160 protein-coding genes and 1 pseudogene are annotated in these 185425 nt (G+C 62.0%); 74 read left to right on the top strand and 87 right to left on the bottom strand.

Annotated elements, in window-relative coordinates:
- The coding region (locus CKO35_RS01315) for a methyl-accepting chemotaxis protein (RefSeq protein WP_200171750.1) at positions 1–1365 on the top strand (1365 nt) is incomplete at its 5' end.
- Positions 1366–1511: 146 nt separating this feature from the next.
- Positions 1512–3404: an SLC13 family permease gene (locus tag CKO35_RS01310; protein WP_200171748.1), complete on the top strand. Its 1893-nt coding sequence runs from the start codon at positions 1512–1514 to the stop codon at positions 3402–3404.
- Positions 3405–3413: 9 nt separating this feature from the next.
- On the opposite strand, the gene CKO35_RS01305 is transcribed toward CKO35_RS01310, so the two are convergent.
- Entirely contained in the window at positions 3414–4127 is a 714-nt protein-coding gene (locus CKO35_RS01305) for a hypothetical protein (protein ID WP_200171746.1), read from the bottom strand.
- Positions 4128–4154: 27 nt separating this feature from the next.
- Positions 4155–4511 carry a thiol-disulfide oxidoreductase DCC family protein gene (locus CKO35_RS01300; RefSeq protein ID WP_338031736.1) on the bottom strand — a complete coding sequence of 119 codons (357 nt, stop codon included), beginning with the start codon at positions 4509–4511 and terminating at the stop codon, positions 4155–4157.
- Positions 4512–4722: 211 nt separating this feature from the next.
- On the opposite strand from CKO35_RS01300, the gene CKO35_RS01295 reads away from it, so the two are divergent.
- The 5 genes from CKO35_RS01295 (at position 4723) to CKO35_RS01275 (ending at position 9927) form a co-directional block, all read left to right on the top strand.
- On the top strand, positions 4723–6147 hold the full coding sequence (locus CKO35_RS01295) for a carotenoid oxygenase family protein (RefSeq protein ID WP_207143373.1): 1425 nt from the start codon (positions 4723–4725) through the stop codon (positions 6145–6147).
- A 195-nt stretch (positions 6148–6342) separates the two neighbouring features.
- The gene (locus tag CKO35_RS01290; RefSeq protein WP_200171741.1) at positions 6343–8484 is read left to right on the top strand and encodes a TonB-dependent receptor plug domain-containing protein; all 2142 of its coding nucleotides are present in this window, start codon (positions 6343–6345) and stop codon (positions 8482–8484) included.
- Positions 8485–8497: 13 nt separating this feature from the next.
- Positions 8498–9013 carry a hypothetical protein gene (locus CKO35_RS01285; RefSeq protein ID WP_200171739.1) on the top strand — a complete coding sequence of 172 codons (516 nt, stop codon included), beginning with the start codon at positions 8498–8500 and terminating at the stop codon, positions 9011–9013.
- A gap of 303 nt (positions 9014–9316) precedes the next feature.
- Complete coding sequence (locus tag CKO35_RS01280) at positions 9317–9598, top strand: type II toxin-antitoxin system RelE/ParE family toxin (RefSeq protein WP_200171737.1); 282 nt, start codon at positions 9317–9319, stop codon at positions 9596–9598.
- 14 nt (positions 9599–9612) lie between these two features.
- The gene (locus CKO35_RS01275; protein WP_200171735.1) at positions 9613–9927 is read left to right on the top strand and encodes a HigA family addiction module antitoxin; all 315 of its coding nucleotides are present in this window, start codon (positions 9613–9615) and stop codon (positions 9925–9927) included.
- Between the two features lie 65 nt (positions 9928–9992).
- Here the strand turns inward: CKO35_RS01275 and glmS are convergent, their stop codons facing one another.
- From glmS to CKO35_RS01165, 22 genes are all read right to left on the bottom strand, one after another.
- Positions 9993–11825: a glutamine--fructose-6-phosphate transaminase (isomerizing) gene (glmS, locus tag CKO35_RS01270; RefSeq protein WP_200171733.1), complete on the bottom strand. Its 1833-nt coding sequence runs from the start codon at positions 11823–11825 to the stop codon at positions 9993–9995.
- A gap of 135 nt (positions 11826–11960) precedes the next feature.
- The gene (gene glmU, locus CKO35_RS01265) at positions 11961–13325 is read right to left on the bottom strand and encodes a bifunctional UDP-N-acetylglucosamine diphosphorylase/glucosamine-1-phosphate N-acetyltransferase GlmU (protein ID WP_200171731.1); all 1365 of its coding nucleotides are present in this window, start codon (positions 13323–13325) and stop codon (positions 11961–11963) included.
- A gap of 84 nt (positions 13326–13409) precedes the next feature.
- Positions 13410–13838: a F0F1 ATP synthase subunit epsilon gene (locus tag CKO35_RS01260; protein ID WP_200171729.1), complete on the bottom strand. Its 429-nt coding sequence runs from the start codon at positions 13836–13838 to the stop codon at positions 13410–13412.
- A 12-nt stretch (positions 13839–13850) separates the two neighbouring features.
- A complete protein-coding gene (gene atpD, locus CKO35_RS01255) occupies positions 13851–15233 on the bottom strand; it encodes a F0F1 ATP synthase subunit beta (RefSeq protein ID WP_200171727.1) in 1383 nt (460 codons plus the stop codon).
- Positions 15234–15277: 44 nt separating this feature from the next.
- On the bottom strand, positions 15278–16138 hold the full coding sequence (atpG, locus tag CKO35_RS01250; protein ID WP_200171725.1) for a F0F1 ATP synthase subunit gamma: 861 nt from the start codon (positions 16136–16138) through the stop codon (positions 15278–15280).
- A 14-nt stretch (positions 16139–16152) separates the two neighbouring features.
- Entirely contained in the window at positions 16153–17694 is a 1542-nt protein-coding gene (atpA, locus tag CKO35_RS01245; RefSeq protein WP_008932347.1) for a F0F1 ATP synthase subunit alpha, read from the bottom strand.
- Positions 17695–17707: 13 nt separating this feature from the next.
- Positions 17708–18244, bottom strand: coding sequence for a F0F1 ATP synthase subunit delta (locus tag CKO35_RS01240; protein ID WP_200171723.1), 537 nt, complete (start codon positions 18242–18244; stop codon positions 17708–17710).
- Between the two features lie 10 nt (positions 18245–18254).
- Entirely contained in the window at positions 18255–18725 is a 471-nt protein-coding gene (locus CKO35_RS01235) for a F0F1 ATP synthase subunit B (protein WP_200171721.1), read from the bottom strand.
- A gap of 58 nt (positions 18726–18783) precedes the next feature.
- Positions 18784–19059 carry a F0F1 ATP synthase subunit C gene (gene atpE / locus CKO35_RS01230; RefSeq protein ID WP_008932344.1) on the bottom strand — a complete coding sequence of 92 codons (276 nt, stop codon included), beginning with the start codon at positions 19057–19059 and terminating at the stop codon, positions 18784–18786.
- Between the two features lie 96 nt (positions 19060–19155).
- Positions 19156–19929 (bottom strand): F0F1 ATP synthase subunit A, encoded by a 774-nt coding sequence (gene atpB / locus CKO35_RS01225; RefSeq protein WP_200171719.1) that lies wholly within the window; start codon positions 19927–19929, stop codon positions 19156–19158.
- Between the two features lie 15 nt (positions 19930–19944).
- Positions 19945–20277, bottom strand: coding sequence for an ATP synthase subunit I (locus CKO35_RS01220; protein ID WP_200171717.1), 333 nt, complete (start codon positions 20275–20277; stop codon positions 19945–19947).
- 210 nt (positions 20278–20487) lie between these two features.
- Entirely contained in the window at positions 20488–21360 is an 873-nt protein-coding gene (locus CKO35_RS01215) for a ParB/RepB/Spo0J family partition protein (protein ID WP_200171715.1), read from the bottom strand.
- 3 nt (positions 21361–21363) lie between these two features.
- Entirely contained in the window at positions 21364–22182 is an 819-nt protein-coding gene (locus tag CKO35_RS01210) for a ParA family protein (RefSeq protein ID WP_200171713.1), read from the bottom strand.
- 5 nt (positions 22183–22187) lie between these two features.
- Entirely contained in the window at positions 22188–22823 is a 636-nt protein-coding gene (gene rsmG / locus CKO35_RS01205) for a 16S rRNA (guanine(527)-N(7))-methyltransferase RsmG (RefSeq protein WP_200171712.1), read from the bottom strand.
- Positions 22824–22842: 19 nt separating this feature from the next.
- Positions 22843–24735 (bottom strand): tRNA uridine-5-carboxymethylaminomethyl(34) synthesis enzyme MnmG, encoded by a 1893-nt coding sequence (gene mnmG, locus CKO35_RS01200; protein WP_200171710.1) that lies wholly within the window; start codon positions 24733–24735, stop codon positions 22843–22845.
- 149 nt (positions 24736–24884) lie between these two features.
- Positions 24885–25778 (bottom strand): PfkB family carbohydrate kinase, encoded by an 894-nt coding sequence (locus CKO35_RS01195; protein WP_200171708.1) that lies wholly within the window; start codon positions 25776–25778, stop codon positions 24885–24887.
- Positions 25779–25916: 138 nt separating this feature from the next.
- Positions 25917–26915 (bottom strand): porin, encoded by a 999-nt coding sequence (locus tag CKO35_RS01190; protein WP_200171705.1) that lies wholly within the window; start codon positions 26913–26915, stop codon positions 25917–25919.
- 84 nt (positions 26916–26999) lie between these two features.
- Positions 27000–27854: a glycine betaine ABC transporter substrate-binding protein gene (locus CKO35_RS01185; RefSeq protein WP_207143396.1), complete on the bottom strand. Its 855-nt coding sequence runs from the start codon at positions 27852–27854 to the stop codon at positions 27000–27002.
- 168 nt (positions 27855–28022) lie between these two features.
- Positions 28023–28871 carry an ABC transporter permease gene (locus tag CKO35_RS01180; protein ID WP_200171704.1) on the bottom strand — a complete coding sequence of 283 codons (849 nt, stop codon included), beginning with the start codon at positions 28869–28871 and terminating at the stop codon, positions 28023–28025.
- Positions 28868–30046 carry a quaternary amine ABC transporter ATP-binding protein gene (locus CKO35_RS01175; RefSeq protein ID WP_200171783.1) on the bottom strand — a complete coding sequence of 393 codons (1179 nt, stop codon included), beginning with the start codon at positions 30044–30046 and terminating at the stop codon, positions 28868–28870. Before CKO35_RS01175 ends, CKO35_RS01180 begins: the two co-directional genes overlap by 4 nt.
- 192 nt (positions 30047–30238) lie before the next feature.
- Entirely contained in the window at positions 30239–32227 is a 1989-nt protein-coding gene (locus CKO35_RS01170) for a BCCT family transporter (protein WP_200171702.1), read from the bottom strand.
- 189 nt (positions 32228–32416) lie between these two features.
- Complete coding sequence (locus tag CKO35_RS01165; RefSeq protein ID WP_200171700.1) at positions 32417–33193, bottom strand: exodeoxyribonuclease III; 777 nt, start codon at positions 33191–33193, stop codon at positions 32417–32419.
- A 131-nt stretch (positions 33194–33324) separates the two neighbouring features.
- On the opposite strand from CKO35_RS01165, the gene pyrE reads away from it, so the two are divergent.
- Positions 33325–33966 carry an orotate phosphoribosyltransferase gene (gene pyrE, locus CKO35_RS01160; protein ID WP_200171698.1) on the top strand — a complete coding sequence of 214 codons (642 nt, stop codon included), beginning with the start codon at positions 33325–33327 and terminating at the stop codon, positions 33964–33966.
- Positions 33967–34019: 53 nt separating this feature from the next.
- The gene (locus tag CKO35_RS01155) at positions 34020–34679 is read left to right on the top strand and encodes a DUF4124 domain-containing protein (RefSeq protein ID WP_200171696.1); all 660 of its coding nucleotides are present in this window, start codon (positions 34020–34022) and stop codon (positions 34677–34679) included.
- A 7-nt stretch (positions 34680–34686) separates the two neighbouring features.
- On the opposite strand, the gene argB is transcribed toward CKO35_RS01155, so the two are convergent.
- The 4 genes from argB to coaBC all read right to left on the bottom strand — a co-directional run bounded on the left by argB (position 34687) and on the right by coaBC (position 39090).
- Positions 34687–35592 carry an acetylglutamate kinase gene (gene argB / locus CKO35_RS01150; RefSeq protein WP_200171694.1) on the bottom strand — a complete coding sequence of 302 codons (906 nt, stop codon included), beginning with the start codon at positions 35590–35592 and terminating at the stop codon, positions 34687–34689.
- 268 nt (positions 35593–35860) lie between these two features.
- Positions 35861–37246, bottom strand: coding sequence for a phosphomannomutase/phosphoglucomutase (locus CKO35_RS01145; RefSeq protein WP_200171692.1), 1386 nt, complete (start codon positions 37244–37246; stop codon positions 35861–35863).
- Positions 37247–37297: 51 nt separating this feature from the next.
- Complete coding sequence (gene dut / locus CKO35_RS01140) at positions 37298–37753, bottom strand: dUTP diphosphatase (protein WP_207143371.1); 456 nt, start codon at positions 37751–37753, stop codon at positions 37298–37300.
- 143 nt (positions 37754–37896) lie between these two features.
- The gene (gene coaBC / locus CKO35_RS01135; protein WP_200171690.1) at positions 37897–39090 is read right to left on the bottom strand and encodes a bifunctional phosphopantothenoylcysteine decarboxylase/phosphopantothenate--cysteine ligase CoaBC; all 1194 of its coding nucleotides are present in this window, start codon (positions 39088–39090) and stop codon (positions 37897–37899) included.
- A 315-nt stretch (positions 39091–39405) separates the two neighbouring features.
- On the opposite strand from coaBC, the gene CKO35_RS01130 reads away from it, so the two are divergent.
- The 3 genes from CKO35_RS01130 (at position 39406) to CKO35_RS01120 (ending at position 41093) form a co-directional block, all read left to right on the top strand.
- The gene (locus tag CKO35_RS01130) at positions 39406–39660 is read left to right on the top strand and encodes a type II toxin-antitoxin system HicA family toxin (RefSeq protein WP_200171688.1); all 255 of its coding nucleotides are present in this window, start codon (positions 39406–39408) and stop codon (positions 39658–39660) included.
- Positions 39657–39992, top strand: coding sequence for a toxin-antitoxin system HicB family antitoxin (locus tag CKO35_RS01125; protein ID WP_200171686.1), 336 nt, complete (start codon positions 39657–39659; stop codon positions 39990–39992). Before CKO35_RS01130 ends, CKO35_RS01125 begins: the two co-directional genes overlap by 4 nt.
- Before the next feature lie 453 nt (positions 39993–40445).
- Positions 40446–41093, top strand: coding sequence for a DUF938 domain-containing protein (locus tag CKO35_RS01120; RefSeq protein WP_200171684.1), 648 nt, complete (start codon positions 40446–40448; stop codon positions 41091–41093).
- A gap of 434 nt (positions 41094–41527) precedes the next feature.
- Here the strand turns inward: CKO35_RS01120 and CKO35_RS01115 are convergent, their stop codons facing one another.
- On the bottom strand, positions 41528–42472 hold the full coding sequence (locus CKO35_RS01115; protein WP_200171682.1) for a LysR family transcriptional regulator: 945 nt from the start codon (positions 42470–42472) through the stop codon (positions 41528–41530).
- Positions 42473–42721: 249 nt separating this feature from the next.
- Between CKO35_RS01115 and CKO35_RS01110 the strand changes: the two genes are divergently transcribed.
- The 12 genes from CKO35_RS01110 (at position 42722) to CKO35_RS01055 (ending at position 53067) form a co-directional block, all read left to right on the top strand.
- Positions 42722–43750, top strand: coding sequence for an ABC transporter substrate-binding protein (locus tag CKO35_RS01110; RefSeq protein ID WP_200171681.1), 1029 nt, complete (start codon positions 42722–42724; stop codon positions 43748–43750).
- Between the two features lie 140 nt (positions 43751–43890).
- On the top strand, positions 43891–44919 hold the full coding sequence (locus CKO35_RS01105; protein WP_200171679.1) for an ABC transporter substrate-binding protein: 1029 nt from the start codon (positions 43891–43893) through the stop codon (positions 44917–44919).
- A gap of 6 nt (positions 44920–44925) precedes the next feature.
- On the top strand, positions 44926–45960 hold the full coding sequence (locus CKO35_RS01100; RefSeq protein WP_200171677.1) for a FecCD family ABC transporter permease: 1035 nt from the start codon (positions 44926–44928) through the stop codon (positions 45958–45960).
- A complete protein-coding gene (locus CKO35_RS01095) occupies positions 45957–46709 on the top strand; it encodes an ABC transporter ATP-binding protein (protein WP_200171675.1) in 753 nt (250 codons plus the stop codon). Before CKO35_RS01100 ends, CKO35_RS01095 begins: the two co-directional genes overlap by 4 nt.
- Positions 46710–46726: 17 nt before the next feature.
- Positions 46727–47164, top strand: coding sequence for a pseudoazurin (locus CKO35_RS01090; protein ID WP_200171673.1), 438 nt, complete (start codon positions 46727–46729; stop codon positions 47162–47164).
- A gap of 10 nt (positions 47165–47174) precedes the next feature.
- Positions 47175–48044, top strand: a complete 870-nt coding sequence (locus CKO35_RS01085) for a DMT family transporter (RefSeq protein WP_200171671.1) — start codon at positions 47175–47177, stop codon at positions 48042–48044.
- A gap of 46 nt (positions 48045–48090) precedes the next feature.
- Entirely contained in the window at positions 48091–49239 is a 1149-nt protein-coding gene (locus CKO35_RS01080) for a porin (RefSeq protein WP_200171669.1), read from the top strand.
- 267 nt (positions 49240–49506) lie between these two features.
- Positions 49507–49662, top strand: a complete 156-nt coding sequence (locus CKO35_RS18405) for a DUF938 domain-containing protein (RefSeq protein WP_200171779.1) — start codon at positions 49507–49509, stop codon at positions 49660–49662.
- A 49-nt stretch (positions 49663–49711) separates the two neighbouring features.
- Complete coding sequence (locus tag CKO35_RS01070) at positions 49712–49894, top strand: DUF938 domain-containing protein (RefSeq protein WP_200171667.1); 183 nt, start codon at positions 49712–49714, stop codon at positions 49892–49894.
- A gap of 26 nt (positions 49895–49920) precedes the next feature.
- Positions 49921–51237: an MFS transporter gene (locus tag CKO35_RS01065; RefSeq protein WP_200171665.1), complete on the top strand. Its 1317-nt coding sequence runs from the start codon at positions 49921–49923 to the stop codon at positions 51235–51237.
- 151 nt (positions 51238–51388) lie between these two features.
- Entirely contained in the window at positions 51389–51928 is a 540-nt protein-coding gene (locus tag CKO35_RS01060; RefSeq protein ID WP_200171663.1) for a hypothetical protein, read from the top strand.
- Between the two features lie 338 nt (positions 51929–52266).
- Entirely contained in the window at positions 52267–53067 is an 801-nt protein-coding gene (locus tag CKO35_RS01055; RefSeq protein WP_200171660.1) for an OmpA family protein, read from the top strand.
- Between the two features lie 120 nt (positions 53068–53187).
- On the opposite strand, the gene CKO35_RS01050 is transcribed toward CKO35_RS01055, so the two are convergent.
- The 3 genes from CKO35_RS01050 to CKO35_RS01040 form a co-directional block, all read right to left on the bottom strand.
- Positions 53188–57519, bottom strand: a complete 4332-nt coding sequence (locus CKO35_RS01050; RefSeq protein WP_200171659.1) for a hypothetical protein — start codon at positions 57517–57519, stop codon at positions 53188–53190.
- A gap of 71 nt (positions 57520–57590) precedes the next feature.
- Positions 57591–58901: a hypothetical protein gene (locus tag CKO35_RS18155; RefSeq protein ID WP_200171657.1), complete on the bottom strand. Its 1311-nt coding sequence runs from the start codon at positions 58899–58901 to the stop codon at positions 57591–57593.
- Between the two features lie 14 nt (positions 58902–58915).
- Positions 58916–60730 carry a ligand-binding sensor domain-containing protein gene (locus tag CKO35_RS01040; RefSeq protein ID WP_200171655.1) on the bottom strand — a complete coding sequence of 605 codons (1815 nt, stop codon included), beginning with the start codon at positions 60728–60730 and terminating at the stop codon, positions 58916–58918.
- Between the two features lie 205 nt (positions 60731–60935).
- On the opposite strand from CKO35_RS01040, the gene CKO35_RS01035 reads away from it, so the two are divergent.
- Together CKO35_RS01035 and CKO35_RS01030 are read left to right on the top strand one after the other, a co-directional pair.
- Entirely contained in the window at positions 60936–61688 is a 753-nt protein-coding gene (locus CKO35_RS01035) for an MBL fold metallo-hydrolase (protein ID WP_200171653.1), read from the top strand.
- 93 nt (positions 61689–61781) lie between these two features.
- A complete protein-coding gene (locus tag CKO35_RS01030; protein WP_200171652.1) occupies positions 61782–62084 on the top strand; it encodes a hypothetical protein in 303 nt (100 codons plus the stop codon).
- 18 nt (positions 62085–62102) lie between these two features.
- Here the strand turns inward: CKO35_RS01030 and CKO35_RS01025 are convergent, their stop codons facing one another.
- The gene (locus CKO35_RS01025) at positions 62103–63689 is read right to left on the bottom strand and encodes an ATP-binding protein (RefSeq protein WP_200171650.1); all 1587 of its coding nucleotides are present in this window, start codon (positions 63687–63689) and stop codon (positions 62103–62105) included.
- A 355-nt stretch (positions 63690–64044) separates the two neighbouring features.
- Between CKO35_RS01025 and CKO35_RS01020 the strand changes: the two genes are divergently transcribed.
- Together CKO35_RS01020 and CKO35_RS01015 are read left to right on the top strand one after the other, a co-directional pair.
- Positions 64045–64467, top strand: a complete 423-nt coding sequence (locus CKO35_RS01020; RefSeq protein ID WP_200171648.1) for a guanyl-specific ribonuclease — start codon at positions 64045–64047, stop codon at positions 64465–64467.
- Complete coding sequence (locus tag CKO35_RS01015; RefSeq protein WP_008932956.1) at positions 64467–64868, top strand: barstar family protein; 402 nt, start codon at positions 64467–64469, stop codon at positions 64866–64868. The genes CKO35_RS01020 and CKO35_RS01015 overlap by 1 nt, the downstream gene beginning before the upstream one ends.
- Positions 64869–64877: 9 nt before the next feature.
- Here the strand turns inward: CKO35_RS01015 and CKO35_RS01010 are convergent, their stop codons facing one another.
- Positions 64878–67262 carry a sucrose synthase gene (locus CKO35_RS01010; protein ID WP_200171646.1) on the bottom strand — a complete coding sequence of 795 codons (2385 nt, stop codon included), beginning with the start codon at positions 67260–67262 and terminating at the stop codon, positions 64878–64880.
- 76 nt (positions 67263–67338) lie between these two features.
- On the opposite strand from CKO35_RS01010, the gene CKO35_RS01005 reads away from it, so the two are divergent.
- From CKO35_RS01005 to CKO35_RS18400, 6 genes are all read left to right on the top strand, one after another.
- Positions 67339–67851, top strand: a complete 513-nt coding sequence (locus CKO35_RS01005; RefSeq protein ID WP_420870728.1) for a MarR family winged helix-turn-helix transcriptional regulator — start codon at positions 67339–67341, stop codon at positions 67849–67851.
- 28 nt (positions 67852–67879) lie between these two features.
- A complete protein-coding gene (locus CKO35_RS01000) occupies positions 67880–69136 on the top strand; it encodes a Zn-dependent hydrolase (protein ID WP_200171644.1) in 1257 nt (418 codons plus the stop codon).
- Positions 69133–69873, top strand: a complete 741-nt coding sequence (locus CKO35_RS00995; protein ID WP_200171642.1) for a cysteine hydrolase family protein — start codon at positions 69133–69135, stop codon at positions 69871–69873. The genes CKO35_RS01000 and CKO35_RS00995 overlap by 4 nt, the downstream gene beginning before the upstream one ends.
- A 70-nt stretch (positions 69874–69943) precedes the next feature.
- The gene (locus tag CKO35_RS00990) at positions 69944–71011 is read left to right on the top strand and encodes an aspartate/ornithine carbamoyltransferase family protein (protein WP_200171640.1); all 1068 of its coding nucleotides are present in this window, start codon (positions 69944–69946) and stop codon (positions 71009–71011) included.
- A 106-nt stretch (positions 71012–71117) separates the two neighbouring features.
- On the top strand, positions 71118–73130 hold the full coding sequence (gene asnB / locus CKO35_RS00985) for an asparagine synthase (glutamine-hydrolyzing) (RefSeq protein ID WP_200171638.1): 2013 nt from the start codon (positions 71118–71120) through the stop codon (positions 73128–73130).
- A gap of 129 nt (positions 73131–73259) precedes the next feature.
- On the top strand, positions 73260–73427 hold the full coding sequence (locus CKO35_RS18400) for a hypothetical protein (RefSeq protein ID WP_420870727.1): 168 nt from the start codon (positions 73260–73262) through the stop codon (positions 73425–73427).
- On the opposite strand, the gene CKO35_RS00975 is transcribed toward CKO35_RS18400, so the two are convergent.
- Positions 73400–74302 carry a LysR family transcriptional regulator gene (locus CKO35_RS00975; RefSeq protein WP_200171637.1) on the bottom strand — a complete coding sequence of 301 codons (903 nt, stop codon included), beginning with the start codon at positions 74300–74302 and terminating at the stop codon, positions 73400–73402. The genes CKO35_RS18400 and CKO35_RS00975 overlap by 28 nt on opposite strands.
- On the opposite strand from CKO35_RS00975, the gene CKO35_RS00970 reads away from it, so the two are divergent.
- Genes CKO35_RS00970 through CKO35_RS00960 form a run of 3 tightly spaced genes read left to right on the top strand, consistent with a single transcriptional unit; the run spans position 74266 to position 78795 of the window.
- Positions 74266–76410: a TonB-dependent receptor domain-containing protein gene (locus CKO35_RS00970; RefSeq protein WP_200171635.1), complete on the top strand. Its 2145-nt coding sequence runs from the start codon at positions 74266–74268 to the stop codon at positions 76408–76410. The two genes, CKO35_RS00975 and CKO35_RS00970, sit on opposite strands and share 37 nt — an antisense overlap.
- 55 nt (positions 76411–76465) lie before the next feature.
- The gene (locus CKO35_RS00965) at positions 76466–77401 is read left to right on the top strand and encodes an SAM-dependent methyltransferase (RefSeq protein WP_338031735.1); all 936 of its coding nucleotides are present in this window, start codon (positions 76466–76468) and stop codon (positions 77399–77401) included.
- Positions 77401–78795: an APC family permease gene (locus tag CKO35_RS00960; RefSeq protein ID WP_200171631.1), complete on the top strand. Its 1395-nt coding sequence runs from the start codon at positions 77401–77403 to the stop codon at positions 78793–78795. The genes CKO35_RS00965 and CKO35_RS00960 overlap by 1 nt, the downstream gene beginning before the upstream one ends.
- Here the strand turns inward: CKO35_RS00960 and CKO35_RS00955 are convergent.
- The 5 genes from CKO35_RS00955 to CKO35_RS00935 all read right to left on the bottom strand — a co-directional run bounded on the left by CKO35_RS00955 (position 78790) and on the right by CKO35_RS00935 (position 84940).
- Positions 78790–79695, bottom strand: coding sequence for a carbohydrate kinase family protein (locus CKO35_RS00955; RefSeq protein WP_338031734.1), 906 nt, complete (start codon positions 79693–79695; stop codon positions 78790–78792). The two genes, CKO35_RS00960 and CKO35_RS00955, sit on opposite strands and share 6 nt — an antisense overlap.
- Positions 79696–79841: 146 nt before the next feature.
- Positions 79842–80711 carry an endonuclease/exonuclease/phosphatase family protein gene (locus CKO35_RS00950; RefSeq protein WP_200171629.1) on the bottom strand — a complete coding sequence of 290 codons (870 nt, stop codon included), beginning with the start codon at positions 80709–80711 and terminating at the stop codon, positions 79842–79844.
- Positions 80712–80721: 10 nt separating this feature from the next.
- Entirely contained in the window at positions 80722–82062 is a 1341-nt protein-coding gene (ccsB, locus tag CKO35_RS00945) for a c-type cytochrome biogenesis protein CcsB (protein ID WP_200171627.1), read from the bottom strand.
- Between the two features lie 27 nt (positions 82063–82089).
- Positions 82090–84123, bottom strand: a complete 2034-nt coding sequence (locus tag CKO35_RS00940; protein WP_200171625.1) for a cytochrome c biogenesis protein ResB — start codon at positions 84121–84123, stop codon at positions 82090–82092.
- Between the two features lie 193 nt (positions 84124–84316).
- Complete coding sequence (locus tag CKO35_RS00935; RefSeq protein ID WP_200171623.1) at positions 84317–84940, bottom strand: c-type cytochrome; 624 nt, start codon at positions 84938–84940, stop codon at positions 84317–84319.
- A gap of 170 nt (positions 84941–85110) precedes the next feature.
- Here CKO35_RS00935 and yihA point away from each other — a divergent pair, with 170 nt between their 5' ends.
- Positions 85111–85740: a ribosome biogenesis GTP-binding protein YihA/YsxC gene (gene yihA / locus CKO35_RS00930; RefSeq protein WP_200171621.1), complete on the top strand. Its 630-nt coding sequence runs from the start codon at positions 85111–85113 to the stop codon at positions 85738–85740.
- A gap of 606 nt (positions 85741–86346) precedes the next feature.
- Here the strand turns inward: yihA and polA are convergent.
- Complete coding sequence (gene polA, locus CKO35_RS00925) at positions 86347–89049, bottom strand: DNA polymerase I (protein ID WP_200171619.1); 2703 nt, start codon at positions 89047–89049, stop codon at positions 86347–86349.
- Between the two features lie 134 nt (positions 89050–89183).
- Here polA and CKO35_RS00920 point away from each other — a divergent pair, with 134 nt between their 5' ends.
- On the top strand, positions 89184–89909 hold the full coding sequence (locus tag CKO35_RS00920) for an LOG family protein (protein WP_200171617.1): 726 nt from the start codon (positions 89184–89186) through the stop codon (positions 89907–89909).
- Positions 89906–90256: a DUF2782 domain-containing protein gene (locus CKO35_RS00915; RefSeq protein WP_200171615.1), complete on the top strand. Its 351-nt coding sequence runs from the start codon at positions 89906–89908 to the stop codon at positions 90254–90256. Before CKO35_RS00920 ends, CKO35_RS00915 begins: the two co-directional genes overlap by 4 nt.
- Positions 90257–90406: 150 nt before the next feature.
- Here CKO35_RS00915 and CKO35_RS00910 read toward each other — a convergent pair whose 3' ends face one another.
- The 3 genes from CKO35_RS00910 to CKO35_RS00900 are packed head-to-tail and all read right to left on the bottom strand — an operon-like array spanning position 90407 to position 94788.
- Positions 90407–91678 carry an ATP-binding protein gene (locus CKO35_RS00910; protein ID WP_200171613.1) on the bottom strand — a complete coding sequence of 424 codons (1272 nt, stop codon included), beginning with the start codon at positions 91676–91678 and terminating at the stop codon, positions 90407–90409.
- Position 91679: 1 nt separating this feature from the next.
- Positions 91680–94526: a TrlF family AAA-like ATPase gene (locus CKO35_RS00905; RefSeq protein WP_200171611.1), complete on the bottom strand. Its 2847-nt coding sequence runs from the start codon at positions 94524–94526 to the stop codon at positions 91680–91682.
- A 22-nt stretch (positions 94527–94548) separates the two neighbouring features.
- Positions 94549–94788 (bottom strand): hypothetical protein, encoded by a 240-nt coding sequence (locus tag CKO35_RS00900; protein ID WP_200171609.1) that lies wholly within the window; start codon positions 94786–94788, stop codon positions 94549–94551.
- Positions 94789–95136: 348 nt separating this feature from the next.
- On the opposite strand from CKO35_RS00900, the gene CKO35_RS00895 reads away from it, so the two are divergent.
- Positions 95137–96318 (top strand): tetratricopeptide repeat protein, encoded by a 1182-nt coding sequence (locus tag CKO35_RS00895; protein WP_242466939.1) that lies wholly within the window; start codon positions 95137–95139, stop codon positions 96316–96318.
- An 18-nt stretch (positions 96319–96336) separates the two neighbouring features.
- Positions 96337–97257 (top strand): hypothetical protein, encoded by a 921-nt coding sequence (locus CKO35_RS00890; RefSeq protein ID WP_200171605.1) that lies wholly within the window; start codon positions 96337–96339, stop codon positions 97255–97257.
- A gap of 74 nt (positions 97258–97331) precedes the next feature.
- Here CKO35_RS00890 and CKO35_RS00885 read toward each other — a convergent pair whose 3' ends face one another.
- The 4 genes from CKO35_RS00885 to uvrD all read right to left on the bottom strand — a co-directional run bounded on the left by CKO35_RS00885 (position 97332) and on the right by uvrD (position 104341).
- Positions 97332–98738, bottom strand: a complete 1407-nt coding sequence (locus CKO35_RS00885) for a DNA-processing protein DprA (RefSeq protein WP_200171604.1) — start codon at positions 98736–98738, stop codon at positions 97332–97334.
- Positions 98735–100813, bottom strand: coding sequence for a RecQ family ATP-dependent DNA helicase (locus CKO35_RS00880; protein WP_338031733.1), 2079 nt, complete (start codon positions 100811–100813; stop codon positions 98735–98737). The genes CKO35_RS00885 and CKO35_RS00880 overlap by 4 nt, the downstream gene beginning before the upstream one ends.
- A 228-nt stretch (positions 100814–101041) precedes the next feature.
- Positions 101042–102124 (bottom strand): TRAP transporter substrate-binding protein, encoded by a 1083-nt coding sequence (locus CKO35_RS00875; protein WP_200171600.1) that lies wholly within the window; start codon positions 102122–102124, stop codon positions 101042–101044.
- Positions 102125–102154: 30 nt separating this feature from the next.
- Entirely contained in the window at positions 102155–104341 is a 2187-nt protein-coding gene (gene uvrD, locus CKO35_RS00870; protein ID WP_200171598.1) for a DNA helicase II, read from the bottom strand.
- Positions 104342–104478: 137 nt separating this feature from the next.
- On the opposite strand from uvrD, the gene CKO35_RS00865 reads away from it, so the two are divergent.
- From CKO35_RS00865 to CKO35_RS00850, 4 genes and pseudogenes are all read left to right on the top strand, one after another.
- Entirely contained in the window at positions 104479–107310 is a 2832-nt protein-coding gene (locus CKO35_RS00865) for a 2-oxoglutarate dehydrogenase E1 component (protein ID WP_200171597.1), read from the top strand.
- A 94-nt stretch (positions 107311–107404) separates the two neighbouring features.
- Positions 107405–108654 (top strand): annotated as a pseudogene (gene odhB, locus CKO35_RS00860) (2-oxoglutarate dehydrogenase complex dihydrolipoyllysine-residue succinyltransferase).
- Positions 108655–108747: 93 nt separating this feature from the next.
- The gene (lpdA, locus tag CKO35_RS00855; protein ID WP_200171595.1) at positions 108748–110193 is read left to right on the top strand and encodes a dihydrolipoyl dehydrogenase; all 1446 of its coding nucleotides are present in this window, start codon (positions 108748–108750) and stop codon (positions 110191–110193) included.
- A gap of 64 nt (positions 110194–110257) precedes the next feature.
- A complete protein-coding gene (locus CKO35_RS00850; protein WP_200171593.1) occupies positions 110258–111184 on the top strand; it encodes an AEC family transporter in 927 nt (308 codons plus the stop codon).
- Between the two features lie 151 nt (positions 111185–111335).
- On the opposite strand, the gene CKO35_RS00845 is transcribed toward CKO35_RS00850, so the two are convergent.
- Positions 111336–113681, bottom strand: a complete 2346-nt coding sequence (locus CKO35_RS00845; protein WP_200171591.1) for a LemA family protein — start codon at positions 113679–113681, stop codon at positions 111336–111338.
- A gap of 181 nt (positions 113682–113862) precedes the next feature.
- Positions 113863–114327, bottom strand: a complete 465-nt coding sequence (locus CKO35_RS00840) for a YbjN domain-containing protein (protein WP_200171589.1) — start codon at positions 114325–114327, stop codon at positions 113863–113865.
- Positions 114328–114562: 235 nt separating this feature from the next.
- Here CKO35_RS00840 and CKO35_RS00835 point away from each other — a divergent pair, with 235 nt between their 5' ends.
- Positions 114563–115081: a hypothetical protein gene (locus tag CKO35_RS00835; protein ID WP_200171587.1), complete on the top strand. Its 519-nt coding sequence runs from the start codon at positions 114563–114565 to the stop codon at positions 115079–115081.
- 12 nt (positions 115082–115093) lie between these two features.
- On the opposite strand, the gene CKO35_RS00830 is transcribed toward CKO35_RS00835, so the two are convergent.
- Positions 115094–115984, bottom strand: a complete 891-nt coding sequence (locus CKO35_RS00830) for a LysR family transcriptional regulator (protein ID WP_200171585.1) — start codon at positions 115982–115984, stop codon at positions 115094–115096.
- A gap of 120 nt (positions 115985–116104) precedes the next feature.
- Between CKO35_RS00830 and CKO35_RS00825 the strand changes: the two genes are divergently transcribed.
- Both CKO35_RS00825 and CKO35_RS00820 read left to right on the top strand, forming a co-directional pair.
- Positions 116105–116446, top strand: coding sequence for an SMR family transporter (locus CKO35_RS00825; protein WP_040405425.1), 342 nt, complete (start codon positions 116105–116107; stop codon positions 116444–116446).
- Positions 116447–116493: 47 nt separating this feature from the next.
- A complete protein-coding gene (locus tag CKO35_RS00820) occupies positions 116494–116823 on the top strand; it encodes an SMR family transporter (protein WP_200171583.1) in 330 nt (109 codons plus the stop codon).
- Positions 116824–116934: 111 nt separating this feature from the next.
- Here CKO35_RS00820 and sugE read toward each other — a convergent pair whose 3' ends face one another.
- Positions 116935–117255, bottom strand: coding sequence for a quaternary ammonium compound efflux SMR transporter SugE (sugE, locus tag CKO35_RS00815; RefSeq protein WP_200171581.1), 321 nt, complete (start codon positions 117253–117255; stop codon positions 116935–116937).
- A gap of 355 nt (positions 117256–117610) precedes the next feature.
- Between sugE and CKO35_RS00810 the strand changes: the two genes are divergently transcribed.
- On the top strand, positions 117611–117916 hold the full coding sequence (locus CKO35_RS00810; RefSeq protein WP_200171579.1) for a hypothetical protein: 306 nt from the start codon (positions 117611–117613) through the stop codon (positions 117914–117916).
- A gap of 147 nt (positions 117917–118063) precedes the next feature.
- Positions 118064–119005 (top strand): sodium-dependent bicarbonate transport family permease, encoded by a 942-nt coding sequence (locus CKO35_RS00805; RefSeq protein WP_200171577.1) that lies wholly within the window; start codon positions 118064–118066, stop codon positions 119003–119005.
- Between the two features lie 30 nt (positions 119006–119035).
- Here CKO35_RS00805 and CKO35_RS00800 read toward each other — a convergent pair whose 3' ends face one another.
- From CKO35_RS00800 to gorA, 7 genes are all read right to left on the bottom strand, one after another.
- Complete coding sequence (locus CKO35_RS00800; protein WP_200171576.1) at positions 119036–119512, bottom strand: NfeD family protein; 477 nt, start codon at positions 119510–119512, stop codon at positions 119036–119038.
- A gap of 14 nt (positions 119513–119526) precedes the next feature.
- Complete coding sequence (locus tag CKO35_RS00795) at positions 119527–120474, bottom strand: SPFH domain-containing protein (protein ID WP_200171573.1); 948 nt, start codon at positions 120472–120474, stop codon at positions 119527–119529.
- Between the two features lie 71 nt (positions 120475–120545).
- Entirely contained in the window at positions 120546–121838 is a 1293-nt protein-coding gene (locus tag CKO35_RS00790) for an META domain-containing protein (protein ID WP_200171571.1), read from the bottom strand.
- Positions 121839–122075: 237 nt separating this feature from the next.
- On the bottom strand, positions 122076–123188 hold the full coding sequence (locus CKO35_RS00785) for a DUF2726 domain-containing protein (RefSeq protein WP_200171569.1): 1113 nt from the start codon (positions 123186–123188) through the stop codon (positions 122076–122078).
- Positions 123189–123460: 272 nt separating this feature from the next.
- The gene (locus tag CKO35_RS00780) at positions 123461–124528 is read right to left on the bottom strand and encodes an alkene reductase (RefSeq protein WP_200171568.1); all 1068 of its coding nucleotides are present in this window, start codon (positions 124526–124528) and stop codon (positions 123461–123463) included.
- 88 nt (positions 124529–124616) lie between these two features.
- Positions 124617–125789 carry an 8-amino-7-oxononanoate synthase gene (bioF, locus tag CKO35_RS00775; protein ID WP_200171566.1) on the bottom strand — a complete coding sequence of 391 codons (1173 nt, stop codon included), beginning with the start codon at positions 125787–125789 and terminating at the stop codon, positions 124617–124619.
- A 14-nt stretch (positions 125790–125803) separates the two neighbouring features.
- Positions 125804–127150 carry a glutathione-disulfide reductase gene (gene gorA, locus CKO35_RS00770; RefSeq protein WP_200171564.1) on the bottom strand — a complete coding sequence of 449 codons (1347 nt, stop codon included), beginning with the start codon at positions 127148–127150 and terminating at the stop codon, positions 125804–125806.
- A 98-nt stretch (positions 127151–127248) separates the two neighbouring features.
- On the opposite strand from gorA, the gene ubiA reads away from it, so the two are divergent.
- A complete protein-coding gene (gene ubiA, locus CKO35_RS00765) occupies positions 127249–128121 on the top strand; it encodes a 4-hydroxybenzoate octaprenyltransferase (RefSeq protein WP_200171773.1) in 873 nt (290 codons plus the stop codon).
- Here ubiA and CKO35_RS00760 read toward each other — a convergent pair whose 3' ends face one another.
- The gene (locus CKO35_RS00760; RefSeq protein ID WP_200171771.1) at positions 128122–128829 is read right to left on the bottom strand and encodes a ComF family protein; all 708 of its coding nucleotides are present in this window, start codon (positions 128827–128829) and stop codon (positions 128122–128124) included.
- Between the two features lie 123 nt (positions 128830–128952).
- Between CKO35_RS00760 and CKO35_RS00755 the strand changes: the two genes are divergently transcribed.
- From CKO35_RS00755 to CKO35_RS00745, 3 genes are read left to right on the top strand one after another with little or no spacing between them, the layout of a single operon-like run.
- Positions 128953–129411, top strand: a complete 459-nt coding sequence (locus CKO35_RS00755) for a hypothetical protein (protein WP_200171562.1) — start codon at positions 128953–128955, stop codon at positions 129409–129411.
- Positions 129404–130390 (top strand): biotin synthase BioB, encoded by a 987-nt coding sequence (gene bioB, locus CKO35_RS00750; protein ID WP_200171560.1) that lies wholly within the window; start codon positions 129404–129406, stop codon positions 130388–130390. The genes CKO35_RS00755 and bioB overlap by 8 nt, the downstream gene beginning before the upstream one ends.
- A 5-nt stretch (positions 130391–130395) precedes the next feature.
- Entirely contained in the window at positions 130396–130926 is a 531-nt protein-coding gene (locus CKO35_RS00745; RefSeq protein WP_200171558.1) for a gamma carbonic anhydrase family protein, read from the top strand.
- 101 nt (positions 130927–131027) lie between these two features.
- Here the strand turns inward: CKO35_RS00745 and CKO35_RS00740 are convergent, their stop codons facing one another.
- The 3 genes from CKO35_RS00740 to hemB form a co-directional block, all read right to left on the bottom strand.
- Positions 131028–131687: a YiaD family glycine zipper/OmpA-like lipoprotein gene (locus CKO35_RS00740; protein ID WP_200171556.1), complete on the bottom strand. Its 660-nt coding sequence runs from the start codon at positions 131685–131687 to the stop codon at positions 131028–131030.
- A 157-nt stretch (positions 131688–131844) separates the two neighbouring features.
- A complete protein-coding gene (gene aroE, locus CKO35_RS00735) occupies positions 131845–132660 on the bottom strand; it encodes a shikimate dehydrogenase (RefSeq protein WP_200171554.1) in 816 nt (271 codons plus the stop codon).
- Positions 132661–132680: 20 nt separating this feature from the next.
- The gene (gene hemB, locus CKO35_RS00730) at positions 132681–133682 is read right to left on the bottom strand and encodes a porphobilinogen synthase (protein ID WP_200171552.1); all 1002 of its coding nucleotides are present in this window, start codon (positions 133680–133682) and stop codon (positions 132681–132683) included.
- A 139-nt stretch (positions 133683–133821) separates the two neighbouring features.
- Here hemB and CKO35_RS00725 point away from each other — a divergent pair, with 139 nt between their 5' ends.
- Entirely contained in the window at positions 133822–134484 is a 663-nt protein-coding gene (locus CKO35_RS00725) for an alpha/beta hydrolase (protein WP_242466938.1), read from the top strand.
- A gap of 5 nt (positions 134485–134489) precedes the next feature.
- Here the strand turns inward: CKO35_RS00725 and CKO35_RS00720 are convergent, their stop codons facing one another.
- From CKO35_RS00720 to argH, 5 genes are all read right to left on the bottom strand, one after another.
- Positions 134490–137090 (bottom strand): ATP-binding protein, encoded by a 2601-nt coding sequence (locus CKO35_RS00720; protein ID WP_242466937.1) that lies wholly within the window; start codon positions 137088–137090, stop codon positions 134490–134492.
- A 148-nt stretch (positions 137091–137238) separates the two neighbouring features.
- Positions 137239–137535, bottom strand: a complete 297-nt coding sequence (locus CKO35_RS00715; RefSeq protein WP_200171548.1) for a hypothetical protein — start codon at positions 137533–137535, stop codon at positions 137239–137241.
- Positions 137536–137539: 4 nt separating this feature from the next.
- Positions 137540–139681 carry an exonuclease domain-containing protein gene (locus tag CKO35_RS00710; protein WP_200171546.1) on the bottom strand — a complete coding sequence of 714 codons (2142 nt, stop codon included), beginning with the start codon at positions 139679–139681 and terminating at the stop codon, positions 137540–137542.
- An 11-nt stretch (positions 139682–139692) separates the two neighbouring features.
- Positions 139693–140073 (bottom strand): response regulator transcription factor, encoded by a 381-nt coding sequence (locus CKO35_RS00705; RefSeq protein ID WP_200171545.1) that lies wholly within the window; start codon positions 140071–140073, stop codon positions 139693–139695.
- Between the two features lie 178 nt (positions 140074–140251).
- Positions 140252–141649, bottom strand: a complete 1398-nt coding sequence (gene argH / locus CKO35_RS00700) for an argininosuccinate lyase (RefSeq protein ID WP_200171543.1) — start codon at positions 141647–141649, stop codon at positions 140252–140254.
- A 249-nt stretch (positions 141650–141898) separates the two neighbouring features.
- Between argH and CKO35_RS00695 the strand changes: the two genes are divergently transcribed.
- From CKO35_RS00695 to CKO35_RS00655, 9 genes are all read left to right on the top strand, one after another.
- Entirely contained in the window at positions 141899–142870 is a 972-nt protein-coding gene (locus CKO35_RS00695; protein WP_242466936.1) for a sensor histidine kinase, read from the top strand.
- Complete coding sequence (locus CKO35_RS00690) at positions 142867–143604, top strand: LytR/AlgR family response regulator transcription factor (protein WP_200171539.1); 738 nt, start codon at positions 142867–142869, stop codon at positions 143602–143604. The genes CKO35_RS00695 and CKO35_RS00690 overlap by 4 nt, the downstream gene beginning before the upstream one ends.
- 186 nt (positions 143605–143790) lie before the next feature.
- The gene (gene hemC / locus CKO35_RS00685; RefSeq protein ID WP_200171537.1) at positions 143791–144759 is read left to right on the top strand and encodes a hydroxymethylbilane synthase; all 969 of its coding nucleotides are present in this window, start codon (positions 143791–143793) and stop codon (positions 144757–144759) included.
- A complete protein-coding gene (locus CKO35_RS00680) occupies positions 144756–145586 on the top strand; it encodes a uroporphyrinogen-III synthase (protein WP_242466935.1) in 831 nt (276 codons plus the stop codon). Before hemC ends, CKO35_RS00680 begins: the two co-directional genes overlap by 4 nt.
- 382 nt (positions 145587–145968) lie before the next feature.
- Positions 145969–147210: a uroporphyrinogen-III C-methyltransferase gene (locus CKO35_RS17845; protein WP_200171535.1), complete on the top strand. Its 1242-nt coding sequence runs from the start codon at positions 145969–145971 to the stop codon at positions 147208–147210.
- 3 nt (positions 147211–147213) lie between these two features.
- Entirely contained in the window at positions 147214–148506 is a 1293-nt protein-coding gene (locus tag CKO35_RS00670) for a heme biosynthesis HemY N-terminal domain-containing protein (protein WP_200171533.1), read from the top strand.
- A 198-nt stretch (positions 148507–148704) separates the two neighbouring features.
- Positions 148705–149643, top strand: coding sequence for an SDR family oxidoreductase (locus CKO35_RS00665; protein WP_200171531.1), 939 nt, complete (start codon positions 148705–148707; stop codon positions 149641–149643).
- Between the two features lie 89 nt (positions 149644–149732).
- On the top strand, positions 149733–150293 hold the full coding sequence (locus tag CKO35_RS00660; RefSeq protein WP_200171529.1) for an LbetaH domain-containing protein: 561 nt from the start codon (positions 149733–149735) through the stop codon (positions 150291–150293).
- Between the two features lie 8 nt (positions 150294–150301).
- Positions 150302–151078 (top strand): sirohydrochlorin cobaltochelatase, encoded by a 777-nt coding sequence (locus tag CKO35_RS00655; RefSeq protein ID WP_200171527.1) that lies wholly within the window; start codon positions 150302–150304, stop codon positions 151076–151078.
- 4 nt (positions 151079–151082) lie between these two features.
- Here CKO35_RS00655 and CKO35_RS00650 read toward each other — a convergent pair whose 3' ends face one another.
- Positions 151083–152198 carry a cobalamin B12-binding domain-containing protein gene (locus tag CKO35_RS00650; RefSeq protein WP_200171525.1) on the bottom strand — a complete coding sequence of 372 codons (1116 nt, stop codon included), beginning with the start codon at positions 152196–152198 and terminating at the stop codon, positions 151083–151085.
- Positions 152199–152364: 166 nt separating this feature from the next.
- Between CKO35_RS00650 and CKO35_RS00645 the strand changes: the two genes are divergently transcribed.
- Positions 152365–154518: a GGDEF domain-containing phosphodiesterase gene (locus CKO35_RS00645; protein WP_200171523.1), complete on the top strand. Its 2154-nt coding sequence runs from the start codon at positions 152365–152367 to the stop codon at positions 154516–154518.
- Between the two features lie 81 nt (positions 154519–154599).
- Here CKO35_RS00645 and CKO35_RS00640 read toward each other — a convergent pair whose 3' ends face one another.
- The 14 genes from CKO35_RS00640 to dnaA all read right to left on the bottom strand — a co-directional run bounded on the left by CKO35_RS00640 (position 154600) and on the right by dnaA (position 173639).
- Entirely contained in the window at positions 154600–155004 is a 405-nt protein-coding gene (locus CKO35_RS00640; RefSeq protein ID WP_200171521.1) for a DUF4168 domain-containing protein, read from the bottom strand.
- Positions 155005–155432: 428 nt separating this feature from the next.
- A complete protein-coding gene (locus tag CKO35_RS00635) occupies positions 155433–156854 on the bottom strand; it encodes a sigma-54-dependent transcriptional regulator (RefSeq protein WP_200171519.1) in 1422 nt (473 codons plus the stop codon).
- Positions 156847–158310, bottom strand: coding sequence for a sensor histidine kinase (locus CKO35_RS00630; protein ID WP_200171517.1), 1464 nt, complete (start codon positions 158308–158310; stop codon positions 156847–156849). Before CKO35_RS00630 ends, CKO35_RS00635 begins: the two co-directional genes overlap by 8 nt.
- 110 nt (positions 158311–158420) lie before the next feature.
- A complete protein-coding gene (locus CKO35_RS00625) occupies positions 158421–160058 on the bottom strand; it encodes a methyl-accepting chemotaxis protein (protein ID WP_200171515.1) in 1638 nt (545 codons plus the stop codon).
- A gap of 320 nt (positions 160059–160378) precedes the next feature.
- On the bottom strand, positions 160379–161851 hold the full coding sequence (gene ubiD, locus CKO35_RS00620) for a 4-hydroxy-3-polyprenylbenzoate decarboxylase (protein ID WP_200171513.1): 1473 nt from the start codon (positions 161849–161851) through the stop codon (positions 160379–160381).
- Positions 161852–161907: 56 nt separating this feature from the next.
- A complete protein-coding gene (gene xth / locus CKO35_RS00615) occupies positions 161908–162675 on the bottom strand; it encodes an exodeoxyribonuclease III (RefSeq protein WP_200171511.1) in 768 nt (255 codons plus the stop codon).
- Entirely contained in the window at positions 162672–164720 is a 2049-nt protein-coding gene (gene prlC, locus CKO35_RS00610; RefSeq protein ID WP_200171509.1) for an oligopeptidase A, read from the bottom strand. Before prlC ends, xth begins: the two co-directional genes overlap by 4 nt.
- 169 nt (positions 164721–164889) lie before the next feature.
- Positions 164890–165603 (bottom strand): GIDE domain-containing protein, encoded by a 714-nt coding sequence (locus CKO35_RS00605; protein WP_242466944.1) that lies wholly within the window; start codon positions 165601–165603, stop codon positions 164890–164892.
- Positions 165604–165828: 225 nt separating this feature from the next.
- Complete coding sequence (locus CKO35_RS00600) at positions 165829–166401, bottom strand: LemA family protein (RefSeq protein WP_200171505.1); 573 nt, start codon at positions 166399–166401, stop codon at positions 165829–165831.
- A 142-nt stretch (positions 166402–166543) separates the two neighbouring features.
- Positions 166544–168967, bottom strand: coding sequence for a DNA topoisomerase (ATP-hydrolyzing) subunit B (gene gyrB, locus CKO35_RS00595; RefSeq protein WP_200171503.1), 2424 nt, complete (start codon positions 168965–168967; stop codon positions 166544–166546).
- A 404-nt stretch (positions 168968–169371) separates the two neighbouring features.
- Positions 169372–170448 (bottom strand): DNA replication/repair protein RecF, encoded by a 1077-nt coding sequence (gene recF, locus CKO35_RS00590; RefSeq protein WP_200171501.1) that lies wholly within the window; start codon positions 170446–170448, stop codon positions 169372–169374.
- A gap of 77 nt (positions 170449–170525) precedes the next feature.
- A complete protein-coding gene (gene dnaN, locus CKO35_RS00585) occupies positions 170526–171626 on the bottom strand; it encodes a DNA polymerase III subunit beta (protein ID WP_200171499.1) in 1101 nt (366 codons plus the stop codon).
- Positions 171627–171689: 63 nt separating this feature from the next.
- Positions 171690–171890: an RRXRR domain-containing protein gene (locus CKO35_RS00580; protein WP_200171498.1), complete on the bottom strand. Its 201-nt coding sequence runs from the start codon at positions 171888–171890 to the stop codon at positions 171690–171692.
- A 351-nt stretch (positions 171891–172241) separates the two neighbouring features.
- Positions 172242–173639 (bottom strand): chromosomal replication initiator protein DnaA, encoded by a 1398-nt coding sequence (gene dnaA / locus CKO35_RS00575; protein WP_200171496.1) that lies wholly within the window; start codon positions 173637–173639, stop codon positions 172242–172244.
- 203 nt (positions 173640–173842) lie between these two features.
- Here dnaA and rpmH point away from each other — a divergent pair, with 203 nt between their 5' ends.
- The 6 genes from rpmH (at position 173843) to CKO35_RS00540 (ending at position 179510) form a co-directional block, all read left to right on the top strand.
- Positions 173843–173977, top strand: coding sequence for a 50S ribosomal protein L34 (rpmH, locus tag CKO35_RS00570; RefSeq protein ID WP_083838800.1), 135 nt, complete (start codon positions 173843–173845; stop codon positions 173975–173977).
- Entirely contained in the window at positions 173919–174359 is a 441-nt protein-coding gene (gene rnpA / locus CKO35_RS00565) for a ribonuclease P protein component (protein WP_338031732.1), read from the top strand. Before rpmH ends, rnpA begins: the two co-directional genes overlap by 59 nt.
- Entirely contained in the window at positions 174335–174586 is a 252-nt protein-coding gene (gene yidD, locus CKO35_RS00560) for a membrane protein insertion efficiency factor YidD (protein WP_008932108.1), read from the top strand. Before rnpA ends, yidD begins: the two co-directional genes overlap by 25 nt.
- Entirely contained in the window at positions 174579–176261 is a 1683-nt protein-coding gene (yidC, locus tag CKO35_RS00555; RefSeq protein WP_200171492.1) for a membrane protein insertase YidC, read from the top strand. Before yidD ends, yidC begins: the two co-directional genes overlap by 8 nt.
- A 138-nt stretch (positions 176262–176399) precedes the next feature.
- Positions 176400–177740 (top strand): tRNA uridine-5-carboxymethylaminomethyl(34) synthesis GTPase MnmE, encoded by a 1341-nt coding sequence (gene mnmE / locus CKO35_RS00550; protein WP_200171490.1) that lies wholly within the window; start codon positions 176400–176402, stop codon positions 177738–177740.
- Between the two features lie 519 nt (positions 177741–178259).
- Positions 178260–179510: a GGDEF domain-containing protein gene (locus CKO35_RS00540; protein ID WP_200171486.1), complete on the top strand. Its 1251-nt coding sequence runs from the start codon at positions 178260–178262 to the stop codon at positions 179508–179510.
- Positions 179511–179513: 3 nt separating this feature from the next.
- On the opposite strand, the gene CKO35_RS00535 is transcribed toward CKO35_RS00540, so the two are convergent.
- On the bottom strand, positions 179514–180173 hold the full coding sequence (locus CKO35_RS00535; RefSeq protein ID WP_200171484.1) for a class I SAM-dependent methyltransferase: 660 nt from the start codon (positions 180171–180173) through the stop codon (positions 179514–179516).
- 137 nt (positions 180174–180310) lie between these two features.
- Between CKO35_RS00535 and CKO35_RS00530 the strand changes: the two genes are divergently transcribed.
- Together CKO35_RS00530 and phaP are read left to right on the top strand one after the other, a co-directional pair.
- Positions 180311–180805, top strand: a complete 495-nt coding sequence (locus CKO35_RS00530; protein WP_200171483.1) for an acyl-CoA thioesterase — start codon at positions 180311–180313, stop codon at positions 180803–180805.
- A 757-nt stretch (positions 180806–181562) separates the two neighbouring features.
- On the top strand, positions 181563–182039 hold the full coding sequence (phaP, locus tag CKO35_RS00525) for a TIGR01841 family phasin (protein ID WP_200171481.1): 477 nt from the start codon (positions 181563–181565) through the stop codon (positions 182037–182039).
- Positions 182040–182097: 58 nt separating this feature from the next.
- Here phaP and CKO35_RS00520 read toward each other — a convergent pair whose 3' ends face one another.
- From CKO35_RS00520 to CKO35_RS00510, 3 genes are read right to left on the bottom strand one after another with little or no spacing between them, the layout of a single operon-like run.
- On the bottom strand, positions 182098–182856 hold the full coding sequence (locus CKO35_RS00520; protein ID WP_200171479.1) for a sulfite exporter TauE/SafE family protein: 759 nt from the start codon (positions 182854–182856) through the stop codon (positions 182098–182100).
- Between the two features lie 59 nt (positions 182857–182915).
- Positions 182916–183860 carry a DUF1028 domain-containing protein gene (locus tag CKO35_RS00515; RefSeq protein ID WP_200171477.1) on the bottom strand — a complete coding sequence of 315 codons (945 nt, stop codon included), beginning with the start codon at positions 183858–183860 and terminating at the stop codon, positions 182916–182918.
- 16 nt (positions 183861–183876) lie between these two features.
- Complete coding sequence (locus CKO35_RS00510; protein ID WP_200171475.1) at positions 183877–185319, bottom strand: DUF294 nucleotidyltransferase-like domain-containing protein; 1443 nt, start codon at positions 185317–185319, stop codon at positions 183877–183879.
- Positions 185320–185425: the final 106 nt, after the last annotated feature.

Raw genomic sequence — 185425 nt, 5'->3', positions numbered from 1 at the left:
AGCTTCTTGAGCACTGCTTCCCGGCGTTCTTCGGAGTACTTCATCGGAACCCTCTCGTCGCCCCCTTCAGGGTTTAAGATTCTAACAGCAGGTCAGGTTCCAACTACTTTGCCAGCGGGGGAGGCGTATCGCCAGGGCAATGAGCGTTTCCTGGCCGCGGGCGCGAATCCCGCCGTCGGCGATGCCGCCGTGCAGGGCATTGACCGGGCAGCTTCCGAGCAGATGACCGCGCTGGTGGAGACCCTGCATCGGCGGGCCGCCCAGGAGTCCGGGAGGATCAGCGATGCCGCCAGCCGGACCCTGACGCTGGGCTGGATCATTCTGATCGCGGCCATTGCCGGGGTGGGCGCTTTCAGCCTGTGGATGGTGAACCGGGCCATCGTCCTGCCCATCAATCGCCTCGTCGATCATATCGCCGAACTCAGTCAGGGGCGGGTGGCCCGACAGGTGGAGATCAGACGCAAGGACGAACTCGGGCGTCTGGCCAAGGCCGCCAATCTGCTGCGGGATTTTCTGGCCGAGACCTTTCAGAGCCTCAAAGAAAGCACCAGTGCCCTGGACAGCGCCAGCTCCGAACTCAATACCATTGCCGGCCGCATGGCCCAGGGCACCCGGGATCAGTTTGATCGTACCGACCAGGTGGCCACTGCCATGCACGAAATGTCCGCCACCGCCCAGGAGGTGGCCCGCCATGCGGCCGAGGCCGCGGAGGCCGCTGATGAGGCCGACCGGGCCGCCGGCGAGGGGCGCCGGGTGATGCAGACCACCATTGAACGAATCACCACCATGAGCGGGGAGATCGGCAACACCGCCGAGGTGATCTGCCGCCTGCAGGAGGACAGCGCCCGTATCAGCAAGGTGCTGGAAGTGATCAGGGGTATCGCCGAACAGACCAACCTGCTGGCGCTCAATGCCGCCATCGAGGCGGCCCGGGCCGGTGAACAGGGCCGGGGTTTTGCGGTGGTGGCCGACGAGGTCCGCACTCTGGCCCGGCGTACGGCGGACTCCACCGCCGAGATCCATCAGATCATCAATACGGTGCAGAACGGTGCCCTGGATGCCGTGAGTGCCATTGATACCGGTCAGCGCAGCAGTGCCGCGGGCCTGGAGCAGGTGCATGCGGCGGGGGCGATGCTGGAGCGGATCACCACCGCCGTGGAAGCCATCCGGGACATGAATCGGCAGATCGCCACGGCGGCCGAGGAACAGACTTCTGTGGCGGAGGATATCTCCCGCAACCTGGTGGAGATCACCGACATCGCCACCACCAACCAGGACAGCGTGCAGCGTACCGCGCAGGCCAGCCAGCATCTGCATACCCTCTCCGGGCGTCTTGGACAGGTGTCGTCAAAACTGTCGGCCTGAGGCGCCTTGCCGAAGCGGGTATTTCAGGAGGGCGCCACCCTGGTCATGCGGGGGCGGGCGGGGGGCATACCCCCCAACACACATTTGCCCTCCGCCCGCGGCAATGCCGAGTTGATTCATCCCGGACACCAGGGACCTGACGCGCGATGACACAGGATCAATGGCTCATTCTGACCATCCTGACCGCAACGGTTGCCATGTTCCTGTGGGGACGCTGGCGCCACGACATGGTGGCGGCCGGTGCCCTGCTGGCCTGCGTGGTGGTGGGCCTGGTGCCCGCCCGCGAGGCTTTCGCCGGGTTCGGCCACCCGGCGGTGGTCACGGTTGCCTGCGTGCTGGTGCTCAGTCGCGGCCTGCAGACTTCGGGGGCCGTGGACGTGCTGGCGCGCACCGTGTTGCCGGCCCAGTCCGGACGCATGCTCAGCCTCATGGCGCTGATGGGCCTGGGGGCCTTCCTGTCGGGGTTCATGAATAATGTGGGGGCCATGGCCTTGCTCATGCCGGTGGCGATCCATCTGTCCCAGCGGCTCGAACTCACCCCCGGTCAGGTACTCATGCCGTTGGCCTTCGGCACCATTCTCGGCGGCATGACCACGCTGATCGGCACCCCGCCCAATCTCATCGTCTCCGGTTTTCGCGCCGAAACCGGGCTGGGCAGTTTTGCCATGTTCGACTTCACTCCGATCGGTCTGGCCGTCGCGCTGGCGGGTGTGCTGTTCGTCGCCCTGATCGGCTGGCGACTGGTGCCGGCACGCAAGCAGTCGGGCATCGAGGGCTTCGAATCCGGCGCCTATATCACCGAGGTGCGCATCATGGAAGACAGCAAGGCCGCGGGCATGCGGCTGCGGGAGATCGAGGATGCGCTCGCCGATGTCGATGCCCAGATCATCGGTCTGGTGCAGAGGGAGGTACGCATCATCGCCGCCAATTCGTGGCGCAAGGTGCATGCCGGCGACATCCTGATGATCGAGGCCGAGGCCGACGCGCTGACCGATGTGCTGTCCATCCTCGGCCTGAAGCTGGAAGAGGAGGTCAAGCCCGAGAAGGACGAGATCCCTGAAGCGGATGCAAAGGCCGATGCCGCCGCGGCCAAGGACAAAAAAGGCAAGGATGCGGACACGCCCCGGAAACAGAACGACGGCAATACCGATGGCAAGGACGCCGAGACCCCGGCGAGGTCCGACGATATCGTGCTGATGGAGCTGGCGGTACTGCCCAACTCGCCCCTGTCCGGACGCTCGGCCAGCGATATCCTCCTGCGCACGCGCTACGGAGTGAACCTGCTGGCCTTGTCCCGGGAGGGCAAGCGTTCGATGAAGCGGCTGCGTTCAATGGCGATCCAGTCGGGCGACCTGCTGCTGATGCAGGGTCCGCCCGAGTCCATCTCGGAGTTTGCCTCCGACAATGCCTGTGTGCCCCTGGCCCAGCGGGAGCTGCGCATCCCCAACAAGCGCAAGATCTGGGAGGCCAGCCTGATCATGCTGTTCGCGGTCGGCGGTGCCGCCTTCGGGCTGCTGCCGGCGGCAGTGTCCTTTGCCATCGGGGTGCTGGCTTCCATGGCCCTGCGCACCGTACCGCCGCGAGCGGTGTACGATGCCATCGACTGGCCGGTGATCGTGTTGCTGGGTGCCCTGATCCCGGTGGCGGGGGCGATGGAGGCCACCGGCACGGCGGACCTGATTGCCCGCCTTCTGATCGAGAACGTGGCGCAGGGTCATGCCGTTGTCGGGCTGGCGCTGATCCTGGTGGTCACCATGTTCCTGTCCGACCTGATGAACAATGCCGCCACCGCCGCCGTGATGTGTCCCATTGCCATCGGCACCGCCGCCGCGCTGGGCGTGAGCCCCGACGCCTTCCTGATGGCGGTGGCCATCGGTGCCTCCTGCGCCTTCCTCACCCCGATCGGCCATCAGAACAACACTCTGATCCTCGGTCCGGGCGGTTTTCGCTTCAGCGACTACTGGAAGCTGGGCCTGCCCCTGGAGATCATCGTGGTGGCGGTCTCGATACCCCTGCTGCTGGTGGTGTGGCCGCTGTGAGGGATCGCCCTACACCAGCCGCATAGCCTGGCGGAACAGTCCCTTCAACGGGGGTTCCAGAAAGGATCTGGCCTCGCCGGGCGCAATCTTCCTGTCGCGGCAGAAACAGGCCAGGGCATAGGCGATCTCCGGGCGCCCCAGCGAGGCGGACCGGTCGATGGCCGGGCCGGCGCATTTGCCACAGCCACCCACCCGGCTGATGAAGGCGGTGTTGGCCAGGAAGATCCCGAATCCCATCCAGACCGCGACCAGCTCTGCCACGTGGGCCTCGTTGCCCTCCTGGGCCGGTGCCGGTCGGGAGCGCGTGTACATCCACCATCCGGCCAGATCCCGGGCCAACTGGGCCACCAGGGCCTGACGGTTCGTCCACAGCAACGGGTCGTACTCAAGCACCAGCGGCTCCGCCTCGCTGGGTATCGCCGGAAACCGTGTACCGTCACCGGCCGGCACCAGCCGCATCGGCACCGCTTCAAGCCCGGCATGGCGGCGAATGGCGGCAAAGGTGGCCACGGCGGCCTCGTGGGGTGACTGTACCTGGGCCGGGAAATGTTCGCGGATGGGCATGACCAGGTGGGCCTGGTCCAGGGGACGCAGGTCATCCTGCTGCGCCATGGCCCACGCGTGAACGTCCCGGATCCAGGCACGGGTGGTGTCGTCGACGACGGGGGCGCGGCGAAACAGGTTCAGCCAGGCGGGAACGGCGGGATTCAGGATTGAACTCATGGGAGGAACCGGGTGCGGGCATGATCTTCAGATCGTACACTGACTGCTGTGTCTGCGGCGCCATTTGGCCCACTGGTTGTAGGCAAAGTCACCGCAATGGAAAAGCCCCGGCAGACTCAACAGGGCGGCGGTCCTGCCCATGCCCGCCGCGCGCCAGTAACCCAGGGTGGCGGCAAAGCCCACCCGCATCCGTTCACCGTCGAAATAATGGATGCGGGTCAGCAGGGCTTCCAGTGAATAGCCCTCGGGCGGCCGGAAATCGGCGGCACTGATGTCGATCAGCCGGACCCGTGGCTCCAGACGGGGACGCAGTTTGTTGATTTCCTTCCGGCACAACCCGCAGGAGGCGTCATAGTAAAGGCAAGGTTGCGATTCGGTCGACACGGTCACCTCCGGGATTCATTCATTTGCGGAAATCGTGTAGAACCATTCTAACCCTCATGCATCCTGATGGCGATGTACCCTTAATATGAAGAAGACAACAGGGCCGCACCAAACCCCTCGGGAAAGAGGCGCGTATCTGCGATGAAATCCGGGTTCTTTCGCGTTGACTCTCATGCATCTTGATGGTTGACGGAACGGGAGCTTGATTATGATGGCAGCAAGGGTTGGCTATCACCTGGGCGTCACGTCCCAGGGCCGGGAGGTGGACCAGGACGCCCTGCCCCTGCGCGGGCACCTGCCCGACTGGCTGGAGGGGGTGCTGCTGCGCAACGGTCCAGGCCTGTTCGAGACCGGCGACTACCACTGCCGTCACTGGTTCGACGGGCTGGCCATGCTGCAGTCCTTCACCCTGCGAGGCGGGCGCGTGGGGTTCCGCAACCGGCATCTGGTCACTCGCACCCTGGAACAGGCCCGGCACAACGGACGTATCCAGGGTTCAGGATTCGCCACCGACACCCATCGTTCCCTGCTCAAACGCCTGCGAGGGCTGGCGCATCCCGTCCTCACGGACAATACCAATGTGAACATTGCCCTCATGGCCGGTCAGGCCGTATGCCTGACCGAAACCCCCGTCCCGACGGCCTTCGATCCGGACACTCTGGAGACACGGGGCCCCCTGCCCTTTACCGACACCACCGAGCTGCACCTGAGCACGGCCCACCCCATGGCAGACAGCCACAGCGGGGATCTCTACGGCTTCGGGATACGGTTCGCCCTCAACAGCGAATACCTGCTGTTCCGTATCCCCGCCGGCACGCGTCGGCGCCGGATCATCGCCCGGTTACCGGTGAAGACCCCCGCCTACATGCACAGCTTCGCCCTCACCCGTCACCATCTGGTCTTGAGCGAATTTCCGCTGGTGGTCACGCCCCTGGACATGCTGGTCACGGGCCGGCCGTTCATCGAAAACTTCCGCTGGCTACCGGAGCTTGGCACCCGCTTCCAGGTCTTCGACCGGCAGCGCGGCACCCACCTGGCCACCTGCGTGGGTGAGCCCTGCTTTGCCTTTCATCACATCAACGCCTTCGAGGACCAGGCCGGTCGGCTGCAGGTGGATCTGGCCGCCTATCCGGATGCCGACGTCATCCGCCGCCTGTACCTGGAACCCCTGCGCCGGGGCTGGACGGAGCCGGCCTGCGGCGAGGCCTGGCGCTTCACGCTGGATGTCCGCCGGGGCACCGCGACCCGCACCGTGCTCGGTGAACGCGGCCTGGAGTTACCCCGCATCCATGCCACCCGATGCAGTGGACGGGACTATCGTTACGTCTACGGAACCGGCAACCATGTCCCCGGGGCGCTGATGGATGAACTGGTGAAGCTGGATGTCGGATGCGGCACGCACCTGACCTGGAGCGAGGCCGACTGCTACCCCGGCGAACCGGTGTTCGTGCCCAGGCCCGGCGCCACCGAGGAGGACGATGGCGTGCTGCTGAGCGTGATCCTGGACGCCGCCGCCGGCACCAGTCACCTGCTGATCCTGGATGCCCGCACCCTGGAGGAACGGGCGCGGGCCACCCTGCCCATCCCCCTGCCCTTCGGCTTTCACGGAGAGTTCCTGCCCGATCACGCCGGGTAGGTGGCTGGTTTTGCAAACCATCAATGACAACGCCGTCAAATCGGGTAGAATCAGCGCGAACGGGAACGCTTATCAATTGCCACCCGGATGGCGCCGACACAATCCGCCAAGCCAGCCATCCGCCTCCTTTGGCAAAGCCAGCCAGGCCATCCACTACCCGAACCCGACCCCGGTTCCAGGCCTGGAGAATCCTGCATGCAAGACAGCACGCCCCGCCACGGCAAGCGTACCGCCGACACCCAGGCGGATCACTTCCGTCAAGCCTCCCGTCGGCTGCCCCTGATCGGTGCCTCTGTCACCCTCTCACTGCTGGCTGGCGGCGGGGCGCAGGCCCAGGATACCGGCGAGATCGTGACCCTGGAGACCGTCACGGTCACCGCCGGCACCCGCACCGAACGCAGCCTGGAACGGAGTCCCGGCACCGTGGAGGTGATCACCCGGGAAGACATCCAGCGCAGCGGTTCGGTCCTGCTGGCCGACATCCTGCGCAGCCATTCCGCCCTGTTCGTCAGTGCCGACGGCCTGGAGGTATCCATTCGAGGTTCCACCCGGGAGGACACGGTGTTCCTGATCAACGGCCGCCGCGTGCTGGGGGAACCCAGCCGCCGCTATGAACTCAACCGCCTCACCGCCGGCCAGATCGACCGCATCGAGATCGTCAAGGGGCCGGGCAGCGTGTTGTACGGTTCCGATGCCATGGGGGGCGTGATCAACATCATCACCCATCAGCCGGGCGAGGGCTTCGGCGGCAGCGTGGACGTGCAAGCGGGTGTCCGGGACGGAGGCGGCGCGGAACGCTACACCGCCGCCGCGAATCTGTACGGGGGCGATGAGTTGACCCAATTCAGCCTTTTTGCCAACGCCACGACCCGCAACGCCTACGAGGTGGGAACCACCGCCGATGTACGGGTCACCGGCAACCGGGTGCCCCCCTCCACCCACGGCAATGCCAATTCCCCGCTGCGCAATATCCAGGACCAGTACCGGTTCGACGAACAGCGTCTGGACGAGGCGGACGTCTACAACCTGGGCGTCATCCTCAACCGCCGCCTGACGGACACCCTGGAGGCGGAACTGGAACTGGGCAGGATGGAGGAAAACCGTACCCGGGACTACGTGAACACGGGGCGAACCAATACCAACTACACCAACAACGCCAACGGTCAGATCTTCCCCGCCTTCAACGTACCCACCCGCTGGACCGACGACAACCAGCGCACCGATCTGGCCGCCGCCCTGAACTGGCAGCCGGACGGGCATTTCAACGTCAATTACCGGATTCACCACAGTCGCTACGAAAAATCCCGCTCGGTGACCGCCCTGCCCTGGGAAGACCTGGGGTTTGCGGCCCGGGGGGACTCCAATACGGCAGAACGCAATACCACCACCAAGGTCCTGACCAACGAACTGCTGGGGACCTGGCGCCCGGACGACCGGCACACCCTGCTGGCCGGCGCCGAATATCGGGACCTGGATGGACGCTGGGACGGCGGCCTGTTCGCCCAGCACGAATGGCAGGCCACCGAACGCCTGGATCTGGTCTATGGCCTTCGCTACGACGAGGCCTCCGTGGGCGAGGACAACACCTCCGCCAAGGTGGGCGGCGTACTGGCCCTGACCGGTGATACCCGGCTGCGCTTCAACTATGCCCAGGGCTTCAAGGTGGCCGAATCCCGCAGTTATGACGTCATACAGGTCAACCCCAACGGCACCCTGATGCTGGGCGCCCATGTGGAGGACGCGGACGTGGGCAAGACCCGCCACGACCTGAAACCCGAACGCAGCGAAACCTTCGAGATCGGCCTGCTGGGTCGCCTGGGTCCGGGGCGTTATACCCTCACGGCGTTCCACACCGATTTCCGGGACCGGGTGGAGCGTGTGACGGAACAGCCCGCCGATGTGCAATACATCACCTTCCGCAACGTGGGCGAGGCGCGGATCAAGGGTATTGAAGCCAGCCTGAGCATGCCCCTGGGCCAGCAGCTGGATCTGGCCCTGTCGGCCACCTGGCTGGATGCGGAAAACCGGGATACGGGCCTGACCCTGAGCGGCACCCCGGAAAACGTGGCCGTCGCCGGACTGAACTGGACCCCGAACAATGCCCAGATGTGGCAACTGCGGGTACGCCACGTGGGTGAACGCTATCTGGATGCCGCCAACACCGACAAGGACGAGGCCTACACCGTGGCCGACCTGAACGCCAGCTTCCATCCCGCCAGCTGGCGCAAGCTGGAGCTTTACGGCGGTATCGACAACCTGTTTGACCGACGCAACGACACCAGCCTGTTCTCCGATCCGGGCCGCTATTACCGGATCGGCCTGCGGTATTTCCTCTGAGGACACACACAACATGCCGGATACACGCCATCCCCGCATCCCGCGCCCTCGCCTGAAGGGCGCGACGGCCACCGTCTTCCTGGCGCTGCTGCTCCAGACCGGGACGGCCTGGTCGGACACCCGCCAGGAAATCATCCTGCCGCCGGCGGATCGGGATCATCTGCTGGAACACATGCGGGAGTTTCTGCAGGCCTCCAACGGCGTGCTGCGGGGCGTGCTGGACGAGGACATGGACAAGGTGGTGGAGATGGCTCGCCTGACCCTGCCCATGAGGATAAGGGACCCAGAGGCCCACGATGTGGAACTCACCCGGGACCATACGGGCCGAACCCGGCCCGAGAGGATGCAGGCGGTGATGCCGCCCCACTGGGGGAGCATGATGCGCCAGATGCGCCAGGAGTTCATGCAGATCGCGGAGGATGCCCGTCAGGGCGCGGACGGCACCCGCATCCTGCAGCGCCTGCACGGCGCCCAGGAAGTCTGTATCGCCTGCCACGAAGCCTTCCGGCTGACACCGTCGGAAGGCTGAACAGGCCTGGCAGCGGCTGTGCCAGGTCTCGGGCAAGTTCGCAGCGGTTCCACAAAGCAGCGGTTTATCCCGTGCACTTGGGAAGGCCCAGCAGGCGGTCTGGCTTTAGGCCGTAGCCGACCTCACCATCAGCGGTGTCTTCTCCCTCCAAACTACCGACAGCGCCCTGCAAAGCCTGGCCGCCAGCCTGCCGGTGACGCTCAACTACCGCCCCGATTACTGGGTGAAGGTAGTAGCGACCCGCTGAATTCCTATGACAAAAGAGCGTTTGACACGTGTCACGTGACGAATTACTGTTTCCCCATGATCAAATCCTTCGCTGATAGACAAACTCAAGAGCTTTACTCCAAAGGTAAGTCAAAGAAGTTCCCTGCGGATGTTGCACCGAGAGCCGCCAGAAAACTTGAATACGTGAATCTGGCCATCCAGCTTGAGGATTTGAAAGTGCCGCCTGGCAATCGCCTTCACCCGCTGTCGGGAAACAGGCAGGGGCAGCACGCAATTTCAATAAATGATCAGTGGCGTATCTGTTTTCGTTTTGAAGATGGCGATGCGTACGAAGTTGAAGTATGTGACTACCACTGACTGAGGTGAAGACTATGGCGATTCTCAATACTGCCGGCATGCAGCGCAAACCGACACATCCTGGCGAAATGCTGAGGGAGGATTTTCTTCCAGACTATGGTTTGACCGTTTCCGGGCTGGCTGAATCTCTGGGTGTCTCTCGCCAGTCAGTTAATGAATTACTGCGCGAGCGGCGTGCTGTCAGCCCTGAAATGGCGCTCCGGCTTGCCCGTTTGTTCGGCAACTCTCCGGAATTCTGGCTGAACGCGCAGCGATCCGTTGATCTTTGGGCGGCAGCTCAGTCGATCAAGGAAGAAATCAATCAGATCAAGCCGTTACATGCTGCATAACCAAGCAATGCAACCGATGCCAGCTGCAGGCGTCCGGTAGGGACCGAAGATGCCGGCCCCGCCCCCTACTCCACTGTGACTGACTTGGCCAGGTTACGGGGCTGGTCCACGTCGGTGCCCTTGAGCACGGCGGTGTGATAGGCCAGCAGTTGCAGGGGTATGGTGTGGATGATGGGGGAAAGCCAGTCGTCCACCGGCGGCACCGCCAGGCTCTGGATGGCGCCGTCGTGGCCCAGGGCTTCCACGTCGTCGGTGAAGACCAGCAGATGCCCACCCCTGGCCCGGACTTCTTCCAGGTTGGACTTGAGCTTTTCCAGCAGGGGGTTGTTGGGGGCGACCACCACCACGGGCATGTCCGCGTCCACCAGGGCCAGGGGGCCATGCTTGAGTTCGCCGGCGGGATAGGCCTCGGCGTGGATGTAGGAGATTTCCTTGAGCTTGAGGGCCCCTTCCAGGGCAATGGGGTAATGGCAACCCCGCCCCAGGAACAGGGCGTGCTGCTTTTCCACCAGACTCATGGCCAGGCGTTCGATGGGCGCGTCCAGATGAAGCACCTTTTCCATCACCGCCGGCAGGGCGCGGAGCTGTTCCACGAAATGCCGGATGCGGGCGGCATCCAGGCCATGATGACGGCCCAGGGCCAGGGTCAGCAGGAACAGGGCCACCAGCTGGGTGGTGAAGGCCTTGGTGGAGGCCACGCCGATCTCCGGCCCGGCATGGGTCATGAGGACCATGTCGGACTCTCGCACCAGGGAGCTTTCCGGCACGTTGCAGATGGCCAGGGAGCCCAGGTAGTCATCTTCCCGTGCCTGCCGCAGGGCGGCCAGGGAGTCGGCGGTCTCGCCGGACTGGGAGATGGTCAGCAACAGGCAGTCGGGCAGTACGGCATGGCGGCGATAGCGGAATTCGCTGGCCACTTCCACCCGGCAGGGCAGACCCAGCAGACCCTCGATCCAGTAGCCGGCCACCATGCCCGCATGGTAGCTGGTGCCGCAGGCCAGGATCTGGACCGACTTCACCCGCTTGAGCAGGGCCTCGGAGTCAGGGCCCAGGATGCCTTCCAGCACCCCGTCACCGGACAGGCGGCCCTCCAGGGTTTCGGCCACGGCCCGGGGCTGTTCGTGGATCTCCTTGAGCATGAAGTGCCGATAGCGGCCCCGGTCGGCGGCCCCGGCGGTGAGGCTGCTTTCGGTGAGCGGTCGCTCCACCGGCTGCAGTTCAGCGTTGAAAAGTCGCACCTGATCCCGGCGCAGTTCCGCCAGATCACCGTTTTCCAGATAGATGAAGCGCTGGGTCACCGGCAGCATGGCCTGGATGTCGGAGGCGATGAAGTGCTCGCCGATGCCCACGCCGATGATGAGCGGGCTGCCCTGGCGCACGGCGATGAGGCGGTCAGGCTGGTCGCGGGCGATCACGCCCAGGGCGTAGGCGCCGGTGAAGTGGGTCACCGCCCGTTGCACTGATTCCAGCAGGTCCATCCCCTGGCGGCAGTAATCCATGATCTGGTGGGCGATCACTTCGGTGTCGGTGTCCGAGGTGAAGTCATAGCCCTTGGCCTTGAGTTCGCCGCGGATCTCGGCGTAGTTCTCGATGATGCCGTTGTGGACCACGGCAATGTAGTCACGGCTCATGTGAGGGTGGGCGTTGTATTCGGTGGGGCTGCCGTGGGTGGCCCAGCGGGTGTGGGCGATGCCCAGGGTGCCGCGCAGGCCGTCACCGGCCAGGCGCTGGGCGAGGGCTTCCACCTTGCCCACGGCCCGTTCCCGCTGCAGGCCGGCATCCGGGTTCAGGACCACCAGGCCGGCGGAGTCGTAGCCGCGGTATTCCAGGCGGCGCAGGCCTTCGATCAGGATGGGTTCTACGTCACGCTGGGCGATGGCGCCGATGATTCCGCACATGGTGGGTCTATCCCTCTGCTGGTCTTCGGGTCCCTCTCCGAGCCGGAGGGGTCGGAGCGAGGGGGTGGGTTTGACGGGGTGGCCGATTTTTTGTGTACGGCTACCGTCCACTCGGGAAAAAGGGCGTTTTCTGTCTCAGCGCTTCTTCACCGGCCGCTGCCAATCCGGGCGGGTTTCCTGGGGGGCGCGGGTCAGGGTGAGCTGGCCCGGCGGGGCCGGCTGGTTGATGGTGGAGCCGGCGCCGATGGTGGCACCCTCACCGATGGTGACCGGAGCCACCAAGGCGGTGTTGGAGCCTATGAAGGCGTGGTCGCCGATCACCGTCTGGTGCTTGTTCACCCCGTCGTAGTTGCAGGTGATGGTGCCGGCACCGATGTTGACCTGGCGGCCTACCCGGGTGTCGCCCACGTAGCTCAAGTGGTTGATCTTGCTGCCCTGCCCCACCCGGCTCTTCTTGATCTCGACAAAATTGCCCACATGCACCCCGTCGTCCAGTTCGGTGCCGGGCCGCAGACGGGCGAAGGGACCGATGGTGCAACCGGGGCCGATGCGGGCGTCCTCGATCACGCTGTGGGCGCGGATCACCGCGCCGGGACCCACGTGGGCATGGGTCAGCACGCAGTGAGGACCGATATGCGCCCCCTCGCCCAGCACCACATGGCCTTCCAGAATCACGTTGACGTCCAGGGTGACATCCCGGGCGGCGGTGACGGTACCGCGAATGTCCAGCCGGGCGGGGTCCATGACGGTGACGCCGGCGCGCATCAGGGCCTCGGCCTGACGCCGCTGATACAGGCGCTCCATGGCCGCCAGTTGCACCCGATCGTTGATGCCCATGAACTCATCGGCATCCGTGGCCGGTATCACGGTCACCGGGGCGCCTTCGGCCACCGCCAGACCGATGCAGTCGGTGAGATACAGCTCGCCCTGGGCATTGTCCGGCGAGAGCTGATCCAGCCAGCCCGTCAGGGCGGCGCGACGGGCCGCCATGAAACCGGTGTTGACCTCGTTCACGGCCTGCTCGCCGGCATCGGCATCCTTCTGTTCGACGATGCGCAGGGGTCTACCCCGGTCATCGCGGATGATGCGACCATAGCCGGTGGGATCCGGCAGGATCATGGACTGCACCGCCAGGGCGTGGTCGTCCAGGCCGTCCAGCAAGGCCTGAAGACTGGCGGCACCCACCAGGGGGACATCGCCGTAGAGGATCAGCACCCGGTCATCGGGACCGGCCACCGGCAGGGCCTGGGCCACGGCGTGGCCGGTGCCTCGCTGTTCCCGCTGTTCCACCCAGGTGACGGGGACATCGGCCAGCCGCTCACGGACCTGATCGCCGCCATGGCCATAGACCACCGCAAGCCGCTCGGGCCTGAGTGAGAGCGCGGTTTCGATGACATGGGAAAGGAGTGGGCGTCCGCCCAGAGGATGCAGCACCTTGGGCAGTGCCGATCGCATGCGTGTGCCTTGCCCTGCGGCAAGGATGATGATGGTGGTTTCCATAGTCACCCGTGGATCCTGCCCTGGGTCATGCGTGGAAACGGAAACCCGGCCATGGGAACCATGACCGGGTCTTCCTGGTACTGCTTACTGGTTGGTGCTCTTGCGCAGCTTCTGGATCATGCGCAGGCGCGCCGCGGCCTCGATCAGCTCCGACTGTGCCTTGGCATAGTCGAAGTCGGCCCTGCGGTTGACCAGGGCATCTTCCGCCCGCTGCTTGGCCTCCAGGGCCTCGGCCTCGTCCAGGTCCTTGGCACGGATGGCCGTGTCCGCCAGCACAGTCACCACATGGGGCTGCACTTCCAGCAGACCGCCGGAGATGAAGATGTGATGCTCTTCTCCGGACTCGGACACCTTCACCCGGATCTCGCCGGGCTTGAGCAATGCCACGAACTGGGAGTGACGAGGCAGGATACCCACCTCGCCCTGTTCTGCCGGCGCCACCAGCATGTGAGCCGTACCGGAGTAGATGGACTCCTCCGCGCTCACAATGTCGACGTGAAACGTCATAGCCATGGGTGCCCCCGATTACTTGTTGAGCTTCTCCGCCTTCTCGACGGCCTCTTCGATGCTGCCCACCATGTAGAAGGCCTGCTCGGGGAGATGATCGTACTCACCGTTGACGATGGCCTGGAAGCCGTGAATGGTGTCCTTGAGGGACACGTACTTGCCCGGTGCGCCGGTGAACACTTCCGCGACGAAGAAGGGCTGGGACAGGAAGCGCTGAATCTTGCGAGCGCGAGCCACCACCAGCTTGTCTTCTTCGGACAGTTCGTCCATGCCCAGGATGGCGATGATGTCCTTGAGCTCCTTGTAGCGCTGCAGGGTGTTCTGCACGGCACGGGCGGTGTCGTAATGCTCCTGGCCGATGACCAGCGGGTCCAGCTGACGGCTGGTGGAGTCCAGCGGATCCACGGCCGGGTAGATGCCCAGCTCGGCGATCTGACGGGACAGCACCACGGTGGCGTCCAGGTGAGCAAAGGTGGTGGCCGGAGAGGGGTCGGTCAGGTCGTCCGCAGGCACGTACACGGCCTGGATGGAGGTGATGGAACCCTTCTTGGTGGAGGTGATGCGCTCCTGCAGCACACCCATTTCCTCGGCCAGCGTCGGCTGGTAACCCACCGCGGAAGGCATGCGGCCCAGCAGTGCGGACACCTCGGTACCGGCCAGGGTGTAACGGTAGATGTTGTCGATGAACATCAGCACGTCACGGCCTTCGTCACGGAAGAATTCGGCCATGGTCAGACCGGTCAGGGCCACGCGCAGACGGTTGCCCGGCGGCTCGTTCATCTGGCCGTACACCAGGGCCACCTTGTCGAGCACGTTGGAGTCTTTCATTTCGTGGTAGAAGTCGTTCCCTTCACGGGTACGCTCACCCACGCCGGCGAACACGGAGTAGCCGGAGTGCTCGATGGCGATGTTGCGGATCAGCTCCATCATGTTCACGGTCTTGCCCACGCCGGCGCCGCCGAACAGGCCCACCTTGCCGCCCTTGGCGAAGGGGCACAGCAGATCGATCACCTTGATGCCGGTTTCCAGCAGCTCGGTGGAGCCTGCCTGCTCTTCGTAGCTGGGGGCTGCACGGTGGATGGACCAGTGCTCATCGGCCTTGACGTCACCGGCGTTGTCCACCGGCTGGCCCAGCACGTCCATGATGCGGCCCAGGGTGGCCTTGCCCACGGGCACGGAGATGGGCTTGCCGCTGTTGGTCACCTTGATGCCGCGGCGCAGGCCGTCGGAAGAACCCATGGCGATGGTACGCACGATACCGTCACCCAGCTGCTGCTGCACTTCCAGGGTCAGGCCGACCTCCTCCACCATGAGGGCATCGTAGACCTTGGGCACGGCGTCACGGGGGAACTCAACGTCCACCACCGCGCCGATAATTTCAACGATGTTTCCAGCACTCATGTTGATAATCCTCTAGTCTCTCAAATCTTGAACCGGGGTCGGCCTCAGACCGCTGCGGCGCCGCCGACGATCTCGGAGATCTCTTGGGTGATGGCTGCCTGGCGGGCCTTGTTATAGACCAGCTGCAGCTCATGGATGAGATCACCTGCGTTGTCGGTGGCGGACTTCATGGCCACCATGCGGGCAGCCATCTCACAGGCAACGTTCTCGACCACCGCCTGGTAGATCACCGACTCGATGTACCGGGTCAGCAGCGTATCCAGCACCGGCACGGTGTCCGGTTCGTAGATGTAATCCCAGTGATGCTTTAGCTCCTGCTCGCCGGTCGGCACGATGGGCAGCAGGGTGGTGGCCTTGGGCTGCTGGCTCATGGTGTTGACGAACTCGTTTTCCATCAGGATCAGCCGGTCGATACGACCTTCGTCGTAGTGATTCAGCATGACCTTGACGCTGCCGATGAGGTCATTCAACCGGGGCCGGTCGCCCAGGTTGCCCACATTGGCCACGACTTCGCCGCCAAGGCGCCGGAAGAATCCGAGCGCCTTGTTGCCGATCAGGCACAACTCGATCTCCGCGCCCTTGTTGCGCCATTCGGTCATGGTCTGCACGGTCTTCTTGAACAGGTTGATGTTCAAGCCGCCGCACAGGCCGCGATCGGTGGAGACGACGATGATACCCACCCGCTTGACCTCGCGTTCCTCCAGGTAGGGGTGCCGGTATTCGGCATGGGCCATCGCCACGTGCCCCATCACCTGACGGATCTTGTCGGCATAGGGGCGGGTCGCCAGCATGCGGTCCTGCGCCTTGCGCATCTTGCTGGCGGCCACCATCTCCATGGCCTTGGTGATCTTCTGAGTATTCTTGATACTCTTGATCTGGCCGCGGATCTCTTTTGCGCCTGCCATAAGTCAGCTCCCGGTTACCAGCTGTGGTTTGCCTTGAAGTCTTCCAGGGCAGCCTTCATGCCGGCCTGGATCTCATCGCTGTAGTCGCCCTTCTCATTGATCTTGGCGAGCAGTTCCGCCTGGCTGGAGCGCAGGTAGTCGTGCAGGGCGTGTTCGAAGTCCACGACCTTCTTCACTTCCACATCGTCCAGGTAGCCTTGTTCAGCGGCATACAGGGAGAAGCCCATCTCGGCAATGGAGAGCGGGGCGTACTGCTTCTGCTTCATGAGTTCCATGACGCGCTGGCCACGCTCCAGCTGTCTGCGGGTGGCCTCGTCCAGGTCGGAGGCGAACTGCGAGAACGCAGCCAGCTCGCGATACTGGGCCAGGGCCAGACGCACACCACCACCCAGCTTCTTGATGATCTTGGTCTGGGCCGCGCCACCCACACGGGACACGGACAGACCGGCGTTGATGGCCGGACGGATACCCGAGTTGAAGAGGTCGGTTTCCAGGAAGATCTGGCCGTCGGTGATGGAGATCACGTTGGTGGGCACGAAGGCCGACACGTCACCCGCCTGGGTCTCGATGATGGGCAGGGCGGTCAGGGAGCCGGTCTTGCCTTTCACTTCGCCATTGGTGAAGGCTTCCACGTACTCGGCGTTGACGCGGGAGGCACGCTCCAGCAGACGGGAGTGCAGGTAGAAGACGTCACCCGGATAGGCTTCACGGCCCGGCGGACGGCGCAGCAGCAGGGAGACCTGACGGTAGGCCCAGGCCTGCTTGGTGAGGTCGTCATAAATGATCAGGGCATCTTCACCGCGGTCACGGAAGTACTCGCCCATGGCGCAACCGGCGTAGGGGGCGATGTACTGCATGGCGGCGGAGTCGGAGGCGGTGGCGGCGACGATGATGGTGTGATCCATCGCGCCATGCTCTTCCAGCTTGCGCACCACGTTGGCAATGGAGGAGGCCTTCTGGCCCACTGCCACGTAGATACACTTGATGCCGGTACCCTTCTGGTTGATGATCGCGTCGACGGCCACGGCGGTCTTGCCGGTCTGGCGGTCGCCGATGATCAGCTCACGCTGACCGCGGCCGATCGGCACCATGGCGTCAATGGCCTTCAGACCGGTCTGCACCGGCTGGTCCACGGACTTGCGGTCGATCACGCCCGGGGCGATCTTTTCGATGGGGGAGCTGTGCTTGGTCTCGATGGCGCCCTTGCCGTCGATGGCCAGACCCAGGGAGTTCACCACGCGGCCCAGCAGGGCCTCGCCCACCGGGACTTCCAGGATGCGGCCGGTGCAGCGGGCGGTGTCGCCTTCCTTGATGTGCTTGTAGTCACCCAGCACCACGGCGCCCACGGAGTCGCGCTCCAGGTTCAGGGCCATGCCGAAGGTGTTGCCGGGGAACTCGATCATTTCGCCCTGCATGACATCGGCCAGACCGTGCAGGCGGACGATACCATCGGACAGGCTGACCACGGTGCCCTCGGTGCGTGCTTCCGCCGCGGACTCGTAGCTCTTGATGCGCTGGCTGATCAGTTCACTGATTTCAGACGGGTTGAGTTGCATATTTCGAATCCTCTTAGCGGCTCAGATTGGTGGCCAGGCGCGCCAGGCGCCCACGGACTGAGCCATCGATGACCAGATCTCCCGCGCGGATGATGGCGCCGCCGATGAGGCTGTCGTCCACTTCGCAGACCAGCTCCACTTCCCTGCCGAGCCGCTTTTTCAGGGCTGCGGCGATGGACTTCTGCTGTTCCGCATCCACCGCCTGGGCGGAGATCACGGTGGCTTCCACCTTGTTCTCGGCGTCGGCACGCATCACCTCGAACAGGGCGGTGATCTCCGGCAGCAGCGCAAGCCGGCCATTCTCCGCCAGCAGACGAATGAAGTTGCGTCCGGCGTCATCCACCTTGCCCTCACACACTTCGATGAAGGCCTTGGCGATCGTCTCGCGGGTGAGTTTGGGGCTGTCGAGTAAGGCACGCATGTTCGGATCGTGCGCAACTGCCGACATGAAGGCCAGCTGGTCAGACCAGCCGGCCAGATTGCTGGCATCACGAGCGACTTCGAACACCGCCTTGGCATAAGGCCTTGCGGCCGTCGTGTTTTCAGACATGGCGGCTCACCTAGATCTGGCTCACCAGGTCTTTGATCACCTGATTGTGGGCCTTGGCGTCGATTTCCTTCTTCAGGATGCGTTCAGCACCGGAGATGGCCAGGGTACCCACCTGCTTGCGCAGTTCTTCGCGCGCACGGATGACTTCCTGCTCGATCTCGGACTGGGCCGCCGCCTTGATGCGGTCGCCTTCCTGACACGCGGTGTCCTTGGAGGACTCCACGATCTCGTTGGCCCGCTTCTGGGCCATGGCGACGATATCCGCGGCCTGCTGCTTGGCCTCCTGAAGAACCTTTTTGGCTCTTTCCTCGGCAAGCTGCTGCTCATGCTTGCCACGCTCGGCAGCGGCGAGGCCATCGGCAATCTGCTTCTGACGCTCCTGCATCGCCTTGATGATGGGGGGCCACACATATTTCATGGTGACCCACACCAGCAGGGCGAAGGTGATCATCTGGCCGAGCAGCGTGAGATTGATATTCACGTTGCTACCTCCCCTTGAGACGGTTTAACGGATGGCATGTGCGGGAAAGATCCGCGCCTTAACCGGTCACCGCGCCCAGGAAGGGGTTCGCAAAGGTGAAGAACAGGGCCAGACCCACACCGATCATGGTCACGGCGTCGAGCAGACCGGCAACGATGAACATCTTGACCTGCAGCATCGGCACCATTTCCGGCTGACGGGCTGCGCCTTCCAGGAAACGACCACCCAGCAGACCGAAGCCGATGGCGGTACCCAGAGCACCCATACCCAGGATCAGGCCAACAGCGATGGCGGTCATACCCTGAACGTTAGCGACAGCAAGTGCGAGTTCCATAACTTCCTCCAAATGTGAAAGGTCAAAACAATGCAAGAACAACTTGGTTTGAATGAACCCCGGCCGGTGCATCACCGGCCGGGAAGACATCATTCATCAGTGGTCTTCGTGGGCCATGCTCAGATAGACGATGGTCAGCACCATGAAGATGAAGGCCTGCAGGGTGATGATCAGCAGCTTGAACAGGGACCAGGACAGCCCCAGGGTCCACTGGATGTACCAGGGCAACAGGGCGATCAGGGTGAAGATCAGGCCGCCGGCGTACATGTTCCCGAACAGTCGCAGGGACAGGGAGACGGGCTTGGCAATCTCTTCGACCACCTTGAGGACCAGGTTGAAGGGCAACAGCCACTTGCCGAAGGGATGGAACATCATCTCCTTGGCGAAGCCGACACCGCCCTTGATCTTGATGCTGTAGAAAATGATCAGGAAGAACACCGCGATGGACATGCCGAAGGTGGCGTTGATGTCCGACGTGGGGTTGATGCGCAGGTATTCGATGCCGATGGCATGCGCAATGTAGGGAAGCAGGTCGTAGGGCAGCAGCTTGAGCGAGTTCATGAGGAATATCCACACGAACAGGGTCAGCGCCAGCGGGGCGATCAGGTCGGAACGGCCGTGGAAGGTGTCCTTCACCTGCTGGTCCACGAAGCCGACAATGATTTCAACGAAGTTCTGCAGGCCGCCGGGGACGCCGGTGGTGACGCTCTTGGCCACCTGCATGAAGATGTAGAGGAACACCCCGCCTGCAAGCAGGGAGAAAAGCATGGTATCCACGTGGATCGACCAGAACGACTCGGGATTACCCAGCGTCAGGTGCCCCAGATGGTGCTTGATGTAATCCCCAGCAGATTCGTATTCCATTGACATGGTGTTCGCTCGCTTTTACTCGTTTGCACCGGACAGCATCGGCAGCAGCGCCAGCCAGAAAGCCATGAAACCGGCCATGTAGGTCAGGAACATGGGCAGGAAGTCCACTTTCAGCCACACGATTGCAACCACAAACAGGATGACGGTCAGGAGGATCTTCTGCGCCTCCCCGACATAAAAACTTCTCACGATGACCTTGGCCGGCTTCCCTCTCCGACCGGAAAAGACGCGCAGGGCAAAATAGGCCGTCGAGATGAAACTGATCATGCCCCCCGTCAATGCAGACCAGGCGGCCTGTGGTCCGGCCAGCCCGAAGGCGATCAGCCATCCGGCAATCGCCACGCCCATCTGCAGCCCAAGGACCCATCCAGCAGTCCGATTAATCATGACCGCCCCGGGCGAACTGGTTGTCTGACTCGTTGTTGACGATGAGGTTCACCCATTCTTCCCGGCGCCAGAATGACGCCCACGGTCGACGGCAGCCGCGGATTATAAGAGTCCATGGACGGGGGGTCAATGTATCAGTGACTGTTAATGCTCCCATGGGAAGGCACGGAGTCAGCGGATATGCCCCAGAATCCCGTCCAGTTCGTCCAGACTGTTGTACTGAATCACCAGCCGCCCCTTGCCTCTGGTGTTGTACTGGATGTTCACTTTCGCCCCCAGCCGGTCGGAAAGCTCGCTCTCCAGCCGCGTCACGTCGGGATTGCGCGGCGGCGGAGGGGCTGCCTCCTGTCCAGCGTTCTTCAGCAGCGACTGCACCAGGCGCTCCGTCTCCCGGACCGACAGCTGCTTTTCCGCCACCTGGCGGGCCGCCGCCACCTGCTCTCCCTCGACCAGGGCCAGTAACGCCCTGGCGTGCCCCATTTCCAGACGCCCCTCGTCCAGCAACACCTTTACCGGCCCTTCAAGGTCCAGCAGGCGCAGCAGGTTGGTGACCCCGGCACGGGAACGCCCCACCGCCTCGGCGGCCTGCTGGTGGGTCATGCCGAATTCGTGAATCAGCCGCTGCAGGGCATTGGCCTCTTCCAGGGGATTAAGGTCCTCCCGCTGGATGTTCTCGATCAGTGCCATGGCCGCCGCGGCCTGATCCGGCACTTCCCGCACCACCGCCGGGATCTCCCGCAACCCGGCCATCTGGGCCGCCCGCCAGCGGCGCTCACCGGCCACCAGTTCGTAGCCGCCGGACACCGAGCGCACCACCACCGGCTGTACCACGCCCTGGGCGCGGATGGAATCGGCCAGCGCTTCCAGGGCCTCGGGACGCATGTTCACCCGGGGCTGATAGCGTCCACGACTGATCTGTTCCACCGGGATATGACGCAGGCCGGCGCCATCCGCACCGCCCGCCTCCGGCTCGGGCCGGCCGCTGGCGGCCCCGGACAGCAGGGCATCCAGACCACGTCCCAGTCCCGTCTTTCGTTTTGTCATGACTTACTGCTCTCCAGAAACGGATTCTGCCTCAACCGCGCCATCCGGTGCGGCCTCGCGGCCTTCGCGGCGCAGGATCTCTCCCGCCAGCGCCAGATAGGCCAGGGCACCGCGGGAGGACTTGTCATACAGGATCACCGGCAGGCCGTGACTGGGGGCCTCGGCCAGGCGGATGTTCCGGGGAATGACGGTGCGATAGACCTTGTCACCAAAATGACGGGCAAGCTGCTCGGATACCTCGTTGGCGAGGTTGTTGCGCGGATCGTACATGGTGCGCAACAGGCCGTGGATGTGCAGGTCGGCATTCACCGACTCGCGGATGCTGTCGATGGTCTGCACCAGGGAAGACAGCCCCTCCAGGGCGTAGTACTCGCACTGCATCGGGATGATCACCCCGTGGGCGGCCACCAGGGCATTCACCGTGAGCATGTTCAGGGAGGGGGGGCAGTCGATGATGATGAAGTCGTACCGATCCTGGATCGGCGCCAGCGCCTCCTGCAACCGGTATTCGCGCCGCAGAGCGGTCATCAGGCTCACCTCGGCCACCGTCAGATCCCCGTTGGCGGGCATCAGGCTGTAGCCCACCGGGTCCAGACGCATGATGGCCTGCTCGGCGCTGACGCGCTTCATGAGCACCTCACAGGCGCTGTGGGTGAGATCGTACTTGTCGGCACCGCTGCCCATGGTGGCGTTTCCCTGGGGATCCAGGTCGATCAGCAGGATGCGGCGCCGGGTGGCGGCCAGGGAAGCGGCCAGATTGATGCTGGTGGTGGTCTTGCCCACCCCGCCCTTCTGGTTGGCCACGGCGATGATTCTGACCATGTGTGCTAGTCCTTGGTGATCTCGACGAGATGCCGCACGGCCTCAAGGCCCGGCACCCGGAGCGAATGGGTGGCCACCACGCGCCAGCCGACGGGCAGCGCCTCGGGATCATCATCCGCATCCCGGCCCTTCATGGCCAGCAGCCGTCCCTCGGGAGCGCACAGATGTCCGGCCAGACGGGTGAAGGTGGTGGTGGCGGCGAAGGCACGGCTGATGACTGTATCAAAGCCCTTGTCGGGACGATAGTTTTCCACCCGGTCCTGCACCACGGCGACATTGGCAATCCCCAGTTCCATCACTGCCTGGCGCAGAAAGCGGGCCTTCTTGCCGCCGGAGTCCAGCAACACCAGCTGCCAGTCGGGACGGGCCAGGGCCAGGGGAACCCCCGGCAGACCGGGGCCGGTGCCGATATCGGCGATGCGCGGCCCCCGCACCCAGGGCAGGACCGCCAGACTGTCCAGCAGATGCAGCCGGACCATGTCCTCGAAATCCCGTACCGCGGTGAGATTGTAGGCCCGGTTCCAGCGCTCCATCAGGCGCAGATAGCACGCCAGGGGGTCGGCCAGGGCCGGTGACAGGGAGAGCTCGCTCAGGCCGCGACGAAGCAGCTCGTCCGCGGCGGGCGTCAGGGCATGGGACATGGCGTCGGACATCCGGGAATCAGGCACTGCGCTTCAGGCCCTGGGCCTGCTTCTTCAGGTGCACCAGCAGCAGGGAGACGGCGGCGGGGGTCACGCCGGGAATGCGCGAGGCCTGACCCACGGTATGGGGGCGATGATCCGCCAGTTTCTGACGCACTTCGTGGGACAGGCCGCTGACGGCGCCGTAGTCCAGGTCATCGGGCAGGGCCGTGTCTTCCAGGCGCCGGGTCCGGTCCACCTCGTCCTTCTGGCGCTGGATATAGCCGGCGTACTTGGCCTGAATTTCCACCTGCTCCGCCACCCGGGCATCCGTCACGGCCGGCCCCGCGCCGGGCAGGGACATCAGGTCCTCATAGGCCACCCCGGGGCGCCGCAGCAGGTCCATCAGGGAATATTCCCGACTCAGGGGGCCGCCGAACAGGCGCTCGCCGTCCTCCGGCAACAGATCCCCCGGGCGCATCACCGCGACCTCCAGCCGCCGGGACTCCTGTTCGATGGCCTCCCGCTTGCGCTCGAAGACCGCCCAGCGTGCATCATCCACCACGCCCAGTTCGCGGCCCACGGGGGTGAGGCGCAGGTCGGCATTGTCTTCCCGCAGGGTGAGGCGGTACTCGGCCCGGCTGGTGAACATGCGGTAAGGCTCTCCGGTGCCCCGGGTGATGAGATCATCGATCATCACGCCCATGTAGGAGGTTTCCCGGCGCGGGTGCCAGGGCTCCCGCTCCCGCACCCGCAGGGCGGCATTGATGCCTGCCACCAGACCCTGGGCCGCGGCCTCCTCATAGCCGGTGGTACCGTTGATCTGACCGGCGAAGAACAAGCCCTGCAACGGGCGGGTCTCCAGGCTGGGGCGCAGGTCCCGGGGGTCGAAGAAGTCGTATTCGATGGCGTAGCCGGGACGGGTGATGTGGGCCTGCCCGAAGCCCTCGATGGAACGCACCACTTCCACCTGCACGTCGAAGGGCAGACTGGTGGAGATGCCGTTGGGGTACACCTCATGGGTGCTGAGTCCCTCCGGCTCGATGAAGATCTGGTGGCGTTCCTTGTCGGCAAAGCGCACCACCTTGTCCTCGATGGAGGGGCAGTAGCGCGGCCCCACCCCTTCGATCACGCCGCTGTACATGGGAGAGCGGTGCAGGTTGGCGCGGATCACCTCCAGGGTGCGGGGGGTGGTCCAGGTGATGTGACAGCTCACCTGGGGCGGGTGATCGGAAGGCTGTCCCAGGAAGGAGAACACCGGCACGGGGGTATCCCCGGGCTGCTCGGTCAGGCGGGAATAATCAATGCTGCGGGCATCGATGCGGGGCGGCGTGCCGGTCTTCAGACGCCCTACCCGCAAGGGCAGCTCCCGCAACCGCTGGGCCAAGCGGATGGCCGGCGGATCACCGGCACGGCCACCGGCGTAGTTGGCCTCGCCCACATGGATGAGACCACCCAGGAAGGTGCCCACGGTCAGCACCACGCAGGGGGCATCAAAGCGCAGACCGGCCTGGGTGATAACCCCGGTGACCCGATCCCCCGCCACGATCAGATCGTCCACCGCCTGCTGGAACAGCGCAAGGCCCGGCTGGTTTTCCACCGCCCGGCGCACGGCAGCCTTGTAGAGGGCACGATCCGCCTGGGCGCGGGTGGCGCGCACGGCAGGCCCCTTGCGGCTGTTGAGGGTGCGGAACTGGATGCCACCCAGATCGGCGGCACGGGCCATGAGGCCGCCCAGGGCGTCGATCTCCTTGACCAGATGCCCCTTGCCGATGCCGCCGATGGCGGGATTGCAGCTCATCTGGCCGATGGTGTCGATGTTATGGGTCAGGAGCAGGGTCCTGCAGCCCATGCGGGCCGCCGCCAGGGCGGCCTCGGTGCCGGCGTGGCCGCCGCCCACGACGATGACGTCGTATTGTGCCTGGTATTGCATAGTCAAGAGCCGGGCCGGAAGTGGGGAAAATCGCGATAGTTTAGCGCGTCCGGGCGACGGATACATGCCCATCTCCGCTCGCCCCTCATCCCGGCCCTTCTCCCCATCAGGGCAAGGGGCTCGCCGAAAGCAGACCTTCGGGGCGCGGATCAGTCCTCGTCCGGCACCACCAGTGCGGCGTCCAGCCCGTCCAAGCCCTGCCGCCCCACCTTGTAACCCGCCAGGCGGGTGGCCGTGGCCAGGGCCTCGGGCACGGGACTGCCCGTGGCCAGGGCATGGATCAGACCGGCGTTGAACACGTCCCCTGCCCCCAGGGTGTCCACCACCCGGGGCGGGCGCCAGGCCGGCGCATGGAACAGGCCGTCGCGACTGGCCCAGGCCCAGGAGCCCTCGTCGCCCCAGGTGCAGATCAGTACGGCGCCGGGCACGCGCTTGTGCACGCTGCGCAGAAACGGCTCCGGCTCCTCGAAGCCCCGACCCAGCACGAAGGGACGGGAAAAGATGATCACATCCGGCTGTCCGAACAGCATGTCCACCCCGTCCCGGTCCTTCTCCACTTCCAGGGAGATGGGCTGGTGGGATTTCTGCTGGCTGCGCAACGCCTGGAGCATACGGCTGGTGGTGTGGGTATCCCGGGCCTGCACATGCACCCATTGGTACTTGTCCAGGTTCAGCTTGGCCACATGGGGGGCATCCAGTTCCGGCAGGTTGCGGAAGTGGACGATGGTGCGGGAACCGTTGGCGGCATTGAGGGTGATGTAGGAACAGGGGGTGCGCCCGGTGCGGCGGCGACAGGTTTCCACGTTGATCCCCCGTTCGGCCAGCAGGGACAGGAGGTGTTCACCGTCCGGGTCATCGGCCACCACGGCGGCCAGATCGCATTGATGACCCAGTTGCTGCAGCACATACAGGCTGTTGGCGGTATTGCCGCCGGGACAGGCACGCTGTTCCCGGGCGCGGATCTCCTCGTCTTCCACCGGATAGTGGTCAACGATGTTGATGATGTCCAGGGTGGCGACGCCGATGCCGAGAATATGGGCCATGGTGGATGATGCCCCGAGGGCCTGTGAGGGTGTTGCACACAGGATAGTGAAAGGGGGGCTGCGGGGTAAAGATATTGCGGCGCGAAAGAGTGACCGGCCGGCCTCCCCATGACGGGGGAAGCCGGCCGGTAAAACCCGTCAGAAATTGAAACGCATGCCGGCGGCGAAAACCTGGCCACCCTCCGCGGCCCAGGCAGTCTCTTCAAGTCCGCCCCGTTTCTCCGTGATCGCCGCGGTTTCCTGCTCATAGTAATACTCGGCAAACAGCGTCAGGCTGGTGTTGAACTGATGGTCCACCCCCACGTGAACGACGGTCTCACCATAGTTCTCCACCTCGGCCAGCATCAGCTTGAAGGTGTTCTTGCCCAGCGTATAACCGGCATAGAGGTTCATGGCCATGTCGCCATCGTTGCCGTAAACATCACTGTCATTGATATCGCTGTAGAAACGCTCCAGTTTGGCGCCCAGATAGAGATTGCCCATGGAATGGGCGGCGGAGATACCCACGATACGCAGGTTGTTCTCTCCATTGAGATCATCCATGCCGATGGACAGGGTGGTATCGCCGAAGCTGTAGCTGCCGGTCAGCTGAACGCGGTTATCCCCATCCTCGCCGTTGTCCTCGCTCCAGGCAAAGGCAAAGGACAGGCCGTTCATGTCCGGGCTGTAGTAGCTGATGGTGTCGCCGCGACGAAAGGCCGTGTAGGTGGCAAACCCGCTGTAGTAGGTGCTGAACATATCCACCGGTGCGGCGATGGCATTGTAGTAGGGCAGCCACATCTGGCCATAGAGCAGGGTACCCATCTCGCCCTGGAGACCGATCTGGGCCACGCGCACATCCTGCTCCTGGTCCCACGGATCCTGAACGGCCTTGTTGGCGATATCCAGCGGCAGTTCCAGCTGACCGATCAGGGTCAGGCCTTCCATCAGGGGATAATCCGCGTTGAAGCCGATGTTGGAATAGGCATCCCGCACGCCGGTATATGAGTCCAGCTGGTCGCGGTTATCGGGACGCACGGATTCCACCTGCACCCGGGCGGAACCATAGAAATCAAAGTTAAGCTCGCTCGCGTGCACGGCGGCCGGCACGGCCAGGGCCGCGGCGACGGATGAGGCGATCAGGGTCTTTCTGTTCATTGGTCAGTTTCCAGTCAAGTACATCTTTAGGGGTAAGCAGATGGCGGGGGCCGGAAAACGACGACCACCCGCCAAAAAGAACGATCAGGGCAACCAGGTATCCACCAGATCCCGGTTTTGTTGCACCCAGCGTCGGGCGTTTTCGTAAGGATCACCCCCTTCCTCGTTCATCATCATCAACTCGGCCATTTGTGCGGGCGTCCAGTTGAAGTTGTCGAGGATGGCGTAGGCCTCGGGCATGTCGTCCTTCAGGCCGGCACGCACGATGGTGTGAATGGCTTCCTCACCGCCATAGATACCCTTGGGGTCATCCAGATATTTCAGCTCCCAGCGGCTTTCCTTCCAGTGGGGGGTCCAGCCGGTGATCACCACCCAGTCATCGTTGCGGACGGCGTTGGCCAGCACGCCGGTCATGGTGGCGTCGGACCCTTCAATCAGGCGCAGTCTCAAGCCGTATTCTTCAATCACCCGTTCGGTGCTGCTCATCAAGCCCGCACCGGGGTCGATGCCGATGATGCGACGGTCAAAACGACGGGCATGATCATTCAAATCCTCGATGGAATCGATCTCCACATAGGTCGGGACCATCAGGCCAATGCGGGTGCCCACCAGGTTGGGACCCAGGTCTTCCACCCGGTCACTGACCCGCTCCAGATAATGTTCATGGGTGGTGGGCAACCAGGCGGCCACGAAGGCATCCTGGTCGCCGGTGCCGACGGACTGCCACATGGCGGCGGCGCTGACGGATGTCAGCCGCACATCGTAACCGGCCTCTTCCAGCACCACCCGGATCACGTTGGTACTGGCCACTTCACTGGCCCACTCCACATAGGGGATGTTGATCCGTCCCTTGTCGCCGGCCAGGGCCGACAGAGGGGCAAATACCAGGGTTGCCGCCAGGATCAGACTGGCGATCACCGGGATTCCCGGCCTTGTCATTGAAGTCATCATCTTCCTCCAGAAAATTGCATGGATACTACGAAAGTCCTGAAAAGCCTCCTGCCGTCACTCCCAACCACCCCCAGGCCGTCACTCCCGATACCCTGGGTGGTCACTCCCGATACTCTCAGGCCGTCATTCCCGCGAAAGCGGGAATGACGTGGCCGGCTACGATCCACGTTGCTGACCGATGCGCTGGGTCACCCGGTCCAGGATCATCGCCAGGATGACGATGGCGATGCCGGCCTCAAAGCCATTGCCCGGCTGCAGGCGCTGGATCGCACGCCATACCTCGCCCCCCAGGCCTCCGGCGCCGATCATGGCGGCAATCACCACCATGGACAGGGCCAGCATGATGGTCTGGTTGATGCCCGCCATGATGGTGGGCACCGCCAACGGCAGCTGGACCTTGAACAGTTTCTGCCGCCGGCTGGCGCCAAAGGCATCCGCGGCCTCCACCAGTTCCCGGGGCACCTGACGGATACCCAGGATGGTGAGACGGATGGCCGGCGGCATGGAAAAGATCACCGTGGCGAACATGGCCGACACCTGCCCCAGACCGAAAAAGGGAATCGCCGGGATCAGATAGACGAAGGCTGGCATGGTCTGCATGAAGTCCAGTACCGGCATGGTGGCCCGGTGGAAGCGCTCCGACAGCCCGCCCAGGATGCCGATGGGCAATGCGATGGCCACCGCCACCGCCGTGGCGAACAGGACCAGGGTGAGGGTCTCGATGGTGGCCTGCCAAAGCTGCAGGTTCCACAAAAACAGCAGGCCCGCCACGGTACCGATGGCCACCCGGCGCCCCGCCGCCAGCCAGGCAATGCCTGCAAATATCAGGATCACCACCCAGGGCGGTGGAAAGCTCAGCAGCATCACCACGCCGTCCACACCGTCACCCAGCACGTTGCTGATGGCCCGGGTCAGTCCGGAGAAGGTGTCGGTCAGCCAGTCCAGGCCGTCGTCGATGTAGTCCGACAGGGGAAACTTGCCGAAGAAAGGGAAATCATGATTCATGAGAGTGCTTCACTGGTTCTGTCCGCGGCGGTTTCCGCCGTCGTCGCTGCCTGATCCTGATCCGGCTGACCGGCCGCCAGGGCCGCCAGCACGTTGCTCTTGACGATGGTGCCCAGCAGACGCCCGGCCTCATCCACCACCGCCACCGGAATGCGGCTGTCCGCCAGCATGCCGATCAAGGTACTGACCGGCTCATCCGGCGCCACCGTCTGATGATCCCGCTGGAGATGGGACGCAATCTGCCTGTCCCCCTGCTCGATGGCCCTGCCCATGTCATCCGCCCACACGTAACCCTCCAGCGTGCCGTCCCGCTGCACCACGAACAGACTGTAGAAACTTTCCTTCTCCATCTTGTGCAGGGCGGTGCGGGGGCCATCCGACAGAAGGGCCAGCACCCGCGCATCTCGCATGATCCCGCCGGCGGTGAGGATCTGGGTCTTGTCCACATCCTCGACAAAGCGCTCCACATAGCGACTGGCGGGCGAACTCAGAATCTCTTCCGGAGTGCCGATCTGGACCACCCGTCCATCCTTCATCAGGACAATGCGATCACCGAGCCTGAGGGCCTCGTCCAGGTCATGGGTGATGAACACGATGGTCTTCTTCACCCGTGCCTGCAGGTTGATCAGTTCCTGCTGCATGTCCCGCCGTATCAACGGGTCCAGCGCGCTGAAGGCCTCGTCCATGAGCAGGATGTCCGGATCCACGGCCAGCGCCCGGGCCAGGCCCACCCGCTGCTGCATGCCCCCGGAGAGCTGGGACGGAAAAGCCTGCTCCCAACCGTCCAGACCCACCAGTTGCAGGGCCTGGGCCGCCCGCTGCTCCCGCTCTTCCTGGTCCATGCCGCAGATCTCCAGCCCGAAGGCCACGTTCTGCAGGATGGTGCGGTGGGGGAACAGGGCAAAATTCTGGAACACCATGCCGAACTTGCGGCGCCGCAGTGCGAGCAGGTCCTTGTTGCCCAAGGTGGTAATGTCTTCCCCATCGATCAGCACCTGCCCCGCCGTCGGCTCGATCAGCCGGTTGAGGCAGCGGATCAGGGTGGATTTGCCACATCCGCTCAGACCCATGACCACCAGGATCTCCCCTTGCGCCACATCGAAACTGACGTCGGCAATGCCCAGGGTGAGTCCGGTACGCTGCTGGATCTCCTTGCGGTCGTGTCCTTCATCCATGAGTTTCAAGGCCGGGGCCGGCGGGTCGCCGAAGACCTTGGTAAGGTTTTTGATTGTGATTTTGGGTTGCTGCAAGGCTACTGTCCTGTCTTCACCCCATAGGGGGCTGGTCGGTGTCAGTGTCTGACGACGGGGAAAAAGAAGGGCCGGGGATCAGACCGATCCACGGCCCTCTACAATCCATTCCAGGGATCAGCGCACGGCACTCAGGAAGTGCATGTGACGCTCATAGTGTTCCAGTACATCATTGATGATGGCGTCCCGACTCCAGCCCATGACGTCATAGTCCTGACCGCCCTCGCTCAGATGCACTTCCGCGTGGAAATACTTGAGCGCCTCGGCACGCTGGCTGCGGGTATCGCGCATCACGAAGGTAGGGGGTTCATAGGCACGGGGCCGCACGGAATAAAAGAAGTCGATCTCCTCGCCATGGCGGACCTCCACCCAGCAGCGGCCATCCTCGCCCACCCCGGTCTGGGCATCCAGGCTCTGCTTACGCAGTTCCTCGGCCACCGCCTCCAGGGCCGGCCTGACCGTTTCCCGGATATAGCGCAGCACCTCGTTGCGCTTGGGCTGATGCACAATGGTCCGCAGACGATGCTGCCAGCTCACCGGGGCATGGGGACCGATGGGGGCCACCCGTGCCTCGCGCAGGCTGATCCGCTTCATGGTGTCGATGCGCAGGGCCCTGAGCAGCCCCCAGCACATGAAGCACATGATGATGGCGAACGGCAGGGCACTGGCGATGGTGGCGGTCTGCAGGGCCGCCAGACCACCGGCAATGAGCAGGGCTGCCGCCACGATGCCCTCGATCACGGCCCAGAAGATGCGTTGCCAGGTGGGGGATTCCTCCTTGCCGCCGGAGGTGAGGATGTCCACCACCAGGGAGCCGGAGTCCGAGGAAGTGACGAAGAAGGTCACCACCAGCAGGGTCGCCACCAGGGCCATGATGGAGGACAGGGGCAGATGTTCGAAGAACTGGAACAGGGCCACCGAGGTATCCGCCGCCACCGCGTCCGACAGCTCGGTGATGCCCTGTACCATGATCATGTGCAGGGCGGTATTGCCGAAGAAGGTCATCCACATGATGGTGAAGCCCACCGGCACCAGCAGCACGCCGAAGGTGAATTCACGGATGGTGCGCCCCCGGGAGACCCGGGCAATGAACATGCCCACGAAGGGCGCCCAGGCGATCCACCAGCCCCAGTAGAACAGGGTCCAGCCGCCGATCCACGAGGTGGGCTCGTAGGCGTACAGATTGAAGGTCATGGAGAACAGGTTGGAGACATAGTTCCCCGTGTTCTGCACCAGGGTCTGCAGCAAGAAGACGGTGGGGCCGGCCACCAGCACGAAGGCCAGCAGGCCCGCGGCCAGGATCATGTTCAGCACCGAGATCCGGCGGATGCCGCCATCCAGACCCAGGCCCACGGACAGGGTGGCGATAGCGGTGATGACCACGATCAGGATGACCTGCACCGAGAGAGTATTGGGAACATCGAACAGGTAATTCAGGCCCGAGTTGATCTGCATGACGCCGAACCCCAGGGAGGTGGCGACGCCGAAGATGGTGCCCAACACGGCAAAGGTATCCACCGTGTGGCCGATGCCTCCGTGGATGCGGTCACCGATCAACGGATACAGGGAAGAGCGGATGGTCAGCGGCAGATCATGCCGGAAGGCGAAGTAGGCCAGGGACAGTGCCACCACGGCATAGATGGCCCAGGCATGAACCCCCCAGTGGAAGAAGGTGATGCGCATGGACTGGCGGGCGGCCTCGACGGTTTCCGGATCGCCCACCGGCGGGGTGACATAGTGCATGACCGGTTCGGCCACGCCGAAAAACATGAGGCCGATACCCATGCCGGCGGAGAACAGCATGGCGAACCAGGAGGTATAGCTGTAATCGGGCTGACTATGGTCCGGGCCCAGCTTGATATTGCCGTAGCTGGACACCGCCACCCCGACCATGAAGACCACGAATCCGGCCACCGCCAGCACATAGAACCAGCCGGCGGACTCGGAGATCCAGCCCTGCACGGCGCTGAAGACGGTGCCGGCCGTCTCGGTGAAGATGGCGGCGAACAGCACGAAGACCAGGGTAAGTACCGCGGAGGTGATGAACACTGGCGGGTTCATCAGGATGCGTGGAGCACGGGCTGGAGACGCACTCTGTTCGGTCATGTAACCTCCCTTCGTGGGCTGGATCGCCGGAATTCAGCGGAAAGCAGACCTTCCGCAGCCTTTTTTTACGCTAACATGAACCTTTGACATAATGCGAACTGGTTAAAAAACAGCCAGCACGACCGGCCCTTTCCTGGATTTCCGCCTGCGCGGGAATGACGGGGCAGAAATGGTCTGCCAGGGATATCCCTATGGGAACGACCAGTCGTAGTCGGTGATGACCGGGGCATGATCCGAGAACCGTTCATCCTTGTAGATGCTCACCCCACGAGCCGTCGCCGCCACGCCCGGCGTGGCAATCTGGTAGTCCAGACGCCACCCCACGTTCTTCGCCCAGGCCTGCCCCCGGTTGGCCCACCAGGTGTACTGCTCAGGGGCCTGATTCAGACGCCGGAAGGTGTCCACCCAACCCACTTCATTAAATAGCACATCCAGCCAGACCCGTTCCTCGGGTAAAAAACCGGAATTCTTCTGGTTGCTGCGCCAGTTGCGCAGGTCAATGGGCTTGTGGGCGATGTTCCAGTCCCCGCACAGAACGTATTCGCGATCATCGGCCTGCTTCCGTCGCAATTGCTCCATGAACGTGTCCATGAAGCGGTACTTGGCCGCCTGGCGCAACTCGCCGGAAGATCCGGAGGGCACATAGACGGACGCAACGCATAAATTACCGAAACGCGCCTCGATATAGCGGCCTTCAGGATCGAACTCCTCGGAATCCATCCCCATGACAACGTCATCGGGTTTGCGCCTGGCATACAGGGCCACCCCGCTGTAACCCTTTTTCCGGGCGTCCAGATAGCAGGTAAAATAGCCGGCGGGATGAAAGGCCTCATCGGTGAGCTGGTGGATCTGCGCCTTGGTCTCCTGGATGCAGACCACATCCGCATCCTGGGCCTTGAGCCATTCATAAAACCCCTTGCGGGCGGCGGCGCGAATGCCGTTGGCATTGAGCGTGATGATTCGCATCAGATATCGAGAGCAGTGATCACGGGTTGTCGGTAAAATCCGTATTACAGCTAAAACCTAACACAATCGTCCGACAGACGGTCTACACACATGCTTGTACCCTCCCAACAGAACTTGTAATTTCTCAATCTATGAACAGCTATCGCACCCAATTCCTGAAATTCTGTATGGAACGAGGCATCCTGCGCTTCGGATCCTTCAAGCTGAAATCCGGTCGTACCAGCCCATATTTTTTCAATGCCGGTCTGTTCAATACCGGTCGCGACCTGGCAAGGCTGGGCGGCTTTTACGCCCGCACCCTGGTGGAATCGGATTCCCGGGTGGACATGCTGTTTGGCCCCGCCTACAAGGGCATTCCCCTGGTGGCGGCCACCGCGGTGGCCCTGGCCCAGGAGCACGACCGTGACTACCCTTACTGTTTCAACCGCAAGGAAGCCAAGGATCATGGCGAGGGCGGCATCCTGGTAGGGGCTCCGCTGTCGGGCCGCGTCATGATCGTGGATGACGTCATCACTGCCGGCACGGCCATCCGTGAATCCGTGGAGATCATCAAGGCCGCCGGCGCTGAACCGGCAGGCGTGCTGATAGCCCTGGATCGCCAGGAGCGAGGACGTGGCGAGCTGTCCGCCATTCAGGAAGTGGAACGGGATTACGGTCTGACCGTTCATGCCATCGCATCCCTGTCCGACCTGATCGCTTATCTGGAAGACCAGCCGGACATGGCTGAGCACCGAGTTGCAATGGAAAACTATCGCCGGGAATTCGGCATCTGATAACGTGAGGCGGCTCACGTGCGACGGCACCTCACCGCCAACGGGAGCCAAGCATGCCCAGATCACCATCAATCGCAATCACTGGCCTGGCGCTGGGGTGGTTCACGATCGCAGCATTGGATGGCACTGCTTCCGGACAGGTGTATCGCTGGGTGGATGAGTCAGGCCAGACACACATGAGTGACTCCCCGCCCCCGAACACCACCCGCTATGACCGGGAAGTCCTGGATCACAGAGGCTTGGTCATCCGACGCCTGGAGCGTGCCCGGACGCCGGAGGAGCTGGCCGCCGAACAGGCGGAAAGGGAACGGCTGGAGGCGCTGGAGCAGGAACGGGCGGCCCAGGAGCGAACCGACCGCATACTGCTGCAATCCTTCGGCTCCGAACGGGAATTGCTGCACGCGCGTGATGACAGGCTTGCCCTCATTGATGCCAACATGAACATCACCCGGGACAAGCTCGCCAGTCTGCGGGCCCAACTGGAGCAGATCCGGCGACGGATCGCCGATCTGGAGGCATCCGACCGCCCGGTACAGGATGGACTCAGGGAGCAGGCGAAATCACTCAAGCGTCAGATCCTGGCCCAGGAGGCCTATCTGGAAGATCGGGAGCAGGAGCGGGACGCGGTGCTTGGGCAATTTACCCAGTATCTGGAGCGGTTCCGGGAGCTGCGTCGACAGCAACTGGAGCAGAGGCAGTCCCTGCGCCAGTAACGCTCGTTCAGCCCCGGATCAGGGTGCCGACCCCCTTGTCCGTGAGCAATTCCAGCATCACCGCGTGGGGCACGCGCCCATCAATGATATGGGCGGTCTTGACGCCGGATTTCACCGCGTCCAGGGCACACTGGATCTTGGGGATCATGCCGCCGTGGATCACCCCGGTGGCAATCAGGTCATCCACCTGACGGGCCGTCAGGCCGGTGAGCAGGTTGCCCTCCCCATCCAGGACGCCGGTGGTGTTGGTGAGCAGGATCAGCTTCTCCGCCCCCAGCACCGTGGCCATCTTGCCGGCCACCAGGTCGGCATTGATGTTGTAGGCCGCGCCGTCCTCGCCCACGCCCACGGGCGCGATCACCGGGATGAAGGCCCCCGAGTCCAGCATGTGCACCACGGCGGGATCAATGGAAGCCACCTCGCCCACGTGGCCCAGGTCGATGATCTCGGAGGCTTCCGGGTCGTCGCCGACCCGGCGATGGCTCAGGCGCCGGGCCCGGATCAGACCACCGTCCTTGCCCGTCAGCCCCACCGCGCGACCGCCGAACTGGTTGATGAGATTGACGATCTCCTTGTTGACCAGACCGCCCAGCACCATCTGCACCACGTCCATGGTTTCCCGGTCCGTCACCCGCAGACCGTCCACGAATCGGGATTCCTTGCCCAGCTGACTGAGCATTCTGCCGATCTGGGGGCCACCGCCGTGGACCACCACGGGATTCAGGCCCACCTGCTTGAGCAGAACGATGTCCCGGGCAAAGCCGCGCTTGAGCTCTTCGTCCACCATGGCGTTGCCGCCGTATTTGATGACCAGTGTCTTGCCGGAAAAGCGCTGGATATAGGGCAGCGCCTCGGTCAGGACCCGGGCGATGGTCTGGGGACTGGTGTGGTCCATGGCGGTGTGTTCGGACATTCGGGGAGTCTCCGGTTTCAGACCGGGCTGGTGTTGAAGAAATTCTGAAATGATCCCTTGCCGTCATTCCCGCGCAGGCGGGAGTTCAGGGTTTTCAATATGCTACTGGATTCCCGCCTGCGCGGGAATGACGGCCATGAGATCACCCGGGTGGTACCGGCCTTATGGATCCCCCGCCTGCGCGGGCATGACCTGTTCAGAGGGCTCGTCGTGCAGGCAAGGCACTCTTGCGGGCTTAAAGCACACCCTTGGCAGAGCGGCAAGGGGATCAGAAAGGCAGTTCCAGTTCCGGGTCCACCGCCAGCAGACGCTCACGGAACAGGGCCTGGATCCGTGCCAAGGCCTCGGGGCTGCTCCCCTCGAAGCGCAGCGTCAGGCAGGGGGTGGTGTTGGAAGCCCTTACCAGGCCCCAGCCATCATCAAAATCCGCCCGCAGACCATCGATGCGATTCACCCTGGCACCTTCGGGATCCGGCTCGGACAGGAAACGTGCCATGAAGGCGCCGTGCCCTTCTTCCCCACCCGGCGCCACCAGCAATTCCGGCGTGCAGCAAGCCCGGGGCAAGTCGTCGAATACCCTGGCCGGCGACCGGGGATCCCGGGCCAGGGACTCCAGCAACCTCGCCCCGGCGTAGATCGCGTCATCCACCCCAAGCCAGCGATCCCGAAAAAAGACATGGCCGCTCATCTCGCCCGCCAGCAGGGCACCGGTCTCTTCCATGCGCGCCTTGAGCAGGGAGTGGCCGGTACGCCACATGTCGGGCACACCACCCAATTCCCGCACCCGCTCGGCCAGGTGGTGAGAACATTTCACATCGAACACCACCGTGCTGCCGGGGTGATGGGCCAGCACGTCGGCGGCAAAGCACATCATCAGGCGGTCCGGCCACTGGATGCGCCCCCGGCCGTCGACGACACCCAGCCGATCCCCGTCACCGTCGAAGGCCAGCCCCAGATCCAGCCCACCGGACTCCACGGCCCGCCGCAGGTCTTCCAGGTTCTCAGGACGTGATGGATCGGGATGATGATGGGGAAAATGTCCATCCACCTCGCAGTAAAGCGGCACCACCTCGCAGCCCAGACGCCGAAACACCTCCGGCGCCACCACGGCGGCAGCCCCGTTGCCGCAATCCACCGCCACCCGCAGGGGGCGATCCAGGCGAATGTCGGCACAGAGTTCGTCCAGGTAACGACCGCAGACCTCCGCAGTCTCCAGGGTACCCCCGGGGGCGCCGGGGAGGCGTCCCTCGTCAATGCGGCGACGCAGACGCTGCACCGTTTCCTGGTGCAGGGTGCGCCCCGCCAGCATGAGCTTGAAGCCGTTATAGGACGGGGGATTGTGACTGCCGGTGACCATGATGCCGTTGCCGCCAGCCTCCCTGAGCGCGGCGTAATAGGTCACCGGCGTGGGCAGGCAGCCCAGCCGGATCACCCGCAGCCCCGCTGCCAGCAGCCCTTCGATCAGGGCGGATTCCAGTTCGGGGCTCGACAACCGGCCGTCACGGCCGACCGCTACCCGGGCCACCTCCAGCTCGCGGGCCTCGGCACCGTAGGCACGGCCAATGGCCCGGGCGGTATCCGGATTGAGGCGTTCACCTACCACGCCGCGGATGTCATAGGCCCGGAAGATGGCCGGGTCAACCTGCACGCTCATGTTCCTCGACCTCCACCGGTGCCATCACTCGTTGATCCTGCCCTTGTCCCGCTAACCCCTGCCCGAAGACCCGAACCCGCCGGTGCCCCGGTGAGTCGCCTCGAAATCATCAACCACCTGGAAACGGGCCTGCACCACCGGCACCACCACCAACTGGGCAATACGCTCGCCGGGCTGAACGACGAACGGCTCCGCCCCACGGTTCCAGCAGGAGACCATGAGCGGCCCCTGATAGTCGGAGTCGATGAGGCCGACGAGATTCCCCAGAACGATGCCGTGTTTATGGCCCAGCCCGGACCGGGGCAGGATCATGGCCGCCAGACCAGGGTCCGCCAGGTGCATGGCGATGCCGGTGGGAATGAGATGGGTCTCCCCGGGCTGCAGGGTCAGGGGCGCGTCCAGGCAGGCCCTCAGGTCCATGCCGGCGGAACCCGGCGTGGCCGGTTCCGGCGGGGGGAAATCCGTGCCGACACGGGGGTCAAGAATCTTGATCTGGATGGCATGCATGATGTTGATGATCGATTGTCGGATGGAAACAGGAATTGGAAGGGAGACAGCACGCACGGGCGGCTCGCGACCGCGGCAGCCGACCTGCCGACGAACCGCGGCGCCGGGCAACACTTCGCGGCCAGGGGCCGCTCCCACACGGGTCAGCCGTCCCCATGATGTCGGGCAATCAGCGCCACCAGCTCACGAGCCAGTTGCGACTTGGACTGCTGCGGCAGGGACAGGGAGCCGTCCCGCCAGAACACCGTCAGGGCATTGTCCGCCACATCAAACCCGCGCCCACCGGAAACATCATTGGCGGCGATCATGTCCAGCCCCTTGGCTTCGAGCTTGCCCCGGGCATAGGTTTCCAGATCATCGGTTTCCGCCGCGAATCCCACCGTGAACGGACCGTCCGGCAAGGCCGCTACCGCCGCCAGGATATCCGGGTTCTTCACCAGGGTCAGATGCAGTTCATCTGCCTGCTTCTTGATCTTGCGCTCCGCCGGCTGGGCCATGCGGTAATCCGCCACCGCTGCCGTGGCAATGAACAGATCCGTCCCGGCGGCCCTGGCCATGACGGCCTCGTACATCTGCAGGGCCGTTTCCACATCCACACGGGTCACACCGCGAGGGGTATCCAGGTGTACCGGGCCACTCACCAGACAAACCTGCGCCCCGGCCTCGGCCGCCGCCGCCGCCACCGCAAACCCCATGCGCCCGGAGCTTCGGTTAGTGAGATAACGCACCGGGTCCAGAGGCTCCCGGGTGGGACCGGCGGTGACCATCACCCGTACCCCTGCCAGCGCACCGCTGGCAAACAGGCCTTCCACCGCCGTGACGATCTGCCCCGGGTCCAGCATGCGCCCCTCCCCCACCTCGCCGCAGGCCTGATAACCGGCACCGGGGCCGAACAGACGGACACCCCGCTCCAGCAGGGTGCGCACGTTGGCCTGAGTCGCGGCGTTGGCCCACATGACCCGGTTCATGGCCGGGGCCAGGCAGACGGGGGCCTCGGCGGCCAGACAGAGGGTGGTCAACAGGTCATCGGCCATGCCCTGGGCCAGTCGGGCCATGACATTGGCGGTGGCCGGGGCAATGAGCACGGCATCGGCCCAGCGGGCCAGGCTGATGTGATCCATGCCCGCCTCGGCCTCGGCGTCGAACAGGACCGTGCGCACGGGATGGCCGGAAAGGGCCTGGAAGGTGAGCGGGGCCACGAACTCGGTGGCGTGGGGGGTCATCACCACCCGGACCTCGGCACCGGCATCCATCAGCCGCCGGGTGAGCTCGCAGGCCTTGTAAGCGGCAATGCCGCCGGAAACGCCCAGAAGGATATGTTTGCCTGTCAGTGACATGGGAAGAGTCTACGGAAAAACCGGAGAATCCAGAAGCATTTTGCCGTGCTCTGGTGGCATGGCTTTGCATCCCAGCGTGGGTTGCCCTGCACTGTGCCAGCGTTGCTGGTGTTTGTTTCCAAGAGATCGCGCGACAATACGGGTACCGGGCGAAACATCTCCCAGTCCACCACCCGATTCAGCTTCGGCAGCGTCACGGCGGAGGCCTGCCTGTCTCATGACCGGGTAGAGCGTATTTTTCGAGCCCCCTTCAGAGGGTGTTTACAAAAAATCAATGCTCTGGTTCGCGGTACTAATATTCAGTACCATTAGAGCATGAAGCGAAAGCATGCCAAGACGCTGGCCGCCATCTTCAGTCGACCCACGCCTGGATCGCTCCCTTGGAGCGACATTGAATCGCTGTTCAGGGCGCTGGGTGCTGACATCCAGGAACGGGAGGGCTCGCGTATCGCCGTCGTGCTGTTTGGCGAGGTGCGAGTGTTCCATCGCCCCCATCCCTCACCGGATACCGACAAGGGTGCGGTGGCCAGCATCCGCAAGTGGTTGGAAGAAAACGGAGAGACCCCGTGAACAACATCATGATCATCGACGGCTATCGTGCCGTCATCCAGTACGACCCGGATATCGAGATGTTCCGCGGCGAGTTCACCGGCCTGAACGGCGGCGCAGACTTCTACGCCGACAGCGTGGCCAAGCTGCGCGAGGAAGGCCTGGTGTCGCTGCGGGTCTTTCTCGAGGAGTGCCGGGAGCGAGGCATCAAGCCGACCAAGTCCTATTCCGGCAAGTTCCAGGTGCGCCTGCCTGAGGAACTGCACAAAAAAGCCGTCAACGCCGCCATGGCCAAGGGGCAGAGCCTCAACCAGTTCGTGGCCACGGCTATTGAGCACGAGCTGTCGGCATAACGCTCCCTCGGACTGCCACGCATCAGAGGCTTGGGTCTGGCTGACACAAGCACGCATGCTGTTGCGGCGCCTCACACATTAGATTTTTTGTAAACACCCTCTCAATCAGGGTTGATGAGAAAATGACCCGGCTGCGAATGTTTCCACCGATGGATAGCATTAGCTTCTGACGAACGAATAGCCGGCGGCACGGATCATCCCCCCGCCATGCCCTTTCGGCTGGACGAGTCGTAAACCAGCGGGCCCGAATTGGCACTCCTGTATCCGGTGGGGGGCGGATGCTGCAAAACCATCATCGTTTCGTTCAGGCCCAGATCATCGTCCAAGCGTTACTGGCCAGGACTCATACCGAGTCAAGTTGACAGACACATGGCAAACGTCGGCCAGGATTTTGCCTCCTGCCCCGATTGATGCCTACAGTAGGGCACCCCCCTTGCCACGGAGCGCGACCTGATGCCCCCCGACACCCGCCTGGATTCTGCCTCCTACCACGAAAACATCACGCCCATTCTGACGGTACTGCGGGAGGCCTTCCGGGACCTGGAAGGTCGCGCCCTGGAAGTGGGTAGCGGGACCGGTCAGCATGTGGTTGACTTTGCCCGTGAATTCCCCGGGATCACTTGGTGGCCCACCGATGTTGACCCGCATCACCTGAAGAGCATCGAGGCCTGGCGGCAGTATGTCTCCCTGCCCAACCTGAATGCACCGGTGCGGCTGGATGCGAGTCAGACTGACTGGGAGCTGGGACAATCCGATCGGCCACCCAGCGATGGCTTTACAGCCATGGTTTGCATCAACGTGGCGCACATCTCCCCATGGGCCACCACGGCGGGCCTGCTCAAGAATGCCGGCAAATATTTGATGCCGGGTGGCCTGCTCTACCTCTACGGCCCCTACTCCCGCGATGGGAGACATACCGCGCCCAGCAACCAGCGGTTTGACCAGTATCTCCGGGCCCAGAACCCGGCCTGGGGGGTGCGGGACATCGCCAGCATCGAAACTGCGGGGCGGGAACATGGGCTTTCCCTGCAATCCGTGATCGACATGCCGGTGAACAATTTCTCCATCATCCTGGAACGGGTGTCTGACGGAGGACCGTAAAATCCATCTTTCGGCTTTATCGCAAGAGCCGGGATCAGGGCGCGCAGTTCTGCTACCAGAGCCACACCCTGATGGAGAACTGCAACGGCCTGATCATGGATCACGAACTGCCCCCAGTCAGCGGCGTGAGAAGACGCACGGCTGCGGTGGACATGGTCACAACGTAGCGTGGCCAAAATCGATCATCTGTGGCTGCTTACCTGCGCAGCCTACAACCTGGCCCGAAAACAACCTCCAAGCGACCCATTTCGCACCCCGATCAAGCGAAATGACGCCGGGCCGCTGATCCTTTCACCTGCATGAAACGACCCGTTGTCATGAGAATTTCAACGGCCTGTTAGGTGGCCGCCCCCACTTGATCATGGTTCTGGTTCCTGCACCGTGATCAATACTCCAAATGATAATTCATTTTTTAAATACTCTCTTGATGGCATTTACATCTCCACTCGCGGAAAAACCTGATAGTAAACTTCGTTCATGCATTCTAAATAGGATCTAATAAGATATGAATTATGCAAGCCCTGGTCATGACAAAAACAATAGGAAACGGGAGTTTGTGGAAAAAAGGGCTTGATGCAGAGAGATGTTTTACGCCAGTAGGCTGATGCCGGATGAACCATCCCCACACCAAAGCCAGATTCGACCAGATTGATGACCAGAGAAGCTGTTGTGGCATCTATGGTCAGCTTTGGGTTGCAACCAAATTGATCAAATAGCTTGCTTTGTACTGCACTACTCAGGTCATTCGGATTGTAGTCTATAAATTCTATCTGATGCAGATCCTGCGCATGAATCATCTCTCTGTCCGCCAGCTGGTGGTCTTGAGGAAGAATACACACCAATGATGACTTCAGCACCGGCTCTGAAACAAAGTCAGGATGATTGATCGGTGTTGAAACAATACCGACATCCAGCTTTCTACTGATCAAAAGATCTTTGATCATGGCGCTATTACCAACAATTAGTGAAAGATGGATGTTTGGATGTTTTTCACGAAAAACCTTGCACACTTCAGCTGAGTACTGGCTTGCCAGAGCCGGCAGAAGCCCTATGGAAAAAATCCTTGGGCAATCGTCTTTTAATAATTTTATTTCTCGGCCCAACTGGGAAAGCTCGGTAAAAATACGATCACTGTGCTCGTAGAGCTTCAACGCGGCTGAAGTCGGCTGCAGACGACCTGAACGCCGTTCAAACAAGGCTAAGCCTGTGTCCTCCTCCAGGGCTGATATCAGCTTGCTGACAGCTGACTGGGTTACAAACAGATAGTTGGCAGCCCTGCTGACCGAACCATGTTTGATGACCGCCCGGAAGGCTTCTATCTGACGGATATTAAATATATCGCACATCTTTTCTCTGCTGACCTTGGTCGGTTTGTTCATTACTGCCTGACTACATTCCATAAAGGAATACTTATTTGATAAAAAATTTATTGATAATCATTATCACAAAGAGCGATGCTATTGTATTTGTTGGATTTTTAGCGTATCCGACACCTCTTTCCGGTAAAAAGCATTCCCTAAAGGAATACTGACCTGATGATAAATCAATTGATAATCATTAGCAAGTAAGAGAATAATGCTGCCTCGCTGGAGCTTTATACGAATACATATCCATTCATGGAGGTATACATGGCCGTTATTTTTTCTCAGCCACTTTCACGATTTTTTCTGATTGCGGGCATCCTGACAGGAGTTCCCAGCCTGGTAATGGGGCAGTCTCTGCCAGAGGCGCTGGATAATTGCGGACATCAACTCAAGTTATCTTCACCTCCTGAGCGTGTGATCACTGTGGGACAGGCAACCACGGAAATGCTCTACAGCCTGGGTTTACATGATCGTGTTGTGGGTACTTCCAACTGGTTTACGGATGTTGCGGAAGAGTTTCGTCAGGTCAATGCCGGTATCGAACGTATAGCTGATAACTTCCCCAGCTTTGAAAGTCTGGTATCCAGAAGACCGGACCTGGTCACAACCGACTTTCTTTTCAGTATTGGTCCGCAGGGAGTGGTAGGCACACGTGAACAGTTTCACTCGCTGGGAATAAACACCTATGTGCTAGCGTCCCAGTGCCTGAATCAGGATTCCAGCCGAGGTGTGGACGGTGTGCGCACAACAATGTTCACGCTGGACAATCTCTACCAGAGCATCAGGGATCTATCGACTCTGTTTGATGTGAAACCAAAGGGAGAAGAGTTGATCAACCAGATCCGCGAGCGTGAGGCTGCTGCCATAGCCAAAGTCGAAAAACTGAATGTGGATGGCTTATCAGCGGTGTTCTGGTATTCAAGTGCAACACTGGAAATGGACCCATGGGTAGCTGGCGGTCTGGCCGTGCCCGGCTGGATGATGTCAACCCTGGGCATACGCAATATTGTCGAATCCAATGAGGTCTGGCCCTACGTTAGCTGGGAATCCATTGCCCGAGCCAACCCCGACATCATTGTTATTGCCGAGATGAGTCGTCGTCGTTTTGAGGCTGATGATTATGAGAAAAAAATCGAATTCCTGCGTACAGACCCCGTCACACGCCACATGGATGCCGTTATTAATGATCGTATTGTGGTCATGGATGCCCATGCGATGGAAGTGACATTGCGCTCAATAGAAGGGCTGGAAAAGCTGGGTGATGCCATCACAATGTTCAGCAAGGCCAGATAACCGAAATATTAACCCGGCAATCATTTATATCTGTATCACATGCTGTAAGTTGATGATTTTTTAAAGATTAAAAACGAAGTAAAGTAATTTTTTTGATTGCCGGGTTAATAGCACTTTGTACTGCGTTAAAGAGGTTTGGTATGTCTGGTTTAATTAAACCTGTTTCCAGCTTCATGTTGCTGGCCTGGGTTCTGGCAGGTGGCGCAACAACGGCCTTTAGTCACCAGCAAAATTTTCCACTAACGGTAGAAAACTGCGGCCAGAATATCAGGGTGAATCTTCCACCTCAGCGTGTTGTGACCATTGGTCAGGCATCCACTGAACTGCTTTATCACCTCGGTTTGCATGATCGTGTTGTGGGTACTTCCAACTGGTTCACTGATGTTAGTGAAGAGTTTGACCAAGTGAATTCAAGGATTGAGCGTCTGGCAGATAATTTTCCAAGCTTTGAGCGTGTTGTCAGCAAAAGACCAGACCTGGTGACAGCAGACTTTATGTTCGCTGTGGGTCCGCAAGGAGTTGTTGGCAAGCGAGAGCAGTTTCACTCTCTTGGTGTAAATACTTACGTGATGGACTCCGAGTGTCCGGAACTGAGGACTGATGGGGCTTCGTCTGGCCCTGTTGTTTTCAGCCTGGACAAGCTATTTCAGAGTATTCGCAATCTTTCCAGGATTTTTGATGTTCAGCACAGAGGTGAAGCGCTGATCAGCGAGATAAAGAATCGTGAATCGGCGGTAATCCTGCAATCAAGCCAGCAGGGTTATGAAAAACTGTCGGCAGTGTTCTGGTTTTCCAGCGCCGATATTCAAATGGACCCCTGGGTTGCAGGCAGCACCGGGGTTCCGGCCTGGATGCTTGCAAGCCTTGGCATCCGAAATGTCATTGACGCAAAGGAAGAATGGCCTTCCGTTGGCTGGGAAAGCATTGCCAGAGCCAACCCGGATATCCTTGTCATTGCTGAAATGACGCGTCGCCGCTTTGATGGTGATGATTATCGAAAAAAACTGGAATTCCTGCGCACAGATTCAGTGACTCGCCATATGGATGCGGTACTGAATGATCGAATTGTGATCATGGATGCCCAAGCGATGCGCGCCACTCTACGTTCAATAGATGGACTGGAAAAGCTCAGTGCGGCTTTAAAAGATATGGACTTTGCAAGGGAATAGCCGCAGATGACTACACTTATTCTTAATAAATCGACAAGCTTATTTATCCGGTCGATAAAAGGCTTTTTGGTTTCTGCCAGTATCTTGCTGCCAACAATCATCCTTGCTGTCATGATTGGTGAAAGCGCAATCAGCCTGGAAACAGTCTACAAAACCTTCTCCAACAAGCTGCTCGGCACAACCTACCTTGTAGATCTGATTGATGCCGGCATTCTCTGGGAATACCGATTGAGCCGCGCAGTGATTGCCTGTTGTTGTGGTGCTGCTTTGGCTGTCAGCGGTGTCATTCTGCAATCCCTACTGAGAAATGTGCTGGTTGATCCGTATATCCTAGGCATTTCTGCCGGTGCTTCTGCTGGTGCGGTTGCTGTTGCGATTGTTGGCATTGGCGCAGGAATCCTGTCCATGTCTGCCGGGGCTTTTCTGGGCGCACTTTTGTCTTTTGGTCTGGTGCTGGCGCTCTCTCGTGTTACCGGGCAAATCATTCTCGCCGGGATTGCCGGTGCACAGTTATTTCATGCCTTGTCAGCCCTGATGATCACCAAATCTGCAAATGCTGAAGCAGCACGAGGCATCATGTTCTGGCTGCTGGGAAATCTCAGTGGAGTGCGCTGGGATGATGCCTGGCTTGCGATACCTGTTGCAGTCATTGGTATGACGGTTGCCTTGTACTATGCAAGGGCTCTGGATGCCTTCACTTTTGGTGCCGAGTCTGCGGCCTCCTTAGGTATTCCTGTGGCGCGGGTTCGCTTGATCCTGATCCTTGTGACGGCGTCAATGACTGCCGTAATGGTATCAATGGTTGGCTCCATTGGCTTTGTGGGGTTGGTGATACCTCATGCTGCCCGCTTTCTTGTGGGTGTGCGTCACTCGATTTTACTTCCTGTCTCGGCCCTGATGGGAGCCGTTTTTCTGGTGATGTCCGATATCCTGTCGCGCATTGTGGTATCGGGACAGGTCTTGCCCATTGGTGTTGTCACTGCGTTGATTGGTGCTCCAGCCTTTGCCCTGATTCTTATTCGGGGAGCCAGAAACAGATGATTTCTGTACAAAATGTCAGTTATCGGCTACGTGGCAAGACTCTGGTCAACCCTCTGTCTTTTGAGGTGAAGAAAGGAGAAATGCTGGGGTTGATTGGCCCCAATGGTTCCGGCAAATCATCACTGCTGCGATTGCTGGCAGGCATTACCCGGCCAAGCACCGGGCAGGTATTGCTGAAAGGACAGGCGATGACTGACCTGCCCCGCGAAAGTATTGCTCGCCAATTAGCATTTGTCACTCAGCAAGCAGAAACTCACGAGCGCATTAGGGTAAGGGATGCCGTTGAACTGGGTCGCACCCCCTGGCTTTCGCTGCTTAATCCCTGGTCGGATCAGGATCAGCACGTTGTTGATCTGGTCATGCATCAGCTCAGTATTCAGCATCTGGGTGATCGTATCTGGCAGACCCTTTCAGGGGGAGAGCAACAACGCGTACATCTAGCTCGTGCGTTGGCGCAGCAACCTGAAATCCTGCTGCTTGATGAGCCGACCAATCACCTCGACATTCAAAATCAGTTGGCTATTTTGCAGTTGGTGGAAGCGCTGAACACCACAATTGTGGTTGCACTTCATGACCTGAATCAGGCCGCTCGTTGTGATCGACTAGCCATCATGAAATCCAGCCATTTGATTGCCATAGGTAAGCCGGATGAAGTCCTGACCCCCGATATCATTTGGCAGGTATTTGGCGTCAAAACCAAGATGATCCACGACACAGAATTACAACGCCCCTTGCTTCACTTTTTCTGACCCTGAGAATCTTCACCATGAAAGTCTTGCTGTTGCTTGCTGGTTTTATCTTTGCACCGCTATTGGCTGCTGAGACACTGCATGAGGTCAAGATGCTCAATACAAATGCAACTGGCCCCATGCCATTTGAACCTGATTATCTAGCCATCAATCCAGGTGACAGCATCCGCTTTATTCCCGTTCACCGAGGACATAATGTCGCCACAATCAGAGGTTTCATGCCAGAGGGCGCTGATTCATTTATCAGCAAGATAGACGAGGATTTCACAATCCGCCTCACTGTTGAAGGCTGGTATGGCCTTCGGTGCCTACCCCACTACACCATGGGAATGGTCATGTTGGTTAAAGTGGGAAACCCACCAGAAGATCAATTGCTACTTCCTGAAGGCATACCTGCACAGGCACTCGATCGCTTTAATCAGATCATTAAACGTAATGTCTATAACACCAAGTGAACCTGTCAAAATGGATACCTCAAAGGGGATCTGGTTAAGACTAATAGCAACTGGTTTATTTGCGTGCATGGCGCTTTGTGTAAAAAAAGCCTCAACCGATGCCCCTGTTGGACAAATCGTATTTTGGCGCAGCAGTATTGCACTGCTCCCAATCATTTTGTATCTGATGTGGCTCAAAGCCTTTCCTATCGCCCTGAAAACAAAAAACTGGAAGGGGCATTTGGAACGTAGTCTTTATGGCTGTATGGCCATGTTTCTGTCTTTCATTTCTTTAGCTTATTTACCCCTTTCTCTAGCTGCCGCACTGGGCTTTCTTGCACCTTTAATGGCAATTCCCATGGCGGCCATTATTCTGGGAGAGAGACCTTCCCGCTATCTAGTCAGCATGGTTTTTTTCGGATTTTTTGGTGTGCTGGTGATTTTATATCCATCGTTTGAATCTCCAGAATTAACCAAAGCTACGCTACTCGGCTGCCTTGCTGGTTTGGCAATGGCTCTAACCAACGCTTTTACCAAAGTGAAAATTAAACAGCTCACTCAGACTGAACATGCCGGAAGTATTGCTTTTTATTTTGCTCTTACATGCAGCCTGCTGGGATTAATGACCAGCGGTTTTGGCTGGGCACCACTAAACACGGAGATGTTCATCTGGTTAATAGGCGCCGGTCTTTTTGGTGGCACCGCACACGTTGTGATGACAGAAGCCATTGCCAGAGCTCCGGTTTCAACTTTAGCCGTCTTTGAATACACCGCCGTTCTTTGGGCGCTGGGTCTGGATTATAGCTTTTTTGGCGGCCTTCCCGACCCCATTGCAATGATTGGCGTGATTATCATCATCTTTTCTGGATTCAGGGTTCTTAAAACAAAATCAGAAAGATGAAAAAAACCCGCCAGCCAGTCAAAAAACAAAAACCCACAGGTAAAAAATGAAAAAAAACCCATCAATAAAGCTATCTGCACTGGTTATTATTGGTTGCCTTCTATCAGTCGATACCAACGCCGCCACAGTATATAAAGATGAAGCCACACGCATTGATTTATGGGGGAGAATCTGGTACGGATTACGTTCCGGCGGCCAGGATAATTATAACTTTGATTTTTCATCGGGAGAGATTAATTATGAAAAAACAAGCAAAACAACAGGCTCCGAGTTTGTTGATCTTGGTTCACGCCTTGGCCTTCGTGTTGATCATAGCCTGAACGAAAACCTCAATGCGTTTCTGCGTCTTGAGTTGCGCGGCCGGACCGATGCACGTCATAGCGACGGATTCAATCAAGTACGCAACACCTATATTGGTTTAAAACACTCAGAGCTGGGCAGCATCCAGATCGGAAATTTTAATAGTGTACTTTATGAACTAGTCAGCTCAGTTTTCGAATTATCACAAGACTGGGTGGCACACACAGCATTGGATACAGGAGTTATTGCATCCAATGGCGACTCTCTGCAATATACATCGCCTAACCTTCATGGTTTAAAGCTTTATGGCGCTGTAAAGCATTTAAGTGGCAATGGCTCCATTGATGCTGAGCATACAGATTACTCTTCAGGCCTATCTTGGCATGCAGGCGCATCTTATACTTCAGGTTCTTTATATCTGGCAGCAGCCTGGAACCAATCACGCCATGCAGATAAGCATCAAAGCATGAGCCACGATGGCCGAGGAGCCTATCCTGGAGGAAAGAATCTTTACGGGCTAGCCGTGAAGTATGATTTTACACCAAGCATCAGTGGAAGAATGACCTATCAAAAACTGGGTGATCCTTTACCATCAGAACTTTTCGTCACAAATTTTTCCACAATAGAAGAGCTGTGGGGCTTAGGAGCAACCTGGAGTTATGGTTCAGGAGAAGTTTTTGCGAATATCTTCCGCGCAGGAATGCTCAACCACGCACTTGAAGATCAAAATCACTATGTGCTCGGCGCAACCTACCGGGTTGCTCAGTGGCCTTTATTTACCTTTGCCGAAGTCTACTTTAAAGATACCGCTTCCAGTAACGATGCACGCTACGCTGCTCTAAATGACCTGAGCTTTGACCCCGTTTATACAATAGGGGCGCGCTATAACTTCTAGGTGATAATTTTAACCCGGCAATCAAATAGCACTACACACCGCGCACTTTGATTGCCGGGCTACTCCATCATCATAAGAACAGAAAGCCCGACAAGCTGACGGGCATAAGCTTTGGCAAGCTGATTGCTGTTCCGGACAAGTTGAAGAAAGGTAACGGAGCCCCACTTTTTAAGCGTTGGCGTGCCAGGCGGCACAAATCCGCCATATGGTGCTTTAAACGATAAGGACTGGGTACAAAACTGCTGATAACTATTCCCCGACACCCGCCTGGTTTCTACCTCCTACCACGAAAACATCACGCCCATTCTAGCGGTACTGCGGGACGCCTTCCGGGACCTGGAAGGTCACGTCCTGGAAGTCGGTAGCGGGACCGGTCAGCATGTAAGTGGCCTTGCCCGCGAATTCTCCGGGATCACTTGGTAGCCCACTGATGTTGAACCGCATCTCCTGAAAAGCATCGAGGCCAGATGGCTTGCTCTACCTCTACGGCCTCTACTCCCGAGAAGGGGGACATACCGCGCCCAGCAACCAGCGGTTTGACCAGTATCTCCCGGCCCAGAACCCGGCCTGGGGGGGGCGGGACATCGCCATCATCGAAACTGCGGGGAGGGAACCGGCGTGGTTGAACATCCGGTGGCAATCGTGCATACCTTAATGCCCAAGTCTACAGGAAGCGCCAGCATGCCCCCCCATTACGATCCGGCCCGTTTCGAACGGATCCGCTGGACCATCTACAGCGTCCTCATCGCCGCTTACATGCTGGTGTTCTTCCACCGCTTTGCGCCGGCGATGGTCTCCGGCGAGCTGAGTGCCGCGTTCGGTGTGACGGCGGCGGCCCTGGGCTCGCTGTCGGCCATGTATTTCTACATCTATACCGCCATGCAGATCCCCGCCGGGGTGCTGGCAGACACCCTGGGATCCCGCTATGCCGTCACCCTGGGCAATCTGGTGGCAGGCAGCGGTTCCATCGTCTTCGGGCTGGCGGATACCCTGGCCACCGCCAGCGTGGGCCGTTTCCTGGTGGGCCTGGGGGTCTCGGTGGTCTTCGTCGGTCTCATGAAGAGCAACACCGTCTGGTTCAGCGAGCGCAAGTACGGCAGCATCAGCGGCCTCACCCTGCTGCTGGGCAATCTGGGCGCCATTGCCGCCACCGGCCCCCTGGCCCTGATGCTGCTCTACGTGGAATGGCGCAGCCTGTTCGTGGCTCTGGGGATCGTCGCCATTGTCCTCGCCCTGCTCTCCTGGTGGCTGGTCAGGGATCGTCCCGAACAGCTGGGCTTTCCCTCGGTGCGGGAGATGGAAGGCTTGCCGCCCCATGCCCCCAGAAAACAGCACTGGATCAAGGACCTGCGGGCCGTGCTGGCCAACCGCCGGCTGTGGCCGGGGTTTGTCTATGACTTCGGCATCACCGGCAGCCTGTTCGGCATGCTGGGACTCTGGGCCATCCCCCTGTTGCGGGACGTGCACGGGCTGAGCCGGGGAGATGCCTCGGTCTACACCACCGTGGCCACGGTGGCCTTTGCCGTTGGCTGCCTGCTGGCGGGCAGCTTTTCCGACCGTCTGGGGCGGCGCCGTCCCGTGCTGCAGGCCGGCGCCCTGGTCTACCTGAGCGTCTGCCTGGGGCTGCTGTTCCTGCCCTGGGGTCCGGGAGCCTCCGGACTGACCCTGTTCACCCTCATGGGTCTGAGTGCCGGCTGTTTCGTGGTGGCCTACGCCCATGCCAAGGAAGTGGTGGCCCCTGCCCTCTCGGGCATGGCCATCGCCCTGGTCAATACCGGCCTGTTCCTGGGGGCCGCCCTGTTCCAGCCCCTGTTCGGCTGGGCCATGGACCTGGGCTGGGAAGGCCTCATGAGCGGCGGCGTACCCGTGTACACGGCCGTCGATTACCAGCGCGGGCTGTGGCTGCTGACCGGCTTTGCCGCCCTGGCCGTCATCGCTTCCTGGCGGCTGGTGGAAACCGGTTGCCGGAACATGACCGTGGCCGCGCCACGTGCCTGATCCGGAGGTCGACATTACCAGTGCCCATGGAAATACTGAACGGGTTACCCTCCGTGACTGATTTCCCGCTTGCGCGGGAATAACGTGATAAAACATCTGGAAAAGCTATTTTCGGCAATACACCACCACACCCCAACCAAAGGAAATCAGCATGCTCAAGCGGATTGCAGTCATTGTCAGTGTATTGTTCCTTCTTGCTGGCCAGGCCCTGGCGATGAACATCACATCATCGGACATGGAGCGCTTCATCAATACCTTCGAACAGCTTAAACCCCACGTCGAAGATCATGAATTTGATGACGACGATGACGACGATGACGATCTGAATTTCCTGGAGATCGACACCTTGAAAGACCAGTTCATGGAAGCCCTCGCCGACAACCGGGAGGCAGAGCGCATCATCCGCGACAACGGCTATGGCTCGGTGGCGGCATTTGCGGAAAAATCGGCCTACATCCTGCGGGCCTACATCGCCCATACGGGCATGACCGGTCTTGACGAGTTCCAGACAGCCCTGCAGGACATGCCCGCGGAAGAACGCGAGATGCTCATGGCCATGCCCTTCTTCCAGACCATCCAGGACACCCGGGCACGCTTTGCCGCAGTGCCCGCCGCCCAGGTCCGCGCCATCCTGCCCTACATGGATCAGCTCAACGCGCTGTTTGACATGGAAGAGGACGATATGGACTGAGTTCTGACTTGGCCCCGGACATCAGTCTGCCCACGGAGAATCAGACGTCGACCCAGGAGAGGGTTCTGCCTTTGATGACCCCCACCAATACAAGCCTGGTCCGCGCCCTACCGGGATGTAGTCCGGAACGGCCCATGAGTCTGCATAATCCGCGCACTGAACATAAGGCCGTTTCACCCTGATGAGAGTGGGTGCTAAGCTAACCACTGCAGACCTGTCGATGCTTCGCGCAACGTGGGTAATCTGTGGCGACGTGGAAAACCACTGACACCCTGCCGTGGAAGCCGGGAACCGAACACTGACCGTCAATGACGCATAAAGCTCCGAGAAACCATTCCATGCAAGCTCAACACCACATCCGCAAAACCGGTCTGGCCATAATGGGCCTGGCCATCCTGACCACGCTGACAGGCTGCACCACTCTGCCGCCGCCCAACCAGGCCGAGAACAGATCCCAGCAGGGGCTCGGCATGACAGCCCGCGATGACCGCAACAGCCTGGAAGAATTGAGGGATGCGGAACTTGCCCGGGAGCACGCCGAAGCCCGCGCACGAGAGGCCGAGATAGCCATGGCACGGGCCAGGGCCATGGCGGGCATGGCAAGGGAGCATGCCGAGGCCCGCAGCCGCGAAGCCGAAACTGCCCTCGCCCGAGCCAGGGAACTGGAATCAAGACTTGTAGCGACGAACGAAACGACAGGCAGACAGCAGATCACCCGGAGCCAGCCGGCGGACCGGACACCGCCGGCAGAGATGCAACAGACTGCACGGGGCATGGTCCTCACCCTGGGTGATGTGCTGTTCGACTCAGGCAAGGCTGAACTCAAGCCCGGTGCCGCGCGCACGCTCACCCGAGTGTCCGAATTCCTGGCGGCCCACCCCGGCCATACTGCCCTCATCGAGGGGCATACGGACAATACGGGCGATACGGCCTTCAATCGGCGTCTTTCCCTGCAGCGAGCCGAATCGGTCAGGGATGCGCTGGTACTCAGGGGCGTTGCCGCTCAGCGCATTAACGTCAGGGGACTTGGCTACGATTATCCCATTGCCAGTAATACAACATCCTTGGGACGCCAGAAGAACCGCCGGGTGGAAATCATCATCTCCGACCAATCGGGACGCGTGCCGGAGCCATTCTGACTTGCACAAAATGGTGAGCTGATGAACTCAGGCACGAAAAGGATTTAAGCGGCGCCTGAACAGCAGCTGGACATCCGCTGACGCGGGCCGGATCACCTGACCGACCCGCGTCAGCGCCGCTTAGAAGGAACGCCCCTGCCCCAGGGCCTGTATGGCCCCACCCACCAGTTCCACCGCGCCCAGGGTATCCATGCCGGTCATCTGTCGTACCTCCTTGTCGGCGGCGATGGGATCCATCACCGCCCGGTTCATCGCCCGAGACAAACCCCGGTAAAAATCCAGCGACTCCTGGGCGGCCCGCCGTTGCCCCGCATCGGGCGCTTGCCTCGCCCGTGACTGCAGCAACGGGATCACCTTGGAATCGATATCCTTGGCGGTGCCGCGGTAGATCTCGAAGTTCTGGTTGTCCGTCCCCATGCCGGTGAAACGGCGCATCTCGTGTGCCTTGTGCACGGTCACGCCGCCTGCCTGGGCCGCATGCCGTGGGTTGATGACCGAGTTCGGGTCCACCCCGGAACGCACGATGTCACGCACATGCAGCCATGCCGTGTCCTGGTAGGCCTCGGCATGGGCACTGCTGGTGACCATCTGCCAGGACCCCTGCGCGGTTCGGCCCCCGGCATTGCGGGCGTAGACCCGATTGAAACGGCCCTGCACGAAGGCGTTGGCCTCGGCCAGGCTCAGTTGCCGCGCCTGCCCGGTGGCGGGATCGACCCGCCGCAGATGGCTGGCATCGCCCGTGAAACGCATCGCCAGGTCCAGGTCCATGCCCGGCGAGTGGTTGCCCGCGTTGCGGATGGGACGAAACTGCAGGGCATCGGGGGCAATCCCCTGGGCCTGCAGATCGGTACGCAGATCCCTGACCACCTGGCGGGTGTGCAACCGGTCGGTGAAGTTGTAGTCCCTTTGGGCCAGCGGATCGGCGCCCCGCTTCATCCAGAACTTGGCATGGGGGGAGTGCTTGATGGCGGCGGTGGTGTCCATCAGCGCCCGGTTGGCGTCGGTCCAGGTGCGGGTCCTCCACATCAGGTCACTGCCGTAGCGCACGCCATCCACTTCGATATAGCCCTGCTGCCGCATGCTCCGTTCAAGGCGACGGACTTGCGCGAACTGGGCCTGGTGCTGCTCCGCCAGGGCGCGGCCCGCGGCCCGCTCCTCGCGGAAATTCACCTTGCGCTGGGCCTCGCGCCAGGCCTCCCGGCGGGCCTGCCGATGGGAAGCCTGGATCTGCCCCTGTACGTTCAGGGCGGCCTGGGTGGCGGTCTGGACCACCTTGCGTTGCACATAGGTAGAAGCCACGCGCCGGGCGGCGCCCTCGACGCCACCGGCCTGGTAGCCTTCATAGGCGGTCAGGGCATAGTCCGCCTTGGGCGACCAGTAACGCAGGGAGGTGAGCGCCGCGCCCCGGATGGCGCCGTGAACATCACCCCGTTCCGCATAACCGGCGATGCCGCCGCTGGTGATGCCGTAGGCCACCGACAGCACGCCGCCACCGCTGACGAAGGGGGTGGCATACATGGCGTAGGTGGCCGCCTGCTGATAGTTCTCCAGAATGTCCACCGCCAGTTGAGCCCAGGCCTCATCCTCCTGGGCGGCGGCACGCTGCTGTTCAGCCCGCGCCTGCAGGTTCCTGGCCACCACATGTCCCACCTGCACCTGCCGTTCCAGATCCATCCCGGCGTCCCGCAACTGGCGATCCACCCAGTCCCTCAGGTCGCGGCGTTCTTCCGGCGGCAGGGTATCCACCATGTGCTCGATGCGGTCCAGATTGCGCCGCGACCGCTCCACCCGGGCCGCCATCTCCCGGCCCTGTGCCAGCATCTGCTCCTTGACCAGCTGATCCCAGGCGGTGGGGGTGCGGACGAAATTGCCCGTCTGCACGGTGGTGATGGCATCCCGCTCTCCCTGCAGATCGGCCCGCTTGATGGTGAGTTGGTGGGCCAGAAACCGGCGTTCATCCTCGTTGCCGCTGCCGCGCATGGCCTGTTCCAGGCGCTGGATGTCGCCTTGCAGCCAGCCGATGTTGTTCTCGTGGAAGCGCACCCGGGCCTGCAGCGGATCCTCCTCCGCCGGGGCCGATGATCCCTCCGGCGCCACCGGAATGTCGATGCGCGCCACATCCAGATCACCCACGCCGAAGAGATTGCCCACCGGCAGGCCGTGATCCGTTGGCAACAGGCGCAGACGGCCCGCCGCCACCAGTTCACGCACCGTGAGATATTCGTTCTCGTTGTTCAGGGGAAACCCCGGTATCACTTCCGGCATGAGCACGCGGCAGTCGACACAGGGTGCCAATTCCCCCACTTCCTCAATGGGCTGGGGCAGCAGATCCAGAGGCGCGCCGGGCTCCAGCACGACCCTTGCCGTGGGCAGCCAGGATGCCGGGGCCTGCTCCAGACGGGCATCTCGCAGAGCATATTCACCGTGACTGCCGTAGCCATGCCCGGCCCAGCTCTCGTACAGAGGAGCGGGCGTCCAGCGATATCGCCCGTCCCGCAGGATCTCCATCAGGTCTTGCAACTCGTGCAAGAGGCTCTGCGTGATTCGCCTCGCATCATGGCCGCGCGCGCCTTCTACCAGTCCTCGCTGCGCCTCCACCCGCTCCGCGAGCCATTCCAGGGTCTGCCGCCGATATTCAGTATATTCCAAAGCGATATCCGGAAAGCCCGGCTCGGTGTCCTCCCGGTCCCCGGCGGGACCCAGGCGCAGATGCCCCACCATCGCCTCCAGTTCAAACCCCTGATGGCGCTGGATATGATCCCGCAATCCCCCCGCATTGCCGATCACCGCCCAGTTCGGCACCTGAATCACGAGGATGCGCGGGTCTTCATCCCCCCCCGGCTGGATCAGATAGTTCACCAGCTCGATGCCGTACAACCACGGGTAGGGCCAGCGCAGGGCGGGACGGCCATCCACCGTAGTCTGCGTCAGCCCGGTCATGGCATCGTCATACCTTCCCTGCATCCGGTTGGTCCGGACCCAGTCACCGGCGTCCGGACTCATGAAATGGGGAATCATCCATTCATCGATCCACTGCCATCCGGCCCAGCGTCCCTGCACAATGGCCTCCGCCGGCACGGGATCGTGGATCACGAAGGCCAGCATCAGCGGAGCGGTGATCTGGTCCCGGGAAATGGAACCATCCCAGCGCAAAAGGCGATATTCGAAGGCGTAGTGGAACACCTTGCTCAATTCACCGAAATCCTCGTGACGGGGGCAGCCGCCGGCAAACTCACAGGCCGTCTCCGCCGACCAGCCGGGACGGGGGACGTGATGGATCTCGGCGGGCGGGGCCAGTGATTTCACCAGCTCGACGGCCTGGCGGGTTCTGGCCCGGGCGCGCGCCTGTTCCAGGCGCACGTCGGGTGGATCGCCCAGGGCATCAATGGCCGCCACCAGCTGTTCCATGTGCCGCTTCACGTCACCGATACGGGCATTGAGCAGTCCCACCCGATTCATGGCTGTGGCGATGTCTTCGTCCTCGCCGTAGGCCATGGCCAGTTCCACGGCGAAATCCGCCTCGTCCAGCACCTCCAGCAAGGCGGCCATTTCCTGCTGGGCGGCCAGAAACTCCATCAGCAAGGGGTTGAGGGCCTGCAGCCAGGCCAGCACGGCCTCACTGGGATGCTCGAACAAGGGCGCCCAGAGACGGCTGAAGGCCGCCTCGTCGGCTTCCGACAGGACGCCGTAAAGCATGCGCATGCCCTGCATGGCAAAGATCACCTGCCCTGCCCAGTAGGTATCCCCCAGGGTATTGACACCCTGGGCCAGGTCGGCGCGGATCAACCCCGCGGGCAGGGCTGGCGGGGTGGGAGGCGGGGGCGGCGCGGCAGCGACATCCGGGATGTCCTTCTCCGGTGGGAACAGCAACTCACGGGTGGCCCGGGCATCCAGACGCAGCGGAGGATCAAAACCCTCCGGACGTTCCAGACGAGCCATCATTGCCGCCTCCATGGGGTCCTGGGCGAACAGAACGGCGCCGAACGCCCCGCCTGGCATCAAGGCCGGGGCCTTTTCGAGAGATTCCCAGTCCTCCAGGGTCCAGGTCTGCTCGATATCCAGCGCACCGGCCAGCGCGGAATCGGCGCCGGATGCCTCCATGCTCAGGGTCGTGATGCGACCCATCAGGGCCTGCAGGTCCCTGAGATGGCCCAGTTGATCCGCCGACAAGGACAGGCGCCCACTATCGGCATCCTCAACCCAGCGATCAACCTGCGCCTGATCCGCCGCCAGCAGGTCCAGCGAACGGCCATGCAGCGCCATCACCAAACCCTGATGGGCGTCCGGTAGCAGCCCCCAGGCGCGCAGGGCTCGCACGGTCAGCTTGCCCTGGGCCGCCAGTGCCTGCAGCTCCGGGTCCAGTGATGGAGTGTCCGCCCTTGCGGGCTTGCCGCAGAAAAGGATCAGGGACAAGGCACAAGTGCCGATCAGGCCGGCAATGAGCCATGACATGCCGGGACACATGGGTAACAGCGAGTGTCTGCTACGGGCGCCAGGCCGTGACAGTGCGGTCATATCCATCCTCAACCCCCCTTGCCGACTCGCAACACGGCGATGACCCTTTCCGCCTCTACCTCCTTGTCGGGTGGGACCGGAACCACCACATTCTGCTGGTCACGGTAAAAATACACACCTCGACCACTGCTCACCCCTCGCAAACCGGAGTAGGTCAGCTCGATCCGGGCAGGCCGGCCCTGCTTGCCCCTCTGCAATCGGGCCGACTCAAGCCGTGATCCCAGCCCCGACCAGTGATGGGCCTGATGACCGATACAGACACCTTCCGGCCCCAGCCAGACCTGCGGTAACGCCCGTAACAGGCGTCGACGGGTCCACAGGGGCATGAGCAACACGATCAGTGCAAGCAGCATCACCATGCCCGTCAGCACCCCCGCCACCACCAGACCCGCTCCCCGGTCCGGCGCAAACAGCACAAATCCCAGGCCCACCACCACGGCCATCACCGCCACCATCACCAGCCTGGCCAGCTTCTCCCCCCGGCTGCGCCGCATGTCCCGCTGCACGAAATCCCGCCACTGCTCGGGTGCCAGTTGCCAATGGGCCAGCAAACCCTCACCGGCCATGAGTCGCCTGAGCCAGGCATACTGCCGACCGAAGATCAGGGCCGTGACAAGACCGGTCAATGCCAGCATGCCCCCTATCACGATCAGGGCGTAAACCGCATCCGGCGCCGAACGCTGCGACAGCCACAGGCTTGCCAGGGTCAGCGGCAGGAAAAAACCCAGCAGGACCAATCCAATCCGCATGCCCCGGGCCAGATTGCTGGCCTGGGCCGGCGATTCACAAACAGGCAGCGCGAGCATGACCAGCAGGGTGACGCCCAGGCCGACCCAGAGCAACGAAACACCCCGGAAAGGATGGGCCAGCGCCGGAGGTATGTCACCCAGACGCTGCAACGGGTCCAGCCATTGCAGGCGGTAGAAATCCAGCGCTTCCCCATCCCGCAGGGCCAGGTTCAGCCAGCCGCGCGGGGGATCGGTGACGGGCACCCGGTCCGGTGCCAGCCAGGCACGACCACCTTCAGGACCCGGCAGGTCCCGACTCCAGTCACCGGCCTCGATCTCCAGCATCGCCCCACCGACCTGCCCATGGATGAACTCCGCCATCGGCACGAAGGGACGCGATTGCCGGGACTGCTCGATCACGGAGGAAGACAGAAACGGTGACGACCGATGCTGAGGGTCATATTGCTGCTCGTGCCATTGTCCCCAGGCGACCGGCTCCACCATCACCAGAGTGGCAGCGGGATACCACCAGAGCGTAGCGCCCAGGGCCAGAAGCACGGCAACGATCAGACTGCGAAACACAAGCAACATGTCGACGGCCGGCCTCAGTGTGTGGGGGTGATATCCCGCCAGGTGCCATGCACCCGGTCCAGTTCATGAAGACCGTCAAGGGTACCCAGGTAGACACGGTCTCCCGCGGCGGCCAGTGTGTAGGGCGGAGGCCCCGGCGGCACGTGGGCATCAAGTTCCGCCCAGGTTCCATCCTCCCGACGCAGCAGGCGCACCAGGCGGTTGTCCCCGGTCAACGCCACCTCCGTGCCGTCCGCCAGGGCCACGGCTTCCACATACAGGGGGTGACGGATCGTGTTGTCGCTCCAGCGGTTCTCACCGGGTGCCAGCGAAAACACCGTAACCTGGCGACGAGTCCACAACACCCTGTCGGCATCCAGTCCGGGCGCCCCGCGTTCAAGCTGGGCAAACCAGTTGTGCTGCCATGGCTCGCCGGGACGTTGCCACATCAGGATATTGGGACCCCAGGCCACCCCATGCTCTCCCGGCAGCCGCCGCAGATCCCATACCTGATGTCGCAGACGCGCCTCCCCGACCTCAATCAGCGTCCAGTGATCCCGCTCCGGTTCCAGACGATAGAGCTGACCGGTATCGGCATGTATCCCATACACGACGCCCTCCGGCCCCCGGCGCAGGACGCGGAAACTCCCCGGCTCCGGCAGGCCGGACACCGACACCGGCCACTGTCCACTCTGAATATCCAGGCGCCGGGTCGGATGCCGAGGGCTACCCAGGTAAAGGCGGCCCGCGCCATCCATCGCAAGGGAGATCCACCCATCGGCCAGGGGAAATGGCGTCTCGATCCGCTGCCAGTCCGCCCCAGGGTATGGGCGCCGGTACAATCGCTCTCCGATGAGCGCGAACAACCCGCCACGACCATCCGCCGTCACTTGATGAACGCTCAGATCATCGCCGAACCTGACCCGCATCCACGCCTCACCCTGTCGACGGTACAGTTGCCCCTCCCGTGTCCCGGCCCAGGCCCGGCCCACCTCGTCGAAGGCCAGGCTGAGTACAGGGATGCCCGCCAATTCAGGCACCTCCCGCCAGCTGTCGCCGCCATCCCGCGATTCCCGGACCCCGTCGCCGACACCAGCCAACAGCCAGCTACCATCGGCGGACACCGCCAGGGCCGTCACCCGGGTTGCCTGCAAACCCGACAGACGCTGCCAGCGGTCCTCACCGGGGCGCAGACAGTAAAGGCCGCCTCCATAGGTTCCGACATGGAGGGTGCCGTCATTCGCCAGCGCCAGGGCCAGCACGTTGCCGTTGCCCAGACCGGAGCCGACGGGTTGCCAGGCATCGTCGCCGGGCCTGAGCTGCAGGACACCCGCGCCCATGCCGGCGCCATACAGGACACCCTCTCCGGCAATGACGAACTGTTGCAGGGGCTGATCCGGAAGGCCCCGGACCCGCAGCGGGGAGAGCCGGCCATCCGATAACCGATGCGGCCCCTGGCCGAAGGGCCGGACCACGCAACGGGCGCCGTGACAGGCCAGCGCGCCGGTGGGCTGATCACTGAGCCGTTGCCACCCGGCCTGGTCGGATGAGCGCTGATAAAGGCCGGTGCGTGTGCCGAGGATCAGCGAACGGTTGCTCTCGGTCAGGGCCACCGGCAGTGCTTCGGGCACACCGGCAATGCGCCGGAACCGCCAGTCCGGTCCGCAGGCCCGATACAAACCACCGGCCTGACTGGTCAGCACCGACACGCAGCCGGTGGATTCCGGCAGGATGCTCAGTATCGGCTGTGCCTGAGCGGCACCGGTAAAGAGCAGAAGCATGGACAACACCGCCAGGCGCAGGACGGTGACCAGATACCGGAAGGGCACCGAGGCGGTTGGAAAGACCATGTGCAAACGGGAACTCCCAGGGTCGGAAAATCGTCATGAAAAGTTCGAGGCCATACTGCCCCGCACGGGCAACGTGCGAAAGTCGACTATCTGTCGTCTTTTGGTCCGCGTGGAATGACGTCCCCCTTATCCCGCCAAGGTAGAGCACCTGAGCGACTATACTGGGACCGACGCAACGGGCTCACGACTGGAAGAGGGAAACCCAATGCATTTTCGGCAACTGTTCGAACCGGATTCTTCCACTTTCACCTACCTGCTGGCCTGTCCCGACACCGGTGTCACGGCCCTCATCGACCCGGTGCTGGAAACGGTGGACAGGGACCTGGAGGTCCTGCAGTCCATGGGGCTGACCCTGGATTACGCGGTGGAAACCCACATCCACGCCGATCACATCACCGGGGCGCGGCGACTCAAGCAACTCACCGGCTGCCGGATCGCGGGCCCGGCCCTGGACGCGCTGCCCTGCCGGGATCTGGGACTGCGGGAAGGGGAACCCTTCCAGGTGGGTGGCATCACCCTCAACCCCCTGTTCACCCCCGGACATACCGACACCCATCACGCCTATCTGCTGGATCATCACGGCCTCAAGCTCCTGTTCTCGGGAGATGCCCTGCTGATCGAGAGTTGCGGACGCACCGATTTCCAGTCCGGTGATGCTCATGTGCTGTATCGCAGCATCCACGACAAGTTCTTCAGCCTGCCCGACGAGACCCTGGTCTATCCCGCCCACGACTACGAAGACCGGCGCATCACCACCATCGCCCAGGAAAGGCTGCGCAACCCCCGGCTGGGCAAGGGCCGCACGGAGGCGGAGTTCGTGAAGATCATGCACGAGATGGACCTGCCCTACCCCCGCAAGATCGATTTCGCGCTGCCCGGCAACGAACAGTGCGGCGCCTGCCCGGACAATGTGCCGGAACAGATGCGCGCCCTGTGCGAGGCAAGCCGGCAGGGTTAGAACAAAACCGGCGCCAATCGCGCGGGATGTGAGAATGCGGCAAAACCGCTGCTATCATGTCGGCAGAGTCCTTCCGGCAAGGCCTGCGCGCACATGATCAAACACTGGACATGGTTTCTCCCCCTGCTGCTGCTCCTGGCAGCCGCCACATCCCAGGCCTCCAGCCTGCGTTTCGACGGCGTGCTCATCCGCGAGGGCAGCCCCGCCTGGCTGCTGCTGGAGCACATGGGTGAGCCCCGCTACCGCAGTAGCCAGGAAATCTGCGCGCGACGGGATCGGCGCGGCTGCCTGGAATGGCGGGTCTCGGAGACCTGGTTCTATCGCCACAATGACCTCAACTACACCATCACCGTCAGCGGCGGGCAGATCCTCAAGATCGAGTGGAGCCGGTTCTGACCCGGAGTGAAAGCCGGGCTATGGGAACCCGGCCGATGAACAATGCCCCGTCCGTGGCGCGACCGTTTCCACCTCGAAGCGCACCACGCTGCGGCTTTCCCGGCTGAACTCCACACCGATCAGGTGAATCGGACAACCACGGACCCGGTATTTGTCGGCATAACCCTTGTCCTTGATCTGGGCCAGCGCTGTACCCTCCGGCTCCAGTTCCACCACCTTGAATTCAAACAGGTACACCTGGCGGTTGAACCTGACAGCCATGTCCAGGCGTCCCCCTGCGCTGCTCTCCTCCGGCACGATGTCCAGACCCAGGGCCGCGAAGCAGGCATAGAACACACTGGCGTAATAGCCTTCGTATCGAGCGATGGGATTTCGGCGAAGCCAGTCGGCGGGGATACCGGCAAAAAAACTGGTGAACAGAGCCTCAAGACCGGTAAAGTCATTGGCCATCAGCAGGTCATGCAATTGCGTGATCTGTCCGGCATATTCCGCCGGGTTCGGACGCAGGCGCTGCAGCAGGGCGCCGTTCAGGCTTGACCGCACTTCCAGATTGGGGTAACGCAGGCGGTACTGGGCAAAGCCCCCGATGCGGCGGACCGACTCAATCGTGAGGTAACCGGTCTGGAACATGAGGGCTTCGATGGAAATATCGCCGATCTCGAAGACGGACAGCAGGGACTCAGGCGCACTCAGGCGCTCCAGGGAAGGCGACAGGACATGTCGCTCCATCAGCAGATCCACCAGGAAAGTCGGTGTGCCCGTCTCAAACCAGTAGGGACGCATCTCCCGGTTGCGAAACAACAACAGGGCATCAAAGGGGTTGTAGACAGCGTCACCGGTCCAGTTGTAGCCGTTGTACCACTGCCTGACCTGTTCCCGGTCCAGGCCTTCAAGCTCGGGGGCGAATACCGTATCCAGATCGGACTCGGTGTAGCCGCAGATGGCGGAGTAGCGGGCGTTGACCGTGATGTCTTCCAGGTTGTTCAGACCTGAAAACAGGCTCACCTTGCTGAACCTGGAAACCCCGGTAAGCATGGTGAAGCGGATGTGGGCATCGGAGTCCTTGATCATGGAGTAGAGATTGCGCAGGCCGTCACGGATTTCCATCGCCACTGCCGGGCGGGACAGGTTGTCCAGAATTGGCTTGTCATATTCATCCACCAATACCACAACCCGCCTGCCCGTGGCGGCGTGGGCGTGACGGATCAGTTCGGCAAGACAGCCCGCGGGGTCGGAGGGTGAACTACAGGTCAGGCCCAGTCGCTCCTGGTTGGCAACCAGGATATTGATCATGTTGCGCTCCAGCTCGATACGATCTCGCACCACGCCGCCGCCGAAGCTGAGGCGAATGACCGGGTGACGAACCTGCCAGTCCCAATGATCGTGGACATGCAAGCCGCGGAACAGGGGCTCGTTGGACTCGAACAGTTCGGCCAACGTGTCGATGAAGAGGCTTTTGCCGAAACGGCGGGGGCGGGAAAGGAAGTAGTACTTGCCCTGTTCGATCAGTTGTCGTGCATAAGTGGTCTTGTCGACATAATAGAAGTCCTCTTCGCGGATCTCGCGAAAAGTCTGGATGCCGATGGGCAACTTCTTCCGGGACATGACTTTTCCTCTCCTCCCGCCGCGGGATCGACCACCTCATGACCTGATCCGGAATCCATGGCGTCCCCACGGGGATTCGAACCCCGATAGCGCGGACTCGACCACTGCATGACCTGACTCGGAATCTACCACACCGGGGACCCGCCGACGGAAGGGCATGGCAGAACCTTTGCGCGCCGGCATGGCCCGAACCAAGCTGTATCATGGTGGACACACCGGACTCCCGCCCCCCGCCGTCACTCCCGCGAAGGCGGGAGTCCGGGATGTCCAGGCTGTGAATGGATTCCCGCTGGCGCGGGAATGACGTGTTCAGGGCGTCCGAAACCGATCCATTGAAACCAAGGTACCGCACAAAATGATGAAACGATCACTGACACTCCTTTTCACCCTGCTCATCGTCCTGATGACGGGACTCACCGGATGCTTCTCGGCGTCGGACTCCGACCCGGGCAGCCGGGCCGGGGCGGACACTTCCCTGATCGTGAAGGATGTCCGGGTCCATGACATGGATGGCCGCCTGGCGTTTCAGGGGGATGTGGATCTGGCGCCGGAGCTGGCCCGCATCGAGCGCGGCGAGCGCGACCCCCATCGCAATGACGGCAGTGTGTTCCAGAACCGGGAAGGCAGGCTGCCGGCCAGGGAAAGGGGCTATTACCGGGAATATGTGGTGAGAACCCCAGGTATCCGGCATGCGGGACCCCAGCGCCTGGTGATCGGCCAGGAAGGGGAGGTCTACTATACGGCGGACCATTACCGGACGTTTACAAGGATACGCTGATGCTGCCCGAAGCCATCGTGGAAGCCGTCCTGCACGGCACAAAACCCATCATCGAAGCCCCCCTGGAGGGAGAGCTGGAGGCCTTGATGGAGACCCTTCAGGCCCGCGGCCTCCGGGTGGTGCGGGTGGACCGGGCGCCGGTATTCGACAAGGACACCCTGCTGCACGCCCTCTATCAGAGCTGCGGCCTGCCCGCCTGGTTCGGTTTCAACTGGGATGCCCTGGCCGATACCCTCGGCGATGACGAGATCCATGAGGCAAAGTCGGTGGTCCTGGTGTTCGGGCACTTCTCCCTCCTGCGGCAGAGAAGCCCCGACACCTGCGACACCTTCCTGGACATTCTGGCAGACGCCACCGACCTGCCCCACGGCTGGGTCAGGCAGGCATTGCTGCTGAACTGACCGGCATGCTCACCCCTCCAGCCGGGCTGCCAGGGGCCGGTACTGGAGGGCGTAGAACATCTCCAGGTAGCGCCGGGTCTCCGCCCGCTCCAGGTTGGTGACGTACTTCCAGAAGCCGTAGATCCGCGACAGGGTCATCATGCGCTCGGCATAGCGTTGCCAGGTATAGCGGGCCTCCACCCGGCGCATGCCGGCCTCGGAAATCCGCGCCCAGTGGTTGGGGTCTTCGGCGCAGCGCTGGAAGAACGCCATCAGGGTCCGGGCCGCCTCGTCGCCGTGGTTGGGATCGATGTGGTAGCCGGAACGGCCGTGCTCGATGATCTCCAGGGGACCCCCGTAGAGGGTGGCGAAGGTGGGCAAACCGGACACCATGGCCTCGATCACCGTCAGGCCGAAGGCCTCGAACAGGGCCGGTTGCACGAACACCCCCTTTCGGTCGGCGATGAAGCGGTACAGCTCGCCGGACAGCACCTTGTCCAGACGCACCCCCAGCCAGCGCACCTGCCCATCCAGGCCGTATTCGTCGAACAGATGATGCATGTGGCCGATCTGTTCCTGCTCTTCCCGGTCCGATGAGCGGGAGCCGTCCACATAACCGGCGATCACCACCAGGTTGGCCTGCTCCCGCAACTCGGGGCTGTTGGCATACCAGGACACCAGCCCGGTGATGTTCTTGATGCGATCCAGTCGTGCCATGGTGAAGATCACCGGCTTGTCCGGGTCCGCCAACACCCCTCGCCCTTCCGGATGAGGACCGCCGAAGAGCATCTCCTCCAGTTCCTCATGCAGACCCCGGATGCGTCGATCAGTCTCATGATGGGAGAAATAGACCTCCGAGTCCGCCCCCGGCGAGACGATGTTGAATCGAGGGTCGAAGACATCCACGCCCTTCACCACCCGATACAGGTCTGGCAGGGTGAAGGCGTCATAGCTCTCGTACTGGCCGATGGCGTGGTCGGTACCGGCGATCTCCTGATAGGTGCTGGTGATGATGAAGTCCGCCGCGTTCATGGCGATCAGGTCGGCGGTGAACTGGCAGGAGAAGTGATACTGGTCCTCGTTGTCCTTCCAGTACAGGTCCGAGTAGAGGTACTTGGTCTTTTCCAGGGCGTGGGCGATGTTGCACTGGGTGACCTGCATGCGCGCGGACAGCAGGGTGGCCACCAGGTTGCCGTCGGAGTAGTTGCCCACGATCAGGTCGGGGCGCCCCCCCAGTTCCGCCTTGACCCGGGTCTCCACGTCATCGGCATAGCGCTCCAGATAGGGCCAAATCTCGAAGCGGGAGATCCACTGGGACACCACCTCGCCATCCCGGTTGCGAAAGGGCACCCGCAGGATTTTGGCATTCTGGGTGCCGGAGATGGCCTCCTCCGGCTGGTCGCAGGTGGTGCCCCGGGCCTCCGGAATCAGCCGGGTCATCACCAGGATGCGGGGCTGGATGTCCAGCCCCTGTTCCTCCAGACGGCGGTGCATCTCCCGCTCCAGGGCGCGCACCTGGTCGAGGATGTAGACCACCTGTCCCCCGGTGTCCGGCAGTCCCAGCACGTTGGCCTGGCCGAAAAAGCCATGGGGCGACAGGATCAACATGCTGAAGATCATGGGGATGCGGGCCAGGAACCGCTCCAGGGTCTCCGGTGAAGGCGCTTCCAGCAGGTCCGACAGTAGCCGCAGGCTCTCCAGCACCCGCCCCACGTCCTTGCCCCAACCGGGTTCCAGACCCAGGTCCTGAAGGGCGTGGGCCACATCCGCCCAGGGGGTGTCGTGGCTGTGGGTCCGCAGCCGTTTTTCGGCGGCGCGGATGGTGGAGCGCAGGGCGTCCACGTCCCTCAGACGGTCGTTGATCATCAGTTGCCGGCCGTTGCTGCGGTGCTCGCGCAGGAACAGGAACAGCTTGTGCAGCCCCACCCCATCCCGGTCGAAAAGCTGGCTGGAGAGCTTGCGATTGAGGAATTCCAGACCGCGGCCGATGGAGCGGGATTCGCGCATGCTGGGGAAGTTGCGCTGGAAGGCGCCGATATCGAACTCCAGGGGCTTGTCATGGAGCCGACGGGGACTGACCAGATGCTCCTTGAAGGCGAGGAACTCGCCCACGGTCAGCGGCTCCACGGCCAGTTCGTCGGCATGGATGCGCAGGTACCACCAGCGACCCACCCGCGGGCGCACGGACAGACACACCCAGGGCGAGGCGATGACGGCCTCCTGGACATCCTCCACCAGTTGCACCAGTGGACTGTGTTCCGGCGGCGGCTCGGGGTGCTCCGCGGCCAGTGCCCGGTATTCATCCTGCAGGTCGGAACGCAGGACGAAGGCCCGTCCCATGCCCTGAAACCGCCGCAGCAGCAGGTAGGAAAATTCCCGATGGGTGGTGATGTCGTTGCACAGGGATTCCAGCATGTGTGCCCCCTTTGATTTGTGTCATTCACCGGACTGATGTTATTGTACAAAAACACTTTGTGCAAAAAGATCGCCCATGTCCATGGTGCAAACCGACGCCCCCGCCCCCATTTCCCCGGCCGGCAACGATGACCGGGTGCAGCTGGTGATCCAGCATCTGCGAGTGCTGTTTCGTTCCCTGCAGGCCCATTCCCGGCGCATCAGCACCGACTGCGGCGTGAGTGCCGCCCAGCTCTGGGCCCTGTGGGAAATGCACCTGGAACCGGGCCTGAACGTGAGTGACCTGTCCCAGCGCCTGTCCATCCATGCCTCCACTGCGTCCAATATGCTGGACAAGCTGGAATCCAGGGGACTGATGGAGCGGCGCCGGGCAGACAAGGATCAGCGGGTGGTCAGCCTCTATCTGACCGCCGCCGGACAGGCGTTGCTGGACAATGCCCCGGCCCCGGCCCAGGGCGCCCTGAACCGGGCGCTGCGCGCCATGCCGACGGCGGAACTGGCCCGGCTGGAAGCCGGACTGGGCCTGCTGCTGGACACCATGGAGGCCCGCGACGAGCAGGCCGCCCTGCGCCCCATCGCCGACGACTGATCCCCCGACCCCCTTTCCGGGAGCGCCCATGACCCACGCCCGCATTGATTTCCAGCGTCTGCAACAGGATATCCAGGATCTCTCCGCCATCGGCCGGGATGCCGACCGGGGCATCCATCGCATGGCCTTCAGCGAGGGGGATCTGGCCGGACGACGCTGGTTCAAGGAACGTATCCTGGCCGCCGACCTGGATTTTTATGAGGACGGCGCCGCCAATCTGCACGGTCGCCTGGACTGGGACGGCAGCCGCCCCAGCGTGATGATGGGCTCCCATCTGGACACGGTGCCCGGGGGCGGCCCCCTGGACGGCGCCCTCGGGGTGCTGGTGGGGCTGGAGGTGTTGCGCACGGTCAAGGAATCCGGCATCACCCTGCGTCACCCCCTGGAAGTGGTGAACTTCACCGACGAGGAGGGGCGATTCGGCGGTCTGTTCGGCTCCCAGGCCATGGCGGGGCAGCTCAGTCCGGCCCAGGTCCACAACGCCCGGGATCTGGACGGCATCAGCCTCACCGAGGCCATGGCGGCCTGGGGCCTGGATGCCAATGCCGCCCTGTTCGCCCGCCGTTCCAAGGAATCCATTCACGCCTATCTGGAAATGCACATCGAGCAGGGACCGGTGCTGGATCGGGGCGATATCAGCGTCGGCGTGGTGGAGGCCATCACCGGCCTGTTCAAGTGGGAGGTCCAGCTCAAGGGCCAGACCAACCACGCGGGCACCACCCCCATGGACATGCGCAATGACACCTTCCAGGGCCTGGCCGAGTTTGCCGGCGAGATCGGCCGCATCCTGGAGGAACACGGCAGCCCCCACAGCCGGGCCACCATCGGCCGGGTGGAATTGCGTCCCGGCGCCGCCAACACGGTACCCGGCCATACCACCTTTTCCCTGGATGTGCGGGACACGGACCCGGACACCCTCAAGGGGCTGTCCGATGCCTTCCGCCGCACCCTGTCCACCATGGCCCGTCGCCGGGGGCTGATGTTCGAATTCGAGGTGCTCTCGGAGCTGCCGCCCCAGCGCTGCGATCCGGGCCTGGTGCAATTGCTGTCGGACAAGGCGGACGCCCTCGGCTTCGCCCATCTGCGCATGCCCAGCGGCGCCGCTCACGATGCCCAGATCATGTCCTGCATCGCCCGCACCGGCATGGTGTTCGTCCCCAGCCTGGAAGGACGCAGCCATTCCCCCGCCGAGTGGACCAACTGGGAAGACATCGAACGGGGCGCCAACCTCATGCTGCAGGCGGTGCTGTCGCTGGCGGCCCGTGACACGGAGACACTGCGATGAACGACAAGACCTCCGGCCGTGATCCGGCCTACGACAACATCGACCCGCTGCGGGAGCAGTACCGGGAAACCCTGATTACCAACCGGGCCCTGAACCGGGCCCTGGTCTCCCATCACGCGGCCCTGCTGTGCGTCGACCTGCAGTACCTGGACGCGGCCCGGGGCTGGGGGGTGTTTGCCGATGCCGAGCGCTCCGGCCTGCCGCCGGAAGCCCAGGATTACTACTTCGACCGCCTGGACCGGCTGGTACTGCCCAACGTGCGCCGGCTGCAGGACGGTTTCCGGTCCCTGGGCCTGGAGGTGATCCATACCCGCATCCAGTCCCTGACCCGGGACGGTCGTGACCGCGGGCCGGGACACAAGCGTCTGGGTCTGCATGCGGCGCCCGGCTCCAAGGAGGCGGAGTTCCTGGAGAAGGTGGCGCCCCAGGGGGACGAGATCATCATCAACAAGACCGCCAGCGGTGTGTTCACCTCCACCAACCTGGAGTACGTGCTGCGCAATCTGGAGATCACCGCCCTGTTCGTTGTCGGGGTGTACAGCAACGAGTGCGTTTCAACCGCCATCCGCGATGCCTGCGACCTGGGTTTCTACGTCACCCTCATCGAGGATGCCGTGGCCACCGTGACCCCGGAACTGGAGCGGGCCACGATCCTCACCATGAAGGACCGCTATGCACGGGTGATGAGCACGGAACAGGCACTGGCGGAGATTTCCAAGGTGGAAGGAGCCGCTTGAAACGGATACTTCCTCTCCCCCCTCATCCAGCGGTGAGGGGCTTTCAAGACGCATCAGGAGACACGCAACGATGGTAGTCGACGCCCAGCTGCAAAAGCCGCTCAGGCCCAAGGACGGCACCGCCGGCATCGAGCGCCCCAAGGCGCTCATGGAAAGCATCGCCGAAGACCCCCGCCACCTGGTGGCCCTGTCCAGCCGCCACGTGGTGTCGTCGCGCCAGTTCGACCGGGACACACTCACCCAGCTGTTCCGTCTGGCGGCCCAGTACGAGAGCACCCCGGCGCTGATGCACCTGCCCCTGCAGGGCAAGATCCTCATCAGCGCCTTCTATGAGCCCAGCACCCGTACCCGCCTCTCCTTCGAGAGCGCCTGGCACCGGCTGGGCGGCGACATCATGTCCATCACCGACCCCAAGAGCACGGGCATGGCCAAGGGAGAATCCCTGGCGGACATCGCCGAGATGTTCAACAACTATGGTGACGTGATCGTCCTGCGCAGCAATCAGGACCGGGCAATCTACGAGATGCTCGACACCCTGCGCATCCCCATCGTCAATGCCGGCAACGGCATTGACGAGCATCCCACCCAGGCCATGGCGGACCTGTACACCATCTTCAAGTGGCGGCCGGAACTGCTGGAACCGGACCTGCCGGCGAACCGGCGGGTCCGGGTGGGCATCATCGGCGTCCCCAACCGCATGCGGACCGTGCGCAGCCTGCTGCTGCTCCTGGCCCGTTTCTCCGGTGCCTTCAGCGAAGTGGTGATCGTCACCGACGAAACCCAGCCCTTCGATCCGGGTCAGCAGGAAGAACTGGCCGAACTGGGCCTGTCGGTGCGTGTGGCCCAGGATCTGAACGCCGAGCTGCCCGGCCTGGATGTGGTGTACATCAATGCCATTGCCTGGGTGGGCGACAGCTATGAGGCCATGGGCGCCGACCTCAAGCTTTCCACCACCTCGCCCCTCAAACAGGGGGCCATCATCCTGCATCCCCTGGCGCGGGGGGAGGAGCTGTCCACGGATCTGGACGGCACCCCCCACAACTGGTACTTCGCCCAGGCCCGGGGCGCGGTCTTCATCCGCATGGCCCTGCTCACCTGCATCGTCCGTCGCATCAGCGAAGTGATGGACACCCCCTGATCCCCCGCCTCGCGGGAGCCGGCCTTGCCGGCGAACTGCCGTGCCCATTGGATCCACGGGCAGGCTCCCGCGCAGATGTCGAATTCACAGCCTCAAGGAGTGCCCTATGTGTGGTATCGCCGGCGTCATTCATGCCGACCCGCAAAAACCCGTTGATCCCATAAACCTGGTGGCCATGGCCGCCATCCAGCACCATCGCGGCCCCGACGGTTTCGGTTACAAGGTACAGGACGACCGCGGGGTGGGCTTTTCCCATGCCCGCCTGACCATCATCGACCTGGACGAGAACCGGGGCCGCCAGCCCTTCCTGTCCGAGGACGGCAACCTGATGCTGGCGGTCAACGGCGAACTCTACGACTACAAGCGCATCCGCACCGACCTCACCTCCCGAGGGGCAAGATTCCGCACCAAAAGCGATTCCGAGATGGTGCTGCACCTGTATCGGGGCCAGGGTCTGGAAGACATGCTGCCCCAACTGCGGGGTGAGTTCGCCATCGCCCTCTATGATCGCCAGCGGGATCGCCTGATGCTGATCCGCGACCGGTTCGGCGTCAAACCCCTGTACTGGACCGAGGTCAACGGCAGCGTGGTGTTCGGTTCCGAACTGAAGGTGCTGTTCGCCCATCCGGACGTGCCGCGCCGGTTCGAGTCCCGGGGCCTGTATCACCAGCTGATGCAGACCATGGTCCCCGGCAGCACCGCCTTCGAGGGCATCCATCAGGTCAAGCCCGGACACGTGGTCACCATCGAGCGTCGTCACGGCAAGTTCCAGATCCGCGACGACCGCTACTGGGACATGGACTTTCCCCTGCTGTCGGAACGGGGCGAGGAAAAGGACGAGGCGTTCTACATCGAGGGCATCCGGGAAAAGCTCATGGAGGCGGTGCAGTTGCGCCTGGAGGCGGACGTGCCGGTGGCCTGCTATCTCTCCGGCGGCATCGACTCCTGCATCACCCTGGGCCTGTCGGCAGCCCACCAGCAGTCGGCGGTCAAAGCCTTCACCATCGGCTTCGACAACGCCGACTACGACGAGACCGCCATTGCCCAGGAGATGGCCCGCAGCGTGGGGGCGGACCAGGACATCATGCGCCTGGATGCCGGCCACCTCTACGACAACCTGGTGGAAACCCTCTGGCACGCGGAACGCACCATCTACAACACCCTGGGAGTGGCCAAGCTCCTGATGAGCCGCCACGTGAACCGGGCCGGCTACCGGGTGGTGGTCACCGGAGAGGGTTCCGACGAGCTGTTTGCCGGCTACCCCTCCTTCCGTCGGGACATGTTCCTGCATGGCCTGGACACCCTGTCTCCGGCGGAGCGGGCCAGCTGGGAACAGCTGCTGGCGGAGAGCAACCAGCTCTTCAAGGGAGCCATGCTGGCGGAAAACGAACTGCATGACCCGGCCCTGGATGCCCTGGTGGGCTTCACCCCTTCCTGCCTGCAGCCCTGGCTGGCCAGCGCCGCCCATGCCCCGGGCCTGATGGCCGTCCATCACCGGGATGCGGTCCGGGGCTACGAGCCGGGCCGCGCCATTGCCGAAGCCCTGGACGGCGACATGATCGAAGGCCGCCATCCCCTGGACAAGGCCCAGTACGTCTGGATCAAGACCATGCTGGAAGGTCAGATCCTCACCTGGGGCGGTGACCGGGTAGACATGGCCAATTCCATGGAAGCCAGACCGCCGTTCCTGGACCACCATCTGGCGGATCTGGCGGTACACCTGCCGCCGTCCATGCGCATCAAGGGCCGGACCGAGAAGTACGTGCTGCGGGAGGCCATGAAGGGACTGCTGCCCAAGGTGCTGTATGAGCGCGAAAAGTTCGCCTTCATGGCCCCGCCGGCCCACACGGACCCGAAGAAGTGGGCGGCGATGAAGGCCCTGGCGGACCAGTACCTGTCGGATCAGGCCATCCAGGATGCGGGCCTGCTGGACCCGGCTGGAGTGAAGGCCCTGTTCGCACTGCATGAGTCGCCGGAGACCTCCGCCTCCACCCAGGTGCAGCTGGATGCGGTGATCAACCACATGATCGGGGTGCAGGTACTGCACAGCCACTTCGTGGCCCAGGACATCCCTGCCCTGGCCCGACGCCGGGCCGAGGCGCTGGGCTGGAGGGTCTGATCAGGGCATCTCCCCCGGGAGAAGGACCGGGGATGAGGCCCCACTGCCGTCACTCCCGCGAAAGCGGGAGTCCGGAACTTCCGGGCCGGGCTGGGACGCATCAAGACCCTGCCCATCAAGCAGTGGGAGGTGGGACGGGAGTTCCTGCGACGGGTGAAACGGGTGAAGCAGACCTTCGATGCCGAGGGGGTGGAGATCCCCTTCCCCCATCGAACCCTGTACTTCGGTGCCGCCAGCCCGCCGGAGCTGGCACAGATGCTCAATGAAGATCACAGCCGCCAGCGCACAGGCAGTTGAGATTTCATGTGCGCCGTCAGGCATTCCACTGACTTGGACCTTAAGCCGGATCGGACCAGCATGAACAGATCCGTGGGCATGATTTCCCAGTCCGCCAGTATCCGGGCCAGTCTGCCGCGCATGATCCCGTGCCTGGGACATTCAGCAACCCAGGCCGGCAACATCCCGACGCCATATCCCCGTGCAATGCCATCGGCCAGGGTCTGCAGGGAATTAACCCGCAGCCGGGCATGGGGATTGATGTGCCGGGAATGGCCGGAATCCCTGTGGCGCAGATGGATGGCATCCGATTCACCGGTCAGCTCTATCCAGGAGCAACGCTCTATCTGATCCGGATCCTCAAGGTGACAGCAGCATGCATCCGGGTCGCTGGCGGCGTAGAGACGACGCTGCCAGCGACCCAGAGGCTGACAGGCCAACCCATGGGCCTGAACCTGGCCGCAGGCCAGCCAGACATCCACCTCGTCAAGCGGCGGTTGAGCGCCCGGTAGCAGCACCCTGGCTTCCAGGGAATATTCCGGATAACGGGCCAGGAAATCGTTCATCACCCAGATCGCCCATCCCCAGGCCATTTCATGGCTGATCCAGACACACAGATTGCGGCGCCTGTCACTGGACAGGGATTGCGCCGCCTCGCGGGCCTCCTCGGACAGCGAAAGAATTCTTTCCCCATAGTCCGCATAGCACTGACCCACCTCGGAAAGGCTCAGCCGGCCCCCTGACTGGCGGGTGAGCCGCAACCCCAGATCCTGTTCCAGCAACGCCAGACGTCGACTCAAGGTGGATTTGGGACGGCCCAAAAACCGTGCGGCCGCGGTGAGATTGCCATGATCCCGCAGTGCAATCAGGGCCTTCAACGCCTCAAAGTCACTCATCTGGTCACACGTTCCATTTTCGGGACAAGTCGTTCACAAAGCCTATCTTCTTTCCACATGGGCCAGGAGATAGCATTCTCCATCAAATGATAAACATACTCATTAACGCCTTCCATGAAAAAACGCCCATGACTCTCAAGTTACCTGCCGCTGTCAGTACTTTACTGTGCATGACGGCCTCCCTGGCCGCCCAAGCCGAAGGCAATGTGACCCAGGTCGACATGCAGCCCATCAGCATCGAGGGCTCACACATTGACAATACGCAAATCATCCCCACGGAACAGATGACACGGAATCTTGCCGCCTCGGTGGCGGATGTCTTCCGGGATCAGAGCGCCATCACCATCGGGGGTGGATCACACAATGCTCAACGCCTCTATCTGAGGGGGATTGATGCCTCCAATCTGAACATCACCATTGACGGCGCCATACAGGGACGCAGCCTGTTCCAGCATCATGGTGGTATCGGCTCACTGGATCCCTACCTGCTGAAACGGGTGGAAGTGCTGGCCGGCCCGGGGGCTGACCGGGGGGCCGGAGCGCTGGGAGGGGCAATACGATTCGAGACCGTCGACGCGCAGGATCTGCTGTCCCCTGATCAGCAGTCAGGTGCAACGATAAGGGCAGGCTATTACACCGCTGACCGCTCCGATCACGGTGCCGCAACCGCGTATACCCGGCTGGGCAGTCACAGTGGATTGATGGCCCATATCAAGGGCGTCAATCGCGAAGACTATGAAACCGGCGGAGGCGACAGGGTACACGGCTCCGCGGGGCGGGATCGCCATTACTTTATCAAGTTCAGCCTTCTGGAAAACGAAGGTCATTCACTCCGGCTGAGTGCTGAAAGAAGCCGAAACAGTGGGCTCTATCGCTGGGCGGCCGGTGATGGTGCATACGACCCGGATGCCCCGCTTGAATATCAGATCAATGACAGGGACACCTACATCGTCAACTACCGCTATCATGCACTACATACCCCCCTGGTCAATCTCTCACTGAACCTGTTCAATAATGAAAACACCTTGAACAATCAGACCAGAAACAATGAAACCACCAGTACCGGAAAAGGTTTTGAACTGAGAAACAATGCCGTTATCGACTGGATTTCAAGCACACACAATCTGGTAACAGGCATCGACTATTACACGGAAGATGGAGAGATCTACAACAATGGCGAACGCCAGGGACACAGAAACAACCTGAACAACCTGGGCTTGTTCATTCAGGACCATGTCTATATCGGCAGACTGACACTCTCCGGCGGAGCAAGGTTTGACCGTTATGAAACCGACTACGGCCGCATCGCAATCAGTGGCAACGAAATCTCCCCCAATGCAGGTATCGAAGTCAACATTGGCAAGGGCTGGAGTACGTTTGCCAACTACGGAGAAGCGGTGCGCAGTACCGGCGTCATACCCATCGGCTGGCTGGCATCAGCCGTGGACACACCCACATTCAATGCACAAACCGGCAAACGCAGTTTCGGTCGAAGTTTCAGACCGGAAAGCTCACAGCAGAAGGAAGCCGGCTTTCGCTATCAGGCACGGGGCCTATTTCACGATGCCGATCGTTTCGATGCCTCCCTGACCTATTTTCATAATGACATTGACAATCTGATCGTTCAGATAGGTGGTAGCCGCGGCCAGCCAGTCACGGGTTTTTATAACGATGACCGGGTCACCAGCAAGGGGTGGGAAGCCAGGACCTCCTGGCAGAGTGGTCGTTATCAGACAACCCTTTCATACCTGCATGCCAAAACGGTGGATCAGAACGGTGACCGGATCACAACCATTCGGCGCGTGGGTAGCAATACCGGCGATCGACTGGTCTGGGATCATGTCTGGCGAATCGAAAAAAATATGACCATGGGGTACACCCTCGTCGCCCAGGCAGGACTGGAAGACGGTGAGATTGACCGTTCCGGCCATACCCTCCATCACGTACAGGCCCAATGGCAACCTGCACGCATACCTGCATTATCACTGTCGCTGGCAGTGAGAAACCTGTTTGATCGCCGCTATAGCGAACAGACCACCATCGGGGATGACGGCGCCACGCTGGAACCGGGGCGAGACATCAGAATGATGGCCCGTTATCAGTTCTGACATTCAGTCCTTCAGGGATGTACTGAATCCTTAATTCCTGCTCAGCAGGATTCCAATGATCAGCCACAAGTCCGTGCCTCCCGCTTTCAAGGGGGGCACGGCCGGGGCTTGCCCCGTAGTTTCCATTCTTTGGTGTTTTCTTATCAATCACGCTCACAACAGGTGGGATTCATCCATGCGTATTTTCAACCGCCCATGCAGAAACCGGCTTTTTGGTGCATCCATCTTCCTGATGATGCTTTGTTCACCCCTGTCTCTCCAGGCACAGACACAGGAAACCGGTGGCGGACTCTTTCTGGTCAGCACAGGTACCGGAGATATCGGGCACATGACACAACGGGCCATGGAAATCATCCAGGGCGCAGATGTCATCTTCACCATGCGGCAATCACGGGAAAAATTTGAACATCTGCTCGATGGCAAGGAGATTCACGACGCCGGACACGGCCTGTTCCAGAGTCTGGCCCGGAGAGATCTGAGTGACGCGGATGTGGATGTCATGGAAAACACCGTTCGGGCCATCATTCGTGACGCCATCGCGCAAGGCAAACGTGTCGTGATTCTGGATAACGGCGATCCCACCCTCTATGGCCCCCATATGGGATACGTTAAGGAATTTCATGACCTGTCGCCGGTCATCATTCCGGGCATGTCCAGCTTCAATGCCGCCAACGCCGCCATGGGACGGAGCGTCATCGGATCCGGGCGGCACGCTTCCATCACCATCACCAGCGCGCGGACTGAAGTGGAAAACCTGCGCAAACTGGCCGATGCCGGGTCAACCCTGGTGATCTTCATGAATCGGAATCTGGACGAATTCACGGACAGGCTCAAGCCCCATTTTGCCCCGGATACCGCCATCTCCATCGTGACTCACGCAGGCGATTCCGGACGTGAACAGGTGACCCACGGCACTTTGAGCAACATCGTCGAGAAGGCGGCAGACCGGATCCAGGGCCCACACATCATCTACATCTGGAGCAGCCTCTGATGTCGGATGGCCACGGCTCCAGGGATGGTCTCGGGCGTGAGATCGGACTCACCACCGCAACTGTCATTGTCATCGCCAACATGATAGGCAGCGGCATTTTCACCACGTCCGGCTTCATGATGGGAGAACTGGGTCATCCCGGCATCGTCATGGCATGCTGGGTCCTCGGCGGGCTGTTTGCCCTGACCGGGGCGCTTTGCTACGGAGAACTGGGGGCCATGATCCCCCGGGCCGGGGGGGAGTACGCCTATTTGCGGGAAGCCTTCGGGCCATTACCTGCATTCCTGTCAGGCTGGATATCCCTGATCGTGGGGTTCTCCGCCCCCATTGCGGCCGCGGCCATCGCCTTCTCCGTCTATTTTCTGGGAGGGGAGGCCATGAAACCCTGGCTGACCCTGGACATCGGGCATCATGCCCTGGTGACCTTCTCCACCGCTTCAGTCGTGGCGTGCAGCGTCATCCTGGTGCTGTCCATGATCCACCTGCATAGCCTGAAGCTGGGAGCCGGCACCCAGAACCTGCTCACCGCCCTGAAAATTCTGTTTGTGGCCACTTTCATCGTTGGAGGACTGGCCTTCGGTGCGGGCAATACAGACCATTTTTCGCAAACGATCGCGGATTTCCAGTTGACCGGAGAAGGTCTGGCCGTCTCTCTGGTATTCGTCCTGTTCGCGTACAGTGGCTGGAATGCTGCCGCCTACCTGGGCGGCGAGATCAGGAATCCGGGGCGTAACCTGCCCCTGTCCCTGGCAATCGGTACCCTGCTGGTCAGTGGTCTGTATCTGCTGATCAATATCGTCTATATCTACGCGCTGCCACCGGAGCACATGAGCGGAGTGCTGGATATCGGGAATGCCGCGGCTACCGCGCTCTTTGGCGATGAAATCGGCACACTGTTCAGCCTGGGCATCGCACTGGGACTGCTGTCCGTCATCAGCGCCATGATCATGGCAGGTCCCAGGGTCTATTTCGCCATGGCGCGAGATGGTGTCTTTTTCAGGCAATGCGGCGAGGTCCACCGAACACACCGCACTCCCGCATGGGCCATTGCCTTTCAGGGCATCCTGGCCACCATCATCATCTTGACGACCAGTTACGATGCCCTGCTCATTTACATCGGCTTTACCCTGTCCATCTCATCCAGCGGGGCGGTACTCGGCCTGATGTATCTTCGGCACAAGCAGCCACAACGCCAGCGGGCCTACAGAACCCTGGCCTACCCTTGGACACCGCTGATCTTCATCGCCGGTAACGGCTGGATCATCGGATACGTTCTCTACAGCAGGCCAAGCGTGGCCCTGTACGGGCTGCTCACCATCATGGCCGGTATCCTGCTGTACTACCTGTTTGCCGGCCGCACCGTGAAATCGGACATGGATACGGAAACCTCATGAGGCCTTCCACGGATTGACGCTTCCCTGATAAAACTCCCGATCCTCCGTGGTGGCCCCGTGCAGGGTACAGACCTTGGCGGCAAAATCCGCCGCGCGGGTCAGGATGGTTTCCCAGTCCCAGCCCTGCAGGATGCCGGTCAGGGTGACGGCACTGAAGGCGTCCCCAGCCCCCACGGTATCCACCAATCCCGCCACCGGCGGCGCCGACCGCTGGTGAAGCTCACCCTCGCGGGTGAGCACCATCGCACCCTCCGACGCCCGGGTGACGATCACCGCCGACAACCCGTACCGTTCCAGGGTAAGACGGGCCTGAGCCACTAGATCCGGCTCATCGGGCGCCGGAGACAGCGCCACCAGTTCATCCTGGTTGAGCTTGACCCAGTGGGCATGGGCCATCCAGCCCTGCACGGTGTCACGATCCCACCATGGGGCGCGCAGGTTCACGTCCATGAACACCGGGGCCGACAGGCGCTCGCGCAGTGCTTCCAGGGCCCGCCGGGACACAGGATCGCGCAGGGCCAGACTGCCGTGGTAGAGCACCCCGGCCCGGGCGGGAGCTGCCGCCAGGGCCAAAGCGGTGTCGATGTGGTCGTAGGCCTGGTCGGGGAGGATGTCATAGCGAGGCTCGCCGCCCTTGAGGGTCACCCTGACCTGACCCGTGGGATGGCCGGGGTCCGTTTGCAATCCCTCCGGACGCATGTCCCAGTGACTCAGGGCCTGCATGACACGACGGCCCAGTTCATCATCCCCCACGGCGCCGACAAAGAGCGGATCCGCCCCCAGTCCCTTGAGATTCCAGGCGACATTGAAGGGCGCGCCGCCCAGGATGGAACGATCATCGAAGCAGTCGAACAGGACTTCGCCGAAGATCACGGGCTGGTTCTGAGGTGTCCGGGTCACAGGAGGCCTCCCGCCGTCGGTGAGTGGCCTTTCAGCTTAGGCAGGGGGATGGCCGTGTGCAACCCGATGCAGGTTTTGGGCGGGAAATATACCGAGGGGCTACGCTGTTCGCGGCCAGGGCCGCTCCCACAGCGGCCCTGGAGGCATTACTGGCAGAACTGTTCGATGCGGGTATGGGCCATCCGCACGGTTTCGGGAATCACCAGCTCCACGCCCACCGGCAGGTGATCGGAGTAGTTCAGGTTGTAGACATGGACCTGCTCCAGCCCCAGCCCGGGGGTCACCAGGATGTGGTCGAAGGCATGCATGGGCCGCCAGCTGGGATAGGTCTTGGCGCTGGCCAGGGGCTCCTGCAGCCGGGTATGACTGACCAGACGCTGCACCTCCTGGGAATGGGCCGGGGTGTTCATGTCTCCCATCACCACCACGTGCTCATGGTCGCGCAGTACCTCGGCGATGTACTGCATCTGCAGCATGCGGGCCTTGCGACCCAGGGACAGGTGCACCAGCATGATGACCAGGGAATCCTCCCCATGGTGGGCGCCGAAATGGGCCTCCAGGGCGCCCCGTCCGGGGATGCGCCCGGGCAGGCGATGCTCCACCACCGAGTGGGGCCGGAAGCGGGACAGCAATCCCAGGCTGTGCTTGGCCAGCTTGCCCAGGTTGCGGTTGGTCTGGCTGTACCAGTAGGGGAAGTCCCCCCGGTGGGCCAGGTATTCGGCCAGGTTGATGAAGTTGCTGCGCAGACTGCCGGCGTCCAGTTCCTGCAACCCCACCAGATCGAACCCGGAAATGAAGCGGGCGATGCTGTTCAGGTTGCCCATGCGCCCCTCGTAGGGCAGCACATGCTTCCAGCTGTTGGTCAGGTAATGGTGGAAGCGCCCCGAGGCAATGCCCACCTGGACGTTGTAGCTGAGAATCCGCAGCCGCTGCCCCCCCGCCACCGGCGGGGTGCTGGGTCCGATGGACAGAGTGTCGGCCAGGGCGGCATGATCATATCCGTTGTTGCCTTGCATGTATCCGGACTCAGAGACTTCCATAGGAATGCAGCCCGCCCAGGAACATGTTCACCCCGACAAAGGCAAACGTGGTGATGAGAAGGCCCAGGATGGCCCACCAGGCCATGGGAACGCCGCGCCATCCCTTGGTGAAGCGCAGGTGCAGCCAGGCGGCATAGTTGAGCCACACGATCAGGGCCCAGGTTTCCTTCGGATCCCATGACCAGTAGGCCCCCCAGGCCTCCGCCGCCCACATGGCGCCCAGCACCGTGGCGATGGTGAAGAAGGCAAAGCCGATGGCGATGGACTTGTACATCACATCGTCCAGCACCTCGCGGCTGGGCAGCCGCCGGGCCAGCAGGCCGTCAGGCCGGCGCCGCTCGCCCCGGGCCCGCATCAGGTAGGCCACCCCCAGCATGGCGGCGATGGCAAAGCCGCCGTAGCCCACGAAGTTGGTGGGGACATGCACCTTCATCCACCAGCTCTGCAGGGCCGGCACCAGCGGCTGTACCACGTGGGCCTCCCGGTCCAGGGTGTACCAGAGCAGGAAGGCCACGGCGGCGCTGACCACCATCATGACAAACCCGCCCATGCCCAGATTGCGGGTACGGCCCTGGTAGTAGAGGTACATCAGCACCGTGATGACACAGAAAAGGACGAAGACCTCCCACAGGTTGCTCACCGGGATGTAACCCCAGGTGGGGTCGTGCAGGTAGGTTTCACGCCAGCGCACCAGCAATCCGGCCAGGCCGAAGGCGGCGGCGCACCAGGCCAGGACACTGCCCACCCGGGCGGCGAAATCGGTGCTGGCAATGGGGCCCAGCAGGGCACCCACCGCCACCAGCAGGACCAGGGGACTGGCCCATTCCAGTCCCGGGACCAGACCACTGCGCCCCATCCACAGCCCCAGCATGCCCACGGCACCGGTCACCGCGGCGGTAACCAGGGCCGGCATCACGCCACGGCCGGCCTCGCGCCGGAACAGCGACGCCAGATAGGCGGTGGTGGACATATACAGCAGCGCGCACATCCACATCACCGCGGCCTCGCCCGAGACCAGGTACTTGAGGAAGAAATTGGTCTGGGCGCTGGCGAGGGTGTCACCATAGCTGAACACCCCCACCAGACTCATGCCGGTCACCGCCAGGGCGTAGCCCTTGAACGATTTCCAGTACCAGCCCAGCCACAGACCGGAAGCGGCGGTAACCACCAGGGTTCCAGACTGGTAGATGTTCATCCGGCTACCGTAGACGGCCAGGACGAAGATCGTGGCCACCACCACGCCGGCGGCCCAAAGCCAGTCCGCCGGGGACAGGCGACGGAAGTAACCGGGATATTCTGCGCTTACGGTGTCTTGGGCGACGGACATGTGCTTACCTCGCAATCAGAATCATGGTCAGGCGCGGGCATCCTGATCCGCGGGCGCGGGCCGTGACTCACCCAGAACGGCCCGGGATATTTCATCGAATTCCCTGTTGAAATCCATCGTGTTGCGGTTACTGGTGCCCGCCAGTACCAGGCCGGCGCCCTCGGGACGGGGTTGCACCCAGAGCCAGCAACGGCGATGGCTCACATACAGGAGCAGGAAGATGCCCAGGATCAGCATCACGCTGCCGGCATAGACCACCGCCTGCCCGGGGGCCCGGGTGATCATCAGGCCGGAGGCCTGGATATGTTCAAAGTCATTCAGGCGCAGGAAGAACGGCGAGCCGTAGAACGGCAGGGCATTAATGGCCCGCAGGGCATCCTCCAGAAACCGTTCATCCTCCTCGCTGACCACCTCGATCCCCTCTTCCGCCAGCACCCGCAGATAGATGGCATCCAGTCCGGAATTGAGGATCCGCAGAAAGATGTCCGCCATCCGGTCCCATTGTCCCTCGGGCGCCTGTTCCTGTACCTGGGCGATCACCTCTTCATAGCCGCCGGCGGCGAATGTTTCCAGCAGACCGCGCATGGTCTCGGCCACCTGGGCTCGGAGCCCTTCATCCACGCCCTCGAACTGGCCGGCGGCGGTTCGGGTGGCCTCGTCCACCACCTCGGCCACCACGGCGGGATCGGTCAATTTGGCCAGAAAGCGCATGAAACGGTCCACGCCATCTCCCTGGGGATCCAGGGGAATGTAGAGGAAACTGAAGGGCTCTGCCGGATTCTGCCGCACACCACTAAGAAGATACCGGCGGCCGTCCCGTTCAATGGGCTGCTGGAAGTTGCGATGAAACCAGCCTGCACCACTGCTGTCCCGGACCACGAACTCGAAGCTCGGCCCCATGTCCATGCGCTCGCGCACGCCGTCTTCCTCGATCAGGGTCGGGTTGGTGTCGCTGAAATCGGTGAATTCCACCCGCAGACGGCTTCCGTCCTCCCCGGTCTGGGAGTAGGTGCCAAAAACACGGGCATCGAATGGCATGGGGCGGTCGGCGCCTCGACCCAGGGGGAACATGTCCAGACTCAGGCGTGAGCCACCATCCCGGAAGCTGGCCTGGTAGATGGTATAGCCCCGATGCACCAGCGGATGGTTCACGCTGATGGTATGCGCCAGGGGTTCATCCAGCAGCGCGTCATGGATGACCAGGTCGGTCTCAAAAGCACGTTCCTGGCCGGTGGCATGACGTTCCACCCGGAACGCCTTCACCTCGATGTGAAACGGCAACTCCTGCACCACGTAACCGTCCCGCATGGTCACGAAGGCCACGTCCACCCGCTGCCCTTCCGGAATCTCCACCGAGCCACGGAATGAGGGATTGGAGATGGAGACACGGCTCTGCTCGGGGATCTCCGAGACGGGGACCTGGCGGGTTTCGATCTCCAGCCGGCCCGTGAACTCCGCCAGCATCAGAGGCAGACGACCGTCCACCAGGCCACCGATGCAGATGACCACGATGGCCACATGGGTGAAGAAATACCCCAGACGGCCCGCACTGCCGCGCATGGCAGACAATACCCGGTGATCGCCATGATCCGCCTGCCGCACCCGGTAGCCGCGGGCCCGGAACACGGCCTCGGCCCGGGACATGAGCGCCGCCGGTGCCTCGGGATGGGCGTCCCGTTGCACATTGTGCTGGAAACTGCGCAGGGACTTGTCCTTCACCCCGAGCCGGAACGCGCGCATGTCGCGGATCATGGCCGGCGTACTGCGATAGACACAGACACTGGTGGAGATCACCAGAAAGACAAGGATGAGCAGATACCATCCGGCGGAGTAGACATGATAAATGCCCAGGGTACGGAACAATTCATGCCAGAAGGGGCCATAGTCCAGCAGATAGGCCTCGTAGGACTGGTTCTGCTGCAGGACGGTACCCACCACCGAGGCCACCGCCAGGGCAACCAGCAGGGTGATGGCCAGGCCCATGGACCCGAGAAAAGCCATCAGGATGGCAAAGGTGGATCGCCGGCCTGGCGGCGTCGGGTCGGTGGACGTGCTGCTCATGTCTCTCGGGTCGGAAAGTGGTTGCCTGTTTGACCCTCAAAGGCAGACTAGTTCTGCCGCGGGGCGCAAACACCACGTGATCAGCAGGTCTTGTTGTCCTGGATCAAATACCTTCGGGACTCAAGACATGCCGGAAGGAATCAAAAAAGGGTGGCCGCGGGGCCACCCTTTCAGAGGTCTTGCCGATCCGGTGTTACTTGGCCGGCAAAGTGGCGATGTACTCCGCCACGGCAGACATTTCCTCGTCGGTCATGCGACCGGCCACATTGCGCATCATGCGGCCGGGGTCATTGGCGCGCAGGCCGCCACGGAATTGCTTGAGCTGATCAAGGGTATACACGCCATGCTGGGCGGACACACTGGGGAACACGGCGGCGGGGTTGCCCTTGCCGTTGGGGCCGTGGCAGGCCACACAGGCGGCCACGCCAGTGGCATTATTACCACCGAAGTAGATCTGCTTGCCCAGGGCCAGCTTTTCCGCACTGGCGGCGGAGCGGCCGGGGGCGGGGGTCTGACTGGCGAAATAGGCGGCCAGATGGGGCAGATCTTCCTCATCCAGCACGGCAACCTGGGGGTTCATCAGGGCGTGGCTGCGACGACCGGCCTTGTAATCCTGCAACTGCTTGAGCAGATAGGCTTCGTCCTTGCCGGCGATCTTCGGCCAGGCAGGGACCACACTGTTGCCGTCGGCCTGGTGGCAGGCCACGCAGGGACTGGAGAGTTCCTTGCCGCGCACCGGATCACCGGGCTCGGCCAACAGCGACGCCGACATGCTCATACCCAGTGTGGCGACGGCGATAAGGACAAGTTTTTTCATCTTGGGTTGACTCCTGAACCTGAAACAATAAGCGCTTCGTTGGTAACCTGACACTGATTCGCGCGCCGGGCGCAGCCTCAAAATAGCCGCAATGTATAGCATACTAACTCCACCGTCGCAAAAGTCGACGACGGTCAACCAGTCATACAACACAGCGAGTCAGATCATCCATGAACCCGGCTTACCACCAGGCGGAATTCCTCACCAGCGCCGCCAGCCTCGGGGGGCTGCCACCGGAACAGGGCCTTGAAGTGGCCTTTGCCGGCCGGTCCAACTCAGGCAAGTCCAGTGCCATCAACACATTGTGCCAGCAACGGGCACTGGCGCGCACCAGCAAGACCCCGGGAAGAACCCAGTTGATCAATTTTTTTGCCCTGGACGGGGAGCACCGGCTGGTGGACCTGCCGGGCTACGGCTATGCCAAGGTACCGGAAGCGATGCGGCGTCGCTGGGGGAAGCTGATGGAAGACTACCTGACCCGGCGCGCCTGCCTGCGAGGACTGGTGCTGGTCATGGACATCCGTCACCCCCTGACGGACCATGACTGGCAGATGATCGGCTGGGCCCATGCCCGGCACCTGCCCCTGCATGTGCTGCTGACCAAGTCAGACAAGCTCAAGCGCGGACCGGTACTGGACACGGTGAGACAGGTGGCGCGGGCACTGGGCAATGAAGGCATCGAGGCAACGGTACAGCCGTTCTCTTCACTGAAGAAACAGGGGGTGGATGACGCCCATTCCGTGCTGGATGGGTGGCTGTTCAGCGAGGAAAAGCCCGCCAGCTCCGGGGAGCAGGCATAAAAAAGCCCCGGTTGCCATTGGGGGTTGGCGTGGACCGGGGCAGGGTCCGGCTCGACTTGGGGGAGTTCGAGCCATCCCGCTCAGGGAGGTAAGCGGGAAGCGCCGGGCTGCAGCGCTTGTGTGATAAGACCCCCCGTTTCACACATGGTTCACCAAATAAGTCGGGTAAAGAAGAAATTTTTCCGCAGGGCGAAAAAAACCCCGGAGCACTTGCGTGGTCCGGGGTCAGGTTGGGCTCGACTTGGGGGAGTCAGAGCTACCCGCCTAGGGGGTTAAGCGGGGAGCACCCATGGAAGCGGTGCTCACTGAGTAAAGACTATCTGCCCGGCAGTTAGTTCTCGATACCGGCGGGACTTTTCCGATCTGTGAAAGATGTCTCAAAAAAGGGGCCTATCAGGGCGGTTTCAGCGCCGTTTTCAGCGAAATCCGGCAGGAACATCAGGACCGGGACAGGCACCTCCGCCCGCCATCGCCGGCCCCTTCATCAGGGGCGGGGGCCACCCTGAATGCGTCATTCCCGCGAAAGCAGGAATCCAGCGACGGCATGCCGGAAGCGATGACCGAGGGATCGTTCGGGTGCCTGTAGCCGACTTGTGTTCTTTCAAGTTATGCATGAGCGGCGTCCCAGTTGTCCCCCACCCCCACTTCCACCAGCAGCGGGACATCCAGCTCGGCGGCACCGCACATCAGCGCGGTGATCCGCTCCCGGGCCGACGCCACCTCGGCCGCGTCCACCTCGAACACCAGCTCGTCATGCACCTGCATGATCATGGTGACACCGGGGGATTCCGCCTGAATCCATCCGTCCACCGCCAGCATCGCCCGCTTGATGATGTCCGCGGCGGTGCCCTGCATGGGCGCATTGATGGCCACCCGCTCCGCCTGGGCGCGCACCTGGGCATTGCGGGCACGGATATCCGGCAGATGGAGACGACGCCCGAACAGGGTTTCCACGTACCCCTGCTCCCGGGCCTGCTCACGGGTGCCGTCCATGTAGGCCTTCACCCCCGGATAGCGGGCAAAATAACGGTCCACATAGTCCTGGGCCGAACCCCGGTCGATCCCCAGCTGCCGGGCCAGCCCGAAGGCGGACATGCCGTAGATCAGACCGAAATTGATGGCCTTGGCCGCCCGCCGCTGCTCCGTGGTCACGGCCTCCACCCCCACGCCGAAGACCTCGCCGGCGGTGGCCCGGTGGATATCCTGCCCGTCGGCAAAGGCCTGCAACAGCCCCCGGTCACCGGACAGATGGGCCATGATGCGCAGTTCGATCTGGGAATAGTCCGCCGCCAGGATCCGGCGCCCCTCGGGCGCAACGAAGGCCTGCCGGATGCGGCGGCCCTCCGGGGTGCGGATGGGAATGTTCTGCAGATTGGGCTCCGAGGAAGACAGGCGCCCGGTGGAGGCCACCGCCTGATGATAGGAGGTGTGGACCCGCCCCGTATCCCGGTCAATGCGCTCCGGCAGCCTGTCGGTGTAGGTGGACTTGAGCTTGGACAGCCCACGATGCTCCAGAATCAGGCGCGGCAGAGGGTAGTCCAGGGCCAGCTGTTCCAGGACATCCTCGGCGGTGGAGGGCTGGCCCTTGGGGGTCTTGCGGATCACGGGCAACTGCTGGCGCTCGAACAGGATCTCCTGAATCTGCTTGGGTGAGCTCAGGTTGAAGGCGGTGCCGGCCAGATCGTAGGCCTCCCGCTCGATCTGGCCCATGCGGTCGGCCAGCTCATGACTCTGGGTGAACAGCAGTTCCGGATCCACCAGCACCCCGGTTCGCTCCATCCGGGAGAGTACCGGGACCAGGGGGATTTCGAGGGTTTCGTAGATCCGTCGCTGCCCCTCCAGATCCTTGAGCCGGGGCCAGAAATGCCGGTGCAGCTGCAAGGTGATGTCCGCATCCTCGGCCGCATAGGGGGCGGCCTCGTCCAGCCGCACCTGAGAGAACGGGATCTGCTTCGCCCCCTTGCCGGCCACGTCTTCGTAGTGGATGGTCTTCAGCCCCAGGCAGCGCTGGGCCAGGCTGTCCATGTCGTGGCGCCCGGCGGTACTGTTGAGCACGTAGGAGGCCAGCATGGTGTCATGGGTGATGCCCCGCAGCTCGATGCCGTGGTTGAGCAGGACATTGCGATCATATTTCAGATGATGCCCCAGCTTGGGTCGATCCGGATCTTCCAGCAGGGGGCGCAGCTTCTCCAGGGTCTCGTCCAGGGGCAGCTGGTCCGGGACATCCCCATAGTCGTGGGCCAGGGGCAGATAGGCCGCCTCGTGGGGGGTCACGCTGAAGGACAGTCCCACCACCCGGGCCTGCATGTAGTCCAGGCTGGTGGTTTCGGTGTCGAAGGCGAACAGCGGCGCTTCTGCCAATCGCGTCATCCAGCGCTCCAGCTGTTCCGCTGCCAGGATGGTTTCGTAACGGACCTCGGGTGCCGCTGCATTGCCGGGCTCCGGGACCGGTTCGCCCCCTTCCAGCTCGGCCTGCCATTGGCGGAACTCCAGATGGGCCAACAACTCACGCAATTGCGACGTGTCGGCCCCCTGCAACTGAAGGTCCCGGGGCTCCCGGTCCAGTGCCACGTCACAGCGCACCGTCACCAACTCCCGGGACAGGGGCAACCACGCCAGGGCGGTGCGCAGGTTTTCCCCCACCTTGCCCTTGATCTCGTCGGCCCGGGCCATGATCTCATCCAGGCTGCCATGGTCCTTGAGCCATTTCACCGCCGTCTTCGGACCCACCTTGTCCACACCGGGGACATTGTCCACGGCATCTCCCACCAGGGTCAGGTAATCCACGATGCGCGCCGGAGGGACACCGAACTTCGCCTCCACCCCGGCTTCGTCCATCACAGTGCCGTTCATGGTGTTGACCAGGGTCACCCCCGGCTCCACCAACTGGGCCAGGTCCTTGTCGCCGGTGGAAATGATCACCTCCATGCCCGCCCGACAGGCCTGCCGGGTCAGGGTGCCGATGACGTCGTCGGCCTCCACCCCGGCCACCACCAGCATGGGAATGCCCATGGCCTGTACCAGCGCGTGCAGGGGCGCCACCTGGGCCGACAGCTCATCCGGCATGGGTGGGCGATGGGCCTTGTATTCGGCATAGAGGTCATCGCGGAAGGTCCGGCCCTTGGCATCAAAGACCACAGCCATATGGCTGGGCTGATACTCCCCGATCAGCTTGCGCAACATGCCGGCCACGCCATAGACCGCCCCGGTGGGCTCGCCGCGGGAATTGGTCAGGGGAGGCAGGGCATGGAAGGCGCGGTAGAGGTAGGAAGATCCGTCCACCAGGATCAGGGGAGATGAAGTGTTCACCAGGCGGGTTCTCAGCAGTGTTCAAGGACCAGGACCACAGGGTACCCGGGTGCGCGGGATCAGGCCAGCCACTAGCCACTGGCCGCCCGGAGGGCTAACCTTGCCGGAGCACACAACAATGAAAAGGGGCCGACATGAAGAGCCACGAACGCGCCAGCCATCCGGGACTGCAACCCATGGACGACACCATGCTCACCCGCGAGAGCTGGAAGATATTCCAGATCATGGGGGAGTTCGTGGAAGGGTTCGAGCGCCTGGCCCGCATCAAGCCGTCGGTGAGCATCTTCGGCTCTGCCCGCATTCCTCCCGGAAACCCCACCTATGCACTGGCGGAGGACATCGCCCGTCAGCTCTCCGACGCGGGTTTTGCCGTGGTCAGCGGTGGCGGTCCCGGCATCATGGAGGCGGCCAACAAGGGCGCCTTTGCCGGCAAGTCCCCCAGCATCGGCCTGAACATCCAGCTTCCCCACGAGCAGACGGCCAATCCCTATCAGGATGTCTCGCTGGATTTCCGGCATTTCTTCTCCCGCAAGGTGATGTTCGTGAAATATGCCTCCGCCTACGTGGTGCTGCCCGGAGGCTTTGGCACCCTGGACGAACTGGCGGAGATCCTCACCCTGGTGCAGACCAACAAGACCCGGCGCATCCCCATCATCCTGGTGGGCAGCAGCTTCTGGCGGGGACTGCTGGAATGGTTTGAAACCACCCTGGTGACGGAAGGCACCATCAGCGAGGAAGACCTGGACCTCTATACTCTCGTGGATGACGCCAAGTCCGTGGTGGACGCGATCTTCAATTTCTACGAATTCGGCGGCCTGGAACCGACCTCCGAAGAGAGAGAGAGGCTGATGGACCTGTGAACAGCTACCGTACCCTGCCCATTGTTCTTGCCGCCCTCCTGTTCTGGCCGGCCGCCCTCCCCCTTTCGGCCCAGGAGCAGGCGGCACCGCCCCCACCGCCGCTACTGGACGACAGCGACATTGCCACCCGGGAACTGATGGAGCCCGCGGTGACCATCATCGAGCGGGAGGGGGAACGGATCGAGGAATACCGGCTCCATGGGGAGCTTTACATGATCCGGGTCACACCGGCCAACGCGCCCCCTTATTACTTGGTGGACACGGACGGAGACGGCCAGCTGGAGACCCGCATGACGGAGCTGGATGCCAAGATCCTGGTGCCGGCCTGGGTGATCTTCCGGTTTTAGTCGGTATGTCTCGCAGGTGGGGAAAGCATGGCTTGACCTGAATGCTGAAGGTCGCGATCCGACTGCCCTCCCGGTGCGCTTCCCCGCGCGATGGGACGGCGGCGACCTCGCACCGACACGGGCTCGCCGCGTTCGATCATCCCGTTCATCTTATTCATCCGCTTCGGGCGGTACGGCTGCCGGGATGACCAGCAACAGCTCGGAATCATCAATCAACCGGTACACCGGGCGCCTGCCGGACAATCGTTCGCTCTGATCCAGGATGATCTGAACACCCTCGCCACGCTTATCCATCATGGCGCCGCGACCTGTTATGGCTTTGTCAGCCGCGGGCACTTGGCACTTGGCCAGCAGGCTGGTGATGGCTTCGTTGCGGGCGGCCTGACGGTAGGGAAGGCTGTCCACCGTCATGGTGTTGGGGATGGCGCCGGGAGAATACAGCTCAAGCCGATCCGCAAACATCCGCAGACGGATTTTGGCGCCGTGGATGGAGTAATCCCGGTGGGCAACGGCATTGACCAACGCCTCGAAGACGGCCGTCATGTCGTATTGCGGCAAATCACGCCGGCCCTCATCCTTAATGGCGTAGACCTGCATGTTCTTGCGGACGAAGTGACAGGCCGCCAGCACCTGGACGTTGAGCGGCCCTGTGATGTCCTGGGCATCGAGCTGATAGGCCGTGTCACCCTGCGGCAGCACCTCGGTGCCACGATACGCCACGGCCTGAATGAAGGCATTCGGCAACCAGCGGCGGGGGTCTGTACTCGCCATCAACACGCCGGTAATCGTAGGGCGAAGTGCTCCGTCGGCATCGGAACGCGCCATGGCGAGCTTGTCCAGCAGCACCTCGCGCGAGTCCTGCACGCGGGGGCTGGCAAAACGCTGCCACAGGTCGTCGGCAAGATCGTCGAGCGTGGCGCCGGGCACCGGCTGCTCGTCGAAGCGGATAATGCGGACTTGGCTGCGTTGCTGGAACAATCGTGCCAGATAATCCGGTGCCATCTCGCGCTTGGCGCTGCCAACGCGGTGCAAATAACCACCAGGGCTTTTATGCACGAACAGGCTGCCCGTGACATCGACTTTCAAAACCGGCAGTTGTTCGCCAGAGGTACTGGGCAGGGTCAGGCGCTCGATCACTGGCGTCAGCGGTGGGGTGATGCTGTCCAGGCAAATTTGCCGGACGAAATCCTCCACCAAGTCCAGACGCTCAAGGGGAATGCCAAGCACCTCCCGGGTATTATTATCAATGCCCAGCACGCATACACCGCCACGGCTGTTGGCAAAGGCCGCTAGTTCATCGGCCAGGGAATCTTTATGGGGTGCCGATACCTTTGGACCGGTAAAGCGCACTTCCTTCAGTTCCAGATAGGAGTCCTCCCCCAGGCGAATCTTGTCAATCAAGTCGGCAATGTTGTCGAACACGTCAAACCTCCCTTCCCAGGCGCTGATAACGCCGTTCAAACGCCTCTTCGCCACCCTCCATCACTTGGCAGACTTCCCGGCGCATGGCCTTGTCCTGCAAGGAGCCGGTTTGCTTCACATGGCACTGGTGGTTGAAGTCCAGCACATGAATCAGCTCCGCGTCACCATTGACAACGATGTTGGGGTTGTGGGTCACGATGATGAGCTGACGGCGCAGTTTGTTGCTGCGAATTTGCTGGACCACCAGGCCGTAGATCAGGTGATTGTCGAGATCATCCTCGGGCTGGTCGAGTACCAGCGGCTCGTCGCCGTGCGCCAGCAGGAAGGCCAGCATGGCGGCTGCGCGCTGTCCGGCGGAAGCTTGGCCGATGGATTGAAAGTCCCGACCATCGCCTTTGCGGCTGTACTCTACTTGCAAACCGTCTTCGGGGAACCAGCAGAGAATGTGATCGACGAACTCAGGGCGCTTGTCGGCCTCAGCTTTCAGGAATCTATTGAACCACCCGCCAAACTCCGCACTACCACCGCATGCCTGCAACAGGCGCTTCTTTTGCGCCAGCAACGCCTGCTCAAAGGCCGCTGTGTCCCATGCTTCCGGCTGTCCGATAAGATCAACCGTGCCCAGTAGGTCTGCCACAAGCCCCTTGGGGGACTCACCATCTTGCGCCTGATACAGGTCGTCCACGTATTTGCCGTCAGCAGCGCCGAGCACCTCCCGCAATGAGTGCTCGATGCCTTGCGCATCCCGGCTGTAAGGGATCAGCTCAATCCGCACAAAGGGATTGCCGTGCAGCGTTGTCTGTAGAAACGCGCTGCGCTGCGCGCTGATGGCGCGGCGGGCGGACTGCACCTGCTCCAGTAACACTTTGGCTTTTTCGCGCAGATTCACGTGCTGCTTCTGCAAGGCCTCCAGCCGCCTCAAATCAGCGTCCAGCCGCTGCTTTTCCTGCACCAGACGGCCGTACTCGCTGGGGTCGCTGACCCCCTGTTGCTGCAATTCAGCCTTGAGCTGATCATAAGCCGCCTTGGCCACACCGATCCGCGCAAACCAGGGCGATGCATCCAGTTCTCCGCGCAGGACTTGCCCGCGCTCCCGCAGCGCGACAGCCGCGCTTTCGACCTCCTGCCTCGCTTTGTCGATGGCCGCGTGCAGCGCCTGGACGAGACTCAGTGCTGGACCGTCTTCGGCGGCATCGAACAACCTCTCCGGCAAGTCTTCCGCCAGCAAGTCTGCAGCAACGTCCTTCAAGCGGGCAGCCAGTTCGGCGGAAGCTTCAAACTGACGTTCCAGCTCGCGGCTTTGTCGGCTGGTGCGCTGGTAGTTCTTCAATACCGCCGCATGGTCAGCACCCTCGAAGCGGGCAAGCTTGCACTGAATGTCTTGCAGGGAAAGCGTCAACGACTCGCGCCCTTGCAGCTTGCCTTCCAGCTCGCGCATCTGTGCCCGAGCGGCCAGGAAAGCACGCTTGGCCTCTTCGAAGGCAGCCTGCTGCGACTGCGTGCCAGCCGCATCGTCGATCACCTTCAGCAATGCCTGCTGGCTGTCGCCGGCCAAGGCCGCAATCTGCCCCTGACTGAACAAGCGCAGCGGGAAGCGTTGTTCGGTGATGGTTTGGCTGACCGAGGGTTTGAAACCAGCTGTGGCGACGTCCCATTCTTCCACCGCATGCCCGTGGCCATCCTGCCGCCAGATCAGGCGATAGGACGTGCCATCACGATGCACTTGCACGTGAATGGCGGTTTCCGCGCGCAAACCGCCTTCGTCGTTGCGGGTCTTTGCGATTTTGTTGAAGCGGTTGAAGGTCTGCCCCGCTTCCGAGGCGGGTGACAGCTCCCGCTCCCGCCGATAGGCCAAACGCAGGGCATGCACAATGGTCGATTTGCCAGTACCGCGTCCGCCGATCAGGGCATTGAAGTAGGGGTTGAGGGGCAAGCTGGCGGGCAAGCTGCCCCGCCCCATATAGCGCGCCTCGCGGATTTCAATCGACTCGATGAAATGCTCGGGCGTGTTGAACGGCGTAAAACCGCTGCTTTCATCACTGCGCCGAACGGAGATCTCTTGCCCATCCAGCAGCGCAAGGCGCAAGCCTTCCAGGCTGGGCTTGGCCATCTTGATCCAGGTGTAGCGCGACCCTGGAACAGCCGCACCCTGGAAGCTGTGGCAATCGCTACCGACCACGCTGGCAAAGCGCAGCTTCAGTTCGTCCAGCACCATCGGCGTAGGACTGGAAGATGCTGCCCACTCCAGGGCCAGGATGCCGGGTTCCTGCAAAACCTGCTTGACCGTGATGGTATCCAGCAGGCATTTGCGCGTGCCGGGCTCGACCTGCAGCAGTCCCTTGTCACCCTCTACATGTGCCGGAATGGCAAGACCGCCCTCTGCCAGAATACGCTCCACCACCTGGGCGGCACCGATTCGAGTGACGCCATCGCTGTCGCCGCGCGTGCCTTGGTAGTCCACCCTCGCCAGCAGGTCGCTGACGGTCTGGCTGGTAGCCGACGGGTCGAAGATCGCCAATATATGAAAGCCGCCCTGCACCGAGATTTCCACGCCAGGGAACAGGTGCAATTCACGGAAACCGACAGGCGGAGTTCCAGCGTCGGCCTGGCGCTTCATGTCTGCATAATCAGTCTTGAGCTTGTCGATCCACTCACCCGTGTTATGGTCGGTGACCGCCACGCAGTCAATCTCGGCGGCCATGTACTTGAGCAGCCAGGTTTGCGGCGTCAGTTCATCGGACGTGCCGATGGCGGCTTGCCAGGCATTCGTATCTTTGGAAGCCGGGGTGTGAGCATGGAAATCGAACTTCCACCAGCGTGCGCCGGGATAGGACCAGGGTTGGCTCATGCTCTTCTCCTGATTGCGGCCATCATTCCTCCGCCTTGGTTCTCGGCACCGGCATGAACGCCTGCACCTCATCCCTGAACGGGCTGTCGTCGAACTCGTCCAGATCGCAGGTGAGACACGCCTCAATGTCCTTGCACGACAAACGGTGCTTATGCAGCGGGATGCCAAGATCCTGGTGCTGTCCTGGATGATCTTTCGGTGCTAGCCAGCATTTCTCACACGCAAGGAACGCATAGCTGACACCAGTGCCGAACCGTTCCACGCAGATTCTGGCTGCAGGCCGAGAGTTTTCCAGATTACGCCCTTGGGTGGAAGGTTCCTGGAAGGTGAACGGATACGGGAAGCCGAGGGCGCGAGCCTGGGGTGACACGTATCGGGGAACGATGTTCTGGTCAAATGCCGGTGGGCAGGATAGAGTCGGGCACAGAGGGCAGGGCTCGTTTTCGGGGCTCTCATAGTTATCCTCCTCGCCTGTGAAACAACCTTTCAAACTCATTATCTGAGCGCATCGAAGGCCACTTTGCCGACCCCGTGGCCACATCATGCAACGACAGCGAGCAACCAGAAAATGGCCACCCGAAGACAGCCTTCTTTGGATCCGGAAACCCTGTTGGAAGAGCTGCTCATCGATGCGTATGGCGACGATGAGCAGCTCTGGGCGCTGCATGCAGGGATCGAGGATAGCCTTGATCTGCCGATGGATGTGCACGTCATCGGTGAGCCGCTCACGCTCATCGCCATCGACTACGATGGCAACGCAAGGAGGGGACTGGTGGCCTCGTGCCGTGGCGCAGACGGGACCGAGCACCGAGTCGCCTTCGCCGATATCCAGCTTGCCCCCGACGCCGCTGGCTATCCGTATCTGGTGGCCTACTGCCGTTGGCTCGGTGTGCAACCTGCCAGCCCCCGACCACGGCGCGACTCAGGGAGGGAAGCGCGTGACCTCACTGCGGGCGAAGAAGATATCGATCCGGCGAAGCCCATGGATCTCATCGTCGTTGCGGTGAAACAACGGGCTGCGCGCTGTCGATTCATCGGGAGCGAACGGGTGATCACCCTGCGCGCGGCATCCCTGGACGGGATGGTGCCCGGCCAGGTGGTCACGGTGCAGGCAAACAAGCATTGGCGCTTCAACGGACACCCCTACCTGTCCGGGAAGATCACCTCCAACCGCATCGATGCGCCCGCGCTAGGGCTTACCCCGCTTGCCTTGAACGAGTTTGGAGCCTGGGACCCAGCTGATGCCTATGGGGGCGAGGCTGATGAGTCTATCGAGCATTGGGCCAGGCCGATGATTGCGCGTGGACCCCGGCCGGTGTTCGAGATGGCGCAGGTGCTGCCGGGCCACAATCCGGACGACTTCGACTCGGACCCAATCCTTGAAGCGAACGATCTCAATGGTGCTGGCGACACGGAGGCGGCGCAGGACATCCTCACCCAGCTGCTGGAGTCTGATCTACGCTGCCTCGACGCCCATGCGCATCTGGGTAACCTGTTATTCCAGACCAGCCCTGAATGGGCGATCAACCACTACGAGGTCGGCGTTCGCATCGGTGAGTTGTCGCTGGGCCCAGATTTTGACGGTGTGCTTGCCTGGAGCCTCATCGACAACCGGCCCTTCCTGCGCTGCATGCAGGGCTATGGGCTGTGCCTCTGGCGGTTGCAGCGCTGGGAGGAGGCAGAGCACGTGTTTGAGCGCATCCTGCTGATGAACCCGCTGGACAACCAGGGGATCCGTTTCCTCCTGCCGGCCGTCCGGGGGCACGAGGCATGGGTAGATGATGAAGACTGAGAACCGACTGAGCGGCCCGTGACCAGGAAGAAAAGCACCCCGACCTCCATCAAGGTCTCCGCCCGCCGGCCCATAGCCGACAAACTCATCAAGAAGATGCGCAGTCATGTTGGCGCCAAGGTCGTCGACCTCAGTGCTGTCATGGAAGGCAAAAAGAACGCCCAGGCCCTGCAGAAAACCGTCGCGAGTGCTGAGTATCTGACTGACCTCCATCCTGCTCACGCGATCTACATGTACGCGCAAAACCAGGCCTCGGTGATGGCCGAACAGCTCACCATGCTGAATGAGATGGGCCGCTTGACCCGGCTCATCGACAAGGCCGAGGACGAGTACATGCCAAGCGGCCCACCAATGAGTCCGCTCACCCCTTCATTCTTCACGTGCTGGGCGTTCTTCGATGCCTGCGTCGGTCTGGGTCGGGAGACCCTTGGCACGACAGTCATGGCGGTCGGGAAGACGTTCGGCATGCACGAGGAACTGGTGCGCGTGATCGGTCTGATGCAGGACTCCCGGATGGCGGTGTACGCCCACGAGGGTTTCAGCGACGGCGCAATCGTCCTGTGCGAACTGGTGACCAACCGGATCTGCAAGGCCATCTGCCCATCGGGCTATGACGGGCGGGCAGGGGAACTCTGGTACGCCCGAGTGCTCCTGCCCCCGCATGACGGCATGGATGTACACGTGGTTTTCACCACGCCCTACGTCCTGATCGACCCGGCCGAAAGCGAATGGTTGGCCTACTTTGAGCGGACACTGCCGCTGGAAACGCCCGAGAAGCGTATTGCCGCCTACGAACGGCATATGAAGTGGGAACCCGCGCGAAATTACTGGGCTGAGTTCGTATTCGAGGCATACGTCAACCACCGCCACGATATGATCTTCCTCACGGGCTTGCCGGATGTGCCCGAGGGTCGACCGCATTCCCAGGTAAACAGTTGACGCGCAGGTGATCTACGGCTGAGTGGTCCTACCCGATGGACCTGGCTATGACAGGGGCGTAACCGTTTTATCGATTACTCGAATAGCCGCTTTTGCTTGACGATGTAACCCGCAGGCCTCTTCTGCTTTTCCAGTACGCCTTCGTCGACCAGGCGCTGCAGCCACGCCTTGGCCTGAGTTTTTGACACGTCCAGCGCTGCAGCCACTTCTGCGTCTTTCATCGGCGTACTCAATAGCTGCTCAATTGCTTCACGAACGGCAGCGAAGAGCATTTCTGCTGGGGTAGATTCCGGCTGCCGAGGTTTCTCGGGACCGTCTAGTAGCGCTACTGCCTCTGGCGTGGCCGACGGCGCTTTTTCCAATGGTGGAGCGGGCGGCTGCGTATCGGAAACGTCGACCATCGCAAATGGCTTACTCTCGTTCTGGGGCACCGGAGCGGCATTGCGTGGCGCTGGAGCCGTTGGCTTGGTGTCAGCCAACGATGACTCTTCGTTCGAGAACAGCGCAAAACCAACCTGTGGGGATGCCGGCGGCGTTGGCATCTCCACGTTGAAAACATCCTCGAACGAATCCACGTCTTGCGGGTTCGGCCAAGGAAGAGCGCCCTTCTTTCGCAAACCATTCAATCCGGCGGAAGACTCGCCCGTTGATCGAATGAAGACCGGGATGAACTTGAGTTTGTCGAGCTGCTCGACAGCACCCGACCAAGTGCCACCTTTGTTGAGATCGGAACTGACCACCAGTGAGGTGTCTGCCAATGCATAAATCAGCTTGTTCCGCTGCATGGCGTTGCCGATGTTGAACCCGGCACTCGGGTCGTAGGGCGAAATCAGCACCAGCTCCCCATTGAGCAGCAGGTTACGGTGCTCGCGGTTCATGGTGGTTTTTTCCAGACTGTTCGCCAGCACACCACAAACTTTCCCTCCCCCCTCGAGCGCACCACACATGGCGGCCTGGTCGATGCCCTTGGCGCCACCGGAGACAAGTGTTCTGCCTGCTCGAGCAGCGAGCCGGCCAACTGCCATGGTGTAATTGATGAGGGCGTCGTCCACATGGCGCGATCCCACAACGGCAAGCCCACCGGTTTCGAGCAAAGCCATGTCGCCACAGCCGTAGAGCACTGCCGGGGCGTCTTCGCGCAGGCGGGCCTTCAGGCGGCGGGGGTACTCTGCATCGGCGCGACTGACCACCCAGATGGCGCGTGCTTGCCAGCGCTCAATCACTTGGCTCAGAAGGAATCCGCGTCCCAGCAATTTCTGCAGGCGGTTCTCGTCAATCACCGATTGACACGCACGCAGGATCTCAGCCGCGTCCGTCGAGAGGAGATCCGCAGGCTGACGCTGGATCTCGCGCAAATGACGTGCGAGACGTTTGTATTCACCAGGTGTGAGCAAATCCGATGACACAGCGCCTCGTCCGGCAATGAGTGGCGCAGTCAGCAGCAGGATCGCCTGGGTATTGGGTGAAAGGACTGGCGTCATTCGTCGTGCCCCGTCTGAGCAAGGACCATAGGCCAAACGGCGCCACTACCGCCTTTGCGCAGCAGCCATGCAGACACCGTCAGCGTCCAGCGCGAGTCGACCATGTCATTCACCAGGAGGACCGGGCCGGGAGTAATGGGCTGGCCATTGAGTGCGAGTGAACCGTCAATGTTGCGCGCCTGTTGTGTACTGTTTGCCATCGTTTTCTGTTCGGGCCTTGCGTCTGTTTTCGCGATGACCATACGAAACGGCAGACACAGCGCAGCAGCCAAGCGTTGCGCAAAATTCGGTACCAATTCGGGATGCCGAAGTGAAGGAACACATGTCACCCAAGTCGGGCTCGGCTGCGGATTCCACTCATGGATCATCTTCACGCACGCAGCAACGAGGTCATCAGAAAAGTGGCCATCGTGGTATTTGCCCTGTCGAACCAAACCACCCCAGCCGGCATCGCCCCAGACGCAGAGGGCCTTGCCGGACTCAGCCTGATGGGCAGGAGCGATGAATCCCTTGACGCCGTACTGGGGCATTCCACCATCAGGCCATTTTTTGCGCGGATCGATGGGCAAGCTGGTTCGACGGAGAAATTCGACGGCAGCTTTGACCAGCTCGGTATCCACGGTTGTAGACAATGGCGGTAAGGCAGGTTCTGTGACAACGCTTGGATCGCCGTCGAGCGCGCCAATCAAGAAGCCCATGTGCTCACCAAACGGCAGGCTGACGTAGTCCTGCATCTGCTGGTGCTCGTCTCGCCGTAGCGCAGTGAGGCGTTCCGCTCGCTCCCAGAACACTTCACTTAGCCTTGCCGCCGTGAGCTGCCACTTGCTGCCTTGCTTGGCGATGGGTGCCGGCGCTTCGAGGGATAGAAGTGCAATCGTCTTGTCGATACGTCCTTTGCTCAGATTGACTCGGCTCAGCAGTTCGGGGACTGATAACCCGTTGGGCTCGTCTTCAAGCGCCCCCAGGACATCGGCAACTTCCTGTCGGGTCGGGAAGGCAGTCCGGATAAACCAGTCAGTGATGTCAGACTCTTCCTGACCGCTGAGGAGTACTCCATAGGCGGAGTCCAGTGCGCGTCCCGCGCGACCAACCTGCTGGTAGTAGGCGACGACCGATCCCGGCATTTGGTAGTGGATGACAAATGCCAGATCCGGCTTGTCGTAACCCATGCCAAGTGCCGTTGTGGCAACCAGCGCTTTGACTTGGTTGTTGAGCAGCGCCTGCTCAAGCTGTTCTCGGCGATTTCCAATCTCACCAGTGTAGGCTTCCACATTGAAGCCTTGGGTCTTCAACCATTGCGCCACTTGATTGGCATCACGAACCGTCAGCGTGTATATGATGCCGTGGCCCTGCAGCGTGGTCAGTTGCTCTGCCAGCCAGGCAAGGCGCTCAGCCTGACTAGGTAAGCGGATCGTTTGCAGGGAAAGCGAGGTCCGGTTCAAGTCGCCACGTGAGACGTCCAGCTTCGGGCCAAGCACGGCTGTAAGGTCGTCCATCACGCGGTTATTCGCTGTTGCCGTGGTGGCAAGCAGTCGCAGGTTTGGCGGTAGTATCTTGACGATCCTCTCCAACAGGCGATAGTGAGGTCGGAAGTCGTGCCCCCAGTCGGAAATGCAATGGGCCTCGTCGATGACCAGCAACGAAATCTGTTCAGCGATGCTGGCCAGAACCTGCGTCCGAAAGCGCTCGTTCGCTAGGCGCTCCGGCGAGATCAGGAGAATGTCGATCTCCCCCTTGACCAGCTTGCCCTCGACTCCCGTCCAGTCGTCCATGTTGTTGGAGTTGATGGTGGCGGCGCGAACCCCCATCCGCTCTGCGGCAGCAATCTGATTTCGCATCAGCGCCAGTAGCGGCGAGATCAATAACGCAGGACCAGCCCCAGCTTCCCGCAGCAACTTGGTCGCTATGAAGTAGACAAAGCTCTTACCCCATCCGGTCTTCTGCACGACCAGCAAGCGGCCTTTGCCTTCGACGATGTGACGAATAGCGTCCTCTTGGCCTTCGCGGAAAGTGGCATCGGCGTGTCGGGAGCCGATCCGTAGCAGTTCCATCGCGCGTCTTGGATCGTAGATCACGTTATTGCTCTCCATTGTTTTGGTCGGGCGAGCGGTAACCCGGTGCCAACACAGCCTTCTTGACGCCATAAAGCGCCAGGTGATCTTTCAGCCAGAGCATGAATTCATAAGCGCGCCGGTTGCGGTGTCGGGTTTTGGGAATCAGATGATGCCGGGTGAGCACTTCGGCCCGACCGCAGAGCTGGCAACGGTCGGATGAATCTCCCAGTGTGGAAGGGGCCCGCACGGTCAAATCGAGTGAATTTCCTTCCAGCGGACCATCTCCGACTCGAACCCCATGTAGGAGGCATGAACCCGGCGGATGAAGGGGTCGTCCGTCGTCATCTCCAGCAGCATGTCCCGGCTCAGCCGGCGCAGATCATCCAGCACGGCATCCGGGAAACGCCCGAGCTGAACCCCGTGTTCACTCACCAGCCGATCAAGAGTCTGCTGATTGCGGACCAGGAATTCATGAAGCATCTGATCACCGACCAGACGGCAGGCCTGGGCCACGGCAATCTGAAGATGCTGGGGCAGGGCCTCGTAGGCATCCCGGTTGATCAGGGCTTCCACCTGGGAACTGGGGGCCTGCCAGCCCGGGTGGTAGTAATAGGGCGCCTGGCGATGCAGACCCAGCGCCATGTCCTCGTAAGGTCCCACCCACTCAGCCGCCTCCAGCAGCCCCGATTCCATGGCCTCCGGCAGATCATCACCGGGCAGCCGGATCACCTCGGCACCGGCGCGCCGCAGGACTTCCGCCCCCAGCCCCACGGCACGGATGCGCAGCCCCCGGAAGTCCTCAATGGTCCGGATCTTGTGCCGGAACCAGCCCCCCATCTGGGCACCGGTATTACCGCAGGGGAAGGGAATCACGTCAAAGGGACGGTACAGATCCCGCCAGAGTTCCAGACCGCCACCCGCATGCAGCCAGGCCTGGGTCTCCAGCGCGCCCATGCCGAACGGCACCGCGGTGAAGAACTGCGCGGCGCCGCTCAGGCCCTGCCAGTAATGGGCGGCACCATGACCGATCTCTGCAGCGCCGCGGGAGACCGCCCCGAAGATCTCGAAAGGTGACACCAGGTCATCCGCCGCGAAGATCCGGACCTGAATGCGTCCTTCAGACAATTCATGAATGGTCCTCGCCAGCAACTGCGCACCGCCCCCCAGGCCGGGAGACTCATGGGGCCAGGCCGTGATCATGCGCCAGTGGAAGCGTCGCCCGGTATCCGGTGCCGAAGTTTCACTCCCCTGGGGGATGCCGCAACCGGTCAGGGCGCCGCCGGTCGCCAGGGCGGTGAGGGCGGCCTTGCCCAGGAAATCCCGTCGATGCATGGATGACCTCGGTTCTGTATGCTCAAAGTGTCAGATGGGCTCAAGCTTGGCAAAGCCCACCACCAGCCACTTGCTGCCCTGGCCGGCAAATCTTACCTGGACCCGGGCCGACTTGCCCTGCCCTTCCAGGTCGGTGATCACACCCTCCCCGAACTTGGGATGCCGCACCCGGGCGCCCATGGCCAGCCCATCCTCCTGCGCCGGTGCCCGGAACGGGGATGGTCGCGCCGGGGGCCGGGCCGGACTCTCGGGCATCGGACGCCGGATCATGGCCCGGGGCCGGACATCCTCCAGCAGTTCGGCCGGCAGTTCCCCGACAAAACGGGAGGGGGCGTTATAGGTCTCGCGACCGTGCAGCCGACGGGTCTCCGCATAGCTCATCACCAACCGGCGACAGGCGCGGGTGATGCCCACATAGGCCAGTCGCCGCTCCTCTTCCAGGCGCCCGGGTTCGTCCAGGGACATGCGGTGGGGAAACAGCCCCTCCTCCATGCCCACCAGGAACACCAGCGGAAACTCCAGCCCCTTGGCGGAATGCAGGGTCATGAGCTGGATGCAGTCCTCCCATGGGTCCGCCTCCCCTTCCCCCGCCTCCAGGGCGGCATGGGAGAGAAAGGCGGTCAGGGGCGACATGTCCCCCTGGGCCTCGCCATCGGGCACGAAGCCCCTGGCGGCACTGACCAGTTCATCCAGGTTGTCCAGCCGGGTCTGGGCCTTTTCGCCCTTCTCCTGGGCATAGTGCTCCCTCAGACCGGAGTGGGCCACCACATGTTCCACCTGCTCGTGGAGTTCTATGCCCTGACAGGCCTGATGCATGGCATCGATCAGCTGCATGAAGCCGCGCAGGGCATTGCCGGCGCGGGCGGTCAGAGTCCCCTGCAACAACAGATGTTCAGCGGCTGCCCACAGGCTGCTGCCCTGCTCCCGGGCCTGCTCCCGGATCAGGGCCAGGGTCCGCTCCCCCAGCCCCCGGGTCGGCTGGTTGATGATCCGCTCCAGGGCGGTGTCATCCGCCCGGTTTTCCACCAGGCGCAGATACCCCAGGGCGTCCTTGATTTCCGCCCGTTCGAAAAAGCGCAGTCCGCCATAGACGCGGTAGGGCACGGCGGCCTGGATCAGCACCTCCTCGAACACCCGGGACTGGGCATTGGACCGGTAGAGGATGGCCACGTCCCGGCAGGCGCCGCCCGCCGCCCGCCAGGCACGGATCTGCTCCAGCACAAAGCGGGCCTCGTCATGCTCGTTGTAGGCCGCATAGAGGGTGACCGGGGCGCCGGTGGCGTCTTCGGTCCACAGTTCCTTGCCCAGACGCTCACCGTTGTTGCGGATCAGGGCGTTGGCGGCCTTTAGGATGGTCGCGGTGGAGCGGTAATTCTGCTCCAGGCGCACGGTGCGGGCACCCGGAAAGTCACGGCAGAACTTTTGGATATGCTCGATGCGGGCACCGCGCCAGCCGTAGATGGACTGATCGTCGTCGCCGACGGCAAATACCGGCGTGCGCTCGCCCGCCAGCAGTCTCAGCCAGGCATACTGGATCGCATTGGTATCCTGGAACTCATCCACCAGAATATGGCGGAAGCGATGGCGATAGTGTTCCAGCAGGTCGGGGTTGTCCCGCAGCAGCTCCAGGCTGCGCAGCAGCAATTCGGCGAAATCCACCACCCCGGCGCGACGGCAGGCGGCCTCGTAGGCGCTGTATATACGGATCATCTGCCGGTTCACCGGATCGCCGGTGTCCTGCATGTGTTCGGACCGAACCCCTTCATCCTTGCGGCTGTTGATATACCACTGCATCTGCCGGGGCACCCAGCGGGCCTCGTCCAGTTCCAGGGATTTGAGCACCCGCTTCACCAGGCGGAACTGATCCTCCGAATCCAGGATCTGAAAGGTCTCGGGCAGACCGGCCTCGCGCCAGTGGGTACGCAGCAGGCGATGGGCCAGACCGTGGAAGGTCCCCACCCACAGCCCCCGGGGCGGGATGCCCAGCAGGCTCTCCAGACGCCCGCGCATCTCGCCGGCGGCCTTGTTGGTGAAGGTCACGGCGAGGATACTGTGGGGCGAGAGTCCCTCCACCTGGATCAGCCAGGCCACCCGATGGACCAGGACGCGGGTTTTGCCGCTGCCGGCCCCGGCCAACACCAGCAGGGGACCGCAGGGACTGCCCACCGCTTCGCGCTGGGCATCGTTCAGTGATTCAAGCAGGGGAGCAGCATCCATCCGGGGGAGTCTATCAAAACCCGTGGCAGGGTGAATCCGGCCAAGCCCCTTGGATAGAGCGCCGGAAAGGTCTACATATATACAGGGACCCCCGAAACCATAAACTCACGTTATTCACGCCACCAACAGATGCGCCGATGACCAAAGCGACCCAAGCCCGCGACATGCAGGCCCAATGGAACACCTCCCATCTGGATGCCGGGAATGCCGCCTACCTGGACCAGCTCTACGAAACCTATCTGGAAGATCCGCAACAGGTATCGGAGGCCTGGCGAACGTACTTCGAAGACATGGCGAGGGCCGGGCGGGAACCCCAGGTCATCCACAGCCGGATCCGCGATGAATTCCGCCAGATGGCCGAGGCCGGCACCCAGCGCGGCCTGCCCATGGGCAGCCTGGAACATGAACGCAAGCAGGTCCGGGTACTTCAGTACATCAATGCCCATCGCTTTCTGGGTCACCTGCAGGCGGACCTGGATCCACTGGGCCTGTATGAAGCCGCCAGCACCCTGCCGGAACTGACCCTGGAACACCACGAGCTCTCGGAAAGCGACCTGGACACCGTCTTCAACACCGGCTCCCTGTTCGGTCCGAAAGAGGCCTCATTGCGGGAAATCACCCGCATCCTCAAGGGCACCTATTGCAAGACCCTGGGCGCCGAATACATGCACATCACCGAGACCACCGAAAAGCGCTGGCTGCAGGAGCGCCTGGAACCGGTACGTGGTGAACCCGGTTTCACCGCCGATCGCAAGCGTTACATCCTTGATCGCCTCACCGCCGCCGAAGGCCTGGAGCGCTATCTCCACAACCGCTATGTGGGCCAGAAACGCTTCTCCCTGGAAGGGGGCGAGAGCCTGATTCCCATGCTGGACGAGCTGGTCCGGCGCGGTGGTGAGCAGGGCGTTCGGGAGATGGTCATGGGCATGGCCCACCGGGGCCGCCTGAACGTGCTGGTGAACATCCTGGGCAAATCCCCGGCGGAACTGTTCCAGGAATTCGAGGGCACGGGCCGCCGACACCCCGGCACCGGCGACGTGAAATACCACATGGGTTTTTCCTCCGACATCGAGACCCCCGGCGGTCCCATGCATCTGGCCCTGGCCTTCAACCCCTCCCACCTGGAGATCGTGGGACCGGTGGTGGAGGGCTCGGTGCGCGCCCGGCAGAATCGCCGCGACGACCGGGACGGGGACGAGGTCCTGCCGGTGGTGATCCATGGTGACGCCGCCTTTGCCGGCCAGGGCGTGGTGATGGAGACCCTGAACATGTCCCAGACCCGGGGCTTCTCCACCAAGGGCACGGTTCACATCGTCATCAACAACCAGATCGGCTTCACCACCAGCACCCTCAAGGATGCCCGCTCCACCCCCTACTGCACCGACGTGGCCAAGATGGTGAACGCCCCCATCCTGCACGTGAACGGCGACGACCCGGAGATGGTGCTGTTCGCCACCCGGATCGCCCTGGACTACCGCATGACCTTCAAGAAGGACGTGGTCATCGACCTGGTCTGCTACCGGCGGCATGGTCACAACGAGGCCGATGAGCCGTCCGCCACCCAGCCCGTCATGTACCAGCGCATCAAGTCCATGCCCACCACCCGCGCCCGCTACGCGGAGCGGCTGGAACAGCAGGGCATCCTCGACGGGGAAGAAGCCCGGGCCATGGAGGCCTCCTGTCGCGCCCGCCTGGATGCCGGCACCAGCCTGATGCCCTTCGTCATTGAGAAGTCCGAGTCCTCCTACGACAAGGCGGTGGACTGGAAACCCTTCATCGACCGGGACTGGCGCGAGCCCGCCGAAACCCGGGTCAGCATGGATACCCTGCGGAGCCTGTGGCGCCGCATGGTGGACCTGCCCGAAGGCTTTGAAGTGCAACCCCGGGTGGCCAAGATCATGGACGACCGGCGCAAGATGGCCGCCGGCTCACTGCCCCTGGACTGGGGCTTTGCCGAAGTCTCCGCCTACGCCAGCCTGGTCACCGAAGGGTATCCGGTGCGACTGACGGGACAGGATAGCGGCCGGGGTACCTTCTTCCATCGCCACGCCGTGCTGTTCAATCAGCGCGACGGCAACCGCTGGATTCCGCTGCGCAACCTGGCCGAGAACCAGGAGGAATTCCTGGTCATCGACTCCCTGCTGTCGGAAGAGGCCGTACTGGCCTTCGAGTTCGGCTATGCCACCGCGGCCCCCAACACCCTGACCCTGTGGGAGGCCCAGTTCGGCGACTTCGCCAACGGTGCCCAGGTGGTGATCGACCAGTTCATCAGTTCCGGCGAGCAGAAGTGGGCGCGCCTGTGCGGCCTGGTGATGCTGCTGCCCCACGGCTATGAAGGCCAGGGTCCGGAACACTCCTCCGCCCGTCTGGAACGCTATCTGCAGCTGTGCGCCCAGCACAACATGCAGGTCTGCGTCCCCTCCACCCCGGCGCAGATCTTCCACCTGCTGCGGCGCCAGATGATCCGACCCTACCGCAAGCCGCTGATCGTGATGACGCCCAAGAGCCTGCTGCGCCACAAACTGGCGGTAAGCACCCTGGAATCCCTCACCGAAGGACGCTTCGAGAACGTCATCGACGAGATCGACGAACTGGATCCCCAGGGCGTCACCCGGATCGTGCTCTGCGCCGGCAAGGTCTACTACGACCTGCTGGAGCGGCGCCGCGCCGAGGAGAAACACGGCATCGCCATCCTGCGCCTGGAACAGCTCTATCCCTTCCCGGAAGAGGAGCTGAGCCGGATCCTGGCACAATACCCCAATGCCACCGAGTTCTACTGGGTCCAGGAAGAGCCCCTCAACCAGGGCGCCTGGTATTCCAGCCAGCACCACATCCGCGCCCTGCTGGGCGAAGATCGCTACCTGCAGCATGTCACCCGGCCTGCCTCCGCCTCACCGGCAGTGGGCCACCTGGACGTTCACGTGAAGCAACAGGAAGCCCTGATCGAACGGGCCCTGCGCCAGAACTGACCTGGCCACCACCAGGGCAAGAGACACACAGGGGGCCAACGGGTGCGGACCGCGCCCATGCCCCAAGGCCGGAACCAATAAGGACACACACGCCATGAGTACTGAGGTCAAGATCCCGCAACTCCCCGAGTCCGTCTCGGATGCCACCATCGTCAGCTGGCACAAGCAACCCGGAGACGAGGTCAAGCGGGACGAGATACTGGTCGACATCGAAACCGACAAGGTGGTGCTGGAAGTCCCCGCCCCCGAGGACGGGGTGATGGGGGAGATCATTGAGCAGGAAGGCGCCATCGTCACCGCCGGACAGGTGATCGCCCACCTGGAAAAGGCCGGCAAGGGCGGCAAGGGTGGCGGCAAGAAAAAGGCCGCCAAGGATAATGGCGGCAAGGACACCGCCAGGGCCGCGAAGCAGCCGGACACCGCCGGCGCGGGACGGGACGCAACCGATGCGGGTGATGATGACCCGGCCCTGAGCCCGGCGGTACGCCGCTTGGTCAACGAACACGGCCTGGACCCGGCCGAGATCGAAGGCACCGGCAAGGGCGGACGCCTGCTCAAGGAAGACGTGCTCAAGTACCTGGAGACCCTGGAGGCCGAAGCCGCCCAGGCACCCGCGCCGGCGGCTCCGGCCCCCACAACCAAGGCCGCCCCGAAAAACGCGTCCCCATGACCCGTCTGCGGGCGCGCATTGCGGAACGCCTGGTGGAAGCCCAGCAGAACGCCGCCATGCTCACCACCTTCAACGAGGTGAACATGAAGCCGGTGATGGACCTGCGGGCCCAGTACAAGGACCGCTTCGAGAAACGCCACGGCGTGCGCCTGGGCTTCATGTCCTTCTTCGTCAAGGCCGCCACCGAGGCCCTCAAGCGCTTCCCCGAAGTGAACGCCTCCATCGACGGCAAGGACATCGTCTACCACGGGTATTTCGACATCGGCATCGCCGTCTCCGCCCCCCGGGGCCTGGTGGTCCCCATCCTGCGGGATACGGACACCCTCACCATGTCGGATGTTGAACGCACCATCAACGACTTCGGCAAGAAGGCCGAAGCGGGTAGCCTGGGCATGGAGGACCTCACCGGCGGCACCTTCACCATCTCCAACGGCGGCGTCTTCGGCTCGCTGTTGTCCACCCCCATCATCAACCCGCCCCAGAGCGCCATCCTGGGCATGCACCGCATCCAGGAGCGGCCCATGGCCGAGAACGGCCAGGTGGTGATCCGGCCCATGATGTACCTGGCCCTGTCCTACGACCACCGCATCGTCGACGGCCGCGAGGCCGTGCAGTTCCTGGTGACCATCAAGGACATGCTGGAAGACCCGGCCCGCCTGCTGCTGGAAGTGTAGGGACCACCGGACCTGAACCATGCCCGTGTCCGCCTGCCCTGTGCGCGGGCACTGACCACATGAACACAAGACAAGAAGATCGGGAGCCAGACCATGGCACAGCAGGACTATGACGTAGTAGTAATCGGCGCCGGCCCGGCGGGCTATGTGGCCGCCATCCGTTGCGCCCAGCTAGGGCTAAAAACTGCCTGCATCGACCGCTGGCGGGATGACGCGGGCAAGGAGCGCCTGGGGGGCACCTGCCTGAACGTGGGCTGCATCCCCTCCAAGGCCTTGCTGGAATCCTCGGAACTGTACGAACACACCCGCAAGCACCTGAATACCCATGGCGTGCATGTGGGCGACGTGGAACTGGATCTGGCCGGCATGATGTCCCGCAAGGACCGCCTCATCGGCAACCTCACCCAGGGCATCCAGGGCCTGTTCAAGGCCAACAAGGTCACCTGGCTCAAGGGCCAGGGCCAGCTTCAGGGAGAGCGCAAGGTCTGCTTCACTTCCCACGACGGCAAGGAAGAGATCCTGGAACCGGAACATATCATCCTGGCGCCGGGCTCCCACTCGGTGGAACTCAAATGCGCCCCCTATGACGGCAAGTACATCGTCGATTCCACCGGCGCCCTCGCCTTCGACGAGGTACCCAAGCGCCTGGGCGTGATCGGCGGCGGCGTCATCGGCCTGGAGCTGGGCAGCGTCTGGCGCCGCCTGGGGTCCGAAGTGGTGGTGCTGGAGGCCCAGGACCGCTTCCTCTCCTTCTGCGACGACCAGGTCTCCCAGGAGGCCCTGAAGATCTTCGGCAAGCAGGGACTGGACATCCGACTCTCGGCCCGCGTCACCGACACCCAGGTGGACGAGGACAAGGGCACCGTCACCGTCATGTACGAGGACGAACAGGGCCGTCACGAGGAGCGCTTCGACCGCCTGGTGGTCTGCGTCGGTCGCCGCCCCTCCACCGACGGCCTGGTAAGCGGCCCGGTGGAACTGCTCATCGACGAACGGGGGGCCATCCATGTGGACGACCACTGCAAGACCACCCTGCCCAACGTCTATGCGGTGGGCGACGCGGTGCGCGGCCCCATGCTGGCCCACAAGGGTTCCGAGGAAGGGGTCATGGTGGCCGAGCGCATCGCCGGCATGGGCACCGCCCTCAACTACGAAACCATCCCCAGCGTGATCTACACCCTCCCGGAGATCGCCTGGGTGGGCAAGACCGAGCAGGAACTCAAGAACAAGGGCATCCCCTACTCCGTGGGCGTGTTCCCGTTTGCCGCCTCCGGCCGGGCCCGGGCCATGGAAGACACCACCGGCTTCGTCAAACTGCTGGCCCACGCCGACACCGACCGTCTGCTGGGCGCCCATGTGATCAGCTCCCGCGCCTCCGAGCTGATCGCCGAGTGTGTCATCGCCCTGGAATTCGGGGCCTCCAGCGAGGATCTGGGCCGCACCGTCTTTGCCCACCCCACCCTCTCCGAAGCCGTGCATGAAGCCGCCCTGGCCACCCTGGGCCATCCGCTGCACATCCCGCCCGGCAAGAAGGGCTAACACCCATACCTTCCTTCCCGACGGTCCCGCTCCCTCCCAGGGGGCGGGGCCTTATCCTGCCTGCATGACCGCCACCTTCTCCCTGCTCACCCAGCTGCTGCCCCTGTACATCACCATCGTGCTGGGCTGGCTGGCCGGGCGCTATCTCAACGCCAGCGGCGGCCATATCGCCGGGATCATGCTCTACATCATCACCCCATCGGTGATCTTTGCCGGGGTGATGCACGCCCCCCTGAGCCCCAGCGTCCTGTTGCTGCCGGTGATGGTCTTCGCCTTCTGCACCCTCATCGCCCTGAGCCACCTGTACCTGGCCCGGCGCTGGCTGGGGGACAACACCGCCGCCCTCATTCCCCTGTCGGTGGGCACCGGCAACAGCGGCTACTTCGGCATTCCCGTGGCCCTCCTGCTGTTCGGCGCGGAAGGCGTGAGCCTGTACATCCTGTGCATGCTGGGGACCACCCTGTTTGAGCATTCCGTGGGCTTCTACCTGGCGGCACGGGGGCGCTTCAGCGTCCGCGACTGCCTGGTCAAGGTCTCCCGCCTGCCCTCCCTTTACGCCTTCCTGCTGGGCGCGGCCCTGAACCTGAGCGGCGTCGGTATCGCGGACGTGCTGCAACCCCTGTTCGACAACCTCCGCGGGGCCTACAGCATCCTGGGCATGATGATCATCGGCATGAGCATCCTCAGCTTCCGGGGCCTGGCGGGCAATCCCCGCTTTACCCTCCTGGCCTTTGCCGGTAAATTCATCAGCTGGCCCCTGCTGGCCCTGGCCTTTGCCTGGGTGGACACCCACTGGCTGGGCATCCATGACCTGGCCGTTCATCAGGCCATCTTCCTGCTCTCCATCACCCCCATCGCCGCCAACACCGTGGTCATCGCCACCCTTCTGGACATCCACCCCCGGCAGGCCGCCGGCACCACCCTGCTCAGCACGATCTTTGCGCTGGGATTCATCCCGGTGATGGTGACGTGGCTGATGCCGATGGGGTAGCCGGGGCAGGCTGATTGCCGAAGCCGCGAAATACACCGTTTGACGGAGCGGCTTCGACGGTATTGAAGATACCCGGCGAGGGGTATTCTGAACGCGTCATTCCCGCGCAAGCGGGAATCCAGTCGTGCAGAAAAACCTTGCCCCCGGACCATCATTTTGAGGATGGGACAAGACTACTCAGATCAGGAGCCACCACCTCGACCTCGGTGCGGAAAAATTGCGCGGGACGAAACCCGAACACCTTGGCCAGGATGATTTCCGGAACATGTGCGGCACGCGTGTTGTAACGCTCCACCGCATGATTGAACCCGTCGCGCATCAAGGCCACTTCGTTTTCCAGCCTGACCAGGGTGTCATGGAACTGTGCCAGGTCGCCGGACGTATCCAGATCCGGATAGGATTCCTGCAGCAGGCGCAGTTGTGCCAGCAATCGCTGCTCGACCCGCAACAACCCTTCGGCCTGGAGGACATCGTAATCCGCACCCACGCCCACCCGGGTGCGCAGTTCCGTGAGCCGTTCCAGAAGCTCACGCTCATGGGCCATGGAGGCCTTCACGGTGGCTTCCATGGCGGGGATCAGATCGGCCCGCTTTTGCAGCGAAACGCCGATGTTCGACCAGGTGGTGTTCACCCGGTTGCGCAGAAAAACCAGGTCGTTGTACATGAGGACAATGACGGCAATGATCATGTAAAAGGGTGCCGTCATGGCTGCGATGAGCAGGGCAAGCCCGCTGAAGGCCCCCATCAGGCCGATGACGGCCAGCAGTGTCCCGAGTGCCGCGATGAAACCCGCCGTGATCGACATGAAACCCGCGTTGGCCTTGCGCAGCATGACCTGGTGCTCGGTGAGATTACTCAGGATGAAGGGCTGCTCACCCTCGGCAAGATAGAGTGAACGCTGGGTTTCCGGGTCGATCCGGGCCCGGCCCAGGGCATACAGGGTGTCGCCTTCATCCAGACGATGCTCGGTATGCCGATAGGGCCCCTTGCCGGCGGATGACTCGCCGGGGTCGCGGCTTCTCTGCAGCCGCTGGAAAGTGGTCTGGGTGATCACTTCGGCACCCTGCGGATCAATGGGAAAATCCCCTTCCCGGTCCCGGCACAGAAAACGCCGACCTATCCGTTCCTCCTTGATCGTGACCCATTTTTCGTTCTTGGTACCCACACTCCGCTTTTCTTCCAGGGTGTAGTGGTAATAGACACATGGCTTGCCCTGGATGGGTGAAGTCAGGGGAAACTCCCCCGGCATCGATACGATCTCTCCCTTGAGCTCCGTCAAGCCGTATGTGACACCGGCACTGGGGCTGGTGGGGATGTTCTCGATGGTCCGCTTGAGTTGCACCAGGGATAATCCGAACGGCAGCAGGAACAGGGTTCCGGCAACCCCCGGCAGGATGACCAACCACGGTGAAGCACCCTGCAGGCGGGAAGGCTCAAACCCGGATTCCGCAAACTCCATGCTCCGGCGGGCATCCTGGCTCAGCGGGATGGATTCCGGGGCATGAAGGTCAAGCCACGCCGCCACGGGGGCCTCGGGCCAGCGCTCCCAGGTCGCCCGGATGCGCTCCGTGGCACGCACGACATTGATGTGAAGCCGCAGCAGGTGATCGGCTTCATCGCGGGGCAGGCCGCCATGGCCGGTGATCATCTCCTCCAGGGTGGCCCATCGCCCGTTCCAGACCAGACCATGGGATGCCAGGCGTGCCTGAATGACCTGGGCCGTCGCCTCGGATGCGGACTGGTGCTGTTCCAGGGCAACCTGAAGATCGATCTTTGCCGCGGCAATGCTCCAGCCCAGAAGGGACAACAGGGTGGTGCCGGTGAGCAGGGACAGGAAGACCACAACCTTGTGGATCCGGAACATCCGGCACACCGTCACGATGATTACGGCAACGGCGGCAAGGAAAAGCCAGATGTGGATCAGTGTGCTCCGTGCCAGGGATGCACGCTCGTGAGCGTCGCCAAACGCGGACACCCGGGCGGCATGATTTCCCGGTAGCCGGGACAGCACCAGGACCGTGATATCTCCCCGGGAAACCACCCTCCCCAGCACCGTCACCGTATCACCCGGGTCGATTCGATACTCGGTGTAACGACGGTCTCCCCGGGTCTGGCTGAACTTGCGCGGTGCGCTGTATCTGGCGGCGCTGGTGAACATGACGCCGATCAGGCCGGTATCGTCCTCCAGGTCAAAATCCATTCCCTGCCGGGTATCACTGACGGTTTCCCAACGGGTATTGCCTTCGTGGTCCCGGACCCGGCGCTCCTCGACGTGTCGATAGTACAGCGCCGGCAGGCCAGAGCTTGGCGCGGTGAGCGTACCGTGACTCACCAGCGCGCGCCCTTGCAGCTTCACCGTCCCGCCGGTCACCTCCGCCACCTGGATCTGCGGCACCCGCTCCATGGCCCGCATCTCACCCAGTCTTTCAAGGCCCTGCACACCGGTATAGGCTGCGACCAGGGACAGGATGACCACCAGGAGTAAGCGCAATATCACGATTTTCGTTCTTCCGGACAGAGATGAGGTATCACTCAAGAATCCGGCAAGACCCGACGCCCGACAAGTCGTCCAGGCGTCGTCCACGGCGCAACCCGATACACCATTGAGCGGGCGAGACAGGCACCACACCCACCATCCCCCCTCTCCTGTCAGAGTGGAAGGACCATGGGTGGAATGCTTATTTCGTCAGCACCTCGTTGCGGAACTTGGTCAACGCCACACGCCACCAGTCCAGGGTGTCATCCATATTGCGCTCGGTCACGCCAAAATCCAGGTTGACGTTCATCTCCAGCACGGGATCTCCTTCATCGTCCAGGTAGGCCTTGCCGAAACGGGCGAGCCTGTTCCATTGATTCATCTCTTCCAGCGTATATTGACCCTCGGTCTGCCAGGCACTGGTGAACTGGATGTTCTTGCAATTGAGGTTCTGGGAACATCCGTAGAACATGATGCTGTAACCCGTACCGTCAATGCGCCCACGGATCATGGGGTCACCCACGCTGTCGGTTGTCAGGGTCGCCGAACCATATCCCTGGGCAAGCTGCCGGATCTTTTCCGGATCCTTCGCGTCCACGATATCGGCCGCCGACAGGGTACCGGTCACGGCCAGCAAAACGGCACTCATCAACACTGGTTTGAGCATGGTGAATTTCCTTCAAAGGACTATCAGGGACTTACCGGGAGTGGCGTCCCACGGACAAAATGGTTCAGTCAGATGATATACACTCCCCTGTCAGAATCATTCAACCACTCACCGGCTTATCCATCCCAGTCATCACCCGGGGCCCCGGGTTTGGGAACCCGAACCGAACCAACCCAAACAACCCAAACAACCACTCCAACGCCACGCCTGATCAACGCTGTACGGGGGATGCGTCATGTCCGCTCCAATTTGTAACGCACTTGTGGCATTAACGCTCGTCCTGGCCTTTTCCGTCGACATCAGACCGGTAGCGGCACAATCCGAACCACCATTGGACGCTGAGCATTCGGACCCGGTAAGGCTGGGGTGGATGACGGGTTTTCCACCGCCCCCTGAAAAACTGATCACACACCCCGAGTCCGATTACTTCAGTTTTCCCAAGCTGCGCTGGACGGTATGCCACATACGCGAGCTGCTGCCGACCAGGCAGGTCAGCCGCGGCATCGGTGCGCCGGTGCCACTGAAGTTCGCCCTTGATGACGGCATTGATGCCGTGCGTTTCACGCCACTGGATGGCGCTGAACCAATGACATGGGAAGCGTCGCTCTCGGCCAATTACACCGATGGCATACTCATCATTCACAAGGACCGGGTGGTTTATGAACGGTACTTTGGCTGTCTCGACAAAATGAGCCAGCACGCGGCGATGTCCATGACAAAGTCTCTGCCTATCAGGCCGTGGCCGAGTATCTGATGAAACAGTGATTCATCCGCCGAGCTCCCATCGACGCAGATACTCTCTCACCTGCCCCAGCAGCCAGTCGGTGACCTGGCCTTCCCGGTAATGCCGGGATTTGAGGGCCACATATTCATCCATCCGGACGGCGGCGACGTGTCTCAGGATCACCAACCGCCCCGTTTCCAGGTAGTCGGCGGCCAAAGGCCGGGGCAACCAGGTCCAGCCGATACCCTCCGCCGCCATGTCGCGCATAAGCTCGAAGTGGCTCACACCCACCTGCCTGGCGGACGCCGCCTCCGTTACCCGAAGCCCCTGGGGCGTGAAATGCGCCTGGCCGATGCATGGATAGTCCCTGAGATCCTGTTCCGAAACCTGCTGCAGCAGGGACAACGGATGTCCGGCAGCAACCACCATCATCACCTGCACCGGGCTGAGCACCACGCTCTCCGATGCTGACGGTCTGGAGGATGCCCGCTGCAGGCCGATTCCCAGGTCCACCTCGCCGCTGGCGATCATGGCATCCAGCTCCGCCATGGTGGACAACCCGAAACACAGATCCAGGTTGGGGAAACGCCTCGACAGACGGATGACGATCTCCCGCCAGAAGGCCTCGGGCAGTGCATCATCCCGGGCGATACGCAGCATCCGCTCCTCCCCCTGAAGATGACGCATGCAGCGCTGCTCCAGGGACTGGGCCAGGGAAACGATGCGCTGACAGTCGTCCAGCAGGTCTGCACCGATGGGAGTCGGCTTCACCTGATTGCCGCTGCGCTCGAACAGCGTCACCCCCAGGTGGTCTTCCAGTGCCGAAATCCCCATGCTCACCGCGCCCCGGCTCTTGCCCAGGGCACGGGCTGCGGCGGCAATGGAGCCGTGACGGCATACGAGAACGAATTCCTGGATCTGGGCAAGGGTCATGGACGGTCTGCCGACAAGGTGATGGGCACTTACAAGTCAGATTTTCTGACGCTCAGCGATTATGGCCGATCCTCCCGTCCGGATAGCATCTCCGGTCAGAAAAACCTTGGGAGATCGACCATGAGATTGGCATGGATGTTCCTGATGCTGGCCATCGTGACCGAGGTGTCCGGTGTCAGCACCATGAACTTTCTGAGTTCGGGAGTCGGCATCACCGGCTACCTGATCATGTATGTATGTATCATTTTTTCCTACATTTTCCTGGGCTTTGCAGTGAAAAAGATCCCTGTGGGAGTGGCCTTCGCGATGTGGGAGGGGCTGGGCATCACCCTCATCACGGCCCTGTCCCTGCTGGTGTTCGGCAGTACCCTGTCCACCCAGGAGCTGATCGGACTGGGCCTGGCCGTAGTGGGGATCATCATGATCAATGCCGGTGAAAAGCATCCTGAAGCGTCAGCCTGACTGACCAAAAACCCGACTGACCAAAACCAAGAGAGAGGCATCCTTCCATGTCGGCCACACACCTGCTGCCCTTCACCCTTGTGGCCCTCGCCGCGGCCCTGGATGTGGCGGCCAATCTGCTGCTGACCCTGTCCAACGGCTTTCGCAAAAAACTCTGGGGCGTACTGGCCATCCTGCTGGTGCTGGGGGCGTTCACGCTTCTGGCCCAGGCAATCCGTTACATGGACCTGGCCATCGCCTATGCCACCTGGGGAGCCCTGGGCATCCTGGGCACCGCCCTGGGAGGACTCTGGTGCTTCGGCCAGCGGCTCAATGCCGTCGGCTGGGCGGGCATCCTGCTGGTGGTGGTGGCCATCGTGGTCATCAAGACCGGCTGATTGCACGCCCTGGAAAGCATCATGGGCCCGGGGCCCCGGCCGTTATCAGAAACCCCGGGCACTGCCCGGGATCCGCCGGCCATACCGGCGTTTTCAGGGGATCAACCAGGATCATCCGGCCAGCTTGAGCCCCACCAGCCCGATAATGATCAGCAACATGCTCACCACCCTGGCCAGTGAAAGAGCCTCGGCATAAAGCAGTATCCCGGCGATAAATGTGCCAACCACACCGATGCCGACCCAAATGGCATACGCCGTGCCCACGGGAATGCTCCGCATGGCCTGAGCCAGCAGCCAGAAGCTGCCTGACATGGCAAGCAGTGTGAACACACTGGGCCAAAGCCGTGTGAATCCATCGCTGGCCTTGAGCCCGACGGCCCAGACCACTTCCAGAAGCCCCGCGATGACGAGGGCAAACCACGCCGTGTTCATGCTGTATCTCCACGAATAGGCGGGGCCGTCCCCAGACTGGAAAATCCGCACAGGTCGTCCTGCGCGGAGAATCAAATGCATGTTCGTTCCCTGAGTTGATGAAATCAAAAAAGAGAAACGAATCAAGCCGATGCATACCACGGACATGATTCACGCAAATTGAGGGCTGTCTGTCAATCGATTCACCACACGGGGCGAAACGGACCGGCAAATCCAGAGCCCGCCCCAGCCAGGAAGGATCCAGAGCACGCCCCATCCGATCAGGGCCTGCTTGCGACCCTTGCCACCGGTGTTTCGCAGACGTCGCCATTTTATGATCATGGATGGCACACGCAGCCCCCCTTCAGGTGACATCATGACGATCATGGACCCAGACGTGCGCAAGCTCCTGAAGACCCGACCCTGGGAAGGCATCTTATTGACTGCCGGGATCGGAGTACTGCTGCTGCACAGCCTGCTGAACCAGAGCATCCGTTTTGGAAACAGTCGCTACCGGCAACCGGTCACCATGTACTGGAGCGAGCAACCGCTGGATTTTGCGATCGTCATGGCCGTGCTTTTGGTGATCTTCATGGCATCGCTGATCTACACCATCGCCAGATTCCGCATGCGCGGCCGCTTGATGCGGGAAGACCAGGCTCACGATCAGCCCCCCAAATAGCCGAACCCTTTCAACGGAAGCATCGGTCGATGGGATGAGGCCCGAACAAACGGCTGATGGGTGCGCGGAATGTCCCTGCACACTGGCATCCCGAGGGCAATGGCTGCAGAATCCGCATCACTTCCAACAACTCCCGCCCTTGAACCCATGCCTGATATCGTTGTGATGTTTTTCCTGCTCGGACTGGTGGCCGGGCTGGTGAAATCAGACCTGACCATTCCCAAGGCTGCCTATGACACCCTCAGCCTGCTGCTGATGCTCACCATCGGCCTGAAGGGGGGTATGGCACTCCATGGCAATGTCAGTGTGTCGGTGATTCAGGATCTGCTGGCGGTGGCGGTGCTGGGGGCGTTGATTCCACTGATACTCATGCCGCTGCTGATGCGGGTGATCCGGCTGTCGGTGGCCGACAGTGCCAGCATGGCCGCCCATTACGGCTCGGTGAGCGCGGGAACCTTTGCGGTGGCCCTGGCCTTCGCGGAAGGCTTGCAACTGACCATCAGTCCCGAAGTAACCCTGTATCTGGTGATGATGGAGCTGCCGGCCATCGTGGTGGCCATCATCCTCTATCGCCGCTACTGTGGTGCCCAGGCGGCCGCCAGCATGCGGGGGCTATGGCATGAGACCCTGACCAACCGCGGGGTGATCCTGCTGGTGGGCGGGGTGATCATCGGGCTGCTCTACGGCCCCCAGGAAGGCGCTGCGGTGACGGATCTGCTCACCAATGCCTTCAAGGTCGTGCTGGCCCTGTTCCTGCTGGAGATGGGGCTGACGGCCGCCGAAACCCTGCGCCCCATCCCCTGGCAACACTGGCGTCTGCTGTGCTTTGCCGTGATCGCCCCGTTCCTGCTGGGCGCCATCGGACTGGCCACGGGCCTGCTGCTGGACCTGCCCGCCGGCTCCGTGTTGATACTCACCGCGCTGTCCGCCAGTGCCTCCTACATCGCCGCGCCGGCGGCCATTCGTGCGGCCATTCCCGATGCCAACATCGGCCTGGCCATGCTCGCCGCCCTGGGCCTCACCTTCCCGGTAAACGTGATCGTGGGGATTCCCCTGTACCACCGGGTCCTGCAGTGGCTGGGGGTGTGACGCGCCCCCGGAAGGGGCGTGTCAAGGCCTTCAGCCGGTCGTGACACCACCGTCGGAGTGCAGCGGCCTGACCCGGAGCTGGATCCCATCGCGGGCAAAGGCCATCACCCGGTCCCCGGCCTTCACGTCATCAGGCCCCTGGGCGGCATAGGTGGTATCCCCCACCCTCACCCGGCCCCGACCCGCCACGAAGTCCGTGGCGGCGATGTATTCCCGGTTGAGCAGGGCATCCATTTCCCGGTTCATCACCGGGGCATCACCCTGGGCCGCCCTGCCCCGCCGCTGCAACCAGAACCCCAGGCTGCAGGCACCGAGCATGGTCACGGAAAAACCCATGAGATGCCAGGCAAAGGCCAGATCCGGCAACAGGGCCACGAACACGGCGGAGATCAGGGCGCCCAGCCCGATCCAGAGCAGGAATACCCCGGGGATCAGGATCTCCAACCCCATCAGGATCATGCCCGCGATCAGCCAGAACCAGGGATTGGTCAGCAGCGTCTGCAACATCGCTCGCCCTGCCCCTATCTGCCGGATGAGCTGGAGGTCAGGGCCTTGTTGTCCGCCCCCATCTGCTGCACCAGCTCGGTGACGCCGGCCACGGCACCGGTGATCCCCGAGGCCTCCAGGGGCATCAGGACCAGCTTGGAATTATCGGCCTTGCCGATCTGCTGCAAAGCCTCCACATACTTGATGCCCAGGAAGTACTGCACCGCCTGGATGTTCCCGGAGGCGATGGCCTCGGACACCACGCGGGTCGCCTCGGCTTCGGCCTTGGCCTCGCGCTCGCGGGCCTCGGCCTCCAGGAAGGCCGCCTGCCGTTCCCCTTCGGCGCGCAGGATGGCGGCCTGCTTTTCCCCTTCCGCCTGCAGGATCTCCGCCTCCCGCTTGCCGGTGGCCTCCAGGACCTGGGCCCGGCGCTTGCGCTCGGCGGTCATCTGCATGTTCATCGCCTTCTGCAGTTCAGGCTCCATTTTCAGGTCGCGGATCTCGATGCGGACGATCTTGACGCCCCAGGGATTGGTGGCATCGTCGACGATGCCCATGAGGACATCGTTGATCTTGCTGCGATTGGACAGGGTGTCGTCCAGATCCATGGAACCGATCACGGAACGCAGGTTGGTGGTGGTGAGATTGACGATGGCCTCCTCCAGGTTGCGCACCTGGTAGGCGGCGGAGGCGGCATCATCGATGCGGAAGAAGACCACACCGTCGGCCACAACGGCGGCGTTGTCCTTGGTGATCACGGTCTGCGCCGGCACGTCCAGCACCTGTTCCATCACCGTCAGCTTGCGACCGATGCTGTCGATGAACGGCACGATGATGTTGAGGCCCGATTCCAGGGTGCGGGTGTAGCGCCCGAAGCGCTCCACGGTCCATTTTTCACCCTGCGGCACCGCCTTAACCGCCTTGGCAATGAAGATGATGGTGACCACCACGATGGTGGTGGCAAAGATTCCAAAGGCTTCCATGGTCGTCCCCCAGGTTATATGTGCCGGATAAGGATCAGTATCGCGGATCGACGATCAAAACACACCCATGCTCACTGAGAGGCCATCGGCTCGGCATGACCCTTCATCGTCCCCTCCGGCCCGGACAGGACCAGGGCACCGGTGTCGTCGATATCAAACCCGGTGACCGCGACCAGGATGCGGAAGAAGGCCTGCTCCTGATGCATCAGCGCCTCGGGGCAGGCCATCAGGGTGGAGGCGGGGTGCTGGAAGGTCAGATTCTCGCCGGTGAGCGTGAAGCCTCCGTGGTAACGGTTGCAGGAGGCAGTGCCGGCCACCCGGCCATCCTGCGCAAAGAACTGCAGGGTGATGCGGGATTGATCCACGATCCCCTGACCGTCCAGGTCCTCAATGACCCACTCCCGGTCCGTGAGCAGGGACAACGGCTCTCCTCCGCAGCCATTCAGGGCCTCATCGTTCCGTTGCAGGATCACGGTGTAGGGGTGGGGCATGCCGCTCATGCTGTCACGGCAGATATCGGGGATGACCGTGACCACCAGACGATGCCCGGCATCGGCGGCCCGGAAGCGGGTCCGGGGCCCGTCCTGTCCCGTGTGCAGCAGAGGCAGGGTCAGGGTCTGCGCACCGTAGCCGGTGACCAGGGTGATCTGATCTTCCTCGATATCCACGTGCCAGCCCGGCTCCTGACCATAAGCGCGGAAGGGCAGGGAAGGGGGCTGGATGATCCGGCAGGGCGGCAGCTCCCGCCCCGCCACACTGATCAGGGCCTCGCCACCCTTTTCATGAATCCAGGTGTCGGGGTCCTCCACGCCTTCAAGGCGAACCCCGGATGCCGCGGGCACCGGCACCAGATCGTGGGCGGTGCCCGACACGATGAGGCGTGGCGATGCGTCCAGCACGACCCGTTCGGGACCGCAGGTGAAATGGGTACCAAAGCGCTCCGCGGTGAACGGAATCAGACGCAGCGGCCCGGTATCCAGCGTATTCCCGGTCAGGGACAGCATCAGCGGCTCCGTCACTCGCAACCACTGCCCCTCCAGCTCCACGGCGCCCCGCAGTTCGTGGATGGCCGTCCCGCCCAGGGCGGCGGAAGGCAGCTCAAGACGGAAGGGAATGGGGACCTGTCGGCCCTCCAGGTCAAGGCGCTGTTCGATCAGGATCTGCTCGCCGGTTGCGTCAAAGGCACGCACCTCGATGACAGCCACGGCCTGGGGCGGCAGGGCAATGCGCTCCGGATAGGTCAGTTCACCTTGAATGGTAACGGCGCCGTTACCATCCGGGGCGACCGTCCGGGCATCACGACAGCCGGGCAGGCTCACGAGCACGGCCAGCAGCAAGATCACCAGGGACACGGGAAGACGCATGGCATGGACTCCTGAGCAGGTGCGATTGGCCCAGCGTAACCGTTACCCACCCAGGAGTACACAGCCTGAAAGCCATCAACCGGGCCTTGCCTGGCCGGCAGGTCAGGGGGATGTCCTGGACGCGGCATTCCCGCACGCTTTATATCGTCATTCCCGCGTGCGCGGGAGTGACGGCCGGGAGTCCGGAGTAGAGTGACAGGAAGATGCTTGCTCAGTACCTTCCTGCCCCTTCTTCACTCAGTCCTTCTTCGTTACGGGCCCTCGCCGGGTGGCGCCACGGCCCCTTGCCGCGGCGGATTTGGCCGCAGTGGTGCGCTTGACCTTGGCAGCGGCCACACCCACACCGGGCTTGGCGGCAGTCGCACGGGGCTTGCGGGGCGAGGCCACCTTTGCGGGGGCACTCACCACACCGACCGTCGCACCACTGGTGCTGCGTGAAGCCGATGCGCTGGGAGGCGTCTCATCCTTGCCCTTTGTTTCCGCCTTGGCCGGTTGTTGGGTCGAAGGGGCCTGCGTCGCTTCCGGGGCCTGGCTCTTGGGCGTGGATTTCACTTCAGGCATGGGCTCGGACTTGGCGGCCGGTTCAGGCTTGGCGGCCGGCTCGGGCTTGGGTGCGGGAGCGGGCTTGGCCTCGGGTTTGGCGGCAGAGGGAGCGGGGCTGGCCGGGACGGGTTCAGGCGTGGACGGCTTGGGCTTCTGTGCCGCCGCCCTCTGCGCTGCCCTGGCCTCGGCTTCCGCCTTCGCCCTGGCTTGCGCCTTGGCCCTGGCCTCCAACTTGGCCTTGGCTTCGGCTTCCGCCCTGGCCTTGGCTTCCGCCTTGGCCTTGGCCTTGGCTTTGACCTGGGCCTTGGTGGCGGCTATGGCCTCGTCGACCTGTGCCTTGACACGGTCGGCCTGGTACCCGGTCTCGGTGGGGATCACCGCATAAGGCAACTCCACGTGGCGGCAGACCGAGCCCAGAAACACATTGGAATCATGCAGCGCCGTCAGTCCCTTGCCGGCGGCTTCCATGCGCAGGGCGCAGGTCACGGCCTGATCGGACTTTCTGCACACCACGAAATCGAAGTATTCGTTGGCAATACGCTGGCGGGAGGCCTGCTTCAGGGGCTGGTCAGGATTCGGCTTCAGCTCCAGTACATTGGCGGCCATGACCTTGGGGAAGACGTAGTGATCGGCACCCAGGCCTTCTTCCAGGGCCTTGAACAGGGCCTTTTCTTCAGGCTTGAGCACGGACTCGGATTTGCCGTAGCAGTCCGGCCGTGGTGCGGGCAGGGAAACACGCGCGTTGTACTGCTGATAGAACAGCAACGCAGCAATCAGAAACAAGACAATCAGGGAAAACTCCACCATCGCTGATACCCCTCCATCAGATTGGACGACCTGTTCCGGGATGCGGACGGCGACGACTCAATGGTGCTGGTGATACCGCCTTCCCGTTACAACTGTTCGGCTGGCTGTCAATGCCTGATGGCCTGATTGTGGAGCGGTGTGCCGTCCTATTACAAGGGTATAAGTGGGGTTTTAGGTCATGAAAGCTTCAACATTTTCCCTGTTTTAGCACCACATGGCCCGACCCGGCAGGAAGACGGGCCGGATCGGGCCTGTATTCGGGTTACGGCGCCTCAGAGCGTGGGGTAGTCGATGTAGCCTTCGGGGCCGGGGGTGTAGAAGGTGTCCCGGTTCGCCTCGGCCAGGGGTGCGTTGCGGCGGAAACGCTCCACCAGATCCGGGTTGGCGATGAAGGGAGTGCCGTAAACCGCAGCATCCGCCTTGCCCGACCGGACCAGCGCCTCGCCCGCCTCCCGGGTCAGGCCGCCGCCGGCCAGGTAGGCATCACCCTTGAACCTGGGCCGCAACAGGCCGTGGTAGTCCACTTCGGTGCCGAACAGGGCCACGTGCAGATAGGCCAGGCGGTAGTAGCCCAGCTGTTCCACCAGGTAGCCGTAGGTTTCCTGGGGATTGTCGTCGCGGATGTCGTTGAAACCCATCTCCGGCGCCAGCTTGATGCCGATGTAATCACCGCTGCGCACGGAGGTCATGGCCTCCAGGATCTCCAGAATGAAGCGGGCACGGTTTTCCACGCTGCCTCCGTACTGGTCGGTACGCTGATTGGTGCCGGAGCAGAGGAACTGCTCGGGCAGGTAGCCGGAGGCGGCGTGCAGTTCGACACCATCGAAGCCGGCCTCGAAGGCCAGGGAGGTGGCAACGCGGAAGTCCTCGATGACATCCTGGATCTCGCTGACTTCCAGGGCGCGGGGGGTGACGTGGGGCTTCATGCCGTCCTGGGTGAAGGACTGACCCTCCGGGCGCACCGCAGAAGCGGACACGGGGGTGGCGCCACCGGGCAGGAAAGAAGGATCGGAGATGCGCCCCGCGTGCATGACCTGCAGCACCATGCTGCCGCCGGCGGCATGGACCGCGTCCGTCACCCGCGCCCAGGCATCCACGTGTTCTTCGGTGAACATGCCGGGGGTGCGCAGATAGCCCTTGCCCATGGGGCAGGGGTAGGCGCCCTCGCTGATGATCATGCCGGCGGAGGCCCGCTGGGCGTAGTAGGTCGCCGTCTGCTCGCCGGGTACCCCCTGATCGTCTGCCCGGGACCGGGTCATGGGCGCCATGACGATGCGGTTCTTCAGGTGCAGGGCACCGGCATAGAGGGTGGATAACAGGTCGATCTCTTTGTTGGGCATGGGACGTCTTCTCTCCTGGGTTCTGGATGCAATGACGGACTGTTTTGATGGGGTGGAGTGTACCAAGGGCGCGGGGAGAAGGGAGCGATCACCCCATCCCTGACTCCGGCGATAGGCAAAGCGCCCGCAGGCCTTCCAGCAACCGGTCCACATGGGCCGGGGTATGGGCCGCGCTCAGGGTCACCCGCAGACGGGCCGTGCCCGCCGGCACCGTGGGTGGGCGGATGGCGGGCACCAGCAGGCCCCGGGCCAGCAGGTCCTCGCTAAGGGCCATGGCGGCGGCCGCATCACCCACCTGCAGGGGCTGGATGGGGGTGTCGCTGTCCATCAGCGTCAACCCCAGCTCCTCCGCGCCGGCCCGGAATTGCCGCACCAGCATCCGCAGATGCTCGCGGCGCTCCGGCTCCGTGCGCACCACCTGCAGGGCAACCAACGTGGCCGCCGCCACGGCGGCAGGCATGGCGGTGGTGTAGATGTAGGTCCGGGCCGCCTGGATCAGGGTCTCGATCAGCTCTTCGCTACCGGCCACGAAGGCCCCGGCGGTGCCCAGGCCCTTGCCCAGGGTGCCCATGAGGATGGGAACCCTGGCCTGATCCAGGCCCTGCTGTTCCAGCGTGCCGGCCCCGGTGGCACCCAGCACGCCCAGGCCGTGGGCATCATCCACCATGAACCAGGCCCCGGCCCGGGTGCACAGATCGGCCAGGGCGGGCAGGGGGGCGACATCACCGTCCATGGAAAACACCCCGTCGGTGCTCACCAGGGTTTCCCGCTCCGGGTCCCGGTCCAGCAGACGGGCCAGATCATCCGGGTCGGCATGGCGATAGCGTTGCAACCGGGCCTCGCTGATGCGGGCGGCATCAAGGAGGGAGGCGTGGTTGAGACGGTCCTGCAACACCCGGTCGCCCCGACTGAGCAGGGCCTGGGCCACCCCCAGATTGGCCATGTAGCCGGTGGAGAAGAGCAGGGCACGATCACGGCCGGTGAAGGTGGCCAGCGCCTCCTCCAGCTGGTGATGGGCACGGGTATGACCATTGACCAGATGGGCGGACCCGGCTCCCACGCCGTACCGGTCGACACCGGCCTTGAAGGCGGCGATCACCGCCGGGTGGCTGGCCAGTCCCAGGTAGTCGTTGCTGCAGAAGGCCAGTACCGGCCGACCGTCGATGATCTGTTCCGGCTGCTGGGGGCCGTCCAGTAGCCGCCGTTGCCGGTAACGGTGTTCGATTCGACGCTGATGAAGCAGGGGAGCAAGGTCTTTCATCCGGATACTCCAGGTCACCGCAGGGTGACCAGCTCCTCCGCGCTGGTGGGATGCAGGGCCACGGTATCATCCAGGTCCTGCTTGGTGGCGCCCATGCGCACCGCCACCGCAAATCCCTGCAGCATCTCGTCGGCTCCCGGCCCGATGATGTGCACGCCCACCACCTTCTCTTGCGCCCCCACCGTCACCAGCTTCATGGCCGTGGGCACCTTGTGATCGGTCATGGCGTGATACATGGAGGTAAAGCGGGTAGCATACACCTTCACCGCACTGCCGTGGGTGGCGCGGGCCTCGTCCTCCGTCAGGCCCACGGTACCAATGGGAGGATGGCTGAACACCACAGAGGGGATGTTCTCATAGGACAGATGCCGATCCGGCAGGCCGCCGAACAGACGGTCCGCCAGACGCCGGCCGGCCGCGATGGCCACCGGTGTCAGGGCGGCACGACCGGTGACGTCGCCGATGGCATAAACCCCCACCACGTTGGTGTTCTGAAAGGCATCGGTGGGAATGAAGCCCTGTTCATCCTGACTCACCCCGGCCGCCGCCAGGTCCAGCCCGGCGGTGGCCGGGGTCCGGCCGATGGCCCAGATCACCTGATCGAACACCCCCCGGCATTCCCCCTGGTCACAGCGCAGCTCCACGCTGTCCGGGTGGGCGATGAGCCGGGATACCCGGGTGCGGGGGAACAGGTTCACGCCCGCCGCCAGCATCTGCTCCATCAGCGTATCCCGCAGCATGGCATCGAAGGTACGCAACAGGGTCTCGCCGCGCAGGTACATGGAGACTTCCGAACCCAGGGCCTGCAGCATCCCCGCCAGCTCGACGGCGATATAGCCGGCGCCCACCACGGCGACCCGCCGGGGCTGGGCCTGGAGGGCAAAGAAGCCGTCCGAGGTGATGCCCAGCTCCGCCCCGGGCAGATCCGGCACCGTGGGCCGCCCCCCCACCGCGATCACCACGTGATCCGCCGTCACCCGCCGCCCGTCCACTTCCAGGGTACGCTCGGCCACGAACCGGGCGGCGCCCTGGATCAGATCGACACCGGAATCCTCCAGATAGGTCCGATACCAGGTGTTGATATCGGCGATGCAGGCATCCCTTTTGGCCACCAGCCCGGTCCAGTCAAACCCCTCCCGGACCAGCCTGAAGCCGTAACCGGGGGCATCCTCCAGCCGATGGGCAGTCTCGGCGGCATACCACATCACCTTCTTCGGCACGCAACCCACGTTGACACAGGTGCCCCCCAGGGGCCCTTTCTCCACCACGGCACAGCGGGCACCGTGACGGGCCGCCCGCTCCACCACGGACAGGCCGCCACTGCCGGCACCGATGGCGATGAGGTCGTAATGATCTTGCATGCGTGCTCTCCTGCTCCGTTCTGCTTTGCTACACTTTAGCCCCTGGCAGATACCGGACCAAGCCCGCTTTGAAACCCGTGACCCCAGACACCGCCCCGCTGAATCTGCGTGACAGGCTCGTCCAGTACGTCCTGCTGACCCGGCTGCACCGCCCCATCGGCATCCTCCTGCTCCTCTGGCCGACCCTATGGGCGCTGTGGATCGCGGCCGAGGGCATGCCCGACCCGCTGGTCCTGTTCGTGTTCGTGGCCGGCGTGGCCCTGATGCGGTCCGCCGGCTGCGCCATCAATGACTTTGCCGACCGGGACATCGATGGTCATGTCACCCGGACCCGGGACCGGCCCCTGGCCAACCGGCGCATCAGTGCCCGGGAGGCGGTGGGCGTGACCGTGGCCCTCTCCCTGACGGCCTTCGCCCTGGTGCTGCTGATGAACCCCCTGACCATCGCCCTGTCGGTGGTAGCCCTGGTACTGGCGGTCAGCTATCCCTTCATGAAGCGATTCCACCACCTGCCCCAGGTCCATCTGGGCGCCGCCTTCGGCTGGGCCGTGCCCATGGCCTTCGCCGCCCAGACCGGGGCGTTTCCCCCACCGCTGGCCTGGCTTTTGTTCCTGGCCACCATCCTCTGGACCACGGCCTACGACACCATGTATGCCATGGTGGACCGACCGGATGACCTGAAGATCGGGGTCAAGTCCAGCGCCATCCTGTTCGGTGAGGCCGACCGTCTGATCATCGGCATCCTGCAGGGCCTGACCCTGGTGGCCCTGGCCCTGGTGGGCATGCAGGCCGGCCTGGGCGGGTTCTTCTACCTGGGACTCGGGATCGCGGCCCTGCTGGCCCTCTATCAGCAGTACCTGATCCATGACCGGAACCCCAAGGGCTGCTTCCAGGCCTTCTTGAACAACAACTGGTTCGGCCTGGCCGTCTTTGCGGGGATCATCGCCTCCTACCTCTTCAACGCCGGCTGATCAGGCCGCCCGCGCCAGCACCCACACATCCACCCGGCCAACGCCGTGGGCCTTGAGGGCAGAGGCGATCTCCCGCAGGGTGGAACCGGTGGTCATCACATCGTCCACCAGGGCCACGTGCCCGGCCTCGAAACCCGGCGCCACCCGGAAGGCACCCCGCAGATTGCCATGCCGCGCGGTGGCCGCCAGGCTCTGCTGGGGCGGCGTGGCCCGTATCCGCGCCACCGCCCCATGGGTGATGGGACACGCCAGGGTCCGTGCCAGGGGCCGGACCAGCTCCAGGGCCTGATTGAAACCCCGCTCCCGCAACCGGCGGGGGTGCAGGGGGACCGGGATCACGCAGTCGGGCGGATGCACCCGGGATGCCAGGGCATCGGCCATCAACCGCGCCAACAGACGCCCCTGGGGCAGGCGGGCGCGAAACTTGAAATCAGCGATCAGGTCGTCCACTGGCGGGGCATAGAGCAGGGCGGACCAGGCGGCATCAAAGGGGGGAGGCCGGCGCAGACAGTGCCCGCAGAAGGGAGCGGGATACTCCAGGGGAAGCCCGCAGCGGGTGCAGGCGTGATCGAACACCGGCAATTCCGCCCGACAGGCGGCACACAGGTCCAGCCCGGCATGGCCCGGGGCCGCGCACAGCAGGCAGGTGGACGGGTAGGCGGTTTCCAGCAGGGCGCCGCGCAGCCCCCCGAGCCAGGATGCAATCATGGTCACGATCCCTGTCACCTTGCGGATTGATACGGTATATTGACCGGACATCCTACCAGATCAGGGTATTCACGATACCCGCTGGATACAGCGCAAGAGCCCCTTCAGGCACGGACCCTTCCCATGCCCCACACCGCCGCCCCCCGCCTCGTCTCAGCCCGCGCCTGCGCCGGGTCGGCCAAGCTGTTCAACTACGGCAACATCATTGCCGTGACCGTTGCCGGGGTGCCCCTGTTTCTGGTTACCGGCGACGTGGGCATGGCCACCATCATCGCCGCCATCATGGGCATCGTCCCACTGGTACTGTGGTTCGGCGGCTCCATGCTGGTCTACGCCCTCAACCGTCATCATCCGGAACCCCGGGTGGGACACTACACCCAGCAGGCGGCCTATCGCTATTACGCCCTGATGGGCTCACTCATCGTCATCGGCACCTTCTTCCCGCCGGAGATACTCTATTACCGGCTCTACTGGCTGGTGGCCGCCGCGATACTCATCCCCTGGTCGATCCGGGACATCATCCGGATCAACCGCGAACAATGGCACGACGTTGCAATCCCCGAGGAACCTGACCATGGCTGATACACGCCACGACTGGGAGGTGGACGAGATCCTCGCCCTCCTGGAACGCCCTTTCAATGACCTCCTGTTCGAGGCCCACACCGTTCATCGTGCCCGCTTCAATCCCAACCAGATCCAGGTGAGCCGCCTGCTGTCCATCAAGACCGGCTCCTGTTCCGAGAACTGCGGCTACTGCTCCCAGAGCGCCCATCACGACACCGCGGTGGAAAAGGAGCAGCTGATGCCCGTGGCCGAGGTGCTGGCCGAGGCGCGCAAGGCCAGGGATGAAGGCGCCACGCGGTTCTGCATGGGCGCCGCCTGGCGCAATCTCAACGACCGCAACCTGGAACAGATCATCGAGATGGTCAAGGGCGTGCGGGCGCTGGAGCTGGAAACCTGCATGACCCTGGGCATGCTCACCGAGATGCAGGCCCGGCGCCTGAAGGAATCGGGCCTGGACTACTACAATCACAATCTGGACACCTCCCCGGAGTACTACGGCGAGGTGATCACCACCCGGACCTATCAGGACCGCCTGGACACCCTGGCCCATGTGCGCGAGGCCGGCATCAACGTCTGCTCCGGTGGCATCCTGGGCATGGGCGAATCCCGCCGCGACCGGGCCAGCCTGCTGCAGCAACTGGCCAACCTGCCCCGGCATCCGGAGTCGGTGCCCATCAACAACCTGGTGCAGGTGGAAGGCACGCCGCTGCATGGCGTGGAACCCCTCGACCCCTTCGAGTTCGTGCGTACCGTGGCCGTGGCCCGGATCATCATGCCCCATTCCCATGTGCGCCTGTCCGCGGGCCGCAGCGAGATGAGTGACGAGATGCAGGCCCTGTGCTTCTTTGCCGGCGCCAACTCCATCTTCCACGGCGACAAGCTGCTCACCACCCCCAATGCCTCTGAAAGCCACGACGAGGCCCTGTTCCGGCGCCTGGGGCTGACCTCTCGGGTGGTGGAGGAAAAGCACGCCCACAGCAGTGTCCACGCGGCCTGACGACCATGATCCGGGCCTTTGAAAATCATCGGCCCCGGATCGCCGCCGGTGCCTGGGTGGATGAGACGGCGGTGGTGATCGGGGACGTGACCCTGGGCGAGGACAGCTCCGTCTGGCCCCTGTGCGTGCTGCGGGGGGATGTGAACCGCATCCGCATCGGGGCCTGCACCAACATCCAGGACGGCAGCGTGCTGCATGTGACCCATGACGGTCCCTATACCCCCGGCGGCCGGGATCTGACGGTGGGTGAGGCGGTGACGGTGGGACACAAGGTGATCCTGCACGCCTGTACCATCCATGACCGGGTCATGGTGGGCATGGGGAGCATCGTCATGGACGGTGCGATAATCGAGTCGGACGTGCTGCTGGCGGCCGGCAGCGTGGTGCCCCCGGGAAAACTGCTGGAAAGCGGTCATCTGTGGCGGGGCAGCCCGGCCCGGCGGGTGCGACCGCTCACGGAGGAGGAAAAGGCCCACCTGCGCTATTCGGCGGAACATTACGTGCGGGTGAAGAACCGGCACGCCGGGGGCGGGTAGCCTCAGCGGCGCCTCTCATCCCCGGCCCTTCTCCCCCAGGGGAGAGAAGGGAGGGACGCGCTCGATGCAACCTCCCGGAAAGATCCGGAAGGCAAGCGCGGTTACATGGTCAGGGGGATCAGGGTCAGTTCCACGCGACGGTTCAGGGAACGCCCATGGGTGGTGCTGTTGTCCGCCACCGGGCGATGGGGACCGAAACCGATGGTATCCAGACGGACGCGGGAAATCCCCTGGCCTTCCAGGTAACGGGACACACTGTCGGCCCGACGCTGGGACAGATCCATGTTGTACTGCACGCTGCCGGTGCTGTCCGTGTGGCCAGCCACCTCGATGGCGGTCTGGTCATACTTTTTGGCCACCAGGGCCACGGAATTGAGCACTTCGTAGAAGTCCGGCTTCACTTCCGCGCGATTGACGTCGAAGGTGATGTTACCCGGCATGTTGAGGACCAGGTTGTCCCCCACCCGGGTGACGCTCACACCGCTGCCTTCCAGACGCTGACGCAGCTCCATTTCCTGGCGATCCATATAGTTGCCCACGGCAGCCCCGGCCAGGGCACCGATCCCCGCGCCGATCATGGCGCGCTTGGTCCGGTCGCGGCGGGTGGTGACGTTGCCGATGATCGCGCCCGCGGCGGCGCCGATCGCGGCTCCCTTGGTCGCGGAACTGACCTTCTGTTCCCCCGTGTAAGGGTCAAGGGTGGTACAGCCCGCCAGCACGAAAGCGGCCACCAAAGGCAGGGTCAGTAGGGTCTTGCGCATGTTGGACCTCATTGAATTTTCTTTTCCACAGGTGATGTTGAGTGAATATGTCTATCAGGCCTGAAAGGACCCGCTGATCAGTGGTCGGGCGCAACCAGGAAACCACCGTGCGGCCGGAACGATTGTCCGGGATTGAAGCATCCCGGACATGAACCACTCATGAACCGGGTCTCATGACCTCCATGACGGGATTCGTGTCGGGACGGCAACCACGCCACAGGGCAAAGGCCTCCGCCGCCTGCTCCACCAGCATCCCCAGACCGTCCCGGGTCCAGCCGGCTCCGCACGCCTGACCCCAGCGCACGAAGGCGGTGGGATGATCACCATACATCATGTCGTAGCACCCCCCCCCAGGAACCAGCAGGTCGTCGGGCAAATCGGGCACCTGATCGTTCAGACCCGCCGCCGTGCCGTTGATCACCAGATCGAAGTGACGTCCCGCCAGGCCATCCAGACCGCCGCCGGAGACCGGACCCAGGTCGGCAAAATCCCGCGCCAGGACCGCCGCCTTTTCCGCGGTGCGGTTGGCGATGTGCAGGCTCTCCGGGTGTTCCGCCAGCAGCGGGGCCAGCACGCCGCGAACGGCGCCACCGGCCCCCAGCAACAGGATACGGGTACCGGCCAGGGTCGCGCCGGGGACGGCCTTCAGGGCATTCACCAGGCCCACGCCGTCGGTGTTGTCGCCGAACAGCCCATCCGGCTCCACCTTCAGCGTGTTGACGGCCCCGGCCCGGCGGGCCCGCTCGCTGAGCCGGTCCGCCAGATCGAAGGCCTCGTGCTTGAACGGCACGGTGATGCTGAAGCCACGGTAGCCCTGGGCCACCAGACGACGCAGGGTGCCGGCAAAATCATCCGGCGGCGCCAGGATGGCCTCGTAGGCAAGATCCTGGCCCGTCTGCCGGGCGAACAGGCTGTGGATCCGGGGCGACTTGCTATGCCCGATGGGGTTGCCGATGACGGCGTAACGGTCCATGCCGACGCTCCCTGGGATGATCAGTCCATCCACTCCACTGCCTGACGGGCATAGTAGGTGAGAATGCCGTCGGCACCGGCCCGCTTCATGCAGATCAGGGCCTCCAGCACGCAGGCCTTCTCGTTGATCCAGCCGTTCTGTCCCGCTGCCTTGAGCATGGCGTACTCGCCGCTCACGTGATAGGCAAAGGTGGGCACACCGAAGGTTTCCTTCACCCGGCGCACGATGTCCAGATAGGGCATGCCGGGCTTGATCATCACCATGTCGGCCCCTTCTTCCAGGTCCATGGCCACTTCATGCAGGGCCTCGTCGGAGTTGTGGGGGTCCATCTGGTAGGTGTACTTGTTGCCGGCACCCAGGTTGGTGGCGGAGCCCACGGCGTCGCGGAAGGGACCGTAGAAGCTGGAGGCGTACTTGGCGGAATAGGCCAGGATGCGGGTATGAATGTGACCGCCTTCCTCCAGCACTTCGCGGATGGCACCGATGCGGCCGTCCATCATGTCGGAAGGGGCCACCACGTCGGCGCCGGCCTCGGCATGGGACAGGGCCTGCTGGGTCAGCACGTCCACGGTTTCGTCATTGAGCACGTAACCGGTCTCATCGATGAGTCCGTCCTGGCCGTGGGTGGTGAAGGGGTCCAGGGCCACGTCGGTGATCACACCCATTTCCGGCACGGCGTCCTTGATGGCGCGCACGGCATTCTGGGCCAGACCATTGGGATTGTAGGCCTCGGCGGCGTCCTCGCTCTTCTTCTCCATGGGGACCACGGGGAACAGGGCCATGGCGGGAATGCCCATGCGGGCACAGACACGGGCCTCCTCCACCAGCAGGTCGATGGACAGGCGCTCCACCCCAGGCATGGAGGGTACTGCCTCCCGCTCGCCCTTGCCTTCGAGCACGAAGACCGGATAGATGAAGTCATCCGGGGTCAGCTGGTTCTCGCGCATGAGGCGGCGGGAGAACTCGTCGCGCCGCATGCGACGGGGACGAACCAGGGGATAGTAACCTTTGAACTGGGACATTGAGATCGCTCCACGCTGTGATCGGAGGCTGGATGAATTAACCGCACACAGGATAGCGGATTCATCCCCGCCGGGCACGGCCCGCGGGCACCGGCCGGGCCCGTAGTGCGGGCAAGACAAAGTGGCTATGCTATGGGTCATGAAAAACACATCTCTTGATACCGTCGTCATCGATACCGGCGCCTCGCCCCGGTCCTGCGTCATCTGGTTGCATGGCCTGGGGGCCGACGGCCATGACTTCGAGCCCATCGTGCCGGAACTGGCCCTGCCGCCAGATACGCCGGTGCGCTTCCTGTTCCCCCATGCCCCGGTGCGGCGGGTGACCATCAACAATCACATGCCCATGCGGGCCTGGTATGACTTTCTCAGCCTGGATCCGGGCCGGGGCGAGGATCATGCCCAGGTGGCCGAGGCGGTCTCCCTGATCCAGGCCATGGTGGAGTCGGCCCGCAAGGACCACGACCGGGTGCTGCTGGGTGGCTTTTCCCAGGGCGGCGCCGTGGCCCTGCTGGCGGGACTGTCGGAAGGCCCGGCGGTGGACGGCATCTTTGCCCTGTCCACCTACATGCCCGATGCGGATCAGGCCGGGGTGGGTCTGTCCCGGCGCGCCCGGGGGATGCCCGTGTTCATGGGCCATGGCAGCCTTGACCCGGTGATCCCGGTGGATTTCGGTCGCCATACCTCCAAACTGCTCGGCAGCCTCGGAGCCGTGGTGCAATGGCATGAATACCCCATGCCCCACAGTGTCTGCGCCGACGAGATCCGGGATCTGAGCGGCTGGTTCGGTACACTGCTGGCATAGCAGCGTCACTCGCCGGCCGCCTCGGGGAACCGGGGTACCGGCAGAGTGAAGATGAAGCGACTGCCCTGGTCGGGCTCGGTCTCCACCCAGATCCGCCCCCCCAGTCGTTGCACGATGTTCTTGCAGATGGCCAGTCCCAGGCCGGTACCCTCCGGCTTGTCGGTGAGGGCATCGCCCACCTGACGGAACTTCTCGAACAGGGTGGGCAGCGCCTCCGCCGGGATTCCCGGGCCGTTGTCCTCCACCTCCACCCGCACACCTCCGTCCCGGGCCGGGCGCAGGCGCAGCACCACCCGTCCGGTTTGCGACGGCGTGAATTTCACCGCATTGGAGAGCAGGTTGATGACCACCTGCATCAGCCGGTCCCGATCCGTGGGTATCCATACAGGCTGTTCCGGCAGCTCCAGTGCCAGGTCCACGCCCTTGTCCCGGAACAGCTGGCCCGTGGTGGTGGCGGCTTCGGTCAGGATCTCCACCAGATCCAGCCGGCGGATGTACCAGCGCATGGCCCCGGACTCCAGCTTGGCCAGATCCAGCACCTGATTGATCAGCCGGGTCAGGCGCTCGCTTTCACTGATGATGATGCCCAGGAACTCCTGGCGCTTTGCCGTCTCCAGATCCGGATGGTCATGCAGGATCTCGGTGAAGGAGCGGATGGAGGTCAGGGGAGTGCGCAGCTCGTGGGTGACGGTGGAGATGAAGTCATCCTTCATGCGATCCAGCTGCTGCAACTGGGCATTGGCGGCCCGCAGCTCGGCGGTGGCCGCCTCCAGCTCCCGGGACTTGGCCTCCAGTTGCTGGCTGTAGGTAATCACCTGGCTGGCCTCGTCGAGGATTTCCATCACCTCTTCCAGACTGACCACATCCCCCTTGGCCACGTTGGAAACCATCACCCGGGCCGAGGCGGTACCGATGGAACCGGCCAGCATGCGTTCACACATGAGGATCAGCTCACCGTCCGCCTCGCGCATGCGGCGAAAGTCCAGTCCACGGGCACGGGCATACTGATGAAAGGCCCGTACCGCCCGCTCCTCGCCCACGAACCGCTTGAGCAGGTCCAGCAGATCCCGCACGGTGGCGGTACCGCGCCAGAAACGGGAGCTGCCGTAGCGATCGGCGGAGAGACGAAACACATCCACGAACAGGTTGGCCTGGATGCGTTCCATGGTGCTCTGGCGGGTAAGCAGGGAGACGGTCACGTAGGCCCCCACGTTCACCAGCATGGACCAGATCAGGGAATGGGTAATCGGGTCCAGCCCCTCCAGTCCGAACAGGGCATAGGGCTTGAGCAGGGCGATCCCCATCAGCCCCTGCTCAACGAACCCCATGGACAGCCAGCCGGACTGGGCAAAGGCCGGCAGCAGCAGGGTATAGAGCCAGACGGCAAATCCCGCCGCCAGGCCTGCCAGCGCCCCCTTCTGGGTGGCACCCTTCCAGAAGATGCCGCCGATGAGGGCCGGGGCGAACTGGGCCACGGCGCAGAAGGACACCAGCCCCATCCCCACCAGGGCCACCATGTCGCCGGTGATCCTGACATAGCCGTAGCCCAGCAGGATGCCCACCAGGATACCCCAGCGCCGCAGATGCAGCAGCAGGCGGGTGAGATCCTTGCGTTGCTGCAGCCGCAGCCAGCGGATGCGCAGCAACACCGGCATCACCAGATCGTTGCAGAGCATGGTGGCCAGGGCCACGGTCTCGACGATGATCATGGCCGTGGCGGCGGACAGCCCGCCCAGAAAGACCATGAGCGCCAGCCACTGCAGGTCCTGGGACAGGGGCAGGGCCAGGACGAAGCTGTCCGGGTGGATCTCCCCATGGCCGAACATCAGCACCCCGGCAAAGGCGATGGGCAGCACGAACAGGTTGATCAGGAACAGATACAGAGGGAACAGCCAGGCGGCCTTGCTCACGTGGCGCTCGTCCACGTTCTCCACCACCGCCACCTGGAACTGCCGCGGCAGGACCAGGATCACCACCATGGACAGCAGGATCAGGGCCACCCAGTTGCCGTAGTCCGCCAGTTCCCCGACCCGGAACAACTCGGCCAGATCCGGGTGCCGGGCCGCCTGGCCGAACAGATCCGCCGGCCCTCCGAAGATCACGAAGGTGATCATGAGGCCGGCGGCCAGGAAGGCCACCAGCTTGACGATGGACTCGAACGCGATGGCCGCCACCATGCCCTGATGATGTTCGGCGGTATCGATGTGCCGGGTACCGAACAGGATGGCGAACAGGGCCAGGATCAGCGCCACGTAGAAGGCGGTGTCCATGTAGAACGGCACACTGTGCATCAGGTCCTGGGCCGTCACCTCCGGATACATGACCATCACCGTAAAGGTGTCGGAAACGGCCTTGAGCTGCAGGGCGATGTAGGGGATCAGCCCCACCAGGGCGATGATGGTGACCAGCCCCCCCAGCAGGGGGCTCTTGCCGTAACGGGAGGCCACGAAGTCCGCGATCGAGGTGATGCGATTGACCTTGGAGATGCGCACCATCTTGCGCAGCACGATCCACCAGACCGCCGCCATGAGGGTAGGACCCAGGTAGATGGGCAGATAGTGGATACCCCCTGGGCCGCCAGGCCCACGCTGCCGTAGAAGGTCCATGAGGTGCAGTACACCGCGATGGACAGGGCGTAGACATAGGGGTTGTTGATAACGCTGCGGCCCTGGTCAGCCCGGCGATCCCCCCAGTAGGCAATGCCGAACAGGATCAGCAGATAGCCCAGGGAAACACCGATGACCAGACTGATGTTCACCGACCGGCCTCATCCTGCTCCGCTGAAGGTTCATCCGTGCCATCCTCGCGGGTCCGGACCACGATCAGCACCACCACCAGGATCACGGTCAACCAGGCCAGATACAGATACAGGAAAAGGACCGGGATGCCCAGCAGGGTACCGGGCACGTCGAAGACAGCCAGCAAAGGCGGAAAGAACAGGGCCAGTCCCAGCATGAAGGCCGCCACATACCGCTCACGGGCACCGCTGGGCGGGGTCATCCGCAGGCCCCGATCACCCTGGGCATCCTCCGGCGACAGCGGCGGCTTCATGGCCTCACACCCCCACGGCCGACCCGTTGCCGTTCTGGTGGCTCAGAGTATGTTCCCGCTGACGCAACTGGGCCGCCATGTTGGAAGAACGCATGACTTCACCAAAGGTATTGAAACCCTGGGACTGCAGGCGCTCGATCAGACGCACCAGCAATTCGGCGGTGGCGACGGCATCCCCCAGGGCGGTATGACGCCCCGAGATGCGGATGCCGTAGCGCTCCAGCAGGGCATCCAGGGAATGGTCTTCCTCTTCATCCTCCACCATCACCGACAGCAGGAGGGTATCCAGTACCGGGTTGTTGAAACTCACCCCGCACTGGGTTTCCTTCATGCTGATGAACTTCATGTCGAAGGCGGCATTGTGGGCCACCATCACCGCATCGCCCACGAAGGCCTTGAACAGGGGTAGCACCTCGGTGACAGGCGGCTTGTCCTGCACCTGGTCATCGGTGATACCGTGGAAACGGATGGACGCGGCCGGGATGGAAAAACCCGGATTGATCAGACGTTCGAAGGTCTCGCCGGTGAGCACCCTGCCCTTGACCACGCGCACGCCGGCAATGGAAATGATCTCGTCCCCCCCCACCGGGTCCAGACCGGTCATCTCGCAGTCGAAGACCACGAAGGTGAGATCCGCAAGCAGGACATCGGCCAGCTCCGGGGTGCCTTCGTGCTCGCGCATGATGCCGAAGTCGTAGAATTCGGGACGCGGCGGCAGGCGCTCGCCCTCGGGCAGGAACTGGGGCCGCTTGGGCACGATCAGGGGCAGACGCAGCAGTGCCTCGCCGGGCAGCCCCGCCTGCTGGCTCCACAATTCGATACCGTGACGGTCCAGGACGTCGCGCACGGTACGGTGGCCCAGCTCCTCGCCGCAGGAGATGTCCAGCCACTGATCCAGCTGCTTGGCCGGCACCACGGGCCCCTTCCAGGAAAGATCCAGATAGATGCGTCGATCCCCGAGCAGGGTTTCCACATGGAAGGTGTCGGCACCGGAAAAGACGTGCAACTCCCTCAGCAGGCATTCCAGCACCCGCACCAGGGACAGACTGTCACCCTGCACCCACAGGGGCTGGCCCACGGGCACCAGGCGCAGGTTCGGCAAATCCTCCAGGCGCCGGGCCACGCAACTGATCAGGTCGGAACTGAAGATGTCGGACATGGGCCAGCGGCCCAGGGCATGGCCCCGGAAGATGGCGGCCAGTTCTTCCAGGCGCCGGCTGAGCTGCTCGCTTTCGGCGCGCATCACATGCTCGAACCGGCGCCGGACCTCGGTGGCCATCTCCGGATGGGCATCCACGGTCTCGGCGGCGGCCCGCAGGTTGCCCACGGCTCCGCGCAGTTCCATGGTCAGGGCGCGACGGATGGCATCCACGTGGGTCAGGGTCTCCACGTCGGCGGAGATGTCCACCAGGGTGATCAGATAGGCACTGGTCTCGCCCCGCGGGTCCAGCATCAGGGCCATGCGCCCCTGCAGGATACGGGTCGCCTCCGCATTGGTACAGACGAAGGATTCGGACAGATCGGCCTGGGACTCCCCCCGGGTGCAACGGCGCCATTCCAGGCGATCCAGGGTATGCATGACCGGCGCCTTCGAGACGACATCGAACAGAGGCCGTCCCAGGCCGACCCGCTCGGGTTCATTCAAAATGGTGACGGCGGACTGGTTGTAGAGCAGCATCTGGTGATTGCGATTGCACACCAGCACACCCTCCGTAAGTCCCTGGAGAATCACCTCCAGCCAGGTCTTCTGCTCATTGATCTGTGCCGTGGCGGACGCCATGGCGCTGCGAATCTCCCGCCGGGAAGCGCGCAGGGCCACCGCCAGGGCGCCGACGCTGTCCGGCAGGCTGCCCATGGCATGCCGGGCGGGCAGGGTGATCTCGGCATCGGCGGAACGGGATTCCAGCAGGGCGCGGACATCCCGGCTCAGCATCCGAGCCGGCCGGAACACCAATCGCCTGAGGAAAAACCAGGTTACGGAAACGGGCACGGCGAACGCCAGTGCCACCAGCAAGGGCGCGCCGAAAAACCGGGTCGGCATCGCCCCCTGCATCAAGGCATCAAAATTTGCCACCACCACCATACCCAGATAGGCAAAGAGAATCTGGGACCACAGAAGTAATGCGACAAGGGTGCGCTTGTCCACGGAGCCGCGCCCTAGGTTTCTGAACCCGGCATATAGGTTCGAACCCGCTCCACCACCTCGCGGGTGGAAAACGGTTTCGTGATGTAGTCATCCGCCCCCATGGCAAGTCCTTTCTCCTTCTCGATCTGCCGTCCCTTGGCGGTGAGCATCAGGATGCGTATGTCCTTCCATTCCGGATTGGCGCGAATGGTCTGACAGACATCGTAACCATCCCGCTTGGGCAACATGACATCCAGCAGGATCACATGGGGGGGATTCTGACGCACGGCTTCCAGCGCGCTTTCACCATCCCGGGCAACGCGCACTTCAAAACCGGCCTCCTTCATCAGAAATTCCAATGAGAGGACGATATTGGGTTCATCGTCCACCACCAGTACGGATTGGGGCGCCATCTCATCCTCCTTATTCTCCTTTTTGAAACCGGGATCATCGCCGGCTTCAATACCTTATTAACCTATGGCTATAAGCTCAAAATAGCACAGGCGGTTGATAGCGTCATGACGCAAGCGCGTGATGCCCCTTCCATGAAGGGGCATCACGGGATCAATCCATGGAAATCACCAGCGGTGATCAGGCTTGTTCAAGGCGCTCCCGGGCCGCGGCGATACGCAGCCTGACCTGACGGGGCGCGGTACCACCATGCAGATCGCGAGCCGCCAGGGAACCCTCCAGGGTCAGTACATCATGCACGTCGGCCTCGATGATGCCGGAAAAACCCCTGAGTTCATCCAGGGACATGTCGGCCAGATCCCTGCCGGTTTCCACGCCCAGACGCACCGCACGACCCACCACCTCATGGGCATCCCGGAAGGGCATGCCCTTGCGCACCAGGTAATCCGCCAGATCAGTGGCGGTGGCAAAGCCGCGGCGGGTGGCGGCACGCATGGCATCGGCACGGACCTGCACATGGGGCATCATGTCGGCAAAGGCCCGCAGGCTGCCGGCCAGGGTGTCCACGGTATCGAACAGGGGCTCCTTGTCTTCCTGGTTGTCCTTGTTATAGGCCAGCGGCTGGGCCTTCATCAGGGTCAGCAGGGCAATGAGATTGCCGTTGACCCGGCCGCTCTTGCCCCGCACCAGTTCGGGTACGTCGGGATTCTTTTTCTGCGGCATGATGGAAGAACCGGTGCAGAACCGGTCCGGCAGATCCACGAAGCCGAACTGGGCGCTGGCCCAGAGGATCAACTCCTCGGAGAAGCGGGACAGGTGGGTCATGATCAGGGCGCCGGCGGCGCAGAACTCAATGGCAAAATCCCGATCGCTCACCGCATCCAGGGAGTTGTCCGTCACCCGGTCGAAACCCAGCAGCTCGGCGGTGTAATGACGGTCCAGAGGGTAGGGGGTGCCGGCCAGGGCGGCAGACCCCAGGGGCAGGACATTGACCCGGCGGCGACAATCCACCATACGGGCGTGGTCCCGCTCCAGCATCTCGAACCAGGCCATCATGTGATGACCGAAGGTCACCGGCTGGGCGGTCTGCAGATGGGTGAAACCGGGCATCACCGTCTCGGCTTCCCGCTCCGCAAGATCCAGCAGACCCCGCTGCAGACGACGGATCTCCGCCAGCAGATGATCGATGGCCTCGCGCAGGTAAAGACGGATGTCCGTGGCCACCTGATCATTGCGCGAGCGCCCCGTGTGCAGCTTCTTGCCCACGTCGCCGATACGCTCGATGAGCCTGGCCTCCACGTTCATGTGAACATCTTCCAGGCTGACCGACCACTCGAATTCTCCCCGCTCCGCCTGGGCCAGGATTTCTTCCAGTCCAGCGACGATACGGCTACATTCTTCCTCCGTCAGCACCCCGACTCTGGCCAGCATGCGGGCATGGGCACAGGACCCCTGGATGTCATGCCGGTAAAGCCTGCGATCAAACTCCACCGAAGCGGTGAAGGCCTCCACGAAGCTGTCGGTTGGCTCCGAAAAGCGGCCGCCCCAGAGTTTGTCTTGCGATGACTTGTCGTTCATAAATAAGGTGCGTATCTCCGGATAACTGGCAAGGAGTATACCATTGAGATACTGTAAGGGAGGAAATCGCCCTCACCACCAGGATCCGAGGGCAGGAGAATCCTTTCTGCTCACTCCACGCAAGGCTGCACAACACAAATTTCCATGAGGCCAAGGCATCCATTACCCCCTGCCGGGGATGAGTCGGGGACGGCGTCCGGTTTCCTCCCCAATTTTTGCGAGAGCAAAACCGTATTCCTGGTCGTGCTCATGGGGCAGCTTCTCGCCTTTGTCCTGACACTGTCCACCGGCGGCGGTCAGCATGGCTTCTGGGTGAATCTGGCGCTTATTTCGCTTTTCGTCCAATGGGTTGCCCTGGGAACCGTACTGGCGCTATGCGCCACGCGCCCCCTGCTGACCCCACTCAGCGCTTTTCAGGCAGCCACCGCTGCCTGGCTGATCACACTGGGCATTACCCTTGCCCTGTCACTTGCATCCCTTGCGATTGGTCGCCAGATCGACTGGGACCATATGAGCACAGGCATCCCGGTCGCCGATTTCCTGACCCGCACGCTCGCCATCAGCGCCATTGTCAGTGCCGTGGCCCTGAGATACCTCTACGTCCAGAGCCAGTGGAAGAATAACCTGGAATCCGAGACGCGCTCCCGGATTCAGGCGCTCCAGGCCCGGATTCGCCCCCACTTTCTGTTCAACAGCATGAACACCATTGCCAGCCTGACCCGGACGCGTCCGGAAGTTGCGGAATCCACCGTGATGGACCTGGCCGATCTTTTCAGGGCAACCCTGTCCAGCAAGGACACGGTCAGTTTTCAGGAAGAGGTCAAACTGACCCAGAATTATCTGCGCATCGAGTCCCTGCGCCTGGGGGACCGCCTCCAGGTGGACTGGCGCATGGAACCATCCGTGGCCCAGGATTTCCCGGTACCCAGCCTCACCCTCCAGCCCCTGCTGGAAAATGCCATCTATCACGGCATCGAGCCCCTGACCGAAGGTGGCTGCGTGCGAGTGGATATCCGGCAACAGGGAGAACGGCTGGACATCACCATCGAAAATCCCATGCCCCCGGAACAGGAACGACGCCGGCGGCCAGGCAACCAGTTTGCCCAGGAAAGCGTCCGCCAGCGTCTGGCCCTGGCCTATCAGGGGAGGGCTCGCATGAATACACTTCAATCCCTGAGCCATTACCGGGTGGACATCTCTTTGCCAAGGAGAATGCCATGAAGGTCATGATCGTGGATGACGAACTGCCGGCCCGGGAGCGCCTCAGTTCCCTGCTGGAAGAGATGGCCGGGTATCAGGTGGTTGCCGTCGCATCCAACGGGGTGCAGGCCGTCCGGCTTGCACAGGAGGTGGAGCCGGACATCATCCTCATGGACATCCGGATGCCCGGCATGGATGGACTGGAGGCCGCAGGGCATATCTCGGGCATGGAGACACCGCCAGCCGTCATCTTCGTCACGGCCTATGAAGAGCATGCTTTTGAGGCGTTCGAAACCCATGCCGTGGGATATCTGCTCAAGCCGGTCAGACGGGAACGCCTGCAGGAGGCCCTGGAACAGGCATGCCGGCCCAACCGCGCCCAACTGGGCAATCTCCATGATCCCTCTGGCCAGCACAGCAATGCCCGCAGCCACATCTGTGCCCGCGTGCGGGGGAATCTGGAGCTGATTCCTGTGAGTTCAGTGCATTTTTTCCAGGCGGATCAGAAATATGTCACTGTTCGCCACGATGGGGGCGAGGTATTGATCGAAGAGCCTCTCAAGGCGCTGGAAGAGGAATTCGCCGACAGCTTTCTGCGCGTGCATCGTAATGCCCTGGTATCAAAAGCCCGCTTTTGCGGTATGGAAAAGAACAGTCAGGGGAGTTTTGAGGTGGTTCTCAAGAACTCCAGGGAGCGACTTGAAGTCAGTCGGCGGCATGTGGCGGAAGTTCGCCGTTTCCTGAAATCCCTGTAGCGGCAAAGGCCCCCGCAAGGCCTGCTCAAGTTGAGGGTGACAGCAAAGAATAGCGGCCCGGGTCAATGAAAGTTGACACAGGCACCTCTGCCGTGTGTGTTGAAAGGCAGACATAATGTATGGTTGCGTTGTACGATACCGCGAACCATTTGAACGGCCACATTTTCACGAGCTTCAAACCCGAAGATGCCAAAAACCGAACTCAAGATCGCCACCCGGAAAAGTCCTCTCGCCCTCTGGCAGGCCGAGGAAGTGGCTGCCCGGGTCACGAAACTGTTTCCCGAGGTCAAGGTGACCCTTGTGAAGCTGTCCACCCAGGGCGACCGCATCCTGGATACCCCGCTGGCGAAAGTGGGCGGCAAGGGGCTCTTCGTCAAGGAGCTGGAGACCGCCATGCTGCAGGGCGAAGCGGACATCGCCGTGCATTCCATGAAGGATGTTCCCATGGAACTGCCCGAGGGCCTGGAACTGCCCGTGATCATGGACCGGGAAGACCCCTGCGACGCCTTCGTCTCCAACAAGTACAAATCCCTGGATGAGCTGCCCGAAGATGCCCGCGTCGGCACTTCCAGCCTGCGCCGCCAGTGCCAGATCCGCGCCCGCTATCCCGGCTTCAAGGTGCTGGACCTGCGCGGCAACGTGAATTCCCGCCTGGCCAAGCTGGATGCCGGTGACTATGATGCCATCATCCTGGCCGCCGCTGGCCTCAAGCGCCTGGGCTTTGCGGATCGCATCACCGCCATCCTCACGCCGGAAGAGAGCCTGCCAGCCATCGGCCAGGGCGCCATCGGCATCGAATGCCGCAGTAATGATCCCGAAGTCATGGAGCTGATCGCGCCGCTGAACGACCCGGATACATTCCTGCGGGTAACCACGGAGCGGGCCTTCAATCGCCGTCTCAACGGCGGCTGCCAGGTTCCCATCGGCGGCTATGCCACCCTGGAGAATGACGGCCTGATCCACATGCGTGGCCTGGTGGGTGAGCCGGACGGTTCCATGGTCTATAGTGGTGCCCTCAATGGCCCCCATGACCAGGCCGAGGCGCTGGGCATCGCCCTGGCGGAGCAGTTGCTGCGCGAGGGGGCCGACAGGATCCTGAACGATCTGGGCCTTGAACCCGAGGCACCACCCGCGGCCCAAGACGACCGGTCATGACATTCGAGGCGTCCATGGACATGACCCCTGCACGGGCAGATTTGCCGCTGCAGGGTGTCACCGTCATGGTGACCCGGCCCGCCCATCAGGCGGAGCCCTTCTGTCGCATGGTGGAGACCGCCGGAGGGCAGGCACTGCGCTTTCCGGTGCTTGCCATTCTGGAGCCCGGAGACGTGGGCGCCCTGAATGCCCTGATTGACCGGCTGGACGAATTCCAGATCGCGGTGTTTGTCAGCCCGAACGCCGTCACCCGGGCCATGAACCTGATCCATGCCCGGCGGACCCTGCCCGAAGACCTGAAGCTGGCCACGGTGGGGATCAAGTCCGCCAAGGCACTGGAACGCTTCGGGCACCGGGTGCATATCTGCCCGCCCAGCCGGTTTGACAGCGAAGCCCTGCTGGAAGAACCGGAACTGCAGGATGTCCAGGGCAAGAATGTCGTGATCTTTCGCGGCGACGGGGGCCGTGAATTGCTAGGTGCTACACTCACTGCTCGGGGCGCGAGGGTGACCTTTGCCGAGACCTACCGACGGGGCATGCCGGATGCCGACACCGGCCGGCTCCTGCGCCAGTGGTCCCGGGGAGACATCCACGTGATTACGATTACCAGCGCCGAGGGGCTGCGCAACCTGTACGAGATGGTCGGCCAGGCAGGGCGGCTCTGGCTTCGCAACACCCCGCTGGTAGTGGGCTGCGAACGCATGCTGGATACGGCACGGGAGATGGGCTTCACGGAATCCCCAGTGGTGGCCGACGATCCCAGCGATGAATCCATGCTGGTGGCCGTGCAGAAATGGGCTGAAAAGAGGAAGCAAACTCATGAGTAGATCTAGATCCAAAGACAGGGCCAGAGGCAAGAACAAGCCGCAGGCAACCGGTGCCGGTGCACCGGACGAGTTGAAGGAAACATCTTCCAGCAGGGGGCGGCCACTGACCGGCACCGTCGAGAGTGCTGCCTCCGGCGATGATAACGCTGCATCCAACGCTGACTCCAAGGAACGCGACCCGATCGAAGGCAAGGTTCGCAGCGTATCCACTTCTGATGAGCAACCGGCGGGAGCGGCCGGCGCCTCCGGGACATCCCAGCCCGGATCAGGCAACCCCGAATCTCCCGCATCCGAAACAGCCGCGGCCGGGGGCAGTGCGTCCGATGCACCCAAGGCCGGGGCCGACCCATCCCAAACCCCAAAGCCCGAGGCATCTAAACCCGTGGACAACAAACCAGAAACCCCGAAGACCGACTCGCCAAAAGCCGGGTCCGACAAATCCGAACCGGTAAAGTCCAGTACCGGCACCACCAAGACCGAACCGCCGAAGCCTGCTGCTTCCGCCCCTGCCGCTGCCAAGCCGGCAACCGGCCCGGGTTCCAACGGCGGCGGTCGCGTCCCGCCCACGCCTCCGGGTGCCGGTGGCAACGGAAGTGGCCGCAGCAGCAAAATGCCGCTGATCGTCGGTGGCGTGGCCCTGGTGCTGGCCCTGGGTATCGGCATGAACGCCGCGTCCAACGCCAACAAGGCCCAGGACATGGTCAATGCCACCAATGACCGCCTGAGCACCGCCCTGCGCGAACTCAACCAGATGCAGGAACGCACCCAGGCCCTGCCGGACACCATCAGCCGTCTGGAAAGGGAAGTGCGCGATGAACTGGCCCAGGCCCTGGAAAAGGCCCGCAACGATGTGGCCGGCATCGAGCAGCGTCAGGTCCGCCGCCTGGAAACCCTGGAGGAAGGTCTGACCGCCCTGCAGGATGACTCCGCGCGTCCTCACCGCGAATGGCAGGTGGCCGAGGTGCGTTACCTGATGCGCATTGCCGATCACCGCCTGAGCCTGATGGATGATGCACAGGGTGCCCTGGCCGCACTCAATGCCGCCGACGAAATGCTCAAGGCCATCGGTGATCCGCGCTTCGGTGAAGTGCGCGACGCCATCGCCCTCGAGAAGCAGGCCCTGGAAAGCTATGACGGCACCCAGGTGAGCCAGCTGGTCGCCGAGCTGGAGCAGATCACCGCCGAGCTCAAGCCCATGCCGCTGAAGATGCCCGAGGCCGAAAACGGCGCAGCCCGCCTGCTGATGGTCAATGGCGAGCCCGCCGAAGACGCCGCCTGGTGGGAGCGTGCCTACTTCCAGGTCATGAACGAACTGAACCAGCACGTCACCGTGCGCCGTCACGCTCAGCCCGTTCGCTCCATGCCGGATGCCGACGCTGAACTGTTCATGCGTCAGGTACTGGCCCTGCGCATCGAGTCCGCCCGTCTGGCCGCCCTGCGTCTGGATGCCGAGGACTACCGCGCCAACCTGAAGGGTGCCCAGGAACTGCTGGTGGAGTACTTCGCCTCCGAGCCGGTCGCACCCTTGCTGAAGCGTCTGCAGGACCTGGAACAACGGGAACTGCGCGCCGAACGGCCCGATATCAGTGGCTCTCTTGAGAAGCTCAGCGGGCTGGAGGGGTAATCAATGAAATCTCTGATCGTCATTTTTCTGGTTCTGATCGTATCCGCCGTGGCCACCCTCATGTTCATGGAGGAGCCCGGTTACGTCCTGTTTGCCTACGCTGACATGAGCCTGCAGACCTCCATGGCCTTCTTCATCATCGCCCTGGTGGTGATCCTGGCCGTGGTCTATGGCCTGATCCGCTTCCTGGTGGGTGTGTTCGGCCTGCCCGGTCGCATGAGCGAGAAGCGTCAGCAGAAGAAGGCCGTGGCCTGTCAGCGCGGTCTGGCCCTGGGCCTGGCCGAGATGACCGAAGGCCGCTACTCCAAGGCCGAGAAGCTGCTGGTACAGTCCGCCAAGCGTGGTGACTCCCCCATGCTGAACTATCTGTCCGCCGCCCGTGCGGCCCAGATGCAGGGGGCTTACGACCGTCGTGACGAGTACCTGCGTCAGGCTTCCCAGTCCGGCAGCAACACCGAAGTGGCCGTGGGCCTGACCCAGGCCGAACTGCAGATCGCCCACGGCGAGCACGCCCAGGCCATCAGCACCTTGCGTCATCTGAACGATGTGGCCCCGGGTAATCAGCAGTTGCTGCGTCTCAAGGCCCGTCTGTGCCAGGAAGTGGGCGACAGCGAGTCGCTGATGGGGCTGATGCCCGATCTGCGCAAGGCCAAGGCCTTTGATAACGAAACCCTGGAAAAACTGGAAGCAGAAGCCTTCAGTGCCCAGGCCCGTGAAATCGCTGCCGCCAACGAACTGGGCAAGCTGGAAGGCATCTGGGTGAACCTGCCCAAGGTCTCCCGCAACAACCCGGGCATGGTCGCCGCCTACGCCCAGGCCCTCGTGGCCATGAACGAGGCCGACCGTGCCGAAGCCGTCCTGCGTGCCGCCATCAAGCAGCATTGGGATCAGAACCTGGTACACCTCTACGGCAAGCTGGCCGTGAACGACGTCAGCCGTGCCATCGGTTATGCCGAAGGCTGGCTGCGTGACCACCGTCGTGATGCCGTGCTTCTGCTTGCCCTGGGACGCCTGTGCAAACTGGCCAAGGTGTGGGGCAAGGCCCGTGGGTACCTTGAGTCCAGCATCAGCGCCAAGGCCAGCCCGGAAGCCTATCGTGAGCTGGGTGAGCTGCTGGATCAGGTGGGTGAAGAAAAGCTGGCTCAGGACGCCTACCGCAAGGGCCTGCAACTGGCCGTGGACGGCGCCGAAGCGGAAGCCGCTCCAGTGGCCGCCGCCCAGCCCGCCAAGAAGGGCAAGAAGGTCGCCAAGGGTGGCACCGCCGCCCTGCCGAGCCTGAGCTCCGGCACCGCCTGAAGTATCAGGCAATCACCGGTCACCCGCCCCTGAAGAAGAGGCGGGAGCCGGTTCAGGCAGTACCCATGGGCCGCCGGGATCTTTCCGGCGGCCCTTTTCTTTTGCCGGCATGTCCGTCGACAGGCCTACAAACATGGATTTCCGGGATCGATTGCTATTTACTAGTCAATAGCCCCATCTGCCGACAGGAACGAACTGATGAAACCAGTACTGATCATGGGCTGCGGGTACGTGGGCGAGCGGGTTGCCCACCGGCTCAACCACTCAGGTCGCCGGGTCACCGCAGTGGTGAGAAACCCGGAGCGTGCGGAGTATCTCCGGTCCCAGGGGATCGAAGCCCTGCTTGCCGATCTGGATACCGGTGATAGGCTTGAGGCGTTGCCGTTGGCCGGGGCGCTGGTCCTGCATAGTGCCCCGCCTCCCAACGAAGGCATCGAAGACCCCCGCACGGGGACGTTAGTGGAACTGTGTCGACGCCTGCCGCCGGACAACATTGTCTACATCAGCACTACGGGTGTTTACGGTGACCAGGGGGGAGGGCAGGTGGATGAACTGACCGAGCCCACCCCACAGACGGATCGGGGCCGGCGGCGTCTGGACGCGGAGCGGCGTCTGACCGCATTGATGCAGGAGACCGGCATCCCGGTAGTGATCCTGCGCGCACCCGGCATCTACGGCCCCGGCCGCCTGCCGATTGACCGCATTCTGAAAGGAGAGCCGGTCATCTGTCCGGATGAAGCCAGCCCTGGAAATCGCATCCATGCGGACGATCTGGCAGCCTTGTGCGTAGCTGCACTGGATCACGGTGCCGCCGGCAAGATCTATAACGTGGGTGACGGCGACCATCGATCCATGACTGAATTCGTCCATGCCACCGCCGATGCCGCCGGCCTGGAACGCCCGCCCAGTGTGAGTTTTGCCGAAGCCGAACGACTCATCCCACCAGGCATGATGTCGTACCTGCGGGAATCACGCGTGGTGCTGTGTGGCCGTGCGCCGGTGGAACTGGGAGTCGATCTGCTGTATCCGCGCATGGAGGCGGGTATCAAGGCTTCCCTGGACGCGGAGCAGGCCTCGGAGCTGGCCGGCACGGCAGTCCATCCCTACCGCATCAGCCGCAAGTCACTGGGGCATTGAGCGGGCGGAAGCTGCCCGCGCATTGCCTCGGCTCCCGGATGATGGCAGCATCCCGGGGCCTGCGAACACAGACAACAAGAGAACTTGCCGTGATCAGGAAAAACCCCAGCGGACATATCCCCAAGGTGGCCGAATCCGCCTTTGTCGATCCCACCGCCATCATCTGCGGCAAGGTGGTGATCGGCGAAAATGTCTTCATCGGACCCTATGCGGTGATCCGCGCCGATGAACTCAATGCCGATGGTGACATGGAGCCCATCATCATCGGTGACAACTCCAACATCCAGGACGGGGTGGTGATCCATTCCAAATCCGGTGCCGCGGTCACCATCGGCGAAAACTCCTCCATTGCCCATCGTTCCATCATTCACGGCCCCTGTCATATTGCCAACCGGGTCTTCATCGGCTTCAACACCGTGCTGTTCAACTGCAAGGTAGGAGAAGGCTCCGTGATCCGACACAACTCGGTAGTGGAAGACTGCGAAGTCCCGGCGTCCTTCTACATCCCGTCCACCAGCAATGTTCACTCCGAGACAGACCTGGCCCAGATCCAGCCGGTGACACCGGACGCTTCAAGCTTTTCCGAAGATGTGGCCCAGACCAACGTCCGACTGGTTCAGGGTTACAAGCAGATTCAGAACGAGCTTTGAACCACCTGATGCCCGTGCCCCCGCCTGCGAGTACCGTGCTGCTGATTTCCAGGGGAGGGGCCGGGGTCGAGGCATCTCTCGGAGGGATCGAGTCGGCCATCCTGCAGCGGGCGGGCAACCGTCCCCCGCAGCTACTCCGTTTCTCCCTCCCGGCAGGGCAGGGACGTGATGATCGGGAGGCCTTGGTCCGTGTATTGACGGATCTGGCCATGGGAGGTCATGGGCGTGTCGGTGTCACGGGACTTTTCGTTGTCCCCGGCCATGAATATCACCTCATGCGACGCACACTCCGGGCGGCCTGCGAGGCGGTTTCCGGGATTGAAGTTCAGGTGACTCCCCCACTGCTCTCCACCTGCGCCTCGCTGGAGGCGGTGGTCAAGGCGCTGCTGGAAGGGCTTCCGACCGAAAGAATGCCTGGAGAAGCCGTCATTTTCGTGGGCCACGGTCATCGCGCGGGACGCTGTGATCTGCATTACCAGGCCCTGGCCCATGCACTGAACCGGATGGAGCCCGATGTTCATCTGGGGTGCCTGGGGGGCGGCCTTTCCTTTGCAGACCTGAAGTCCCGGCTACTGTCGCAAGGATATCGGCGTGCCTTCCTGCTGCCGCTCATGATGTCCACCGCCGGCCATGCGCGCCGCGACATGGCGGGTCCGGACCCGGACAGCTGGCAATCCCGGCTGGAGGCCGAAGGCGTGACCTGCACGCCCGTCTTCAAGGGACTGGGGGAGTACCCCGGAATCGCTGCCTGGATCGCCGGGCAAGCCCTGGCCACGCTGGAGTAATCAATCAGCAATCGGGCGGAAGATAATCACTGATCATGCATTCATCCACCAGCCTGACCGCATCACAGGCATCTGCTGCCCAGAGATCGGCACCGATGGCCAGAGCCAGGGACGGCACCCGGTTGATCAGCATGCCGCCCACCAGGATCAGTGGATATGTTCCTGTCTGATGCCCCCGTATCTCCTCGACCAGGCTGCGCACAGGCCAAAGATGCTGCGGCAATGAGGCCGTCAATCCCACCAGATGAGGGTCAAAATCCTGGATCTGCCCCAGCAGGGATTCCAGCGGCACATCCGCGCCCAGAAACTGCACGGACCATCCCGCCATTTCAAAGGCATCCGCAATCATCCGCAAACCCAGGACATGCCGGTTGCCGGGGGGTGCGGCAAACAGCGCCCGCCGGCCATTCCCAAGGGAAGGGGGCTGCTTGAACAGCAATTGCGCCATGGCATCCTGAGCCGTTGTGGTGGCAAGATGTTCCCTGGCCACGGAAAGCCGGTTGGCATGCCATTCATGGCCCACCTGATACAGTGCCGGCTGCAACAACCGGCGCTCCGCCTCCATCAGGCTGTTCCCTTCGGACAATGCCTCCTCAATCAACATGCAGACCGTACTTCGATCACCACGAATCAATGCCTGCATCATCTTTCCGGCGGCAGGCTCCAGCACAATCGCCTCATCCTCGAAAGTCCCGCCATTGTCTTCACACAAAATCATCGCTGCATGGTTGAGCAGATCGGTCATGCATTGTCGATTCTCACCATAAAGATACCTTGACAGGCAAATCTTCATCTCCTCCAGTGCATAAAGCACTGCCTCGGTAGATAGACCACGGCGTTGCAGCAGGGCAGACAGCCAGCGCAGGCAGTCTTCAAGAGGTTCGAGAATGCCAAAAACCAACGCCGGGCGGATAAACTCCAGCAGGAAGGTCAGCTCCTCCCGGCACCGATCGGAACCAAAGGCCCCACCGTCGACATAGATTTCCGGGAAGCGTGCCGTGATACGATGGCTGGAAAAGCGGATGAGTTCTTCCCTGTGATACTCAAACTGCCGCACCCCCTCTTCATCCAACCTGAATCGACCACTATGGACGCTGCATCCGGTAGCTGTTCGAGCCATGCGAGTCTTCAAAAAGACACTCCCGCCAAACAAAAAACAATTCTCAACATGCGTATAACCGACGTGAAGTAAGTATTTCCCATGGCGCCCGTTTTCCAGAACCAACCCGGGTCGGACCAGTCCGGGACGAACGTAATGACCGTCGCACCAGACCTGGATCGGGAACATGGCTGACCATTATCTCAAACGGGAACTCTACGAGCTTATCCAAAGGGATGCACAGAGTTTCGATTTTTTGCAGGAAGCCACCCTGGATGGCATCTGGTTCTGGGATGTGGAACATCCGGAACATGAATGGATGAGTGACCGCTTCTGGACCATGATGGGCTACGACCCCGGTGAAAAGCAGCCGTTTGCCAGCGAATGGCAGGCGCTGATGCACCCGGATGACCTCAAATCCGTCTATCAGGTGCTGGAAAAACACTTCGCCGATCCCGCCTTTCCCTTTGATCAGGTTGTCCGCTATACCCATCAGGACGGTTCGCTACTGTGGATCCGATGCCGGGGCCTGGCCATCCGTGATGACCAGGGGCGCCCCGTGCGTATGCTGGGGGCTCATACGGACCTGACCCCGGTCAAACAGGTCCAGACAGTACTGGAGGCCCGCACCCGGGACCTGGCCCGCATCGCCAGAGCCATGGAGAATGCCCAGGAAGGCATCATCATTACCGATGCCCAAGCCAGGATTCTGTCGGTGAACCGTGCATTCACCCAGATTACGGGCTACACAGCCCGGGAAGCCGTTGGCAGCACTCCCAATATGCTCAAATCCGGCCATCATGACGGGGATTTCTACCACGCCATGTGGCAAAGCATCCTCCACACCGGTACCTGGCAGGGAGAAATCCGGAACCGCCGCAAGAACGGCGAAGAATACCCCCAATGGACCACCATCAGCCGGGTGCCGGGGGAGGATGGCGAAAATGACTATGTGGCGGTATTCAGCGATCTGACTGACAAAAAGCAGGCCGAGGAAAGGATCGCCTTTCTGGCCCATTATGACCCACTGACAGGACTGCCCAACCGTCATCTACTGATGGACCGGCTCAACCAGGCCCTGGCTTATCATCACCGGCAGGGCCTCCATCTGGCCGTGATTACCCTGGACATCGATGATTTCGTCATCATCAATGAACGCCTGGGTCATCAGGCTGGAGACCTGATGCTCTGCCAGATTGCAACGCGCCTGCAGAGCGCGTTACGCGAAGCCGATACGGTTTCCCGCCTGGGAGGGGATGAGTTCGTCATCATCGTCCACTCGCTTATGGATCCCGAACAGATTCATGCCGTCACCCGCAAGCTCAGTGCGAGCTTCGTCCAGCCCATGCCCGGTGAAGATGGGCATGGCGACGTCAGCCTGACAGCCAGCATGGGCATTGCGTTCTCCATTCCGGAAGTGGATGCGGATACCCTGCTGCGTCACTCTCATCAAGCCATGTACCTGGCCAAACAGAAAAGCCGGGGCGCATGCCACATATTTGATTCATCCCATGCCCGGACGATAGACATGCTGCGCGAACAGAGACAGCGCATCAGTCTGGGTATGAAACAGGGTGAATTCCTGCTGTTCTATCAGCCCAAAGTGGATCTGAGAAGCGGCTGGATCAAGGGCGTTGAAGCACTGATCCGCTGGAAGCACCCGGAACAGGGCATCCTGCCTCCGGCAGCCTTTCTGCCCCAGATCATCGACACAGATCTGGAATTCCAGATAGGTGATTGGGTGTTGGCCGAAGCATTACACCAGATGAATGCCTGGAAGCTGAACGGCAGGAGCATTTCCGTTAGCGTGAACGTATCCGCCACACACCTGCTTCAGGCTGGATTTGCCAACAAACTGGCTGACATGCTGCTGACCTATCCTCGATTGGCGCCAGGCGATCTTGAGATAGAGATTCTGGAAAGTGCCGCCGTGGAAGACTGGGAAATGGCGTCACTGGCGATGCAGGACTGCCGTGCGCTGGGTGTCAGATTCGCCCTGGATGACTTTGGCACCGGTTATTCATCCCTGATCCATCTGCGACGCCTGGCCCTGGATACCCTCAAGATCGACAAGGGCTTTGTGGCTGACATGCTTGATGATCCTGAAGATTTCAGCATCGTGGAAAGTGTGGTCAGCCTGGCCATCTCCTTTCAGCTGGAGGCCATTGCCGAAGGTGTTGAAACGGAGCGCCATGCCCGGGTTCTCATGAAGATGGGATGCCCGGTGGTCCAGGGCTACGGCATTGCACGCCCCATGGAAGCCGACAGGATCATCCCCTGGATCGAAGACTGGGAACAGTCGGGCCTGTGGAAGACACTGCAACAGAAAAAATCCGGATAAAAACTCCAGCCAGACCGGGGAGGCGAACGCCTCCCCGGCAGGGTAGCGAAACGGAGGATTCACACCCTCCGATTGACCCGGTTACATCCGCTCAGCCGCCATCTCCTGGACCTGCTGCAGCATGGCCGGGTCGCTCTGCAGGCTCATGGCCACCTGGTTGTACTCCTCAACACTCATTCCCTCATCCTGCACAGCGCTGATCATTTCTTCCTGAGCCTCCTGCTGCAAGGCCTGGGCCTCCGCCTCGTCGCTGACATCCTGAAGCTTGCGGGCAAAATCATCACGGATGAGCTGAACCGCCACAAAGGCATCCACGAAACGGTCCAGGGTATGGGGATCCACCGTGGCTCCCTGCTGCTCCATGCCCGCCGGCGGCTGGGCGCCGAAGTTGCCCTCCTCCTGCTGGGCGATGGCGTGGGAAGCCGCTCCCAGCAGGAGAGCGGCGGTCAGGGTGATGGGCAGGCCGTGAAGGAAAGTGCGCTTCATGGGGCGTCTCCTTTAGGTTTCAGTGAATGTCGACTGACCTAGTATGCAGATGCCATGCCAATCAGAAAAACCCAAAAAAAAAATCATAAATCACTGATTTTATTAATTACAAACAACAAATACAGAAATAACCCAACAGCGCTCAAACTGGATCAAAATGACACATGGGTCAGCCTGCTACGTGCCCCTAAGGCACCACTTCGTTCACCACCCGCATCTCTACCCAGCGCAACAGGTACGGCCTGGATGCCAGGGATGCCCTGTCTGAATATGTCATTCCCCCATGAGCAGACATCCGGTCCGGTTTCGTTGCACGCCAGTGTCACCAGCGCAGTCATTCCCGCATAAGCGGGAATCCAGTCGCAGGGGGGAAATCCGCCACGCCCGCCTTCAGACCAGCCACGGAAGGAGCGGGTGTTCCATGCAGACTAATCTTGCAGTACATCCTCGTCGGAAGCCGCCTCATCGGCCTCCCCCAGGCGCCGATACAGGGTCCGCCGACCGATACCAAGCACCCTGGCTGCCTGACGCTTGTTGCCGTCCAGGCGTTTGAGCACCCAATGGATATAGCGGGACTCCACTTCGGCCAGGGTGGGCAAGGGTTCGTCATCATTCCAGACGGAAAGCCCTTTGCCCCCCTCTGCTGAATCAGCCCGCACCGGATTCAGGCGCTCGGGCAGATCACCCACCTCGATGGTATCCCCACGGCAGAAAGTCACGGCCCGCTCCATCAGGTTGGTCAGCTCGCGCACGTTGCCGGGGAAATCGTAACGACGCAGACATCCAAGGGCTTCGGGAGAAATGCCCCGGATATTCCGGTCCATGGCCGTGCTGAAGCGGGCCAGCAGGCGGGCCACCAGTCTATCAATATCCTGCCCACGATCCCGAAGGGGAGGGATCTGCAGACGAAAGGTTTCCAGACGGTAGAACAGGTCTTCACGAAACAGCCGCGACCGGATCATGGATTCCAGATCCCGGTTTGTCGCGGCCACCACCCTGACATCGGTCACGATTTCCCGATTCCCCCCCACTGGACGTACCCTGCCATCCTGCAGCAGGCGCAACAGCTTGGCCTGCATGGCCATGGGCATCTCGCCGATCTCGTCCAGCAGCAGGGTACCTCCGTGGGCTTCCGCGAAAAGACCTCGCCGGGCCTCCCTGGCACCACTGAATGCGCCGGCCTCATGCCCGAACAGTTCGCTCTCCATCAGTTCACCGGGAATGCCGGCACAGTTGATGGCCACAAAGGGCCCGCCGGATCGATCACTTTCTTCATGGATGGCCCGGGCCACCAGCTCCTTGCCGGTTCCTGACTCTCCCGTCACCAGCACCGGTCCGGAAGCCCGGGCTATCCGTCGAATCTGCTCATACAAGGCCTGCATGGGCGGACTGTTACCGATCAAGCCATGGAAATCTTCCGCCTGCAAAAGCTCCCGGTAACGCTGAACCTCCACCTGAAGCTGCCGGTTTTGAAGTACCCGCCGCGCCCGAATCACCAGGTGGTCCAGATCCACGGGCTTGGTGAGAAAGTCATCAGCCCCCTGCTTGAGGGCTTCCACGGCCTGGGGAATCGTTCCAAAGGCCGTCAGCATGATAAATGCCGGGGACAGGGGGAGCTGCTGACAATGATTCAACAGGGCCAGTCCGTCTTCTCCGGGCAGACGCAGGTCACTGATCACAAGTACGATCGAACCGTCTGAGAGCCTCTTTTTTGCGCCGTCAACATCTTCGGCGCCGCATACCACCAGCCCTGCATCGCGCAATTCATCCATGACCAGTTCCCGATGGGCCCGGTCATCCTCTACCACCAGCACCGGTCCTTTCAGATGGGTGGCAGCGTCATCAGGCATCAACAGTCTCCAGCGGCAGACGGATCACCAGCCGGGCACCACCCAGCGGGCTATCCTCCACACTCATCTCGCCATGGTGTTCAGTGACGGCGCCATGGGCAACGGATAATCCCAGGCCGGTGCCGCTTCCCACGGACTTGGTGGTGAAAAAGGGCTCGAACAAGCGTTTACGGTGGGCCGGATCGATCCCCGGCCCGTCGTCGTCCACCCGCAACTCCAGCCATCCACCGGTGGTGGACCAGGACAGATGAACCTGCCCCGTGGAAGAGGCTTGAAGGGCATTTCTCAGCAGATTGGTCAGTGCCTGTTCCAGCCGGATTCGGTCCATGGGCATGGTGGGACCGGGATCGTCGTTCAGCACCGTTATTTTCACACCAGCCTCCCTGGCTTGCTCGGCCACCTGGGACAGGGCGGCTGCTACCAGACGCCCCACCGGCTCTGGACGGGTACGGCTGGGGTTGCGGCGACCGAAATCCAGCAACTGGCGCACAATCCGATCCATGCGCTGCACCTCGCCGCGAATCTTCTTGAGGGCCTGGCCGGGGCTGCTTTCCGGCGACGTATGCCGCAGGGCTCTCTGGGCCTGTCCATTGATCACCCCCAGGGGCGTACCCAGCTCATGGGCCACGCCGGCGGCCAACTGGCCAATGGCCACCAGTTTCTCCGATTGACGCAAGCGATCTTCCAGCGTGTTCTGCCGCTGGCGCTGAATCTCCAGTTCAGCGGTCGAGCGCTGGATCCCAGCCAGCATCCGATTCATCGCCTCGGCCAGTACACGAAACTCATGGGGACCTTCAACCTTCACCCGGGCAGTCCGGTCTCCCTGACCCACCAGGGCCATGAACACCACCAAACGGTCCACATGCCTGCCGACAACCCGCTGCTGTCCCCAAAATACGATGGCCAGCAGCAGAAGACCCACTCCCGCCAAGGCAAGCAGGGAGCGGGAACGCACTTGCGCCAGATCATCCCTGAAATCGCTGCCGTGCCGCGTCACCTGCAACAGACCGTTGATGCGCCCACCAGCGTCGGTCAGAGGCATGAAGAAGGAATACACCTCATCTCCGTTGCGGTCGTCATATATCCCATGCGTCCCGGTCACGGTGGCCAGCCTCGCATCCCGACGACGCTCCATGGAGGGACTGCGAGGGCCACTGGCGGCGACCAGCCGTCCCGAATCATCATAGACATAGGCGCCGTAGACTTGATCGATACGAAAGGCTGAGTCCAGCGCCTGCTGGATCTGATTGAGGCGATCATGGGCCAGGGCATCGCTCAGAGGCAGCTGGATGGCCCGGGCCACCAGCTCGATATCCTGCTGCATGCGCTTTTCAACGTGGGATTCCAGGCTGCGAAGCCCGGACCAGCCCGCCAGCAATACCACAAGGAGCAGGGGAAAAAGGACAAAACCAAGCAGGGCCGCACGGAGACTGTAAGGGCTGGCGAAAAAAGGCATGTGAGCCACCCGGAAAGAGAAATGCTCGGGTTGCACACTCTAGCACAGCCTACGACATGGTCGGCATGCGGAAAATCGCTTGTTCCGTATGGATTTTAAGTGCCGGGGACTCAGGATTTGACACTTTCACTGCGATAACCAATGCGGAATCCCCCCCAGTGACGACCCTTCACATAGATGGGCACGGACAGGTCATGCATGACTTCCCCGGTGTCGCGTTTATAGGTCTGAAGCAGGTAGGGTTTTTGGTGACTGCCGCAACGGGAGCCGGTGCGATCCTTGAAAATGCGCTTGGTGCGGTTATTGACCAGATCACGCTCATAGTCCCCTGTCAGGGGCTGGCTGTAGCGGCGGTTATGGGTGGGGAAATACCCCCGGTCATCCACCGCGCCGGCATAGGCAATCCTGGTATTACGCTCCAGGATCGGTTCCTGGATGGCCGGCAGTACCTTGTCCGTGAATTCATCAAAACGCGTCTTGTACTTCACCGGATCCGTGCCGGAAATCGGCTTGTAATTGCGGTCAAACAGATCATCCAGGCGGATGTGCCCCTTGTCACAGGCCTCATCGAAGGCCCGCCCCACCGCCGTAGCCGCCTGCTCGGCCTCGCGACGGATCTGGTCGTGAATGCCCCCCAGCCCCATATCCCCCAACAGCTCGTAGATCATTTCGGCCCGCTCCGAAAGCCTATCCGCCGCTGACGTGAGATTGGTTACATCCTGTTCCGTTTCGGTCAGATGGGTACTTACCAGCTGTATTGAGGATGTGACCTGATCAAGATGGTTGTGATTTTCCTCGCTGCCACTCACCACGGTCTGAATGCAACGGTCCGCAGAGGCCGAGTGTTCCAGAATGGCCGACAGCTTTTCATTCACAGTGGAAGTTCGCCGGGCACTTTCCTCGACGGCCTCCACCAGTTGATGAATGGTGGAAACGGCATTGGAAGTCTCGGAATTGATTTCATGGACCATCTGGGCGATTTCGCTGGTGGCGGAAGCAGTGCGGGTAGCCAGACCTCGGACCTCGTCGGCCACCACGGCAAAACCTCGCCCCTGTTCTCCGGCCCTGGCTGCCTCAATGGCGGCGTTAAGGGCCAGCAGGTTGGTCTGTTCGGCAATTCCCGTGATGACCTCGGTGATCCGTTGAATCTCACCGGCACGGCTGTCAAGGCTGGTCATGAGGCTGGACGCCTTCTGCATGCGCTGCTTCATCTGGTCCATGTGTTTGAGCGCGTCGGCAACACACTCATGGCCTTCGTGGCTGGCCTGATTGGTCCGTCGGGAGCTTTCCACCGCTTCCTCCGAGCTTCGCGTGGCAGCATGAACCGTCGCCGAAATCTGGGAAGAAGAGTCGGCAATGCCATTGACACTCGTGACCTGGGCATGAACCCGCTGTTTGAGCGAGGTACAGGAAAAGGCCACCTCCGCGGCCGATACGGCGATGAGTGAACCGGATTCAGCCAGTTTTCCGGACAAGGCTCGATAACGAACCAGTTGCCTTGAAACGGCTTCGATGCGTGGATCCGCCCCTTCCGGCAAAGGTCCGTCGCGAAGTTGCTCGTAAAGGCGCTGTATGTCCCGTTCCCGGGGCGAGATCCAGAGTCGATCCGCCAGCAGGGCAGTGATTGACACGGCCAGCATGGTGCTGACCGCCATGGAAACCATGCCCGGGCCCATGAGCCAGTGCACCAGCATGGCAAGCAGGGCCGCTCCTACAATGAAACCGACCCCCCAGAAAAGGCGGATCATCAACGATCGCTCCATACCTCGGCACACCCCCATGGCTAATAAGCCGGTCCCGCGCAAAACCGAGTAAATCGGCTTGCTGACCTTGCCGACTTGAATGCCGCTCCACCAAGCCAGGGAAACACTGGACAAGTCCTCACCTCCCGTCACTCCCGCGAAGGCGGGAGTGACGGGATTTCCGGCCCGTGGCCGGATTACCGCTTGATCGGGAGTGACTTATTCAGAACTTCCCTTATCGATGAACGGCTCTATAGCAAAACTGCAGATTGCTATAACATATTAGCGACAAGGATTCCATGGACTTTAATTCATGCCGATCGGCGTCAGTCGTTATCCAGTCCCAGCTCCTTCCAGATTTCATCCACCCGCCGTTTCACCGAATCGCTCATGACGATGGGCGTACCCCATTCCCGGGTGGTCTCGCCGGGCCATTTGTTGGTGGCATCAAAACCCATTTTGGAACCCAGTCCCGACACCGGCGAGGCAAAGTCCAGATAATCGATCGGGGTGTTGTCGATGGTGACCGTATCCCGACCAGGGTCCATACGGGTGGTCATGGCCCAGATCACATCCTTCCAGTCCCGTGCGTTGACATCGTCGTCCACCACGATGACGAACTTGGTGTACATGAACTGGCGCAGGAAGGACCACACGCCCAGCATCACCCGCTTGGCGTGCCCGGCATACTGCTTGCGGATGCTGACCACCGCCAGACGGTAGGAGCAGCCCTCCGGCGGCAGATAGAAATCCGTGATCTCGGGGAACTGCTTCTGCAGGATGGGCACGAACACCTCGTTCAGGGCCACTCCCAGGATGGCCGGTTCATCCGGTGGCCGTCCGGTATAGGTGCTGTGATAGATGGGGTTCTTGCGGTGGGTAATACGCTGCACGGTGAACACCGGGAAATTGTCCACCTCGTTGTAATACCCGGTGTGGTCTCCGAACGGCCCTTCCGGCGCCATGTCATCGGGATGAATCACCCCTTCCAGGATGATCTCGGCGGTGGCCGGCACCAACAACTCGTTACCGATGCAACAGGTCAGTTCGGTGCGATCCCCGCGCAGCAGTCCGGCAAAGGCATGTTCCGACAGAGTATCGGGCACCGGGGTCACCGCGCCCAGGATGGTGGCCGGATCGCAGCCCAGTACCACGGACACGGGGAAGGGCTCGCCGGGGTGATCGATCTGCCAGTCACGAAAATCCAGGGCACCGCCACGGTGGGAGAGCCAGCGCATGATCACCCGGTTGCGTCCGATCACCTGCTGGCGGTAGATGCCCATGTTCTGCCGTTCCCGCCGCGGTCCCTTGGTCACCACCAGCCCCCAGGTGATCAGGGGACCGGCGTCCCCGGGCCAGCAGGTCTGCACCGGCAGGTTGCCCAGGTCCACGTCATCGCCCTCCAGCACCACCGCCTGACATTCGCCGCCCCGCACCTTCTTGGGCGCCATGTCCAGCACCTTCTTGAAGATGGGGAGCGTCTTCCAGGCTTCCTTGAGGCCCTTGGGCGGGTCCGGCTCCTTGAGGAAGGCCAGCAGCTTGCCCACTTCCCGCAGGGCCTCCACCGAGTCCTCCCCCATGCCCATGGCCACCCGCCTCGGGGTGCCGAAGAGATTGCCCAACACCGGCATGTCATACCCGGTGGGACGCTCGAACAGCAGGGCAGGGCCGCCGGCCCGCAGGGTACGGTCGCAGATCTCGGTCATTTCCAGATTCGGATCCACCGGAATCCGGATACGCTTGAGTTCCCCCTGGGCCTCCAGGCCGGAGATGAAGTCACGCAGGTCGCGGTATTTCATGGGTTTTCCATATATTCACGGATAACGATGGCAGGGCACGCCCCCCGGCCATTAGATCACAGATCAAAACAGGCCAGTACCGGCGCATGATCCGACGGCCGCTCCAGGCGGCGGGGTGCCGGATCGATCTCCGATCCCAGACACCGCTCCGCCAGGGCCTGGCTGGCCAGGATCAAATCGATCCGCAAGCCCCGGTTGCGCCGGAATGCCGCTGCCCGATAATCCCACCAGCTGAATGCGCCCTCCGGCTGCTCGAACCGGCGAAAAACATCTTCCAGGCCCAGATCCAGCATGGCACGCAAGGCCGCCCGCTCCGGGGTGGAACAGAGAATCCGTTCATGCCAGGCCGCCGGGTCATGGACGTCACGATCTTCCGGGGCGATATTGAAATCCCCCAGCACCACCACCTGGTCATGACGGTCCAGTTCCGCTTTCACGAACGCCGTCACCCGGACCAGCCAGTCCAGCTTGCGGGCGTACTTGTCCGAACCCACCTCCGAGCCGTTCACCACATACAGGTTGATCACCCGGACCCCGTTCACCGTCGCGGCCAGGATGCGTCGCTCGGGGTCATCGACACCCGGCGGGTCGGTCACAGGATCCTCTCCCGGCACGCGGCTCAGCAGGGCCACCCCGTTATAGGTCTTCTGCCCTGCATACAGGCAGTGATAGCCCGCCGCCTGCAGCGCCTCCAGCGGGAAGGCTTCATCCACCGTCTTGGTTTCCTGCAACGCCAGCACGTCCGGCTGCTGCCCCGCCAGCCAGTCCAGCACATGGGGCAGGCGCACCTTCAGGGAATTGACGTTCCAGGTGGCGATCTTCATGCCGCCGCGTCCACCAGTCCCGAATGTCGCAGCAGTGCCTCGATCTGCGGATCACGGCCACGGAAAGCCCGGAACAGCTCCAGGGCAGGGCGGGCGCCGCCCTGTTCCAGGATTTCCCGCAGGAAGGCGGTACCCACCTCCGGATTGAACAGGCCTTCCTCCTCGAACCGGGCAAAGGCATCGGCCGACAGGACCTCGGCCCACTTATAGCTGTAATAACCGGCCGCATAACCGCCGGCAAAGATGTGGGAGAAGCTGTGCTGGAACCGGTTGAAGGCGGGGGGAATCATTACCGCCACCTGGCTGCGCACCGCGTCCAGGGTTTCCTGGATGCGCCCCCCCCGTGCCGGGTCATATTCTGCATGCAGACGCATGTCGAAAAGGGAAAACTCCAGCTGGCGCACCATCTGCATGGCGGCCTGGAAATGGCGGGTGGCCTGCAGCTTGTCGAACAGGACACCGGGCAGCGGCTCGCCGGTTTCATGATGACCGGCAATGAGATCCAGGGCTTCCCGCTCCCAGCACCAGTTTTCCATGAACTGGCTGGGCAGTTCCACCGCATCCCATTCCACACCGTTGATGCCCGCCACGTCCGGATAGTCCACCCGGGTGAGCATGTGGTGCAGCCCATGGCCGAACTCATGGAACAGGGTCAGCACCTCGTCATGGGTAAAGAGGGCGGGCTTGCCGCCCACCGGCGGAGTGGAATTGCAGGTCATGTAGGCCACCGGCAACTGCAGGCGCTCTCCGTCGCGCAGACGATTCAAACATTCGTCCATCCAGGCACCGCCGCGCTTGCGGGCACGGGCATAGAGATCCAGATAGAACCGGGCACGGGGCGTACCGTCCGGGTCCTGAATCTCGTAAAAGCGGACATCGTCGTGCCAGACCGGTGCGTCCTCCACACGAGTGATCCGGACCTGATACAGGCGCTCCACCAATTGGAACAGCCCCTGCAACACCCGATCCACCGGGAAGTAGGGCTTGAGATCTTCCTGGGAGAGATCGTAGGCATGCTTGCGCAGCTTTTCCGAGGCATAGGCCAGATCCCAGGCCTGCAAATCCTCAAGATTCAGGTGTTCCCGGGCAAAAGTCCGCAGGGCATCCAGTTCCTTTCGGGCGGCAGGACAGGCCCGCTGCGCCATTTCGGAGAGGAATCCCACCACCTGTTCCGGCGACTCGGCCATTTTGGTGGCCAGGGACAGATGGGCATAGCTGGGATACCCCAGTAACCGGGCCTGTTCATGGCGCAGGGCCAGGATCTGTTCAATTACCTGGGAGTTGTCGAAGCGGCGATCATGAGGCCCCTGATCGGAGGCCCGGGTGACATACGCCGTATAAGTCTCACGGCGCAGATCACGGTCATCGGCATAGGTCATGACCGCGTAGTAGGACGGGAATTCCAGATTGATCAGATAACCGTCTTCCTTATGCTGGCGGGCATTCTGCAACAGCATTTCCAGGGAGGATTCCGGCAACCCCTTGAGTCCTTCCACATCGGGAATGATCCGTTTCCAGGCCTGGGTGACATCCAGGACGTTTTCCTCGAAACGGGAAGTGAGCTGGGAAAGCTCCTGGGCAATGGCCTTGTAGCGGGCCTTCCTGTCTTCGGGCAGATCGACGCCGGAGAGGTGAAAGTCTCGCAAGGCATTGTTGATCACCCGTTGCTGGGCAGGGGCCAGTTCGGCGAATCCAGGATCATCGGCAATACTGCGAAAGGCCTGGAACAGGTCCAGATTCTGTCCCATTTCCGTGGCATAGTCGGACAATTTAGGCAGGCAGGCATTGTAGGCTTGGCGCAGTTCATCGCTGTTGACCACGGAGTTCATGTGCCGCACTGGCGACCAGATCCGGTTGAGGCGGTCTTCCAGCAAGGAGAGGGGATGGACCAGGCTTTCCCAGGTGAAAGGGCCGGGCTGGCTCAACAAGGCCTGTATGGCGGCCCGGTTGTCGGCCAGCACCTGGTCCACGGCGGGCTCCACGTGTTCCGGAAGAATCTCGGCAAAGGGGGGAAGGCCCTGCATCTGGAGTAATGGATTGTTCATGGCGATCCAGCGTCAGGTTGAGTATTGAACACCCGCTGCGATGGACAGCAGATATCCGACCATTATATTCAGTTACTGTAACACGGGTGGTTCAGGATGAAACCATGGGACATTCAGGCCTTTCATTTCACGATCCATTTAAGGTGTGAAATGCCAGCCATGCGGCTGATCAGGCGACACGTGCAAGAATCGCCGAAGCCAGACAGCCGGCCATGACCAGGAAGGACAGGGCACTGAGTCGGGCCTGCCAGCGGTAGCGTCGCACCAGACGCTCCTCAGGAATGGCCGAAAGAATGTAGGGACGGCGGCGATCAGCACCCCGGCTCATGACATGGACTGCCGGAGCATCCGCTCGTTCGGCCAGGCGAAGCAACGCCTTCTGAATTGCGGCCTGTCGTACACGCTCCCACTTTTCCATATCGATCGGACCATCCTGATTGATATCAAAGCGCTTCATCCTGGCAGGATCCTTCTTCCATCGACCCAGTATTTCCGCCACTTCATGGTTCAATGAACTGTCATCACTGGTTCCCCGTGTGCGGAAATAACCAATGGCGTAAAGATCTTCCTCAAGATGCAGACGACGCTCCATGTATCGATACTGCCCCAGCCCAAAAAAGGAGCCGCCCGGCCTGGCGCCGGTCAGTGGTCGCGGAGAACTGCCGTGCCAGACATCCTTATGCAGACAGATGACCTGGGCGCCCTCGGGATCAATCAGACACTCCCCCGTGTCATCCACCAGCAGAAACAGGTTGTCGCTACTGCCGTAATCCACCCTTGACCAACCTCGATTGCGACCCGTGCTATCGCGTCGATCGATCTGATAGTAATACCAAGCACATTGCGTACCTGTGAGTGGCGCGATGATGGGCGGGCCCGGCATGAGTCTTGCGCTTCCAATCAGCTCCAGATAACCCTGGGCAGCGGATCGAATACGGGAAGTGGGTGTATCAGCAATGAGTCGTTTTCGGTATGTGCCTCTGATAAATCCCCAGAGGGACACCAGCATTAGTGCGATAAGAACTGCTATCAGAAAAATGAATTCACCAACATCCATCTGCCTGACCAGGGCAGTGATTCCCTCCCGCATGAAAATGCAGTCCGTCTACTAGCTGAAGAGGGCGCGCACGTCCACATCCTGAAGCTCTCGACGGGAAAATTCCAGCAGATCAAAAGGACCGAATCGAAACAGGTGTGCGATGACCAGATCAGGGAACTGTTCGATACGGACATTATTACGGTTTACGCATTCATTGTAGTACTCACGCCGATCAGCAATGGCATTTTCCAAGCCGGTGATCCGTGATTGCAGATGGCGAAAGGTCTGATCTGCCTTCAACTCGGGATAGGCCTCGGCCACGGCAAACAGATTACCCAGGCCCACCCTCAGCACATCCTCCGCCCGTCCCAGGGATTTCATGTCCTGACTTTGCTGCGCGGCTGCCACCTGATTACGGGCCTGCATGACCTTTTCAAGGGTATCCTGCTCATAAGACATGTACTGACGGCAGACTTCAACCAACTTGGGCAGTTCATCGAAACGCTGCTTGAGCAGGATATCGATATTGGACCAGGCCTTTGAAACACCATGCTTGAGGCTGACCAGATTGTTGTAAATGATCACCGAATAGAGGGCGATCAGGATGAAGATGCCGATCATGACATAGCCGCCGATATCCATTGTCCCAGCCTCGTGGTCTCTAAAGACACTCAATGCGATTATTCTGCCTCATTCCCCGCATAAAGTATGCCCTTTGGTAAGGCAATCAGACCCTCCGATCCCACGGTCGGGGCAGGGGAGAGGCCGATGTCCCGAGTGGGTATCAGATGTCCAGATTGGCGACCGTCAGTGCATTGGCTTCGATAAATTCCCGACGTGGCTCCACATGGTCTCCCATCAGGGTAGTGAACACCTCATCGGCACGCACCGCATCTTCCACTTGAACCTGCAGCAGGCGCCGGGTTTCCGCGTTCAAGGTGGTCTCCCATAGCTGCTCGGGATTCATTTCACCCAGACCCTTGTAGCGCTGGATGGACAAGCCACGCCGTGCCTCTCCCAGCAACCAGTTCATCACTTCGCGGAAATTAGCGACCGGCTGCCGCCGCTCCCCCCGCTGAATATAGGCACCCGTGTCCAGCAGTCCATCCAGACGCTCGGCCAGCTCGCGCATGACCCTGAATTCCGCAGACTCGAAGAAGTCGGCACCATAGATCTCATCCGTACGTGCGCCGTGCATCAGCCGTGCCACCCGGGCCTGATATCCCCCGCGCTCATCGGCCAGGATGCTCATTTCGTAGCGGGTGGCACCGGCGGCATCGCTCTGCAACCCTTCCAGCAACCGCTTGAACCAGGCATCCAGTCTGTCCTGATCCTGCCGGTCACTGTCATTGAGCGGCGATGCGAACACCATCCGTTCCAGCAACTGCCGATCATAGCGCCGTCCCAGACGTCCGACGGCGGCCATCACGCTATTGTAGCGACGGGCCAGATCCTCCAGGGCCTGGCCACTCACCGGCGGTGCCTCCGGATTGACCACCAGCTTGGCATCATCCAGCGCCAGACTGAGCAGCAGATTGCTCATCTCCAGCTCATCCTTGACGTAGCTTTCCTGCTTGCCGCGCTTCACCTTGTAGAGGGGAGGCTGGGCAATGTAGATGTGCCCCCGGGCCACCAGTTCGGGCATCTGACGATAGAAGAAGGTCAGCAGCAGGGTGCGGATATGGGAGCCGTCCACATCCGCGTCGGTCATGATGATGATGCGGTGATAGCGCAGTTTGTCGGGATTGAACTCATCCTTGCCGATACCACACCCCAGGGCGGTGATCAGGGTTCCCACTTCCGCAGAGGAGAGCATCTTGTCGAAACGGGCCTTCTCCACGTTCAGGATCTTGCCCTTGAGGGGCAGCACTGCCTGGGTACGCCGATCCCGTCCCTGCTTGGCGGAACCGCCTGCCGAATCACCCTCCACGATGAACAGTTCCGACAGGGCCGGGTCCTTCTCCTGGCAGTCCGCCAACTTGCCGGGCAGGCCGGCCACGTCCAGGGCACCCTTGCGACGGGTCATCTCGCGGGCCTTGCGGGCCGCCTCGCGGGCGCGGGCAGCATCGATGATCTTGCTGGTGATGTTCCTGGACTCACCGGGATTTTCCAGCAGGAAGGCCTGCAGGGTATCGCTCATCACCGATTCCACCACCGGCTTCACCTCGGAGGACACCAGCTTGTCCTTGGTCTGGGAGGAGAACTTGGGATCGGGCACCTTCACTGAAAGGACAGCGGTCAGGCCTTCGCGGGCATCGTCACCGCTGGTACTGACCTTCTGCCGCTTGAGGACACCCTCCGCCTCCATGTACTGATTCAGCGTCCGGGTAAGGGCGGAGCGGAAACCGGCCAGGTGGGTACCGCCGTCCCGCTGGGGGATGTTGTTGGTGAAGCAGAAGATATTTTCCTGGTAGGAGTCGTTCCACTGCAGGGCGATCTCCACGACGATCCCGTCCTTTTCCGCGTTCAGGTAGATCACGGTGGGATGGAGCGGTGTCTTGTTGCGATTGAGATGTTCCACGAAGGCGCGGATACCGCCCTGATACTCAAACACATCCCGCTTGCCGCCGTCCCGCTCATCCTGGAGCTGGATGCGCACGCCGGAATTCAGGAACGACAGCTCCCGCAGGCGCCGCGAAAGGATGTCGTAATGGTATTCAGTATCGGTGAAGATCTCGGGGCTGGGCTTGAAATGAATCGTCGTCCCGGTGCGCTGGGTTTCACTGACAGCCTTAAGGGGGGCATCCGGCACTCCAAGACGATAGGTCTGGCGATGGGTCCTGCCTTCCCGGTAAATGGTCATTTCCAGCCATTCGGACAGGGCATTGACCACGGAGACACCCACCCCGTGCAATCCGCCGGAAACCTTGTAGGAGTTATCGTCGAATTTCCCCCCCGCATGAAGCACCGTCATGATGACTTCGGCCGCGGATCGCCCTTCCTCGGGGTGAATATCCACAGGAATCCCGCGACCATCGTCGCTCACACTGACCGAACCATCGCTGTGGATGGTGACGTTGATTTCCTTGCAGTAGCCCGCCAAGGCCTCGTCGATGGCATTATCCACCACCTCGAAGACCATGTGATGCAGCCCCGTACCGTCATCGGTATCACCGATATACATACCGGGTCGCTTGCGAACGGCGTCCAGGCCTTTGAGGACCTTGATATTGGAAGAGTCGTAGGTCGGGGGCGTCTGATCGGTCATGCTGTGCCTGCCTAACATCAAAAGAGAGGCATTATATCACTTGCAGCCCGGGTCCCGCCCTGTTCCCAGGTCCCCGCAGATATCAACGGAAGGAACCGTCAAATATGCTTCTCCCATCCCCCCGCGTCCTTTCCCTCATCCCTCATTCTCCATTCCCGCTCCTTTCCTGCATTCCGCTTCTTTCGTCACTCCCGCGAACGCGGGAGTCCAGACTTTCCAGTCTGGCAACCGGATTCTCAACCGTTGCGGAAATATTTTTAGGGAGTAAGAAAAAGGGGAATACCCGAAATGCCTGGAAGGGAAATTTGCAACCTTGGCACAAACCATCAGCATAGAGGTTCCACGTGGAACCTTTTGCCTTACCCGACACGATGGATGTTCCACGTGGAACATCCACCATAAATTCAACACTGACCTTTCAGGCGACCATGTTCCACGTGGAACAATCTGGCACTCGACCAGCCTCGGGTATCAATCTGGCGAGGATCGATGGCAGTGACAAAAGCCTGGCAGTCCAGCCCCTGAAGCAATGCAAGCACGGCAGATCTGTGGGCTTCATCCAGTTCTGAAGGCAGGTCATCCACCATCACTACCGCTGGACGACCACTCACACTCCTGAAGGCGGCCACCTGAGCCAGACGCAAAAGCAGCACAGCCGACTTCTGCTGTCCTCTGGACGCACCTTCAGCCAGGAGCATATTTCCGCGACGGAACACCACGTCAGCACGATGAGGACCGGAAAGGGTATAACCCATCTCCCGCTCTCGGGGGCGAGCCGTCTGCAGCAGAGTTTTGAGGTCAACGCCTTCACGCCAACCGCGACGATAGGAAAGATCCATACCGCCATTACCGGGTAGCAGACCTTCAAGCCCCCGGACATGACGCACCAGCATGTCAAGGTAGCTTTGCCGCGCACGATCCATGGCTTCGCCAGACTGGGCAAGCAAGGTTTCCCAGACATCCAGGGCCTTGTCATTCAAACCGCGACGCAGGGCCTCATTGCGCTGGATCAGTGCCCGTCGATACCCCTGCCAATGCCCCATGGATTGAGGTGACTGGTAGAAGATCCCCCAGTCCAGAAAACCGCGTCGTTCGGCGGGGCTCCCGGAAAGCAATTCATGGCTGTCAGGATGAATGACCTGAAGGGGCAGGGCATGAGCCAGTTCGGACTGATTTCTTACGGTTTTACCGTTGATCCTTGCCACCGTCTTGCCACTACCCTTGCGAATGCCCAGTGAAACCTGGCGTCCTTCAAGTTGAAGACGCCCGGTCACCATCAAGTCACGGGCACCATGGCGAATGACGGGTTCAATACGCTGGGATCTGAAGGAGCGACCGGTAGCCAGCACATGGATGGCTTCCAGCAGGCTGGTCTTGCCCGAGGCATTCTCACCCACCACAAGATTCAACCCGGTACAGGGCTCCAGCCGGGATTTTTCAAAGGGCCGGAGATTGAAGACATCGAGTCGGATCAGACTCATGGGAGGGGAGGTGGCAGTGATGGGAAAAAGCGGGAAAGGGGCCTGACCTGCCAGACCCCCGACGATATTCACAGAAATTACAGACGCATGGGCATGACCACATACAGGGCGTCCTGAAAACCCAGGTCCCGGATCAGAACGGAAGAGCCGGAATCCTTGAACGTGGCTTCAAGGACTTCCCCCTGCAGATTGGCAACAACGTCCATGAGATAGGTGACGTTGAATCCAATCTCCAACGGCTCACCACTGTAGTCCACTTCCATTTCTTCTTCCGCCTCTTCCTGTTCCGGATTGTGAGACAGAATCTTCAAGGTGCCGGAGGACAACTCAAATCTGACACCGCGATATTTTTCATTGGAGAGGATTGCCGTACGTCCCAGTGCCTGACGCAGGTGTTCACGTTCCACCTTCAGCACCTGTTCGCCGTCACGGGGAATAACCCGTTTGTAATCCGGAAACCGCCCATCAATCAGCTTGGTGGTGAAACAAAGACCCGGCAGACGCACCCTCAGGTGATTGGCTGCAATCTGAACCCTGACGGGGTCATCGCTGAGTTCCAGCAGACGGGACAACTCCAGCACCCCCTTGCGAGGAATGATGACCTGCTGGGTCTCTTCCGTTTCCACAATGGACTTGAGCGCACACAGAGACAGACGGTGACCATCGGTGGCCACCGTGCGGATCGTGCCCTTTTCCACTTCCAGCATCAGTCCATTGAGGTAATACCGGGCATCCTGATTGGCCATGGCAAAGGATGTGCGGCCGATGAGTGTAAGCAGTTCCCTTTCGGTAAGAGAAAACTCGATCCGACTCTCGATTTCATCCAGGTTGGGGAAATCACCCGCCGGCAGGGTCGTGAGCACGAAACGGGATCTCCCCGAAGACAACACGGCACGTTCTCCGCTCACCTGAATCCGGATTTCGGCCTCATCCGGCAGGGCACGGCAGATATCCAGGAGTTTGCGCGCAGGCAATGTGACCTCACCGGTTTCTTCAGAAGCGTATTCCAGCTCTGCAACCAGTTCCACTTCCAGGTCCGTGGCGGTCATTCTCAGGAACGCACCGTCGCATCGCAGCAGCACATTGCCAAGAATCTGCATGGTGTGGCGTTTTTCCACAGCGCCGATGACCTGCTGCAGCGGCTTGAGCAGCATTTCCCGTTGAATACTGAGTTTCATCATTTTGCGCGAGAAACCCCGTCCTTCAGGTCGGGGAGGGATAGCGCATCGTGCACGGCACGATCACGCGGCCCTGGTCGCGTCCTCCTGTGTCGGTTTAGGTTGAAAGGCATAGCCATAGCCGTCCGCCCGTTGCAGCAGACGGCAGTGGCGGTATGAAATGCCCTGGACCACAGCCCGGCCCCGTTCCAACAGCAACTGTGCCCACTTCTCCGAACAGGGCATCAGGGGCTTTTTCCTTTTGTCCAGTGCAAAAACCGCCATCTCAATGTTCCAAAAACAAAACCCTTACGGGTCCGGTGATGTGGGGCAGAGTGCCCATTCCCCCTTCGGGAAGGTCTGCACCCGGCTCCAGCCTTCAGGTGGGGGGAGTTGACCCGTCTTTAACTATTATTTAAAGAAGATCTTTTTAATGATAGTAACAAGTAACCCGTCCGCCTTTGGATAACTTTAATATTAACTATTAAATTCAAAGGTTTATAACGTAAAAACCCTGTGAATTGAGGCCCGGATAAAGAGGTTTGGTCGCTGTTGAAGTATTGTGGATAACTTGCGGACGCCCCATTTCCCATAGGGGGTTCACACCTTATCCACAGTGTTGGCGGCGTCAACCCATCAGGTGGTCAATGTCCGCAGCAAATTGATGAAGTCCTCATTGATCCGCGCATCGGACTCACGCAATTCCACCACCTTCCGGCAGGCGTGCAGCACCGTGGTATGGTCCCGCCCCCCGAAGGCCTTCCCGATTTCCGGGAGGCTGTGATTGGTCAGTTCCTTTGCCAGGGCCATGGCCACCTGACGGGGGCGGGTGATGGAGCGACTGCGGCGGGTGGAAAGCAGATCGGAGACCCGGATCTTGTAATACTCCGCCACGGTCTTCTGGATATTGTCGATGGTGACCAGCTTGTCCTGCAGGGCAAGCAGGTCATGAAGCGCCTCTTTGGCAAACTCCAGGGTGATGGGGCGACCCGTAAAATGGGCATTGGCCATCACACGGCGCAAGGCACCTTCAAGCTCACGAATGTTTGAACGAATCCGCTTGGCAACGAAAAATGCGACTTCACTGGGCAGATCCACGCCGGCTTCTTCCGCCTTGCGTTTCAGAATGGCCACCCGGGTTTCCAGTTCGGCAGGCTCAATGGCGACGGTCAGTCCCCAGCCAAAGCGGGACTTGAGACGATCTTCCAGACCTTCCACTTCCTTGGGATAACGATCGCAGGTCAGGATCACCTGCTGCTGGCTTTCCAGCAAGGCATTGAAGGTGTGGAAAAACTCCTCCTGGGAACGCTCCTTGCCTGCAAAGAATTGAATATCGTCAATCAACAAGGCATCCACAGAGCGGTAATAGCGCTTGAATTCGTCGATGGAATTGTGTTGCAGCGCCTTGATCATGTCTGCCACGAAACGTTCGGAATGCAGGTACACCACCTTCGCATCCGGGCGCTCCCGGAGAATGGTGTTACCGATGGCATGCATAAGGTGGGTTTTCCCAAGGCCGGTACTTCCATAAAGGAACAGGGGGTTATAGGCCTTGCCCACATTCGCCGCCACCTGCAGGCTGGCGGCCCTGGCCAGCTGATTCGATTTACCCTCGACGAAGTTGTCGAAAGTGAAATTGGGATTTACGTTGTTGGTGAACTGTGGGGAACTGGCAGCCGGCGCCGGGGCCGGTCCGCGTGCCTGCACCGCATCTGCCGAGACGGGTACAGCCTGTGTGGACTGGGCGGCAGGTTGGGGCGGGCGCACCGGCGGTGTTGCGGGTGGCCGGCTGCTGCCCACTTCCAGCAGCACGCGCATGGAGTCATTGCCCAGAAGCTCGGTGACGACCTGGGCGATACGCTGGAAAAAGTGGTCCTTGACCCAGTCCAGCACGAATCGATTGGGAGCGAGCAGCCGTAATACGCCCTGTTCCTCCACTGCATGCAGGGGACGAATCCAGGTATTGAGTTGCTGTTCGGAGAGTTCACTCTCCAGACGCGACACGCATTGCTGCCACAAGGAGTTGCCAACCAAGGGTATCTCCAGTGGTAGGGGTTTGAGGGACGCGTAAGTCTACCCGCAGTCCCACCGACTTATCCACACCTTTTTCCACACCCTTGTCCCCAGGCCTTGACTGACGCGGATTGACACCCATGTCAATCGCAGGTACTTTTACGCGCCTTAGATTGGGCGCTCTCTATCGCCCGTAAAATAGAACTCAGCCACGGTCAGCCGTCATGAAAAGAACATTCCAGCCCAGTAACCTGCACCGCAAGCGCACCCATGGTTTCCGTGCCCGCATGGCTACCCGCGGTGGCCGCAAGGTGCTGGCCGCTCGCCGCGCCCGGGGCCGTGCCCGTCTTTGCCCTTGATCAACAGATTGTCCTGAATGACCAGGGATTTCCTCGCCACGTCAGGCTGTTGCAGGCGAGTGATTACCACCGGGTCTTCAGGGATGCACATCGGGTGTCCCAGCCGCCCTTCACCGGGCTCTGGGCGCTGAGCCCGACTGCGGGACCGCGCCTGGGGATGGCCGTGGCAAAAAAAAATGTCCGCCAGGCCACCCAGCGCAATCGAATCAAACGCCTGATCCGGGAGTCGTTTCGTCGGCATCGTTCCGGCATGGCCCCCATGGACATGGTCATCATGTGCAAGCCGGGCGCCCAGCATTTCAACAACGCCGATCTGCATCAGGCCCTGGAAAGACTCTGGAAACGGATGAGTAGCCAATGCGAAAAGTCCTTATCTTCCTGATCCAGGTCTACCGCTATACCCTGAGCCCTTTCATCGGGCAGCACTGCCGATTCACCCCCTCCTGTTCCTGTTACGGAATGGAGGCCATCGAGAGACACGGCGCCCTGCGGGGCCTGTGGCTCACCGTCCGGCGACTGGCGCGTTGTCATCCCTTCTGCGAAGGCGGGTACGATCCTGTACCGGACCCCGCCCCAGGCCATCACAAGCAGCCGCGAAATCATGGATAATCTTCGACCGATCCTGTACCTGTCACTGGTTTTCCTGCTGTTCCTGATCTGGCAGGCCTGGCGTGTGGACTATGGTCCCCAGCCCCAGTTCGATCCCCAGCGCGCCGAAGCCACCCTCAACGGGCAGGAATTCCGCGACGATGTCCCCGATGCCCCTGCTTCCGAGGCCATGGATGCCCCCGTGGGCATGGACCCCGTGCTGGCCGCTGATCGCCAGCGCATCCGTGTGGTCACCGATACCCTGGACGTGCTCATCGACACCCGTGGCGGCGACCTGGTGCGCGCCGACCTGCCCACCTATCCGGTGAGTCTGAAGGAGCCGGACAATCCGGTACGCATCCTGGACGAGCGTTTGCGCGACTATGTGGCTCAGTCCGGCCTGATTCATGACCGTGTACCCGGCATCGAACACGCCGACCGCGCCCCATCCCATCACGCCGTGTTCCGGGCCGAGCGCACTGAATACCGCATGGAGGACTGGCAGGATGAACTCGTGGTCCCCCTGACATGGGAAAGCGAGGACGGCATCCGTGTCACCAAGACCTACACCTTCCGCCGTGGCGACTTCCTGGTGGATGTGGACCATCGGGTGGAAAACAACAGTGACGCCACCTGGACCGGCCGCCAGTACCGGCAACTGCGTCATGGTCCCACTCCGGACCGTGAATCCTGGTTCCTGTACACCTTCACTGGTGCCGCCCTCTATGACGGGAAATACATCAAGGAATCCCTGGAGGATCTGGGCAGGAACGTCCAGGACCGCAATATTTCCGCAGGCTGGATCTCCATCATCCAGCATTACTTCCTCACCGCCTGGGTACCCCATGCCGATGAGGTGAACCTGCTCTACAGCCGTGCCATCGGCACGCCGGAACGTCCCCAGTACATCATCGGCCTGCGCTCCGAACCCGTGAGCATCGCCCCCGGCGCCCATGAGGTCCTGCAGTCCCGCATCTGGATCGGCCCCAAAAAACAGCAGCCCCTGTCAAAGATCGCCGATGGCCTGGAACTGACGGTGGACTACGGCATCTTCACGGTGCTGGCCAAGCCCTTGTTCTGGCTGCTGCGGGTGATCCATGATTTCGTGGGCAACTGGGGCTGGGCCATCATCATCCTGACCCTGATGATCAAGCTGGTGTTCTACAAGCTGTCCGAGACCAGTTACCGCTCCATGGCCAAGATGCGTGCCGTGCAGCCGAAGATGATGGCCCTCAAGGAGCGTTTCGGCGACGACAAGCAGCGCATGAACCAGGCGCTGATGGAGCTTTACAAGAAGGAGAAGATCAATCCGCTGGGCGGCTGTCTGCCCATCCTGATCCAGATCCCCGTCTTCATCGCCCTCTACTGGGTGCTGCTGGAAAGCGTGGAGCTGCGTCAGGCGCCGTGGATCTTCTGGATTCAGGATCTGTCCATCCGTGATCCCTTCTTCGTGCTGCCGCTGCTCATGGGTGCCAGCATGATCGCCCAGTACAAGCTGAACCCGGCCCCCATGGACCCGGTACAGCAGAAGATCATGATGGCCCTGCCCATCGTCTTCACCGTGTTCTTCGCCTTCTTCCCGGCGGGTCTGGTGCTGTACTGGCTGGTCAACAACCTGCTGTCCATTGCCCAGCAGTACTACATCACGCGCCAGATCGAAAAGACGGCCAACGGCAAGGGCGGCGGCAAGAAGTAACACCACTTCCTGCTGGCCATCCCGGCCATCCATAGCCCGGTTGGAGACGGCCGGCGGTCTTCGAAGATCCCACTGCAGTGGTGATCCGGGGATCGCCGGTTTTCTCCATCCGGGCTATTTTTCGTGGGACTCACCGCCATGCACCGCAGCCTCGATACCATCGCCGCCATTGCCACCGCGCCCGGACGGGGAGGCGTGGGCATCGTGCGTGTCTCAGGCCCCGATGCCGCCGCCGTGGCACGGCGCAGCCTGGGCAGACTGCCCGCCCCCAGACAGGCATTCTACGGTCCCTTCCTGGATGCACGGGGAGAGGTCATCGACGATGGCATTGCCCTCTATTTTCCCGGCCCCTATTCCTATACCGGCGAGGATGTCCTGGAACTGCAGGGCCATGGCGGCCCGGTGGTCATGGACCTGTTGCTGGGAGCCTGTCTGGAGATGGGCTGCCGCATGGCACGGGCCGGGGAATTCACCGAGCGCGCCTTCCTCAACGACCGCATGGATCTGGCCCAGGCCGAGGCCGTGGCCGACCTGATCGACGCCGGTTCCGCCGCTGCCGTGCGCAGTGCCCGCCGATCGCTGGAAGGTGGATTTTCCCGGCAGGTGGACCTGATCCTGTCGGCCCTGACCGAACTGAGAGTGTTCGTGGAAGCGGACCTGGACTTCTCCGAAGAGGAACTGGATCTGCTGGCGGAAGGGGATATCCAGTACCGGATCGAGTCCCTGCTGGATCAACTGGCCACCCTGACCGAGCAGGCCCGGCAAGGCAATCTGCTGCGGGAAGGCGCCCACCTGGTGATCGCCGGGCGCCCCAATGCGGGCAAGTCCAGCCTGCTCAACCGTCTGGTGGACCGGGAAGCCGCCATCGTCACCGCCATTCCCGGCACCACCCGGGACGTACTGCGTGAACACCTGAGCCTGGACGGTCTGCCCCTGCACCTGGTGGATACTGCCGGCTTACGGGAATCCGATGACCCGGTGGAGCAGGAAGGCATCCGCCGGGCCTGGGCCGAGATCGAGCGGGCCGACCTGGTGCTTCTGGTGGTGGACGCCACCCAGGGGGAGGGCGAAGAAGAAGGGGAGATCCGCCGCCGCCTGCCGCCGCTGCTACCGGTCATCACCGTTTATAACAAACTGGACCGGCTCACCGAACTGCCGGCGGATGCCAGTGACGTGCTTTTCATTTCGGCCCACACTGGCGAAGGCATCAGCACCCTGCGAGAGGCCCTCAAATCCCAGCTCCACTACAGCGGCCACCCGGAAGGCCTGTTCACCGCCCGTCGCCGCCACCTGGACGCCCTGGCCCGCACCCGCGACCATGTTCAGGCCGCCAATGACCAGCTCATCGTCACCCGCGCCACGGAACTGGTGGCCGAGGAACTGCGCCTAGCCCAGGAGGCACTGGGAGAGATCACCGGACGGGTGAGCGCGGATGATCTGCTGGGGGAGATTTTTTCTTCCTTTTGTATCGGGAAGTGATGTGGGTTTTGCCGGGTTTCATGAAAAACTTTACTGGGCATGGGCGAATACCTCGGCTCCGGCAGCCTACCCACGCGAAAACTTTACCTTCTCTTCCCAGTTCATTCGGCTCAGCATGCCGCACACCGAGTCGGTTTCCACTCAACTTAGGCCAGAGTCAATTCAGGGTCGTGTGCTACAAGCGCTACCAGGTCAGCCATTATCGAAGTCCGAGTTGGCCAAAGCCATTGGCCAGAAGAGTATTTCAGGCAAGCTGAATGCGCGGGTCCGAGCCTTGCTGGAGGAGGGAATGATCGAAAGCCAACCTGATGTACATGCGCTCCTTCGCCGACGCCTGTCCGGATGCGGCAATTGTCCAGCAGGCTGCTGGACAATTGCCCCGGGGCCACAACCTGGTATTGCTGGTCAAGCTGAAGCAGCCAGAACATGTCCCACGGGCCACCTCGCGGCACTGCATTCCCCCAAGCCTGGCATTTCGGCATAACATGATGGATCACGTTTATCCCGCCTGAACCGACCATGCCCCAGGAACATCTAAAAACTCTGATCTTCATCCTGCTCCCACCCGTGATGCTGGCCGTGGGGATGGGCGCCGCCATTCAAGGGGCCTGGCTACCGGAACTGCCCCAGGGTCTGGTGGAGATTCTGCCCTGGTTGATGGGAATGCTGGCAGGGGTGCTGGCCTTTGTCTATGGCCGGACCCGGACGCTCATTTGCGTGATCCTGGTGCTGGTGGTCTATCTGAGCAGCATGTTCCAGATCCGGCCCATGGCGATGGCACCGGGCACGGACCTGCTGCCCGCTTTGGGCTATGCCCTCATGACCCTGCTGGTCCCCCTGGTGTTCATGATCAACGCCATCTGGTCCGAGCGCTATCACCTGATGATGGATCTGCTGATCCGGCTGGCGGTGTTTGGAACCCTGCCGGGCATGGCCGTCCTCTTCGCCACGCAGTTCCCGGAAGGCATGGCCGATCTGTTGCTGACCACCCATTTGCCCGCCCTGCACTGGGATGGCTACGGCATGCCCCAGCTTTCATTCTGGAGCCTGATCCTGTGCCTTGCCGGTATGGGATTCTTTCTGGTCAAGCACCCGAGCCCCCAGTGGGCCGGACAATGGATCACCCTGGCCGGCATCGGATGGATACTGCCGCAACTCTTCCACGCCTATGCCATGCCCCTGTACACCGCCACCTTGCTGCTGATTCTGGCCATCGCCGTGGTGCATGAGTCGTTCCAGATGGCCTTTCGTGATGATCTCACCGGACTGCCTGGCCGCCGCGCCCTCAATGAACGCCTGCAGCGCCTGGGGCGCCACTATGCCATTGCCATGACCGATGTGGACCACTTCAAGAAATTCAATGATACCCATGGGCATGACCTGGGAGATCAGGTGCTGCGGGTGGTGGCGGCCCAGCTGCGCAAGGTCAGCGGTGGCGGCAAGGCCTATCGTTATGGGGGAGAGGAATTCACCATAGTCTTTCCCGGCAAGACGGCGGAAGAGTGCGTGATCCACCTGGAGGCCGTCAGGGAAGCCATCGAGTCCTATGAGATCGCCATTCGCGACGGGAACACCCGACCGGACAACAAGCGGGAAGGCAGGGCGCGCCGGGGGCAGGGCAGGGATAAGACCGTCTCCGTGACCATCAGTATGGGGGTGGCCGAACGCAGTCTGGAGCGTCCGGATCCTGAAAGCGTCATCAAGGCGGCGGATCAGGCCCTCTATGCCGCAAAGGAGGCCGGACGTAATCAGGTCCGCGTAGCAGAGTAAAATTCAGCCCGGTTTTCTGATCATCACCACATCATTGCCCACCACCTCCAGGGCCATGCCGGTCTGCGCCGCAATCCAGCGAAAGGTCTGCTCGCTGAAAAAGCAGACATGGGTGGGATCCAGGGTGTAGTGCCAGCGGACAAAGCGTTGCCGGTCAAGGGCACGCTTGGTCATTATCCCCAGCCAGCCACCGGGTCTGAGCAGGGCCTGCAACTGTTCCAGCACCCCGCCGGGGTCGGTCAGATGCTCGAAGACTTCCGTACTGATGATGAAGTCATGCCGGATCTCAAGCGGTGCGGGATCCGGGTGGTAGTAGAGGTCATAGCCCACGCAGGACAGGCCGGCACGGCGACACATGTTCACCAGGACCTGGCCGGCACCGCAACCGAAATCCAGTCCTGCCGCTCCGGGGCCCACCCGCTCCAGCAATGGCGTGAGCATGCGACCCAGAAACCGCTCGTACCCCCCATCGCCATCCTGGTTTTCATGCAGATCGTAATAGGCCTTTTCTTCCTTGGCGGACAGATGATAGCGGGAAGGTACGAAGGTCAGACCGCATCGCAGGCAGCGATGATATTCCCGGTAGAGAACCCGGGGGCGATCTTCCCGATGAAACAGTGGTGTCTCAAGGCCACGGCACAACGGGCAGCGGTTCAGGGGCATGGCAGGTGGATGCAGGCGAGGTTGAAAAGGGGATGTTCGCATGCCCTTGCCGGGGACAGTAGAATGCCGGTGTTCATGGTGACAGGTTCAATCCGCCACCAGGGCCTGAATTCACTATCTGCTTTCGGGGTTTCAGCATGTCTGACACGCAGCTCAATTCCAGTATGGCCCGCTCTTTGGATCCGGATCATCGCGGGGTGTATTCCCGCCGGTTCACGGTGCCCGAATCCGCCATTGATCTCAATGGGCATGTGAATAACCTGGAATATCTCAAATGGATGCAGGAAATCGCCATGGCTCACTCCGCTGCCCGTGGCTGGAACTGGGATCGCTACCGGCAGGAGGGAAGCAGCTGGGTGGTGCGATCCCACAGTATCGAATATCTGCGTCCCAGCCATGCGGGAGATGATCTGCTCCTGCTGACCTGGATCGGGGGATTTTCCCACCGCAGTTCGCCGCGCCATTATCTTTTGCTGCGCGCCGATGATCACCGCCCCCTGGCACGGGCAAAAACCGAATGGGTCTATGTGGATGCCGGTACAGGGCGACCCAGGCCGGTGCCGGAAGCCTTCCGTGATGCATTCATCGTGATTGATGACGAGCGTCAGGCACTGGATATTCACTGTAAGTGATCTTTTCCCCGGCCTGCTTCGAAGGCAGGCTGAAGGTTCAGGCCGTCCATCGACGGCCGTTCCTCACGATGAAGCGTGTACCGTCTCTCCTGCCATAACGTATCGCCCCCAGGGGTATCCTCGTTTTTTAGTTCTCCCGTGATTGGGCAGGCGCTTCACAGACACCTGTCTGAAGCGCCCTGCCTGCCGTTCCTTTTGATCTCAAAACGCCAAAGAATTCTGCGGTGCGTCAGGATTTCTGCTGACTGCATGCCCCTGGATGATCCCCGGCTTGTGGATGACGGGGGCCTGTCTTATTACTGTTCTTTTAAAAGATCTTTTTAATGATAGTAATAAGGGGCGGGGGTGGCTGGGGAAAAGGTTTTTAAAGGTTCAAGTTTTCAACAGCTTATGCACGAAAAAGCCTGTGAAGAACAAATGGGGAAAACGGCGCGCGAAATGTGCGTGGATTGTGGATAAAGTTGTGGGTGAAATTTACCCACGGTTTGGGAACAAATTATCCACAAGGTTGCCACAAGCCATGGAGCCTGCTCATCATGCAAACGGGAAGTGGCGCGCAGGCGCGTCCCGTCGATTGGGCTAAGCTCTACACGGAGGTGCAACCTTGCATCCATCGGCAACCAGAGAAGGAAACACTGAAAGTCCGCTGTCGTCACTCCCGCGTGGGCGGGAGACCGGAATGACCTGTTTTTGAATGGACTCCCGCATGGGCGGGAATGACTGATTCAGAACATCCAGCCAGAAGGAGATCGCAGCCATGCCGCAAGAGAAGAATCCGTTCGACATGTCCGAACTGATGAAACTGATGGATCCTCAGCGCTACATGGATCAAATGAACGAGTTCATGAAGCAGTTCAAGGTCCCGCACATGGACATGTCCGCGTTGATGGAAGTGCAGAAAAAGAACGTGGAGGCCATGATGGCCGCCAACCGGGCGATGATGGAAAGCAGCGAGGCGCTGATGAAGCGTCAGACGGAGATGCTGAGCCAGGCCATGAACGAGGCCACGGAGATGACCCGTGCCATGGGAGAGGCAAAGCAGGACGACCTGCCGGCCAGACAGGTGGAAATGGTGGGTAAGGTCTACGATCGCATGAGCAGCCATACCCGGGAGACCTTTGAATCCATGCGACTGGCCCAGGAGGCGGCCATGCAGCGACTGGATCAGCGTTTCCGGGAATTGCTGCAGGAACTCAAGGACATGTCCGTCAAAAAGGATCAGGAAAAGGCCTGATTCCCGTCAGGATGGTCCCGGAGCGGCTGACATGTCGTTTTCCGGGGCTGTCCCGGCGTCATCCCAGTTCACGGAAGAACTGCACCACCAGCAGGACGCACAGGACCCACAGCAGGCCCTTGAGCCAGCCCCGATAGGTGTCCGCAGCCACCCGCTCCCGTATCCACATGCCTCCGCGCAGTCCGATCAGGGCGGCAATGCCCAGGGGCAGGGAGATCAGTAACAGGTCCACTCCCAGCATGCCGAGGAAGGCAAAGGTGATCGCCTGAGTCCCCTTGCCCAGCAGGAAGCACAGGTTGATGGCCTGGACCAGCACCACCGGTGCCAGTCGCAGTTCCAGGAAATAGATCATCATCACCGGACCACCCACGTTTACGGTCCCACCCAGCAGACCTCCCAGCAAACCGGCCCCGGCCCCGCTGGGACGGGGGTGGCGTCCGATCCAGCTCCAGTCGATGCGCTTGATACGGTCGGACATCAGGTAGAGCAGCACCGTGGCGGCCAGCAGTAGACGGAAGGGATTGGGGTCCATGGCGACCAGCACCAGGGTGCCCAGGGCCGATCCCACCAGCATCCACATGGCCACCGGCCAGAATCGGGCGACGCTGCTGAACCAGTCGCCGCCCCGGATCAGGCTCCAGATATTGACCGCGATATTGGGGGCCAAGGTGAGCAGGATGGCCGTCTTGACGTCAGTGATCAGCGCCAGGATGGGGGTGGCGATCATCGGGAAACCCAGTCCGAAGGCGCCGTGGACCAGGCCGGCGATCAGGGTGACCAGCAGGCCGATGAGTATTTCTTCAGTACCGAACGTCATGCCTTGTATTGCTCAGAATAGGGTGGGAGGGGCGGGGAAAAGGAAAGTCAGGGGAGTATTCAGGATGTGCCGTCTTGTGGCGGGAGCAACCGCTGGATCAACGCCGGATCATCAGGCAAAAACCGGCTTTTGGCCACCCTCTCCAGGAGCAGTGACCAGTGGGGAGCGCGCTGGAACAGTGCCCTGAGCAGGGCCTGAGCCTCGGATTCATGGCCGGCGTTGATCAGGGCCACGGATCGCCAGAAGATGAGTTCGTCCTCTTCCGGGGCCAGTGTCTCGGCGCGGGTGAAGGCCTGGATGGCCTTGTCGTATTCACCATGCCGCAGATGATGTCCGCCCAGGGTATTGAGTTCGTAGGCTTCCTTGAGGATGACAAGACGCTTCAGTTCCCTGACCGGGGTGGGGTGGTCTTCCACCCGCAGATCCAGGAGGGTGTCCCGGGCCGGGTCGCCGGTGGCCTTGCCGCTGACCACCATCATGGCGGCGGAACGCCGCCCCCGCAGGTCGCCCCCCTGGGCCTGAGCGGCCTCCAGGGCACTGATCAGGCGATGGGGGAAATCACCTTCGGCGGCCTCGTAGGCCCGTCCCATGGCCTCCCAGGTGCCGTCATTGAGCAGCATGTTGCCAAGGCATGCGTACTCGTCTCCCAGGCAGTGACCGGCCGCGTCGATGCACAGGCGGCCGGTATGGGCCACCACGTCTCCCTGGGTGTCGATCATGGCGGCCTGGCGGTAATCCATGTGGTGATCCCGTGCCAGCAGGCGGCGTAGCGCCTCGCCGGCACTGGCACCATCCCGCATCAGGCGCAGGCCTTCGGCGGCATAGATAAGTCTGGCAAAGGACTGGATGGTGCCGGCCCCCACGCCCGCCCGGGCAAAGGGGGCGACGCTGCCCACGGCAAAGTGATGGGACTGGACTGCCACACCCAGGTGACCGCTGTCAGGGTCCCGGGCCACGATGGAATAGGTGGCGACGGGGAGCTGGGCGGGTGGCGGGGATGGCATCCGGTCTGCCTTGCAATCAGCGTAGCAGGCTGAGGTTGAAGTGGCCGCTGATGAAGTTCTGGAACTTTCCCACATCCTCGAAGGCAATCTTGAGTTTCACCTGTTCCATCTGGCTCAGTTGTTCCAGGGCTGCGCAGTTGTCCGACTTTTTTCCCTGCTCCACGGAGCGGACCTGGGCGCGCAGTCGCATCAGCACCAGAAAATCAAAGCTTTCCTGCAGATCACCGGCCTGATCCTGCTTCAGTACCCCCTGTTTCACCAGGGCCTGAAGACGCTGGTGGGTGCCCCCGTCGAGGGCATTCAGTTCCAGCGCCAGGGCCTTGATGCCGTCGGTCAGGGCGAAGATGCCGCCTTTCTTCAGGTCCACTTCTCCCCGGGGCGCGCCCTGGGTGCCGGTCTTGATCTTGCCCAGCCAGCCCAGGGGCGGGGTGAAGCGCAGCATGTTTTCCGCCATGCGCATGATGAACAGCCGGTTTTCCGCCAGACGGTGGTAAATATGGGCCTTGAGCTTGCGCTCCAGGGAGGCATCGCCGTAAAGGGTGCGGATGTCGGCGAACATGCTCACATTGGGGATGTTTTTCGGACTGGGCGTGGTGAGCCACTGATCCAGTTCCTTGTACCAGCCGGACAGGCTGCGTCGCCAGGCGGGGTTGCTGGCCATGATGCCGCCGGGGCAGGGAGGCACGCCGATCTCGATGAGGTGCTCGATGAGTTCCCTGGAAAAGTCCTCGATCTTCCTGATGTCATCCTCGGACAGATCATCGGCGTAGACGATGGCGTTGTCCTGGTCGGTGGAGAGGGTCTGTTCACTGCGTCCCTCGCTGCCCATCACCATAAAGGCGAAGCCCTTGGGCAGATCGGGGAAGCGGGTCTCCCGGACCAGATGGATCAGACGCAGCAGGATCTGGTCATTGAGATGGGCGATGAGCTGCACCAGATCCTGGATGCGGGTGGTGGTGCCGCTCAGTCGCACCACCAGGTCCTGGATGCGGGCATGCAGGACCTTGAGGTCTGCGGGTGTCCCGGCCTTTTCGATGTCCCGCACCAGTTGATGGGGCGAATGATTCTGCATGCGCAGGATGTCCGTGTCGGTGATGATCCCATTGAGGGCGCCGTCATCATCCACCACCACCAGACGGTGGATATGCTGCCGGGACATCCGGTACAGCGCCTCGTAGAGTACGTCTTCTTCACGGATGGTGGTCAGGGGACTGTTCATCACGTCCGCGACCTTGAAGGAACCCGGGTCGCGTCCCGACGGCACCACCTTGTTCCTCAGGTCCCGGTCGGTGATGATGCCGATGGGGGCACCGGCGTCATCGCAGACCACCACGCTGGAGATGTTCTTCTCCTTCATTACTTTTACCACATCAACGAGCCCTTCGCCTGGGCGGCAGGTTACGACCTGGCGCTGGCAGATCTCGCCCACGGGACGAAAGAACTGGTTCTCGTCGTTCATGCTTGACTGTCCTTGGCCGGAATGCTGGCCGGCGTTCTGGGTAGATAAATGCCGTTGGAGCGCTTGCCCATGGGCATTCGAGGTGATGCCTGACCCGGCTCATGGT

Origin of the sequence: Ectothiorhodospira shaposhnikovii (assembly GCF_016584105.1) — a bacterium.
GTDB classification, from domain to species: domain Bacteria; phylum Pseudomonadota; class Gammaproteobacteria; order Ectothiorhodospirales; family Ectothiorhodospiraceae; genus Ectothiorhodospira; species Ectothiorhodospira shaposhnikovii.
This window is presented reverse-complemented; position numbering and strand designations above follow the sequence as displayed.

What these genes read in the sequence shown, in the direction of transcription:
- CKO35_RS00790 (WP_200171571.1), bottom strand. Translation starts at nt 121,838, where the DNA reads ATGCGTCTTCCCGTGTCCCTGGTGATCTTGCTGCTGGCCGTGCTCGTG.
- CKO35_RS01290 (WP_200171741.1), top strand. Translation starts at nt 6,343, where the DNA reads ATGCAAGACAGCACGCCCCGCCACGGCAAGCGTACCGCCGACACCCAG.
- atpA (WP_008932347.1), bottom strand. Translation starts at nt 17,694, where the DNA reads ATGCAACTCAACCCGTCTGAAATCAGTGAACTGATCAGCCAGCGCATC.
- CKO35_RS01080 (WP_200171669.1), top strand. Translation starts at nt 48,091, where the DNA reads ATGAAAAAAAACCCATCAATAAAGCTATCTGCACTGGTTATTATTGGT.
- argH (WP_200171543.1), bottom strand. Translation starts at nt 141,649, where the DNA reads ATGAACGACAAGTCATCGCAAGACAAACTCTGGGGCGGCCGCTTTTCG.
- CKO35_RS00705 (WP_200171545.1), bottom strand. Translation starts at nt 140,073, where the DNA reads ATGGCGCCCCAATCCGTACTGGTGGTGGACGATGAACCCAATATCGTC.
- CKO35_RS00725 (WP_242466938.1), top strand. Translation starts at nt 133,822, where the DNA reads ATGAAAAACACATCTCTTGATACCGTCGTCATCGATACCGGCGCCTCG.
- CKO35_RS01275 (WP_200171735.1), top strand. Translation starts at nt 9,613, where the DNA reads ATGGCGATTCTCAATACTGCCGGCATGCAGCGCAAACCGACACATCCT.
- CKO35_RS01295 (WP_207143373.1), top strand. Translation starts at nt 4,723, where the DNA reads ATGGCAGCAAGGGTTGGCTATCACCTGGGCGTCACGTCCCAGGGCCGG.
- CKO35_RS00940 (WP_200171625.1), bottom strand. Translation starts at nt 84,123, where the DNA reads ATGAGCAGCACGTCCACCGACCCGACGCCGCCAGGCCGGCGATCCACC.
- CKO35_RS00745 (WP_200171558.1), top strand. Translation starts at nt 130,396, where the DNA reads ATGATCCGGGCCTTTGAAAATCATCGGCCCCGGATCGCCGCCGGTGCC.
- CKO35_RS00720 (WP_242466937.1), bottom strand. Translation starts at nt 137,090, where the DNA reads ATGGACCTTCTACGGCAGCGTGGGCCTGGCGGCCCAGGGGGTATCCAC.
- CKO35_RS00760 (WP_200171771.1), bottom strand. Translation starts at nt 128,829, where the DNA reads ATGATTGCATCCTGGCTCGGGGGGCTGCGCGGCGCCCTGCTGGAAACC.
- CKO35_RS01010 (WP_200171646.1), bottom strand. Translation starts at nt 67,262, where the DNA reads ATGCTGGAATCCCTGTGCAACGACATCACCACCCATCGGGAATTTTCC.
- CKO35_RS00740 (WP_200171556.1), bottom strand. Translation starts at nt 131,687, where the DNA reads ATGCGCAAGACCCTACTGACCCTGCCTTTGGTGGCCGCTTTCGTGCTG.
- CKO35_RS01170 (WP_200171702.1), bottom strand. Translation starts at nt 32,227, where the DNA reads ATGACCGAACAGAGTGCGTCTCCAGCCCGTGCTCCACGCATCCTGATG.
- CKO35_RS00810 (WP_200171579.1), top strand. Translation starts at nt 117,611, where the DNA reads ATGACGATCATGGACCCAGACGTGCGCAAGCTCCTGAAGACCCGACCC.
- CKO35_RS01260 (WP_200171729.1), bottom strand. Translation starts at nt 13,838, where the DNA reads ATGGCTATGACGTTTCACGTCGACATTGTGAGCGCGGAGGAGTCCATC.
- CKO35_RS01115 (WP_200171682.1), bottom strand. Translation starts at nt 42,472, where the DNA reads ATGAACAAACCGACCAAGGTCAGCAGAGAAAAGATGTGCGATATATTT.
- CKO35_RS00990 (WP_200171640.1), top strand. Translation starts at nt 69,944, where the DNA reads ATGGTAGTCGACGCCCAGCTGCAAAAGCCGCTCAGGCCCAAGGACGGC.
- CKO35_RS01065 (WP_200171665.1), top strand. Translation starts at nt 49,921, where the DNA reads ATGCCCCCCCATTACGATCCGGCCCGTTTCGAACGGATCCGCTGGACC.
- CKO35_RS01090 (WP_200171673.1), top strand. Translation starts at nt 46,727, where the DNA reads ATGAAAGTCTTGCTGTTGCTTGCTGGTTTTATCTTTGCACCGCTATTG.
- gorA (WP_200171564.1), bottom strand. Translation starts at nt 127,150, where the DNA reads ATGCAAGATCATTACGACCTCATCGCCATCGGTGCCGGCAGTGGCGGC.
- CKO35_RS00715 (WP_200171548.1), bottom strand. Translation starts at nt 137,535, where the DNA reads ATGAAGCCGCCGCTGTCGCCGGAGGATGCCCAGGGTGATCGGGGCCTG.
- bioB (WP_200171560.1), top strand. Translation starts at nt 129,404, where the DNA reads ATGGCTGATACACGCCACGACTGGGAGGTGGACGAGATCCTCGCCCTC.
- CKO35_RS00635 (WP_200171519.1), bottom strand. Translation starts at nt 156,854, where the DNA reads ATGCCTGATGACGCTGCCACCCATCTGAAAGGACCGGTGCTGGTGGTA.
- CKO35_RS01110 (WP_200171681.1), top strand. Translation starts at nt 42,722, where the DNA reads ATGGCCGTTATTTTTTCTCAGCCACTTTCACGATTTTTTCTGATTGCG.
- CKO35_RS00800 (WP_200171576.1), bottom strand. Translation starts at nt 119,512, where the DNA reads ATGTTGCAGACGCTGCTGACCAATCCCTGGTTCTGGCTGATCGCGGGC.
- atpD (WP_200171727.1), bottom strand. Translation starts at nt 15,233, where the DNA reads ATGAGTGCTGGAAACATCGTTGAAATTATCGGCGCGGTGGTGGACGTT.
- CKO35_RS00630 (WP_200171517.1), bottom strand. Translation starts at nt 158,310, where the DNA reads ATGCCTTTTTTCGCCAGCCCTTACAGTCTCCGTGCGGCCCTGCTTGGT.
- CKO35_RS00755 (WP_200171562.1), top strand. Translation starts at nt 128,953, where the DNA reads ATGCCCCACACCGCCGCCCCCCGCCTCGTCTCAGCCCGCGCCTGCGCC.
- CKO35_RS00605 (WP_242466944.1), bottom strand. Translation starts at nt 165,603, where the DNA reads ATGCCGGGCCCGCCCATCATCGCGCCACTCACAGGTACGCAATGTGCT.
- CKO35_RS00695 (WP_242466936.1), top strand. Translation starts at nt 141,899, where the DNA reads ATGGGGCAGCTTCTCGCCTTTGTCCTGACACTGTCCACCGGCGGCGGT.
- CKO35_RS00830 (WP_200171585.1), bottom strand. Translation starts at nt 115,984, where the DNA reads ATGACCCTTGCCCAGATCCAGGAATTCGTTCTCGTATGCCGTCACGGC.
- dut (WP_207143371.1), bottom strand. Translation starts at nt 37,753, where the DNA reads ATGCATGCCATCCAGATCAAGATTCTTGACCCCCGTGTCGGCACGGAT.
- CKO35_RS01190 (WP_200171705.1), bottom strand. Translation starts at nt 26,915, where the DNA reads ATGAACAGAAAGACCCTGATCGCCTCATCCGTCGCCGCGGCCCTGGCC.
- atpG (WP_200171725.1), bottom strand. Translation starts at nt 16,138, where the DNA reads ATGGCAGGCGCAAAAGAGATCCGCGGCCAGATCAAGAGTATCAAGAAT.
- CKO35_RS00650 (WP_200171525.1), bottom strand. Translation starts at nt 152,198, where the DNA reads ATGGCTCGAACAGCTACCGGATGCAGCGTCCATAGTGGTCGATTCAGG.
- CKO35_RS01050 (WP_200171659.1), bottom strand. Translation starts at nt 57,519, where the DNA reads ATGTCATGGCTCATTGCCGGCCTGATCGGCACTTGTGCCTTGTCCCTG.
- glmU (WP_200171731.1), bottom strand. Translation starts at nt 13,325, where the DNA reads ATGGAAACCACCATCATCATCCTTGCCGCAGGGCAAGGCACACGCATG.
- CKO35_RS00805 (WP_200171577.1), top strand. Translation starts at nt 118,064, where the DNA reads ATGCCTGATATCGTTGTGATGTTTTTCCTGCTCGGACTGGTGGCCGGG.
- CKO35_RS00850 (WP_200171593.1), top strand. Translation starts at nt 110,258, where the DNA reads ATGACCGCCACCTTCTCCCTGCTCACCCAGCTGCTGCCCCTGTACATC.
- sugE (WP_200171581.1), bottom strand. Translation starts at nt 117,255, where the DNA reads ATGAACACGGCGTGGTTTGCCCTCGTCATCGCGGGGCTTCTGGAAGTG.
- coaBC (WP_200171690.1), bottom strand. Translation starts at nt 39,090, where the DNA reads ATGTCACTGACAGGCAAACATATCCTTCTGGGCGTTTCCGGCGGCATT.
- CKO35_RS00975 (WP_200171637.1), bottom strand. Translation starts at nt 74,302, where the DNA reads ATGAGTGACTTTGAGGCGTTGAAGGCCCTGATTGCACTGCGGGATCAT.
- CKO35_RS01100 (WP_200171677.1), top strand. Translation starts at nt 44,926, where the DNA reads ATGACTACACTTATTCTTAATAAATCGACAAGCTTATTTATCCGGTCG.
- CKO35_RS01285 (WP_200171739.1), top strand. Translation starts at nt 8,498, where the DNA reads ATGCCGGATACACGCCATCCCCGCATCCCGCGCCCTCGCCTGAAGGGC.
- CKO35_RS01085 (WP_200171671.1), top strand. Translation starts at nt 47,175, where the DNA reads ATGGATACCTCAAAGGGGATCTGGTTAAGACTAATAGCAACTGGTTTA.
- CKO35_RS01210 (WP_200171713.1), bottom strand. Translation starts at nt 22,182, where the DNA reads ATGGTCAGAATCATCGCCGTGGCCAACCAGAAGGGCGGGGTGGGCAAG.
- yidD (WP_008932108.1), top strand. Translation starts at nt 174,335, where the DNA reads ATGCGAAAAGTCCTTATCTTCCTGATCCAGGTCTACCGCTATACCCTG.
- CKO35_RS00825 (WP_040405425.1), top strand. Translation starts at nt 116,105, where the DNA reads ATGAGATTGGCATGGATGTTCCTGATGCTGGCCATCGTGACCGAGGTG.
- CKO35_RS01155 (WP_200171696.1), top strand. Translation starts at nt 34,020, where the DNA reads ATGCCCAGATCACCATCAATCGCAATCACTGGCCTGGCGCTGGGGTGG.
- CKO35_RS01215 (WP_200171715.1), bottom strand. Translation starts at nt 21,360, where the DNA reads ATGACAAAACGAAAGACGGGACTGGGACGTGGTCTGGATGCCCTGCTG.
- atpE (WP_008932344.1), bottom strand. Translation starts at nt 19,059, where the DNA reads ATGGAACTCGCACTTGCTGTCGCTAACGTTCAGGGTATGACCGCCATC.
- glmS (WP_200171733.1), bottom strand. Translation starts at nt 11,825, where the DNA reads ATGTGCGGAATCATCGGCGCCATCGCCCAGCGTGACGTAGAACCCATC.
- hemC (WP_200171537.1), top strand. Translation starts at nt 143,791, where the DNA reads ATGCCAAAAACCGAACTCAAGATCGCCACCCGGAAAAGTCCTCTCGCC.
- CKO35_RS00540 (WP_200171486.1), top strand. Translation starts at nt 178,260, where the DNA reads ATGCCCCAGGAACATCTAAAAACTCTGATCTTCATCCTGCTCCCACCC.
- bioF (WP_200171566.1), bottom strand. Translation starts at nt 125,789, where the DNA reads ATGAAAGACCTTGCTCCCCTGCTTCATCAGCGTCGAATCGAACACCGT.
- CKO35_RS01305 (WP_200171746.1), bottom strand. Translation starts at nt 4,127, where the DNA reads ATGAGTTCAATCCTGAATCCCGCCGTTCCCGCCTGGCTGAACCTGTTT.
- CKO35_RS01185 (WP_207143396.1), bottom strand. Translation starts at nt 27,854, where the DNA reads ATGACAAGGCCGGGAATCCCGGTGATCGCCAGTCTGATCCTGGCGGCA.
- CKO35_RS01175 (WP_200171783.1), bottom strand. Translation starts at nt 30,046, where the DNA reads ATGGATGAAGGACACGACCGCAAGGAGATCCAGCAGCGTACCGGACTC.
- CKO35_RS00820 (WP_200171583.1), top strand. Translation starts at nt 116,494, where the DNA reads ATGTCGGCCACACACCTGCTGCCCTTCACCCTTGTGGCCCTCGCCGCG.
- CKO35_RS00690 (WP_200171539.1), top strand. Translation starts at nt 142,867, where the DNA reads ATGAAGGTCATGATCGTGGATGACGAACTGCCGGCCCGGGAGCGCCTC.
- yihA (WP_200171621.1), top strand. Translation starts at nt 85,111, where the DNA reads ATGAACCCGGCTTACCACCAGGCGGAATTCCTCACCAGCGCCGCCAGC.
- CKO35_RS00960 (WP_200171631.1), top strand. Translation starts at nt 77,401, where the DNA reads ATGTCGGATGGCCACGGCTCCAGGGATGGTCTCGGGCGTGAGATCGGA.
- yidC (WP_200171492.1), top strand. Translation starts at nt 174,579, where the DNA reads ATGGATAATCTTCGACCGATCCTGTACCTGTCACTGGTTTTCCTGCTG.
- CKO35_RS00995 (WP_200171642.1), top strand. Translation starts at nt 69,133, where the DNA reads ATGAACGACAAGACCTCCGGCCGTGATCCGGCCTACGACAACATCGAC.
- CKO35_RS01165 (WP_200171700.1), bottom strand. Translation starts at nt 33,193, where the DNA reads ATGCGAATCATCACGCTCAATGCCAACGGCATTCGCGCCGCCGCCCGC.
- CKO35_RS01060 (WP_200171663.1), top strand. Translation starts at nt 51,389, where the DNA reads ATGCTCAAGCGGATTGCAGTCATTGTCAGTGTATTGTTCCTTCTTGCT.
- argB (WP_200171694.1), bottom strand. Translation starts at nt 35,592, where the DNA reads ATGTCCGAACACACCGCCATGGACCACACCAGTCCCCAGACCATCGCC.
- atpB (WP_200171719.1), bottom strand. Translation starts at nt 19,929, where the DNA reads ATGTCAATGGAATACGAATCTGCTGGGGATTACATCAAGCACCATCTG.
- dnaN (WP_200171499.1), bottom strand. Translation starts at nt 171,626, where the DNA reads ATGAAACTCAGTATTCAACGGGAAATGCTGCTCAAGCCGCTGCAGCAG.
- CKO35_RS00935 (WP_200171623.1), bottom strand. Translation starts at nt 84,940, where the DNA reads ATGAAAAAACTTGTCCTTATCGCCGTCGCCACACTGGGTATGAGCATG.
- CKO35_RS01145 (WP_200171692.1), bottom strand. Translation starts at nt 37,246, where the DNA reads ATGAGCGTGCAGGTTGACCCGGCCATCTTCCGGGCCTATGACATCCGC.
- CKO35_RS00530 (WP_200171483.1), top strand. Translation starts at nt 180,311, where the DNA reads ATGTCTGACACGCAGCTCAATTCCAGTATGGCCCGCTCTTTGGATCCG.
- CKO35_RS00520 (WP_200171479.1), bottom strand. Translation starts at nt 182,856, where the DNA reads ATGACGTTCGGTACTGAAGAAATACTCATCGGCCTGCTGGTCACCCTG.
- CKO35_RS01030 (WP_200171652.1), top strand. Translation starts at nt 61,782, where the DNA reads ATGATCAAACACTGGACATGGTTTCTCCCCCTGCTGCTGCTCCTGGCA.
- CKO35_RS00535 (WP_200171484.1), bottom strand. Translation starts at nt 180,173, where the DNA reads ATGCCCCTGAACCGCTGCCCGTTGTGCCGTGGCCTTGAGACACCACTG.
- mnmG (WP_200171710.1), bottom strand. Translation starts at nt 24,735, where the DNA reads ATGCAATACCAGGCACAATACGACGTCATCGTCGTGGGCGGCGGCCAC.
- CKO35_RS00645 (WP_200171523.1), top strand. Translation starts at nt 152,365, where the DNA reads ATGGCTGACCATTATCTCAAACGGGAACTCTACGAGCTTATCCAAAGG.
- CKO35_RS00965 (WP_338031735.1), top strand. Translation starts at nt 76,466, where the DNA reads ATGATCAGCCACAAGTCCGTGCCTCCCGCTTTCAAGGGGGGCACGGCC.
- CKO35_RS00510 (WP_200171475.1), bottom strand. Translation starts at nt 185,319, where the DNA reads ATGAACGACGAGAACCAGTTCTTTCGTCCCGTGGGCGAGATCTGCCAG.
- CKO35_RS18155 (WP_200171657.1), bottom strand. Translation starts at nt 58,901, where the DNA reads ATGTTGCTTGTGTTTCGCAGTCTGATCGTTGCCGTGCTTCTGGCCCTG.
- CKO35_RS01055 (WP_200171660.1), top strand. Translation starts at nt 52,267, where the DNA reads ATGCAAGCTCAACACCACATCCGCAAAACCGGTCTGGCCATAATGGGC.
- lpdA (WP_200171595.1), top strand. Translation starts at nt 108,748, where the DNA reads ATGGCACAGCAGGACTATGACGTAGTAGTAATCGGCGCCGGCCCGGCG.
- CKO35_RS00885 (WP_200171604.1), bottom strand. Translation starts at nt 98,738, where the DNA reads ATGACGCCAGTCCTTTCACCCAATACCCAGGCGATCCTGCTGCTGACT.
- CKO35_RS00950 (WP_200171629.1), bottom strand. Translation starts at nt 80,711, where the DNA reads ATGCAAGGCAACAACGGATATGATCATGCCGCCCTGGCCGACACTCTG.
- CKO35_RS01220 (WP_200171717.1), bottom strand. Translation starts at nt 20,277, where the DNA reads ATGGGCGTGGCGATTGCCGGATGGCTGATCGCCTTCGGGCTGGCCGGA.
- CKO35_RS00920 (WP_200171617.1), top strand. Translation starts at nt 89,184, where the DNA reads ATGAAGAGCCACGAACGCGCCAGCCATCCGGGACTGCAACCCATGGAC.
- CKO35_RS00865 (WP_200171597.1), top strand. Translation starts at nt 104,479, where the DNA reads ATGACCAAAGCGACCCAAGCCCGCGACATGCAGGCCCAATGGAACACC.
- rpmH (WP_083838800.1), top strand. Translation starts at nt 173,843, where the DNA reads ATGAAAAGAACATTCCAGCCCAGTAACCTGCACCGCAAGCGCACCCAT.
- CKO35_RS01240 (WP_200171723.1), bottom strand. Translation starts at nt 18,244, where the DNA reads ATGTCTGAAAACACGACGGCCGCAAGGCCTTATGCCAAGGCGGTGTTC.
- CKO35_RS01120 (WP_200171684.1), top strand. Translation starts at nt 40,446, where the DNA reads ATGCCCCCCGACACCCGCCTGGATTCTGCCTCCTACCACGAAAACATC.
- mnmE (WP_200171490.1), top strand. Translation starts at nt 176,400, where the DNA reads ATGCACCGCAGCCTCGATACCATCGCCGCCATTGCCACCGCGCCCGGA.
- CKO35_RS00515 (WP_200171477.1), bottom strand. Translation starts at nt 183,860, where the DNA reads ATGCCATCCCCGCCACCCGCCCAGCTCCCCGTCGCCACCTATTCCATC.
- CKO35_RS01280 (WP_200171737.1), top strand. Translation starts at nt 9,317, where the DNA reads ATGATCAAATCCTTCGCTGATAGACAAACTCAAGAGCTTTACTCCAAA.
- asnB (WP_200171638.1), top strand. Translation starts at nt 71,118, where the DNA reads ATGTGTGGTATCGCCGGCGTCATTCATGCCGACCCGCAAAAACCCGTT.
- CKO35_RS01040 (WP_200171655.1), bottom strand. Translation starts at nt 60,730, where the DNA reads ATGGTCTTTCCAACCGCCTCGGTGCCCTTCCGGTATCTGGTCACCGTC.
- CKO35_RS01005 (WP_420870728.1), top strand. Translation starts at nt 67,339, where the DNA reads ATGTCCATGGTGCAAACCGACGCCCCCGCCCCCATTTCCCCGGCCGGC.
- aroE (WP_200171554.1), bottom strand. Translation starts at nt 132,660, where the DNA reads ATGGACCGTTACGCCGTCATCGGCAACCCCATCGGGCATAGCAAGTCG.
- CKO35_RS01195 (WP_200171708.1), bottom strand. Translation starts at nt 25,778, where the DNA reads ATGGCCCATATTCTCGGCATCGGCGTCGCCACCCTGGACATCATCAAC.
- CKO35_RS00795 (WP_200171573.1), bottom strand. Translation starts at nt 120,474, where the DNA reads ATGGAAGCCTTTGGAATCTTTGCCACCACCATCGTGGTGGTCACCATC.
- ubiD (WP_200171513.1), bottom strand. Translation starts at nt 161,851, where the DNA reads ATGAAATACCGCGACCTGCGTGACTTCATCTCCGGCCTGGAGGCCCAG.
- hemB (WP_200171552.1), bottom strand. Translation starts at nt 133,682, where the DNA reads ATGTCCCAGTTCAAAGGTTACTATCCCCTGGTTCGTCCCCGTCGCATG.
- CKO35_RS01105 (WP_200171679.1), top strand. Translation starts at nt 43,891, where the DNA reads ATGTCTGGTTTAATTAAACCTGTTTCCAGCTTCATGTTGCTGGCCTGG.
- CKO35_RS00600 (WP_200171505.1), bottom strand. Translation starts at nt 166,401, where the DNA reads ATGGATATCGGCGGCTATGTCATGATCGGCATCTTCATCCTGATCGCC.
- CKO35_RS00840 (WP_200171589.1), bottom strand. Translation starts at nt 114,327, where the DNA reads ATGCTCAAACCAGTGTTGATGAGTGCCGTTTTGCTGGCCGTGACCGGT.
- CKO35_RS00780 (WP_200171568.1), bottom strand. Translation starts at nt 124,528, where the DNA reads ATGCCCAACAAAGAGATCGACCTGTTATCCACCCTCTATGCCGGTGCC.
- recF (WP_200171501.1), bottom strand. Translation starts at nt 170,448, where the DNA reads ATGAGTCTGATCCGACTCGATGTCTTCAATCTCCGGCCCTTTGAAAAA.
- CKO35_RS01020 (WP_200171648.1), top strand. Translation starts at nt 64,045, where the DNA reads ATGATGAAACGATCACTGACACTCCTTTTCACCCTGCTCATCGTCCTG.
- CKO35_RS00875 (WP_200171600.1), bottom strand. Translation starts at nt 102,124, where the DNA reads ATGCATCGACGGGATTTCCTGGGCAAGGCCGCCCTCACCGCCCTGGCG.
- xth (WP_200171511.1), bottom strand. Translation starts at nt 162,675, where the DNA reads ATGAAGATCGCCACCTGGAACGTCAATTCCCTGAAGGTGCGCCTGCCC.
- CKO35_RS00665 (WP_200171531.1), top strand. Translation starts at nt 148,705, where the DNA reads ATGAAACCAGTACTGATCATGGGCTGCGGGTACGTGGGCGAGCGGGTT.
- CKO35_RS00655 (WP_200171527.1), top strand. Translation starts at nt 150,302, where the DNA reads ATGCCCGTGCCCCCGCCTGCGAGTACCGTGCTGCTGATTTCCAGGGGA.
- rsmG (WP_200171712.1), bottom strand. Translation starts at nt 22,823, where the DNA reads ATGTCCCATGCCCTGACGCCCGCCGCGGACGAGCTGCTTCGTCGCGGC.
- CKO35_RS00625 (WP_200171515.1), bottom strand. Translation starts at nt 160,058, where the DNA reads ATGATCCGCCTTTTCTGGGGGGTCGGTTTCATTGTAGGAGCGGCCCTG.
- ccsB (WP_200171627.1), bottom strand. Translation starts at nt 82,062, where the DNA reads ATGTCCGTCGCCCAAGACACCGTAAGCGCAGAATATCCCGGTTACTTC.
- prlC (WP_200171509.1), bottom strand. Translation starts at nt 164,720, where the DNA reads ATGAACAATCCATTACTCCAGATGCAGGGCCTTCCCCCCTTTGCCGAG.
- CKO35_RS00680 (WP_242466935.1), top strand. Translation starts at nt 144,756, where the DNA reads ATGACATTCGAGGCGTCCATGGACATGACCCCTGCACGGGCAGATTTG.
- CKO35_RS00580 (WP_200171498.1), bottom strand. Translation starts at nt 171,890, where the DNA reads ATGGCGGTTTTTGCACTGGACAAAAGGAAAAAGCCCCTGATGCCCTGT.
- CKO35_RS01180 (WP_200171704.1), bottom strand. Translation starts at nt 28,871, where the DNA reads ATGAATCATGATTTCCCTTTCTTCGGCAAGTTTCCCCTGTCGGACTAC.
- CKO35_RS01035 (WP_200171653.1), top strand. Translation starts at nt 60,936, where the DNA reads ATGCATTTTCGGCAACTGTTCGAACCGGATTCTTCCACTTTCACCTAC.
- CKO35_RS01130 (WP_200171688.1), top strand. Translation starts at nt 39,406, where the DNA reads ATGAAGCGAAAGCATGCCAAGACGCTGGCCGCCATCTTCAGTCGACCC.
- CKO35_RS01015 (WP_008932956.1), top strand. Translation starts at nt 64,467, where the DNA reads ATGCTGCCCGAAGCCATCGTGGAAGCCGTCCTGCACGGCACAAAACCC.
- CKO35_RS00670 (WP_200171533.1), top strand. Translation starts at nt 147,214, where the DNA reads ATGAAATCTCTGATCGTCATTTTTCTGGTTCTGATCGTATCCGCCGTG.
- CKO35_RS00640 (WP_200171521.1), bottom strand. Translation starts at nt 155,004, where the DNA reads ATGAAGCGCACTTTCCTTCACGGCCTGCCCATCACCCTGACCGCCGCT.
- CKO35_RS01000 (WP_200171644.1), top strand. Translation starts at nt 67,880, where the DNA reads ATGACCCACGCCCGCATTGATTTCCAGCGTCTGCAACAGGATATCCAG.
- phaP (WP_200171481.1), top strand. Translation starts at nt 181,563, where the DNA reads ATGCCGCAAGAGAAGAATCCGTTCGACATGTCCGAACTGATGAAACTG.
- uvrD (WP_200171598.1), bottom strand. Translation starts at nt 104,341, where the DNA reads ATGGATGCTGCTCCCCTGCTTGAATCACTGAACGATGCCCAGCGCGAA.
- gyrB (WP_200171503.1), bottom strand. Translation starts at nt 168,967, where the DNA reads ATGACCGATCAGACGCCCCCGACCTACGACTCTTCCAATATCAAGGTC.
- CKO35_RS00785 (WP_200171569.1), bottom strand. Translation starts at nt 123,188, where the DNA reads ATGGTGGAGTTTTCCCTGATTGTCTTGTTTCTGATTGCTGCGTTGCTG.
- CKO35_RS00835 (WP_200171587.1), top strand. Translation starts at nt 114,563, where the DNA reads ATGTCCGCTCCAATTTGTAACGCACTTGTGGCATTAACGCTCGTCCTG.
- CKO35_RS01310 (WP_200171748.1), top strand. Translation starts at nt 1,512, where the DNA reads ATGACACAGGATCAATGGCTCATTCTGACCATCCTGACCGCAACGGTT.
- CKO35_RS01095 (WP_200171675.1), top strand. Translation starts at nt 45,957, where the DNA reads ATGATTTCTGTACAAAATGTCAGTTATCGGCTACGTGGCAAGACTCTG.
- CKO35_RS01025 (WP_200171650.1), bottom strand. Translation starts at nt 63,689, where the DNA reads ATGTCCCGGAAGAAGTTGCCCATCGGCATCCAGACTTTTCGCGAGATC.
- pyrE (WP_200171698.1), top strand. Translation starts at nt 33,325, where the DNA reads ATGAACAGCTATCGCACCCAATTCCTGAAATTCTGTATGGAACGAGGC.
- CKO35_RS00905 (WP_200171611.1), bottom strand. Translation starts at nt 94,526, where the DNA reads ATGAGCCAACCCTGGTCCTATCCCGGCGCACGCTGGTGGAAGTTCGAT.